Origin of the sequence: Micromonospora sp. NPDC005979 (genome assembly GCF_040614415.1) — a bacterium.
Classification (GTDB): domain Bacteria; phylum Actinomycetota; class Actinomycetes; order Mycobacteriales; family Micromonosporaceae; genus Micromonospora.
Genome location: NZ_JBEXUR010000004.1, coordinates 111,498 through 342,131, shown reverse-complemented (window position 1 = coordinate 342,131; position 230,634 = coordinate 111,498). Strand labels below are relative to the sequence as shown.

General features: G+C 72.5%; 203 protein-coding genes, 1 tRNA gene and 1 pseudogene. 65 read left to right on the top strand and 140 right to left on the bottom strand.

Annotated elements, in window-relative coordinates; all coding sequences use genetic code 11:
- Positions 1-319: 319 nt before the first annotated feature.
- The 9 genes from ABZ272_RS10445 to ABZ272_RS10405 all read right to left on the bottom strand — a co-directional run bounded on the left by ABZ272_RS10445 (position 320) and on the right by ABZ272_RS10405 (position 7,824).
- Complete coding sequence (locus ABZ272_RS10445) at positions 320-928, bottom strand: TIGR03086 family metal-binding protein (RefSeq protein WP_355049609.1); 609 nt, start codon at positions 926-928, stop codon at positions 320-322.
- A 178-nt stretch (positions 929-1,106) separates the two neighbouring features.
- Positions 1,107-1,541 (bottom strand): metal-sulfur cluster assembly factor, encoded by a 435-nt coding sequence (locus ABZ272_RS10440; RefSeq protein ID WP_355049608.1) that lies wholly within the window; start codon positions 1,539-1,541, stop codon positions 1,107-1,109.
- Positions 1,538-2,011 carry a Fe-S cluster assembly sulfur transfer protein SufU gene (gene sufU, locus ABZ272_RS10435; RefSeq protein ID WP_355049630.1) on the bottom strand — a complete coding sequence of 158 codons (474 nt, stop codon included), beginning with the start codon at positions 2,009-2,011 and terminating at the stop codon, positions 1,538-1,540. The genes ABZ272_RS10440 and sufU overlap by 4 nt, the downstream gene beginning before the upstream one ends.
- Before the next feature lie 2 nt (positions 2,012-2,013).
- Positions 2,014-3,318, bottom strand: coding sequence for a cysteine desulfurase (locus ABZ272_RS10430; protein WP_355049607.1), 1,305 nt, complete (start codon positions 3,316-3,318; stop codon positions 2,014-2,016).
- 20 nt (positions 3,319-3,338) lie between these two features.
- Complete coding sequence (sufC, locus tag ABZ272_RS10425) at positions 3,339-4,112, bottom strand: Fe-S cluster assembly ATPase SufC (RefSeq protein WP_355049606.1); 774 nt, start codon at positions 4,110-4,112, stop codon at positions 3,339-3,341.
- Positions 4,112-4,438: a non-heme iron oxygenase ferredoxin subunit gene (locus tag ABZ272_RS10420; protein ID WP_355049605.1), complete on the bottom strand. Its 327-nt coding sequence runs from the start codon at positions 4,436-4,438 to the stop codon at positions 4,112-4,114. Before ABZ272_RS10420 ends, sufC begins: the two co-directional genes overlap by 1 nt.
- The gene (gene sufD, locus ABZ272_RS10415; RefSeq protein WP_355049604.1) at positions 4,438-5,583 is read right to left on the bottom strand and encodes a Fe-S cluster assembly protein SufD; all 1,146 of its coding nucleotides are present in this window, start codon (positions 5,581-5,583) and stop codon (positions 4,438-4,440) included. The genes ABZ272_RS10420 and sufD overlap by 1 nt, the downstream gene beginning before the upstream one ends.
- A gap of 91 nt (positions 5,584-5,674) precedes the next feature.
- Entirely contained in the window at positions 5,675-7,105 is a 1,431-nt protein-coding gene (gene sufB, locus ABZ272_RS10410) for a Fe-S cluster assembly protein SufB (RefSeq protein WP_074312771.1), read from the bottom strand.
- Positions 7,102-7,824 (bottom strand): transcriptional regulator, encoded by a 723-nt coding sequence (locus ABZ272_RS10405; protein ID WP_355049629.1) that lies wholly within the window; start codon positions 7,822-7,824, stop codon positions 7,102-7,104. The genes sufB and ABZ272_RS10405 overlap by 4 nt, the downstream gene beginning before the upstream one ends.
- Positions 7,825-8,018: 194 nt before the next feature.
- Between ABZ272_RS10405 and ABZ272_RS10400 the strand changes: the two genes are divergently transcribed.
- Positions 8,019-8,966: a COX15/CtaA family protein gene (locus tag ABZ272_RS10400; protein WP_355049603.1), complete on the top strand. Its 948-nt coding sequence runs from the start codon at positions 8,019-8,021 to the stop codon at positions 8,964-8,966.
- 602 nt (positions 8,967-9,568) lie between these two features.
- Here the strand turns inward: ABZ272_RS10400 and ABZ272_RS10395 are convergent.
- The 3 genes from ABZ272_RS10395 to ABZ272_RS10385 form a co-directional block, all read right to left on the bottom strand.
- Entirely contained in the window at positions 9,569-10,489 is a 921-nt protein-coding gene (locus ABZ272_RS10395) for a hypothetical protein (RefSeq protein WP_355049602.1), read from the bottom strand.
- 14 nt (positions 10,490-10,503) lie between these two features.
- The gene (locus tag ABZ272_RS10390) at positions 10,504-10,839 is read right to left on the bottom strand and encodes a hypothetical protein (RefSeq protein ID WP_355049601.1); all 336 of its coding nucleotides are present in this window, start codon (positions 10,837-10,839) and stop codon (positions 10,504-10,506) included.
- Between the two features lie 286 nt (positions 10,840-11,125).
- Entirely contained in the window at positions 11,126-12,079 is a 954-nt protein-coding gene (locus ABZ272_RS10385; RefSeq protein WP_355049600.1) for a heme o synthase, read from the bottom strand.
- A gap of 264 nt (positions 12,080-12,343) precedes the next feature.
- On the opposite strand from ABZ272_RS10385, the gene tkt reads away from it, so the two are divergent.
- The 6 genes from tkt to pgl all read left to right on the top strand — a co-directional run bounded on the left by tkt (position 12,344) and on the right by pgl (position 20,806).
- Positions 12,344-14,482, top strand: a complete 2,139-nt coding sequence (gene tkt / locus ABZ272_RS10380; RefSeq protein ID WP_355049599.1) for a transketolase — start codon at positions 12,344-12,346, stop codon at positions 14,480-14,482.
- A gap of 15 nt (positions 14,483-14,497) precedes the next feature.
- On the top strand, positions 14,498-15,673 hold the full coding sequence (gene tal / locus ABZ272_RS10375; RefSeq protein WP_355049598.1) for a transaldolase: 1,176 nt from the start codon (positions 14,498-14,500) through the stop codon (positions 15,671-15,673).
- Positions 15,674-15,710: 37 nt separating this feature from the next.
- A complete protein-coding gene (locus ABZ272_RS10370; RefSeq protein WP_355049597.1) occupies positions 15,711-17,360 on the top strand; it encodes a glucose-6-phosphate isomerase in 1,650 nt (549 codons plus the stop codon).
- Between the two features lie 23 nt (positions 17,361-17,383).
- Positions 17,384-18,898 (top strand): glucose-6-phosphate dehydrogenase, encoded by a 1,515-nt coding sequence (zwf, locus tag ABZ272_RS10365; RefSeq protein ID WP_355049628.1) that lies wholly within the window; start codon positions 17,384-17,386, stop codon positions 18,896-18,898.
- Complete coding sequence (locus tag ABZ272_RS10360) at positions 18,895-19,911, top strand: glucose-6-phosphate dehydrogenase assembly protein OpcA (RefSeq protein ID WP_355049596.1); 1,017 nt, start codon at positions 18,895-18,897, stop codon at positions 19,909-19,911. The genes zwf and ABZ272_RS10360 overlap by 4 nt, the downstream gene beginning before the upstream one ends.
- 124 nt (positions 19,912-20,035) lie before the next feature.
- Entirely contained in the window at positions 20,036-20,806 is a 771-nt protein-coding gene (gene pgl, locus ABZ272_RS10355; protein WP_355049595.1) for a 6-phosphogluconolactonase, read from the top strand.
- Between the two features lie 53 nt (positions 20,807-20,859).
- Here the strand turns inward: pgl and ABZ272_RS10350 are convergent, their stop codons facing one another.
- From ABZ272_RS10350 to ABZ272_RS10305, 10 genes are all read right to left on the bottom strand, one after another.
- On the bottom strand, positions 20,860-21,201 hold the full coding sequence (locus tag ABZ272_RS10350; RefSeq protein WP_355049594.1) for an RNA polymerase-binding protein RbpA: 342 nt from the start codon (positions 21,199-21,201) through the stop codon (positions 20,860-20,862).
- Positions 21,202-21,343: 142 nt separating this feature from the next.
- On the bottom strand, positions 21,344-21,604 hold the full coding sequence (secG, locus tag ABZ272_RS10345) for a preprotein translocase subunit SecG (protein WP_355049593.1): 261 nt from the start codon (positions 21,602-21,604) through the stop codon (positions 21,344-21,346).
- 95 nt (positions 21,605-21,699) lie between these two features.
- Complete coding sequence (gene tpiA / locus ABZ272_RS10340; protein WP_355049592.1) at positions 21,700-22,491, bottom strand: triose-phosphate isomerase; 792 nt, start codon at positions 22,489-22,491, stop codon at positions 21,700-21,702.
- Between the two features lie 2 nt (positions 22,492-22,493).
- Positions 22,494-23,696, bottom strand: coding sequence for a phosphoglycerate kinase (locus ABZ272_RS10335; RefSeq protein WP_355049591.1), 1,203 nt, complete (start codon positions 23,694-23,696; stop codon positions 22,494-22,496).
- A 52-nt stretch (positions 23,697-23,748) separates the two neighbouring features.
- On the bottom strand, positions 23,749-24,753 hold the full coding sequence (gene gap / locus ABZ272_RS10330) for a type I glyceraldehyde-3-phosphate dehydrogenase (protein ID WP_355049590.1): 1,005 nt from the start codon (positions 24,751-24,753) through the stop codon (positions 23,749-23,751).
- 265 nt (positions 24,754-25,018) lie between these two features.
- Positions 25,019-25,999 carry a DNA-binding protein WhiA gene (gene whiA / locus ABZ272_RS10325; RefSeq protein ID WP_030337350.1) on the bottom strand — a complete coding sequence of 327 codons (981 nt, stop codon included), beginning with the start codon at positions 25,997-25,999 and terminating at the stop codon, positions 25,019-25,021.
- Between the two features lie 54 nt (positions 26,000-26,053).
- The gene (locus tag ABZ272_RS10320) at positions 26,054-27,205 is read right to left on the bottom strand and encodes a 2-phospho-L-lactate transferase CofD family protein (RefSeq protein ID WP_355049589.1); all 1,152 of its coding nucleotides are present in this window, start codon (positions 27,203-27,205) and stop codon (positions 26,054-26,056) included.
- Positions 27,202-28,107 (bottom strand): RNase adapter RapZ, encoded by a 906-nt coding sequence (gene rapZ, locus ABZ272_RS10315; protein WP_355049588.1) that lies wholly within the window; start codon positions 28,105-28,107, stop codon positions 27,202-27,204. Before rapZ ends, ABZ272_RS10320 begins: the two co-directional genes overlap by 4 nt.
- Positions 28,108-28,253: 146 nt before the next feature.
- Complete coding sequence (locus ABZ272_RS10310) at positions 28,254-28,457, bottom strand: DUF397 domain-containing protein (protein ID WP_355049587.1); 204 nt, start codon at positions 28,455-28,457, stop codon at positions 28,254-28,256.
- Positions 28,458-28,480: 23 nt separating this feature from the next.
- Positions 28,481-29,329 (bottom strand): helix-turn-helix transcriptional regulator, encoded by an 849-nt coding sequence (locus ABZ272_RS10305; protein WP_355049627.1) that lies wholly within the window; start codon positions 29,327-29,329, stop codon positions 28,481-28,483.
- 182 nt (positions 29,330-29,511) lie between these two features.
- Here ABZ272_RS10305 and ABZ272_RS10300 point away from each other — a divergent pair, with 182 nt between their 5' ends.
- Together ABZ272_RS10300 and recQ are read left to right on the top strand one after the other, a co-directional pair.
- Positions 29,512-29,961 carry a hypothetical protein gene (locus ABZ272_RS10300; protein WP_355049586.1) on the top strand — a complete coding sequence of 150 codons (450 nt, stop codon included), beginning with the start codon at positions 29,512-29,514 and terminating at the stop codon, positions 29,959-29,961.
- A gap of 71 nt (positions 29,962-30,032) precedes the next feature.
- A complete protein-coding gene (recQ, locus tag ABZ272_RS10295) occupies positions 30,033-31,874 on the top strand; it encodes a DNA helicase RecQ (RefSeq protein ID WP_355049585.1) in 1,842 nt (613 codons plus the stop codon).
- Between the two features lie 54 nt (positions 31,875-31,928).
- On the opposite strand, the gene ABZ272_RS10290 is transcribed toward recQ, so the two are convergent.
- The 5 genes from ABZ272_RS10290 to rsgA all read right to left on the bottom strand — a co-directional run bounded on the left by ABZ272_RS10290 (position 31,929) and on the right by rsgA (position 40,913).
- On the bottom strand, positions 31,929-32,588 hold the full coding sequence (locus tag ABZ272_RS10290) for a C39 family peptidase (RefSeq protein WP_355049584.1): 660 nt from the start codon (positions 32,586-32,588) through the stop codon (positions 31,929-31,931).
- 1,140 nt (positions 32,589-33,728) lie between these two features.
- Complete coding sequence (gene uvrC, locus ABZ272_RS10285) at positions 33,729-35,855, bottom strand: excinuclease ABC subunit UvrC (RefSeq protein ID WP_355049583.1); 2,127 nt, start codon at positions 35,853-35,855, stop codon at positions 33,729-33,731.
- Between the two features lie 158 nt (positions 35,856-36,013).
- The gene (locus tag ABZ272_RS10280; protein ID WP_355049582.1) at positions 36,014-36,496 is read right to left on the bottom strand and encodes a Rieske (2Fe-2S) protein; all 483 of its coding nucleotides are present in this window, start codon (positions 36,494-36,496) and stop codon (positions 36,014-36,016) included.
- A 152-nt stretch (positions 36,497-36,648) separates the two neighbouring features.
- Positions 36,649-39,594: an excinuclease ABC subunit UvrA gene (uvrA, locus tag ABZ272_RS10275; RefSeq protein WP_355049581.1), complete on the bottom strand. Its 2,946-nt coding sequence runs from the start codon at positions 39,592-39,594 to the stop codon at positions 36,649-36,651.
- Between the two features lie 248 nt (positions 39,595-39,842).
- Complete coding sequence (gene rsgA / locus ABZ272_RS10270) at positions 39,843-40,913, bottom strand: ribosome small subunit-dependent GTPase A (protein ID WP_355049626.1); 1,071 nt, start codon at positions 40,911-40,913, stop codon at positions 39,843-39,845.
- A gap of 259 nt (positions 40,914-41,172) precedes the next feature.
- Here rsgA and ABZ272_RS10265 point away from each other — a divergent pair, with 259 nt between their 5' ends.
- Positions 41,173-41,826 carry an MBL fold metallo-hydrolase gene (locus ABZ272_RS10265; protein WP_355049580.1) on the top strand — a complete coding sequence of 218 codons (654 nt, stop codon included), beginning with the start codon at positions 41,173-41,175 and terminating at the stop codon, positions 41,824-41,826.
- Between the two features lie 239 nt (positions 41,827-42,065).
- Here ABZ272_RS10265 and ABZ272_RS10260 read toward each other — a convergent pair whose 3' ends face one another.
- Positions 42,066-42,674, bottom strand: coding sequence for a VTT domain-containing protein (locus ABZ272_RS10260; RefSeq protein WP_355049579.1), 609 nt, complete (start codon positions 42,672-42,674; stop codon positions 42,066-42,068).
- Between the two features lie 101 nt (positions 42,675-42,775).
- Entirely contained in the window at positions 42,776-43,459 is a 684-nt protein-coding gene (locus ABZ272_RS10255; RefSeq protein ID WP_355049578.1) for a 50S ribosomal protein L11 methyltransferase, read from the bottom strand.
- A gap of 197 nt (positions 43,460-43,656) precedes the next feature.
- Here ABZ272_RS10255 and ABZ272_RS10250 point away from each other — a divergent pair, with 197 nt between their 5' ends.
- Positions 43,657-43,860 carry a cold-shock protein gene (locus tag ABZ272_RS10250; protein WP_007072071.1) on the top strand — a complete coding sequence of 68 codons (204 nt, stop codon included), beginning with the start codon at positions 43,657-43,659 and terminating at the stop codon, positions 43,858-43,860.
- Between the two features lie 48 nt (positions 43,861-43,908).
- On the opposite strand, the gene ABZ272_RS10245 is transcribed toward ABZ272_RS10250, so the two are convergent.
- From ABZ272_RS10245 to ABZ272_RS10225, 5 genes are all read right to left on the bottom strand, one after another.
- Positions 43,909-45,189, bottom strand: a complete 1,281-nt coding sequence (locus tag ABZ272_RS10245; protein ID WP_355049577.1) for an MFS transporter — start codon at positions 45,187-45,189, stop codon at positions 43,909-43,911.
- Positions 45,186-45,761 carry a helix-turn-helix domain-containing protein gene (locus tag ABZ272_RS10240; RefSeq protein WP_355049576.1) on the bottom strand — a complete coding sequence of 192 codons (576 nt, stop codon included), beginning with the start codon at positions 45,759-45,761 and terminating at the stop codon, positions 45,186-45,188. The genes ABZ272_RS10245 and ABZ272_RS10240 overlap by 4 nt, the downstream gene beginning before the upstream one ends.
- A 111-nt stretch (positions 45,762-45,872) precedes the next feature.
- Positions 45,873-46,745, bottom strand: coding sequence for a hypothetical protein (locus tag ABZ272_RS10235; RefSeq protein WP_355049575.1), 873 nt, complete (start codon positions 46,743-46,745; stop codon positions 45,873-45,875).
- A gap of 159 nt (positions 46,746-46,904) precedes the next feature.
- Positions 46,905-48,578, bottom strand: a complete 1,674-nt coding sequence (locus ABZ272_RS10230; protein ID WP_355049574.1) for a CocE/NonD family hydrolase — start codon at positions 48,576-48,578, stop codon at positions 46,905-46,907.
- Between the two features lie 2 nt (positions 48,579-48,580).
- Positions 48,581-49,096 carry a MarR family transcriptional regulator gene (locus ABZ272_RS10225; protein WP_355049625.1) on the bottom strand — a complete coding sequence of 172 codons (516 nt, stop codon included), beginning with the start codon at positions 49,094-49,096 and terminating at the stop codon, positions 48,581-48,583.
- Positions 49,097-49,219: 123 nt separating this feature from the next.
- Here ABZ272_RS10225 and ABZ272_RS10220 point away from each other — a divergent pair, with 123 nt between their 5' ends.
- Complete coding sequence (locus ABZ272_RS10220) at positions 49,220-51,346, top strand: efflux RND transporter permease subunit (RefSeq protein ID WP_355049573.1); 2,127 nt, start codon at positions 49,220-49,222, stop codon at positions 51,344-51,346.
- 36 nt (positions 51,347-51,382) lie between these two features.
- Here ABZ272_RS10220 and ABZ272_RS10215 read toward each other — a convergent pair whose 3' ends face one another.
- Both ABZ272_RS10215 and ABZ272_RS10210 read right to left on the bottom strand, forming a co-directional pair.
- A complete protein-coding gene (locus ABZ272_RS10215) occupies positions 51,383-52,267 on the bottom strand; it encodes a lytic transglycosylase domain-containing protein (protein WP_355049572.1) in 885 nt (294 codons plus the stop codon).
- 33 nt (positions 52,268-52,300) lie between these two features.
- Positions 52,301-53,713 (bottom strand): DedA family protein, encoded by a 1,413-nt coding sequence (locus ABZ272_RS10210; protein WP_355049571.1) that lies wholly within the window; start codon positions 53,711-53,713, stop codon positions 52,301-52,303.
- A gap of 133 nt (positions 53,714-53,846) precedes the next feature.
- On the opposite strand from ABZ272_RS10210, the gene typA reads away from it, so the two are divergent.
- Positions 53,847-55,715 carry a translational GTPase TypA gene (gene typA / locus ABZ272_RS10205; RefSeq protein WP_355049570.1) on the top strand — a complete coding sequence of 623 codons (1,869 nt, stop codon included), beginning with the start codon at positions 53,847-53,849 and terminating at the stop codon, positions 55,713-55,715.
- A gap of 107 nt (positions 55,716-55,822) precedes the next feature.
- Positions 55,823-56,662 (top strand): serine hydrolase, encoded by an 840-nt coding sequence (locus ABZ272_RS10200; protein WP_355049569.1) that lies wholly within the window; start codon positions 55,823-55,825, stop codon positions 56,660-56,662.
- Between the two features lie 12 nt (positions 56,663-56,674).
- On the opposite strand, the gene ABZ272_RS10195 is transcribed toward ABZ272_RS10200, so the two are convergent.
- The gene (locus tag ABZ272_RS10195; RefSeq protein ID WP_355049568.1) at positions 56,675-57,472 is read right to left on the bottom strand and encodes a tyrosine-protein phosphatase; all 798 of its coding nucleotides are present in this window, start codon (positions 57,470-57,472) and stop codon (positions 56,675-56,677) included.
- A 44-nt stretch (positions 57,473-57,516) separates the two neighbouring features.
- On the opposite strand from ABZ272_RS10195, the gene ABZ272_RS10190 reads away from it, so the two are divergent.
- The gene (locus ABZ272_RS10190) at positions 57,517-58,614 is read left to right on the top strand and encodes a dipeptide epimerase (RefSeq protein ID WP_355049567.1); all 1,098 of its coding nucleotides are present in this window, start codon (positions 57,517-57,519) and stop codon (positions 58,612-58,614) included.
- A 60-nt stretch (positions 58,615-58,674) separates the two neighbouring features.
- Positions 58,675-59,592, top strand: coding sequence for an NlpC/P60 family protein (locus ABZ272_RS10185; protein ID WP_355049566.1), 918 nt, complete (start codon positions 58,675-58,677; stop codon positions 59,590-59,592).
- 33 nt (positions 59,593-59,625) lie between these two features.
- Here ABZ272_RS10185 and ABZ272_RS10180 read toward each other — a convergent pair whose 3' ends face one another.
- From ABZ272_RS10180 to pnuC, 3 genes are all read right to left on the bottom strand, one after another.
- Complete coding sequence (locus ABZ272_RS10180) at positions 59,626-60,624, bottom strand: TerC family protein (protein WP_355049565.1); 999 nt, start codon at positions 60,622-60,624, stop codon at positions 59,626-59,628.
- A gap of 290 nt (positions 60,625-60,914) precedes the next feature.
- Positions 60,915-62,003: an AAA family ATPase gene (locus tag ABZ272_RS10175; RefSeq protein ID WP_355049624.1), complete on the bottom strand. Its 1,089-nt coding sequence runs from the start codon at positions 62,001-62,003 to the stop codon at positions 60,915-60,917.
- Positions 62,004-62,008: 5 nt separating this feature from the next.
- Entirely contained in the window at positions 62,009-62,665 is a 657-nt protein-coding gene (pnuC, locus tag ABZ272_RS10170; RefSeq protein WP_355049564.1) for a nicotinamide riboside transporter PnuC, read from the bottom strand.
- An 84-nt stretch (positions 62,666-62,749) separates the two neighbouring features.
- On the opposite strand from pnuC, the gene ABZ272_RS10165 reads away from it, so the two are divergent.
- Entirely contained in the window at positions 62,750-63,043 is a 294-nt protein-coding gene (locus tag ABZ272_RS10165; protein WP_355049563.1) for an antibiotic biosynthesis monooxygenase family protein, read from the top strand.
- Between the two features lie 102 nt (positions 63,044-63,145).
- Here the strand turns inward: ABZ272_RS10165 and ABZ272_RS10160 are convergent, their stop codons facing one another.
- The 4 genes from ABZ272_RS10160 to uvrB form a co-directional block, all read right to left on the bottom strand.
- Positions 63,146-64,003, bottom strand: a complete 858-nt coding sequence (locus ABZ272_RS10160) for a helix-turn-helix transcriptional regulator (RefSeq protein ID WP_355049562.1) — start codon at positions 64,001-64,003, stop codon at positions 63,146-63,148.
- A gap of 152 nt (positions 64,004-64,155) precedes the next feature.
- Positions 64,156-64,524, bottom strand: coding sequence for a VOC family protein (locus ABZ272_RS10155; RefSeq protein WP_355049561.1), 369 nt, complete (start codon positions 64,522-64,524; stop codon positions 64,156-64,158).
- A gap of 164 nt (positions 64,525-64,688) precedes the next feature.
- Positions 64,689-65,600, bottom strand: coding sequence for a helix-turn-helix domain-containing protein (locus ABZ272_RS10150; RefSeq protein WP_355049560.1), 912 nt, complete (start codon positions 65,598-65,600; stop codon positions 64,689-64,691).
- A 79-nt stretch (positions 65,601-65,679) separates the two neighbouring features.
- Positions 65,680-67,788 (bottom strand): excinuclease ABC subunit UvrB, encoded by a 2,109-nt coding sequence (gene uvrB, locus ABZ272_RS10145; protein WP_355049559.1) that lies wholly within the window; start codon positions 67,786-67,788, stop codon positions 65,680-65,682.
- Between the two features lie 312 nt (positions 67,789-68,100).
- Between uvrB and ABZ272_RS10140 the strand changes: the two genes are divergently transcribed.
- Entirely contained in the window at positions 68,101-69,726 is a 1,626-nt protein-coding gene (locus ABZ272_RS10140) for a hypothetical protein (protein ID WP_355049558.1), read from the top strand.
- Positions 69,727-69,733: 7 nt separating this feature from the next.
- On the opposite strand, the gene coaE is transcribed toward ABZ272_RS10140, so the two are convergent.
- The gene (gene coaE / locus ABZ272_RS10135) at positions 69,734-70,918 is read right to left on the bottom strand and encodes a dephospho-CoA kinase (protein ID WP_355049557.1); all 1,185 of its coding nucleotides are present in this window, start codon (positions 70,916-70,918) and stop codon (positions 69,734-69,736) included.
- Positions 70,919-71,337: 419 nt separating this feature from the next.
- Positions 71,338-72,837 carry a 30S ribosomal protein S1 gene (rpsA, locus tag ABZ272_RS10130; RefSeq protein ID WP_355049556.1) on the bottom strand — a complete coding sequence of 500 codons (1,500 nt, stop codon included), beginning with the start codon at positions 72,835-72,837 and terminating at the stop codon, positions 71,338-71,340.
- Positions 72,838-73,322: 485 nt separating this feature from the next.
- Between rpsA and ABZ272_RS10125 the strand changes: the two genes are divergently transcribed.
- From ABZ272_RS10125 to ABZ272_RS10115, 3 genes are all read left to right on the top strand, one after another.
- Positions 73,323-74,129, top strand: a complete 807-nt coding sequence (locus ABZ272_RS10125) for a class I SAM-dependent methyltransferase (RefSeq protein WP_355049555.1) — start codon at positions 73,323-73,325, stop codon at positions 74,127-74,129.
- A 144-nt stretch (positions 74,130-74,273) separates the two neighbouring features.
- Positions 74,274-74,492 carry a DUF2945 domain-containing protein gene (locus tag ABZ272_RS10120; RefSeq protein ID WP_355049554.1) on the top strand — a complete coding sequence of 73 codons (219 nt, stop codon included), beginning with the start codon at positions 74,274-74,276 and terminating at the stop codon, positions 74,490-74,492.
- Positions 74,479-74,829, top strand: coding sequence for a DUF3140 domain-containing protein (locus ABZ272_RS10115; protein WP_355049553.1), 351 nt, complete (start codon positions 74,479-74,481; stop codon positions 74,827-74,829). Before ABZ272_RS10120 ends, ABZ272_RS10115 begins: the two co-directional genes overlap by 14 nt.
- 59 nt (positions 74,830-74,888) lie before the next feature.
- On the opposite strand, the gene polA is transcribed toward ABZ272_RS10115, so the two are convergent.
- The 8 genes from polA to ABZ272_RS10075 all read right to left on the bottom strand — a co-directional run bounded on the left by polA (position 74,889) and on the right by ABZ272_RS10075 (position 84,785).
- Complete coding sequence (polA, locus tag ABZ272_RS10110) at positions 74,889-77,588, bottom strand: DNA polymerase I (RefSeq protein ID WP_355049552.1); 2,700 nt, start codon at positions 77,586-77,588, stop codon at positions 74,889-74,891.
- Between the two features lie 101 nt (positions 77,589-77,689).
- A complete protein-coding gene (locus tag ABZ272_RS10105) occupies positions 77,690-78,400 on the bottom strand; it encodes an ABC transporter ATP-binding protein (RefSeq protein WP_355049551.1) in 711 nt (236 codons plus the stop codon).
- Positions 78,390-79,310, bottom strand: coding sequence for an ABC transporter ATP-binding protein (locus ABZ272_RS10100; RefSeq protein WP_355049550.1), 921 nt, complete (start codon positions 79,308-79,310; stop codon positions 78,390-78,392). Before ABZ272_RS10100 ends, ABZ272_RS10105 begins: the two co-directional genes overlap by 11 nt.
- Complete coding sequence (locus tag ABZ272_RS10095; RefSeq protein WP_355049549.1) at positions 79,303-80,493, bottom strand: branched-chain amino acid ABC transporter permease; 1,191 nt, start codon at positions 80,491-80,493, stop codon at positions 79,303-79,305. Before ABZ272_RS10095 ends, ABZ272_RS10100 begins: the two co-directional genes overlap by 8 nt.
- Entirely contained in the window at positions 80,490-81,440 is a 951-nt protein-coding gene (locus ABZ272_RS10090) for a branched-chain amino acid ABC transporter permease (protein WP_355049548.1), read from the bottom strand. The genes ABZ272_RS10095 and ABZ272_RS10090 overlap by 4 nt, the downstream gene beginning before the upstream one ends.
- A gap of 111 nt (positions 81,441-81,551) precedes the next feature.
- Entirely contained in the window at positions 81,552-82,718 is a 1,167-nt protein-coding gene (locus ABZ272_RS10085) for a branched-chain amino acid ABC transporter substrate-binding protein (protein WP_355049547.1), read from the bottom strand.
- Between the two features lie 208 nt (positions 82,719-82,926).
- The gene (locus ABZ272_RS10080; RefSeq protein ID WP_355049546.1) at positions 82,927-84,111 is read right to left on the bottom strand and encodes a hypothetical protein; all 1,185 of its coding nucleotides are present in this window, start codon (positions 84,109-84,111) and stop codon (positions 82,927-82,929) included.
- 50 nt (positions 84,112-84,161) lie between these two features.
- Entirely contained in the window at positions 84,162-84,785 is a 624-nt protein-coding gene (locus ABZ272_RS10075; protein WP_355049623.1) for a response regulator, read from the bottom strand.
- 97 nt (positions 84,786-84,882) lie between these two features.
- Between ABZ272_RS10075 and ABZ272_RS10070 the strand changes: the two genes are divergently transcribed.
- Together ABZ272_RS10070 and ABZ272_RS10065 are read left to right on the top strand one after the other, a co-directional pair.
- A tRNA-Leu gene (locus tag ABZ272_RS10070) sits at positions 84,883-84,960 on the top strand.
- A gap of 35 nt (positions 84,961-84,995) precedes the next feature.
- Positions 84,996-85,745 (top strand): transcriptional regulator, encoded by a 750-nt coding sequence (locus tag ABZ272_RS10065; RefSeq protein WP_355049545.1) that lies wholly within the window; start codon positions 84,996-84,998, stop codon positions 85,743-85,745.
- Between the two features lie 6 nt (positions 85,746-85,751).
- Here ABZ272_RS10065 and ABZ272_RS10060 read toward each other — a convergent pair whose 3' ends face one another.
- Positions 85,752-86,603, bottom strand: a complete 852-nt coding sequence (locus tag ABZ272_RS10060; protein WP_355049544.1) for an alpha/beta hydrolase — start codon at positions 86,601-86,603, stop codon at positions 85,752-85,754.
- Between the two features lie 95 nt (positions 86,604-86,698).
- On the opposite strand from ABZ272_RS10060, the gene ABZ272_RS10055 reads away from it, so the two are divergent.
- Positions 86,699-87,367 carry an NAD-dependent epimerase/dehydratase family protein gene (locus ABZ272_RS10055; RefSeq protein WP_355049543.1) on the top strand — a complete coding sequence of 223 codons (669 nt, stop codon included), beginning with the start codon at positions 86,699-86,701 and terminating at the stop codon, positions 87,365-87,367.
- On the opposite strand, the gene ABZ272_RS10050 is transcribed toward ABZ272_RS10055, so the two are convergent.
- Entirely contained in the window at positions 87,368-88,546 is a 1,179-nt protein-coding gene (locus ABZ272_RS10050; RefSeq protein ID WP_355049542.1) for an aminotransferase class I/II-fold pyridoxal phosphate-dependent enzyme, read from the bottom strand. It lies immediately after the preceding gene.
- Between the two features lie 83 nt (positions 88,547-88,629).
- Between ABZ272_RS10050 and ABZ272_RS10045 the strand changes: the two genes are divergently transcribed.
- Complete coding sequence (locus ABZ272_RS10045) at positions 88,630-89,109, top strand: Lrp/AsnC family transcriptional regulator (RefSeq protein WP_355049541.1); 480 nt, start codon at positions 88,630-88,632, stop codon at positions 89,107-89,109.
- 45 nt (positions 89,110-89,154) lie between these two features.
- Positions 89,155-90,165, top strand: a complete 1,011-nt coding sequence (locus ABZ272_RS10040) for an LLM class flavin-dependent oxidoreductase (RefSeq protein ID WP_355049540.1) — start codon at positions 89,155-89,157, stop codon at positions 90,163-90,165.
- Positions 90,166-90,364: 199 nt separating this feature from the next.
- Here the strand turns inward: ABZ272_RS10040 and ABZ272_RS10035 are convergent, their stop codons facing one another.
- Positions 90,365-92,665: a cellulose binding domain-containing protein gene (locus ABZ272_RS10035; RefSeq protein WP_355049539.1), complete on the bottom strand. Its 2,301-nt coding sequence runs from the start codon at positions 92,663-92,665 to the stop codon at positions 90,365-90,367.
- A 240-nt stretch (positions 92,666-92,905) separates the two neighbouring features.
- On the opposite strand from ABZ272_RS10035, the gene ABZ272_RS10030 reads away from it, so the two are divergent.
- Complete coding sequence (locus ABZ272_RS10030) at positions 92,906-94,345, top strand: pyridoxal-dependent decarboxylase (protein ID WP_355049538.1); 1,440 nt, start codon at positions 92,906-92,908, stop codon at positions 94,343-94,345.
- A gap of 352 nt (positions 94,346-94,697) precedes the next feature.
- Here the strand turns inward: ABZ272_RS10030 and ABZ272_RS10025 are convergent, their stop codons facing one another.
- Both ABZ272_RS10025 and ABZ272_RS10020 read right to left on the bottom strand, forming a co-directional pair.
- On the bottom strand, positions 94,698-95,708 hold the full coding sequence (locus ABZ272_RS10025) for a sulfite exporter TauE/SafE family protein (protein ID WP_355049537.1): 1,011 nt from the start codon (positions 95,706-95,708) through the stop codon (positions 94,698-94,700).
- A 133-nt stretch (positions 95,709-95,841) separates the two neighbouring features.
- On the bottom strand, positions 95,842-96,306 hold the full coding sequence (locus ABZ272_RS10020) for an Rrf2 family transcriptional regulator (RefSeq protein WP_030334362.1): 465 nt from the start codon (positions 96,304-96,306) through the stop codon (positions 95,842-95,844).
- Between the two features lie 224 nt (positions 96,307-96,530).
- Here ABZ272_RS10020 and ABZ272_RS10015 point away from each other — a divergent pair, with 224 nt between their 5' ends.
- Complete coding sequence (locus ABZ272_RS10015) at positions 96,531-97,193, top strand: YceI family protein (RefSeq protein WP_355049536.1); 663 nt, start codon at positions 96,531-96,533, stop codon at positions 97,191-97,193.
- Between the two features lie 9 nt (positions 97,194-97,202).
- Here the strand turns inward: ABZ272_RS10015 and ABZ272_RS10010 are convergent, their stop codons facing one another.
- From ABZ272_RS10010 to ABZ272_RS10000, 3 genes are all read right to left on the bottom strand, one after another.
- Positions 97,203-98,087, bottom strand: a complete 885-nt coding sequence (locus ABZ272_RS10010) for an acyl-CoA thioesterase II (protein WP_355049535.1) — start codon at positions 98,085-98,087, stop codon at positions 97,203-97,205.
- Positions 98,084-99,532: a pyruvate kinase gene (gene pyk, locus ABZ272_RS10005; RefSeq protein WP_355049534.1), complete on the bottom strand. Its 1,449-nt coding sequence runs from the start codon at positions 99,530-99,532 to the stop codon at positions 98,084-98,086. Before pyk ends, ABZ272_RS10010 begins: the two co-directional genes overlap by 4 nt.
- Positions 99,533-99,890: 358 nt before the next feature.
- Positions 99,891-100,256: a YciI family protein gene (locus ABZ272_RS10000; protein WP_355049533.1), complete on the bottom strand. Its 366-nt coding sequence runs from the start codon at positions 100,254-100,256 to the stop codon at positions 99,891-99,893.
- 228 nt (positions 100,257-100,484) lie between these two features.
- Here ABZ272_RS10000 and ABZ272_RS09995 point away from each other — a divergent pair, with 228 nt between their 5' ends.
- Both ABZ272_RS09995 and ABZ272_RS09990 read left to right on the top strand, forming a co-directional pair.
- The gene (locus tag ABZ272_RS09995) at positions 100,485-100,799 is read left to right on the top strand and encodes a hypothetical protein (RefSeq protein WP_355049532.1); all 315 of its coding nucleotides are present in this window, start codon (positions 100,485-100,487) and stop codon (positions 100,797-100,799) included.
- Complete coding sequence (locus tag ABZ272_RS09990) at positions 100,796-101,254, top strand: hypothetical protein (RefSeq protein WP_355049531.1); 459 nt, start codon at positions 100,796-100,798, stop codon at positions 101,252-101,254. The genes ABZ272_RS09995 and ABZ272_RS09990 overlap by 4 nt, the downstream gene beginning before the upstream one ends.
- A 30-nt stretch (positions 101,255-101,284) precedes the next feature.
- On the opposite strand, the gene ABZ272_RS09985 is transcribed toward ABZ272_RS09990, so the two are convergent.
- Positions 101,285-105,274 carry a CHAT domain-containing protein gene (locus ABZ272_RS09985; protein ID WP_355049530.1) on the bottom strand — a complete coding sequence of 1,330 codons (3,990 nt, stop codon included), beginning with the start codon at positions 105,272-105,274 and terminating at the stop codon, positions 101,285-101,287.
- Positions 105,275-105,468: 194 nt separating this feature from the next.
- Here ABZ272_RS09985 and ABZ272_RS09980 point away from each other — a divergent pair, with 194 nt between their 5' ends.
- Entirely contained in the window at positions 105,469-106,341 is an 873-nt protein-coding gene (locus ABZ272_RS09980) for an aldo/keto reductase (protein WP_355049529.1), read from the top strand.
- Positions 106,342-106,383: 42 nt separating this feature from the next.
- Here the strand turns inward: ABZ272_RS09980 and ABZ272_RS09975 are convergent, their stop codons facing one another.
- The 3 genes from ABZ272_RS09975 to ABZ272_RS09965 form a co-directional block, all read right to left on the bottom strand.
- On the bottom strand, positions 106,384-106,803 hold the full coding sequence (locus tag ABZ272_RS09975) for a hypothetical protein (protein WP_355049528.1): 420 nt from the start codon (positions 106,801-106,803) through the stop codon (positions 106,384-106,386).
- Between the two features lie 14 nt (positions 106,804-106,817).
- On the bottom strand, positions 106,818-109,040 hold the full coding sequence (locus ABZ272_RS09970; protein ID WP_355049527.1) for a M48 family metalloprotease: 2,223 nt from the start codon (positions 109,038-109,040) through the stop codon (positions 106,818-106,820).
- A gap of 172 nt (positions 109,041-109,212) precedes the next feature.
- Entirely contained in the window at positions 109,213-109,983 is a 771-nt protein-coding gene (locus tag ABZ272_RS09965) for an alpha/beta fold hydrolase (protein ID WP_355049526.1), read from the bottom strand.
- 232 nt (positions 109,984-110,215) lie between these two features.
- Here ABZ272_RS09965 and ABZ272_RS09960 point away from each other — a divergent pair, with 232 nt between their 5' ends.
- The gene (locus tag ABZ272_RS09960) at positions 110,216-111,577 is read left to right on the top strand and encodes a pentapeptide repeat-containing protein (protein WP_355049525.1); all 1,362 of its coding nucleotides are present in this window, start codon (positions 110,216-110,218) and stop codon (positions 111,575-111,577) included.
- A gap of 6 nt (positions 111,578-111,583) precedes the next feature.
- On the opposite strand, the gene ABZ272_RS09955 is transcribed toward ABZ272_RS09960, so the two are convergent.
- Positions 111,584-112,162, bottom strand: coding sequence for a helix-turn-helix domain-containing protein (locus ABZ272_RS09955; protein ID WP_355049524.1), 579 nt, complete (start codon positions 112,160-112,162; stop codon positions 111,584-111,586).
- Positions 112,163-112,379: 217 nt separating this feature from the next.
- Between ABZ272_RS09955 and ABZ272_RS09950 the strand changes: the two genes are divergently transcribed.
- The 3 genes from ABZ272_RS09950 (at position 112,380) to ABZ272_RS09940 (ending at position 115,601) form a co-directional block, all read left to right on the top strand.
- Positions 112,380-113,846, top strand: coding sequence for an MFS transporter (locus ABZ272_RS09950; protein ID WP_355049523.1), 1,467 nt, complete (start codon positions 112,380-112,382; stop codon positions 113,844-113,846).
- A gap of 95 nt (positions 113,847-113,941) precedes the next feature.
- Positions 113,942-114,919 carry an SEC-C domain-containing protein gene (locus tag ABZ272_RS09945; protein WP_355049522.1) on the top strand — a complete coding sequence of 326 codons (978 nt, stop codon included), beginning with the start codon at positions 113,942-113,944 and terminating at the stop codon, positions 114,917-114,919.
- A 271-nt stretch (positions 114,920-115,190) separates the two neighbouring features.
- Positions 115,191-115,601 (top strand): hypothetical protein, encoded by a 411-nt coding sequence (locus ABZ272_RS09940; RefSeq protein ID WP_355049521.1) that lies wholly within the window; start codon positions 115,191-115,193, stop codon positions 115,599-115,601.
- A gap of 63 nt (positions 115,602-115,664) precedes the next feature.
- Here ABZ272_RS09940 and ABZ272_RS09935 read toward each other — a convergent pair whose 3' ends face one another.
- Complete coding sequence (locus tag ABZ272_RS09935; RefSeq protein ID WP_355049520.1) at positions 115,665-115,928, bottom strand: DUF6244 family protein; 264 nt, start codon at positions 115,926-115,928, stop codon at positions 115,665-115,667.
- Positions 115,929-116,213: 285 nt separating this feature from the next.
- Between ABZ272_RS09935 and ABZ272_RS09930 the strand changes: the two genes are divergently transcribed.
- The gene (locus ABZ272_RS09930; protein ID WP_355049519.1) at positions 116,214-117,314 is read left to right on the top strand and encodes an aminoglycoside phosphotransferase family protein; all 1,101 of its coding nucleotides are present in this window, start codon (positions 116,214-116,216) and stop codon (positions 117,312-117,314) included.
- On the opposite strand, the gene ABZ272_RS09925 is transcribed toward ABZ272_RS09930, so the two are convergent.
- Complete coding sequence (locus ABZ272_RS09925) at positions 117,284-118,270, bottom strand: hypothetical protein (protein WP_355049518.1); 987 nt, start codon at positions 118,268-118,270, stop codon at positions 117,284-117,286. The genes ABZ272_RS09930 and ABZ272_RS09925 overlap by 31 nt on opposite strands.
- 2 nt (positions 118,271-118,272) lie before the next feature.
- A complete protein-coding gene (locus ABZ272_RS09920; RefSeq protein WP_355049517.1) occupies positions 118,273-120,804 on the bottom strand; it encodes an FtsK/SpoIIIE domain-containing protein in 2,532 nt (843 codons plus the stop codon).
- A 188-nt stretch (positions 120,805-120,992) separates the two neighbouring features.
- Between ABZ272_RS09920 and ABZ272_RS09915 the strand changes: the two genes are divergently transcribed.
- Positions 120,993-122,534, top strand: coding sequence for a M1 family metallopeptidase (locus ABZ272_RS09915; RefSeq protein ID WP_355049516.1), 1,542 nt, complete (start codon positions 120,993-120,995; stop codon positions 122,532-122,534).
- A 262-nt stretch (positions 122,535-122,796) separates the two neighbouring features.
- Here the strand turns inward: ABZ272_RS09915 and ABZ272_RS09910 are convergent, their stop codons facing one another.
- The 4 genes from ABZ272_RS09910 to gltB form a co-directional block, all read right to left on the bottom strand.
- Entirely contained in the window at positions 122,797-123,336 is a 540-nt protein-coding gene (locus tag ABZ272_RS09910) for a hypothetical protein (RefSeq protein WP_355049515.1), read from the bottom strand.
- A 58-nt stretch (positions 123,337-123,394) separates the two neighbouring features.
- Positions 123,395-124,780 carry an MFS transporter gene (locus ABZ272_RS09905; RefSeq protein ID WP_355049514.1) on the bottom strand — a complete coding sequence of 462 codons (1,386 nt, stop codon included), beginning with the start codon at positions 124,778-124,780 and terminating at the stop codon, positions 123,395-123,397.
- Positions 124,781-124,951: 171 nt separating this feature from the next.
- Positions 124,952-126,472 carry a glutamate synthase subunit beta gene (locus tag ABZ272_RS09900; RefSeq protein ID WP_355049513.1) on the bottom strand — a complete coding sequence of 507 codons (1,521 nt, stop codon included), beginning with the start codon at positions 126,470-126,472 and terminating at the stop codon, positions 124,952-124,954.
- Positions 126,465-131,168 carry a glutamate synthase large subunit gene (gene gltB / locus ABZ272_RS09895; protein WP_355049512.1) on the bottom strand — a complete coding sequence of 1,568 codons (4,704 nt, stop codon included), beginning with the start codon at positions 131,166-131,168 and terminating at the stop codon, positions 126,465-126,467. Before gltB ends, ABZ272_RS09900 begins: the two co-directional genes overlap by 8 nt.
- 144 nt (positions 131,169-131,312) lie before the next feature.
- On the opposite strand from gltB, the gene ABZ272_RS09890 reads away from it, so the two are divergent.
- Positions 131,313-132,158: a GNAT family N-acetyltransferase gene (locus ABZ272_RS09890; RefSeq protein ID WP_355049511.1), complete on the top strand. Its 846-nt coding sequence runs from the start codon at positions 131,313-131,315 to the stop codon at positions 132,156-132,158.
- A 58-nt stretch (positions 132,159-132,216) separates the two neighbouring features.
- Here the strand turns inward: ABZ272_RS09890 and ABZ272_RS09885 are convergent, their stop codons facing one another.
- The 5 genes from ABZ272_RS09885 to trpC form a co-directional block, all read right to left on the bottom strand.
- Positions 132,217-133,404 carry an FAD-dependent monooxygenase gene (locus ABZ272_RS09885; RefSeq protein ID WP_355049510.1) on the bottom strand — a complete coding sequence of 396 codons (1,188 nt, stop codon included), beginning with the start codon at positions 133,402-133,404 and terminating at the stop codon, positions 132,217-132,219.
- A 14-nt stretch (positions 133,405-133,418) separates the two neighbouring features.
- Complete coding sequence (gene lgt, locus ABZ272_RS09880; protein WP_355049509.1) at positions 133,419-134,585, bottom strand: prolipoprotein diacylglyceryl transferase; 1,167 nt, start codon at positions 134,583-134,585, stop codon at positions 133,419-133,421.
- 258 nt (positions 134,586-134,843) lie between these two features.
- Positions 134,844-135,647 (bottom strand): tryptophan synthase subunit alpha, encoded by an 804-nt coding sequence (gene trpA / locus ABZ272_RS09875; RefSeq protein WP_355049508.1) that lies wholly within the window; start codon positions 135,645-135,647, stop codon positions 134,844-134,846.
- 1 nt (position 135,648) lies between these two features.
- Positions 135,649-136,887, bottom strand: a complete 1,239-nt coding sequence (trpB, locus tag ABZ272_RS09870) for a tryptophan synthase subunit beta (protein ID WP_355049507.1) — start codon at positions 136,885-136,887, stop codon at positions 135,649-135,651.
- 37 nt (positions 136,888-136,924) lie between these two features.
- Positions 136,925-137,728, bottom strand: coding sequence for an indole-3-glycerol phosphate synthase TrpC (gene trpC / locus ABZ272_RS09865; protein WP_039906616.1), 804 nt, complete (start codon positions 137,726-137,728; stop codon positions 136,925-136,927).
- 486 nt (positions 137,729-138,214) lie between these two features.
- Between trpC and ABZ272_RS09860 the strand changes: the two genes are divergently transcribed.
- Positions 138,215-138,508 (top strand): hypothetical protein, encoded by a 294-nt coding sequence (locus ABZ272_RS09860; RefSeq protein WP_355049506.1) that lies wholly within the window; start codon positions 138,215-138,217, stop codon positions 138,506-138,508.
- Here the strand turns inward: ABZ272_RS09860 and ABZ272_RS09855 are convergent, their stop codons facing one another.
- From ABZ272_RS09855 to ABZ272_RS09840, 4 genes and pseudogenes are all read right to left on the bottom strand, one after another.
- Complete coding sequence (locus ABZ272_RS09855) at positions 138,509-139,075, bottom strand: Trp biosynthesis-associated membrane protein (RefSeq protein ID WP_355049505.1); 567 nt, start codon at positions 139,073-139,075, stop codon at positions 138,509-138,511.
- Positions 139,072-140,625, bottom strand: a complete 1,554-nt coding sequence (locus ABZ272_RS09850) for an anthranilate synthase component I (protein ID WP_355049504.1) — start codon at positions 140,623-140,625, stop codon at positions 139,072-139,074. The genes ABZ272_RS09855 and ABZ272_RS09850 overlap by 4 nt, the downstream gene beginning before the upstream one ends.
- Before the next feature lie 46 nt (positions 140,626-140,671).
- A complete protein-coding gene (hisI, locus tag ABZ272_RS09845) occupies positions 140,672-141,103 on the bottom strand; it encodes a phosphoribosyl-AMP cyclohydrolase (protein ID WP_355049622.1) in 432 nt (143 codons plus the stop codon).
- A 180-nt stretch (positions 141,104-141,283) separates the two neighbouring features.
- A pseudogene (locus tag ABZ272_RS09840) lies at positions 141,284-141,607 on the bottom strand (phosphoribosyl-AMP cyclohydrolase); the annotation flags it as partial.
- Between the two features lie 543 nt (positions 141,608-142,150).
- Here ABZ272_RS09840 and ABZ272_RS09835 point away from each other — a divergent pair.
- From ABZ272_RS09835 to ABZ272_RS09825, 3 genes are all read left to right on the top strand, one after another.
- Positions 142,151-142,891, top strand: a complete 741-nt coding sequence (locus tag ABZ272_RS09835) for an ABC transporter ATP-binding protein (protein WP_355049503.1) — start codon at positions 142,151-142,153, stop codon at positions 142,889-142,891.
- Positions 142,888-143,643 carry an ABC transporter permease gene (locus ABZ272_RS09830; RefSeq protein WP_355049502.1) on the top strand — a complete coding sequence of 252 codons (756 nt, stop codon included), beginning with the start codon at positions 142,888-142,890 and terminating at the stop codon, positions 143,641-143,643. The genes ABZ272_RS09835 and ABZ272_RS09830 overlap by 4 nt, the downstream gene beginning before the upstream one ends.
- An 83-nt stretch (positions 143,644-143,726) precedes the next feature.
- Positions 143,727-144,323, top strand: coding sequence for a TetR family transcriptional regulator (locus ABZ272_RS09825; protein ID WP_355049501.1), 597 nt, complete (start codon positions 143,727-143,729; stop codon positions 144,321-144,323).
- Between the two features lie 12 nt (positions 144,324-144,335).
- Here the strand turns inward: ABZ272_RS09825 and ABZ272_RS09820 are convergent, their stop codons facing one another.
- From ABZ272_RS09820 to ABZ272_RS09810, 3 genes are all read right to left on the bottom strand, one after another.
- On the bottom strand, positions 144,336-145,085 hold the full coding sequence (locus tag ABZ272_RS09820; RefSeq protein WP_355049500.1) for a DUF2470 domain-containing protein: 750 nt from the start codon (positions 145,083-145,085) through the stop codon (positions 144,336-144,338).
- Between the two features lie 94 nt (positions 145,086-145,179).
- On the bottom strand, positions 145,180-146,955 hold the full coding sequence (locus ABZ272_RS09815; RefSeq protein WP_355049621.1) for an ABC transporter ATP-binding protein: 1,776 nt from the start codon (positions 146,953-146,955) through the stop codon (positions 145,180-145,182).
- A 185-nt stretch (positions 146,956-147,140) separates the two neighbouring features.
- The gene (locus ABZ272_RS09810; protein WP_355049499.1) at positions 147,141-149,024 is read right to left on the bottom strand and encodes an ABC transporter ATP-binding protein; all 1,884 of its coding nucleotides are present in this window, start codon (positions 149,022-149,024) and stop codon (positions 147,141-147,143) included.
- 170 nt (positions 149,025-149,194) lie between these two features.
- Between ABZ272_RS09810 and ABZ272_RS09805 the strand changes: the two genes are divergently transcribed.
- The 3 genes from ABZ272_RS09805 to ABZ272_RS09795 all read left to right on the top strand — a co-directional run bounded on the left by ABZ272_RS09805 (position 149,195) and on the right by ABZ272_RS09795 (position 152,865).
- Positions 149,195-149,824, top strand: coding sequence for a TIGR03085 family metal-binding protein (locus ABZ272_RS09805; RefSeq protein WP_355049498.1), 630 nt, complete (start codon positions 149,195-149,197; stop codon positions 149,822-149,824).
- A 129-nt stretch (positions 149,825-149,953) separates the two neighbouring features.
- Positions 149,954-150,901, top strand: a complete 948-nt coding sequence (locus tag ABZ272_RS09800) for a terpene synthase (RefSeq protein WP_355049497.1) — start codon at positions 149,954-149,956, stop codon at positions 150,899-150,901.
- Positions 150,902-151,038: 137 nt separating this feature from the next.
- Positions 151,039-152,865: a long-chain fatty acid--CoA ligase gene (locus tag ABZ272_RS09795; protein WP_355049496.1), complete on the top strand. Its 1,827-nt coding sequence runs from the start codon at positions 151,039-151,041 to the stop codon at positions 152,863-152,865.
- 62 nt (positions 152,866-152,927) lie between these two features.
- On the opposite strand, the gene ABZ272_RS09790 is transcribed toward ABZ272_RS09795, so the two are convergent.
- Positions 152,928-154,385, bottom strand: a complete 1,458-nt coding sequence (locus ABZ272_RS09790) for a PLP-dependent aminotransferase family protein (RefSeq protein ID WP_355049495.1) — start codon at positions 154,383-154,385, stop codon at positions 152,928-152,930.
- A gap of 59 nt (positions 154,386-154,444) precedes the next feature.
- Between ABZ272_RS09790 and ABZ272_RS09785 the strand changes: the two genes are divergently transcribed.
- Together ABZ272_RS09785 and ABZ272_RS09780 are read left to right on the top strand one after the other, a co-directional pair.
- Positions 154,445-155,119 carry a hypothetical protein gene (locus ABZ272_RS09785; RefSeq protein WP_355049494.1) on the top strand — a complete coding sequence of 225 codons (675 nt, stop codon included), beginning with the start codon at positions 154,445-154,447 and terminating at the stop codon, positions 155,117-155,119.
- Positions 155,120-155,221: 102 nt separating this feature from the next.
- Positions 155,222-155,683 carry a hypothetical protein gene (locus tag ABZ272_RS09780; protein WP_355049493.1) on the top strand — a complete coding sequence of 154 codons (462 nt, stop codon included), beginning with the start codon at positions 155,222-155,224 and terminating at the stop codon, positions 155,681-155,683.
- A 63-nt stretch (positions 155,684-155,746) separates the two neighbouring features.
- On the opposite strand, the gene ABZ272_RS09775 is transcribed toward ABZ272_RS09780, so the two are convergent.
- From ABZ272_RS09775 to hisD, 13 genes are all read right to left on the bottom strand, one after another.
- Positions 155,747-156,289, bottom strand: a complete 543-nt coding sequence (locus ABZ272_RS09775; RefSeq protein WP_355049492.1) for a GNAT family N-acetyltransferase — start codon at positions 156,287-156,289, stop codon at positions 155,747-155,749.
- A 525-nt stretch (positions 156,290-156,814) separates the two neighbouring features.
- Positions 156,815-157,582, bottom strand: coding sequence for an imidazole glycerol phosphate synthase subunit HisF (gene hisF / locus ABZ272_RS09770; protein ID WP_355049491.1), 768 nt, complete (start codon positions 157,580-157,582; stop codon positions 156,815-156,817).
- Positions 157,583-157,654: 72 nt separating this feature from the next.
- Positions 157,655-158,653, bottom strand: a complete 999-nt coding sequence (locus tag ABZ272_RS09765) for an NADP-dependent oxidoreductase (RefSeq protein WP_355049490.1) — start codon at positions 158,651-158,653, stop codon at positions 157,655-157,657.
- A 46-nt stretch (positions 158,654-158,699) separates the two neighbouring features.
- On the bottom strand, positions 158,700-159,131 hold the full coding sequence (locus ABZ272_RS09760) for an organic hydroperoxide resistance protein (RefSeq protein ID WP_355049620.1): 432 nt from the start codon (positions 159,129-159,131) through the stop codon (positions 158,700-158,702).
- A 5-nt stretch (positions 159,132-159,136) separates the two neighbouring features.
- Positions 159,137-159,583 carry a MarR family transcriptional regulator gene (locus ABZ272_RS09755; RefSeq protein ID WP_355049489.1) on the bottom strand — a complete coding sequence of 149 codons (447 nt, stop codon included), beginning with the start codon at positions 159,581-159,583 and terminating at the stop codon, positions 159,137-159,139.
- Between the two features lie 79 nt (positions 159,584-159,662).
- Positions 159,663-160,052: a RidA family protein gene (locus tag ABZ272_RS09750; protein WP_355049488.1), complete on the bottom strand. Its 390-nt coding sequence runs from the start codon at positions 160,050-160,052 to the stop codon at positions 159,663-159,665.
- Positions 160,049-160,774 carry a bifunctional 1-(5-phosphoribosyl)-5-((5-phosphoribosylamino)methylideneamino)imidazole-4-carboxamide isomerase/phosphoribosylanthranilate isomerase PriA gene (priA, locus tag ABZ272_RS09745; RefSeq protein WP_355049487.1) on the bottom strand — a complete coding sequence of 242 codons (726 nt, stop codon included), beginning with the start codon at positions 160,772-160,774 and terminating at the stop codon, positions 160,049-160,051. The genes ABZ272_RS09750 and priA overlap by 4 nt, the downstream gene beginning before the upstream one ends.
- Positions 160,775-160,788: 14 nt before the next feature.
- Complete coding sequence (locus ABZ272_RS09740) at positions 160,789-161,112, bottom strand: hypothetical protein (RefSeq protein WP_355049486.1); 324 nt, start codon at positions 161,110-161,112, stop codon at positions 160,789-160,791.
- A 39-nt stretch (positions 161,113-161,151) separates the two neighbouring features.
- Positions 161,152-161,787 carry an imidazole glycerol phosphate synthase subunit HisH gene (gene hisH / locus ABZ272_RS09735; protein ID WP_355049485.1) on the bottom strand — a complete coding sequence of 212 codons (636 nt, stop codon included), beginning with the start codon at positions 161,785-161,787 and terminating at the stop codon, positions 161,152-161,154.
- Complete coding sequence (locus ABZ272_RS09730) at positions 161,784-161,957, bottom strand: hypothetical protein (protein ID WP_266244462.1); 174 nt, start codon at positions 161,955-161,957, stop codon at positions 161,784-161,786. The genes hisH and ABZ272_RS09730 overlap by 4 nt, the downstream gene beginning before the upstream one ends.
- Positions 161,958-162,015: 58 nt before the next feature.
- Entirely contained in the window at positions 162,016-162,627 is a 612-nt protein-coding gene (gene hisB, locus ABZ272_RS09725) for an imidazoleglycerol-phosphate dehydratase HisB (RefSeq protein WP_355049484.1), read from the bottom strand.
- A 37-nt stretch (positions 162,628-162,664) separates the two neighbouring features.
- Positions 162,665-163,753 carry a histidinol-phosphate transaminase gene (locus ABZ272_RS09720; protein ID WP_355049483.1) on the bottom strand — a complete coding sequence of 363 codons (1,089 nt, stop codon included), beginning with the start codon at positions 163,751-163,753 and terminating at the stop codon, positions 162,665-162,667.
- The gene (hisD, locus tag ABZ272_RS09715) at positions 163,750-165,072 is read right to left on the bottom strand and encodes a histidinol dehydrogenase (protein ID WP_355049482.1); all 1,323 of its coding nucleotides are present in this window, start codon (positions 165,070-165,072) and stop codon (positions 163,750-163,752) included. Before hisD ends, ABZ272_RS09720 begins: the two co-directional genes overlap by 4 nt.
- A 106-nt stretch (positions 165,073-165,178) precedes the next feature.
- Between hisD and ABZ272_RS09710 the strand changes: the two genes are divergently transcribed.
- Complete coding sequence (locus ABZ272_RS09710) at positions 165,179-165,883, top strand: LON peptidase substrate-binding domain-containing protein (protein WP_355049481.1); 705 nt, start codon at positions 165,179-165,181, stop codon at positions 165,881-165,883.
- Here the strand turns inward: ABZ272_RS09710 and ABZ272_RS09705 are convergent.
- The 25 genes from ABZ272_RS09705 to mraZ all read right to left on the bottom strand — a co-directional run bounded on the left by ABZ272_RS09705 (position 165,798) and on the right by mraZ (position 192,973).
- The gene (locus ABZ272_RS09705) at positions 165,798-166,688 is read right to left on the bottom strand and encodes a DUF2567 domain-containing protein (protein ID WP_355049619.1); all 891 of its coding nucleotides are present in this window, start codon (positions 166,686-166,688) and stop codon (positions 165,798-165,800) included. The genes ABZ272_RS09710 and ABZ272_RS09705 overlap by 86 nt on opposite strands.
- A gap of 134 nt (positions 166,689-166,822) precedes the next feature.
- On the bottom strand, positions 166,823-168,493 hold the full coding sequence (locus ABZ272_RS09700; protein WP_355049480.1) for an AAA family ATPase: 1,671 nt from the start codon (positions 168,491-168,493) through the stop codon (positions 166,823-166,825).
- Between the two features lie 74 nt (positions 168,494-168,567).
- A complete protein-coding gene (locus ABZ272_RS09695; protein WP_355049479.1) occupies positions 168,568-169,596 on the bottom strand; it encodes a hypothetical protein in 1,029 nt (342 codons plus the stop codon).
- 42 nt (positions 169,597-169,638) lie between these two features.
- Positions 169,639-170,583 carry an RluA family pseudouridine synthase gene (locus tag ABZ272_RS09690; RefSeq protein ID WP_355049478.1) on the bottom strand — a complete coding sequence of 315 codons (945 nt, stop codon included), beginning with the start codon at positions 170,581-170,583 and terminating at the stop codon, positions 169,639-169,641.
- On the bottom strand, positions 170,580-171,194 hold the full coding sequence (gene lspA, locus ABZ272_RS09685) for a signal peptidase II (protein ID WP_355049477.1): 615 nt from the start codon (positions 171,192-171,194) through the stop codon (positions 170,580-170,582). The genes ABZ272_RS09690 and lspA overlap by 4 nt, the downstream gene beginning before the upstream one ends.
- Before the next feature lie 66 nt (positions 171,195-171,260).
- Entirely contained in the window at positions 171,261-171,680 is a 420-nt protein-coding gene (locus ABZ272_RS09680; protein ID WP_355049476.1) for a TraR/DksA C4-type zinc finger protein, read from the bottom strand.
- A 224-nt stretch (positions 171,681-171,904) separates the two neighbouring features.
- Positions 171,905-173,404, bottom strand: coding sequence for a potassium/proton antiporter (locus ABZ272_RS09675; RefSeq protein ID WP_355049475.1), 1,500 nt, complete (start codon positions 173,402-173,404; stop codon positions 171,905-171,907).
- A 22-nt stretch (positions 173,405-173,426) separates the two neighbouring features.
- Complete coding sequence (locus tag ABZ272_RS09670) at positions 173,427-173,738, bottom strand: DUF167 domain-containing protein (protein WP_355049474.1); 312 nt, start codon at positions 173,736-173,738, stop codon at positions 173,427-173,429.
- A gap of 5 nt (positions 173,739-173,743) precedes the next feature.
- A complete protein-coding gene (locus tag ABZ272_RS09665) occupies positions 173,744-174,535 on the bottom strand; it encodes a hypothetical protein (RefSeq protein ID WP_355049473.1) in 792 nt (263 codons plus the stop codon).
- Between the two features lie 80 nt (positions 174,536-174,615).
- A complete protein-coding gene (locus ABZ272_RS09660) occupies positions 174,616-175,419 on the bottom strand; it encodes a DivIVA domain-containing protein (RefSeq protein ID WP_355049472.1) in 804 nt (267 codons plus the stop codon).
- Positions 175,420-175,463: 44 nt separating this feature from the next.
- On the bottom strand, positions 175,464-175,769 hold the full coding sequence (locus ABZ272_RS09655) for a YggT family protein (protein ID WP_355049471.1): 306 nt from the start codon (positions 175,767-175,769) through the stop codon (positions 175,464-175,466).
- 30 nt (positions 175,770-175,799) lie between these two features.
- Entirely contained in the window at positions 175,800-176,519 is a 720-nt protein-coding gene (gene sepF / locus ABZ272_RS09650) for a cell division protein SepF (protein ID WP_355049470.1), read from the bottom strand.
- 188 nt (positions 176,520-176,707) lie between these two features.
- Positions 176,708-177,451 carry a YggS family pyridoxal phosphate-dependent enzyme gene (locus tag ABZ272_RS09645; RefSeq protein WP_355049469.1) on the bottom strand — a complete coding sequence of 248 codons (744 nt, stop codon included), beginning with the start codon at positions 177,449-177,451 and terminating at the stop codon, positions 176,708-176,710.
- A gap of 9 nt (positions 177,452-177,460) precedes the next feature.
- Positions 177,461-178,576, bottom strand: coding sequence for a cell division protein FtsZ (ftsZ, locus tag ABZ272_RS09640; protein WP_355049468.1), 1,116 nt, complete (start codon positions 178,574-178,576; stop codon positions 177,461-177,463).
- A 247-nt stretch (positions 178,577-178,823) separates the two neighbouring features.
- A complete protein-coding gene (locus ABZ272_RS09635) occupies positions 178,824-179,642 on the bottom strand; it encodes an FtsQ-type POTRA domain-containing protein (RefSeq protein ID WP_355049467.1) in 819 nt (272 codons plus the stop codon).
- Entirely contained in the window at positions 179,639-181,201 is a 1,563-nt protein-coding gene (murC, locus tag ABZ272_RS09630) for a UDP-N-acetylmuramate--L-alanine ligase (RefSeq protein ID WP_355049466.1), read from the bottom strand. The genes ABZ272_RS09635 and murC overlap by 4 nt, the downstream gene beginning before the upstream one ends.
- Complete coding sequence (murG, locus tag ABZ272_RS09625) at positions 181,198-182,304, bottom strand: undecaprenyldiphospho-muramoylpentapeptide beta-N-acetylglucosaminyltransferase (protein WP_355049465.1); 1,107 nt, start codon at positions 182,302-182,304, stop codon at positions 181,198-181,200. The genes murC and murG overlap by 4 nt, the downstream gene beginning before the upstream one ends.
- Positions 182,304-183,716: a putative peptidoglycan glycosyltransferase FtsW gene (locus tag ABZ272_RS09620; RefSeq protein ID WP_355049618.1), complete on the bottom strand. Its 1,413-nt coding sequence runs from the start codon at positions 183,714-183,716 to the stop codon at positions 182,304-182,306. Before ABZ272_RS09620 ends, murG begins: the two co-directional genes overlap by 1 nt.
- Positions 183,717-184,269: 553 nt before the next feature.
- The gene (gene mraY / locus ABZ272_RS09615) at positions 184,270-185,394 is read right to left on the bottom strand and encodes a phospho-N-acetylmuramoyl-pentapeptide-transferase (protein WP_355049464.1); all 1,125 of its coding nucleotides are present in this window, start codon (positions 185,392-185,394) and stop codon (positions 184,270-184,272) included.
- Complete coding sequence (gene murF / locus ABZ272_RS09610; RefSeq protein ID WP_355049463.1) at positions 185,391-186,788, bottom strand: UDP-N-acetylmuramoyl-tripeptide--D-alanyl-D-alanine ligase; 1,398 nt, start codon at positions 186,786-186,788, stop codon at positions 185,391-185,393. The genes mraY and murF overlap by 4 nt, the downstream gene beginning before the upstream one ends.
- Positions 186,785-188,347 carry a UDP-N-acetylmuramoyl-L-alanyl-D-glutamate--2,6-diaminopimelate ligase gene (locus ABZ272_RS09605; protein WP_355049462.1) on the bottom strand — a complete coding sequence of 521 codons (1,563 nt, stop codon included), beginning with the start codon at positions 188,345-188,347 and terminating at the stop codon, positions 186,785-186,787. Before ABZ272_RS09605 ends, murF begins: the two co-directional genes overlap by 4 nt.
- A gap of 52 nt (positions 188,348-188,399) precedes the next feature.
- A complete protein-coding gene (locus ABZ272_RS09600; protein WP_355049461.1) occupies positions 188,400-190,628 on the bottom strand; it encodes a penicillin-binding protein 2 in 2,229 nt (742 codons plus the stop codon).
- A gap of 3 nt (positions 190,629-190,631) precedes the next feature.
- On the bottom strand, positions 190,632-191,237 hold the full coding sequence (locus ABZ272_RS09595) for a hypothetical protein (protein ID WP_355049460.1): 606 nt from the start codon (positions 191,235-191,237) through the stop codon (positions 190,632-190,634).
- 58 nt (positions 191,238-191,295) lie between these two features.
- The gene (gene rsmH, locus ABZ272_RS09590) at positions 191,296-192,336 is read right to left on the bottom strand and encodes a 16S rRNA (cytosine(1402)-N(4))-methyltransferase RsmH (protein WP_355049617.1); all 1,041 of its coding nucleotides are present in this window, start codon (positions 192,334-192,336) and stop codon (positions 191,296-191,298) included.
- 205 nt (positions 192,337-192,541) lie between these two features.
- Positions 192,542-192,973: a division/cell wall cluster transcriptional repressor MraZ gene (gene mraZ / locus ABZ272_RS09585; protein ID WP_355049459.1), complete on the bottom strand. Its 432-nt coding sequence runs from the start codon at positions 192,971-192,973 to the stop codon at positions 192,542-192,544.
- A gap of 355 nt (positions 192,974-193,328) precedes the next feature.
- On the opposite strand from mraZ, the gene ABZ272_RS09580 reads away from it, so the two are divergent.
- Genes ABZ272_RS09580 through ABZ272_RS09570 form a run of 3 tightly spaced genes read left to right on the top strand, consistent with a single transcriptional unit; the run spans position 193,329 to position 195,959 of the window.
- The gene (locus tag ABZ272_RS09580; RefSeq protein WP_355049616.1) at positions 193,329-194,576 is read left to right on the top strand and encodes a MurT ligase domain-containing protein; all 1,248 of its coding nucleotides are present in this window, start codon (positions 193,329-193,331) and stop codon (positions 194,574-194,576) included.
- Entirely contained in the window at positions 194,566-195,285 is a 720-nt protein-coding gene (locus ABZ272_RS09575; RefSeq protein ID WP_355049458.1) for a glutamine amidotransferase, read from the top strand. Before ABZ272_RS09580 ends, ABZ272_RS09575 begins: the two co-directional genes overlap by 11 nt.
- The gene (locus tag ABZ272_RS09570) at positions 195,282-195,959 is read left to right on the top strand and encodes a VTT domain-containing protein (protein WP_355049457.1); all 678 of its coding nucleotides are present in this window, start codon (positions 195,282-195,284) and stop codon (positions 195,957-195,959) included. The genes ABZ272_RS09575 and ABZ272_RS09570 overlap by 4 nt, the downstream gene beginning before the upstream one ends.
- 107 nt (positions 195,960-196,066) lie before the next feature.
- Here the strand turns inward: ABZ272_RS09570 and leuS are convergent, their stop codons facing one another.
- Positions 196,067-198,907 (bottom strand): leucine--tRNA ligase, encoded by a 2,841-nt coding sequence (leuS, locus tag ABZ272_RS09565; RefSeq protein WP_355049456.1) that lies wholly within the window; start codon positions 198,905-198,907, stop codon positions 196,067-196,069.
- Between the two features lie 402 nt (positions 198,908-199,309).
- Here leuS and ABZ272_RS09560 point away from each other — a divergent pair, with 402 nt between their 5' ends.
- Genes ABZ272_RS09560 through ABZ272_RS09550 form a run of 3 tightly spaced genes read left to right on the top strand, consistent with a single transcriptional unit; the run spans position 199,310 to position 204,153 of the window.
- A complete protein-coding gene (locus ABZ272_RS09560; RefSeq protein WP_355049455.1) occupies positions 199,310-200,362 on the top strand; it encodes a MoxR family ATPase in 1,053 nt (350 codons plus the stop codon).
- 1 nt (position 200,363) lies between these two features.
- Positions 200,364-201,662: a DUF58 domain-containing protein gene (locus ABZ272_RS09555; RefSeq protein WP_355049454.1), complete on the top strand. Its 1,299-nt coding sequence runs from the start codon at positions 200,364-200,366 to the stop codon at positions 201,660-201,662.
- Positions 201,663-201,678: 16 nt separating this feature from the next.
- Positions 201,679-204,153, top strand: coding sequence for a transglutaminaseTgpA domain-containing protein (locus ABZ272_RS09550; protein WP_355049453.1), 2,475 nt, complete (start codon positions 201,679-201,681; stop codon positions 204,151-204,153).
- Between the two features lie 396 nt (positions 204,154-204,549).
- Here ABZ272_RS09550 and ABZ272_RS09545 read toward each other — a convergent pair whose 3' ends face one another.
- From ABZ272_RS09545 to ABZ272_RS09500, 10 genes are all read right to left on the bottom strand, one after another.
- A complete protein-coding gene (locus tag ABZ272_RS09545) occupies positions 204,550-204,948 on the bottom strand; it encodes a DUF3040 domain-containing protein (protein WP_007463044.1) in 399 nt (132 codons plus the stop codon).
- Between the two features lie 115 nt (positions 204,949-205,063).
- The gene (locus ABZ272_RS09540; RefSeq protein WP_355049452.1) at positions 205,064-206,323 is read right to left on the bottom strand and encodes a DNA polymerase IV; all 1,260 of its coding nucleotides are present in this window, start codon (positions 206,321-206,323) and stop codon (positions 205,064-205,066) included.
- Between the two features lie 62 nt (positions 206,324-206,385).
- Positions 206,386-207,645 carry a nucleotide pyrophosphatase/phosphodiesterase family protein gene (locus ABZ272_RS09535; RefSeq protein ID WP_355049451.1) on the bottom strand — a complete coding sequence of 420 codons (1,260 nt, stop codon included), beginning with the start codon at positions 207,643-207,645 and terminating at the stop codon, positions 206,386-206,388.
- A complete protein-coding gene (locus ABZ272_RS09530) occupies positions 207,642-208,412 on the bottom strand; it encodes a methyltransferase domain-containing protein (RefSeq protein ID WP_355049615.1) in 771 nt (256 codons plus the stop codon). The genes ABZ272_RS09535 and ABZ272_RS09530 overlap by 4 nt, the downstream gene beginning before the upstream one ends.
- Positions 208,409-208,588, bottom strand: a complete 180-nt coding sequence (locus tag ABZ272_RS09525) for a hypothetical protein (protein ID WP_355049450.1) — start codon at positions 208,586-208,588, stop codon at positions 208,409-208,411. The genes ABZ272_RS09530 and ABZ272_RS09525 overlap by 4 nt, the downstream gene beginning before the upstream one ends.
- Positions 208,589-208,681: 93 nt before the next feature.
- Positions 208,682-212,047: an error-prone DNA polymerase gene (locus ABZ272_RS09520; protein WP_355049449.1), complete on the bottom strand. Its 3,366-nt coding sequence runs from the start codon at positions 212,045-212,047 to the stop codon at positions 208,682-208,684.
- Complete coding sequence (locus tag ABZ272_RS09515; protein WP_355049448.1) at positions 212,047-212,178, bottom strand: hypothetical protein; 132 nt, start codon at positions 212,176-212,178, stop codon at positions 212,047-212,049. The genes ABZ272_RS09520 and ABZ272_RS09515 overlap by 1 nt, the downstream gene beginning before the upstream one ends.
- A complete protein-coding gene (locus tag ABZ272_RS09510; RefSeq protein WP_355049447.1) occupies positions 212,171-213,997 on the bottom strand; it encodes a DNA polymerase Y family protein in 1,827 nt (608 codons plus the stop codon). The genes ABZ272_RS09515 and ABZ272_RS09510 overlap by 8 nt, the downstream gene beginning before the upstream one ends.
- Positions 213,994-214,719 (bottom strand): hypothetical protein, encoded by a 726-nt coding sequence (locus ABZ272_RS09505; RefSeq protein WP_355049446.1) that lies wholly within the window; start codon positions 214,717-214,719, stop codon positions 213,994-213,996. The genes ABZ272_RS09510 and ABZ272_RS09505 overlap by 4 nt, the downstream gene beginning before the upstream one ends.
- Before the next feature lie 96 nt (positions 214,720-214,815).
- Positions 214,816-215,265: an SAV_6107 family HEPN domain-containing protein gene (locus ABZ272_RS09500; protein ID WP_234589090.1), complete on the bottom strand. Its 450-nt coding sequence runs from the start codon at positions 215,263-215,265 to the stop codon at positions 214,816-214,818.
- 453 nt (positions 215,266-215,718) lie between these two features.
- On the opposite strand from ABZ272_RS09500, the gene ABZ272_RS09495 reads away from it, so the two are divergent.
- The 6 genes from ABZ272_RS09495 to crtI are packed head-to-tail and all read left to right on the top strand — an operon-like array spanning position 215,719 to position 220,970.
- Positions 215,719-216,207 carry a YbaK/EbsC family protein gene (locus ABZ272_RS09495; RefSeq protein WP_355049445.1) on the top strand — a complete coding sequence of 163 codons (489 nt, stop codon included), beginning with the start codon at positions 215,719-215,721 and terminating at the stop codon, positions 216,205-216,207.
- A complete protein-coding gene (locus ABZ272_RS09490; RefSeq protein WP_355049444.1) occupies positions 216,204-216,941 on the top strand; it encodes a monooxygenase in 738 nt (245 codons plus the stop codon). The genes ABZ272_RS09495 and ABZ272_RS09490 overlap by 4 nt, the downstream gene beginning before the upstream one ends.
- On the top strand, positions 216,938-217,489 hold the full coding sequence (locus tag ABZ272_RS09485) for a GNAT family N-acetyltransferase (RefSeq protein ID WP_355049443.1): 552 nt from the start codon (positions 216,938-216,940) through the stop codon (positions 217,487-217,489). Before ABZ272_RS09490 ends, ABZ272_RS09485 begins: the two co-directional genes overlap by 4 nt.
- Positions 217,486-218,346, top strand: coding sequence for a carotenoid biosynthesis protein (locus tag ABZ272_RS09480; protein WP_355049442.1), 861 nt, complete (start codon positions 217,486-217,488; stop codon positions 218,344-218,346). Before ABZ272_RS09485 ends, ABZ272_RS09480 begins: the two co-directional genes overlap by 4 nt.
- Positions 218,343-219,470 (top strand): glycosyltransferase family 2 protein, encoded by a 1,128-nt coding sequence (locus ABZ272_RS09475; RefSeq protein WP_355049441.1) that lies wholly within the window; start codon positions 218,343-218,345, stop codon positions 219,468-219,470. The genes ABZ272_RS09480 and ABZ272_RS09475 overlap by 4 nt, the downstream gene beginning before the upstream one ends.
- Positions 219,471-219,482: 12 nt before the next feature.
- Positions 219,483-220,970 (top strand): phytoene desaturase family protein, encoded by a 1,488-nt coding sequence (crtI, locus tag ABZ272_RS09470; protein ID WP_355049440.1) that lies wholly within the window; start codon positions 219,483-219,485, stop codon positions 220,968-220,970.
- 70 nt (positions 220,971-221,040) lie between these two features.
- On the opposite strand, the gene ABZ272_RS09465 is transcribed toward crtI, so the two are convergent.
- Entirely contained in the window at positions 221,041-221,754 is a 714-nt protein-coding gene (locus tag ABZ272_RS09465; RefSeq protein ID WP_355049439.1) for a CDP-alcohol phosphatidyltransferase family protein, read from the bottom strand.
- Between the two features lie 21 nt (positions 221,755-221,775).
- Entirely contained in the window at positions 221,776-222,693 is a 918-nt protein-coding gene (gene metF, locus ABZ272_RS09460) for a methylenetetrahydrofolate reductase [NAD(P)H] (RefSeq protein WP_355049438.1), read from the bottom strand.
- A gap of 676 nt (positions 222,694-223,369) precedes the next feature.
- Between metF and ABZ272_RS09455 the strand changes: the two genes are divergently transcribed.
- The 3 genes from ABZ272_RS09455 (at position 223,370) to ABZ272_RS09445 (ending at position 225,828) form a co-directional block, all read left to right on the top strand.
- On the top strand, positions 223,370-224,146 hold the full coding sequence (locus ABZ272_RS09455) for a GntR family transcriptional regulator (protein ID WP_355049437.1): 777 nt from the start codon (positions 223,370-223,372) through the stop codon (positions 224,144-224,146).
- Positions 224,147-224,346: 200 nt separating this feature from the next.
- Positions 224,347-224,736 carry a helix-turn-helix domain-containing protein gene (locus ABZ272_RS09450; protein ID WP_355049436.1) on the top strand — a complete coding sequence of 130 codons (390 nt, stop codon included), beginning with the start codon at positions 224,347-224,349 and terminating at the stop codon, positions 224,734-224,736.
- A gap of 9 nt (positions 224,737-224,745) precedes the next feature.
- On the top strand, positions 224,746-225,828 hold the full coding sequence (locus ABZ272_RS09445) for a polyprenyl synthetase family protein (RefSeq protein ID WP_355049435.1): 1,083 nt from the start codon (positions 224,746-224,748) through the stop codon (positions 225,826-225,828).
- 148 nt (positions 225,829-225,976) lie between these two features.
- Here ABZ272_RS09445 and ABZ272_RS09440 read toward each other — a convergent pair whose 3' ends face one another.
- On the bottom strand, positions 225,977-226,351 hold the full coding sequence (locus ABZ272_RS09440) for an Rv2175c family DNA-binding protein (protein WP_355049434.1): 375 nt from the start codon (positions 226,349-226,351) through the stop codon (positions 225,977-225,979).
- Positions 226,352-226,529: 178 nt separating this feature from the next.
- Here ABZ272_RS09440 and pknB point away from each other — a divergent pair, with 178 nt between their 5' ends.
- Complete coding sequence (pknB, locus tag ABZ272_RS09435) at positions 226,530-228,518, top strand: Stk1 family PASTA domain-containing Ser/Thr kinase (RefSeq protein WP_355049433.1); 1,989 nt, start codon at positions 226,530-226,532, stop codon at positions 228,516-228,518.
- On the top strand, positions 228,518-229,384 hold the full coding sequence (locus ABZ272_RS09430; protein ID WP_355049432.1) for a deoxyribonuclease IV: 867 nt from the start codon (positions 228,518-228,520) through the stop codon (positions 229,382-229,384). Before pknB ends, ABZ272_RS09430 begins: the two co-directional genes overlap by 1 nt.
- A gap of 75 nt (positions 229,385-229,459) precedes the next feature.
- On the opposite strand, the gene ABZ272_RS09425 is transcribed toward ABZ272_RS09430, so the two are convergent.
- A complete protein-coding gene (locus tag ABZ272_RS09425) occupies positions 229,460-230,491 on the bottom strand; it encodes a GntG family PLP-dependent aldolase (protein WP_355049431.1) in 1,032 nt (343 codons plus the stop codon).
- Positions 230,492-230,634 lie beyond the last annotated feature (143 nt).

Here is a 230,634-nt window from a genome sequence, read left to right as displayed (position 1 = left end):
CCAATACACTCTTTCCCTACCGCCGCTCTTCCGATCTGCCCCGCGCCCCGCGCCCCGCGCCCCGCGCCCCGCGCCCCGCGCCCCGCGCCCAAGATCCTCACAACATCGGGGAAGGTGCTGCATCCGCCACGCGGGAAGCAGCAACATCGGTGTAGTTGCGCAGATCTTGCCGGGACCGGTCGGCCGATCAGTCCCACCCGGGGGGGCGAGCGGCGGCCGCCAGCCGAAGATCGTTTCCGAACCATGTTGTAGTGGCCTCGGTGCCTCGCCGAGGCCACGACAACGATGATCGAGCACGATCTTGGCGGATCGGGACCGGTCAGTGCCGCGACTCGGCCCACCGGGGGTCGCGGCCGAGGTAGGAGAGCAGCGTGGTCACGTCGTCGGCTTCCGCGCCCGGGTCGAGCGCCGCCGCGTACGCGCCGTAGGCCCGCAGCGGCTCGACGATCTGCCGCGCGACCTCGAACAGGGGGCGGGCCAGGTCGTCGTGGAGCGGGGACGGCTGACCGGTGGCCACCGCGATGTCCCAGGCGTGCACCGCCGCGTCGAGAGCGGCGGCGACGCCAGCCGTGTGGGCCGGCAGCGCGCCGTGCGGCAGGGGCGTCGGTACCTGCGGATCCTCGTCGGCGACGCCCTGCCAGGCGCGGGCGGAGGCGTCGAGGGCGGCGTACAGGCCGGTCAGCTTGTCCCCCTCGATCCGCCCGGAGGGCGCGAACGGGTCCTCCTCCGGCCCCGATCCGCCGGTGATCGCGGCGACGTACGCGAGCTGGTCGCCGGTCGCGTGCTGGAGCACCTGGGTGACCGTCCACCGATCGCAGGGGGTGGACAGGTCCCAGGCCTCGGCCGGGATTCCCTCGGCGGTGGTCCGCAGCGCTTGGCGCGCCTCGTCGAGCACGATCCGCCACTGTCCAGTTGCCGTCTCGTTCATTGTCCCGACCCTCTCGCTGGTCCGCCGAGTTCCCTCGCGAAACGGAACGTTCCGCTCCGTTCTAAACTCAGCTTAGCAGACCGGAACGATCCGTTCCACAAGAGATTTCACCTCTAACACGTCGAGCGCGGCGCCCCGGAGGGCACCGCGCTCGAACGAAGAAAGTCGGGAGTTCGGGTCAGACGTTGAAGCCGAGGGAACGGAGCTGGTCCCGACCCTCGTCGGTGATCTTGTCCGGGCCCCACGGCGGGAGCCAGACCCAGTTGATCCGGATGTCGTTGACCAGACCGCCACCGGGGCCGGTGGTGAGGGCCTGCCGGGCCTGGTCCTCGATCACGTCGGTCAGCGGGCACGCCGCCGAGGTGAGCGTCATGTCCAGGGTCGCGACGTTCTCGTCGTCGACGTGCACCCCGTACACCAGGCCCAGGTCGACCACGTTGATCCCCAACTCCGGGTCGACGACGTCCTTCATCGCCTCCTCGATGTCGGCGATCATGGCCTTGCTGACGCCGCCCGCCGGGGCGGCGGCGTCGCCACTCACCGCGTCGGTCTGCGCCGTGACGGTGTCGCCGGCCTCCGGCGTCGCCGCAGTAGCCGTATCCTCGCTGCTCATGCCTTCACCTCCGGGCTCACGCCCACACCGGCGCGTGCCGCGGCGTCCTTGAACGCCATCCACGGCAGCAGCGCGCACTTGACCCGGGCGGGATAGCGGGCTACGCCCGCGAAAGCGACCCCGTCACCGAGTACGTCCTCGTCCGGCGTGACCTGGCCACGTCCGGACATCAACTCGACGAACGCCTCGTGCACCTCGAATGCTTCCCCGGCGCCCCGACCGCGCAGCAGTTCGTGCAGGACGCTCGCCGAGGCCTGGCTGATCGAGCAGCCCATGCCGTCGTACGAGATGTCGTGCAGAACGGTGCCGTCGGTGGCCACCCGGACGGTGACCTCGTCGCCGCAGGTCGGGTTGACGTGGTGCGCCTCGGCGACCTGGTCGCCCGGGTCGTCGGCGTCACGCAGGCCCCGGCCGTGCGGGTGCTTGTAGTGATCCAGGATGATCTCCTGGTAGAGCTGGTCGAGCTGCACCATCAGTCGAACACCTTCCGTACCTGCTCCAGACCGCCCACCAGGGCGTCGATCTCCCCGGTGGTGGTGTAGAGGTAGAACGACGCCCGGGTCATCGCCGGGACGCCGAACCGGCTGCACACCGGCTTCGCGCAGTGGTGACCCACCCGCACCTGCACGCCCAGCGAGTCGAGCACCTGGCCCACGTCGTGGGGGTGCACGTCACCCAGGGCGAACGAGATGGTGCCGCCCCGGCCGATCGGCACGGTCGGGCCGAAGATCCGCAGGTCGGGCACCGAGCCGAGGGCGTCCAGCGCGTACGCCGTCAGCTCCTTCTCGTGCCACTGGATCGCCGGCATGCCGATGCCGGTGAGGTAGTCGACCGCCGCGCCGAGCGCGACCGCCTCGGCGATCGGCGGGGTGCCCGCCTCGAAGCGGGCCGGCGGCGCGGCGAACGTCGACCGGGCCATGGTGACGGTCTCGATCATCGAGCCGCCGCCCATCACCGGCGGCATGGCCGCCAGCAGCTCGCCCCGGCCCCAGAGCACGCCGATGCCGGTCGGACCGAGCATCTTGTGCCCGGTGAACACGATGTAGTCGGCGTCCAGGTCGACCACGTCGATGGGCAGGTGCGGCACGGACTGGGAGCAGTCCAGCAGCAGCAGCGCGCCCACCTCGCGCACCCGCGCGGTGATCCGGGAGGTGGCGTTGACGGTGCCGAGGATGTTCGACATGTGCACCAGCGAGACGATCTTCGTCCGTTCGGTGATCAGGTCTTCCAGGCCCGACTCGTCGAGCCGGCCCTGCTCGGTGACCCCGAACCAGCGCAGGGTCGCGCCGGTGCGCTCGCAGAGCAGCTGCCACGGGACGATGTTCGAGTGGTGCTCCATCTCGGAGATCACCACCTCGTCCCCGGGGCCGAGCCGGAACCGCGGGTCGCCGTCCGGACGCAGCGAGGCGTTGGAGAAGGCGTACGCCACGATGTTGATCGCCTCGGTGGAGTTCTTGGTGAACACCACCTCGTCGACGCTCGGCGCGTTGATGAACGCGGCGAGCTTGGCCCGCGCCCCCTCGTACGCCTCGGTGGCCTCGGTGCCCAGCGTGTGCACCGAGCGCGAGACGTTGGCGTTGTGCCGCGCGTAGTGCTCGTCGAGCACGTCGAGCACCTGACGGGGTTTGTGCGAGGTGTTGGCGCTGTCGAGGTAGACCAGCGGGTGCCCGTTGATTTCCCGATCGAGGATCGGGAAGTCGGCGCGCACCCGGGCCACGTCGAAACGCGGCACGTCGTCGTACTGCGGCATCCCCTCGGGGATCGCGATGCTGGTCATCTCGGCAGCGCCTCTCCCGCTCAGGCCTTGGCCGTGCCGGCCCCGGCGGCGTACCGCTCGTAACCCTCGGCCTCGAGCTTGTCGGCCAGCTCCGGGCCGCCCTGCTCGACGATCCGGCCGGCCACGAAGACGTGCACGTGGTCCGGCTTGATGTAGCGCAGGATCCGCGTGTAGTGGGTGATCAGCAGCACGCCGGTGTCGCCGGTGTCGCGGACCCGGTTGACGCCCTCGCTGACCACGCGCAGCGCGTCCACGTCGAGACCCGAGTCGGTCTCGTCGAGGATGGCGATCTTCGGCTTGAGCAGCTCCAACTGGACGATCTCGTGCCGCTTCTTCTCACCGCCGGAGAAGCCCTCGTTGACGTTGCGCTGGGCGAACGCCGGGTCCATCTGGAGGCGCTCCATCGCACCCCGCAGCTCGCCGCCCCAGGTACGCAGCTTCGGCGCCTCACCGTCGATGGCGGTCTTCGCGGTGCGCAGGAAGTTCGCCACCGAGACGCCGGGCACCTCGACCGGGTACTGCATGGCCAGGAAGAGGCCGGCGCGGGCCCGCTCGTCGACCGTCATGGCGAGGACGTCCTCGCCGTCGAGGGTCACCGAGCCGCCGGTGATCTCGTACTTGGGGTGACCGGCGATCGAGTACGCCAGGGTGGACTTGCCGGAGCCGTTGGGGCCCATGATGGCGTGGGTCTCACCGGACTTCACGGTCAGGTCGACGCCGGCCAGGATCGGCTTGAGCTCACCCTCGGGCAGCTTGACCGACACCTTCAGGTCGCGGATCTCCAGGGTGCTCATTATCGGGTCACTCCATTACTCGGCGTCAGGCTCAGGTAGATGTCGCCGTCGCGGACTTCGACGGGGTAGACGGGTACGGGTTCGGTGGCGGGCAGGCCGGTGGGCGTGCCGGTGCGCAGGTCGAAGCGCGAGCCGTGCAACCAGCACTCCAGCGTGCAGCCGTCGACCTCACCCTCGGAGAGGGCGACCGCGGCGTGCGAGCACTCGTCGTAGGCGGCGTAGAACTGGCCGTCCTCGGCGTGCACCAGCGCGATCGGCGTGCCGTCGACGTCCGCTCTGATGGCGGTGCCCTTCGGCACGTCCTCGGTGGAGCAGATCCGGATCATCAGGCGCCGGCCTTCGCCAGCCGGGCCTCGATCGCGTCGCCCAGGCGCTCGCGCAGCGCCTCGACCGGAATCTTGTTGATCACCTCGGCGAAGAAGCCGCGGACCACCAGGCGACGGGCCTCACCCTCCGGGATACCCCGGGCCATCAGGTAGAACAACTGCTCGTCGTCGAAGCGGCCGGTCGCGCTGGCATGGCCCGCGCCGGCGATCTCGCCGGTCTCGATCTCCAGATTGGGTACGGAGTCCGCGCGCGCGCCGTCGGTGAGCAGCAGGTTCCGGTTGATCTCGTACGTGTCGGTGCCGGTCGCCTCGGCCTGGATCAGCACGTCGCCGACCCAGACGGTGTGCGCGTCCGCGCCCTGCAACGCGCCCCGGTAGCCGACGTAGCTGCGGCAGTCCGGCACGTTGTGGTCGACGAGCTGCCGGTGCTCCAGGTGCTGGCCGCCGTCGGCGAAGTAGACGCCGTACAGCTCGGCCTCGCCACCCCGACCGGTGTACTCGACCGAGGTGAACTGCCGGACCAGGTCGCCGCCCAGGGACACCTGGATGTGGATGACCTTGGCGTCCCGGCCCAGCTTGACCTTCAGGTGCTGGGCCTGGACCGCGTCGTCGGCCCAGTCGGCGACGGTGACCAGGGTCAGCTTCGCGCCGTCGCCCACGGCCACCTCGACGTTGTCGGCCAGGGTGGCCGATCCGACGTGCTCCAGCACCAGGGTCGCCTCGGCGAAGCGGCCGATCTCGACGAACGTGTGCCCGAACGCCGGCTGCCCCGCGCCCGTGCCGACCACCCGCAGGCCCACCGACTGGCCGAGCACCACGTCCGGGGCCACCCGCACCAACAGGGCATCGGCGGCGGCGCCGTACGCCAGCGCGCTGACCCGGTCGACCGGGGTGAGCACACTGCCGATCCGCTCGTCGTCGCGGCCGACCCGGCTGATGGCCACGCCCTCGGGCAGGTCGCCGTACTCGTGCCGGACCGTGCCGGTCTCGGCCGGCACGTCGCCCGAGAGGCCGCGGAGGCGCTTGAGCGGGGTGAAGCGCCAGTCCTCCTCCAGGCCGGTGAGGGCCGGGAAGTCGGCGACGTCGTACGAGCGCAGCGCCTGCGACTTGGTGCTGGGCGGCGGCGCGGAAGCCTGGGTAGTCATGTCTTCCTTGGTCTGTCTGTTCCGTGACGGCGAGGTTGGGCTTCGTGCGGGCGGGCCGGCGTCGCCGGCCCGCCCGCGGGGAACGGCGGCGTCAGCCGACCGCGCCCTCCATCTGGAGTTCGATGAGCCGGTTCAGCTCCAGGGCGTACTCCATCGGGAGTTCCTTGGCGATCGGCTCGATGAAGCCGCGCACGATCATCGCCATCGCCTCGTCCTCGCTCAGACCCCGGCTCATCAGGTAGAAGAGCTGGTCGTCGCTGATCTTGGAGACGGTCGCCTCGTGCCCCATCGACACGTCGTCCTCGCGGATGTCGACGTACGGGTACGTGTCGGAGCGGGAGATGGTGTCGACCAGCAGCGCGTCGCACTTGACCGTGCTGCGGCTGTGGTGCGAGCCCTCCAGCACCTGCACCAGGCCCCGGTACGAGGTCCGGCCGCCACCACGGGCGATCGACTTCGACACGATGGTGCTGCTCGTGTGCGGAGCCGCGTGCACCATCTTGGCGCCGGCGTCCTGGTGCTGACCCTCGCCGGCCATCGCCACCGAGAGCACCTCGCCCTTGGCGTGCTCGCCGGTCATGTAGACCGCCGGGTACTTCATGGTCACCTTGGAGCCGATGTTGCCGTCGACCCACTCCATGGTCGCGCCCTCGTGACAGACGGCGCGCTTGGTCACCAGGTTGTAGACGTTGTTCGACCAGTTCTGGATGGTCGTGTAGCGGCAGCGCGCGTTCTTCTTCACGATGATCTCCACGACCGCGCTGTGCAGCGAGTCGGAGGAGTAGAGGGGCGCGGTGCAGCCCTCGACGTAGTGCACGTACGCGCCCTCGTCGACGATGATCAGCGTCCGCTCGAACTGGCCCATGTTCTCCGTGTTGATCCGGAAGTAGGCCTGCAGCGGGATCTCCACGTGCACGCCCTTCGGCACGTAGATGAACGAGCCACCGGACCACACGGAGGTGTTCAGGGCGGCGAACTTGTTGTCGCCGACCGGGATCACCGTGCCGAAGTACTCCTTGAAGACGTCCTCGTGCTCGCGCAGGGCGGTGTCGGTGTCCAGGAAGAGGACGCCCTGCTCCTCAAGGTCCTCACGGATCTTGTGGTAGACGACCTCCGACTCGTACTGCGCCGCGACACCCGCGACCAGCCGCTGCTTCTCCGCCTCCGGGATGCCCAGCCGGTCGTACGTGTTCTTGATGTCCTCGGGCAGATCCTCCCAGCTGGTGGCCTGCTTCTCGGTGGACCGCACGAAGTACTTGATGTTGTCGAAGTCGATGCCGGTGAGGTCCGCGCCCCAGGCCGGCATCGGCTTGCGGCCGAACAGCCGCAGGCCCTTCAGGCGCAGGTCGAGCATCCAGGCCGGCTCGTTCTTCTTGGCCGAGATGTCCCGCACCACCGCCTCGTTGATGCCGCGCTGGGCGACCGCCCCGGCGGCGTCCGGGTCGGACCAGCCGTACTCGTAGCGACCCAGGGCGGCGAGCTGCTCTTCCTGGGTCAGGGGCTGGACGATCTGCTCGGTCATCTATCTGTCCTCACAGTGGTGACGGGATTACCGGATGGAGCACGGCCCGGCTGGGTCGGGATGTGCGTGGTGCACACCCCGTCGCCGTGCGCGATGGTGGCCAGGCGCTGTACGTGGGTGCCGACCAGACGGGAGATGACCGCGGTCTCGGCCTCGCACAGTTGGGGAAACTCGGCGGCCACGTGCGCCACCGGGCAGTGGTGCTGACAGAGCTGGCCGCCGGAGGCGATCGTGGTCGCGTTGGCAGCGTAACCCTCGGCGGTCAGCGCTCCGGCGAGTGCCTCAGCACGCGCGAGAGGGTCGTCGCCGGCGTCCTCCATGGCGGCACGACAGCGCGACTCGAGCGCGGACACCTGCTCAGTGGCGAACGCCTCGACCGCGTCCGAGCCACCGCTACGGGCGATCCAGCGCAGCGCGGCGGTGGCCATGTTGTCGTAGTGGTGCGTGCCACAGCGAACCCGGGCAGCCTCGGTCAGCATGAAGACCTTGGCCGGACGTCCGCGACCGCGGCTGCCCTGCACGGTCTGTTCGCGGGCGTAGACGTCACCGTCGGCGAGCATCGCGTCCAGGTGCCGGCGGATAGCCGCCGGGCTGAGCCCGAGGGCCACGCCGAGCTGCGCGGCGGTGGTGGCCCCCCGCTCCAGCAACAGATGGGTGACCCGGTCCCGGGTCGAGGTCTCGGTCGCCGTGGCGGCGCTGAGCGGCGTCGACGTGCTCACGACGGGGGCGGACGCGGACGCACCGGCGGCCGGAGCGGCCGTCGGCTGCTGCCCGGAGAGCGCCGCCACGTTTTTCACAACGCCAACGTTACGTAATTACCCGGAGGGTCGCAAACCCGGGCCCCGGTGATCCGAACCACCGAGCCGACGGAGTCGGACGGACCTCGATCACTACGGTGCGTAGGATTTGCGCCGTGAACCGAATCGTCCGTCCGGTATCCGGCGTCCTGCTGCGCCGCCTCGCGCTCGCCTCGATCATCGCGAACGTGGCCATCGTCGTCACCGGCGGGGCGGTCCGGCTGACCGCGTCGGGCCTCGGCTGCCCCACCTGGCCCCGGTGCACCGACGACTCGTACGTCACGACGCCCGAGATGGGCGTCTACGGGGTGATCGAGTTCAGCAACCGGATGCTGACCTTCGCGGTCGGCCTCATCGCGCTGGCCACCGTGCTGGCGGTGCTGACCCACCGGCCCCGCCGACCCGGGCTCCTGGCGCTGGCCATCGCCGTGTTCCTGGGCATCCCCGCCCAGGCGGTGGTCGGCGGCATCACGGTCCTCACCAACCTCAACCCGTGGGTGGTCGGGCTGCACTTCCTCGCCTCGATGGCGGTGATCGCCGCCGCGTACGCCCTCTGGCGGCGGATCGGCGACCCGGACGGCCCGACGGTCGCCGCGGTGCCCACTCCCCTGCGCGCGCTCGCCCGGATCACCACCGGCGTCACCGTCGCGGTACTGGTGATCGGCACCTGGGTCACCGGCAGCGGCCCACACGCCGGCGACCACGGCGCGGCCCGCAACGGCCTGGACCCGGAGGCGATCTCCCAGGTCCACGCCGACGGGGTCTTCCTGTTGATCGGCCTGTCGGTGGCGCTCATCTTCGCGTTCCGCGCGGTGGACGCGCGGCGGGCCACCCGGGCCGCCATCGTCCTGGTGGCGGTGGAGCTGGGTCAGGGGCTCATCGGCTTCGTGCAGTACTTCACCCACGTGCCGGCGCTCCTGGTCGGCGCGCACATGCTCGGCTCGTGCCTGGTGCTGCTGGCCGCCCTCGCGGTCCAGTGGTCCACCCGCGAACGCCACCCGGTCCCCCCGACACCCCAGCCCACCCCAGCAACGAAGACCGAACCCGTCCCCGCCACCGCCTGACCCCCTGCGCGCCCGCACCCCGTGCAAGATCCGCGCAACTTCGGGGATGTTGCTGCTTCCGAGACGCGAGAGACAGCAACATCCCCGAAGTTGCGCGGATCTTGACGACGTTCGAGGGATGAGGGCGAGGACGGGCGGGCGTAGCGATAGACCCGGCGCGGCGACGGGGGCGCTCCGCAGGGCTCATGGTCACGCTCGAACCAGGATGTAGTGGCATCGACGTGTCCGCGATACCACTACATCCTGGATGCAGCACGATCTCGCGAGCGGCGCCGTCGTCGAGGCGGTGGTGTGCCAGCCGCCGACGTCGAGGCACCGCCGCATCGGCGCCCCCGCGCAGCATTCGCGCACCCCGAGGGCCGTCGCCGCCTCGGCACGACGCGGCACGGCGAAACGCCACGCCACGCCACGGCATGGCACCGCGCGGCACGGCACGGCGCGCCACAGCACCCCGACGCGGCACGCCACGCCACAGCACCCCGACGCGGCACGCCACGCCACAGCACCCCGACGCGGCACGCCACGCCACGGCACGACGCGGCACGGCAACCCGCCGCGCATCTCGTAGGGACCCGCCGGAACGGCGCCCTACCCGGACGGGGTCAGGCCGGCCGGGTCAGGTGGGCGGCGATCGCGGCGGCCAGGCGCTCGGCGGCGTTCTCGGCGTACCCCAGGAAGAGCGACGGCTCGGTGAGCTCCAACTCGACCAGGACCGGGTCGCCGGCCGGGCCGGAGATCAGGTCCACACGGGCGTAGAGCAGCTGCCGGGTGCCGCCGGGGACCGCCGCGAGGGTCCGGTCCGCGACGGCCAACTGCTCGACCCCGGCGGTACGGGCGCTGATCTCCTCGGCCTTGTACAGCTCGTCCGGACCGAGGTCGGGGCCGGTCAACATGGGGCCCTTGCGGATGGCGTGGCTGAACGCGAGACCGTGCGGGCCGGCCAGGAAGAGCAGCGCGGTCTCGCCCTCGATGTCGACGGCGCTCAGGTACGGCTGGACCATCGTCGTCCGGCCGGCGGCCGAGAGGCGACGCACGTGCGCCTCGGCCAGGGCCCGGTGCTCCGGGTCGGCCAGGTCGTAACGGCCGGTGTCCTGGCTACCCGAGCTGACCGCCGGTTTGATCACGTACTCGCCGGTGTCGGCGGGCGGCGACCAACTCCCGCCCGGCTCGACCCAGGCGGTCGGCACGGTGGGTACGCCTGCTTCGCTCAGCTCTCCGAGGTAGCGCTTGTCGGTGTTCCACCGCACCACGTCGCCGGGGTTGAGCAGGGTGGGCACGGTGGCGGCCCAGGCGACGAACTCGTCGCGGCGCAGCGCGTAGTCCCACGGCGAGCGGAGCACGACCAGGTCGTACGCGGACCAGTCGACGTCCGGGTCGTCCCAGACCGCCGCTTCGGCGGTGATCCCCCGCTTGGCGAGCGGGTCGAGGACGAGGCGGTCGTCGGGGTCGAGGTCGACGAGGCGGGAGCAGGTAACGAGAGCGACCCGGGGTTCCCCCCGGGTCGACTGGTGGTGGTTGGTCAATTCAGCTATCTATCTCAGCGGGCCATCGTGCGCCGGGCCATCGACCGCCAGAGGTCGTTGCTCGGTCGCATCTGGTCCATCAGTTCACGCTCCCAGGCGTTCTCGACGGTGACTCCCGCCTTGGCGCACGCCTCCCGGGCCGTGACGGTGTCCTCGGCGAACTGGTCGCCCCACTCACCGTCGGCGCCCACGAGGACGATCCGTGCGCCGCGCTTACCGACGTACTCGATGACGGCCTTCGCACCGCCGTGCTCGGCGGCGAACGACTTGAGACCCGCGACCAGACCCTGGGGGGCCTGCTCGCCGGAGGTCTGCTCGGCCGTCAGCGTCGTATCGGAACCATCTGCCATGACGCGAAGCCTAAGCAGAGTTCCACTCGCGCGGGCGAGAACCATGAAGCTTTTGTGATGCCAATTACCTACAGGTTTGAGGAGGAGCACAGACTCTTTGTCCGCTTAAATCAGGACTTTCCCGCCTCAATTTCCGGAGCAAACCAGGCTGCAACTCCCGCAGGTTGAGCCGATCCGGCTCATGCCGAAAGTTACTCCCATGTGACGTTAAACCGGGACAACTCATCCACGATGGTGACTGTTCACAGGATTGGCGGCGAAACCCGGGCCCGCGCGCCGGGCGGCGTCAGATCAGCGCGTCGAGCGCGACGGCCACGAACACGATCGTCAGGTACGTCGTCGACCAGTGGAAAAGCCGCATCGGCTTGACCGCCTCGCCGCGCGTCGCCCGCCGGCAGAGCTTGTGCGCCTCGATGATGAAGATGGCGCCCACCACCAGGGTCGGCACGCCGTAGATCGCGCTGAGCCCCAGCGGCCAGACCGCCAGGGAGGTGAGCACCGTGAGCCAGGCGAAGATCAGGATCTCGGCGTTCACCCGACGGATCGAGGCCACCACGGGCAGCATCGGGATGCCGGCGCGGGCGTAGTCGTCCTTGTACTTCATGGCGAGCGGGTAGAAGTGCGGCATCTGCCAGAAGAAGACCACCGCGAACAGCGCCCAGGCCGCCGGGGCGAGCCCACCGGTGACCGCCGCCCAGCCGATGAGCACCGGCGCCGCGCCGCAGGCCCCACCCCAGAACGTGTTCGTCGGGGTGGAGCGCTTGAGCCACATGGTGTAGACGACGTCGTAGTAGACGATCGCGGCGAGCGTCAGCCCCGCGGCGAGCAGATTGGTGAACGCCGCCATCAGGACGATCGAGACCGCCGCCAGCACCAGACCGAAGACCAGCGCGTTACGGGGCGACACGGTGTGGGCCGGCAGCGGACGCCGCTTGGTCCGCCGCATCAACTGGTCGATGTCGCGGTCGATGTAGCAGTTGAGGACGCTGGCCGCCCCCGCCGCGAGCGAACCACCGACGAGCACGACAGCCATCAGCCACAGCGACGGCAGGCCGCCCTCGGCGAGCATCATCGCCGGGACGGTGGTGACCAACAGCAGTTCGACGATGCGCGGCTTGGTCAGCGCCACGTACGACGACACGATCGCGCGCACGTCCCGCCGCGCCACCGGACCCTCGGCCGCCCGCGCCGGGGGCTGCCCGGCGGGGTTGCTCGCGGGGCGCTCGGTGATCATGCTCACGGATTGCCACCTTCCGGCATCGGCACGGGGAGATCGGATCGGCGGGGCCCGCTCGGGCACCGCACACCGACCCACACACTACGCGTCGTCGTTTTGGCTGCCCGGCCGACCCGACAACGGTGCGGGCCGTCACACCCCCGGGTTGAACGACCTGGGCCGCCGTCACGTACCGCACACCATGCGAGATCCCCGGGCGGACGTTTAGTCACGCTCGATAAGGTCACCAGTGAGGGTTCCGCCCATCTGCCGAGGAGCACAACCATCGTGGCTGCCAACCGACCCGAGCACTCCGCACTCAACTGGTCCGAACTCGATCGCCGGGCCGTCGACACCGTCCGCGTGCTGGCCATGGATGCCGTGGAGAAATCCGGCAACGGCCACCCGGGCACCGCGATGAGCCTCGCGCCCGCGGCCTATCTTCTCTTCAACCGGGTCATGCGGCACAACCCGGCCGACCCGAACTGGCCCGGCCGGGACCGGTTCGTACTCTCCGCCGGCCACTCCAGCCTGACGCTCTACATCCAGCTCTTCCTGTCCGGCTACCCGCTGAGCCTGGACGACCTGAAGTCGCTGCGCCAGTGGGGCTCGATGACCCCGGGCCACCCGGAGCACGGCCACACGCCGGGCGTCGAGACCACCACCGGCCCGCTCGGGCAGGGTCTGGGCAACGCCGTCGGCATGGCCATGGCGGCCCGCCGCGAGCGGGGCCTGTTCGACCCGGAGGCCGAGCCGGGCACGTCGGTCTTCGACCACAACATCTGGTGCATCGCCTCCGACGGCGACATCGAGGAGGGCATCAGCCACGAGGCCAGCGCCCTCGCCGGCCACCAGCAACTGGGCAGCCTCACGCTGATCTACGACGACAACGAGATCTCGATCGAGGACGACACCCGGATCGCCAAGAGCGAGGACGTGGCGGCCCGCTACGAGGCGTACGGCTGGCACGTGCAGACCGTCGACTGGCGCAGCGGCGACGCGGACCAGGGCGACTACCACGAGAACGTCGAGGCGCTGTACGACGCGCTGGTGGCCGCCAAGGCGGAGACCACCCGCCCCTCGTTCATCGCGCTGCGCACCATCATCGGTTGGCCCGCGCCCAACAAGCAGAACACCGGCAAGATCCACGGCTCGGCGCTCGGCGCCGACGAGGTCAAGGCCACCAAGCGCATCCTCGGCTTCGACCCGGAGCAGACCTTCCAGGTCGACGAGGAGGTGTTGGGTCACGCCCGCACGGTGATGGGTCGCGGCTCGGACGCCGAGCAGGAGTGGACCACGTCGTTCGACGCCTGGAAGAAGGCCAACCCCGAGCGCACCGCGCTCTACGAGCGGCTCGCCGGCCGGGTGCTGCCGGACGGCTGGACCGACGCGCTGCCGGTCTTCCCGGCAGACGCCAAGGGTGTGGCCACCCGGGCCGCGTCCGGCAAGGTGCTGGAGGCGCTCGCGCCGGTGCTGCCGGAGCTGTGGGGCGGCTCGGCCGACCTGGCCGAGAGCAACAACACCACCATGAAGGGCGAGCCGTCCTTCATTCCGGCGGAGCACGCCACCAAGGACTTCCCGGGCGACGAGTACGGCCGCACGCTGCACTTCGGCATCCGTGAGCACGCCATGGGCGCGATCCTGAACGGCATCGCCCTGCACGGCGGCACCCGCCCGTACGGCGGCACGTTCCTGGTGTTCAGCGACTACATGCGCCCCTCGGTACGGCTGGCCGCGCTGATGAAGCTGCCGGTGACGTACGTCTGGACGCACGACTCGATCGGTCTGGGCGAGGACGGCCCGACCCACCAGCCGGTGGAGCACCTGACCGCGCTGCGCGCCATCCCGGGCCTTGACGTGGTCCGCCCGGCGGACGGCAACGAGACGGTGTGGGCCTGGCGGCAGGCGCTGGAGCACACCGACCGGCCGACCGCGCTGGCGCTGAGCCGCCAGGCCCTGCCGACGCTGGACCGGGAGGTTCTGGGCGATGCGTCAGGTGTGGCCAAGGGTGGCTACGTGCTGGCCGAGGCGTCCAACGGCAAGCCCCAGGTGATCATCGTCGGCACCGGGTCCGAGGTGCAGCTCGCCCTGACCGCCCGGGAGCGGCTGGAGGCCGACGGCACCCCGACCCGGGTGGTTTCGATGCCCTGCCAGGAGTGGTTCTACGAGCAGGATGAGGCGTACCGGGAGTCGGTGCTCCCGCGCGGGGTAAAGGCACGGGTGAGCGTGGAGGCGGGCATCGCGATGTCCTGGCGCGGGATCGTCGGTGACTTCGGCGAGAGCGTCAGCATCGAGCACTACGGCGCGAGCGCCCCGCACACCGTGCTCTTCGAGCAGTTCGGGTTCACCCCCGACCGGATCGTGGCGGCGGCGCACGCCTCGCTGGCCCGGGTGGGCGACATCACCGGTTTCACCACCGGCAACTGAGGGAGCGTGGACGGCATGACCGACAAGCTGAATGAGCTCACCGCCGCAGGTGTGGCGGTCTGGCTCGACGATCTCTCCCGGGTGCGTCTGAGCTCCGGCGGGCTGGACCAGCTCCGCCGCGAGAAGCACGTGGCCGGGGTCACCACCAACCCGACGATCTTCGCAAAGGCGCTCAGCGACGCCGACGAGTACAACTGGCAGCTTCGCGACCTGGCCACCCGTGGCGTGGACGTCGAGGAGGCCGTACGGATGCTCACCACGTACGACGTACGGTGGGCGTGCGACGTGATGCGCCCGTCGTACGACGGCAGCGCCGGCGTGGACGGCCGGGTCTCGATCGAGGTGGACCCGCGCAGCGCGCACGACGCCGACAAGACGGTCGCCGAGGCCAAGGCGCTGTGGTGGCTGGTCGACCGGCCCAACCTCTTCATCAAGATCCCGGCCACCGAGGAGGGCCTGTCGGCGATCGCCGACACGCTCGCCGAGGGGATCAGCGTCAACGTGACGCTGATCTTCGGTCTGGACCGCTACTCGGCGGTGATGGAGGCGTTCCTGGCCGGTCTGGAGCGGGCCAAGGCCAACGGTCACGACCTGTCGACCATCGGCTCGGTCGCGTCGTTCTTCGTCTCCCGCGTCGACTCCGAGGTCGACAAGAGGCTCGAGAAGATCGGCTCGGACGAGGCCAAGGCACTGCGTGGCAAGGCCGCCGTGGCCAACGCGCAGCTCGCGTACGAGCGGTACACCGAGGTCTTCTCCTCGGACCGCTGGAAGGCACTCGAGGCCGCCGGCGCGCACCCGCAGCGGCCGCTGTGGGCCTCCACCTCGACGAAGAACCCGGACTACCGGGACGTCATCTACGTCGAGGAGTTGATCGCCCCCGGAACGGTCAACACCATGCCGGAGTCGGTCATCCACGCGTACGCCGATCACGGCGAGACCCGCGGCGACACCGTCACCGGCTCCTACGACGCGGCCCGGAAGGTCTTCGCGGACCTGGAGTCGGTCGGGGTGGACATGGCGGATGTGATCGCCACCCTGGAGCGCGAGGGCGTGGAGAAGTTCGAGGCGAGCTGGCAGGAGCTGCTCGACGGCGTCAGCAAGTCGCTGAAGGCCGCGGCGAAGGGCCAGGGTGCGCCGAACAAGGCCGCCGAGGGCAACGCCAAGGCCGCCGAGAAGGCCGGTGGCGCGTGAGCGAGCCGATCAGCACCCAGCGAAGTGGAGTGGCGGCATGAGTGACCTTCTTGCCGGGCCGGCGGAGGCCGCCGCCGGGCTCGCCGTCTACGGCGCGGACGCGGTCGACAAGTCCGCGCCCGCCTCGACCCGGGAGGCGCTGGTCAAGGCCGGCGTCCCCGGGCGGCTGGCAGCCAAGGACACGACCCTGTGGGGTTCGGACGCCGAGGCCGAGGCGAAGATCCGGCTCGGTTGGGTGGACACCCACCAGCGCAGCCGGGAGCTGCTGGCGCAGCTCGCCGAGCTGAAGGCGGAGCTGGCCGACCTGGACCACGTCGTGCTCGCCGGCATGGGCGGCTCGTCGCTCGCCCCCGAGGTGATCACGCAGACCCTGGGCCGGCCGTTGACCGTGCTGGACACGACCGATCCGGGCCAGGTCCGGGCGGCCCTCGGTGACCGGCTGGAACGCACGGTGGTGGTGGTCGCCAGCAAGTCCGGCTCGACGGTGGAGACCGACAGCCACCGCCGCGCGTACTGGCAGGCGTTCCTGGACGCCGGGATGACCGAGGCGGAGGCCGGCCGGCACTTCGTCATCGTCACCGACCCGGGCTCGCCGTTGGAGGCCACCGCGGCCGAGATGGGCGCGTTCACCGTGCTCGCCGACCCGAACGTGGGCGGCCGGTACTCGGCGCTGACCGCGTTCGGGCTGGTGCCGTCCGCGCTGGCCGGCGTCGACGTGTCGGAGCTGATCGACCAGGCCGACGCGTTGGCCCGGTCGCTCGGCGCCGACACCGACAACCCGGCGCTGGCGCTGGGCGCCGCGCTGGGCGCCGCCGCCACGCTGGCCCGCGACAAGGTCGCCCTGGTGTCCGACGGCACCGGCATCGACGGTCTGGGCGACTGGGCCGAGCAGCTCATCGCCGAGTCGACCGGCAAGTCCGGCGTGGGCATCCTGCCGGTGGTCGTGGAGTCACCGCAGAGCCCCGGCGCGACCGGCCCCGACGTGCTGACCGTCAGCTACGGCGGCGCGCTGGCCGCCGGTGACGTGCCCGGCGGTGGCGCCGACCCGGACGTGGCCGTCAACGGCCCGCTCGGCGCGCAGTTCCTGGCCTGGGAGTACGCCACCGCAGTGGCCGGCGTGGTGCTCGGCATCGACCCGTTCAACCAGCCGAACGTCACCGAGTCCAAGGAGAACACCAACAAGATCCTGGCCTCGGGGCTGCCGACGGAGAAGCCGTCGTTCACCGAGGGCGCGATCGAGGTGTACGCGCCGCAGGGCGCCCCGGGCGACCTGGCCGGGGTGCTGCGGTGGCTGCTCGACGGGCTGGGCGACGACGGTTACCTGGCGGTGATGGCGTACCTCGACCGGTTCGCGGACGCCGACACGGCCGGGTTGCGGCCGCTGCTGGCCGGCGCGTCCGGCCGGCCGGTCACCTTCGGTTGGGGGCCGCGGTTCCTGCACTCCACCGGCCAGTACCACAAGGGCGGCCCGCAGGTGGGCAGCTACCTCCAGGTGACCGGCGCGGTCGCGGAGGACCTGGACGTGCCGGGCAAGCCGTACACCTTCGGCGAGTTGCAGGCGGCGCAGGCCGCCGGCGACCGGCAGGCCCTCGCCGGCCGGGAGCGGCCGGTGCTGCGACTGCACCTGACCGACCGGGCCGCCGGGGTCGCCCAACTGCTCGACGCGGCCGGTCAGCTGCGCACGTGAGGATGGACGACGTGACCCAAGGCGTGAACCCGCTACGCGACCCGCAGGACCGCCGGTTGCCCCGGATCCCCGAGCCGTGCGCTCTGGTGATCTTCGGGGTGACCGGCGACCTGGCCCGCAAGAAGCTGCTGCCCGCGGTCTACGACCTGGCGAACCGGGGGCTGCTGCCGCCCGGTTTCGTGGTGCTCGGCTTCGCGCGCCGCGACTGGGGCGACGGCGACTTCGAGACCCTGGCCTGCGAGGCGGCCAAGAAGCACGCCCGTACGCCGTGGCGGGACGAGGTCTGGGCACGGCTGGCCGGCAACATCAAGTTCGTGGGCGGCTCGTTCGACGACGACGCCGCCTTCGACCAGCTCTCCTCGACCTTGGACGACCTGCGCCAGACCCACGGCATCGCCGGTAACGCGGCGTTCTACTTCTCCATCCCCCCGGCCGCGTTCCCCGTCGTGCTCAAGCAGTTGGCCCGCACCGGGATGGCCGACAACGACAAGTCCGGCGGTTGGCGGCGGGTCGTGGTGGAGAAGCCGTTCGGCAACGATCTGCCGTCGGCGAAGGCGCTCAACGACCTGGTCGACGACGTGTTCACCCGGCAGGACGTCTTCCGGATCGACCACTACCTGGGCAAGGAGACCGTCCAGAACATCCTGGCCCTGCGGTTCGCGAACAACCTGTTCGAGCCGCTGTGGAACTCCAAGTACGTCGACTCGGTGCAGATCACCATGGCCGAGGACGTCGGCATCGGCACCCGGGCCGGCTTCTACGACACCGTCGGCACCGCCCGCGACGTCTTGCAGAACCACCTGCTCCAACTCCTGGCCCTGGTGGCGATGGAGGAGCCGACCAGTTTCGACGCGGACGAGATCCGCGCCGAGAAGCTGAAGGTGCTCAAGGCGATCACCCTGCCGAAGGACGTGGCCCGGGACACCGTTCGGGGCCAGTACCTGCCGGGCTGGGTCGGCGGCGAGCGCGCGGTCGGCTACCGGGAGGAGCAGGACGTCCCCGCCGACTCCACCACGGAGACGTACGTGGCGGTGCGCCTCGGCATCCAGAACCGACGCTGGGCCGAGGTGCCGTTCTACATCCGGGCCGGCAAGCGACTCCCCCGGCGGGTCACCGAGGTCGCCATCATGTTCAAGAAGGCGCCGCACCTGCCGTTCAACGACGCCGACATGGAGTCGCTGGGCAACAACCAGTTGGTCATCCGGGTGCAGCCGGACGAGGGCGTGGTACTCAAGTTCGGCTCGAAGGTCCCGGGCACCACCATGGAGGTCCGCGACATCGCCATGGACTTCCAGTACGGCGAGGCGTTCACCGAGTCCAGCCCGGAGGCGTACGAGCGGCTCGTCCTGGACGTGCTGATCGGGGACCGCACCCTGTTCCCGGACGCCGCCGAGGTCGAGCAGAGCTGGCAGGTCATCGACCCGCTGGAGCACGCCTGGGCGGGCACCACGCCGGAGCCGTACCGGGCCGGCGAGTGGGGTCCACGGGCGGCTGACGAGATGCTGGCCCGTGAGGGCCGCGCTTGGAGAAGAGCATGATCGGGCTGTGGGACACCACCGGCAACGAGGTGGTCAAGGCGCTGGCCGCCGAACGGCGCAGCGCCGGTGGTGTGGCCAGCGGCATGGCGCTCACCCTCATCGTGGTGGTGGACGAGAAGCGCGTACGCGAGGCGGAGGCGGCGGCGACCATCGCCGCCGCCGCCCACCCGTGCCGGCTGGTGGTCGTGGTCCGCTCCGACATCGAGCGGGAACGAAACCGGCTGGACGCGGAGATCGTGGTCGGCGGTCGCCTCGGCCCGTGCGAGGCGGTGGTCACCCGGATGTACGGGCGGCTCGCCCTGCACGCCGAGTCGGTGGTCATGCCGCTGCTGGTGCCGGACGTACCGGTGGTCACCTGGTGGCACGGTGAGCCGCCCGCGGAGATCGCCACCGACTTCCTCGGTGTGGTCGCCGACCGGCGGATCACCGACTCCGCGCAGGCCGCCGACCCGGTGGAGGCGCTGCGCCAGCGGGCCCGGGACTACGCCCCGGGCGACACCGACCTGGCGTGGACGCGGATCACCCCGTGGCGGACCCTGGTGGCCGGGGCGTTCGACACCACCAGCGAGCAGGTCACCGAGGCGACCGTCGTCGCGCCACCCAGCGACCCGACGGCGGCGCTGATGGTCGGTTGGCTGTCCAGCCGGCTCGGCATCACCCCGCGCCGGGTGGACACCGACGAGTTCCCCCGTATGCGCGAGGTGCAGTTGACCTGCGCCAACGGCGACAAGCTGACGCTGACCCGCGAGGACAGCCTGGCGGTGTTCCGGCGGACCGGTCAGGAGGATCGGGCGCTGCCGCTGGTCCGTCGGCCGCTCGGCGACGAGCTGGCCGAGGAGCTGCGCCGCCTCGACGCCGACCAGGTGTACGCGGAGGCGTTGGGCGCGACCGCCGGCCTGCGCGGTCTGGAGCAGCGCCCGCCGCAGCGGGTGCACGTCTGGAAGGATCCGGCCACGGCCCAGCGCGCCGAGGCCGGGGTCACCGCGCACGCCGGCACGAGCGGCGAGAGCTGAGCGGTACGACACCGGCAGGGCCGGGACGAAACGTCCCGGCCCCGCACCGCCACCTCCGGACGCTCGGCGTCCGGGTACGACGCGACAGCGACCGCCCAGCGGTCCGGAAACGAAGGCACAAACCATGAGTGAGGCGAGTGTCGCCGTCCACGCCGACGCCGATCTGCTGGCGCAGGCCGTGGCGGCCCGACTGCTGGTGAAGGTGCTCGACGCCCAGGCCGACCGGGGTGAGGCCGCGGTGGTCCTCACCGGTGGTCGGGTCGCCGCCGCCGTCTACCGGGCGGTGGCGCAGCTGCCGGCCCGCGACGCGGTCGACTGGTCCCGGGTCGACGTGTGGTGGGGCGACGAGCGGTTCCTGCCGTCCGGCGACCCGGAGCGCAACGAGACCCAGGCCCGGGCCGCCCTGCTGGACTCGGTGCCGCTGGACCCGGCCCGGGTGCACGCCATGCCGGCCTCCGACGGCCCGGCCGGCAACGACCCCGAGGCGGCCGCCGCCGCGTACGCCGAGGAGCTGGCCCGCGCCGCCCGGCCGGGGCACGCCGCGCTGCCGCACTTCGACGTGCTGATGCTCGGTGTGGGCGAGGACGGGCACGTCGCCTCGGTCTTCCCGGAGCACCCGGTGCACCACGACACGCGGCCGGTCAGCGCGGTGCGGGGCAGCCCGAAGCCGCCGCCGGTGCGGACCACCCTCACTCTCGGGGCGATCAACACCGCCGAGGAGGTCTGGCTCGTGGCCGCCGGCGCCGACAAGGCACGCGCGGTGGGCATGGCTCTGGCCGGCGCGGGGCCGGTGCAGCTCCCGGCCGCCGGGGTGCACGGCGTGGACCGTACCCGCTGGTTGCTGGACCGCGCGGCCGCCGCGGACGTGCCCGCCCGCTTCCGCAGCCTGCGCTAAGTGAAAGGAAGGGCCCCTTATTAACGCCTGGCGTTAATAAGGGGCCCTTCCTTTCACTCGCCGCGTCGGCGGCGCAGCGCGGCGAGGGCCTCGGCCAGCAACGCCTCGCCCTCCTCGGCGGTACGCCGCTCCTTCACGTACGCCAGGTGGCTCTTGTAGGGCTCGGGGCGGACGCGTCCGGGCGGGTTCTCGGCATCCAGGCCGGCGGGGAGCCCACAGCGGGGGCAGTCCCACAGCGGCGGCGCCGTGGCGTCGGCCGCGATCCGGATGTCGGTCTGGTGGTCGTTGCGGCACCAGTAGGTGACGGCCTGTCGGGGGGCCGGCTGGTGCCGCTCGTCCGGGCGCATGGGCGCGGACCCGACGCGGGCGCCACGGATGACATTGCCACTGGGCACGGCTGCTCGCTCCTGTCGTCGGAGGGGACCCGCCGCCGTCTTCGATGGGCGGCGGGCGACGCGGTGGTGCAGCGGAGAAAAGACTGCGCGCGGTCCGTCGAGTGACGGACCGCGCGCAGATTGTACGACTTGGCGGGCTTGCTCAGGTGCCGCTGTTCATCTGGAGACGGAGCCAGAGACCCAGCCCGACGATCGCCGCGAACCAGACGACACCCACCAGAACGGTGTAACGATCGAGGTTCTTCTCGGCCACCGAGGAGCCGGCGAGGCTGGAGCTGACACCGCCGCCGAACATGCTCGACAACCCGCCACCCTTACCGCGGTGCAGCAGGATGAGCAGGGTGAGCAGAACGCTCGTGATGACCAGCAACACGATCAACGTGTATGCGAACCAGATCGGCATGGCTGGGGGCAGTCCTCTCGTAGCGATCCTCGCCCGGACAGGTCGGGCACTCCGGCACCGGCCGGTGGACGGGCGGTGTCCAGAATAGCGAGCGATCAGCGAGCGATGTGCTCGGGGAACCGGCAGATCTGCGCGAATTCCTCCGCGTCCAGGCTCGCGCCACCCACCAGGCCGCCGTCCACGTCCGGCTGGGCCATGATCGAGGCGACGTTCGACGCCTTGACCGAGCCGCCGTAGAGGACCCGGACGGCGTCGGCGGTCTCGGCGTCGAAGCGCTCCGCCAACCGCTGACGGACCGCGCCGCAGACCTCCTGGGCGTCCTCCGGCGTGGCCGTCTTGCCGGTGCCGATCGCCCAGACCGGCTCGTACGCGATGACGACCTGGCGTACCTGCTCGGGCGTGAGCCCGGCGAGGCCCCCGTCGAGCTGGTCGGAGCAGTGCGCCACGTGGGTGCCCTGCTCGCGCACGTCCAGCCCCTCCCCCACGCAGAGGATGGGGGTCAGGCCGTGCGTGAGCGCCGCCTTCACCTTCGCGTTGACGACCGAGTCGTCCTCGTGGTGGTAGGCCCGCCGCTCGGAGTGCCCGACCACCACGTACGTGCAGCCGAGCTTGGCCAGCATCGGCCCGGAGATGTCACCGGTGTACGCGCCGGAGGCGTGCGGGGACAGGTCCTGCCCACCGTAGCCGATCAGCAGCTTGTCGCCGTCCACCGCCGTCTGCACGGTGCGCAGGTCGGTGAAGGGCGGCAGCACGACCGTCTCGACCTCGGTGAGCTGCTTCTCGGTGAGGCTCGCGGCCAGCTTCTGCACGAGCAGGTTGGCCTCGAGGTGGTTGAGGTTCATCTTCCAGTTGCCGGCCATCAGCGGCCGGCGGGTCGTGCTCGCCATGCTCAGTTCTCCAGGGCCGCGATGCCGGGGAGGGTCTTGCCCTCCAGGTACTCCAGGGAGGCGCCGCCACCGGTGGAGATGTGACCGAAGCTCGACTCGTCCAGGCCCAACGCCCGGACGGCCGCCGCGCTGTCACCGCCGCCGACGACGCTGAACGCGTCGGCCTTGGTGATCGCCTCGGCGATGCCCCGGGTGCCCGCCGCGAAGGCGGCCATCTCGAACACGCCCATCGGCCCGTTCCAGAAGATCGTCTTGGCCTGCGACAGGGCGGCGGCGAAGCCGGCGACCGTCTCCGGGCCGACGTCCAGGCCGAGCCGGTGGCTCGGGATGCCGTCGACGCGGACCGTGTCGTGCGCGGCGTCCGGGGCGAACGCGTCCGCCACCACCACGTCGACCGGGAGCATGATCTTGCCGTCGGCCCGCTCCAGCAGGTTGCGGCAGGTCTCGACCATGTCCTTCTCCAGCAGCGAGGTGCCCACCTCCAGGCCCTGGGCCTTGAGGAAGGTGAAGCACATTCCGCCACCGATGAGCAGCCGGTCGACCGTCGGCAGCAGCGCCTCGATCACAGCCAGCTTGTCGGAGACCTTGGACCCGCCGAGCACCACCACGTACGGCCGCTCGGGCTCGCTGGTCAGCTTGGAGAGCACCTCGACCTCGCGCAGCACCAGCCGGCCGGCCACGTGCGGCAGTCGCGCCGGCACGTCGTACACGCTGGCGTGCTTGCGGTGCACGGCGCCGAACGCGTCGTCGACGTACGCGTCGCCGAACGCGGCGAGCTGGTCGGCGAACGCGCCCCGCTCGGCCTCGTCCTTGCTGGTCTCACCGGCGTTGAAGCGCAGGTTCTCCAGCAGGGCGACCTGGCCGTCGGCCAGGTCGGCGACGGTGGAACGGGCGGAGTCACCGACGGTGTCGGTGGCGAAGCGCACCGGCGCGCCCAGCAGCTCACCAAGCCGCCCGGCGACCGGGCTCAGGCTGAACTGCGGGTCGGGCGCGCCCTTCGGGCGGCCCAGGTGCGAGCAGACGACCACCTTCGCGCCGGCCTCGACCAGCGCGCCCAGGGTCGGCAGCACCGCGCGGATGCGCCCGTCATCAGTGATCGCGCCGGACTGCTTGTCGAGCGGGACGTTCAGGTCGGCGCGCACCAGCACGCGCCGACCCGACACCCCCTCGGCGAGCAGGTCGTCGAGGGTCCGGAGGGCACTCACAGAGCTAGCCTTCCGTTCGCGACTGTGGGGCTCGCAAGCTCACTCCTCGCGCTCACAGTGAGGTACCGACCAGCTTGACGAGGTCGACGAGGCGGTTCGAGTAGCCCCACTCGTTGTCGTACCAGCCGACGACCTTGACCTGGTTGCCGATGACCTTGGTCAGCGGCGCGTCGAAGATGCACGACGCCGGGTCGGTGACGATGTCGGAGGAGACGATCGGGTCCTCGTTGTAGACCAGGATGCCCTTGAGCGGGCCCTCCGCGGCGGCCTTCAGCGCGGCGTTGACCTCGTCCACGGTGGTCTCCCGGCCGACCTCGACGGTCAGGTCGGTGGCCGAGCCGGTCGGGATCGGCACCCGCAGCGCGTACCCGTCGAGCTTGCCCTTCAGCTCCGGCAGCACCAGGCCGATGGCCTTCGCGGCGCCGGTGGAGGTCGGGACGATGTTCAGCGCGGCGGCGCGCGCCCGGCGCAGGTCCTTGTGCGGCGCGTCCTGGAGGTTCTGGTCCTGGGTGTACGCGTGGATCGTCGTCATCAGACCCTTGGTGATGCCGAACGTGTCCTGCAGGACCTTCGCCATCGGCGCGAGGCAGTTCGTCGTGCACGAGGCGTTGGAGATGATGGTGTGCTTCGCCGGGTCGTAGGTGTCGTGGTTGACACCCATGACCACGGTGACGTCCTCGTTCTTCGCCGGGGCGGAGATGATGACCTTCTTGGCGCCGCCGTCGATGTGCGCCTTGGCCTTGGTGCCGTCGGTGAAGAAGCCCGTCGACTCGATGACGACGTCCGCGCCGACCTCGCCCCACGGCAGCGCCGCCGGGTCCTTCTCGGCGAACGCCTTGATGGTCTTGCCACCGACGGTGATCTCGTCGGCGGTGGCCTTCACCTCGTACGGCAGGCGACCCAGGATGCTGTCGTACTTGAGCAGGTGGGCGAGCGTGCCGTTGTCGGTCAGGTCGTTGACCGCCACGACCTCGATGTCGGCGTCGGACGCCAGCACTGCCCGGAAGAAGTTACGGCCGATTCGGCCAAAGCCGTTGATGCCAACCCGGATGGTCACAGGTCCCATCTCCTCGCGTTCTGGTCCGCCGGCTTGACTCAACGGGCCGGCGGGAATGGTGTGCGCCGACCGTTGGAGCCGGCCGTCGACGGTTCATCTCGGCCACCCCGCCGCGCGGTCTGAGGACCTGACCGCCCGAGGCGGTGGGCACGACGAGAGGTGCCGATGTCGGCCCCCTTGCCGTACTCAGCGACCCTATCCGAGCGTGCGGGACCACGCTGCGCCGGGTCGTGCTCCCGGCGCACCGTACGGGCCCACCGTCCTATCAGACCACGAGCATGTCGGGCGTGACGGCTGCTTCCGTATCCGGGATGCCGAGGTCCCGGGCCCGCTTGTCGGCCAGCGCCAGCAGGCGGCGGATCCGCCCGGCGATGGCGTCCTTGGTCAGCGGCGGGTCGGCCAGCGCGCCCAACTCCTCCAGCGACGCCTGCCGGTGCTCCAGGCGCAACCGTCCCGCGTCGGTGAGGTGGTTGGGCGCCTCGTCGGCCAGGATCTCCAGCGCCCGGGTGACCCGGGCGGCGGCGGCCACCGCGGCGCGCGCGGAGCGGCGCAGGTTCGCGTCGTCGAAGTTGGCCAGGCGGTTGGCGGTGGCCCGCACCTCCCGGCGTACCCGACGTTCCTCCCAGGCCAGCACGCTGGAGTGCGCGCCGATGCGGGTGAGCAGCGCGGCGATCGCGTCGCCGTCCTTGACGACCACCCGGTCCACCCCGCGTACCTCACGGTTCTTGGCCGTGATGCCGATCCGGCGGGCCGCGCCGACCAGCGCGAGCGCCGACTCCGGCCCGGGGCAGGTGATCTCCAACGCGCTGGAGCGGCCGGGCTCGGTGAGCGAGCCGTGTGCCATGAACGCGCCCCGCCACGCCGAGACCGCGCAGCAGACGTTCGCCGCCACCACGTGCGGGGGCAGCCCCCGCACCGGCCGGCCGCGCACGTCCAGCAGGCCGGTCTGCCGCGCGAGCGCCTCGCCGTCCTTGACCACCCGGACGATGAAGTGGCTGCCCTTGCGCAGCCCGCCGGAGGCGAGCACGTGGATCTCGCTCGGGTAGCCGTAGACCTCGGCGATCTCCCGGCGCAGCCGACGCGCCACCGCGCCGGTGTCCAGCTCCGCCTCCACCACCACCCGGCCGGAGACGATGTGCAGCCCTCCGGCGAAGCGCAGCAACGCGGCCATCTCCGCCCGCCGACAGCAGGGCTTGGGCACGTCGACCCGACTCAGCTCGTCCTTGACCGCAGCCGTCATCGCCATTGTGCGTCCCCTCACGGACCTGTTCCGGCGTGTCGCCGGTGATTACGTACGTGTCTAACGATCGGCGCCCAGGACAGGCACCAGCGCGGCGCCCAGGGCAGCCGGATCATGGCGGGGAGTGCCGTCGGTGACGGCGACGGGGGCGAGGACCAGGCGGGCACCCAGCGATTCTGCCGCACGTTCGACCGGTTCCGGGTCACCCACCGCCTTGGCGTCCGCCAGCACGAGATCCACCTTCAGCTCGGGCAGGTACCAGTGCAGCGCCGCCAGATGATCGGCGACCGAGAGGCCGAGGGTCTCCTTCTCCGCGGCCAGGTTCAGCGTGACCAGGCGCCGGGCCGAGCTGGACACGATCGCGTCGGCCAACTGCGGCACCAGCAGGTGCGGCAGGACGCTCGTGTACCAACTGCCCGGCCCGAAGATCAACCAGTCCGCCGCGCCGATCGCGGCCAGGGCCTCGGCGCAGGCAGCCGGGGCGGCCGGCGTCAGGCGCAGCGACTCGACCCGCCCGGTCGTGACCGCCACCTGGTGCTGACCGCGCACGGTCCGCACCTCGTCCGGAGCGTCCGGGTCGACCCCGCGCACCCGCGCCTCGATGTCGACCGGCTGGCGCGACATCGGCAGCACCCGCCCGACCGCGCCGAGCATCGCCCCGGCGTGCTCCAGCGCCGCCACCGGGTCGCCGAGCAGCTCCATGAGGCCGGAGAGCACCAGGTTGCCCACCGCGTGCCCGGCCAGGCCGTCCGCGCGGGCCGCGTCACCCGCCGCCGGGTCCGCGTCTGTCGGCTTTCCGGCAACCGGGTCCGCGCCCACGCCGGGCGCGTCGCGCGCCGCCGGGGCCGCGTGCGCTCGGGCCGCCGGGCCCGCGTCGACGCCGGGCGCGTCGCGCGCCGCCGGGGCCGCTTCGGTCCCGGCATGCCGGGGTACGCGGACCGCCTGCGCCGCCGCGAAGCGGTGCTGGAAGAGACCGGCGCTGCGTCGGGTGGCCGGATGGTCGCCGGCCAGCGCGACCAGGGCCTGCCGCAGGTCACCCGGGGGCAGACCACCCCGCTCGGCGCGCAACCGGCCACTGGAGCCGCCGTCGTCGCCGACCGTCACCACGGCGGTGATGTCCAGGTCGAGTTCGGGGGCGCAGTGCCGCAGCGCGCGCAGCGACGCCGACAGGCCGTGCCCGCCGCCGAACGCCACCACCCGGCGCGTCGTCATTCCCGCCCCAGGTCGCGGTGCTGGGCGTTCGCCGCCAGCCCCGACTGACGCAGCCGGCCGGCCAGCTCCTCGGCGATGGCCACGCTGCGGTGCTTGCCGCCGGTGCAGCCAACGGCCACCGTCAGGTACCGCTTGCCCTCCCGCTCGAACCCCGTGGTGGTGGCGTTGACCAGGTCGGCGTACGAGGCGACGAAGGCGTCCGCGCCCTCCTGCCCCAGCACGTACGCGCTGACCGCCTCCTCCCGCCCGGTGTGCTCGCGCAGCTCCGGCACCCAGTACGGGTTGGGCAGGAACCGGGCGTCCAGCACGAAGTCGGCGTCCGGCGGCAGGCCGTACTTGAAGCCGAACGAGAGCACGGTCACCCGCAACCGGCGGGCGTCCTCGCCGCCGAACAGCTCCTCGATGCGCCGGCGGAGCTGGTTGACGTTGAGGTGGCTGGTGTCGATGATCACGTCGGCCTGGTCGCGGGCCTCCTCCAGCAGCCCGCGCTCGACGGCGATACCGTCGGCGAGCCGTCCGTCACCCTGCAACGGGTGCGAACGCCGGACACTCTCGAAGCGTCGGATCAGCACCTCGTCGTCGGCGTCGACGAACACCACCCGGGGCGAGAAGCCGCGCTCCTTCAGCTCCCGGATCGCCCCGGCCAGGTCGGTGGAGAAGGCGCGCGAGCGCACGTCCAGGACCATCGCCGTACGCCGGGCGGCCCCACCGGCCTTGAACGCCAGCTCGGCCATGTCGAGCATGAGCGCCTGCGGCAGGTTGTCCACGACGTAGTAGCCGACGTTCTCCAATGCGCGGGCGACGGTGCTGCGGCCGCCACCGGACAGCCCGGTGACCACCACCAGGGTGGTCTCCGACTCGGCCGTCGGCTGCCCGTCACCGGCAGTGTGCGCCTCGCTCACCCGTACCCCCAAGACGTGGCGCCGCGGCCGCCGTCGGCCGCGATTGGTCAATCAGCGACTCTATCCCGCCGGTCGGGGTGGGCACGGGCACGGATGGCGGGTCGGAGATTTGCCAGTGGTGCAAGCCTCCTTCGGCGACGGGACGATCAGAGTCGTGGCTCGCGCCGCAGAGCGGTCACGAACGACGACCAGGCGTCCCGGCCGAAGACGAGCGCCGGGCCGCCCGGGTCCTTGGAGTCCCGCACCGCCAGCCCGCCGGAGAGCACGGCCACCTCGACGCAGTTCGAACCGCTTGCGCTGCTCCGGCTGCCCTTGCGCCACTTGCCCGCGGGAGTGTCCGGAGCCGCCATCGGTCAAACCCCTCGAGTACCGGTCAGTAGTCAGCCGCCACCCGTGCCAGAAAGGCAGCCGACTCGTCAGGGTCGAGCGCCTTGGCCATGAGGTGATCGAACATGAGTCTATATCGGGCGACGTGCCTCTCCTCTTCGAGCAGGAGGGTGCTGGAGTCGTTGTCGAGATAGACGACGGTTGGGTCCAGGGTCGGATCGGCATAGTCGAGCAGCGTGAACGGGCCGCCCATTCCCGCGTGCGCGCCAGCGGCGAACGGCAGGATCTGGATCTCGACAGTGGGGAGCTCACATGCCTCGATCAGGCGGGCGAGCTGCGCTCGCATGACGTCCTGGCCACCGACGACGCGACGGACAGCCGCCTCATCAAGCACCATCCACAGCTTCGGCGGTACGTCTCGCGAAAGCATGACCTTGCGGCCGAGTCGGGCTGCCACCCGCCGATCGGTCTCGTCCTGGTCGGCGGTGCTGCGGCCCGCTCTGACGATGGCGCGGACATACTCCTCCGTCTGCAACAGGCCGGGAACGTACAGACACTCGAACGCGCTGATCGAGGTCGCCTCCGCCTCGAAGCCGACGTAGTCGTCCGGCAGCACGTCGCCGTACGCGCTCCACCATCCCTTCTGGCGCGACTGCCGGAGCAGCGCGGTCAGCGACTCCCGCTCGTCCCCTGACGCGTCGTAGAGGTCGAGCAACGGGGGCAGGTCCTTGGGCATCACCCGCGAGTGTCCGAGTTCGAAGCGGATCACCTTGGTCCGGTGCCAGCCGAGGATCTTGGCGACCTCCTCGGCGGTGTGGCCGGTGCGGTCCCGCAGGCGGCGCAACTCGCGCCGCAGCCGGCGGGCCCTGATCGTCGGACTGGGCACCTGCGCCATCGCCACCTCCACTCTGAGTGATCGATTATCACCGAGGAGTGAGCTTGGTTCAAGCGCTTGTCTCGAAGAAATCACGACGTTGCATTTCAGGCTCAATTGGTCCAGTCTCGTGGTGAGCATCCACTACGGAGAGGCAGGGGATCGTGACGGACAATCAATCGTCTCGCGGGGAGCAGGAGTCAATGCAACCCCGCGACGTCCAGGACGACCTGACCGCTCTGCTCGACCGGGCCGACGTGTCCGAGCGGGTCCGAGCCGCCGTCGCGGTCGCGTTGGCGAAGCCGGAGGCCGTGTCGTCGTACCTCATCGCTCTGGGTCCGGCGGAGCGCGAGCGGCCGGCGGGCCGGCGCTGGACGCTGCACCTGTCCTACCTGGCGACCGACCTGATGGAGGCCCGCGACCAGGCCGTCGTCTACACGGAGGGGTTGACGACCCTGCGCCCCGAGGTGGCCGCCGGGGCCGCGCTGCTGTCCCGGGCCGACGCCTGGCACCACGTCGAGCCGGTGTTCTGCGGCCGGAGCGGCCCCGACAACGAGGTGTGCATGGACGTCAACGGACACCCCGGCTTCCACAGCGCGGCGGGCATCGGCGGGCTCTGCTGGGGCGATGGGGACGGCACGCCGGGGCAGTGACTGTTGCGGTGCGCCGACGCGCCGGCCGCCGTGCGGGCGATGCTGTCGGGGAGGGCTCGTAGACTCCCCGGATGGCTTCCCCGACCGACCTGCGTACCGACGACGCGCTGGCGGCGCTGCGCCGGGTGTTCGGCTACGACGCCTTCCGCGGCTTCCAGCAGCAGGTCATCGACCATGTCGTCGCCGGCGGCGACGCGCTGGTGCTGATGCCCACCGGTGGTGGCAAATCGCTGTGCTACCAGATCCCGGCCCTGGTCCGCGACGGCGTCGCGGTCGTCGTGTCGCCGCTGATCGCGCTCATGCAGGACCAGGTGGACGCGCTCACCGCGGTCGGCGTACGCGCCGGTTTCCTCAACTCGACGCAGACCCTCGACGCCCGCCGCCGGGTCGAGGCGGCCTTCGTCGCCGGCGAGCTGGACCTGCTCTACCTGGCGCCGGAGGCGCTCGGCGTCCGGTCCACGCTCGCCCTGCTGGACCGGGGGCGCATCTCCCTGTTCGCGATCGACGAGGCGCACTGCGTGTCGCAGTGGGGGCACGACTTCCGGCCCGACTACCTGGCCCTGTCGATGCTGCACGAGCGGTGGCCGCAGGTCCCCCGCATCGCGCTGACCGCCACCGCGACGAGCGCCACCCGCCGCGAGATCGCCACCCGGCTGGGCCTCGACGACGCGCGACACTTCGTGGCCAGCTTCGACCGGCCCAACATCCAGTACCGGATCGTGCCCAAGCGGGAGCCCCGCAAGCAGCTCCTCGCCCTGCTGCGCGACGAGCACCCCGGCGACGCGGGCATCGTCTACTGCCTGTCCCGCGCCTCGGTGGACAAGACCGCCGAGTTCCTGACCGCCAACGGGATCGCCGCGCTGCCCTACCACGCGGGCCTCGACGCGGCGACCCGCGCCGCCAACCAACACCGCTTCCTGCGCGAGGACGGGCTGGTCATGGTGGCCACCATCGCGTTCGGCATGGGCATCGACAAGCCCGACGTGCGCTTCGTGGCCCACCTCGACCTGCCCAAGTCGGTCGAGGGCTACTACCAGGAGACCGGCCGCGCCGGCCGCGACGGGCTGCCGTCCACCGCCTGGCTGGCGTACGGCCTGCAGGACGTGGTGCAGCAACGCAAGATGATCGAGACGTCCGACGGCGACCTCGCGCACCGCCGCAACCTCGCCGCGCACCTGGACGCGATGCTCGCGCTCTGCGAGACGGTCCGGTGCCGCCGGGTGCAGCTACTCGAATACTTCGGCGAGAGCGACACCTCGGCCTGCGGCAACTGCGACACCTGCCTCAACCCACCGGAGTCCTGGGACGGCACGGTCGCCGCCCAGAAGCTGCTGTCCACCGTGTTCCGCCTCGACCGCGAACGCAACCAGCGGTTCGGCGCCGGGCACTGCGTCGACATCCTGCTCGGCAAGCAGACCGACAAGATCAGCCAGTACGGCCACGACTCGCTGACCGTCTTCGGTATCGGCACGGAGTTGAGCGAGGCCGAGTGGCGGGGCGTGGTCCGGCAACTCCTCGCCGAGGGGCTGCTCGCCGTCGAGGGCGACTACGGCACGCTCGCGCTGACCGAGGCGAGCGCCGACGTGCTGGGCCGTCGCCGTACCGTCACCATGCGCCGCGAACCGGAGAAGCCGGCGTCGAGCCGCTCGTCCAAGCCGCGCGGCTCGTCCACCGTGGTGGCCGAGCTGACCCCGGCCGCCGCGTCCCTCTTCGAACGGCTGCGCGCCTGGCGGGCGGCCAGCGCCAAGGAGCAGGGCGTTCCGGCGTACGTCATCTTCCACGACGCGACGCTGCGCCAGATCGCGAGCGACGAGCCCACCTCGCTGGCCGAACTGTCCCGCGTCAACGGCGTCGGCGAGAACAAACTCGCCAAGTACGGCGAGCAGATCCTGGCCGTCCTCGCTGGCGAGTGACCTTATGCCGAAAGGGCCGGACCCCGTGGGGTCCGGCCCTTTGCGGTGTGGTTGTCAGCTGGTGGCGTAGCCGCGGGTGGCGATCCAGTCCGCGAGGTGCTCGACGGTGATCTGGTAGGAGGCGGTGTCCGGGTTGGCGGAGTCGGCGATCGTGACGACGTTGCCGTTGTCGCGGTAGCCGGTCACGCTGATGTAGTGCCCGCCCTCGTAGGAGTGGGTGTTGCCGTCGGTGTCGGTGCTGGTGCCGGCGATGTTGGCGACCACGGCCCGGCCGTCGTCGACGGTCTTGACCACGTCGGCGCGCAGCGTGTCGGTCTGCTTGGCGTCGGCGTCAGGGCTGCTGATCTCCACCGACCGGTAGGCGTCGGCCTTGCCGGTCTCCTTGTTCAGCACCGGCGTGATGTCGTTAATCGAGTTGGTGCCGGCCTCGGTGGTGCCCATCTCCTTGGCCATGGCGTCCACGTCGATGTTCTTACCCTGCACGCTCAGGGCGTTACGGGTAGCGGCGGGGCCGCAGTAGTAGAAGTTCGGCTGCGCCTCGTAACGCACGCCGAGCTCCCGCTCACCGTGACCCTTACGGTCCGACTGGGTCTGGGTGGTGGGCTTGGCGTCGGACATGGCGTACGCGGCGGTCACCGGACCGGCGATCGCTCCACCGGTGAAGGCGAGGCCAGCGGCGGTCAGGGCGGTCTTACGAATCAGATCGGTACGCATGATGGCGTGCTCCTCTGCTTCATTCGGGGGATATGCACTCGGCACACGGGGGTGTGCTGTGCGGAGAGAGTTCTTGGGGATCGGCCCGGCGGCCCGGCGGGGCCTGCTCGGGGGTGTCCCGGAGGGTGGTGCAACGGTCCGGGCCGGGGGATCATTCCCGCCGGCGGACCCGGATCGGCCGGTGGTGCTCGGCCGTGCGGGGAGTGTAACGACACCGGCCCGGGGGGTGTTCCCGGCGGCGGCTGCCGTGAGCCGGGGTGGCGATGCTCGGTGATGCGAACGGGTGTAACGACGCCGACCCGGCGGGTGTTCCCGGCGGCCACCCGGTGACCCGGAGGGCGCGGCGGCGTGCCAGGTGTAACGACCCCGCCCGGCCGCCGATTCCGCCGACGGGGTGCGACCCGTCACGGCACCCACGCCCGAACAGGACAAACCTCCGAGGCGCGACAGACCATCGGGCGCGCCACCGGTGATGATCGACTCGACATCGCCGACGTGGCGGCATCCGCGCACAGAGGATGCCCCCACACCGGTGACCCGGAGTCGATCAAGGGGCGGGCACGACGGACCGCGAGTGCCCAAGCGCCGCCCGACCGCCGAAACCGGACAAATCCGACCCACGGCCTGGGCGGATCCGATGACCGGCGCACTTTCGGGGATATTGCTGCGTCAGCCGGTTGTGAGGCAGCAATATCCCCGAAAGTGCTCCCTCACCGACCAGGGCACATCAGCCCGCCTGAGGTCTGGGACGGCGCATTCGGGCAAGATCGTGCTCGATCCAGGAAAGAGGGCCCTCGCCGTGCGGTCGAGGCCACTACAACCAGGATCGAGCGCGATCACGGGGTTGCGACGCCGGGCACTCCGCATTCAGGTGGGTGGGCAAGCAGTTGCTCACGGACGACACCGCGGGCGGAGGTGCCGAGCAGCGGCCAGGGCCGGCAAAGTGCCGCTTCGCCCCGGTGACCCCACCATGCCGGCCTGGCGGGACGGACCCGGACGGTCGCCTATATCAGGCATGTCGCCCACATGGCGCGGGGTAGGAGCATCCGCACCTCGGGGCGAGTTGGTGATCCACACGACTTCGGCGATAGCGCGCTATCCCAGCCAGTTGATAGCCCGATATCGCCGAACTCGAGTCGATCATGGCGAAGGCAAGCCCTCGACCGCAGGTTCAGAGGCAGAAGTCGCCCCCGCGACGGAGGTCGCCCCCGCAGGGGGTGCGCTCCCCGCATCGGAGGCCACCCCCGCGACGGAGGTCGCCCCCGCAGGGGCTGCGCTCCTCGCGTCGGAGGTCGCCTCCGCGCCGGTGTCGGCCGGCGCCCCCGTGTCCAGGGCGGTCAGGATCGCCTCGGCGGTACGACGGCCGACCCCGGGTACCTCGGTGATCTCGTCGACGGTTGCCGTGGAGAGCCGCTTGAGCGAGCCGAAGTGCCGTAGCAGCGCCTTGCGGCGTACCTCACCCAGGCCGGGGACATTATCCAGCGCCGACTCGGTCATCCGCTTGGAGCGTCGCTGGCGGTGGAACGTGATGGCGAAGCGGTGCGCCTCGTCGCGGACGCGTTGCAGCAGGTAGAGGCCCTCGGAGGTGCGCGGCAGGATGACCGGGAACTCGTCGTCCGGGAGCCACACCTCCTCCAGCCGCTTGGCGAGGCCGCACAGGGCCACGTCGTCGATGCCCAGGTCGGCGAGGGCCTGCGCGGCGGCCGCGACCTGCGGGGCGCCACCATCGACGACGACCAGCTGCGGCGGGTACGCGAACTTTCGGGGCCGGCCGGTGGTCGGGTCGATCAGGACGCCGACCTGCGGGTCGACCGGGTCCACCGGAGTGGCCGGGTCGTCGGCCGACTCCACGCCCACCTCGCCCGTCTCGGCGCGCGCGTCGAGGTAGCGGGCGAAGCGGCGACGCAGCACCTCGGACATCGCGGACAAATCGTCGGTGGCGCCCCGGACGATGAACCGCCGGTACTCGCTCTTGCGGGGCAACCCGTCCTCGAAGACCACCATGCTGGCCACCACGTCGGTGCCCTGGATCTGGGAGATGTCGAAGCACTCGATGCGCAACGGCGAGGTGCGCATGCCCAGCGCCTCGCTGATCTCGTCGAGCGCCTTGCCGCGGGTGGTCAGGTCGCCGGAGCGTTTGAGCTTGTGCCGGGCCAGCGCGTCCTTGGCGTTGCGCTCGACCGTCTCGAGCAGGGTGCGCTTGTCGCCGCGCTGCGGCACGCGCAACGTCACCCGGCTGCCCCGGTGGCCGGTGAGCCAGTCGGCGAGCGCGTCGGCGTCCGCCGGCAGCTCGGGCACCAGAAGCTCACGGGGTACGTCCGCCTCGCCGTGCTCGCCGCCGTACACCTGGGTGCAGAAATGGTGCACCAGGTCGCCGGTGGTGAGGTCCTCGGTCTTCTCGACCACCCAGCCACGCTGGCCGCGGACCCGGCCGTCGCGGACGTGGAAGACCTGCACGGCCGCTTCGAGGGGGTCGTCGGCGAACGCGACCACGTCGGCGTCGGTGCCGTCGCCGAGCACGACGGTCTGCTTCTCCATGGCCCGACGCAGGGCGGCCACGTCGTCGCGCAGGCGGGCGGCCCGTTCGAACTCCAACGCCTCGCTGGCCTCGGTCATCTCGCGTTCGATCTTGCGGACCATGGTGTCGGTGCGGCCGGCCATGAAGTCGCAGAACCCGTCGACGATGGCCCGGTGCTCGTCGGCCGAGACGGTGCCGACGCACGGGGCCGAGCACTTCCCGATGTAGCCCAGGAGGCAGGGGCGGCCGACCTGGCCGGCCCGCTTGAACACGCCGGCCGAGCAGGTCCGCGCGGGGAACACCCGCAGCAGCAGGTCGAGGGTCTCGCGGATGGCCCAGGCATGCGAGTACGGCCCGAAGTAGCGCACACCCTTGCGTTTCGCGCCGCGCATCACCTGGAGTCGCGGGTACTCCTCGTCGAGGGTGACGGCCAGATAGGGGTACGACTTGTCGTCGCGGTAACGGACGTTGAACCGGGGATCGTACTGCTTGATCCAGGTGAACTCCTGCTGGAGCGCCTCGACCTCGGTGCCGACGGTGATCCAGTCCACCGACTCGGCGGTGGTGACCATCTGTCGGGTGCGCTCGTGCAGGTTCCAGACGTCGCCGAAGTAGGAGTTGAGCCGGCTGCGCAGGTTCTTCGCCTTGCCGACGTAGATCACCCGGCCGGTGCCGTCGCGGAAGCGGTAGACCCCCGGTGACTCCGGGATGGTGCCGGGCGCGGGACGGTAGGTCGAGGGGTCAGCCACGCCAACAAGCCTAGTCCGCACCCCCGACACGCCACCGCAGGCGCGTGATCCACCCCGGCTTCCCGGAAGTCGGGGTGTCGGAGCCCCGCAGACACCCCGACTTCCGGAAATGCGAGTTGATCAATGGCCGGCCGGCGCGACCGGCGCGCCCAGGTGGGTCAGGCCAGGGAGATCTGGTCGCCGGTGACCTTGATGTCCTTCGGCGGCAGCGGCTTCTTCGCCGGACCGGCCTTCACCGAGCCGTCCTCGATCGAGAACTTGCTGCCGTGGCAGGTGCAGTTGATGGTGCCGCCGTCGACGTTCGAGACGGGGCAGTTCTGGTGCGTACAGATCGGGCTGAAGCCCTTGAACTGGCCGGCCGCGGGCTGGGTGATCACCACGCCCTCGGCGGCGAGGATCTTGCCGCCACCGACCGGGATGTCGGCGGTGGTGGCCAGCGACTGGGCGTTCTGCCGGTCGCCGCCGCCGGCGTCCCCGGTGCTGGGCACGGCGGGTCCACCGCTGGTGGGTGAGCCGCTGCCGCTGCCGTCGTCGCTGCCGCAGGCAGCCAGGACGACGGCAGCGCCGACCGCCCCGACGCCGGTGAGCAGGGTACGACGGGTCTGCGTACCCGGTCCGGTCAGCGCCTGATCGTCGCTCATGCCTCGCCTCTCTCTCGCCCAGTGCGCCGGTCCGAAAGCCGGCCACACTTCCTTTCACGCGCAACTGTGCCGGATAGTTCACCCCGGCATCTGGGCGACCCCGGCAAAAGGGGCGGGTCGTCATCCGACCCGCCCCGAAGAGATGCGGGAAGTCAGCGCGCGCCGGCCGGCACCTTGCGGGTCGCCCGCGTCTTGGTCGCGCCGTTGGCCTTGGCGGCCCGGGTGGTGGCCGCCGCCGCACCCTTGGCCTCGCCGTCGAGCTTGAGCACCTGGCGCAGGAACTCGCCGGTGTGGCTCTCGGCCACCTCGGCGACCTCCTCCGGGGTGCCGGTGGCGAGCACCATGCCGCCCCGGTGACCGCCCTCGGGGCCCATGTCGATGAGCCAGTCGGCTGTCTTGATCACGTCGAGGTTGTGCTCGATGGTGATCACGGTGTTGCCCTTGTCGACCAGGCCCTCCAGCACCATCAGCAGCTTGCGGATGTCCTCGAAGTGCAGACCGGTGGTCGGCTCGTCGAGCACGTAGACCGTGCGCCCGGTGGAGCGCTTCTGCAGCTCGGACGCGAGCTTGACCCGCTGCGCCTCACCACCGGAGAGCGTCGGCGCGGGCTGCCCGAGGCGGACGTAGCCGAGGCCGACGTCGACGAGGGTCTTGAGGTGCCGGTGGATGGCGGGGATGGCCGAGAAGAACTCGGCGGCCTCCTCGATCGGCATCTCCAGCACGTCCGAGACGGTCTTGCCCTTGTAGTGCACCTCCAGGGTCTCCCGGTTGTACCGGGCGCCCTTGCAGACCTCGCAGGGGACGTACACGTCGGGCAGGAAGTTCATCTCGATCTTGATGGTGCCGTCGCCGGAGCACGCCTCGCAGCGGCCACCCTTAACGTTGAACGAGAACCGGCCCGGCCCGTACCCCCGGACCTTGGCCTCGGTGGTCTCGGCGAAGAGCTTGCGGACGTGGTCCCAGACGCCCGTGTAGGTGGCCGGGTTGGAGCGCGGCGTACGGCCGATCGGCGACTGGTCCACGCCGACGACCTTGTCGACGTGCTCCAGCCCGGAGACCCGGGTGTGCCGGCCGGGCACCAGGCGGGCGCCGTTGATCTGGTTGGCCAGCACCGCGTAGAGGATGTCGTTGACCAGCGTCGACTTGCCCGAGCCGCTGACGCCGGTGACCGCGATGAGCTGGCCCAGCGGGAACGAGACGGTCAGGTTGCGCAGGTTGTGCTCGCGCGCGCCGTGCACCACCAGCTCGCGGTCCTTGGTCTGCGGACGGCGGGCCGTCGGCGTCGGGATCGACCGCCGACCGGACAGGTACGCCCCGGTGATCGACTCCTTGTTCTTCAACAGCGCCGGCACCGAGCCGCTGTGCACAATCTTGCCGCCGTGCTCGCCCGCGCCGGGGCCGATGTCGACGATCCAGTCGGCGACCCGGATGGTGTCCTCGTCGTGCTCCACCACGATCAGCGTGTTGCCCAGCCCGCGCAGCCGGATCAGCGTCTCGATGAGCCGGTGGTTGTCACGCTGGTGCAGCCCGATCGACGGCTCGTCGAGCACGTAGAGCACCCCGACCAGGCCCGAGCCGATCTGGGTGGCCAGCCGGATGCGCTGCGCCTCACCACCGGAGAGCGTGCCGGCCGGCCGGTCGAGCGAGAGGTAGTCCAGGCCGACGTCGAGCAGGAACCGCAGCCGGGCGTTGATCTCCTTGAGGACGCGCTCGGCGATCAGCTTCTGCCGGTCGGTCAGCTCGATGCCGGCGAGCAGATCGGCGCACTCCCCCACGGACAGGTTGCAGACCTCGGCGATGCTCTTGCCCGCCAGGGTGACGGCGAGCACCTCGGGCTTGAGCCGGGCGCCCCCGCAGGCCGCGCACGGCACGTCGCGCATGTAGCCCTCGTACTTGTCGCGGGACCACTCGGACTCGGTGTCGGAGTGCCGGCGCTCGATCCACTGCACCACGCCCTCGAAGCCGGTGTAGTAGGAGCGCTCACGGCCGTACTTGTTGCGGTAACGCACGTGCACCTGGTCGTCGGAGCCGTGCAGGATCGTCTTCTGCGCCCGCGCCGGCAGGGCACGCCACGGGGTGTCGACGTCGAAGTGCTGCGCCTCGCCGAGGGCCTCCAGCAGGCGCAGGAAGTATTCCAGGTTGTGCCCGGTGGACCAGGGCTGGATGGCGCCCTCGCGCAGGCTGCGCTCCGGGTCGGGAACCAGCAGCTCCGGGTCGACCTCCTTCTTGGTGCCCAGGCCGGTGCACTCCGGGCAGGCGCCGTACGGCGCGTTGAAGGAGAAGACCCGGGGCTCGAGATCCTCGATGGCCAGCGGGTGGTCGTTGGGGCAGGCCAGGTGCTCCGAGTAGCGGCGCTCCCGCTCCGGGTCGTCCTCCGGCAGGTCGACGAAGTCGAGCAGCACCAGACCGCTGGACAGGCCCAGCGCGGCCTCGACCGAGTCGGTCAGCCGCTGCTTGGCGCTCGGCTTGACGGTGAGCCGGTCGATCACCACCTCGATGGTGTGCTTCTCCTGCTTCTTGAGCTTGGGCGGCTCGGTCAGCGGGTGGACCACGCCGTCGACGCGGGCCCGGGCGTAACCCTTGGCCTGCAGCTCGGCGAAGAGGTCGACGTACTCGCCCTTGCGGCCCCGGATGACCGGCGCGAGCACCATGAACTTGGTGCCCTCGGCCATCGCGAGGACCCGGTCGACGATCTGCTGCGGGCTCTGCTTGGAGATCCGCTCGCCACAGACCGGGCAGTGCGGCTCGCCGATGCGGGCGAAGAGCAGCCGCAGGTAGTCGTAGACCTCGGTGATGGTGCCGACGGTGGAGCGCGGGTTACGCGAGGTGGACTTCTGGTCGATCGAGACGGCCGGGCTCAGCCCCTCGATGAAGTCGACGTCGGGCTTGTCCATCTGACCGAGGAACTGCCGGGCGTACGACGACAGCGACTCCACGTAGCGCCGCTGCCCCTCGGCGAAGATCGTGTCGAAGGCCAGGCTCGACTTGCCCGACCCGGACAGCCCGGTGAACACGATGAGAGCGTCCCGGGGCAGGTCGAGACTGACGTCACGCAGGTTGTGCTCGCGCGCGCCACGGATGATGAGTCGGTCGGCCACGGTACGTGTACTCCCGGGTGAAGGTGAAGCGGAGGGTCTGTCCCGCTCTGTGCTGGTTCCGAGCGGTCGTAGCTGCTCATGAGCGGTCGGTACGGGCGCGGAAAACACGCCTCGGCAACTCTAGCCCCGAGGTACGACAGTTTCCCCCGCCCGCACATTCCCCCAGCTCAGCCCGGTCGGCCGCGCGGGCAGCGAGCCTTCGACACCGGCCTCTGCCGCCGGGCAGGTACCCGGCGGCAGAGGCCCGGTCAGTAACCCCCGGGCGACGGTGGGCGGGCCGCCCGGCGTCGCGCCGAGCGCCAGCCGCCGCGTCGCTCGGCGGCGAGACGGGCCGCACGCCGCCGGCTCTCGTGCGCCACCTCGCCCTGGAGCCGCCGCCAGCTCTCCCAACGGCGGGCGGACAGCTCACCGCTGTGCAGCGCGTCCCGGACCGCGCAGGCCGGCTCGCCGTCGTGCCGGCAGTCGGCGTACCGGCAACCCTCGGCCAGCCCCGCGATGTCGGCGAACGCCCGGTCCAGCCCGGCCACGCCGTCGAGGAGACCGACCGCGCGTACGCCCGGCGTGTCGATCACCGCGCCGCCGCCCGGGATGGGCACCAGGGCCCGCCAGGTGGTGGTGTGCCGGCCCTTGCCGTCGACCCGGCGGATCGCCTGGGTCGGCATCATCACCGCGCCGGCGAGCGCGTTGACCAGGCTCGACTTGCCCGCGCCGGACGGCCCGAGCAGCCCCAGCGTGCGACCCGGCGCGACCTCGGCGCGCAGCGGCGCCAGCCCGGTGCCGTGCTCGGCGCTGACCGGCAGCACCGGCACGCCGGGCGCGACGGCGGCGAGTTGGCGGGCGAGCGCGGCCGGGTCGGCCGCGAGGTCGGACTTGGTCAGCACCACGAGCGGCCGGGCCCCGGACTCGTGGACCAGGGACAGCAGCCGCTCGATGCGGGCCACGTCCGGCTCCGGGTGCACCGGCTCCACCACGGCGGCCGTGTCGAGGTTCGCGGCCAGCACCTGGCCGCTGGCGTCCTTGCCGGCGGTACGGCGGATCAGCGCGGCTCGCCGGGGCAGCACGGCCCCCACGGTGATCCGGCGGTCCGGCCAGTGTGTGAGCAGCACCCAGTCTCCCGCGCAGGGCAGCGCGGACGGGTCCTGGGCCGCGGCGGCCAGCACGGCCGGGCCGAGGCTGGCGCGGACCGGGCCGTCGACGGTGAGCACCGTGCAGACTCCCCGGTCCACCCGGGCCACCCGGCCCGGGTGGCGCTCGCCACGTCGGGCGGCGTACGACGCCCGGTCGGCGTCCCAGCCGAGGGCGGTCAGATCGATGGTCATGGCATCCTCATCGGTGTCGAGCTGGTGATGGCGGAACACGCGTGCCACGTCCGGCATGAACTCCACCTCCGTCCGACGTCCGAGTGCCGCATGTGACGCCGACGGTAGGGCGCGACGCGCCGCGCCGAAAGCGATTTCCACGACGACGGCGCGGCGCCCGCCCGCTAGGGTCGACGCGTGCGCACCGCCGCGCCGCCCGCGCGACGCCACCGCACGGCCGCCGAGCACCTCCTGGACCCGGAATGGATGTCGACACGTCATGACCTACAGCGGAGATGTCACCCACGGCGGCCCGCCGGCGGTCCGGGAGTTGGCCGGGCTCACGATCAGCAAGCTGTCGGTCGGCCCGATGGACAACAACGCCTATCTGCTGCGGTGCTCCGGCACCGGCGACCAGGTGTTGATCGACGCCGCCAACGAGGCGCCCCGGCTGCTGGAGCTGATCGGTGACGACGGCCTGACCTCCGTGGTCACCACCCACCAGCACATGGACCACTGGGTGGCGCTGGAGGAGGTGGTCGCCAAGACCGGCGCGCGGGCCCTGGTGCACGCCGACGACGCGTCCGGGCTGCCGATCGAGGCGGAACACCTGGCCGAGGGCGACACCGTCGCGGTGGGTGACTGCGCGCTGGAGGTCATCCACATCAAGGGGCACACGCCCGGGTCGATCGCCCTGCTCTACCGCGATCCGGCCGGCGCCGCCCACCTCTTCACCGGCGACAGTCTCTTTCCCGGCGGCGTGGGCAACACGGACAAGGACCCGCAGCGCTTCGCCGCGTTGATCGACGACGTCGAGCACAAGCTGTTCGACCAACTGCCGGACGACACCTGGTTCTACCCGGGCCACGGCAAGGACAGCACCCTGGGCGCCGAACGCCCGTCCCTCCCCCAGTGGCGAACCCGAGGCTGGTAACCCACCCCACTCAGGCCACCCACGAGAGCCCGATCGAGCCACTTCACCGGGTCACCCAACGCTGACCGAGAACCACTGAAGGTCACACCAGCACCGGCAGACCGCGACCCTGCCGGCGGACCGGAACCACGACGAGGGCGGGGGCCTGCCGTGCCCGGCGCAGGGATCAAGCCTGACCGCCCGGAGCCGGGCACGGCAGGCCCCCGCCCCCCACCGCAACCACTGAGCCAACAACAAGCTCAACCAGCCAGAGCGAACAGCCGCCGCCGCGCCCCCAGCAACACGACGGTGGCCAGCACCAACCCCACCCCCATGGTCACCAGCAACGGACTGGGCGCGCCCGGCAGCAGCGCGGCCAGCGACCGTGACGCGATGCCCAGCGCCAGGTAGAGACCGGCCCAGGCCGCCGCGCCGAGGGCCGCACAGCCGAGGAACCGCCGGTACGACATCCGCAGTCCGCCGGCGGCCAGCGGCAGCAGGGCGTTGAACACCGGCAGGAACGGCGCGACCATCACCATCCGCCCGCCGCCACGGCTGAGGATCCCCTCGGCCGCGCTCCAGCGCGACTCGCCGATCCAGCCTCCGACGCGACTGCGGCGCAGGGGTTCGGCGTACCGGCGACCGATCAGGAAGCTCAGCGACCAGCCGGCCAGGCATCCGGCGAGCACCGCCGCGAAGGTGGCCAGCCCGGTGGCCGGGCGGCCCACCCCGACCGCGGCCAGGATCGCCACGTCGCCGGGGACGAGGACGCCGAGCAGCGGTACGGCGTCGAAGAGCATCACCAACCCGAGTACGCCCATCAGCACCAGGATGGGCAGCTCTCCGACCTGGGCCAGCCAATGCGTCATGCCTCGTACGCTATGGCCGTCGTGCCACCGTGGACATCCGGTCGCAGCCCTTACCGCCCCCTGGTGTCGACCTCGGGGTCACCCCTGAGATGGCCGGCGGGTCAGGCGGGTCGCAGCACCCGCACCCGGCGCGGCGACGGGTCCACCGACGGCTCGGTGGTGGGCACCGGGTAGTCGGCCAGCACCAGCAGCCCGTCGACCGGCAGGTGCCCCCGGCCGGGGTCTCCGACCAGCACCTCCGCGCCGGAGGCGACGGCCCGTCGCAGGAACGGCAGCATCCGGGCGGCCATCGGACGGCTGTAGAAGACGTCCCCGGCGACCACCAGGTCCGCGTCGGCGCTGTCGCGGTCGAGCAGGTCGTCGCCGTTGACGTCGACGGTGACCCGGTTGGCGCGGGCGTTGACCGTGACGGCCGCCACAGCGTACGGGTCGATGTCGTTGGCGACGACGTCGGCGGCGCCGGCCAGCGCGGCGGCGATGCCCACGAGTCCCGAACCGGCGGCGAGGTCGAGGACGCGACGCCCGGCGGCCAGCTCGGGGTGGTCCAGCAGGTGCCGGGCCAGGGCCTGGCCGCCGGCCCAGGCGGAGGCCCAGTACGGCGGCGTCAGGGGGTGTCCGGCGAGTGCCTCCATCCGGGCCCACCAGACGATCGCGTCCTCGGCGAGGTGCAGGCGCACCTCCGGGACGAACGGGGTGGGGACCAGCCGGAGCCGGTCCAGACCGACGCCGGGCGCGTCGATCTCGCGCTCCAGCTCGGACAGCGCGGCGGCTGCGGGACCCCTCATCGGCGCAAGCATGCCCCACGACGAAGCGGTCGGGGCGGCTTTGGCACGCGGGCGACGCGGAGTGTTCATCTGAGTTCGAGAAAAGACCTACGGCACTTCGGCCGGCGGATCGGGGTTTTGCCCGTTACTGTCGAACAGGTACGGGCGACCATCGGCCTCGAGGCCGGTGGTCCGCCGCTTTGAACAGGGAGAGATGCATGGCAACCGGCACGGTTAAGTGGTTCAACTCGGAAAAGGGCTTCGGCTTCATCGAGCAGGATGGTGGAGGGCCGGACGTGTTCGTCCACTACTCCGCCATCGCGACGAGCGGCTACCGGGAGCTCAACGAGGGCCAGAAGGTCGAGTTCGAGGTGACCCAGGGCCAGAAGGGCCCGCAGGCGGACAACGTCCGCCCGATGTAGCTCCGTGCCGGTGACGGCGGTCGGTTCCCGGCCGCCGTCGCAGTGCACTCACGACGCTGCCGGGGCGGCGGGCAGGTCCCGCCGCCGCCGGAGCGGTCCAATCAGCAGAATCAACGGGGTCAGCGCCAACCAGGCCGTCATCACGGTCACAGCGGTGCCGACGCCGTAACGCGCGCCTATCCCGCCGGCCACCACGGCGGCCAGCGGGATGGTGCCGTAGTTGAGCAGATGCATGCTCACCGTCACGCGCCCCAGCAGGTGGTGCGGCGTGTACGTCTGCCGGAACGCGCCCTTGACCACGTTGCCGATGGCGACCCCGAGGCCGATCAGCACGCCGCCGAGCGCCGGCCAGATCAGCCCGACTCCCGGGCCGGCCAACGGGATGAGCAGGGCGGGCGGGCCGGTGAGCGCCGCGCCGATGAGCATGGCCCGCGCGGTGCCACAGCGCCGGGCGAGGGCGGTGGCCAGCAGCGCGCCGATGATCCCGCCGATGCTCATCACCCCGACCAGGACGCCGACCAGCCCCGGCGCGAGTCGTAGCTCGCGGACCAGGAAGACGACCAGGACCGCCTGGTAGCCGGTCAGGCCGATGTTGCTGGCCGCCCCCATGAGCGTCAGGACCCGCAGGTACGGGTCACGAATGACGAAGCGCAGCCCCTCGGCCATGTCCCGCCGCAGCGACCGGGAACGGTCCTTACGGACGGGACGAGGCTCGGCGGTGCGGATGCGCAGCAGGAACAGCGCGGAGAGCAGGAACGTCAGGGCGTCCAGCAGCAACGCGGCGACCGCTCCGGCGAGTTGGGCGATCAGGCCGGCGATGCCGGGCCCGACGACGTAGCTCACCGTCTGGGTGGCCTGGAGCTTGGCGTTTCCCTCGGGCAGTTGCTCGGGTCGCAGCAGCACCGGCAGGTAGACCTGGTCGGCGGTCTCGAAGAAGACTCGCGCCACGCCCGCGCCGAGCGCCACCAGCAGCAGTTGCGCGACGGTGAGGCGACCCAGCAGGGCGGCCACCGGCACGCTGAGGAAGGCGACCGCGCAGATCAGGTCGCAGACCACCATGAGCGGCCGGCGTGGCAACCGGTCCACCCACGCGCCGGCCGGCAGGCCGATCAGCAGCCAGGGCAGCCAGGCGGCGGCGGTGAGGACCGCGACCTGGAAGGTGCTGGCGTCGAGCACGGCGACCGCCACCAGCGGGAGCGCGACAACGGTGACGTTGCTGCCGATGCTGCTGACCGTCTGGCCGGCCCAGAGCAGGCGGAAGTCGCGGTGGCGCAGCAGCCCACCGACCGGTCGGACCGGCGCGGGACCGGTGCGGGTGGCCGCCGTCACGGCCGGGCCGGCACGCCGTGGGCGAACACGAACACCGGCTGGCGCTCGGCGCCGTCGTCGGGCAGCTCGCGGTCGCCCCACCGGGTCAGCACGGCGACGATCTCACTGCTGAGCTCTTCCAGCTCGGCCGGTGTGAGGTGCATCCACCGGTCCAAGGAGAATGGTCCATTCCCCCAGACGGCCTGCTCGGTCTCCTCGGCGGCGTGCCAGGCGCGGGCCAGCGCGACGTGCCGGTCGAGGTTGAGAGAGGTGGCGGCGTCGGCGACGGCACGGTCGGCGGGATCGGTGTCGAAGTCGGTCGTGGACCAGCGCACCGTCCGACTGGCCAGTTGCCACCAGCGTTCGCGGCGGTCCCGGGCCAGTTCGGGGGCTTCGGTGACCAGGTCGGCGGCGGCGAGCACCTTGAGGTGGTGGCTGACGTTCGCCGGCGCCTGGTCGGTGCGGTCGGCGAGCATGCCGACGGTGGACGGCCCGTGCACCTTGAACACGTCCATGAGTCGGCGGCGCAGCGGGTGTGCCATGGCCGCGAGGACCCGCGAGTCGGTGACCTGGCGTACGTCGGGCTTCTCCATACCGGCAGCATGACATCGGCAAGAGATATTGCGCAACTGTTATTGCTCAACATTCGTTGCGAACCGTCGGACGGGTGGGGGCGGCCCGGTGGGGTCGGGCCGCCTCCCGTTTCAGGCGACGAGCCGGCGGGCCAACTCGTCCGCGACCTGCTTGGCGATGGTGGGTGGGATCGCCGCGGCGATCTTCTCCGGCGTCAGCCCGGCCAACACGCCCGCAACGATCGCCGCCTCGTCGGTGACGTCCTTCCCGGCCAGCGCGTTGAGCGTGGTCTGCAGGTCGGTGAGCTGCTTCGTCATCGCCTGCAGGTTCCAGTTGCCGGCGACCGGGGCACCGGTGTCGTCCCGACCCTCCGCCAATCGGGTGTAGATCTGTCCGATCGGGTTGCGGCCGTCCAGCACGGTCAGGTTCTTGTGGACGGTGGCCAGCCAGTTGTGCTCTTCGGGGGTCATGTCGTCGTCCTCCAGGAGTCCGATGGAGCTGAGGTAGCGGCGGAACAGGGGCCGCTGGTCACGGCCCGCCTTGATGGCGTCGCGGAAGAAGCTGAAGTGGGTGTGCCAGCGGTGCGAGCTGTCGCCGCTGGTGCGTTTGCCGAGCCGGTCCCACCGCTTCACGGTCGTACCGTCGGGGCTGTAGATGATTTCGCGGATGTCCCGGGTGTCGGCGGCGTTCGCGACGCACTGGCCCACACACCACACCGAGAAGCTGGCCAGGGTGTGCCGACCGCCACCGGAGAGGACGTCGAACTCGCCGACGTCGATCGCCGCCGCGTCCAGGGTCAGTCCGGACCGGTCCCGGGGTGACTCGACCACCGAGTAGTCGTTCGGCACCACCCGGTCCGAGCCGCAGTGATAGCCACCCCGGTGGGCCGGGTCGCCGACGATGCCGACCTCCGCCGGATCGAGGTCGTCCGGGCCGGGCGCGTTGTCGAGGTGGGTGAGGAGCAGACGTCGAAGGTCCAACAAATTGTCCGGGGCCCGCGTCATGGGGTCCCCCTTTCGGCTGGGGCGGGGACCGGACACGACGTCACACCGCGTACGCGGTGTTGGGCTGTGGGCGAGCCCGGTCTGGTGCTGCACGGCGCCGGGCGTTGACCCAACCATAGCCCGCATTTCCGATGAATGCCCAGCTCAGAGGCGCTCTGTTCAGATTGGAGGCGAAGCCGGGGCAGAGTGGACGATCGGCAACAGCAGCGCCGAGGGGTGGGCCGGACCAGAAAGCACCTGCCGCCAACCGGCACGCAGCGTCACCGCCGTACCGAGCGGTTCGCCGGTGCCGGGGTTGCGTGCCCAGCGCGGATGGGCGCCACCGGCGACCTGCACCCGCAGCCGGTGCCCGGTGGCGAACCGGTACGCGGTCGGCCAGAGCGTCACCGGCACCCGCAGCACCCCGGACGAGTCGGTGGGGAAGCGTTCGGGTGTCACCCGCACCAGACCGTCGCACACGTTCCACGACCGACCGCGCCGGTCCACATCGCACAGCCGCACGAAGACGTCCAGGTGTGGCAGTTCGCTGCGGACGTGCAGCTCGGCGCGGACCGGGCCGATCACCTCGACCGGCTCGACGAGCGGCGCGCTGGTGTAGGTCAGCATGTCGGGGCGGGCTTCGACCTGCCGGTTGTCCACCGGACCGGCTCGCTGGGCGACCAGCAACGGCCCACCCAGCGACGGAGTGGGGTCGGCCGGGTCGTACCGGAACTCGTCGGCCGTCGACGCGACCGGGGGACGTGCCGCCAGCTCACCGCCCGGATGCAGGTGCCAGGCGGTCTGGACGGTCGGCGGTGGCCAGTCCGGCAGGTCCCGCCAGCCGCCGCCGGGACCACCCACGTGCAACCGGACGGGGGCGGCGCGGGGCGAGGGCTCGTCGTCCGGTGGCCCGTCGAGGTGCTCGTCGAGCCAGGTCAACCCCTCCCGCAGGGCCGCCACGAACAGCCCGGGGCTGCCGTGGGTCCAGGGACCGATCACCAATCGCGGTCGAGCGCCGGTGGCGCGCAGGGTGGCGTAGTCGTCGAGTTGGGCGGGCAGGAAGATGTCGTGCCAGCCGGTGACCATGACCACCGGCGCCCGCACCCGGGCCACCCGGTCGGCGAAGACCCGCTCGCGCCAGTACGCCGCTTCCGGGGTGTGGTGGCGCAGCCACTCCTGAAAGAACGGGATGCTGACACCGGTGGCCACCCGGTCGGCGTCCGCGAGCGGCAGATGGTCGAGCGCGGCGGCCAGCCGGGGCTGGCCACGCTTGAGTTCCCACTGCCGGGCCAGCCACGGCACGGTCTGGGCGTGCAGCAGCTCGGCCCAGGTCAGCACGGTGTCGAGGGCGAACGACTCCCCCGCGTAGGTCGAGTCCCGGGTGGCCGAGGCGGTCACCACCGCGACCATCGCGCGCAGCTCGTCGCCGGCGTCGGCGGCCAGCGCCCACTGGGCGAACCCTTGGTAGCTGACGCCGAACATGCCGAGCGCGCCGGACCACCAGGCCTGGCGGCGCAGCCAGTCGAGGGTGTCGACCCCGTCGTCGCGCTCGTGGACCAGCGGGGCGAAGGTGCCGCCCGAGCCGCCGGTGCCCCGGCAGGACTGGATCACGGCGTGCCGCCCCCGCGCGGCGAGCAACCGGCCGAGCAGCCGCAAGGGACCACCCCGGCCGTACGGGGTGCGGATCAGCACGGCCGGCGCGGAGGCGCGGTGCGGCGCGTAGTGGTCGGTGCGGAGCATCACGCCGTCCCGGGCGCGGACCGGGATGTCCCGGGTGACCCGGACCGGGCCGGGACGCGTCACGGGCAGCCGCAGCGCGGCGGCGGCGAGGCGGGCGACGAGCCGGCCGGGCACGCTCAGCCCGTCGTCCGGTGGGGCGCCCCGGGCCGGGCGGCACGGACCGCCTCACGGTGCGCCCGCAGCGACTCGCCCATCTCGGCCAGGAACCGGTGCACCACCTCCAGCTCGTCGTCGTCGAAGCGGTCCATCACGGTGTCGGTGCGGGCGCCCAGCGGCCGGAAGAACTCCATCGCGAGGGCGGCGCCCTGGTCGGCGTAGTGCAGCAGCACCTTGCGCCGGTCGGTGGTGTCCCGGTCGCGGCGGATGTGCCCGGCCCGTTCCAGGCGGTCGATCAGGGCGGTGACCGAGCCGGAGGACAGGTTGAGCTGCTCACCGAGGCGGCCGGGGGTGATCGGGTCGCCGAACAGTTCGGCGTCCATGACGGCGATCAGCGCGTTCAGGTCGGTCGGGTTGAGGCCGTGCAGGTTGGCGAAGGCGTGACCGACGTGCTGAGCGTCCACCGCGTACCGCCGGAGGTTGTTGGTGATCTCGGCGACCAGCTGCTCGCGGCGCGTGTCGCGCCGCCGGTACATGCCGTGAGTCGCCACGTCGCGCCGCTTCTCCCCGTCGTCGGTCTCCCGGGTTGCAGCATAGAGCAGCCGCCGATAATCTCGGCCATCAAGATACTTGGCTTTCGAAAGACCTAGGGGTCAGCGATGTCCGTCTTCAGCAGGGTCGCGCGGGGTCGACTGGCCGCCTGGCTGACCGTCGCCGCCGCGCTCGTCGTCGCCGCGGTCGTCTTCGGTGTCCCGCGGCCGGACAACCCGGCGCCGGTCTCCGCCACCGGCCTGGACGCCACGTGGCAGTCGACCCAGGTGCAACGCCTCCAGGACCAACTGCCCACCAGCGACGTCCAACCGGCCATCGTGGTCGTCAGCCGCGCGGGCGGCGGGGCGCTGAGCGACGCCGACCGGGCCGCCCTGGCCTCCCGCTCCGACGACCTGGGCCGATTCGCGGTGGGCGGCCGGGTGAGCCCCCCACAGGTCTCCCCGGACGGTACGGTCGCCCTCGTCGCCGTCCCGCTGGACACCTCCGGTGGTCAGGAGGAGGTCACCGCACGGGTCGCCGAGCTGCGCGACGCGCTGTCGGACCTGCCCGACCCGCTGGCCGCCGAGGTCACCGGCGCCCCCGCCCTCACCGCCGACCTGTCGTCGGTCTTCGAGGGCGCCGACGTCACCCTGCTCGCGGTGACCGCCGCCGTGGTCGCCCTGCTGCTGCTGGTCACGTACCGCAGTCCGTTCCTGTGGATCGTGCCGCTGGTCGTCGTCGCCGCGACCGAACAACTCACCCTGCGCGCGGTGGACACGATCGTGCCGGCCGTCGGCATCAACCTCCAGCAGGGCCAGGTCACCGGCATCGCCAGCGTGCTGGTGTTCGGCGCGGCCACCGACTACGCCCTGCTGCTCATCGCCCGCTACCGGGAGGAGTTGCGGCGCGAGCAGGACCGCTTCGCGGCGATGCGGGCCGCGCTGCGCCGTACCGCCGAGCCGATCCTGGCCAGCGGCGGCACCGTGGTGCTCGGTGTGCTCACCCTGCTGCTCAGCGAGCAGGAAACGAACCGGGCACTGGCCGTGGCCTGCGCCACCGGTGTGGTCTTCGCCATGCTCTCGGCCCTGTTCGTGCTCCCCGCCGTGCTGGTGCTCTTCGGTCGCGGGCTGTTCTGGCCGTTCGTACCCCGGGTCGGCGGCCCGGCCCGGGAGGGCCGACTCTGGGGCCGGCTCGGCGAGGTGGTGCGACGCCGGCCGGTGGTGGTCGCGGCGCTGTCCACCGTGCTGCTCGGCGGACTGGCCCTCGGTGGGCTCGGGATCCGCACCGGCCTGTCCGAGACCGAGCAGTTCCGGGCCGCGCCCGAGGCGGTGACCGGCGCGCAGACCCTGGCCCGCGCGTTCCCCGCCGGCAGCACCCAGCCGGTGGCGGTGCTCACCACCCCGGCGGCGGTACGGGCGGTCACCGACGCCGCCGCCGCCGTACCCGGCGTCGCCTCGGCGCGACCGGGGGACGCCGGCCAGGCCGTCGCCCAGGTCGACGTGGTGCTGGACGCCGAGCCCGGCACGCCCGCCTCGGACCGCGCGATCGAGGCGCTGCGCGACGCGGTCGCCGCCGTTCCCGACTCCGCTCCCCCGGCCGTCAGCGGCGTCGAGCCGCCCGCCGGGGCGATCGTGGGCGGCTCGGTGGCCGCGACGTACGACTCCGACGAGGCCAACGACCGAGACCTGCGGCTCATCCTGCCGATCATCCTGCTGCTGGTCGGCGCGGTGCTGGTGCTGCTGCTGCGGGGCCTGGTCGCGCCGGTGCTGCTGGTGCTCACCGTGATCGCCTCGTTCTTCGCCAGCCTCGGCGCGGCGTGGCTGCTCTTCGACCACGTGCTGGACTTCCCGGCGTTGGACAGCGGCGTGCTGCTGCTCGCCTTCGTGTTCCTGGTGGCGCTCGGTGTGGACTACAACATCTTCCTGGTCACGCGGGCGCGCGAGGACGCCCGCAGCGCCGGCACCCGCGACGGCATGCTCTCCGCGCTGCGGGTCACCGGAGGTGTCATCACGAGCGCCGGGGTGCTGCTGGCGGCGGTGTTCGCCGTGCTGGGCGTGCTGCCGCTGATCACGCTGACGCAGATCGGCATCATCGTGTGCGTCGGCGTGCTGCTGGACACGCTGCTGGTCCGCACGGTCCTGGTGCCGGCGCTGGCGTTCCTGCTCGGTGACCGCTTCTGGTGGCCGGGCCGCGTCGACGCCCGCCCGGAGGTCGACGCCCCGACGACGCCCGAGCCGGTGACGGCGCGGGATTGACCGCCCACGCGACGGGGTCGGGCCCCGTCAACGTGCTCAGTAGCCCAGGCAGACGCACTCGGTCATCAGCGCCCGCACGTTGCGCACGTACGACGGGTTCGGGATGGCCAGCGGCTCGCCCTCCTGCGCCACCGCCCCGTGCCCGAAGTTGTACGCGGCGATGACCGCGTTGAGCAGGCAGGAGTCCAGTTCGGCGGTGCACAGGTCCGCGTCGAGCCGGAAGTCGGACTCGAAGTACATGTCGCCGATGTACTTGGTCAGCCAGGCCAGGTAGTTGGCGCCCAGGTACGCGTTGTCCTGGTAGGCGGCGATGTCGTAGCTCTGGTCGAAGCGCTGGTTCATCCAGGTCGCGGTGGCCGGCATGACCTGCATCAGCCCGACACCGCCGTCGCAGGCGTAGATGTTGGACTGCCAGCCGCTCTCCTGCCAGGCCGTGGCCTTGAGCAGGTTGAGCGGGATCTTGAGGTCGGGGGCGGAGCTGGGCCAGTAGGTGCGGCCGGCGGCCGCGGACAGCGCCGCCTTCACGTCGGCACGGCTCGCCTGCGTGCCCTTGTAGCTGGGCTTGCAGGACGAGGGCGCGGGCTTCGGTGGGGCCGGCGGGACCTTCGTCTCGGTGGGCGCCTTGGCGACCACCCGCGGCTTCGTGGGCGGCGACGTACGCGTCGGCTTCTTCGACGGCTTCGGGGAGGCCGACGCGCTGCGACTCGGGGCGGCGCCCATCGCCGCCACTCCGCTCGGGGAGGGGCTCGCCTCGACGGACGGCTCGTCGACCGGCTCGTCGGTCGGCGCGTCGGTGACCGAGACGGGGGCGGCGGCCTGGTCCTGCGGACGTTCCCCCTTGCCGGCGCACCCCACGGTGCCACCGGCGAGCAGGAGGCCGGCGAGCACGAGCGCGCCCACCCGACCGGCTCGTTGACGCATGGTGATCCTCCCCCGTCGAACAGTCGCCGCAGATTAGCAAGGTTCGACGGGCCGGGGTTGCCCCTGCGACGGGCGGACCGGACCGCTCGACGGCTCCCGTCCGCCGACCGCACGGTCCCGGGTGGCCCAGGCGACCATGAACACCACCGTCCACAGCACGCCGAGCAGCACCGCCGCCGCCGTACCGCTCGCCGTGTCCAGGCCCAGATAGAGCCGGGCGACGCCGACCCCCAGCACGCCCGCAGCGGCGGCCGTCCACGCGGCCACCGCCACCGGCCAGCGCGCGTTGCGCGACACCAACCAGGCGAGGGTGCAGAGGCTCGCCGCGACCACGGCGTTCTGGGTCGGGAACGGGACGGCCTCGTGCCCACCCGGGCCGCCGTGCGTGCCGGTCAACTCGGCCACCCCGGCCAGCACCACCAGCGGCACGAACGCGCCGACCGTGCCCACCACGCTCAGCAGGTCGGTACGCAGCGGGCGGCGACGCCACGCCAGTACCGCCGCCACCATCGCCACCAGCACAATCAGCGCCCACCCCCGTACCAGTGACACCACGACCAGGGTGGCGTCGGCGGCGCCCGGAGTACGGCGGGCGGTGAACCAGACGTCGATCGCCCCGTCGAGGGCCGCCAGTCCGCTGTTGCGCACCACCACGGCGAGCAGACCGGCGATGGCCAGCCCGGCGGCGAAGAGCAGCAGCAGCCCGACGGCCAGGTTGAGCAGCAGCGTCCAGGTCGGCCCGATCCGCATGGCCACCAGGAAGAACAGCACCCCGTAGCGGGCGCTGAGCCAGCGCACCGGCGGCAGCGCGGCGACCCGCGACAGCAGCGCGCGTGCCGGGTCGGGGTTGCGGCCGAGCCACCGGCCGGCGAGCACCACCCCCAGCAGTCCCGCCAGCAACGCCAGTGCCGCGCCGGTGGCCCGGCCGAGCACCCGGGAAACCGTGTCGTACGACTCACCGGCGAGGTGGCCGAGCAGGATCGAGCCGCCCACCCAGGTCACCACCCCGGCCAGGTTCCAGACGGCGAACCGCCGGTACGGCATGCCGGCCGCACCGGCCAACCGGGGCACCAGGGTGCGGGCGAAGGCCACCCACCGCGCGGCGAACACGCCCCGCCCACCCAGGCGGGCGAGCATCGCGTCGGCCCTGCTCCAGCGCCCGGGGCCGACCCGGTGACCCAGCCCGGCGCGCAGCCGGGGGCCGTAGCGCCGACCGGCCCGGAACGCCAGCGCGTCGCCGGCCAACGCCGAGACGATCATCGCGAGCAACGCCGGCCCGAGGCGCAAGGTACCGTTGTAGGTGAGGAAGCCGACGAGCAGCAGGGTAGCCTCACCCGGCACCAGCAGGCCGAAGATCACCGCGGTCTCGCCCGCCACGATCAGCGCGGCGACCAGGTAGATCCACAGGGTGGGCAGACCTTGCACCCAGGTCAGCAGGTCGTGCACTCAGGCCCCCGGGACACGGGAGCCAGCATGCCAGCCGGGGGAACCACCGGCACAGCGGTTTCACCATAGATCAGGGGCACCTGGGGGTGACCCCGACGCAGCCTGCGCGAGCGCAGGCGGAAGGATAGAGGGTATGCAGCTTCGCACCGACCTCCGCAACGTCGCCATCATCGCTCACGTCGACCACGGCAAGACCACCCTGGTCGACGCCATGTTGCGGCAGGCCGGCGCGTACGGCGCACGAGGCGAGACGACCGAGCGGGTGATGGACTCCGGCGACTTGGAGCGGGAGAAGGGCATCACGATCCTGGCCAAGAACACCGGCGTGCGGTACCTGCCCGCCGATGGTTCGGACCCGGTCACCATCAACATCATCGACACCCCGGGCCACGCCGACTTCGGCGGCGAGGTCGAGCGCGGCCTGACCATGGTCGACGGCGTGGTGCTGCTCGTCGACGCCAGTGAGGGCCCCCTCCCGCAGACCCGCTTCGTGCTGCGCAAGGCGCTGCGGGCCCGGATGCCGATCATCCTGGTGATCAACAAGGTGGACCGTCCGGACGCCCGGATCAAGGAGGTCGTGGACGACACCTACGAGCTCTTCCTCGACCTGGACGCCGACGAGGAGCAGATCGACTTCCCGATCGTCTACGCCTGCGCCCGGGACGGCATCGCCTCCCTGACCCAGCCGGCCGACGGCTCGGTGCCCGACGACAGCGACTCCCTGGAGCCGCTGTTCCGCACCCTGCTGGACACCATCCCGGCCCCCGCGTACGAGGACGACGCACCCCTGCAGGCGCACGTCACCAACCTCGACGCGTCGCCGTTCCTCGGCCGGCTCGCGCTGTGCCGCGTCCGACAGGGCACCATCAGCAAGGGCCAGACCGTGGCCTGGTGCCGCACCGACGGCAGCACCCAGCGGGTCCGCATCTCCGAGATGCTGATGACCGAGGGCCTGGAGCGCAAGCCGGCCGAGACCGCCGGTCCGGGCGACATCATCGCCGTCGCCGGCATCCCGGAGATCATGATCGGTGAGACGCTCGCCGACGTGGAGAACCCGGTGGCGCTGCCGCTGATCACCGTCGACGAGCCGGCCATCTCGATGACCATCGGCACCAACACCTCGCCGCTGGTCGGCAAGGTCAAGGGCTCCAAGGTCACCGCCCGCATGGTCAAGGACCGGCTCGACAAGGAGCTGGTCGGCAACGTGTCGCTGCGGGTCCTGCCGACCGAGCGGCCGGACGCCTGGGAGGTGCAGGGCCGCGGCGAGCTGGCGCTGGCCATCCTGGTCGAGCAGATGCGCCGGGAGAGCTACGAGCTGACCGTCGGCAAGCCGCAGGTCGTCACCCGGGAGATCGACGGCAAGACCTGCGAGCCGGTCGAGCGGCTGACCATCGACGCGCCGGAGGAGTACCTGGGCGCGATCACCCAGCTCCTCGCGACCCGCAAGGGCCGGATGGAGCAGCTGGTCAACCACGGCACCGGCTGGATCCGGATGGAGTGGCTGGTGCCGGCGCGCGGCCTGATCGGCTTCCGCACCGAGTTCCTGACCGACACCCGGGGCACCGGCATCCTGCACCACGTCTTCGAATCGTACGAGCCGTGGTTCGGCGAGCTGCGCACCCGCAACAACGGCTCACTGGTCGCCGACCGCTCCGGCGTGGTCACCGCCTTCGCGATGATCAACCTGCAGGAGCGCGGCCAGATGTTCGTCGAGCCGACCACCGAGGTGTACGAGGGCATGATCGTCGGCGAGAACTCCCGCTCCGACGACATGGACGTCAACATCACCAAGGAGAAGAAGCTCACCAACATGCGGGCCTCGACCTCCGACGAGACCGAGAAGCTGATCCCGCCACGCAAGCTCTCGCTGGAGCAGGCGCTGGAGTTCTGCCGCGAGGACGAGTGCGTCGAGGTCACCCCGACCGCGGTGCGCATCCGCAAGGTGGTGCTCGACCAGCAGCAGCGCGGCCGGGCCGCCGCCCGCCGCAAGCACGCCGGCTGACCTACACCGGCAAAGGGCGCGTCGGCCGCTTGCGGCCGGCGCGCCCTCGCGCTCCCCCGCCGGGGTACGTCCACCCGACGCCGTCCTCCTCGACTACGGTCACCGGCATGACCTGGGATGATCTCGACGCCCTCCTGGACGCGGTGCCGGGCACCGTCTCGGCGTACGTGGGTCGACTCGACGCGCCCCCGAGCTGGACCCGCCACGCCCACGCCGGCCACTACGCCGCCAGCACCATGAAGGTGGCGGTGCTCGCGGCGCTGCACCGCTCCGCCGAGGCCGGCACGCTCGACCTGGACGCCGACGTCCCGGTGGTCAACGAGTTCGACTCGGCCCAGCCCGGCGCGCCCCGGTTCTCCTGCGCCCCGCACTACGACAACGACGACGCGGTCTGGGAACGGCTCGGCCACCCGGCGTCGCTGCGCTGGCTGGCCGAGCGAATGATCGTGCGGTCCAGCAACCTGGCCACCAACCTGGTCATCGGTCACGTCGGGCTGCCCGCGGTGGCGCAGGTGTGGGCCCTCGCCGACGCCCGCGACAGCGTCACCGGCCGCGGCATCGAGGACTTCGCGGCCCGCGACGCCGGCATCACCAACACCGTCACCGCCGCCGACCTGGCCGCCCTGCTGGGCGGGCTGGCCAGCGGCGTCACGACCCCCGGCCGTCTCGCCTCGCCGGCCGGGTGCGCCGCCATGCTGGACGTGCTGCTCGCGCAGGAACACCGCGAGGACCTGGCCGCCGGCCTGCCCGAGGGCACCCGCATCGCGCTGAAGAACGGTTGGGTACGCGGTGTGCGCCACGGCGTCGGCGTGGTGCTGCCCGACGACGCCCCGCCGTACGTGATCGCCGTGTGCACCACCACCGACCTGCCCGACGGCGACGACGACGCCTGCGAACTCCTCGCCCGCGTCTCGGCCCAGGCCTGGGCGGCTCGCCACCGCCTCTGAGCCCGACGGGCCTCACTCCAGCAGGTTGGCCCGCAGCGCCCCGACGATCTCGTCGGTCAACCCCAACCCGTCGCGCAGGTACCCGTCGAACGAGCCGTGCACCCGGCGGACCTCCTGATAGGCGGCGTCGAGGTACGCGGGGCGGACCTCCAGCACCGGCAGCACCGCGTCGACGTCCAACGCGGGCCGCTGGCGGCGCATCGCCTCGACGATCACCGCGCGCAGACTCTCGGTCAGCGCGTTGTTGCGCAGGTAGTCGGCCCGGATCGACGTCTCGTCCACCCCGAGGGCGGTGAGCAGGATGACGGTGAGCCAGCCGGTGCGGTCCTTGCCGGCCGAGCAGTGGTACACCAGCGGCAGGTTCTCCGGACGGGCGGCGAGGCGTACCGCCGCGCCGAAGTTGCGCCGGGCCGACTCGCCGGTGACGAACCACCGGTAGATCTCGGTCATCGCCCCCGCCGTGCCCTGCCGGGCCAACTCGGCGTACGCGTCCAGGTCGTGCCCGAGCAGCACCGCCGAGACGTACGTGAAGACCGGGTGCGCCGGGTCGTGCACCGGCAGGTGCGCCACCCTCGGCTCGCCGGGCAGCCGGTCGGGCGGCGCGACGTCGATCTCCGTGCCGTCGCGCAGGTCGACCACGTAGGCCGGCGCGAGTGTCGCGAGCACCGGCAGGTCGGCGTCGGTGAGCCGGCCCAGCGCCGGGGTGCGGACGAGCTGGCCGACGCGCACTCTGCGACCACCCGCGCCGACCAGGCCGCCCAGGTCACGGGCGTTCGGCGCGCCCACCAGTTGCCAGTCCCGTACGACCATCCGGCCCGCCCTCCCGCCGTGTTCCTGCGTATAGGGTGCCCCACATGACGATCTCGGCGGTACGCACCCACCGGGTTTCTGCCCCCTTACACACCCCGTTCGTCACCGCGCTGCGCCGCACCACCACGGTGGACACGTTGATCGTCGAGCTGGTCGACGCCGACGGTCGGTCCGGCTTCGGCGAGGCGCCGCAGGTGTGGCAGGTCACCGGCGCCTCGGTCGCCGGGGCCGAGGCCTGCGTCCGCGAACTGCTCGGTCCGCTGCTCTCCGGACGCGACCCGGACGACCTGGTGGCCCGCTGCGCCGAGGTGCAGCGGGCGGTGGTGGGCAACGAGGCGGCGAAGGCGGCGGTGGACGTCGCGCTGCACGACCTGGCGGCGCGGCGTTTGGGCGTACCCCTGGCGCGGTTGCTCGGCGGCACGACCCTGCGGGTCCCGACGGACGTCACCCTCGCCGCGGGCGACGCGGTCGACCTGGCGGCGGCTGCGCGCCAGCGGCGGGCGGACGGCTTCGGCGTGCTGAAGCTCAAGGTCGGCACGGACGCGGCCGGTGACCTGGACCGGGTACGGGCGGTACGCGCGGCGGTCGGCGCGGACGTGCGCATCCGGCTGGACGCCAACCAGGGCTGGACGCCGCGCGAGGCGGTCCGGGTGATCCGTGGCATCGAGGATGCCGGGCTGGACGTGGAGCTGGTCGAGCAGCCGGTGGCCCGCTGGGACCTGGACGGGCTGGCGTGGGTCAGCGACCGGGTGTCGGTGCCGATCCTGGCCGACGAGGCGGTCTTCGGGGTCCGCGACCTGGTGGAGGTGATCCGCCGCCGGGCCGCCGACCTGGTCAACGTCAAGCTGGCCAAGTGTGGCGGGCTGCACCCGGCGCGCACGCTCCTGGAGTTGGCCCGCGCGCACGGGCTCGGCACGGTGGTCGGGTCGATGATGGAGAGTCAGGTCGGCATCGGCGCGGCGGCGAGTCTGGTGGCCGCGTACGGCACCACGGCGGTCGCCGACCTGGACGCGGCGTGGTGGCTCGCCTGGTCGCCGGTGCAGGGCGGGATTCGCTACGAGGGGTCGACGGTGGTCCTACCGAACGCGCCTGGCCTGGGCATTTCCGGTTTGACTGAAGTAAAGATGCAGACTCGTGGTTGAGGACCGGCGGTTTTCTTCATAGGGTTGCCCCCAGACAGCCGACACGAGCTGGGGGTCGATGTGGAGCTTCAACCGGGCCGCGAGGCCGTCGTCCGGGTCGCCGTGGCGACGCTGTGGTCAGCCCCCGAGGCGGTCCGGACGGTCGACGGTCCCGCGCTCACTGCCGGCGTCGACATCCCGACCTGGGTCTCCGGCCTGGACACCGACCAGCAGGTCGGCGACTGCGTGTTGAGTCAACTCCTGCTCGGCGAGCGGGTGCTGATCGACGAGCTGCGCCCGGACGGCTGGGCCCGGGTCGTCGCCGTCGAGCAGCCGGCCGCCAAGCTCGATCCCCGCGGCTACCCGGGCTGGCTCCCCGCCGACCAGCTGACCCCCACCGATCCCACCGTCAGCGGCGACCCGCTCGTCGTGGACGCGACCGTCACCGGGCTGCACGCCACCCCGGACGGGCCGGTCGTGCTGCCGGGAGTCGTCGTGGGCACCCGTCTCGTCCCGGCCGGTCCCGCCCGCGACGGCTGGCGGTCGGTCCACGTCCCGGGCCGGGCCGCGCCGCTCTGGCTGCCCGACGGGCACCTCGTCCCGCCGCCGAGCGGGCCGGCCAGCGCCGCCGACGCCCTCGCGGTGGCCCAGCGACTGCTGGACGTGGCGTACATCTGGGGCGGGCTGTCGGCGTACGGCATCGACTGCTCGGGCCTCGTCCACCTGGCCTGGCGCCGGTTCGGGGTGCTCCTGCCCCGCGACGCCGACGACCAGGCCGTGGCGACGACCCCCCTCGACCTGGGCGCGGAGCGCCCCGGCGACCTCTACTTCTTCGCCCGTCCCGGCCGGAAGATCCACCACATCGGCATCGTCACCGCCGTCGCCGACGGCTCGACCGACCGGCGGATGCTGCACGCCTGCTACCGGCGACGGCGGGTGATTGAGGAGCCCCTACCGGCGGAGCGGACGGCCACCCTGGTGGGCGTGCACCGGGTCTGACCGGCCGGCCCGGCGCGGCGCCCGGCCCGGAGCTCAGCGTCGGGCCTCGGCCAGCTCGCGACGCCGGTCCCGGGCGGACTTGACCAGGCTGGCGACGGTGGCGACACCCAGCGTGCCGATGATGACCAGTAGGGACAGCCAGATCGGGATGTGCGGCGCCCACCCGACGTGCTCCCCGCCGTTGATGAACGGCAGGTTGTTGTCGGCCAGCGCCTCCAACACGAGTTTGACGCCGATGAAGCCCAGGACGACGGCCAGTCCGTAGCTCAGGTAGATCAACCGGTCGAGCAGGCCGCCGAGCAGGAAGTAGAGCTGACGCAGACCCATCAGCGCGAACACGTTCGCGGTGAAGACCAGGTACGGCTCCTGCGTGATGCCGAAGATCGCCGGAATCGAGTCCAGCGCGAAGATCAGGTCGGTGGTGCCGATCGCGATCATCACGATCAGCATCGGCGTGAACAGCCGTCGCCCGTTCTCGTGGGTCGTCAGCTTCGCGTCGTCGTAGCCCTTGGAGATCGGCAGCGCCCGGCGGCTCCACCGGATCAGGAGGTTCTCGGAGAACTCGTCCTCGTCCGGCTCACCCTGGCGGGCCAGGTTGATCGCCGTGTAGATGAGGAACGCGCCGAAGATGTAGAAGACCCAGGAGAACTGCGAGATCAACGCCGCTCCGGCGGCGATGAACCCGCCACGCATCACCAATGCCAGCACGATGCCGATGAGCAGCACCTTCTGCTGGTACTGCCGGGGCACCCCGAACCGGGCCATGATGATGACGAAGACGAACAGGTTGTCCACCGAGAGGCTGTACTCGGTGAGCCAACCGGTGTAGAACTGCCCCGCCGAGCTGGCCCCGGAGGCCAGCCAGACACCGGCGCCGAAGAGCAGGGCGAGGCCGACGTAGAAGGCGACCCAGAGGCTCGACTCGCGCACGCTCGGCTCGTGCGGACGCCGACCGATGATCAGCAGATCGACGAGCAGCACCGCAGACAGTGCGACGAGGGTCCCCGCCCACACCAATCCGGACACGTCCAACGTTCATTCCTCCGGCAGACACGCGGCGTCGGGCACACCGTACGCCCCTGACGGGGCCGGCGTGCCGCTGTCGCTCACTCTGGTGACTGTCGGAGGTCTCTTCCGCCCCCGACCCGCGAACGGGACGGCGACCGACGAAGCCGGGTCGGTCGCCGAGAATCCGGCGATCGTCCGTGCTGACGACTTCGTCGCGGGGGAATACTCCCCTCCTCGGGGACCATTGTTGCCCACCACGCGCCGTGATCACACCTGGGGCGTGGGGTGCCCATCACACACCCTTCTTGGCCGTCCTAGGAGGCTAGTGTGTCGGGTGCGCTGATCGGGTCGGTGAACGACCAGCCGGACGCCAGCAGGTCGTCGCAGACCCGCACGGCCCGTGCCAGCCGCTCGGCGTGCGACCCGGTCAACTCCACAACCGGCACCCCCGACCCGGCCAACTCGTCGCGGAACCGGTCGGTCATCCAGGCCCGCAGATGCGCACCGTCGCGCAACCCGTCGTCGGCGAACGGCACGCCCCGGTGATCGGTCAGCAGGTACCGCGCCGGCCGGCGCGCCGCCGCCCGCACCTGCGGCGACGCGCTACCCAGGTAGCGCTCCTCCCAGACCGCGGTGGCCCGCGCGTCGGTGTCGCAGAACAGCAACGGCCCCGCCGACCGGGCCGCCGCGTCCTCGGCCGCCTGCTGCTCGCGGACCACCTCGCGAAAGTCCTCCCGGTCCCAGACGACGTCGAAGATCGTCGCCTCGGGCGAGCGTTCCCGCAGCCGGGCGAGCTTGCGGGCCGTCAACTCCCGGCCGTACTCGGGAACCCAGACCGTGCCGTAGTGCGCGGCGAGCGCCTCGGCCATCGTGGTGGTGCCCGTCGACTCGGCGCCGACCACCACCACCCGCCGCACGAGAGCGGCCCGCACCGGCGGGCTCAGCCACCGCCAGTGACCCACGGGGTCCGCGCGGACCGCCGTCCCGGAGACCGGCACGGTCCGCCGATCCGGATCGACCGACACGGGTACGGCCCCGAAACGGCGGGCCAACTCCGTTCCGTACGCCTCGGACGAGAAGACGGCGTCCACCTGCTCCGGTCCGACCGCCTCGCGGAACACCGCGCAGTGCGCATCCCAGACCGCCGGGTCGTCGTAGTCCACCGGGTGGTCGTCGTACCGGCCGACGAACCGGACCCACGGTGTGTCCGCGTGCGTCTCGCGCAGCCAGTCCAGCCGGGCCGCGAGCGGGATGGACTCCCGGCGGGACGGCGCCACCACCACCGTGACGGTGGCGCAGCGGACGGCCGCCGCCGCGATCAGGGCATGGTGCCCGGCGTGCGGCGGATAGAACTTCCCCACCACCATCCCGTGCCCGAACTCGGGGCGCCGCGCCCGCGTCATCTCGCTCACGCGGTCACCGGGGCCGGGCCGGGCGGCGCCGGGGTGGCCCGGTCGAGTCGGCGCTCATCGGCCCGCCAGGCCCGCAACCCGACCACGCACAGCGCGAGGAAGACCAGGTACAGCACGGCCGTCAGGTGCAGCCCCTTGTAGGCGTACAGCGGGATGTAGATCAGGTCGGCCGCGATCCAGAGCCACCAGCTCTCCACCCGCTTGCGGGTCTGCCCGTACGTCGCCAGCAGGGACAGCGCCGTCGTCAGCGCGTCCGGCAGCGGCACCGTCGAGTCGGTGACCCGGTCCAGCAGGACCCAGAGCCCGCCGGTGAGCAGCACACCCGCGACCGCCAGCCCCACCCACTCCCGCCGGCCGGTCCGGCTCACCGTCAGCCGGGTCCGGCGTTCGCCGCCGAACAACCAGTGCCACCAGCCGTAACATCCGAGCGCCACGTACACGACCTGGAGCCCGGCGTCGGCGTACAGCCCGGCCGTCCAGAACAGCAGCATGAGCAGCAGCACGTTGGCGATGCCGATCGGCCAGTTGGCGACGCGCTGCCGGGCCACCAGCCACACGTTGAGCACTCCGGTGGCGAACCCCAGCAGCTCCGCCCAGGTCGTGCCGACGCCCCCGACCCGGAACGCGGTACCGGTAAGCCAGTCGATGATCATGTCGTCAGACCTTAGGACGTGTGTCGACGGCGGAACAGACCCCGCGGCACCCGCACGACCCCGGGCCGTGGGAGGCTTTCCGACATGGTGCTTGAGGTCGCGCTGATCGACGTACTGCCCGGACACGAGGACGCGTTCGCCGCCGCGTACGCCGAGGGTCACCCGGTGCTGGCCGGGACGCCCGGCTGCCGCTCGGTGCGGATGACCCGGGGCATCGAGTCGCCCACCCGGTTCGTGCTGCTCGTCGAATGGGACTCGGTCGAGGCGCACGAGAAGAACTTCCGGGACACCGACCGTTTCGCGCAGTGGCGCGCGCTCATCGGGCCGCACTTCGCCGGGCCGCCGCTGGTCGAGCACTTCCTCGACGTACCGGCCTGAGTGGACCTGTCGTACCCCGGGGTTACCGTGCCTCCCGCACGCGCGGGTCGCCGGTCCCGACGGGCTCGGGGGCGCCGGGCCCGGTGGCCGCGCGGGCGAGTCCTACTGCCCGACGCGGCGGGCCAGGACGGTGACCGACTCCTCCGGTGACAGTGCCGCCGCCAGCAGCGCCTCGGTCATCCGCTCGTACCTGTCGACGTCGAGCACGGTCGCCAGGCGCACGTCGGTGGTCAACGCCTCCAGCATCACCGTCCGCGGGTCCGCCGGGTCGGGAAAGGCATACCAGGAGTACGGCGTGAGCGGGTGCAGCCCGCCGCCGGCCAGCCCGCGTGGCAGCAACCGCACCGTCACGTGCGCCAACCCGGTCACCGCCACGAGGTGCCGTAGCTGCTCCCGCCAGACGTCGACCGGCAGGTCGCCCTGGTCGCACACCGCCTCGGCGAGCACCGCCGTGTAGCGCGGCGGGTCGGCCCGGCGCAGCACCTCCTGCCGCAGCGCCCGGGCCCGCACCTCGGCCTCCACGTCGACCTCGGGCGTGAGCAGGACACCGGCGGCGACCCGCGAGCGCGCGTACGCCGCCGTCTGGAGCAGCCCCGGTACGAGCGCCGGCTGGTACTCGACGATGTCGGCCGCGCCCGCCTCCAGCTCGGCGTACACGCGCTGCCGTTCACTCATCTCACCGAGCGCCTTCCACCAGCCGCGACTGGTGGCCGCGTCGCGCGCGATGACGATCAACGCGTCCCGGACCGGGCCGGGCACCTGGTAGACGTCGAGCAGATCCAGCACGTCGGCCAGATCCGGACGGCTCTGCCCCAGCTCGATGCGGGACAGCTTCGACGTCGAGGCCCAGCCCAACCGGTCGCAGACCTGCTCCAGGGTCAGCGCCTCGCGCCGGCGTAGCTGACGCAGCTCCGCGCCGAGGCGCGCGCGTCGAATGACAGGACTTGTTGGCAACGGCATCCCCGCCTCCCCATCGAGGGAGCGTACGCAGGACGATCACCCAGTGCAATAGCGCGGTGGCGCACCGCAACTGAGGCGGTCGTGCCATGCGGGGGAATCCGATGCCGTCGAAGCCTCCCTTCCCTGCTCAGGGCTCAGGGCCGGCACTCGACTCAGGGTCGGTAGATGCCGAACGACCAGTGGATACCGGTGAGGTCACGGGCGGCGTAGTCGCGGGACCCGTAGTCGGTGTCGTACGGCTCCCGGGTGATGTCCGCTCCGGCGGCACGCGCCTGGGCGCAGTGGGCGTCGACGTCCGGCACGGCCACGTAGACGGACCAGTCGTCGTCGGCCGGCGGAGAGGCCGCGCCGACCCGAGGACCCAGCATGATCATGCCGGTGTCGAGGACGAGCTCGGCGTGGGCGACCGTGCCGTCCGGCGCCTCGTGCACGGCGTGCACCTGAAAGCCGAACGCCGAACAGAGCCAGTCGATCGCGGCGCGGGGATCGGGATAACGAAGGATCGGATAGACGGTTCGCATAGCGACAAGTCTCCGGCCTGGAGTCGACCCGCAGATTGGACGAATGTGACCCGGGCCGCCCAACCTGCGCCGGGATCGCCGCGCTGGGGCGGCCCGACCCGCAGGTTCCCAGGGCGCCCCCACTTCCCTGAACCCGAGTCGATCGCGCCCGCCGGCGTCTCACCTCAGACGGCTGAGGGTGCGGCGAGCAGCGCCGCCGGTGTGGCGCCGGCGAACTGGTGGAAGTCCCGGATGAGGTGCGACTGGTCGTAGTAGCCACATCGGACGGCCACCTCGGCCCAGTCGACGGCCCGTCCACGTCCGGGCGGCGATCCGGTCGCGGCGGCATCGCGCAGCGCCGCGTGCGCGTGTTGGAAGCGCATCAACCGGGCCGCCGTCTTCGGTGGCAGACCGACGTCCTCCCGGAACCGGGCCGCCAGATGTCGCCGGCTCCACCCCAGCTCGGCGGCGAGCTCGCCGACAGCGCCGCGCCCACCGCTCGCCGTGAGCCATCGCCAGGCCCAGTCGAGGCGGGCGTCGACGGGTGGGGACGCCGCCAGGCGGTCGGCGAGTGCCGCGTCCAGGAGCGCGAAGCGCTGCGGCCAGCCCTCGGCGTCGGCCAACTGGTGCCGTAGCTGCTCGAGCCAGCGGCCGGGGAGGTGCCCGAGGCCGACTGCCCGGTTCGTCAGCTCGGCGAGCGGCAGGCCGAGGACGCGCCGGGCGGTCAGCGGGGTCAGCAGCAACTCCACGCCCTCCCCCACGCCCACCGTGCGGGTAGTACACCAGCCGTCGAAGGTGCCGGCCACGAACGAGTCCACCCGCTCGACCCCACGCTCGGCGCCACGCGGATCGGCCACGTCCAGCGGCGCACCCCATCCCAGGATCAGCACCACGAAGGCACCTGCGGTCTCCCGGCGGACCAGGGGGACGTCCGCGCGTTCCCGGTAGCCGATGTACCGGTCGACGAACGGACGCAGACGGATCTCGGGCACCCCGAGGACCAGTTCGTCGTCGATCGGCGTCACCGCACCCGACCGCCCTTCCCGCTCGCCGCACGAACCACCCACCCGGCGCGTGGCCGAGACACGCCCGCCCATGTCGGTCAAGGGTGACCAGCTCGGCACGGAAATCAACCGCGAGCGGCTGCCGGGCGCTCCACACCACAACCACGCGCGGTCACTTCACCCCGGCGGCGTCCATCCCGCGTAGCTCCTTCTTCAGGTCGGCGACCTCGTCGCGGATCCGTGCCGCCAGCTCGAACTGCAGCTCGCGGGCGGCGGCCAGCATCTGGTCGTTGAGCTCCTGGATGAGCTGGGCGAGGTCGGCGCGGGCCATCCCCTCCCGCGACGTGGTGGCGGCGGTCGACCGGCTGCGACTGCGCGTCTCCTTGACCGGCGCCTTGCCCCGGGAGAGCTGGCGGACCGCACCGCCGACCCGGGAGTTCTCGGTGTCCTCCGCCTCGCGGTAGATGTCGTCCAGGATGTCGTGGATCTTCTTGCGCAGCGGCTCCGGACTGATGCCGTGCGCCTCGTTGTGCGCGATCTGCTTGGCGCGGCGCCGGTCGGTCTCGTCGATCGCCGCCGCCATCGACGGGGTGATCTTGTCGGCGTACATGTGCACCTGGCCCGAGACGTTACGGGCGGCCCGCCCGATGGTCTGGATCAGCGACCGGCCACTGCGCAGGAAGCCCTCCTTGTCGGCGTCCAGGATCGCCACCAGTGACACCTCGGGCAGGTCCAGGCCCTCACGGAGCAGGTTGATGCCGACCAGCACGTCGTACTCGCCCTTGCGCAGCTCACGCAGCAACTCGACCCGGCGCAGGGTGTCGACCTCCGAGTGCAGGTAGCGCACCCGGACGCCGTTCTCCAGCAGGTAGTCCGACAGGTCCTCGGCCATCTTCTTGGTCAGCGTCGTGACGAGCACACGCTCGTCACGGTCGGTCCGCAGTTTGATCTCGTGCATGAGGTCGTCGATCTGGCCCTTGGTCGGCTTGATCACGACCTGTGGGTCGACCAGGCCGGTGGGGCGGATGACCTGCTCGACGAACTCGCCCTGGGCCTGCTCCAACTCCCACGTGCCGGGGGTCGCGGAGAGGCAGACCATCTGGCCGACCCGCTCCAGGAACTCGTCGAAGCGCAGCGGCCGGTTGTCGGCGGCGCTCGGCAGCCGGAACCCGTGGTCGATGAGCATCCGCTTACGGGAGGCGTCACCCTCGTACATGCTGCCGATCTGCGGGATCGTCACGTGCGACTCGTCGACCACGGTGAGGAAGTCGTCCGGGAAGTAGTCGAGCAGGCAGTGCGGTGGGCTGCCGGGCAGCCGCCCGTCCATGTGCATCGAGTAGTTCTCGATGCCGGAGCAGAAGCCCACCTGGCGCATCATCTCGATGTCGTACGTCGTGCGCATCCGCAGTCGCTGCGCCTCCAGCAGCTTGCCCTGGCGCTCCAGCTCGGCCAGCCGCTCGGCCAGCTCCGCCTCGATGTCGCGGATGGCCCGCTCCATCCGCTCCGGGCCCGCCGCGTAGTGCGTCGCCGGGAAGATCACCAACTGGTCGACCTCGCGGACCACGTCACCGGTCAACGGGTTGAGGTAGTAGAGCTTCTCCACCTCGTCGCCGAACAGCTCGATGCGGACCGCCAACTCCTCGTACGCCGGGATGATCTCCAACGTGTCACCGCGGACCCGGAACGTGCCCCGCTGGAAGGCCATGTCGTTGCGCGTGTACTGGATGTCGACGAGCCGGCGCAGCAACTGGTCGCGGTCGAGGTCCTGACCGACCTTCACCTTGACCGCCCGGTCCAGGTACTCCTCCGGGGTGCCCAGGCCGTAGATCGCCGAGACGGTGGCGACCACGATCACGTCACGGCGGGTGAGCAGCGACATCGTCGCCGAATGCCGCAGCCGCTCGACCTCCTCGTTGATCGAGGAGTCCTTCTCGATGTAGGTGTCGGTCTGCGGGATGTACGCCTCGGGCTGGTAGTAGTCGTAGTACGACACGAAGTACTCGACCGCGTTGTGCGGCATCAGCTCGCTGAACTCCTTGGCGAGCTGCGCGCAGAGCGTCTTGTTCGGGGCGAGCACCAGGGTCGGGCGCTGCAGCCGCTCGATGAGCCACGCGGTGGTGGCGCTCTTGCCGGTGCCGGTCGCGCCGAGGAGCACCGAGGTCCGGTCGCCGCGCCGCACCCGGCGCTCAAGGTCGTCGATGGCAGCCGGCTGGTCGCCGGCCGGCTGGTAGTCGCTGACGACCTGGAAGCGGCCGTCGAGCCGAGGAATGTCGAGCGCCATGACATCAACGGTACGCCGCAGGTCCGACATGTTCGGCCGTCGCGCAGGGTACGTGATCGGCTTCAATATTCCCATTGTGTGGCCCATGTCACCGGGACTACCCTCTTGGTGTAGGCCGCTCGCGGCGGCCGACCGGGCCGGCGGCCAGGCCGTCATCACGGCCGGCCGCCCCCGGCACAGCGGTCGCAGCACCCGGCTCGTCCGGCGTGCGCACCCGTGTGGTCGCGCTCACGGCGCAGACCGGCCGCCGCGAGCGCCCCTGCTCCGCACTCCGGGCTCGTCACCCGATGCCGTCCCACCCGTTTCACATCCGTGGACACCTCCGAAGCCCCGGCGCCCTCACCCGACACCACCCGGGCCGGCACCGCGGACCGCAGGGCTCGGCACGGCGTCAGGGACGGCCGACCCAGCCGTGCCGAGGTCAGGGACCAGAGCACCCCCGTCGGCGGTACCGGCCACGGCGTCGGGTCGGCCCGGGCCAGCCGACGCCGCCGTACGCTGCTGCTCCTGCTCGCCCTGACCGCCGTGACGTCGGCGGCGGCGCTGGTGCTCGGGCTGCTGAGTTGGACGCCCGACCCACCCGCGCCGGCCCGGCCGCTGACCGTCGCCGAGGCCGAGCGGCTGGCCGCGATGCGGGTCACCAACCTGCGGGACCTGCGCGCCGGTGTACGCGTCACCGCCGGCGAGGGCGCCGCCCGTACCGAGCTGGTGGGCTGGGTGGACTGGTCGCGTGCCCTGCTCTACCTGGACGTCGGTGGGCCGGGGGCGGGCACCGACCGGGGCCTGGTGCAGAGCGCCGGCCCGGTCCTGGTGGTCCGGCCGGACCCTACGGCCGTGCCCACCCCGGCCGCGCCTCCGCTGGTGCCGCCGACGGACCGCTGGCGGCTGCGTCACCTGACACCCGGCACGCGCCTGGCGTCGGTCCTCGACCTGATCCTCGGCCTCGCCGCCGACCGCCCGGACCCGATCCCGACCGCCGGTGACGCGCGCTGGATCGCCCAGGAGGCGGTCGCGGACGGGACGCTGGACGTCCTCCAGGCGTCGCTGGCCGCCGCGACGCCCACCGCCGTCAGCACCACGGCCCGGGCCAGCACCACGGCAGCCGCCAGCACCACGGCAGCCGCCAGCACCGGTGCCGGCACGGCGGCGGCCGGCAGCCCCGCGGCCCGGTACTGGCTCGACCGGGACGGCCGACTACACAAGCTGGTGACCCGTCTGCCCGGTGTCGGGCCGCTCACGGTGCTCCTCGACCGGATCGACCGCCCCACGCTGCATCCGGTGGACGCGCTCGGCGGTCGACCCGGCCTGCCCCGGGCGCTCACGGAGGCCGAGCAGCGGCGGTGGGACGCGCTGCCGGCCCGGCTGCGCGGCCAGGGCGGCGCCACGCTGACGCTGGCCGCGCCGGTGGGCCTCGAGGTCAACCTGCGGGGCGCCGGTTGGTTGGGCTGGTCCGCCCGTACCGCCTATGTGGCGGTCGCCGACCTGGGCGTACCCGATCGCCGGACCCTCCTGCACCGCGACGCCGCCGGCCTGTCCCGTACGGACGTGCCCGCCGACGCCGGTGGTGGTGGCACGGCCGAGACGCCCGGTCGGCCGCCGTTCCCGGTCCCCGCCGGCACGTGGCGGACCACCCGGTCCGCCCGGGACGACCTGGACCTGCTGGTCGACGCGGCGGTGGCCGCCGCCGACCCGGCGGCACGGCGTGCCGCCCCCGTGCGGGTCCGTGAGGACCTCGCCGACGGGCGGACGGTGGACGTCGTGGAGTTCCGCAGAGGCGCCGCGCGGCTGCGCTACTGGATCGACCGGGACGGGTTGCTGCGCCGGGTGGAGCTGTGTACCGGCCCCGGCGCGTGGGCCCAGCTGGACCTCTCCCCCGCCGTGGTGCCCCGCCTCCCGCCGCCACCGCGCGCCGCCGGTCGACCGCGCGGAACACGCTGACCGGGGGTCAGGGCCGCCAGTCGGTCTGCGCGGCCCACTGCTCGGTCCGCAGGTACTCCTCGTCGAACCACGGGTCGCGGGCCGTACCGGAATCGGCGACGTGCGGCGCCGCGTCCACCAGATCGCGCTTGAGCAGCAGGTACGCCGCCCGTCGATCCGGGTCGGCGCGCAGGTAGTCCCGCATCAGCAGCGCGTACCGCCAGCCGGGCGAGTCCGCCGCCCGTACGTGCAGCCGCACCGGGCGACCGGGGTCGGCGCTACCGTGCAGCCGCTTCTCCCACCGCCCCCGGCCGGCCGGACGCGGATCGTCCCACCAGTGCCCCGGGACCCGGGGGAACCCCGCGCCCGCCAGCCGCTCGGCCAGCGGCCCGTCGGCGTCCGCGAGGCTGGGCACGGCGAGCTGCACGTCGATGACGTCGGCGGCGGCCAACCCGGGCACCGCCGTCGCGCCGATGTGGTCGATCCGCAGATCCGCCGGGGCGACCGCGTGGCGGATCCGGGCGGCCAACCGCCCGTACTGCTCGGGCCAGCTCGCGTCGGCCTCCGCCTCGTCGTCGCGCGCGGGCGGCGACGCGACCCGCCGCTGCCGCAGGTTGTGCTCGTAGGGTCGCAGCCGCTGCCGCCACAGCGTGTCCACGGCGTCGTGCAGCGCCGCCAGACTGCCGTCGTTGGTCACCACCACGTCGGCGACCGCCCTCCGGCGATCGTCGTCGGCCTGCGCGGCGATCCGCCGCTCGGCCTCCGCGCGGGCCATACCCCGGTCGCGCGTCAGTCGCTCCAGCCGGGTCGGCACGGCCGTCTGCACCACGACCACCAGGTGGTACGTCGGCGCGAGCCCCACCTCCACCAGCAGCGGTACGTCGTTGACGACGATCGCGTCCGGCGCCGCCGCCGCGACCAGCTCGGCGGTTCGCGCCCGTACCCGCGGGTGGGTGATCGCCTCCAGCCGGCGGCGGGCGGCCTCGTCGGAGAACACCAGCGCGCCCAGCGCGGCGCGGTCCAACGCGCCGTCGGCGTCCAGCACCCCAGCGGAGAAGGTGGCGACGATCTCCGCGAGGCCCTCGGTGCCCGGCGCGACAACCTCCCGGGCGACCTGGTCGGCGTCGACGAGCACCGCGCCCAACTCCACCAACCGCGCGGCCACCGCGCTCTTGCCCGAGCCGATCCCGCCGGTCAAACCCACCCTCAGCACCAGAACAGTCAACCGGATGGCGGCTCGTCCGCCAAACACGCCCAGCCCGCGATCAACCCGTTGAGGGGGACCCGACCTCTCACGCGCGTCCTTTGCTCTGCTTCAGCCCAGGAGACACCTGCCGTCCGATAATCGGACACCGGCCGTTTCCTCCGTTGAAGCAGAGCAAAGGACGCAAGGTGGTAGGTGGGACGCGGTCGGTGCCCCGGCCCACGGCCCCGGCCCTCAGCGACGTGGTCGGTGCCCCGGCCCCGGCCCTCAGCGACTCCGACTTGAGGTCGACGCGAAGCGGCCGGTAGCCCGCCGCGGCCGACGCCGCCGTGACAACGCGCGCCAACCGCGTGCTGAGCACATGGCGAAGGCCCCGCCTCCGGCGATCCGAGGATCGCGGGAGACGGGGCCTGCCGTCGTTCAGCGGGTCACTTACCGCCGGCGAGCTTCTCCCGCAGAGCGGCGAGCGCCTCGTCGGTGGCCAGGGTGCCGGCCGGCTCCTCGTTCTGCCGGCTCGGGGCCGGGCTGGACGAGGAGGTGGTGCCGCCACTGGCAGCCGGGACAGCGGGGGCCGGGTTGGCAGCGGCCTCGGCGTCGGCGGCGCGAGAGGTCTGCACCTGCTTGGTGTGGGCCTCCCAACGCTGACGGGCCTCGGCGTACTGGTTCTCCCAGGTCTCGCGCTGCTTGTCGTACCCCTCGAGCCACTCGCCCGTCTCCGGGTCGAAGCCCTCCGGGTAGATGTAGTTGCCCTCGGTGTCGTACGTCGCGGCCATGCCGTAGAGGGTCGGGTCGAAGTGCTCCTCGCCCTCGACGAAGCCCTCGTTGGCCTGCTTGAGCGACAGGGAGATCCGGCGACGCTCGAGGTCGATGTCGATGACCTTGACCATGACCTCGGAGCCGACCTGGACGACCTGCTCCGGGATCTCCACGTGGCGCTCGGCCAGCTCGGAGATGTGGACCAGGCCCTCGATGCCGTCGTCCACGCGGACGAACGCACCGAACGGAACCAGCTTGGTGACCTTACCCGGCACGATCTGCTGGATCGCGTGGGTGCGGGCGAACTGCCGCCACGGGTCCTCCTGCGTCGCCTTCAGCGACAGGGAGACGCGCTCGCGGTCCAGGTCGACGTCCAGAACCTCGACCTCGACCTCCTGGCCCACCTCGACGACCTCGGACGGGTGGTCGATGTGCTTCCAGGACAGCTCGGAGACGTGCACCAGACCGTCGACGCCGCCGAGGTCCACGAACGCGCCGAAGTTGACGATCGAGGACACGACGCCCTTGCGGACCTGGCCCTTCTGCAGCTTGTTGAGGAACTCGGTGCGCACCTCGGACTGCGTCTGCTCGAGCCAGGCACGGCGGGACAGCACCACGTTGTTGCGGTTCTTGTCCAGCTCGATGATCTTGGCTTCGAGCTCGCGCCCGACGTACGGCTGCAGGTCACGCACGCGCCGCATCTCGACCAGGGACGCGGGCAGGAAGCCGCGCAGGCCGATGTCGAGGATGAGACCACCCTTGACGACCTCGATGACAGAGCCGCGGACGACGCCGTCCTCGTCCTTGATCTTCTCGATCGTGCCCCAGGCCCGCTCGTACTGCGCCCGCTTCTTGGAGAGGATCAGACGCCCCTCCTTGTCCTCCTTCTGGAGGACCAGGGCCTCGATGTGGTCACCAACCGTCACAACCTCGGCGGGGTCCACGTCGTGCTTGATCGACAACTCACGAGAGGGAATGACACCCTCGGTCTTGTAGCCGATGTCGAGCAGGACCTCGTCCCGATCGACCTTGACGACGGTGCCTTCGACAATGTCGCCGTCGTTGAAGTACTTGATGGTCTCGTCGATCGCGGCGAGGAAAGCCTCCTCGGAACCGAGATCGTCGTGGGTGACCCGGGTGGCGCTCGAGGGGGCCTCGATGCTGCTCGTCATGTGGGCGGTTGCTCCGGTCGGTGGGTTGTCACAGCAGGCTGGTGTGTCGCAGTGACCTGTTCGCGCCAGCGGATCCGCCGCCGGGCACACCGAACGATCGCCTAGTGAGATCATGATGTGGCTCCGACGACCGCGCACCTGCTCCCTGCCGAGGCAACGCGATCCGCGAGCGCATCGTCTAGCCTACCGTGCGCATTACCACAGCGTGCAAGCCCTCCCGCCTCCTCGCCGCGCGATGACCTGCGAAAGCCGAACAATCGCCCGGAAACGACCCCTCCTGTCTCGTAGGTCACAGGGGCCCCAGCCGTCGGCTGGTCACGGGCGGTTTGATCGACTCGGCTTCCTGGAAACCGGGCCATCCCGTCGCCCCGGAGACCCCGATTTCACCGAAGCCGAGTCGATCAAGCGGGCGCGTCGCGCCGATTCCCGGAGATCGTAGACGCGCCGCCGTACCCAACGGGGTGGGTGGGGCCTAGCGTGAGCGGGTGGATGACGACAGCCGGGTGACCCGGCGCGGCGTGGGTGACGCCGAGGTCAGGCGGGCCAACCGTGGCTGGTGGGACACCGACGCCGACGACTACCAGGCCGAGCACGGCGCGTTCCTCGGCGACGTGGACTTCGTCTGGTGCCCGGAGGCGTTGCGTGAGGCGGACGCCCACCTGCTCGGCGACGTGTCGGGACGACGGGTGCTCGAGGTGGGTTGCGGCGCCGCCGCGGCCGCCCGCTGGCTCGCCACCCGGGGCGCGCGGCCGGTCGCCTTCGACCTGTCCGCCGGCATGTTGCGGCACGCCGCCAAGGCGGCCGAGGCCACCGGGGTACGCGTCCCGCTGGTGCAGGCCGACGCGCTCGCGTTGCCCTTCGCCGACCGGTCGTTCGACGTGGCCTGCACGGCGTTCGGGGCGATCCCGTTCGTGGACGACTCGGCGGCCCTGCTCGCCGAGGTGCACCGGGTGCTGCGCCCGGGCGGCCGGTGGGTGTTCTCGGTGACCCACCCGATGCGCTGGATCTTCCTGGACGATCCCGGCGAGGGCGGGCTGAAGGCCGTGCACTCGTACTTCGACCGCTCCCCCTACGTCGAGCAGGACGAGAACGGCGTGGCGACCTACGTCGAGCAGCACCGGACCCTCGGTGACCGGATCCGGGAACTGGTCGGCGCGGGGTTCCGGCTGCTGGACCTCGTGGAGCCGGAGTGGCCGGAGGGACACGAGGGCATCTGGGGGCAGTGGAGCCCGCTGCGCGGACGGCTCTTCCCCGGCACCGCCATCTTCGTCACCGAACGCCCCGCCGACTGACCGAGCCGCACCCGAGCGGCAGTACGAGCTGGTCGCCGACGGTGCCAACGTGGTCGAGCTGAGCGAGCCGTTCGACATGAAGCTGCCGATCGCCGAGATCACGCCATAGTCGTTTCGCCCCGCCGGGGTCGGGTAGCCGGGGGCATGGCCGAACAGAGATTCCACCAGGGCGACCGTGTCTCCTGGTCGGCCCACGGCAGCCGCGCGTACGGCGTGGTGCAGGGCACGATCACCGAGCGGACGCGGATTCGCGGGCGGGCGGTGAGCGCGGCCCCGGACGACCCGCAGTACCGGGTCCGCAGTGACGGCACAGGCCGCGACGTGGCCCACCGCCCGGAGGCGTTGCGTCATGAGCAGAGCTGACGACCAGGGCCGGGACACCTACCGGGAGTTCACCGACGCGGTGAACATGAAGCCCGGTGAGCTGTCGACGTGGCTGGAGACCGACGAGTCGAAGCAGGTCGGTTGGCACAAGGGTGGCCGTACCGGTGGCGGCGAGTCGGTCGGGCACGAGTCCGGCCGGAAGATCATCAACCTGCTCCGCCGCAAGCGCGCCGACCTCTCGGAGGCGGACTACAAGCACATGCGCAAGGTGGTCGGCTACGTCCGCCGGCACATGGCGCAGCGCCCGTCCGGCAACGTGCGCGACACGAAGTGGCGCTGGTCCCTCATGAACTGGGGCCACGACCCGATGAAGTAACGATCATCCGTAAACACTCAAGGTCAACCCACGGGCGACGGAACCCCCACCGGCGACCATCAGTGATCCGCGCTGTTCCAGTCCCGGCCCAAGCCGACCGACACCTCCAGCGGCACCGACAGCGGGTACGCCCCGCCCATCTCGCGCCGTACCAGCGCTTCGAGGACCTCCCGCTCACCGGGCGCGACCTCGAAGACCAGCTCGTCGTGCACCTGCAACAGCATCCGGGAGCGCAGACCGGCGTCGGCGAGGGCGGTGTCGACGTGCAGCATCGCCACCTTGATGATGTCGGCGGCTGACCCCTGGATGGGGGCGTTGAGCGCCATCCGCTCGGCTATGTCGCGGCGCTGCCGGTTGTCGCTCACCAGGTCGGGCAGGTAGCGGCGACGGCCCAGGATGGTCGAGGTGTAGCCGTCCTGGCGGGCCTTGGCGACCACCTGGTGCAGGTAGTCGCGCACCCCGCCGAAGCCCGCGAAGTAGTTCTCCATCAGCCCGCGCGCCTCTTCGGTGCCGATGTTGAGCTGCTGGGACAGGCCGAACGCGCTGAGCCCGTACGCCAGGCCGTAGTTCATCGCCTTGATCTTGCGACGCTGGTCCGGGGTGACCTCGTCGACCGGCACGCCGAAGACCGACGAGGCGGTGGCGGCGTGGAAGTCGGCCCCGGAGTTGAACGCCTCGATGAGCGCGTCGTCCGAGGAGAGGTGCGCCATGATCCGCATTTCGATCTGGCTGTAGTCGGCGGTGAGCAGGCACTCGTACCCCGCACCCACCACGAAGGCCCGGCGGATGCGCCGGCCCTCCGCGGTGCGGATCGGGATGTTCTGCAGGTTGGGCTCGGTGGAGGAGAGCCGGCCGGTGGCCGCGACGGTCTGGTTGAAGGTGGTGTGGATCCGAGCGTCGTCGGAGACGGACTTGAGCAGGCCGTCCACCGTCGACTTGAGCTTGGCGACGTCGCGGTGACGCAGCAGGTGGGCCAGCACCGGGTGCGGCTGCTGCGCGTAGAGCCACTGCAGTGCGTCGGCGTCGGTGGTGTAACCCGTCTTGATCTTCTTGGTCTTCGGCAGGCCCAGCTCGGTGAAGAGGATCTCCTGCAACTGCTTGGGCGAGCCGAGGTTGAACTCCCGGCCCACCGCCTCGTACGCGCCCTGGGCGGCGGCCTTCACCTCGGCGGCGAAGTGCGCCTCCAACTCGGACAGGTAGTCGGTGTCGGCGGCGATGCCGGTGCGCTCCATGCCGGCGAGCACCCGCATCAGCGGCAGCTCCACCCCGGCCATCAGCCGCGCGGACTGCTCGCCGTCCCGGGACAACTCGGCGTCGATGGCGTCGGCGAGGTCGAGGGTGGCGCGGGCCTGGAGCATGAGGTTCTGCTCGGCCACCCCCTCGTCGCCCAGCCCGTCGAGGGTGAGCTGGCCGGTCTCGGGCGCGTCCACCCGCAGCTCGCGGTGCAGGTAACGCAGGGCCAGGTCGGTCAGGTCGTAGGACCGCTGGTCGGGGCGGGCCAGGTACGCGGCGATCTGGGTGTCCCGGGCGATGCCGGCCAGTTCCCAGCCGTGCGCGGCGCAGGCCAGCACGGCGGGCTTGCTGTCGTGCAGCACCTTGGGCCGCTGCGCGTCGGCGAGCCAGGACGCGAGGGCGCTCTCGTCGGCGGCGTCGAGCCCGCTGGGGTCGACCCAGGCGGCCGCGCCACCGGCGCTGGCCAGCGCGAGCCCGGTGATCGAGGCGGTGTGCCGGCGGTTGGGGCCGGTGTCGAGCTTGACCGCGAGCCCGACCGGGGTGCCGGTCGGGGCGTGGGCGTCCAGCCAGGCGCTGAGCGCGCCCGACTCGGTGAGCACCTCGCCGGTCAGGTCGAAGCCGGACTCGGCCTCCGGCTCGACGGCCTCCAGGTACTGGTAGAGGCGGTCGCGCAGGATGCGGAACTCGAGGGTGTCGAAGACCTGGTGCACGGCCTCGCGGTCCCAGCCGGCCCAGCGGGCGTCCTCCGGGCGCAGGGGCAGCTCCAGGTCGGAGACCAGGCAGTTGATCTCGTAGTTGCGGATCACGTCGGCGAGCCGCTCCCGCAGGCTGTCGCCGGCCTTGCCCTTGATCTCGTCGGCGCGGGCGATCACGCCCTCCACCCCGCCGTACGTGGTGATCCACTTGGCGGCCGTCTTCGGCCCGACGCCCGGCACGCCGGGCAGGTTGTCGCTTGTCTCGCCGACCAGGGCCGCGAGATCGCGGTACCGCTCGGGGCCGACGCCGTACTTCGCCTCGATCGCCGCCGGGTCCATCCGGGCCAGGTCGGAGACGCCCTTGCGCGGGTAGAGAACGGTGACCTGGTCGCCGACGAGCTGGAACGCGTCGCGGTCGCCGGTGCTGATCAACACCGTCATGCCCTGGTCGCGGGCCTGGCAGGCGAGCGTGGCGATGACGTCGTCGGCCTCGTAGCCCTCCATCTCGACGACCGGGATCTGCAGCGCCGCCAAGACCTCCTTGACGAGGCTGACCTGGCCCTTGAAGTCGGTCGGGGTCTCGCTGCGGCCGGCCTTGTACTCCGCGTACTTCTCGGTGCGGAAGGAGCGGCGGGAGACGTCGAACGCCACGACGATGTGGGTGGGCTGCTCGTCGCGCAGCACGTTGATCAGCATCGAGGTGAAGCCGTACACCGCGTTGGTCGGCTGACCCGTCGTGGTGGAGAAGTTCTCGACCGGCAGGGCGAAGAACGCCCGGTATGCCAGGGAATGTCCGTCGACGAGGAGCAGGCGCGGCGTCGTAGCTGTCACGGCAGCGACTCTAGTCCGTCGCACCGACAACCCTCGTCGTCGCCTCGCAGACGCGACGAAGCGGCCGGCGATCGCCCGCCGGCCGCTTCGTCGTCGGTGACTCAGGCCACGCCGAGGTACGCCTCCTTGACCGCCGGGTCGTGCAGGAGTTCCTGGCCGGTGCCCTCCTTGACGATCCGGCCGGTCTCCAACACGTACCCCCGGTGGGCCCGCGACAGCGCCTGCTGCGCGTTCTGCTCGACCAGCAGGATCGTCGTGCCCTGCTCGTTGATCCGCGTGATGATCTCGAAGATCTGCTGGATCAGCTTGGGCGCCAGCCCCATCGACGGCTCGTCCAGAAGAAGCAGCTTCGGACGGGTCATCAACGCCCGACCCACCGCCAGCATCTGCTGTTCACCGCCGGAGAGCGTGCCACCGGCCTGCTTGCGGCGCTCGTGCAGCCGCGGGAACAGGTCGAAGACCATCGCCAGGTCCTTGGCGATGTCGGCCCGGTCCTTGCGGGTGTAGGCCCCCATCTCCAGGTTCTCCAGCACGGTCATACCGGGGAAGACGCCGCGTCCCTCCGGCGACTGCCCGATCCCCCGGATCACCCGCAGGTCGGCGCGCAGCCGGCTGACATCGGCGCCGTCGAACTTGATGCTGCCGCCGGAGATGGCGTGCAGCCCGGAGATCGCCTTCATCGTCGTGGTCTTACCGGCGCCGTTCGCACCGATCAGCGCCACGATCTCGCCCTGGTCGACGTGCAGGCTGATGCCGTGCAGCGCCTCGATGCGGCCGTAGAGCAGCTTCAGGTTGTCGATCTCAAGCAGCATCCTCGACACCTCCCAGGTACGCAGCGATCACCTTCGGGTCGTCGCGCACCTCGGCCGGCGACCCCTCGGCGATCTTCTGCCCGAACTCCAGCACCACCAACCGGTCCACCACGCCCATGACCAGTCGCATGTCGTGCTCGATCAGCAGGACGGTGACGCCCGAGTCGCGGATCTTGCGGATCAGCTGGAGCAGGGCCACCTTCTCCGCCGGGTTGAACCCGGCGGCCGGCTCGTCCAGGCAGAGCAGCGTGGGATCGGTCGCCAGCGCCCGGGCGATCTCCAGTCGACGCTGGTCACCGTACGACAGGTTACGGGCCAGGTCGCCGGAGCGACCCTGGATGCCGACGAAGTCCAGCAGCTCGTGGGCCTTGGCCTTGCCCTGCCGCTCCTCCCGCCAGTGCCGCGGCAACCGCAGCAGGGCGCTCGGCACGCTGGTCTTGTGGTTGGCGTCCGCGCCGACCTGCACGTTCTCCAGCGCCGTCATCTCCGGGAAGAGACGGATGTTCTGGAAGGTACGCGCGATCCCGAGCTTGGTGATCTGGAACCGCTTACGGCCACTAACCTTCTCGCCCCGGAACCGGATCTGGCCGGTCGTCGGGGTGTAGACGCCCGTCATCGCGTTGAAGCAGGTCGTTTTGCCCGCGCCGTTCGGCCCGATCAGCCCGAGGATCTCCCCCTCGTAGAGGGTGAAGTTGACGTCGTTGAGGGCAACCACGCCACCGAACCGCAGCGTGACGTGGTCGACCTCCAACAGCGGCTTGCGGCCGTCGACCGGGGTGGCCGGCTCGCTGACGGCCTCGTCCGGCGTCGACGAGGTCTCTGCCGGGCTGCCCACCGTCGTCCGCGCGTCGATCGCCATGTCACGCTCGCTGGTGACGTCGCGCTCGCTACCCATCCGTGGCTCACTCAACGACAGCCACCTCCTTCTGCCGGTCCTTGAGCTCGGCGGCACGCCGCCGGTTCGGCCACAGACCCTGCGGGCGGAAGATCATCACGATGATCAGCAGGACCCCGAAGATGAAGTACCGCAACGACGTCGGGCTGACGTCGAAGTCGTTGCCGAAGACGGTGGCCGTCTCCGGCAGACCGAAGACGTCACCCACCGACCGCAGCCACTCCGGAATGTAGATGACCAGGAAGCCGCCGAGGATCGCGCCACCGATGCTGCCGGCGCCACCGAGCAGCACCGCCGCCAACACCAGAATCGAATTCTCCAGGGAGAACGTGGACGAGTTGACGAAGTTGGCCTGACCGGCCCACAACGTGCCGGACAGTCCGCCGACCGCCGCGCCGATCGCGAACGCCCACAGCTTGAACCGGAACGTCGGCACACCCATCAGCTCCGCCGCGTCCTCGTCCTCACGGATCGCCACCCAGGCGCGACCCACCCGGCTGTTGGCCAGGTTCCGGATCAGGAAGACCGCACCGATGATGACGGTGAGCAGCAGCCAGTAGTACGGCTTGAACTCGAACTGGAAGATGGCCGTCCCGTCCGGGTACTTGCCCGGCGGGTGCCCCACCTGCGGGATGCCCCGGTCGCCGTTCAGGACCCAGTCCTGGTTCTTGGCGACGATCCGGATCATCTCCGCGAAACCGAGGGTCACGATCGCCAGATAGTCACCCCGCAGCCGCAGCGTCGGAGCGCCGAGCAGCACACCGGACAACAGCGCCAGCGCGATCGCGATCGGCACCGTGACCAACCACGGCCACGGGCTCTCGAACCAGTTGTACTCGGTGATGAGCTTGCTCTCCGGCGACGTCAACAACGCCACCGTGTACGCGCCGACGGCGAAGAAGCCGAAGAACCCCAGGTCCAACAGGCCCGCGTAGCCCACCACGACGTTGAGACCGAGCGACAGCAGCACGATCCACGCGCAGTAGAACAGCACCGCGGCCATGTCGTTGCGCGTGGTGTACAGCGGAATCCACAGACCCGGGATGTTCAGGTACTCGTAGAACCACTTGTTCGGCAGGATGTAGAGGAAGGCGAGGAAGGCCAGCAACCCGGTGATCCGGGCGGACTTCGGCAGTCCGTCGACCCGCCGACCGATGGCACTCGAAGCGGAGTGCCAGCGCTCTCGCAGAGCGGTCATGCCCGCGCCCTCCCCAACGACTCGCCCAGCAGGCCGGTCGGCCGGAACATCAGCAGGACGATCAGCACCACGAACGCGATGAGATCCCGCCACTGCGAGCCGAAGAGCGCCGACCCGTAGTTCTCGACCAGACCCAGCAGGATGCCGCCGATCGCCGCACCCCGCAGGTTGCCGATACCGCCCAGCACCGCGGCGGAGAACGCCTTGAGCCCGAGCAGGAAGCCGATGTTGTAGCGGGTGTTTCCGCTCTTCATGTCACTGAAGACGGCGGCGACGCCGGCCATCAGACCGCCCAGCACGAAGACCAGCGCGATCACTCGGCTCTTGTTGACACCCATCAGCGCGGCGGTGTTGGCGTCCTGCGCCACGGCGCGGATGCCCTTGCCGAACCGGGTCTTGTTAACGAACCAGTCCAGCCCGACCATCATGATGATGGCCACGCTCAGCGTCAGCATCTGCACGGGGGTGATGCTCCAGCCACCGATGCTGAACAGCGTGTCAGCGGGCAGCAGGGCCGGCGAGCCGACCTGGCGACGCTGGGTGAGCGTGCCCATCAACTCCATCAGCGCGTAGGACGCGCCGATGGCGGTGATCAGGAAGGCCAGCGGCGGTGCGTTGCGGCGCCGCAGCGGCCGATATGCGGTAACCTCGATCAGTAGCGCGACGCTGCCGGACAGCAACGCGGCCGCCACGATCGCGAGAACGATGAGGAGCAGCGCCTTCCCTACCGACGGAGCGCCGCTGTTGCTGTCGAGCCCGAAGGCCGCCCAGGTCCAGATGGCACCGAACGTGCCGATCATGAAGACCTCGGAGTGCGCGAAGTTGATCAGGCGAAGAACGCCGTAGACGAGGGTGTAGCCGAGGGCGATGAGCGCGTAGATCGCACCCTGCACCAACCCGGTTGTGGTCAGTTCCGGGAAGCCCCGGACGAGTTCTGCAAAGTCCACCGATGCTCCGAAGGGTGTTGCGCTGAGTCGACGCGGCCGGGGTTACGCACCCCGGCCGCATCGGAACCAACTCTGTTCGTCACGCCCTCAAACCTGTGACCCGCAACGGGATCAGGCCTTCGGGATCTCCACGTCAGGAGCCCACGCACCGGCCTTCGCCTTGAAGGCCCACACCTTGACCTGCGCCGGGTCCAGCTCGCCGGTGGGCTCCCACTTGTAGGTCACACCCGAGGCGGAGCCGGCCTTGTTGTAGGTGGAGAGGAATGCCTGGATGTCGGCGCGGGTGGTCTTGCCGGCCTTGATCGCCTCCAGGTAGATGTTGGCCAGGTCGAACGACACGTCCGCGTACACACCCGGGTCAACGCTGTACTTGGCCTTGAAGTCGGTCACGAAGGTGCCCTTGGCCGCGGTGGCGGGGCCACACGGGCAGGTGGCGATGGTGCCCTCGACGTCCTTCTGACCGGTGACCGACAGCATGTTGGCGTCGTTGATGCCGTCACCACCGATGAACGTGCCGGTCCAGCCAGCGGCGCGAAGCTGCTTGAGGAACGGCGCGGCCTCCTCGGTGTAGCCACCGTAGAACAGGACAGCGGCACCACTGGTCTTGACCTTGGAGATCTGCGCGCCGAACTCCTGAGCGTTGTCGACCACCTTGTCGGTGCCGATCACCACCGAGCCGAGGCCCTTCTTGACCTCGTCGGCCAGACCCGCGCCGTACGCCGACTGGTCGTCGATGACGAACGCCTTGTCGGACTTCAGCACGTTCTTGATGTAGCTGGCGACCGCCGGGCCCTGGGAGAAGTCGTTGCCCACGCCGCGGTGGAAGACCTTCCAGCCCTTGGTCGACAGGCTCGGCCGGGTGGCCGACGGGCTGATCACGGCGAGACCCGCGGTGTCGAAGATCGGCAGTCCGACCTCGCTCTCACCGGAGAACGCCGGACCGATCATGGCCACGATCTTCGTGTCGGCCGCCGCGCTCGTCGCGAGGCCACCGGCCAGGTCGGCCTTGCCCTGCGAGTCGAACGGCTGAACGGTGACCTTGCAGTCCGCGTTCTCCGCGTTGTACTTCTCCACGGCCAGGTCGGCACCCTGCTTCATCGGGGTGACCAGGCCGGCGTCGGCGCCCGAGAGCGCCCCGAAGAAACCGATCTTGAGGTCGCACGCCTTGCTGGCGGAACCACCCGACGTGCCCTCGTCCTTCTTACATGCGCTGGCGCCGCCGGCAACAAGCGCCACGATGGCGACGCTGCCGAGGACGCGCACGAAGTTTTGCCTCAAGGCTGGAACCCTCCTCCGTCCAGAAGCCCGGTGGCGCCTCGTAGAACGCCAAGGCCACACCGGACCGGACCGTTCACCCGGTCTGGGGCGGGACGTTATCCCACAACCACTACTCCCCGTAAGGTGTCGTAGGCGGCGTTGACTCAACCGTTACCAGAAGCGGAAAAGCTCGCGTTTAGATGTCACATCGGCGCCTGTCGACAACTCGTCAAACGGGCCCAGAGGGCGCGAACCACACCCGCGCCGCCACCCCGTCGTCGACGGTGACCACCATCCGACCGTCCGCCGCCGCGACCGCCGCCGACGTGTCCCCACCAGCGGAAACGTGACCTGGCAGGGTCACCTGAGCCCACGACTGGGCATCCCCGGCGGACCGCCACAGCCGATGCCCGTCGCTCGCCACCGTCATCGCCAGCACCACGCCAGCGTCGCCGGCAACCGCCTCGACCCCCGCCACCGCGCCCGCGCCCGTCGCCCCGAAATCCGCGACAGCCCGCCATTCTTCGGCGCCACCCGTCGCCTGAGGCGACCATTTCCAGGCGTGGAATGCGCTCCCCCGCACCCCCAGGGCGTACACCACGGGCCCCACCCGGGCGAGACGCTGCACGACCTCGTCCGCGCCCGTCGCCGGCAACGCCGTGCGCGTCCACGCCCGGCCGTCGGCCGACGACCAGACGTACGGATCACGGTCGCCCCGACCCGCCGGCCGACCCCCGCCCGCGACCAACCAGCCATCGGGCGCCGCCACCACGTCCGTGGCGATCGTCGTCAAGCCCGCGTCACTGGCCAGCCCCGGAGCATCGTCGACCAGCGCGAAGTCGGTCGCGTCCGCGGAACGCCACACCGCCGCCCCGCCCGTGCGGGCGCCCGCGATCAGCCACCCGCCAGCGCCACCCGCGATACGGCTCGCGCTGACCGCCTCCGGTCCGCCGTACAACTCGAACTCCGCCGGCACCTCGGACAGACCACCGTCGGCGTCCTGCCGCCACGTCCGCACCCGCGGATTGCCGTGGGCGCCACCCGAGCGCGCCCCGATGACGGCGATCCGACCCTCGGAGCAGCCAGCCGCGTACAGGATCGCGCGCTCGCCGTAGTAGCTGATCGGCCGCAACGGCAACGACGTCCACACGCGACCGTCCACGCTCCGCCAGGCAGCCGGCCGGGTTCCACCATCGGGCGCACCCACCGCGCCGACGGCGTACCACCGACCCGCGCACGCGGTCACATCACGCGCGATGAGCCGACCCGGCGCGCCCGGGGGCACCGGCAGATCCGCCATCTCCCACCGTGGACGCACCGGTTCGGGAAACCGCCCGTCGTCGTCGGCGGCCCGGCAGCCGGCGAGCAGCGTGACGACAACCCCGACCACCGCGACCGTACGCCGGACCGACACGCAACTGATGCTATCGATCGGATCACCCGCTGCCGAGGATCGACCAGCCCTCAGACGGACGGTTGCTGCGCCACCTCGCCGCCGGCGGTCTCCGCGAGGATCCGCTCGGCGACCTCCTTCATGGTCATCCGGTGGTCCATCGCCGTGCGCTGGATCCACTTGAACGCCTGCGGCTCGGTCATCCCGTACGTCGTCATGAGCGCGCCCTTGGCGCGCTCCACCGTCTTGCGGATCTCCAGGCGGTCGGTCAGGCTCGCGACCTCGGCCTCCAGGGCCGCGACCTCCGAATACCGCGACAACGCGATCTCCACCGCCGGCACCAGGTCACTCTTCTGGAAAGGCTTCACGAGGTACGCCATCGCGCCCGCCGCCCGCGCCCGCTCCACCAGATCCCGCTGGCTGAACGCGGTGAGGATGATCACCGGAGCGATCCGCGCGCCCGCGATGCGCTCGGCGGCGGCCAGCCCGTCCATGATCGGCATCTTGATGTCGAGGATGACGAGGTCGGGCTTCAACTCCTCGGCGAGGCGTACGGCGGTCTCGCCGTCGCCGGCCTCCCCCACCACCTCGTAGCCCTCTTCGACCAGCATCTCGGCGAGGTCCAGCCGGATCAGCGCCTCGTCCTCGGCGATCAGCACGCGCCTGCGCTCGGCATCCGTCGGCGTCTCAGCCACCAGCCCTACCCCCACCAGTTCGAACCCGACACCCGCCCAGCCGGGTGTCACCGCCCTCAGCGTAGTGGGTATCCTGTCAGGGCCGAATCAGGGAAGCGCCCTCGTAGCCCAACTGGCAGCAGGCAATGGTCTCAAACTCCATACAGTGTGGGTTCGAATCCCACCGAGGGCACCACAAAAGATGTCGTACGGGTGTTCGAGAATTCTCTCGTGCATCCACCCGAGATTCGCGCACGAGCACGGCAGATGTTCCTGGCCGGCAACACGGTCGCCGACACGGCTCGCGCCACCGGCCTGCCGTACGAGACGGTCTGGCACTGGTGCAACGACCGGCCCGAAGCTCGCTTCGAGGGCACGCAACACCGGTGCTTTCGCTGCCGCCGGGGTGTCGACAGTCCGACAGACCCCGCCGCCTACGTCTACCTACTTGGCCTCTATCTCGGCGACGGCCACCTGGTCACGACGGCGCGGGTGCCGGTCCTGCGGATCTACTGCGCCGATGCCTGGCCCGACCTCATCGAAGCCTGCGACGTGGCGATGCGGGCGGTACTCGCCACCAAGGTGCAACGCGTTCAGAAGCAGGGCTGCGTCGGTGTGCAGAGCTACGGCATGCACTGGCCGTGTCTGTTTCCGCAGCACGGTCCCGGCAAGAAGCACGAGCGACCGATCGTCCTGGCCGACTGGCAACGGTCGCTCGTCGAGAGCCACCCTGGCGACTTCGTGCGCGGTCTGTTCCACTCCGACGGCTGCCGGTTCGCCAACCGGGTGACCGTGCGCGGCAAGGAGTACGTCTACCCGCGCTACATGTTCGTCAACGAGTCGACCGACATCATGGGGCTCTGCCAGTGGAGTCTGGACCTGCTCGGCATCGCCTGGCGGATGAACCGGCGCAACTGCCTGTCGGTGGCGCGGCGCGACGCCGTCGCCACCCTCGACCGGCACGTCGGCCCGAAGTCCTGACCGCGGTCACGCGCGGGCCATGGCCGGCGCGCCGATGAAATCCATGATCGCCTTGTTGACCTCGTCGGCGTGGGTCCATGGAATGCCGTGCGGGGCGCCCTTGAGGGTGACGAGTGTGCCGTCGGGCAGCATCGGGGCGAGCCGTTGGCCGGTCAGCGGATAGGGCAGCACGGCGTCCTGGTCGCCCTGGACGATGAGGATCGGCACGGTAAGCCGGGGCACGTCGGCGCGGAAGTCGGTGGTGATGGCGTCGATGCACTGGTACGAGGCGCGGGCGGAGGCGAGTCGGCCGATGGCCCAGTGCGCCCTGAACGCTTCCTCGCTGACCTGCTTGCCCTTGGTCTGCTCGTAGTTGAAGAAGCTGGTGCAGAAGGCGGTGAGGTAGGCGAACCGGTCGGCCGCGATGGCCTGCTTGAAGCCGTCGAAGACGCTGCCGTCGACGCCGTCGGGGTTGTCCGCGGTCTTGCGCAGGAACGGCGCGAGCGGGGCGAGCAGGATTCCCCGGCTGACCCGGTCGGAGCCGTACCTGCTGAGGTAGCGGGTCACCTCGCCGGTGCCCATGGAGTGGCCGGCGAGGATGGTGTCGCGTAGGTCCAGCTCGGTCATGAGGGTGTCGAGGTCGGCCGCGAGGGTGTCGTAGTCGTACCCGGTGTCCGGTTGGCTGGAGGCGCCGAATCCGCGGCGGTCGTAGGTGATGACCCGGTAGCCGGCCTTGAGCAGGGGGTCGGCGAGCTTCTCCATGGTGGCGCCGTTGAAGGGGAAGCCGTGGATGAGCACGACGGGTTGGCCGGAGCCGTGGTCCTCGTAGTAGATGTCGATGGCGGTGTTGTTTTCGGTGCCCACGGTGATGAACGGCATGTTCGTCCCCCTCGGTCGGTTCGGCGTTGTCGGCCGACGTGGCTTTCCCCGGGGCTTGACGGCCATGCCGATCGTGGGAGCCTGTGGCGGGACCGATGACAGGGGTGGATCTGATGCGGGTGGTCATCTTCGGTGCGACCGGCATGGTCGGTCAGGGCGTGTTGCGGGAGTGCCTGCTCGCCGAGGACGTGCGGGAGGTGCTCACCATCGGTCGCCGGCCGACCGGTCAGCGGGAGGAGAAGCTGCGGGAGTTGACCGTCGCCGACGTCGGTGACCTGGAGTCGGTACGGGCGGAGCTGACCGGCGTCGACGCCTGCTTCTACTGCCTCGGTGTGTCGTCGTTGGGTCTGGACGAGGCGGCCTACACCCGGGTCAGCTACGACTTCCCGATGGCTGCGGCGCGACTGTTCGCCGAGGTGAGCCCGCAGGTCACGTTCGTCTACGTCTCGGGCGTCGGCACCGACTCGACGGGGCAGGGTCGGGTGATGTGGGCGCGGGTGAAGGGCCGCACCGAGAACGCGGTCATGGACCTGCTGCCCAACGGGTACGCGGCGCGGCCGGGGTTCATCCAGCCGACGTACGGGGCGGTCTCGCGGACGCGGGCCTACCGGATCGGGTACGCGGTGACCCGTCCGCTGTTCCCGGTGTTGCGGCGGCTGCTGCCGAACCACGTGACGACCACCGACGGGATCGGCCGGGCGATGTTGCGGGTGGCGCGGGAGGGCTCGCCGACCCGGGTGTTGGGCAACCGCGAGCTGCGCTGATCAGACGATCGCGTCGAGAGCCTGGGCCAGGTCGGCGCGCAGGTCCTCGGGATCTTCCAGGCCGACGGAGAGGCGCAGCAGCGCGCCGGTGGGCTTCGCGTCACCCTCGACGGGGCGGTGGGTGAGCGAGGCGGGGTGCTGGATGAGGGTGTCGACGCCGCCGAGGGACACGGCGTGGGTGATGAGCTGGCAGGCGTCGGCGACGGTGGCGGCGGCGGGCGCGCCGCCGCGTACCTCGAAGGCGAGGAGGCTGCCGGGTCCGGACATCTGCCGGCCGACGAGCGCCGCCGGGTCGTACACCGAGGGGTGGTGCACCCGGTGTACGGCGGGGTGGTCGGCGAGCCAGCCGGCGAGTTTCTCGGCGGTGGCCTGTTGGGCGCGGACCCGCAGCGGGAGGGTCTGTAGGCCGCGGTGCAGGAGGTAGCCGCCGAGGGGGTGCAGGATCGCGCCGGTGACGGCGCGGACCTGGCGCAGGCGCACCGCCCAGGCCTCGTCGCAGGCGACGACGCCGGCGAGGACGTCGCCGTGTCCGCCGATGCTCTTGGTGGCGCTGTGCAGGACGAGGGCGGCGCCGTGGCGGGCGGGTTGTTGCAGGACGGGGGTGGCGACGGTGTTGTCGACGAGCAGGGGCACGTCGCCGGCGGCGGTGGCCAGGGCGGCGATGTCGACGAGGTCGAGGGTGGGGTTGGCGGGTGTCTCGATGACGACCATCGCGGTGTCGGGGCGGATGGCGGCGGCGACCTGGTCGGGGTGGGCCCAGGTGACGGTGGTGCCGAGCAGACCGGTGGCGAGGACGTGGTCGGTGCCGCCGTAGAGGGGGCGGACGGCGACGATGTGGCGGTGTCCGTCGCGGGTGGCGGCGAGCAGGGTGGCGGTGAGGGCGGCCATGCCGCTGGCGAAGGCGACGGCCTGTGCGGTGCCTTCGAGGGCGGCGAGGGCGGTTTCGAAGCGGGCGATGGTGGGGTTCCAGAGCCGCTGGTAGACGGCGCTGGCGTCGGCGGGCAGGGTGCCGCCGGTCGCGAGGTGTTCGTAGGCGTTGCCGCCGTCGTCGACCGACGGCAGCGGGTTGGTGGTGGAGAGGTCGATCGGTGGTACGTGCACGCCGAGCGTGCGCAGGTCGTCGCGGCCGGCGTGTACGGCTCGGGTGTCCACCGTCGTCATGCGGGTAGGGTCGAACATCTGCCAACCCGGGGGCAACAGTTTGGTGGATGATTCTGTTGAGCGCCCTGGTTTTGTCCGGTGGTTCGGAGGACGATGCTCGGATGCCCTCTGAGTCGAACGATGTGCGGCCGTATCCGGCCCTGGATGAGGTGGATCGCGCGATCCTCGCCGAGTTGGTGGCGGACGGCCGGTTGCCGAACAACGCGCTCGCCGAGCGGGTGGGGGTGGCCCCGTCGACGTGTCTGACGCGTACGCGGGCGTTGCGCGAGCGCGGGGCGATCCGGGGGTTCCACGCGGAGGTGGATCCGGCGGCGCTGGGCCTGCCGTTGCAGGCGCTGGTGTCGGTGCGGTTGACGGCGCACGAGCGGGCGGCGGTGGACGCGTTCCGGGCGCGGTCGGTGCGGCTGCCCGGGGTGGTGTCGGTGTTCCACGTGGCGGGCGCGGAGGACTACGTGCTGCACGTGCGGGCGGCGTCGGGTGACGCGTTGCGGGACTTCGTGCTGGACCATCTGGCGGTCGATCCGGTGGTGCAGCACACGCAGACCAGCCTGATCTTCGAGCAGGCGCGTGGGGTGGGCTGAGCGGCCGTCGGAATGAACGGGCAGGCCGGGGAGTTGGCACAACGTGTGATCACCGTACCGTTGTCTGTTCTTGATCTTGCCCCGGTCGCCAAGGGCGCCACCGCCGGCGCGGCGTTGCAGGCCACCACCGAGCTGGCCCGACGCACCGAGGAGCTGGGCTATCACCGCTTCTGGGTGGCCGAGCACCACAACATGCCGGCGATCGCCAGCTCCGCGCCGGCGGTCCTGCTGGCGCACCTGGCGGCGAACACGTCGACCATCCGGCTGGGTTCCGGTGGAGTCATGCTGCCCAATCACGCGCCGCTGGTGGTGGCCGAGCAGTTCGGCACCCTGGAGGCGCTGCACCCGGGCCGGATCGACCTGGGCATCGGCCGGGCCCCGGGCACCGACCAGGTGACCGCCCTGGCGCTGCGCCGCACGATGGAGGGCCTGTCCGCGGAGGGTTTCCCGCGTGAGCTGGCCGACCTGATGAACTACTTCAGCGGGGAGAAGCCGGGGCAGATCGTCGCCACCCCGGGTCGCGGCGAGCAGCCGGCCGTGTGGCTGCTGGGGTCGAGCGGCTTCAGCGCCCAGTTGGCCGGTCTGCTGGGTCTGCCGTTCTCGTTCGCGCACCACTTCAGCGCGGCGAACACGCTGCCGGCGCTGGCGCTGTACCGGCAGAACTTCCGGCCGTCGCAGTGGCTGGACAAGCCGTACGCGATGGTGGCCGTCAACGCGGTCTGCGCCGACACCGACGAGCGGGCCGAGTGGCTGGCCGGGCCGAGCGCGCTGTCGTTCCTGAAGCTGCGCTCCGGTCGGCCGGAGCCGTTGTCGACGCCGGACGAGGCGGCGGCGTACCCGTACACCGAGTTCGAGCGGGAATTCGTGCTGCAACGGCGCGAGGGTCAGGCGATGGGCTCGCCGGAGACGGTACGGCGGCAGCTCACCGAGTTGCAGGAGCGCACCGGCGCGGACGAGCTGATGCTCACCACGCTGGTGTACGACGTGGCCGACCGGGTGCGGTCGTACGAGTTGATCGCCGAGAAGGTGGCCGGGGGCCTGCGCCGGGACGCGTGAAACACGATCTTCACGTCAGCGTCACTCCCGCGACCCGGACGGTGCCTAATGTTGGTTCCGGTGGTGGTACGGCATTCCCGGTCGGGACGGGTCGGGAATGCCGCGGTGTGGAGCACCGGGCTGTAGCTGTGCGGATTCCGCGGCTGCGGCCCGGTGCCTGCCACCTTAGGCGAACTCGATCAGTACCGCCAGGGTTAGATCAGCGTAGGTAGATGTTCGGGGTCGGTGGGCTGGCCATCTGATCGCCGATGAAGAACCCCGGGTGCGGCGGCTGGTTGTAGGCGGTGTTCTGCCACGCGATCGCCACCCGGTACTGCGGGTCGTGCATCAGGGTGTAGATCCGGGTGCTGGTCGGAGTGGGTGTGCTGTAGATGCGCAACGCCCGACTGTCGGTGGTCCGCCAGATCACCTCCTCACGCCAGTCGCCCAGGATGTCGCCGGAGAGCGACGGCGTGGACTTGGTGCCGTTGTTGGACGCGACCCCGCTGCCGTCGAGCAGTCGGGTCTCGCCCCCGGTGCCGTACTTGTCGATCCTCGTGGCGTCCAGCAGTTCCCGGACGGGGTCACCGTCCCACCAGGCGAGGAAGTTCGTCGACGACGGCTTGCGGCCGATGTTCTGCCCTCGGGTGTTGGCGAGGCCGGAGACCGCCGCGGACCAGGACTCCGCACCGGGGCTGCCGGCCCAGATGTCCGCCGAGACGCCCCGGCCGTTGTCGCCGGAGGCCGGCGTGGACCACAGGATCTGACCGGTACGGGCGTCCGCGAACCACGAGCTGGGCTTGCTGCCGTCCTCGTCGACCTTGAACACCTCCAGGCCGGCGCGGCCCGGGTCGAGGTCCCCGACGTGCATCGCGTCGCCGTGCCCGTTGCCCGTCGAGTAGAGCAGCCGCCCGTTGTCGTCGACGGTGGCGGCGCCGTAGACGATCTCCTGGCGGCCGTCGCCGTCGACGTCGGCCACGGAGAGCTGGTGGTTGCCCTGGCCGGCCGCCGCGCCGTTGCCGGAGGAGTTCGAGTCGAACGTCCAGCGCTTGGTCAGCGAGCCGTTGCGGAAGTCCCAGGCCGCGATCACCGCCCGGGTGTAGTAGCCCCGCGCCATGATCAGTGACGGGCGCTGGCCGTCCAGGTACGCGGTGCCGGCGAGGAACCGGTCCACCCGGTTGCCGTACGAGTCGCCCCAGGACGACACGGTGCCGCGCGGCGGGTCGTAGTTGACGGTCGACGCGATCGCGCCGGTCTGACCGTTGAACATGGTCAGGTACTCGGGGCCGGACAGCACGTAACCGCTGGAGTTGCGGTAGTCCGCCGACGACGAGCCGATGAGCTGGCCGGTGCCGGAGCGGGTGCCGTCGGCGGTCTTCATGGCCACCTCGGCGCGACCGTCGCCGTCGTAGTCGTACACCTGGAACTGGGTGTAGTGCGCGCCGGCGCGGATGTTGCGGCCGAGGTCGATGCGCCACAGCCGGGTGCCGGTCAGGGTGTACGCGTCGACGTAGACGTTGCCGGTGTAGCCGGACTGGGAGTTGTCCTTGGCGTTCGACGGGTCCCACTTGAGGACGATCTCGTAGCTGCCGTCACCGTTGAGGTCGCCGACGGAGGCGTCGTTGGCGCTGTAGGTGTAGCTCTCCCCGCTGGGGGTGGTGCCGCCGGCCGGCACCTGCAGCGGCACGTCCAGGTAGCCGTTGGCGAACTGCAGGGCCGGCGCGGACGCCGCCTGCTCGGCGCCGCCCACCACGGCCCGCACGGTGTACGTCGAGCCGGCCGCCGCGCCGCTGTCGAGGTAGTTGGTGGCGCCGGTGATGGGGTTGGCGTTGACCCTGGTCGAGCCGCGGTAGAGGTTGAACGACACCCCGGAGGTCTCGGTGCCGAGCAGACGCCAGGAGACCAGGTTGCCGTTGCCGGAGCGGACGCTGACCAGCCCACGGTCCAGGTTCTCCAGCTGTTTCGCCCCGGCCGGAGGGTTGGTGGGTGGCGGCGTCGTGGGTGGCGGGGTGGTGGGTGGCGGGGTGGTGGGTGGCGGCGTCGTGGGTGGCGGGGTGGTCGGCGGTGGGGTGGTCGGGGCCGGGGTGGTCGGCTCGCCCGTGGGGGGCGCTCCGGTGCAGGTGACACCGTTGAGCGTGAAGCTGGCCGGTGCCGGGTTGCTGCTCGTCCAGGAGGCGTTGAACCCGAACGAGGCGGTGCCGTTGGTGGCGAGCGCGCCGTTGTAGTCGACGTTGCGCGCGCTGACCTGCGCGCCGGACTGGCTGACCGTGGCGTTCCACGCCTGGGAGACCTGCTGGCCGGCGGCGTAGGACCAGGCGAGGGTCCAGCCGTTGATCTCCTCGCCGAGGTTGGTGATGGTGACGTTGGCGCCGAAGCCGCCCTGCCACTGGTTGGTGACCTGGTAGTCGACGCGACAGCCGACGGCGGCGGCCGAGGCGACGACCGTGCCGACGGTGCCGGCCACGACGACTGCCGCCGTCGAGGCGGCGAGCAGGGTCAGCCGTTGTCTTGACGGGTGCATGAACTGCCTCCGGGGGATCCGGTGGTGACCGCTGTCGGCCCACCTGCCCTGCCCGGGAAGCACGGTGGACGGTCCGCCGCGGCGGCGACGAACGGCGATCTGGTCGGGGTGTTGACGCCCTGGAACTCGGATCCGGCTCAGCCGCATCGTAGGGCAAGCGCTTTCCGATCCGCAATATCGACGACCGTCACCCCGTACGGCTCTTGACCCTGCCCCACACCGCCTGATCGACTCGACCGGATGAGCGCCCCGCACATGGATCCGGACGAGTTCCGCCGCGCCGGCCACGCCGTTGTCGACTGGATCGCCGACTACTGGACGACGCTGCACCAGCGACCGGTCACCTCCGCCGACCCGCCGGGCATGGTGGCCGGGGCCCTACCGGGCTCGCCGCCCACCACCGGCGGCGAACCGGTCGAAGCGCTCCTCGCCGACCTGGACACCATCGTCCTGCCCGGGCTGACGCACTGGCAGCACCCCGGCTTCTACGGCTACTTTCCGGCGAACACCTCCGGTCCGAGCCTGCTCGGCGACCTGGTCAGCTCTGGGCTCGGGGTGCAGGGCATGATGTGGGCGACGAGCCCGGCCTGCACCGAACTCGAGACGGTCATGATGGACTGGCTGGCCGAGTTGCTCGACCTGCCGCCGCGCTTCTCCTCGACCGGGCCCGGTGGCGGCGTCATCCAGGACTCGGCGTCCTCGGCGACCCTGGTCGCCACCCTCGCCGCGCTGCACCGTGCCAGCGGGGGTCGTTGGCGCGCGACCGGCATCGACCGGCGCTACCGCGCGTACACGTCGGTGCACGGGCACTCCTCGATCGAGAAGGCCGCGCGGATCGCCGGACTGGGCGCGGACGGCATCCGGTCGATCGACGTGGACCCGGACACCCAGGCGCTGCGCCCGGACGCGCTGCGCGCGGCGATCGAGGCGGATCTGGCCGTCGGGGACGTACCCGCCATCGTGGTCGCGACCATCGGCACGACCTCCACCACCGCCATCGACCCGGTGGCGGAGATCGGGGCGATCTGCGCCGAGTACGGCATCTGGCTGCACGTCGACGCGGCGTACGCGGGCTCCGCCGCCGTCTGCCCCGAGCTGCGCTGGTCGCACGCCGGCCTGGAGTACGCCGACTCCTACTGCTTCGACCCGCACAAGTGGCTGCTCACCGGCTTCGACTGCGACGCGTTCTGGGTGGCCGACCGCCGGGAGCTGATCGAGGCGCTGACCGTGCTCCCCGAGTTCCTGCGCAACGCCGCCTCCGATTCGGGAGCGGTGCTCGACTACCGGGACTGGCAGGTGCCGCTGGGTCGGCGGTTCCGCGCCCTGAAGCTGTGGTTCGTGCTGCGCTGGTACGGCGTCGAGGGGCTGCGGGCGCACATCCGCTCGGGCGTGGCCCTGGCCGCCCGGTTCGCCGATCACCTCCGCGCCGACGACCGGTTCGAGCTGGCCGCGGCGCACCCGTTCTCGCTGGTCTGCTTCCGGCTGCGGGCCGACGACGACACGAACGCCGAGCTGCTGGCCCGGGTGAACGCCAGCGGGCGGGCACACCTGACCCACACCCGGGTGGCCGGCCGGTACACGCTGCGGCTGGCCGTCGGCTCACCGCAGACCACCGAAGCGCACATCGACGAGACGTGGACGCTGCTCGCCGAGGCGGCGGACAAGCTGTTGACGCGCTGACGGCCCGGGCGCTACCGCCCGCCGGATCGCCAATGTGGCGGCATCGCGACGCGGAGACCCCGCCAGATCGCCGACGTCGCGGCGTCGCCGCCTGCAGACACCGCCACATCACCGATCCGCAGTCGACCTCCCGCCGCGACGGCGGCAGAGGAGCCGCGTCCCGGCTGCCCGCCGGCAGGGCTGATGGCCGGCGGCAGCGCCGCCTGCGGGGCGAGGACCCAAATGAGCGTGATGCCGGTGAGTCATCAAGATGACTCACCGGCATCACCGTCACAGGGGGGTAGGCACTCCGCCGCGAACACCGACGGGAGAGCACCAAGTCGACCGACGTCACCGGAAGCCGCCGCGCGGGTCAGCGCCCTCCCGGGGTGCCCGCCACGCTGAGATCGGCCGGTGCGCTGCCGTCGGCAGCGCCGGTGATGACAGAGACCGACTCAGGAAGCACCGGCAAGACAGCGCCGGCTGCCGTGGCCGTCACGGTGGCGGTGGCAGCGGTGGCGCGGGCTCGACGGGTGCGGCGCAGGGCACGTACGGCGAAGACCAGCGCGGTCAGCCAACCGGCGGCCAGCAGGACGTAGAGGGTGGGGCGGAGCGGGCCGCCCAGCTCGGCCGACCGGATCAGGGTGCGGGCGTTGGTCAGCACGATGACGCCACCGACCGCCGCGCCCAGCAACTGGGCGGGCACGATACGCACCAGCCACGCGGCCAGCGGAGCGGCGATGAGCCCGCCGATCAGCAGGGCGACGACGGTGGGGAGGAGGAAACCCTCCGTTCCCAGCCCGATCAGGAAGCCGACGCTCGCGGCGCCGGCCACCACGAACTCGGCGGTGTCGACCGAGCCGATCACCTTGCGGGGCTCCATCCGGCCGGAGACCAGGAGCGCCGGGGTGGCGACCGGGCCCCACCCGCCGCCACCGGTCGCGTCGACGAAGCCGGCGACCAGGCCCAGGGGGCCGAGGAAGCGTCCGCGCAGCCGTCCGCCGACCCGACCGGTACGCAGTGGTCGGGCGAAGCGCACCAGCAGGTACGCGCCCAGGGTGAAGAGGATGGCGGCCATCCACGGCGCGGCTGACTCGGTGGAGATCGAGCTGAGCAGCGTGGCCCCGGCGAACGCGCCGATCGCGCCGGGCAGGGCGATGCGGGTGACCACCCGCCAGTCGACGTTGCCGAACCGCCAGTGCGCGACCCCGGCCGCGAGCGTGGTGCCAATCTCGGCCAGGTGCACCGACGCCGAGGCGGCGGCGGGCGCGACCCCGACGACCAGCAGCAGGGTGGACGAGGTCAACCCGTACGCCATGCCGAGCGAACCATCGATCAACTGCGCGACGAGCCCGACCAGAGCGAGGACCAGTAGCTTGCGCACGAGCGCCCCCTGACTTTTCGGTATCTCCTATCGACTTGGTCGACAATGCGGCACGACGGAGCCGGGGTCAAGTGTCTGATCGGTGGATGGGACGCCCGCAGGTCGGCGTCGACGCGTCAGCCCCGGGGAGGCGTCAGATCCAGGCGCGCGGGTCGGCGGCCAGCTCGGTGACCCGCGCGGGCAACGCCCCCGCGGCCACGTCGGCGACGCTGACCAGTTCCAGGATCTCGCGCTCGCTGGCGCGCAGCGCGATCCAGACCTCCTGGAGGGCGCGAGCCGGACCGTGGTAGCCGAGCTGTTCGGGGCGCTGCCCCCGCACGTGCGCGAGCGGCCCGTCGATCACCCGGATCACCTCGGCGAGAGAGATCTCCTCGGCCGGGCGGGCCAGCCAGTAGCCACCCTCCGGACCGCGCTGGGCGTGCACGATGCCACCCCGGCGCAACTGCAACAGGATGCTCTCCAGGAACTTCGGCGGGATCTCCTGCGCACGGGCGATCTGGTCGGCGGTGACCGGCCGGCCCCGCCCGGGGCCGCTGGCCGTCGCGGCCAGCTCGGCGGCCGCACGGAGGGCGTAGTCGACCCGGGCGGAGAGACGCATGCCGGCAAGGTTAGCCCGCAGGTCATCCGCCGGTACCGGCGACCCTCAACCGATCGGCCACGCATCGACGGACAAGCAATTATGCCGCGCACCGTGATCCATTAACCGGTGGGGCCCGAAAGGCCGATTCCGAACGTCCCTATGCTGGGCGGGCAGTACGCCTGTCCGGCCGGTTGGTGGAGTTCGGACCGGACGTTGATTAACCCCGGGGGGAAGGCAACACGATGACCGATGTCGCCACACGCACCTGGGATGGCATGACCATCCCGATCGCCGGCACCTACCGCCTCGATCAGGCGCACAAGCGGATCGGTTTCCTGTCCCGGCACATGATGGTGAGCCCCGTGCGCGGCGAGTTCGCCGAGGCGACCGCGGAGATCACGGTCGGGGAGGATCCGCTGCGCTCCGGGGTGACCGCCACGATCGCGTCGGCGAGCATCTCCACCGGGAGCGCCGACCGGGACACCCACCTGAAAAGCGCCGACTTCCTCGACGTGGAGCGTTATCCCACTCTCGAATATCGAAGCACGGGCATCACGTGGCAGAGCAACGACGACCCGATTTTCTACTGGGCGCGTCTGCGCAACCACAAACTCGGCGGACGAGGCAGAAGTCACAATCCTCCGCCGCAGTCCGAGCCCAATCGTTTTGTGCTCGCCGGTGAGTTGACGGTGAAGGGAATCACCCGCGCGGTGAACCTACAGGTGAATTTCGGCGGCGCGCGGCAGGATCCGTACGGGCAGAACATCTTCGGATTCAGCGCGACCGCCGAGATCAACCGTGAGGACTACGGCCTGCTCTGGAACGTCGCCTTGGAGAGCGGCGGCGTCCTCGTCGGCAAGACCGTGCAGATCGAGATCGCCGGTGAGGCCATCCACCAGGCGTGACCGGTCGGGTCAGGCGCCGACGCGGCGCAGCAGACCCTCCTGGACGGCGCTGGCGATCTGCCGGCCGTCCGTGGTGAACATCCGACCGGTCGCCAGCCCTCGCGCGCCGGACGCCGACGGGCTCCAGCAGTCGTAGAGGAACCACTCGTCGGCGCGGAACGGCCGGTGGAACCACAGCGCGTGGTCCAGGCTCGCGCCGACCACGCCGCCCGGCCCCCACACCTCGCCGTGCACGGAGAGCACCGAGTCCAGCAGGGTCAGGTCGGAGGCGTACGTGAGCGCGCACGCGTGCAGCAGCGGGTCGTCGGGCAACTTGCCGTCGATGCGCATCCAGACCCGCTGGTGCGGGTCGGCCGGGCGGTTGCCGGGGCGGACCCAGCCGGGCTCCCCCACGTAGCGCACGTCGATCGGGCGGGGGATCTGCCCCCAGATGCCCAGGCGCTCGGGGTAGCGGGAGAGCCGGTCGGACATCGTCGGCACGTCCTGCGGCGGCGGCACGTCCAGCGGGGCGGGCGCCTGGTGGTCCAACCCCTCCTCGGCCCGCTGGAACGACGCCGACATGAAGAAGATCGGCTTGTCGTGCTGGAGCGCGACCGCGCGACGCACCGAGAACGACCGGCCGTCGCGGATGTTCTCCACCTGGTACTCGATCGGCTCGGCCGGATCGCCGGGGCGGACGAAGTAGCCGTGCAGCGAGTGCACGAAGCGCTCCGGGTCCACCGTGCGGCCGGCGGCGACCAGGGCCTGACCGGCAACCTGGCCGCCGTACACCCGCTGTGGACCGACCGGAGGGCTCATCCCCCGGAAGGTCATCTCACCGGTCGGGTCGAGGTCCAGCACCTCCAGCAGCTGGTCAACCGCCGCCTGGCCGACCGCGACCCGACCGTCGCTCACTGCAGCGCCCGCGCCGACGCCGCGTCGACCAGCGAGCCGAGCTGGTGCACGCGCAGCGTGTTGGTCGAGCCGGGGGTGCCGGGCGGGCTGCCCGCCACGATCACCACGTAGTCACCGGGGTTGGCCCGGTCGAGGCCGAGCAGCGCCTGGTCGACCTGGCGGAACATGTCGTCGGTGTGCTGCACGAACGGCATGAGGAAGGTCTCCACGCCCCAGGTGAGGGCGAGCTGGTCGCGCACCTCGGGGACCGGCGTGAAGGCCAGCAGCGGCAGGTCGCAGTGCAGGCGGGACAGCCGTCGCACGGTGTCGCCGGTCTGCGAGAACGCGACGAGCGCCTTGGCGTTGATGGCCCGGGCGATCGACGAGGCGGCCACGGTGAGCGCGCCGCCGTGCGTACGCGGATCGTGCTGCAGGCGCGGCACCCCGATCGAGCCGGCTTCGGTGGTCGTCACGATCTTGGCCATGGTGCTGACGGTGAGCACCGGATACTTGCCCACGCTGGTCTCGCCGGAGAGCATGACCGCGTCCGCGCCGTCGAGCACCGCGTTGGCCACGTCCGAGGCCTCCGCCCGGGTGGGACGGGAGTTCTCGATCATGGAGTCGAGCATCTGGGTGGCCACGATGACCGGCTTGGCGTTCTCCCGGCACAGCTGCACGGCGCGCTTCTGCACCAGCGGGACCTCGTCCAGCGGCATCTCGACACCGAGGTCGCCACGGGCGACCATCACGCCGTCGAAGGCCAGCACGATGGCCTCGAGGTGCTCCACGGCCTCCGGCTTCTCGACCTTGGCGAGCACCGGGCGGAAGACGCCCTCCTCGGCCATGATGTTGTGCACGAGCTTGATGTCCTCGGCCGAGCGCACGAAGGAGAGCGCCACCAGGTCGACACCGAGGCCCAGGGAGAAACGCAGGTCCTCGGCGTCCTTGTCCGACATGGCGGGCACGCTGACCGCCACGTTCGGCAGCGAGACGCCCTTGTTGTTGGAGACCGGGCCGCCCTCGGTGACGAGACAGCGGATGTCGTTGCCGGTGACGTCGGTGACCTCGACGGCGACCCGACCGTCGTCGATCAGCAGCCGGTCGCCGGGCTTCACCTCGTGCGGCAGCTTCGTGTAGGTGCAGGAGACCCGCTCCTTGGTGCCGAGGATGTCGTCGCCGGTGATCACGACCGAGTCACCGGTGCGCCACTCGTGCGGGCCGTCGGCGAACTTGCCGAGCCGGATCTTGGGGCCCTGCAGGTCGGCGAGGACGGCGACGGGCTTGCCCGCTGCCTCCGACGCCTCCCGGACCAGGCGGTAGACCGCCTCGTGGTCCTCGTGGCTGCCGTGGCTGAAGTTGAGCCTCGCCACGTTCATGCCGGCCTCGACGAGACCCCGGATGCGCTCCGGGGACGAGGTGGCGGGTCCAAGAGTGCAGACGATCTTCGCGCGGCGTGTCACGCCCATCAGGCTAGTCTCTCCTTCAGGTCGGACTCGGGGCCGACCCCTTGCAGGCAGCGGAACAGGTGTCCAACGACGCGTGGCACGCGTCGGGCCGGCGGGCGCAAGCGCACCGGAACGTTGTGGCGACGGGCAACGGCGACCGCGCGCCGGGAATCGTACGCCTCCGCGCGGAGCCGGTGTCGGGCCGCTCCCGGCGACGGCCCTCTCCGACGCCCCGAGCGGGCACGGCGGTGAGCAGGTCACGCGGGTCGTGCGCCGCCTGGACGGCCGGGGACGGCCGGTCCACGCCGTACGCGCGACGGTAACACCGGCGCCGGCCCCGACGCCGTCACCGGCCTGACACCCGTCGCTGGCCGGACGGTCAGTTACCGGCCTTGACCAGCGGGAACTCCAGCGAGCCGGCCGGGCAGAGGAAGGTCAACACGTCCACCCGGTAGAGGCCGGCCTGCACCGCCGGGTCGGCCTCCAACACGCTGCGCACGTCCTCGACGCTGCCGGTGCGGGCCAGCCCGAAGCCGATCGGCGGCTCCGGCGTACGGGCCGGGCCGTCCACCGAGCCGGAGACCAGGATGATCCCGCTGCGCTGCAACGCCCGCATGTGCTCGGCGTGCTCGGCCTGCAACCGCTGCACGGTCTCCGGAGGCAGGGCCCGTCCGGCCGCGCCGGGATAGATCACGATGCACTCGTACGTGTCGAGCGCGAAGTCGACCTGCGGCACCTGCGGCATGGCCCTCCCTCCGCCGTCGCGCCGGACCGGTCCGACGCCGACCGCCCGAGCCGGCGTCACCGGCACGCGCCCAGCCTCGCACGCCGCAAGGGGCGGTACCCGTCGCTCCGCGCAACTCCCCCAGGTCGGTCCCCGGGACGGACGGCATCCGGACACGGGCACGTGGGCGCACCCGGTGTGATCACCGGCTACGGTGGACGGTCCAGGTGTCGGTGGCGGGAGGTCGGGATGAGTGACGACGGGCCGACGCCGAGCCCCCTGTCGTACGCCGAGGTGACCGACGAGGCGTACGCCACGCGGGCCGCGGCGGACTTCCGGGCCCAGGAGTTCGAGTTCGCGGTGGTGCTCAGCGGGCGGTGCCCCCGCTGCGGCCACGCGAGCGCCACCACGCTCGTCGACGAGGTCTACCGCAAGGACGCCGCGACGCCCGACCCGGGCTACCGGACCCTGCTGTGCGAGTGCGAGGTCGAGCACCCGGGGTGCCCCGCCGGGCTGCGGGGCTGCGGGGCGTACTGGACGCTGTGGCTGGAGGTCGAGGCATGATCCGTCTCCGTCCCGGCCCGCCCGCGACCGTGGCCGACCTGCGCGGCGCGCAGCAGCTCGCCGGACTGCTGCGCGGTGAGCTGGAACGGGTACGCGCGGCGGCGCTGGCCTGGCGCAACGGCCTGGGTGGCCTGCTGGTGGCGCTGGTCGGGTTCAGCCTGATCCGGGGTCGCTCCGACGTGACCACCCTCGCCGCGGGTTGGGGCGCGCTGGTCGGGTTGCTGCTGCTCGCCGCGCTGGCCGCGGGCGTGGCCGGAGCGCTCGCGCTGCTCCGCGCGGCACACGGGCCGCTGACGGTGACCCCGGTGGCGGCTCTCCCGCCGGCCCCGCTCGGTGACCACCGGGAGGCGATGGCGGCGGTCCGGTCCCTGCGCATCGGGGTGGGGCTGGTGCTGCTGTGCACGACGCTGCTGGTCGCGGCCGTCGGCGTGACCTGGTACGCGCCCGGCCGCTGATCCCCCTCCGGTCATTGGCGCCTCCGGCGCTCAGGGGCCCAGGTGGGCGTAGCCGGCCCAGGTGTCCGGGTGGTCGGGTAGGGCGGCGCGCAGGCGGCGGACCGCGGCGTGCAGGGCCACGGCCGCGCGGTCCGGAGCGATCCCCGCGCTGACCGCCAACCCGTCGTACAGGTCGGCGCAGAGCCGCACCGTCAGCGCGTCCGAGACGGACCACAACGCGCCGATGACGTGCCGGAAGCCGGCCAGTTGGAAGGCCGTGCCGAGGGTGAGCGCCTCGTCCGGCAGGGCCGCACCGCCGCGTACCGTCTCGCAGGCGGAGAGGACGGCCAGCGCGGCCGGCCGCCCCGCCGGCCGCCACAGGTCGCGGACGCTGAGCGCGCCGCCCGCCAGTTCGAGGCGTCCCCGGGTCGGGAAGCGCAGGTCCTGCGTACCGTGGCAGGACAGGTGCGCGACGGGCTGCTCGGGCAGGGCGTCGAGCACCGTCGCCGGGCTGGCCACCGGGCCGATGAGCGAACGCACCCGGCTGAGGTGCCGTCGGACGACCTCCTCCTCGCGCGTCACGCCGGGCAGGTCGGCCAGGCCGGGCGTCTGTGGCATGCCGACGAAGAGCGCCGCGTCGACCGGTCCGGGAGGTGTCGGTCCGCCCCGGCGGGCGTGCGTCAGCGCCCGGAGCGAGGCCGTGTAGGACGGCACCACCCGGTCGAGCAGCCCGTCGCCGCCGTCGGACGGGCCGGCCGCGTGCAGTGGCAGGAGGGTGAGCACGCCCGTGGGGCACCACCACAGCCGGGGCCAGCCGCCGTCCGTCGGCTCGGCGTCGGCGGCCGGCGGGGTGGGCAGAGCCACCTCGAGGACGGGTACGGCGATGACGCGCCACAGCCAGTCCAGGGTCTGGGCGACCTCGGCACGGGCCAGCGCGTGTCGACGTCGTACCTGCGGCGGGGGAACGTCGGCCGCCGAGGGCCCGGTGAGCACCGCGATCGCGCCCAGGAAGCCCGCCGTACGGACGATCAGTTCGGTCAGGGTCAGCTCGGGCAGCGGCACGACGGTGACCCGGCCGTTGGCGACGACCAGCGCGTCGCAGCGCCGGTCGGCGACGTTCACCAGCACCACGGGTCCGTTCACGGCGGCCCGGGCCAGCTCGTCGAAGGGCGGCGGGCGGAGGAAGTCGGCGAAGCCGGGCCGGTCGCGGATCTCGGCCAGCAGGTGGCGGCGGCGGGTGGCGAGGTCGTACCGCTGCTCCGGCGTCGCTCCGGTCGCGGCGACCGACCCGTCACGTCCCCACGTGTCCGGCGACACCACCTGGGCCGGCGGCCGCGACCCGAAGCCGTCGAGGGCGGCTTGGAGGTCGGCGAGGCGGTCGGCGAGGCGGGGCGCCCGGGCGCGGAGCGCGGCCAGGTCCGCGCCCGCGTCGTGGGCGCGGGTGAGCAGGACTCCCCGGCCGTATTCGAGCAGCTCGACCGCGCGCTCCGGGCGGTCCAGGGCGATGGCGACCGCCGCGGCGTCGCTGGCCAGTCCGGGGAAGCGTGCGAGCAGGCGGGTCTGGTCGTCGGGGTCCATCCCGTGCCAGGCCACCAGGTCGATCAGCTCGATGGCGGTGGTGTACCCGTCGAGCGCGGCCGGCAGGTCGCCCGCCTGGGCGGCGTGTGCCGCGTACCGGCTGGCGGCTGTCGCCCGCAGCAGCGACGGCGCGGACTCGACGTGGGCGGCGGCGCGCAGCGCGGCGGTCGCCTCGACCAGCGCGCGGGAACCATCCGCGTCGACCTCGGCGACCCGTTCCAGAGCGGTGGCCAGGTTGCTCAGGCACATGGCGCGGGCGGGATGCTCGGGGGTCAGCTCGTCGACCGCCTTCCGGTAGGCGGTCAACATGGCGCTGGCGTCGGCGTCGGCGTGGCCGGCCTGGTGGCGCAGCAGGAGAGCGTTGCCGAGGTTCGTGAGGATCCGGTGCCGGTCCGCGTCGGCCGACGGCCGCCGGCTCAGCCGATCGAGCAGCCGGACCGCCTCGTCCAGCGCCGGCAGGTCGCCGTTGAGGCGGTGCCGCAGCAGGTGGGCCAGCGCGTGGGTGCCGACCGTCTGGGCGTACTCGGTGGGGTCGGCCTCCCGCTCGGCCAGCTCGGCGGCCTCGCGCAGGGCGGCCACGGCGGTGTCGGAGTCCTCGGCGACGCCGGCCGCGACCTCGTCGGCGGTCCGGCCGTCGGCGGGCAGCGCGCCGTCGAGGAAGAGTTCGACCCGGCGATTCAGCGCGGAGCCGTGGTTGGTCAGCGCCGGCAGGCGGTCCGGGTGCCCGGTCGGCGTCGATTCGACCACCTGCGCCAGCACCTGGATCGCCTCGGTCAGGGTCGCCAGGTCCTGCGTCGAGGCGAACAGCGCCTGGAGCACCAGGCCCAGGTTGGAGCGGTAGCGGGGCAGGGACGCGTCGTCCGGCGCCGCGGCGGCCACGGCCGATCGCAGGGCGACCGCGGCCGGCTCCAGCAGCGCCGGCTCGCCGGCCAGGTCGGAGAGTTCGCGCAGGGTGTTGCCGAGGTTGTTGAGCACGTGCGGGCGCAGCGGGTCGGTACGGGGCAGCAGCCGTTCCGCCTCGGTCAGCGCGTCGCGGCCGGCGCGCAGCGCGCTCACCCCGCCGAGGTCGGCGTGGCCCAGGGCGAGCGCGTGGCCGAGGTCGGCGAGCCAATGCGCCCGCTGGACGGGGTCCCGGGCGGAGGCCACGCTGGCGCGCAGCACCCGTACCGCCTCGGTGATGTCGTCGGCGCGTCGCCGCCGCTCGTACCGGCTCACCAGCAGGCCGGCCGCGACGTGGCGCAGGTCGTCGCCGTCCGTCCCGTCGGGCGTCGGCCCGGACGCGGCGGCGGCCCGGTACGCGCCGGTCGCCGCGTCGAGGTCGGCCGGGTCGGCGGCACTGTGGTGCCGCTCGGCGAGCAGGGTGGCGAGCCCGAACTGGGCGGTGCTGGCCAGTTCCGGGTCGAGGCCACCGAACCCGGTCAAGGCCGACCGGTACGCCTCGATGGCGGTGTCCCGGTCGGCGGGCGTCCGGTCGCGCGCGAACCGCTCCGCGAGCGCGGCGCCGTGCAGCGCGGCGGCCCGGGGGTCGGCGCTGTCCCGGGCGGCGGCGAAGGAGTCGACGGCCTCGTCGAGGTCACCCGGCCGCCGGTGCAGCCGCCACCGGTCGCGCAGCCGTTGGCCGAGGTTCATCCGCGCCATCGTGCGCACCGGCGTGCCCGGCGCGGCGGCCCGGACCGCGTCCCGCAGCGCGGTGATCGCCTCGTCCAGCGCGACCGGGTCGCGGTCGACCTCGTACGTGTCGCCCAGCACGTTGCCGAGGTTGAACAGCCGCACGGGACGTTCCGGGTCGCCGACGGCGGTCGCCTCCAGGCTCTCCCGGTGCGCCTCGACGGCCCCCGCCAGGGCCCGCCGACGGCCGAGATGCTGGAACTGGTCGCGGTGGACCTTGCCGAGGGCGGACAGGTAGTGCAGGCGTTCGGGCGCTCCGGCCGGCGTACCGGCCAGCGCCTGCCGCAGCAGCGCCTCGGCCTGGTCGGCGGCCCGGTAGTCGCGGCTGGTCTCGGCGGCGGCCATCAACAGGACGGCCTCGACGTACCGGGCACTCGCCGTTCCGTCGCGGGCGGTGGTGTCCGCTCGGGCGGGACGGGGGCGCGGCGGCCGGCCCGCCTCTGCGGGAGCGGGCCGGGAGCGCAGCAGCTCCAGTAACGGCGGCGGCACCCGTTCCGGCGCGAAGCGCAGCAGAAACTCGGTGAGCCGCAACGCCTGGTCGAGGTCGTCGGCGTCCTCACCCGACGGCAGTAGCTGGTAGCGGTACCAGTGCAGGCCGGCCAGGAGCGACACGCCCTCGGCGATCCGCTCGGGCAGCGGCCCGTCCGGGGACGTCGCGGTCACCAGGTCGGCGACGGCCTCCGCGTCGCGGATCGCGCCGGAGTCGAGGACCGCCCGCCGGTCGCCGGTGGCCCCGAAACGTTCCAGCCGCTCCCGTAGCCGCCCGATCGGGTCGGGTCTGAACCGTCGCCACATCGCGCCTCCCCCGCGCCGGCCGCGCCGACTCGGATCAGGCGTAGCAGACCGGACACGGAGAGCGCTAGCCGTCACCGTGTCCCGGCACACAATCGGGCGGCCGCGGCATGACCGCCGGATCCCGGGGGACGATCACCACGCGGCGGAGTGTCGTCCTGCCCCCGCCACGGCGAAAGACGATGAAGGATGTGCGTATGGCGACCGACATCAGTAAGCAGCCCGCGAAGGCGTCCGGCACGTACCGGATCGGGGGTGACATCACGGTCAACCGCCTCGGCTACGGGGCGATGCAGATCACCGGCCCGGGCGTGTGGGGCGATCCGAAGGACCCGGCCGAGGCGGTACGGGTGCTGCGTCGGGCGATCGAGCTGGGCGTGACGTTCATCGACACCGCCGACTCGTACGGGCCGTTCGTGTCCGAGATGCTGATCCGCGAGGCGCTGCACCCGTACGCCGACGACCTGGTCATCGCGACCAAGGCCGGGTTCACCCGGGCCGGACCGGGCGACTGGCGGGTGGTGGGCCGCCCGGAGTACCTGCGCCAGCAGTGCGAGCTGAGCCTGCGGCACCTGGGCCTGGACAGCATCCCGCTGTACCAGCTGCACCGGATCGACCCGCAGGTCCCGCTCGCCGACCAGCTCGGCGAGCTGGCGCTGCTGAAGCAGGAAGGCAAGATCCAGCACATCGGGCTGTCCGAGGTCAGCGTGGAGCAGATCGAGCAGTCGCGGGCGATCACCGAGATCGTCTCCGTGCAGAACCTGTACAACCTCGCCAACCGCAGCGCCGAGGACGTGCTCGACTACTGCGAGCGCAACGAGATGGCGTTCATCCCGTGGTTCCCGATCGCCACCGGGGAGCTGGCCCGGCCGGGCGGCCCGCTGGACGCGATCTCCAACGCGCACGGCGCGTCGCCCGCGCAGCTCGCGTTGGCCTGGTTGCTGCGTCGGTCGCCGGTGATGCTGCCGATTCCGGGCACGTCGTCGGTGGCGCACCTCGAGGAGAACGTGGGCGCCGCCGACGTACGGCTCACCGACGACGAGTTCGAGGCGTTGGCCAAGGCGAGCTGAGCGCCCCGAACCCCGAACGCCAACTGTCCGGACGCCGCCGGTTCACTCGGCGGCGTCCGGGCCGATCTCGCGGGCGGCGCGCAGCGCCTCGGTGGCCTGGGCGGCGCGCAGCGCCTCGGTGGCCTGGGCCAGCAGACGGGCCGAGTCGGTGCGCCCGCTGACCTGCAACTCGACCTCGGTGTCCCCGGACTGGATCCGGATGCTCGCCTCCGTACGCTGCTGGTCCACCCAGGACTGCAACAGGTTGAACAGCCCCGGCAGCAACCCCTGGGCCAACACCGCGATGATCACGGCGTCACTGAAGCCGGGCCGTCCCCCGCCACCGCCGGCCGCCCGGACCATGGGCCGGTACTCCGGGCGGCGGTGGATCCAGGTCAGCAGGTCGACGGCCGCGGGCTGCCGTTGTCGGGGATTGATGGTCAGCCGGACGGGCAGCCGCGCGGCGGCGTCGCTGTCGGTCACGGTGGGTCTCCCGGTCAGTCGGAGGCGGGCTGGAAGGTGACGGCGTCCCCGTCGGCGGTGGCGAGACCCGCGACGGTCAGCGCGCTGTCGTCGCTGAACGGTGAGCTGGTGCCGAAGTACGTGGTGGTGCCGCTGACCTGCACCCGGCCCTGACCCTCCACCGGAGTGGACACCCGGGCGGTGCTCGGCCCGTTCAGTTCGACGGCGACCTTCGGGTACTCCAGGATCTTCCAGGTGACCTTCTGCGCCGACCCGCCGTAGTAGCGGAACGGGCAGCCCGGCGGTGCGGCGACCGTCTGCTTGGCGCACTCGTCCAACCAGGCGCGTACCCGGGTCTGGACGGCCTCGACCGCCGTCGGCTTGAGCACCGGGGCCAGTTCCAGGATCGCCGAGCCCTCCCCCGGGTCGACCAGCAGGGTCTCGGCCGGCGTCTCGCTCAGCGCGCTGGACGGGCCGGTCGCCGTGTACAGGCCGGGCAGCAGCACCAGCGGCGGACCCTCGGTGGCGACCGGTAGCTCCACCCCGTTGAGGCGTACGCCCGGCTCGGCGATCGACGAGTCGAGCGGGATCGGCCCACCGGCCAACCGCCAGCCGTGGAACAGACCGGCGGTGGTCTCCTCCTCGCGCCGCAGGGTGAGGGTGGCCGTCTTCGGCGCGTCACCCAGCCGGTACGCCACCGTGGCGGTGGCCGTGTCGTCGTCGCGATCCAGGGAGGTGATCTCGACGTCGGTCGGTGGCTGGTAGCCCTTGCCGCGCAGCAGTTGGGCGAGCAGCTTGTGGTCGGTGCCGTCGCCGGAGTCGGCGAGGTGGTCGAGCGCGGCCTCGCTGTCCCGGTCGGCGAGGGCGGAGAAGAATCCGTCCACCGTCGCCTGGGGGCGGAAGAACGCCCACTGCACCACGCTCAGCCCGCTGGCGCCGAGGCAGGCGACGAGGGCGAGGATGCCCACCAGCAGCCAGGTGCGGCGGGTGCCGACCGGACCGCTGTGGCCGAACAGCCGCTCGGCGGTGACCGACGCGGCGACGTCGGCGGGCACGCCGGCCTGGGCGGGCGCACCGGTGACCGACGCCCGCTCCAACGCGTCGAGCCGCAGCTCGTGCGGCGGGTGGGTGGCGCAGACCGCCTCGTCCCAGCCGCTGCGCCCGCTCTCGAAGGAGAGCCGCCGCTCCAGGATGCGCCGCAACCCGTCGACGTGCCCGGTCAGCACCGCGCCCAGGTCGGCCCGGTACTCGGCGGCCCGCACGTCGCGGGCGTGCAGGGGCAGCACCACGTACCGCATGGTGAGCAGCACCGGCCAGAAGAACAGGAACACCACGAAGTTGGTGGCCGGGTGCGGGAACGTCCGCATCAGCCAGGTGGGCAGGGCGTGGGCGAGGGTGAGCGGCAGGCCGACGCCGCGGACGAAGGCGCTGGTGATCTCGTCCCCGGTGCGCCAGTGCACCAGCTCGTGGCTGAGCAGCGCCGCGACCTCGTCGTCCGGCTCGCCGAGCACGGCGGTGGTGACCACCACGTGCCGGGCGTACGTGCGGGCGTTGCTCAGGACCGGGTCGTCCTCCATGAGCAACCGCGGCACGTTGGGTAGGCCGAGTCGTCGCGCGCAGTCGTCCAGCAGCGGACGCAGTCGTGCGGTCTCGCGGCGGCTGGGCTGGCGCGCGCCGGACACCACCAGCAGGCTCGGCTCGAGCAGCACCCGGTACAGCGTGTAGACCACGCCGATCAACGCCGCCGCGACGACGGTGCCGATCAGGCCGGTGAGCAGCGCGAGAGGCTCGTCCGCGACGGACAGCCAGGGCAGCACCAGCACGGCGAGGAAACCGGCGAGGAATCCGACCGCGAAGCCGGCCACGCCGCCCAGCATTCCGCCGGAGCGGCTGAGGAACGCGTCCAGCAGCGAGCCGATCAGCGGCGCGTCGCGCAGCGCCGTCGGGATCTGGTCTCCCGCGCTGGTGCCTCCGGCGAAGAGGCCGACGGCGGCGAAGCTGAGACCGCCCCAGAACGCCAGGAGCAGCGCGATCGGCAGGTAGAACCAGGTGGCGACGAACGCGCCGAGCACTCCCCGCCAGTCCCGCAGGATTCCGGCGCGCAGCCAGACCAGCGCGTTCGGGTAACCCGGTGGCCGGTCGGCGAACCCGCCGGTGGGCGGTGGCGGCTCGGCGGCCGGGGGTTCGGCGGCCCGGACGTCGAGCTGCGGCACTGTCGGCGGTGTGCTCTCCGGCGGCACACGCTGCGGCTCGGTCATGCCTGCTGCTCCCTCTCGACGGGTGGCGTCCACTGTCGGGAGTGGACGGCCGGAGCAGGTTATCGAGGACGTCTGATGTCTGCCACACCGTTTCCCAGGATCGTCACGCAACCGACACTCGTCGTCGCGGGCAGGGTGCGGCGGTCCCTCAAGGACCGCCGCACCGAAGGGCTCAGACCGCGAGGCAGTTGGGTCGCACCGGGCCGTCGACCAGGGCGCCGCGCACGATGGTGTACGCCGTGCCGTCCAGCACCAGACCCAGGTGCCCCACCACCCGCAGCGGGCAGTACGACTGGATGAGCACGTTCGTCGCGCCGTCGTCGACGACGGCGTTGCCGGTCGGCCGCACCAGTTCGTCCTGGAGTGTGCGGATGGTGGTGTAGCGCACCGAGCCGGGGGTGTCGTCGCCGGAGTTGAGGTCGGCGAGGAACGCCGAACCGATGGTCATCTGCTGGCAGGCGACGATGCCCGCGCAGCTACCGAGGCCGAGGAACGCCACGATGTTGGCGACGTACGTGCCGTACTGGGGTGTGCCCAGGCTGACGTACCGGCCGACGGTGGCGGTGCCGCCGAGCCGTTTGAGGTAGTAGCGGCTGACCAGCCCGCCCTCGGAGTGGGCGACGACGTCGACGCTCGCCGCGCCGGTGCTGGCGCGCACCTGCTCGACGTACCCGGCGAACGCGCGGGCCGAGGCGGGTATGTCACCGAGGCCCAGCCCGGGTAGCTGGTAGATGAAGGTCCGGTAGCCGTCGGCGCGCAGCCGGGCGGCGATCGGCTCGTACGCGACGGCGACGCCGCTGAGCCCGCCGACCACGATGACGGGGTTGGCGGCGACAGCGGTGGTCATGGCCGGGGCGACGGGGGCGGCGGTCGCGGTTCCCGCCGAGGCGAGGAGGGCGGCGGTGGCCAGGGACACGACGAGGACGGTCTTTCGGAGCAGCATGGCTGCACCTCCGGGGGGAGGCGCCCGACGATCCGGGCAGGTGGGTGGGGGTGTCCGGTCGACCGTGCGACGATGATGCCCGCAACAATTCGGCAACGTCAATGACTTGTTACGCGCCGGTAACCCGTTGTCCCGTCGACGGCGCAAACCGGCAAATCGGTCGCACTCCACAGCGGACACCGAGCGCACCCGCACACCCCCGCCCCTCGACGACCGGTGGCATGCTGTGGCCGTGGTCGCCGACGAACCCCCCGATCGCCAGTTGCGGGTGATGCCCTGGTGGCTGGTCCTGGTCGGCCTGCTGCTCGCCGCCGCCCTGGGCTGGCTGGTGCTCGGCCTGCTGCTCACCGAGGCCGACCGGGCCGTCCAGCCGGACACCCGGGCGACGCTGCGCATCGACGCGATCCGCACCGGCCTGACCGTCGTCGCCGGCACCGGCGGTGGGCTGGCCCTGCTGCTGGCCGCCCGCCGACAGTGGATCGCCGAGCGGGCCCAGCGCCACCAGGAGGCCGTCGCCGCCCGCGACCAGGCGCACCGGGACCGGGTACAGGCACACGCCGAGTCGGTGGCCGAGGCAGCGCAGCGCCAGCAGGACCGGCAGTCGACGGCCGCCGAACACGACGCGGCCGAACGTCGGTTGACCGAGCTCTACACCCGTGCGGTCGAACTGCTCGGCAACGACAGCGCGGCGGTACGCCTCGGCGGGCTGCACGCGCTGGAGCGCCTCGGGCAGGACAATCCGTCCCAGCGGTCGACGATCGTGGCGGTGCTCTGCGCGTACCTGCGGATGTCGCCGCCGGACGACGAACCGCGCGAGACGGAGGTCCGGCGCACCGCGCAGCGGGTCCTGACCCGGCACCTGCGCGCCCAGGACGAGACGGAGTACTGGCCGGGCGTCATGCTGGACCTGACCGGCGCCGCACTGGTCGACCTCGACGCCGAGGGCTGCACGCTCGTCGACGCGACCTTCACCGGGGCGATGTTCACCGGCACGACCAGCTTCGCGGGCGCGACGACGAAAGGGCGCCTGTTGCTCGGCGCGGCGAGATTCGGCGACGTGGTGTTCGACAACGTCACGACCCTTGGCGAGATCGTGCTGGACGACATCCGCGTCCACGGCCCCGCGAGCTTCGACGGGGCCACGTTCACCGACGGTCTGTCCTGCCGGCGGTCCCATTTCGCCGGGCCGACCTCGTTCCGCCGGGTGACGTTCGGGCAGCCGACCAGCTTCGACGCGACCCGGTTCGAGGAGGCCGCCACCTTCCAGGAGGCGGTCTTCGACGGCGCGCTGTCGATGGAGCACACCAGGTTCGCCGGACCGGCCGCTTTCCACTCCGCCCGCTTCGCCCACATGGCGCTGTTCCGCTGGACGACCTTCGGTGTGGAGGCACTGTTCGACCGGGCCCGCTTCACCGACGCCGCGAACTTCGGCCGGGCCCGGTTCCACGGCATGGCCAGCTTTCGCGACACGCAGTTCAGCCGACCACCACAGGTCGAGCAGGCCCGCGCGGTCGTCGACAACGATCACCGGTGGCCGGCGGGCACGACGGTCAGACGCTTGGACGACGAGTGGCTGGTGCTGGTCGACGAGTGAGCCTCGTCAGCGGGAGTCGGCCGTCGGGCGCAACCCGTCGAGGGCCACACCGAGGACGCGGTCGCGCTGCTCGGGCGACGGGAACTGGGCCATCGTGAGCCCACTGATCAGCCGCACCACGTCGTCGAAACCGATGTCGTCGCGCACCACGCCGGCCGCCTGGGCGCGACGCATCAGCGGCTCGCCGGCGGCGTAGATCTCCGTCCGGCAGGTCCCGAAGATCTCCGAGTCGTGCAGCAACTGCTCGGCGAGCGCCCGTTTGGTGGCGACGTACGCGACGAAGCGGTGCAGCCACGCGACGAGGGCGTCCCACGGGGGCAGCTCGGCCAGGTCCTCGGCGGAGCGGCTGAGCGCCCGGACCTCCTCCACGTAGACGGCCTCGAAGAGGTGCCGCCGGGTCGGGAAGTTGCGGTAGAGGGTTCCGATGCCCACCCCGGCCCGGCGGGCCACGTCCTCCAGGGAGGCAGCCGCGCCGTTCTCGGCGAACGCGTCACGTGCCGCGGCGATCAGGGCGTCGTAGTTACGCCGCGCGTCGGCGCGCTTGGGCCGCTGCGCGAAGACCTCGGGCACCCCCGCGGTGGTCATGACGTGCGTCACCTCGTTCTGGTTGCATCCGGAGGCAACCCTCCGCTACCTTAGTGGAGGCACCCCTCCGGAACTCCCGGAGGCCTGCCTCCGGATAGCTTACCTCGGGACCCGCCCGATCCGCCTGGCCACCCGATCGCCCGGACCCGACAACCCGCCCGCCGCCGACGACGGGTGACAGACGCCTCCTTCCGTACCATTTCAGGAGTTTTCTCTCGTGGCAGTGACCTCCCGACGCGGCTCGCGTCGGCTCACCTTCACCGTGCTCGCGGCCGGCGCCGGATTCTTCGCGATGCTCCAGTCGCTGATCACCCCGGTGCTGCCGACCATCCAGCAGGACCTGCACACCTCCCAGAACACCGTGACCTGGGTCCTGACCGCCTACCTGCTCTCCGCCTCGATCTTCACGCCGATCCTCGGACGGGTCGGTGACATGGTCGGCAAGGAGCGGATGCTCGTCGTCTCGCTCGCCGCCCTCGCCCTCGGCTGCCTGGTGGCCGCCATCGCGCCGAACATCGGCGTGCTCATCGTCGCCCGGGTCGTGCAGGGCATCGGCGGCGCGGTCTTCCCGCTGTCGTTCGGCATCATCCGCGACGAGTTCCCCGCCGCCCGGGTCTCCGGCGCGGTTGCCGCCATCTCGGCGATCGTCGCCGCCGGCGGTGGCCTGGGCGTCGTGCTGGCCGGCCCGATCGTCACCGCGCTGGACTACCGGTGGCTGTTCTGGATCCCGCTGGTCGTGGTGGGGCTGACCGCCGTCGCCGCGTACCTGTTCATCCCCGAGTCCCCGGTGCGTACCCCGGGCCGGATCGACTGGCGGGCCACCCTGCTGCTCTCCGGCTGGCTGGTCGCGCTGCTCCTGCCGATCAGCCAGGGCGCGGCCTGGGGCTGGACCAGCACCCGGGTGCTCGGCCTACTCGCCCTCGCCGTGGTGCTGCTGGCCGGCTGGCTGACCGCCGAACTGCGCTCGGCCAACCCGCTGATCGACATGCGGATGATGCGCCTGCCCGGCGTCTGGACCACCAACCTGGTCGCCCTGCTCTACGGCGGATCGATGTTCTCCGTGTACGCGTTCCTGCCCCAGTTCGTGCAGACTCCGACCGCGGCCGGTTACGGCTTCGGCGCCAGCATCAGCCAGGCCGGTCTGCTCATGCTGCCGATGCTGGTCGCGATGTTCGTCGCGGGCATCCTCGCCGGCCGGCTCCAGGCCGTGTTCAGCGCCAAGGCGCAGCTCGCCACCGGCGCGGCGTTCAACGTGGCGGCGTCGGCGATGCTCGCCGCCGCGCACGCCACCCGCTGGGAGGTCGCCGTCGCCGGTGGCCTGGTCGGCCTCGGCATCGGCCTGGCCTTCGCGTCGATGGCCAACCTCATCGTCGCCAGCGTGCCCGCCAGCCAGACCGGCGTGGCGACCGGCATGAACGCCAACATCCGTACCATCGGCGGCGCGATCGGCGCGGCCGTGGTCAGCGGCGTGATCACCGCCCACCCGCAGGCCAGCGGCCTACCCCGGGAGGCCGGCTTCACGGCGGGGTTTCTCCTCCTCACGGCGATCGCCCTCGCCGCCGCGCTCGCGGCCCTCGCCGTCCCGTCCGCCCGGCGGGCGTCGGCCGGTCGCCGGCCGTCCGCCACGACGATCGTCGAGTCCGAACTAGGCGGCGAGTTCGCCACCATGCCGGCCACCCGCTGAGGCACGCGTCGCAGCCCGGGCGGTTCGCCGCCCGGGCTGCGCCGTGTGTCGGAGTACGCTGGCCGGTCGTCACCCGTCGTTCGTCAGGATGTGCCATGCCCGACCTGCTCACCGCCGACCGTATCGACGAGATCGGCGCTATCGGACCGACCAGCCCCGACCCGGCAGCGCTGGTCACCGAGCTGGTGAGCGCCGTCGACGAGGGCCGGGTCGCCGACCCCGCCGACACCGGGTACGCCCTGCTGGTCGCCGCCGACATCCTGGAGCAGGCGGGTGACCTGGCCGACGCGCTCGCCCTGGCCACCCGCGCCATCGCCGAACAGCCCGACGACAACACGTACGTCCGCGCCGTACGCGGCGGCCTGCTGCTGCGCCTCGGCCGAGTCGACGAGGGCCTGGCGGAGTTGTCCGAGCTGCGTCCGTTGCTGGAGACCGACCCCGACGGCGTGCACCTGGTCGACGAGTTGACCGAGTCCGGTCACGCCGAGACGGCGGTCGAGTGGCTCACCGCGGCACTCGACGCGATGGTGGACCGCAGCCGCACCCACCAGCACGAGTCCGAGGACGCCCAGGACACCGCCGCCGCAATGATCTACGGGTTGGCCCAGCGGCGGCACGACCTGCGCGAAGAGTTGGGCCTGCCGCACGACGAGCACGACAACCTCGCCGACCGGCTGCGCGCCGCCACAAGCCACGCCGCCGACGCCCTCGACGACGGTCCGGCGACGCTGCTGTTCTGGCCGAAGCCGGAGTTCGACGCGCTGCTGGCGCGCTGGCCGGCCCTGGCCGACAGCTATCCGAGCACCTGGGACGAGCACCGCGCCCAGATCGAGCGCGCCCTCGTCGACGCGTCCGGGCTCGGCGGCGGCGGCCTTGGTGTCGTGACGGGCAGCGTCGAAGCTCTGGCGGCCTTCGCGGGCACCGACACCATCGACGAGGAGACCCTCGACGAGTACGCCGACAGCCTCGACGACGCGGGCATCACCTCCTGGCCGCCGGGCCGCAACGACGCCTGCTGGTGCGGCTCGGGCACCAAGTACAAGAAGTGCTGCCTGCCCCGCTCACGGGCCTGACCGCCGCGCGGGCCTGACCGCCGCGCGGGCCTGACCGCCGCGCGGGCCTGATCTTCGCCGGGCCGTTGCGCGGCCGCTCGGTTTGCCGGGGAGCGATGTCTCCTGAGTCTCTGATGCCTGTGCGTCATCAAGATGACTCACCGGCATCACGCTCGCCCGTCCACCCCCACCCGACGGCCGCCCAGCACCCCACGATCGATCGATGGTGGCGATTACCGGCGATGGCTACGGTGACCGTGGAAACGCACCCACTCCATCGAGGAGGACCGCCGTGCGCCGTATCGCCACCACCATCGCCCTGCTCTGCATGTCCCTGTTCGCGCTGCTCGTACCGACACCGGCGAGCGCGGCCACCACCGTCGAGGTCACCTCGGCGAAACTGGTCGCACGCGGCGTCGCCGTCGACATCACCATCACCGTGACCTGCGAATCCGGTCGGAACGGCGGCGCAGAATTCAGTCTGCGGCAGCGCTCCGACAACCACGTCGCGTACGGCAGCGGCTGGGCGCCCGTCTACTGCACCGGGTCGGCGCAAGCCGTGACCGGCCGGGTCTACGCGGAGGCCGGAGGCTACGCCTTCAACCGGGGCATCGCGCTCGTCAACGGGGGCATCGAGCTGTGCACCGAGATCGACTGCGACTACTCGCCGCGCTTCGACGGCGAGATCCGCATCACCCGCTGACCGCCACCCGGAATGCTCGCGTCGCTAGCCGTTCGGTGAACGAGCCAGGCTAGCGACGCGTGGTCAGTTTCCCAGCGCGCGGACCTTGGCGATCGTCTCCTGGACGTGCTGCTTTGCCGGCTCGCCGCCCTGGGAGGCCTGCGCTAACGCCTGGCGGTACGCGTCGATCATGCCGACGAGAGGGCCGGCCGCCACGCCCTCCAGAGCGCCGGCCACGAGGGATCGCGCCTCGGCCGCATCCTGCGCCGCCGCCGCGGTCTTGGCCTTCGCCTCTTCGAGCTTCTGCGACGCCGCCGCCAACCTCGCGATGATCTGTGCTGCGCTCACGCGCGCCCTCCCCACGGTCGACCATCGCCTCCACCACCGCACCGGCGGAGACCACAAGGGAGCGTACGAGATCCGCGCACAGCGCGCGACCGCCCTATCGCCCGATCGTGAGCTGCGGGACGCCGCTCGCGGAGATCACTTGATGGTCACCAGTCCCCGCAGGCGCTCGACGAACTGGTACGCATCAAGTGATCAAGAGACGCCAGCCCGGCGCACCAGGACGGTGACTTTAGGACGAATCTGGCACTCTGGCGGGCGTCACGACGGGGAGGAAGGTACGCCGGGGTGGAAGCGCTGAGCCGCACGCAGCGGCCACTGGACCACGATCAGGTGCGTCGCTACGTGCAGGCGTCCTTCGGGGCGGGCCACGCGATGACGGATTGCGGGCCGATCACGGGAGGTGGCTTCGCGACGGTGTGGTGGGTGGCGCTCGACGACGGGCGCGAGGTGGTGCTGAAGGTCGCGCCCCGGCCCGACATACCGCTGCTGCGTTACGAGCAGGGCCTCTGCGCGGCCGAGGCGCGGTACCTCCGCCTGGTGTCCACCCACGCGCCGCAGGTGCCCGTGCCGCCGTTGCTGCACCACGGTGACGATCCGGACCTCGGCGAGTGGCTGGTCAGCGGCCGCATCCCCGGCTGTTCGCTGCGGGAGTGGGCAGAGTCGGAACAGCACCTCGACGACGCCCCGGCCCGGTACGAGTTCGGAGCCGCGATCGCCGCGCTGCACCGGGTCAGCGGCGACCGCTACGGGTACGACGGTGGCCGAGCGAGCGGCGCGACGTGGCGCGAGGCCTTCACCGGCATGCTCGACGGGCTGCTGGCCGACGCGGCGGACTGGGACGTGCCGCTGCCCACCTCGCCGGAGCGGATCCGGGAACTGCCCGAGCGGTACGCGTCGATACTGGACGAGGTACGCCGGCCGGCGCTGCTGCACTTCGACGGCTGGGACGGCAACGTGCTCGCCGAACCCGAACCCGAACCCGGAGCCGGAGCTGGACTCGGAGCCGGAGCCGGAGCCGGAGCCGACGGCAACCTGCACCTGCGCGGGATCGTCGACGGCGAACGGTTCCTCTTCGGCGACCCGCTGATGGACCTGGTGTCGCCCCTGATCTACCGGCGGGTCGAGGACGAACCGGACAACCCGTTCCTGCGGGGCTACCAGGCGGCCGCCAGCGATCCGGTGGTCTTCGACGATTCCACGCTGCGTCGGCTCAGCCTGTACCGCCTGCACCTGTACCTGTTGATGACGGTCGAGATGCCCAGCCGGGGAATCACCCGCCAGAATCGGCCCGACCGGTTCGAGCGACTGGCCGACCTGCTAAACCACGAGCTGACCGAGCTGCGGCGGGACGGGGTTCAGCGAAGGGCGCGGAACAGCACCAGGTAGGCGCAGTAGCCCAACGGCACCAGCAGGAAGCAGATCGCGAACCCGAGCGGCAGGTAACGCGGCGGCGTACCGGCGACCATGGCGGGCTTCCCCCACCGCCCCAACACCAGATAGCCCGCGAAGAACGCCAGCGCCGGCAGGCCCGCGCAGATCCACGCGCCGAGGGTGAAGCCGTCGACCAGCCCGATCCCGGAGGCGAGCACCAGCGTCAGCATGAACACCCCGGCCGCCGCCCCGCAGGCCGCGTAGACGGCGACGGCCCGCGCGAGCGGCGTCCACGTCGGCAGCAGCGTCGGCCGCTGGGCCAGCAGCTCGGCCTGCTGCCCGTGCCGGTCGGCCTCGTCGGCCATCCGCCGGGCCAACTCCAGCTCCACCACCGGGTCGACCGCCGCCGCGCGCTGCGTCGGCACCCCGCCGCCCGCCGGGCTCACCGCCGTCGGCAGCGCCAGCCGCGCCTGGCCTGCCGGCAGCTCGGGGTACGCCCCGACACCCGACCGCCCCGGCACGCCGGCTGCGCCGGCGGAATCCTCGTCTCCCGATCCGGGCCCGGCCGACGGGCCGGTCGCAGCCGACGGGCCGGCCGGGGCCCACGGGCTCGGCGCGGCCGGCGGGCCGTTCGCAGCCGATGGGCCGGGCGGGGCCGATGGGCTCGGCGGGGCCGATGGGCCGGGCGGAAATGGCGGGCCAGGCGGGGCCCAAGGGCTGCTCGGTGGGCCTGGCGGGGTCGACGGGCCGGGTGGGGCAGCGGAGGCCTCGGGCGTCGGTGGCTGGTCGACGCCGATCGCGCGACCGAGCTGGTCGAGACGCTGCCCCTGGGCGGTCAGCCGCTGGTGCAGGTAATCGGCGGCGGCGTGCAGGTCGCGGCGGCGCGCGGATTCGGCGGCGGCGTCCCGCTCATCGGCGCGGCGGTGCTCGGCGAGCTGTCGGGCCAGCGCCGCGTACTCCTCGAAGGACACCGTCAGCGCTCCCCGTCCGGCTCGTGCCCTTCGCGGGCGAACGGCACGATCAGCCTGGTCCGCTGGTCGTGCCGGTCGACCAGCAGCGCCCGGTCGGCGCGGGGCGTGTACGCCAGGTCGTGCACGCCGAGGTGCAGGGCCAGTTCCGCGCCGGGCACGTTGAGCGCGACGAGGCAGGCGACGTCGTCGCGGTTCTGGGTGCCGCCGAGGTCGTCGGAGAGCCGGCGCAGGCCACGCCACCAGCCCAGCAGGTGCACGCCCTGGGCGGGCCCCTGGCGCAGCACGGCCCGCAGGTCGTCCAGGCCGGAGCGGAACGTCACCGGGTCGGCCGCACCGAGTACCGGCGCGGCGGCGTCCATCCCGAACACCACCAGGTATTCCCGGCCGGCCGGCTCGGCGGCCAACGCGGCGATCCGGTCGCGCAGCCCGGCCGCGTCGAGGCGGTGCACCTGATGACCGGCGGCCCGCAGCGTGGCCTCGGTCTCGGCGGCGACCGGGTCGGCGGCGGTGACCAGGGAGGCCACCTGGAACCGGACGTCACCGGGAGTGTGTTGACGGGCCAGGCTCAGCGCGGCGGCGCGCAGCACGTCCGCGCCGGCCGGTGCGGTGCCGACGACGGCGAGGTGCCGGCCGGGGGTGGTGTCCATGAGGAACAGCGCGGTGGTGCCGTGCACGTCGACGGTCCGGCCGACCAGCGCCATGGGGCGTCGGCCACCGGGACGCAGCCCGGCGAAGGTGGGATCGTCCTCGACACGGGCCGCCTCGTACCCCTTGAAGACCGCCGGTGCCCGCGAGCCCGGCGGCCGGGCCTGCCACAGCTCGTGGCGCAGCGCGGCGAGGTCCCCGGCGGCGGCGTGCGCGTCGGGGAAGCGCACGACGGTGTCGGCGCCGACCGCGCCGGCGGCGGTGTTGATGACGGCGGCGCCGATGGGTAGGGCCGCGGCGGCATCGTTGAGCTGGTCGAGGACGCCGCCACCGCCGGGCAACGCCACCCGCAGGGCGAACTGCCCGAAGATCGCCTCCGCCCGACCGTAGAGCGCCTCGATCCCGGTCATGCTCTGGCTGGCCAGCACCAGGTGGATGCCGTACGAGCGGCCCTTGCGGGCCAGCTCCTCCAGCAGGTCGACCGATTCGCGGGCCAGGGCGTCGTTGCCGGCCAGGAGCACGTGGAACTCGTCGATGACGGCCACGATGCGCGGCAACGGGCTGTCTCTTGGCAGGTCGGCGAGCTTGGTGACGCCGTGCCGCTTCAACGCGGTGGCCCGCCGCTGTGCCTCGCGGCGCAACTCCCGCAGCACTGCCAGGCCGTACTCGCGGTCGGACTCGATGCCGACCGCGCGGGCGTGCGGCAGCCAGGACGGGTCGCGGCCGGTGGGCACGAACTCGCTGAAGCTCACGCCCTCCTTGAAGTCGAGCAGGTAGAGCTGCAAGTCTGCGGGCGAGTACCGCGCGGCCAACCCGTACAGGACGTCGAGGAGGAAGACCGTCTTGCCCGCGCCGGTCCGCCCGCCGACCAGCCAGTGCGGGGTGACATCGTCGAAGGCGACCGTCAGCGGCGTGGCGCCGGCCCGGCCGACGACGGTGCGCAGGCCGTTGGCCGAGGACTCGGCCCAGCGCCGCTCGGGCAGCAGCGCGGCGAAGGGCAGCGCGTCGGCGCGGCGGGCGGCGGCGCCGACGTGCTCGGCGAGCGCGCGGACCGAGGCCGGCGGCGGGTCGCCGTCGAGCAGCACGGGGGCGGCGAGGCCGCTGCCGTCGGCGCTGAACGGGGCGCCGGGCGGGTCGCCGACGTGCGCGTACCCGTCGCTGAGCCGGATGGCGGTGGTGCTGCCCAGCGGCGGCGACGTCTCGCCGGGCAGCCGGGACGGATGGCCGGCGAGGAGCACGCAGACGGCGGCGGCCGGACCGGCGTGGGTGAGCGCGGCGAGTCGGGCCAGCTCGCGTGGCGCGGGCGCGGCGGTGGCGACGACCAGCAGTAACTGCCGGGTGGTGGGCTCGGCGTGCTGGGCGGCGCGGGCGTGCCGTTCGGCGGCGTCCAGCAGGGCGGTCACCTCGGCCTCGCTGGTGGCCGACGGGTCGAGCACTCCGGCGTCGAGCAGCGGGCGCAGCGGGCCGAAGGTCGCGCCCAGCGCGGCGGTGTCGATGCCGGCGACCCGGACCCGGCCGGGCGGCGCGGTGGCCACGAGCCGCAGCACCACCGCCCGCAGCAACGCGGCGACCCGCCCGTCCCGGGCGTCGGTGTCCAGTGCCAGGTGGTGGCCGCCGCCGAGTGGCACCAGCACGGCGAAGCCGCCGTCCTCGGTGGAGGCCTCGCCGACGCGAACCGCGACCGGGTCGTCGGTCAGGGTGGCGACGCCGGGAGTCGGTGTGGCCAGTGCGCCACCGAGGCGCGCGAGCCGGGCGACGAGGTCGGCCCCACCGGCGCGGGGCGTCGAAGGCGGCGTCGCGCCGAGCACGGCCCGGGCCGCGTCCAGATGGGTACGGGCCGCCCGGTGGGCGGTGACCGCCTGCCCGTACGCCGACGCGAGCCTGCCCACCCATCGCCTCCCACGCCACGGCCGTCCGGTTCGCGCAAACCCTAACGGACAGCGGTGACGCCGGGACAGCAACCGACCCCCGCTTTCCGATCGTGGCGACGACGCCTCCCCCCGCGCGGCAGGCCAGCGACGTTCACAGTTGTCGATTAGGTTTGCGGTGCGAACACCCGATGGAGGGAGTCCACCCCGTGCGTCGAGTCCTCACGGCGGCCACCGCCGCCCTGACCCTCACCACCGCCGGCACCATGCTCACCGGCCCGCCCGCCGCAGCCGCCCCGACGGCCTGGGGCCGACCGGTCGTCACCGCCGCGCCGCAACCCGGCGCGCCCGGGCTGGGCGACACCTACTACCCCGACTACGGCAACGGTGGCTACGACGTCTCGCACTACGACGTCCGGCTGCGCTACGACCCGGCCACCGACCGGCTCACCGGCACCACCACGATCCTCGCCACCGCGACGCAGGATCTCTCGGCGTTCAACCTGGACTTCCTGCTCGACGTCGAGTCGGTGCGGGTCAACGGGTGGGAGGCCGGCACCAGCACCGCGGGCACTCACGAACTGGTCGTCACCCCGACCCGCACCATCAGCCGGGGCCAGCAGCTCACCATCGTGGTGCGCTACGGCGGCGTCCCGTCGGAGACCCTGGTCGGCGGCTACACCGGCTGGACGCGTACCGACGACGGGGCGCTCGCGGTCAACGAGCCCGAGTCGGCGTGGTGGTGGTTCCCGAGCAACGACCACCCGCTGGACAAGGCGACCTTCGACATCTCCGTGTCGGTGCCTACCGGCCTCGAGGTGATCAGCAACGGCGTGCAGCCGAGGCCGCCGCTGGCCGAGGCCGGCAACCGCACCCGGTGGATCTGGCGGACCACCTCCCCCACCGCGCCCTACCTGGCGTTCATGGCCATCGGCGAGTACGACATCGTCACCGACACCACGCCGGGCGGCCAGCCGGTGATCAACGCGTACAGCACGTCGCTGGGCGCGCTCGGGCCGGCCGCGCGGGCCAGCGTCGAGCGCACCGGTGAGATCGTCGACTGGGAGAGCGGGATCTTCGGCCCATACCCGTTCGAGGCGCAGGGTGGCGTGGCCGGCCCGGTGGACGGCATCGGCTTCGCCCTGGAGACGCAGACCCGCCCGGTGTACGGGCCGGGCTTCTGGCGGCGCGGCGCCAACACGTACGTGGTGGCCCACGAGAACGCCCACCAGTGGTTCGGCGACTCGGTCTCGGTGGCCGAGTGGCGCAACATCTGGCTGAACGAGGGCTTCGCCTCGTACGCCGAGTGGCTCTGGTCGGAGGAGCAGGGCGAGGGTACCGCGCAGGAGGTCTTCGACTTCACCTACGCCAGCTACCCCGCCGAGGACGACTTCTGGCAGGTGCTGCCCGGTGACCCGGGCGCCGACCGGATCTTCGACGACGCGGTGTACGACCGGGGCGCGATGACGCTGCACCAGCTCCGGCTGGCCGTCGGCGACGACGCGTTCTTCGCGATCCTGCCGGCGTGGACGGCCGAACACCGGTACGGCAACGGCACCATCGAGCAGTTCCAGGCCCTGGCCGAACGGATCTCCGGTCTGGACCTGGACGACCTCTTCACCACCTGGCTGTTCACCGCCGGCCGTCCCGACGTGGCCAGCGCCGCACGCAAGGCCACGCCGCCGGCCGAGCCGAAGTCCTGGTCCAAGATCCGCGAGTCCCACGAGGCGCACCGCCTGCTGTCGCACTAGCGGCATCCGTCACCGGAAGGCCCGTCGCCCCGGCGGCGGGCCTTCCGGCGTCCCCGCTGGTCTGCCGGCGCGATCTCCCCGGCCACCGCCGTCCCCGGTCGCCCTCCCCCACGCTTCCTTTGCTCTGCTTCAACGGAGGCAACACCGGTCATCCGACTGTCGGACGTGCGGTGTTGCGTGGAGTGAAGCAGAGCAAAGGGCGCGTGGAGATGGCTGGCCCCCGGGCCGGAGTCGTCACCAGCGACCGGTTCAGGAGGGCGGCTCAGGACGCCGGCGCCACCGAACGGTCCACGGTCGCCGGGGACCCCGCCGCCGCGGCCGTGCTCGCCTCGACGGCGCGGATGTGTCGGTAGGCGAACCAGAGCGGTGGGAACGCCCCGACCGCGAAGGACAGGTCGACGAGCGTCCAGAACCACGGGATGTCCCGGATCGGGCCGCAGATCAGCGCCAGCGGGATGATCCCCGCGCAGGCGATCATGCCGACCTGCACCACCCAGACGTTGCGCACCGGGTCCCGCAGCGGCCCCCAGAACGCCACCGCCAGCACCAGGTGGGCGAAGGCCAGCCAGTCGGTGCCGTAGAGCAGGAACGGGTAGTCCCGGTCCGCCGTCACCAGACCGGTGTGGACCCGTTCGATCCAGGCGACGAGCGCGGGGAACTGGCCGGCGAGCGGGTCCAGCGCGCGCAGCAGCCAGCGCACCTCGATCTCCAGTGGAAACGCGGTGGCCCCGCTCAGGAAGAGGCCGATCAGCACGATCCACAGCCACCGGCGGGTACGCCGCAACCGCTCCTCGTTGTCCATGATCGCAGCGTAACGATGATCTTCGTGTCGCCCGGTCCCGGAAGCGGTGACCGCTGTCTCAGTGCCGCGCGGTCTCGCCCGCGAGGGCCAGCTCGCCCAGTCGGAGCGGACGCGGGGCGGTGCCACCGGTGGCGACGACGCACACCGCGCCGGCGGGCCGTACGACGCGGGCCGCCCGCCACGCCGCTCGCCGTACCGGATGGCGCGGCCGTGGCACGACCAGCGTGAGGGGCGCGGCGCGGCCGTGTTGCCGGTCCAGGGCGATCGCCGCCGCCGTGGTGGCGATCGCGGCGACCGAGCCGGCCAGGACGAGCGTCTGCCGTGGACCGGCATGCTCGGCCAGCCAGCCCAGCAGCGGGGCGCCGACCGCGGCGGAGACCGAGCCGGTGACCGCGAGCGCGGCGAGCACCCGGCCGCGCATCGCGCCATCGGTGTCGAGTTGGGCGCGGGTGCCGACGGTGGTGTCGATGACGACCGCGGCGGCGGCGATCGGGAGGATCACCGCGGCGAAGCTCCAGACGCCCGGGACGAGACCCGCGACGATCTGCAGACCGCTGGCCAGCAGGCCGGCGCCGACCAGGGTCCCGTAGCTCAGCGACCGCCGGCGTGCGGCGGCGAGCGCGCCCACCACCGTCCCGACCGCGAACACCGTGGACAGCAGGCCGTAGCCGGAGGCGCCGGCGGCCAGCGGGCCGTCGCTCATCGCCGCCATCGTCACCTGGTAGTTGCGACCGAGGCTGCCCAACACGAACGACAGGGCGAGCGCGAGCAGCAGGACCGGTTGGCCACGCAGGTAGGAGAACCCGGCGCGGACACCGTGGCGGGTCGGGCCACCGGCAGCCACCGCGTCGGCCACGGCCCCCGGCCGTACGGCGAACAGCGCCACCACCACGGCGGCGAAACTCGCCGCGTTGATGCCGAAGAGCAGTGCCGGACCGACTACGGCGACGCCGACGGCCCCGAGGCTCATGCCGAGGATGCGTCCGGCGGAGTTGGTGAGCGAACCGAGCGCCAGCGCGTTGCCCAGCGTCTCGCGATCAACGAGGGTCGAGGACCAGCGGCCCATGACCGGCCCCTCGATCGCCGAGACAGCGCCGCTGGCCAGCGAGATCGCGAAGATCAGCGGGAGGCCGCCGACCCCGGTGAGGGCGACCGCCGCGAGGCCCGCGGCGAACGCGGCGTGGGCCACCTGGGCGGTGATCAGCAGCGGACGGGCGGGAAGGCGATCTGCCAGCACCCCGCCCCAGACGCTCAGCAGCAGCGTGGGGGCCGCCTGGAGCAGCACGGCCACGCCCATCGAGGTCGCCGAGCCGGTCTCCTTCAGCACGTACCAGTTGACTCCGAGCACCTGCATCCAGGTCCCGATGACGGAGACGAAACCGGCGAGCGCCCAGATCCGGTAGTTACGGTGGCGCAGCGCGGCGAAGGTGGCACCCGTGGCCACGACGACCTCCAGCGATCGACGACAGAACGGTTCGCCGATCGCGGCGCGGTTCGGCAGCCGACAAGTCTTGCCGGCTCAAACCTTTTTGCCCATATTTGTGAAGGGTCTCACCTCGGGGAATGTCCGGTCGGCACGGCGACTCGCCGCCGCGCCGACCGGACCCCCCTCAGCTCAACGGGCGGCCAGCGGCTGCGCGGCCGGCCCGACCGGCGCGGGCAGCGCGCCGACACCACCGAGGTAACCGTGGATCGCGGCGGCCGCCGCGCGCCCCTCGGCGATGGCCCACACGATCAGCGAGGCCCCCCGGTGCATGTCCCCGGCCACGAACACGCCGTCCGCGTCGGTCTGCCAGTCGTCCCGGGCGTCGATAGCGCCCCGGGCGTTGCGGGCCACCCCGAACTGCTCCAACAGCGGCTGCTGCTCGGTGCCCTCGAACCCGATCGCCAGCAGCACCAGGTCGGCGGGCAACTCCCGCTCGGAGCCCGGCACCACGGTCAGCACCCGCCGGCCGTCCACCTTCTCGACCGTCACCTCGGCGATCCGTACCGCACGCACCTGACCGGTGCCGTCGTCCACGAACTCCTGCACCGCCACGGCGAAGACCCGCTCTCCGCCCTCCTCGTGCGCCGGGTAGTTGCGCAGGAGCCACGGCCAGGTCGGCCACGGATCCCGGGCCTCGTCGCGCTCGGTCGGCGGCTGCGGGTACAGGTCGAGCTGGTGCACACCGGCGGCGCCCTGCCGGTGCGCGACCCCGAGGCAGTCCGCTGCGGTGTCACCGCCACCGATGATCACCACGTGCTTGCCGGCCGCGTCGATCGGGGTGCCGTCCGGCAGCACCGCCCGCGCCAACCGACGCTCGGCGGCCTCCTCGGTGGTCGCGGTCGCGACCGCCCGGTTCGCCGCGACCAGGTGCGACATCGCCTGGTGTACGCCCCGAAGCGCCCGCCCCGGCGTCTCGGGAGTGTCCCGGCCCTGCAACGCGCCGCAGGCCAGCAGTACCGCGTCGTGCTCGGCGCGCAACTGCTCGGCGGTGACGTCGACACCGACGTGCACGCCGGTGCGGAAGCGCACCCCCTCGGCGGTGAGCTGGGCCAACCGGGCGTCGATGTGCCGCTTCTCCAACTTGAAGTCGGGGATGCCGTACCGGAGCAGGCCACCGATCGCGTCGTCGCGCTCGTACACCGTCACGGCGTGACCGGCGCGGGCGAGCTGCTGGGCGGCGGCGAGACCGGCGGGCCCGGAGCCGACCACGGCGACCGACCGGCCCGACGGCGTCGGGATCGGGCGCGGGGTGAACCCGCGGGCGGCGGCCGCGTCGGCGATCTCCACCTCGACCTGCTTGATCGTCACCGGCTGGCCGCCGGCGATGCCGAGCACGCACGCCGCCTCACAGGGCGCCGGGCAGAGCCGCCCGGTGAACTCCGGGAAGTTGTTGGTGGCGTGCAGCGACTCCACGGCGGCGTCCCAGTTGCCGGTCCGTACCAGGTCGTTCCAGTCCGGGATGCGGTTGCCCAGCGGGCAGCCGTCGTGGCAGAACGGGATGCCGCAGTCCATGCACCGGGTGGCCTGCTCGCGGACCAGCTCCTCACCGGCCGGCGGGTAGACCTCCCGCCAGTCGCTGATCCGCACCGGCACCGGACGGCGGGCCGGCAGACGCCGGTCGTAACGCAGGAAACCGTTCGGGTCAGGCACGGGCCACCTCCGGGGTGGCCGCCCGCGGCGCGGGCGGCACGGACGCGGCCGGCGCGCTGAGCGCGCTCATGACCGCGTCGTCGACGTCGTGGCCGGCGGCTTCGGCGGCCTTCATGATCTCCAGCACCCGGCGGTAGTCGCGGGGCACCACGGCGGTGAACTCGGCCACCGCCTCGGGCCAGCGCTTGAGCAGTTCCTCGGCGACCGCCGAACCGGTCTCGGCGACGTGCCGCTGGACCAGCTCGTGCAGCAGCGTCTGCTCCTGCTCGCGCAGCGGCGCCAGGTCGACCAGCTCCGCGTTCACCCGGGACCGGTCCAACCGGTGCACGAACGCGGTCCCGCCCGACATGCCGGCGGCGAAGTTGCGGCCGGTCGCGCCGAGCACCACCACGGTGCCGCCGGTCATGTACTCACAGCCGTGGTCGCCGACACCCTCGACGACGGCGACCGCGCCGGAGTTGCGCACCGCGAACCGCTCCCCCACCCGACCGCGCAGGAAGACCTCGCCCGCCGTCGCGCCGTACAGGATGGTGTTGCCGGCGATGATCTGGTCCTCCGCGCGCTGCCCCGGCTCGGCGTCGGGGTCGAGGAACGGCGCGGCGGCGTCCGGACGGACGACGATGCGTCCGCCGGAGAGGCCCTTGCCCACGTAGTCGTTGGCGTCGCCGTGCAGCCGCAGGGTGACGCCCCTCGGCAGGAACGCGCCGAACGACTGGCCGGCGGTGCCGTGCAACACGAACTCGATGGTGTCCTCGGGCAGGCCGTCGCCGCCGAAGCGGCGGGTCACCTCGCCACCGAGCATCGCGCCGACGCTGCGGTGCTCGTTGCGCACCGCCACCTCGACCCGCACCGGGGCGCCCTCGGCGAACGCCGGGGCGGCCAGCGCGATCAGCTCGTTGTCCAGGGCGTGCTCCAGGCCGTGGTCCTGGGCGCGGACCCCGCGTCGGACGGTGTCGGCGGGCAGCTCCGGCAGGTGCAGGACGGGGGCCAGGTCGAGCCCGTGGGCCTTCCAGTGCGACAGCGCCGGGGCCACGTCGAGCAGTTCGCTCTGCCCGATCGCCTCCTCGATGGACCGCAGGCCCAGCTCGGCCAGGTATCCCCGGACCTCCTCGGCGAGGAACAGGAAGAAGTTCTCGACGAACTCCGGGGTGCCCGTGTACCGCTCACGCAGCACCGGGTTCTGGGTGGCGATGCCGACCGGGCAGGTGTCCAGGTGGCAGACCCGCATCATCACGCAGCCCGAGACGATCAGCGGCGCGGTCGCGAAGCCGAACTCCTCGGCCCCGAGCAGCGCCGCGACCAGGACGTCCCGGCCTGTCTTGAGCTGGCCGTCGACCTGCACGGTGACCCGGTCCCGCAGCTTGTTGAGCAGCAGCGTCTGCTGCGCCTCGGCCAGGCCCAGCTCCCACGGGGTGCCGGCGTGCTTGAGCGAGTTCATCGGCGACGCGCCCGTGCCACCGTCGTGACCGGAGATCAGGATGACGTCGGCCTTGAGCTTGGCCACGCCCGCGGCGACGGTGCCGACGCCCACCTCGCTGACCAGCTTGACGTGCACCCGGGCCGCCGGGTTGACGCACTTCAGGTCGTGCACGAGCTGCGCCAGGTCCTCGATCGAGTAGATGTCGTGGTGCGGCGGCGGCGAGATGAGGCCGACGCCGGGGGTGGCGTGCCGGGTACGGGCGATCCACGGCCAGACCTTGTTGCCGGGTAGCTGGCCGCCCTCGCCGGGCTTCGCGCCCTGGGCCATCTTGATCTGGAGGTCGTCGGCGTTGACCAGGTATTCGCTGGTCACGCCGAACCGGCCGCTGGCGATCTGCTTGACCGAGGAGCGGCGCAGCGGGTCGTGCAGCCGGTCGACGTCCTCGCCGCCCTCGCCCGTGTTGGACTTGCCGCCGAGGCGGTTCATCGCGATGGCGAGCGTCTCGTGGGCCTCGGCCGAGATCGAGCCGTACGACATGGCGCCGGTGGCGAACCGCTTGACGATCTCGGTGGCCGGCTCGACCTCCTCGATCGGCACCGGCGGACGGACCCCGGTGCGCAGGGTGAACAGGCCGCGCAGCGAGCCGGCCTGCGCGGCGAGCTCGTCCACCTTTGACGTGTACTGGCGGAAGACGTCGTACTGCCGGCTACGGGTGGCGTGCTGGAGCAGGAAGACCGTCTCCGGGTTGAACAGGTGCAGCTCACCCTCGCGACGCCACTGGTACTCGCCACCGACCTCCAGCCGGTCCGAGTCGGCGGTGCCCGCCGGCGGCCAGGCCAGCGCGTGCCGCGCGGCCACCTCGGCGTGCACACCGGCCAGCCCGACGCCGCCGATCCGGCTCGGGGTGCCCCGGAAGTACCTGTCGATGAGCCGGCTGTCCAGGCCGACCGCCTCGAAGACCTGCGCGCCGCAGTACGAGGAGACCGTCGAGATGCCCATCTTGGACATGATCTTGAGGACGCCCTTGCCGAGTGCCTTGGCGTAGTTGCGCACCGCCGCGGCCGGCTCGACCCCGGCGAGCGCGCCCGTGGTGATCATGTCCTCCACGGACTCGAACGCCAGGTACGGGTTGACCGCCGCCGCGCCGTACCCGATCAGGACCGCCGCGTGGTGCACCTCGCGGCAGTCGCCGGACTCCACGATCAGCGCCGCCTGCGTACGCGTCTGCTCACGGACCAGGTGCTGGTGCACGGCGGCGGTGAGCAACAGCGACGGGATCGGCGCGAGATCGGCGTTGGAGTCCCGGTCGGAGAGCACCAGGATGCGCACGCCGTCCTCGATGGCCTCGGAGACGTGCCGGCAGATCTCGATCAGCCGCGCCTTGATCCCGGCCGCGCCGTCGCGCAGGCGGTACAGGCCGGAGACCCGAACGGCCTTGAAGCCGGGCAGGTCACCGTCCTCGTCGATGGAGAGGATCTTCGCCAGCTCGTCGTTGTCGATGATCGGGTGTGGCAGCACGATCTGCCGGCAGCTCGCCGCGGTCGGGTCGAGCAGGTTGCCCTCCGGCCCGATCGTCGACGCCAGGCTGGTCACCAGCTCCTCGCGGATGGCGTCCAGCGGCGGATTGGTGACCTGTGCGAAGAGCTGGTGGAAGTAGTCGTAGAGCAGTCGCGGCCGCGTCGACAGCGGCGCGATCGGGGTGTCCGTGCCCATCGAGCCCAGCGGCTCCGCGCCGGTACGCGCCATGGGCGCGAGCAGGACCTTCAGCTCCTCCTGCGTGTAACCGAAGGTCTGCTGGCGGCGACGCACCGAGTCGTGGGTGTAGACGGTGTGCTCGCGGGCCGGCAGGTCGTCCAGCTCGATCAGCCCGGCGTGCAGCCACTCCGCGTACGGCTCGGCGGCGGCCAACTCGGACTTGATCTCGTCGTCGTGCACGATCCGGCCGGCCACGGTGTCGACCAGGAACATCCGGCCCGGCTGGAGCCGGCCCTTGGCCACCACGTGGGCGGGGTCGAGGTCGAGCACGCCCGCCTCGGAGCCCAGCACCACGAGACCGTCGTCGGTCTGCCACCAGCGCCCCGGGCGCAGCCCGTTGCGGTCCAGCACCGCGCCGACGATCTCGCCGTCGGTGAAGGCGACCGACGCCGGGCCGTCCCACGGCTCCATGAGGCTCGCGTGGAAGCGGTAGAACGCCCGCTTGTCCGGCTGCATGCCGGGGTCGTTCTCCCACGCCTCCGGGATCATCATGAGCACCGCGTGCGGCAGGCTCCGACCGGCCAGGTGCAGCAGCTCCAGCACCTCGTCGAAGTTCGCCGAGTCCGAGGCGGCGGGAGTGCAGACCGGGAAGACGCGCCGGATGTTGCCCGGCACGTTCGGCGAGCGCAGCAGCGCCTCGCGGGCCTGCATCCAGTTCCGGTTGCCGCGGATCGTGTTGATCTCGCCGTTGTGGGCGATGAACCGGTACGGGTGCGCCAGCGGCCACGAGGGGAACGTGTTCGTGGAGAAGCGGGAGTGCACCAGCGCGATCGCGCTGTCGACCCGCTCGTCGCGCAGATCCGGATAGAACGCCGGCAGCTGGTCGGGCGTGAGCATGCCCTTGTAGACCATGGTGCGGCTGGACAGCGACGGGAAGTACGCCGGCACACCCCGCTCGGCGGTCTCCCGCTCGGCCTGCTTACGCAGGCAGAACGCCACCCGGTCCAGCTCGATGCCGCGCAGCGGGGAGCCGGCCGGCCCGGCGGGCGAGTCGGTGAGGCGGTGCGCGGCCACGAAGACCTGCCGGACCCGGGGCATGGCCGCCAGGGCGGTGTCGCCGAGCCCGTCCAGCTCGACCGGCACGTCCCGCCAGCCGAGCAGGTCCGCGCCCTCGACCAGCGCGTACTTCTCGACCACCCGACGGGCGCGCGCCTCGGCGGCGTCGTCGTCGGGCAGGAAGACCAGGCCGGTGGCGTACTCGCCGGCCGGCGGCAGCGGTACTTCGGCGACGGCGCGCAGGAACGCGTCCGGCACCTGGATCATGATGCCGGCGCCGTCGCCGGTGTTGGGCTCCGCGCCCCGGGCGCCCCGGTGGTCCAGGCGGCAGAGCGCGCCGAGCCCGTTGGCGACGACGGAATGGGACCGTCGGCCGTACAGGTCCGCCACGAAGGCCACCCCGCAGGCGTCGTGCTCCTGCGCCGGGTCGTAGAGGCCCTGGGCCTCGGGGCGGGTGCCGGGCGTCGGGGACGCCTGCGGGCTGTGCGGGTGCGGCTGTGTCGAATCCGCGTACGGCTGAGCCACCGGGCCTCCTGTCGTCACTCAGGTTGGATCATGGTGGGGACGACGTCGGCCCGTGGGTCTATTGAGTCTACGTTAGGGCTGGGGGCACAAGGCCACTCAAGATTGATCACACCGTCCAGAGTCTGGGACGTGTAGTCTCGCGCGGTGGATTCGGTGCGCAAGGACGTCTTCGACCGGTTGGAACGTTTCTACGACGCGGTGCCCCGCGACGTGGCCGGTGTCGAGGAGCACGGCGGGTTGGTGCTGTTCGTCCGCGAGGGTGCCGGCTGGCCGTTCTACGCCCGCCCCCGGATCGACGCCACCGAGCCGCCGTCGCTGGCCGACGTGACCTCGGTACGGGAACGCCAGCGCGAGCTGGGCCTGCCGGAGGCCTTCGAATGGGTGCACGAGACGACCCCGGAGCTGCTCGCGGTGGCCCGCTCGGCCGGGCTGTCCGTGCTGGAGGCCCCGCTGATGGTCCTCGACCCGGCCGCCCTGCCCGACCCGGCGACGCTCTCCGACGTACCCGTGCGGGTGCTGGCGGCGGACTCGCCCGACTTCGCCGCGGACGTGGCCGCCCGGCGGGCCGTGGCGGCCGTGGCGTTCGGCGTCCCCGGCACCGCGCCCGGCGAGGCCGGACCGGCCGAGCGGGACGCGGCCGTCACCGAGCTGGAGGTGGCCGCGCTCGACGAGGAGCGGGCCCGCATCGCCGACGGCCGGCGGATCTCCGCGCTGGCCGGCACGCCGACCGAGGGCGCGCTGGCCAGCGGCATGGCGATGCGCGTGGACGACGTCGCCGAGATCGCCGGAGTGGCCACCCTGCCGGCCGCCCGCCGACGCGGAATGGGCGCCGCGCTGACCGCCACCCTCGCCCGGGAACTGCTCGCCGCCGGGACCGGGCTCGTCTTCCTCTCCGCCGGCAGCGAGGAGATCGCCCGGGTCTACCTGCGGGTCGGCTTCCGCCGCATCGGCACCGCCTGCATCGCCGAACCCGCTGCCCTGATTCCCTGAGCCGCCCGGCCGACGCCGGTTTCGAGAACCGCGCGCGCGGTCACCTGAGCGCCGCCGGTCAGGCCGGCGGACGCCACTGGGCCGCGGAGGCGGCGGCGCTGGAGAGCAGCCGCGAGTTGATCGTGCCGAGCGCGGCGTCCCGGGCACGCAGCGCCAACCGGCCCCGGGTCTGCAGCACCGCGGACATGCGCCGGGTCTGCCGGACCACGGTTGCCGCCCGGGGACGGCGCACCCGGTCGTACGTCTGCACGGCGTCGGGTAGCCGGGCCTCGCGCAGCAGGGAGGCGAGGGTGGCGGCGTCCTCGAACGCGAGGCAGGCGCCCTGCCCGAGGTGCGGCGGCATGGCGTGCGCCGCGTCGCCGAGCAGCACCACGCCGCCCGGCCCGGCCCCGAAGCCGTACGCGCGCGGCAGCGGGCGAAGCTCGCGCACCTCCTGCTGGACGAGGTCGCTCGGATCGGTGGCGTCGAGCAGCGCGCCGATCGGCGCAGGCCAGCCGGCGTACCAGCGGCGCAGGAGGGCGAGCTGGGTCTCCGGCGGCTCCGGGCGGGGAGCGCCGGCCGCCGTGGCCACCCAGTAGATGCCACCGCGCGTGGAGCCGCCCGAGGAGCCCCGCTCGCCCAGCGAGGCGGCCACGAAGCGGTAGCCCGCGCCCAGCACCTCGCCGGCGATCGGCTGGTCGGCGGGCAGCCGGGGCGCCCGGTACCAGGGGATGACGGCACGCCAGGCGGCGCAGCCGGAGCTGACCACCCGGGACTCGGGGGCCAGTTGGCGGCGGATGACGCTGTCCGTGCCGTCCGCCGCGACCACCAGGTCGGCTTCGATGGTGTGCCGCCCGTCGTTCACACCCGGTCGCTCGCCCGGATCGACGCGCACGTGCCGCACGGTCACCCCGGTACGCAGCTCGACCCGGTCACCGAGGCCGGCGATCAGGGCGTCGTGCAGGTCCTCCCGGTGCACCACCACCGGCATCCGGTCGGCCGGCGTCGGCCGGGGCTGCACGAGCCAGTGCCCGTCCGGACGGCGCACCCCGCCATCGGGCAGCGGGGTGGCGATGGCGGCCAGACCGGCGCCCAGGCCGAGGGCCTGCAGGGCGCGCACGCCGTTGGGCCACAGCACCACGGCGGTCGGCTCGGGCCGGACCCGCTCGGCACGGTCCAGCAGGGTGACCTGCCACCCGGACCGGGCCAGCGCGCCGGCGACCGCGAGGCCCCCGACCCCGGCGCCGACCACCACCGCGCTTCGCATCGGGCCGCCCCCGCTCAGCTGTCCCGGTCGGCGGGGCGGACGCCGGTGGCGTCGGCCCGGGCCCCGTCGCGCCCCTCGGGCGTCCCGTCCGTCGACTCGGCGGCACGGTCCCCGTCGGCGGATGACTCGGTACCCTCCGGGAGCACGTCGTCGGCCGGCTCCGGTGGCGCTACGCCGGTGTCCCGCCAGACGGCGTACTGTTCCTCGCTGACCACCCGGTAGCCCTCGGGGGCGGTGGCGCGCGCGCTGGTCTCGCGTGCGGAGACGTCGACCTGCGACAGGTCGGACTCCGTGGGCGGCGTGGCGGTGGTCGCCGCGCCGATCGGGATCAGGTACTCCCGGGGGCCACGGACCCGCACGAAGTAGGCCAACGCGCCGAGGAAGACCAGGGCCGCGGTCCACACGTTGAGTCGTACGCCGAAGATCTGGTTCGCCTCGTCGGTGCGCATCAGCTCGATCCAGAACCGGCCGGCGGTGTAACCCATGACGTACAGCGCGAACGCCCGGCCCCGCCCGAGGCGCAGCCGCCGGTCCAGAACGAGGACCAACCCGGCCACCCCGAGGTTCCACACCAGCTCGTAGAGGAACGTCGGGTGGTAGAGACCCGGCTCGAGAATCGGCTGGCCGGCGTCGTCGCGCAGGGCGTGCCCCGGACTGTCCGGGTCCATCCGGTGGATCTCCAGACCCCACGGCAGGGTCGTCCGGCCGCCGAACAGCTCGTTGTTGAACCAGTTGCCCAACCGGCCGACCGCCTGGGCCAGCGGCAGACCGGGGGCCAGCGCGTCGGCCACCACGCCGAGCGGGATGCCGAGCTGCCGGGCCGCGATCCAGGCGCCGACCGCGCCACCCGCGACCGCGCCCCAGATACCGAGACCGCCCTCCCAGATGTAGAACGCCTTCAGCGGCTCGCCGCCGGCGCCGAAGTACTTCTCCGGTGAGGTGATCACGTGGTAGACCCGGGCCCCGATGATGCCGGCGGGCACCGCCCAGACGGCGATGTCGAGCACCGCCCCGGGCGCGACGCCCCGCCGGCGCAATCGGCGCTCGGTCACCCAGCAGGCCAGCACGATGCCGGCGATGATGCACAGCGCGTACGCCCGCAGCGGGAACGGCCCGAGCTGCCAGACGGCGGTGCTGGGACTGGGCAGGGCCGCCTGGGGGGATAGCGAGGCGATGGTCACGGGTGCACACGCTACCGCTGCGCACCCCCGCAGCGGCACCCCGGGCCGCCGCACCGCGGTCGAAATGACGTCTGGTTCGTGCCGCCGGGGCCGCCGGAGAGGCCGGACAGCACCCGTTAACGCGTGATGCCTGTGCGTCATCAAGATGACGCACAGGCATCAGAGTTGTCGCACCCGTACCGCGAGAGCGGCGAGGGACGCGGGCCGGGTCGGCCCGCAGCGGCGAGGGAGGCGGGCCGGGTCGGCCCGCAGCGGCGCTCAGCGGGCCGGGTTGCGGACGCCCTCCGCGAGTTCGGCGCTCAGGGTACGCAGCGCGGCCAGCCCTTCGGCCTCGGAGGAGGCGTCCAGGACGCACCGCACCAGCGCGCTGCCGACGATCACCCCGTCGGCGTACCCGGCGACCGTGCTGGCCTGCGCGCCCGTGCCCACACCCAGGCCGACACCGACGGGCAGGTCGGTGACCCCGCGCACCCGGGAGACCAGGGTGGGAGCGGCGTCGGAGGTACGCGCCCGCGCGCCGGTCACCCCCATCACCGCCGTGGCGTAGACGAAGCCCCGGCAGTGCTCGACGGTCATCGCGAGCCGCGCGTCGGTGGACGACGGCGACACCAGGAAGGTGCGGTCCAGCCCGTGGGCCTCCGAGGCGGCCAGCCACTCCGCCGCCTCGTCGGGAATCAGGTCCGGCGTGATGAGGCCGGTGCCACCGGCGGCGGCCAGGTCACGGGCGAACACGTCCACGCCGTACCGCTCGACCGGGTTCCAGTAGGTCATCGTGACGACCGGCGCGCCGGTCGCCGCGACGGCCTCGATGACGCGCATCGTGTCGGCCGTACGGACCCCGCCGGCCAGCGCGATGTCGCTGGCCTTCTGGATGACCGGCCCGTCCATCACCGGATCGGAGTACGGGATCTCCACCTCGATGACGTCGACGCCGGCCTCGACCATGGCCGTCATGGCCGCGATGCTGCCCTCGACGGTCGGAAACCCGGCCGGCATACAGCCCACCAGCAGGGCCCGCCCGTCGGCCCGGGCCTTGTCGAAGGCCACCCCGATGCGACTCACCTCAGCGCTCCTTGTCGAGGATGCCGAAGTAGTCCCCGGCGGTGTGCACGTCCTTGTCGCCCCGGCCGGAGAGGTTCACCACGATGGTGGGCTCCCGGCCCAGCTCGGCGGCGAGCTTCGGGGCCAGCGTCACGGTGCCGGCGAGCGCGTGCGAGCTCTCGATCGCCGGGATGATGCCCTCGGTGCGGCAGAGCAGTTCGAAGGCGGCCATCGCCTCTTCGTCGGTGATGGGCAGGTAGCTGGCCCGGCCGGTGTCGTGCAGCCAGGCGTGCTCGGGCCCGACGCCCGGGTAGTCCAGGCCGGCGGAGATCGAGTGCGACTCCAACGTCTGCCCGTCGGCGTCCTGCAACACGTACGTGCGGGTGCCGTGCAGCACGCCCGCCGACCCGCCGGTGATGCTGGCCGCGTGCCGGCCGGTGGCCACACCGTCCCCGCCGGCCTCGAAGCCGTACAGCCGGACGGCCTCGTCGCCGACGAAGGCGTGGAAGATGCCGAGCGCGTTGGAACCGCCGCCGACGCAGGCGGTGACCGCGTCCGGCAGCGCGCCGGTCAGGTCGAGGCACTGCTGCCGGGCCTCGTCACCGATCCCCCGGACGAAGTCACGCACCATCGCCGGGAACGGGTGCGGCCCGGCGGCGGTGCCGATCAGGTAGTGGGTCTCGTCGACGTTCGCCACCCAGTCGCGCATCGCCTCGTTCATCGCGTCCTTGAGGGTGCGCGAGCCGGTGGTGACCGGTACGACGGTGGCGCCGAGCATCCGCATCCGGGCCACGTTGAGCGCCTGCCGCTCGGTGTCGACCTCGCCCATGTAGACCACGCACTCGAGGTCGAACAGGGCGGCGGCGGTCGCGGTGGCGACGCCGTGCTGGCCCGCCCCGGTCTCGGCGATCACCCGGGTCTTGCCCATCCGCTTGGTGAGCAGCGCCTGGCCGAGCACGTTGCGGACCTTGTGCGCGCCGGTGTGGTTGAGGTCCTCGCGCTTGAGCAGCACCCGGGCGCCGACCTTCGCGGAGAACCGGCGGGCCTCGTAGAGCAGCGACGGCGTGCCGGCGTAGTCGCGCAGCAGCGCGCCGAACTCGGCCCGGAAGGACTCGTCCGCGATCGCCGTACGCCACGCCCCGTCGAGCTCGTCCAGCGCGGCCACCAGGGCCTCGGGCACGAACCGACCGCCGAAGCGGCCGAAGTGACCGGCGGAGTCGGGCTGCGGACCGGCCACCGGGGCCAGCGCGTCGGCGCTCATCGGACAATCCTCTCGGTGGGGCGTCACACCGGCGCGGTCAGCGCACCGGCCGGGGCGTCGCCGGGTGGTTACCGGCGTTGACCAACTCGGCCACCGCCTCGCGTGGGCTCTTCTGGGTGACCAGTCCTTCGCCGACCAGGACCGCGTCGGCGCCGGCGGAGGCGTACCGGATCAGGTCGTGCGGCCCGCGGACGCCGGACTCGGCGATCTTGACGACGCTGCTCGGCAGGCCCGGCGCGATCCGCTCGAACACCGAGCGGTCCACCTGAAGGGTACGCAGGTCACGGGCGTTGACCCCGATCACCTGCGCGCCGGCCTCCAGGGCCCGGTCGGCCTCCTCCTCGTCGTGGACCTCGACGAGCGCGGTCATGCCCAGCGACTCGATCCGCTCCAGCAGGCCCATCAGCACGTTCTGCTCGAGGGCGGCCACGATCAGCAGCACCAGGTCGGCGCCGTGCGCGCGCGCCTCGTGCACCTGGTAGCTGGAGACCACGAAGTCCTTGCGCAGCACCGGCACGGTGACCGCAGCCCGGACGGCGGCGAGGTCGTCCAGCGAACCGCCGAACCAGCGCCCCTCGGTCAGCACGCTGATGGCCCGCGCGCCGCCCGCCGCGTAGTCGACGGCGAGGTCGGCCGGATCGGCGATCTCGGCCAGCCGGCCCTTGGACGGCGAGGAGCGCTTGACCTCGGCGATGACCGCGACACCGGGCTTGCGCAGCGCGGCGTACGCGTCCAGCGGCGGCGGCGCGGCCGCGGCCAGTTCACGGATCCGTTCCAACGGAACCTGCTCCTGGCGACGGGCGACGTCCTCGCGCACGCCAGCCAGAATCTCGTCGAGCACGCTTACGGACGCCGCCTGACCGGCCTCGTCCCCCTCCGCGTGCGCATGCTCAGCAGTCACCAACGGACTCCCCTCTCCGGGTGTCATGGGCCGATGCTAGGGGCACCCGGCCGAGGCCGGGAGCCGGGGGTATGGCGCTGCTCACGAAAAGGCCTGCGGCATAATGGCCGACTTGCCGTGAAGGGGATGTCACGCAGCGCCACCTCCGTATCGACCACCGTCGCACGACGAGAGCCCAGCGGCTCCGGTCGAACCGGGCCGACCCATCGATCATGCCATCCATCGCCGACCGCCGCCCGGCGACAGCGACCGCAGTCGATGTTGTGAGCAAGCTCAAGGCCGAACGGCCCCTCCCAGGTCGCGGGCGGGGCGGGACAGTTGACGGGGTGGTCACCCCGCCGAAACGTCGGCCGGTGAGCATCGTCCTCGGGCAGACTCGATGACGCGCCTGCCCGACCGTCGCCGACTCCTCGTGTGGAGTGAGCCATGAACACTGCCGAGTCGAACCCCAGCATCGGACTGACCACCATCTCGCGGACCATGGCGTCGTTCGCCGTCGGGGTGGTGCACACCCTGGAGCGGGCCGTCGTCGGCGAGGGCCGGATGCGCACGGCACGCGGTAACGCCTGGGAGGCGGTCTGCGCCGACCGGGCCCGCGCCGACCGACGCGCCGAGCTGGACCGCCTGGTGGCCGAGCTGACCGCGACCCGCGCCGCCGCCCACCCGCAGCGGGAGCGTCCGGCGGTCGTCCGGGAGCGGGACCGTCAGCCGGTCGGCTGATCAGCCGGCCGTGGGGTCCTCGCCCCGGTCCAACGCGTCCCACGCCTCGGTGGTCCGCCGACCGGCCATCGGGCCCGGGGTGGCAGCCGTCGTCGGCCTACTCTCCGTGACGGTCCGCGTCGGCCGCTCGTACCGGGCGCCCATCGCCGGCCACCCGCCGCCCCGCACCGCGGTCCACCCACCAGCCACGGCGACGAGCAGACCGCCGACCAGGCAGAGCGCCGGCCACTGCCGACTCACCACACCGTCGAGGTCGGCGACCAGTCCGTAACCCGCGCCGGCCGACACCGCCAGGCCCAACGCGCCCAGCAGCACACCCAGCAGCCGCCGTACCCGACCCCGGGTGGCCAGCACCGCGCCACCACCGGCCACCGCCACCACGGCCAGCGCCGGCAGCCACGGCAGCAGGGCGGCCCCGCTGCGGGCCTCCCGCACCGGCGGCAGCGGCGCCGGCCGCGCGGTCAGCTCGACCGACCAGCCCCGGGTCGCCATCCACAGCGCCAGGCCCGCGCCGGCGAGACAGAGCAGCACCGCGTACGTCAGCTCGCGCCGACCCCCCGCGCTCATCGGGCAGCCCGCAGCGTTTCGGCGGCGGCGATCGCGGCCAGCACGGCGGCGGCCTTGTCGCGGGTCTCCTGCTCCTCGGCGGCCGGATCCGAATCGGCGACCACTCCGGCCCCGGCCTGCACGTAGGCGCGGCCGTCGCGGATCAGCGCGGTCCGGATGGCGATCGCCATGTCCAGGTCGCCGCCGAAGCCGAAGTAGCCGACCGTGCCCCCGTAGACGCCACGCCGTACCGGCTCCAGCTCCTCGATGATCTCCATGGCGCGTACCTTGGGCGCGCCGGAGAGCGTCCCGGCCGGGAAGGTTGCCGCGAGCGCGTCGAACGCCGAACGGTCGTCACGCAGCGTGCCGGTCACGGTGGAGACGATGTGCATCACGTGGCTGTACCGCTCGATGGTCGCGAACTCGGGCACCTGGACGCTGCCCGGCTCGCAGACCCGGCCCAGGTCGTTGCGGCCCAGGTCGACCAGCATGACGTGTTCGGCGCGCTCCTTGGGATCGGCGAGCAGCTCGGCGGCGAGGCCCGCGTCGGCCGCCGGGGTGCCGCCGCGCGGGCGGGTGCCCGCGATCGGGTGCAGCAGCGCCCGCCGCCGCCCGTCCGCGCCGGCGGTGACCTTCAGGTGCGCCTCCGGCGACGAGCCGACGATGTCGAACCCGTCGAAGCGCAGCAGGTACATGTACGGGCTGGGGTTGCTGGTGCGCAGCACCCGGTAGACGTCCAGCGGGTCGGCGTGGGTGGCCCGCTCGAACCGCTGGGACAGCACGATCTGGAAGCACTCGCCCGCCCGGATCGCCTCCTTGGCCGCCTCCACGGCCTTGACGTAGCCCCCCTCGGGCGTACGACAGACGACCTCGCCGGCCGGTGGGCGCGCGACCGTCGAGATCATCGGCGGGATGGGTCGGGACAGCGCGGTGGTCATCGCGTCGAGGCGGCCCACCGCGTGGTGGTACGCGGCGGTGACGTGCGCGTCGCGGTCCGCCGCGTCCAGCGGTGGCAGCACCGCGTTGGCGACCAGGATCGCGGAGCCGTCGTAGTGGTCGAGCACCACCAGGTCGGTCGCGAGCATCATGCCCAGCTCCGGCACGCCGAGGTCGGACTCGGTCAGCTCGGGCAGCCGCTCGAAGCGGCGGACCAGGTCGTACCCGAGGTAGCCGACCATGCCCCCGGTCAGCGGTGGCAGGCCGTCGCCCGGTCCGGGCGGCGGCCCGGCGAGCGCCGCGACGGTGTCCCGCAGCACCCGCACCGGGTCGCCGTCGGTGGGCAGCCCGGCCGGGGGCTGCCCGAGCCAGGTCGCCGCGCCGTCCCGCTCGACGAGGGTGGCGCTGCTCCGTACGCCGATGAACGAGTACCGCGACCAGGCCATGCCCGCCGAGCCGACGCCCTGCTCGGCCGATTCGAGCAGGAAGGTTCCGGGCCCGCCGGCGAGCTTGCGGTAGACCCCCACCGGAGTCTCGGCGTCGGCCAGCAGCCGTCGGGTGACCGGTACGACACGCCAGCGGGCGGCCAGCTCGGTGAAGGTGGCCACGTCGGGGCTCACCGCGCCGTCGGTCATGCGCCGACCCGCCTCTCGTTCCCGGCGGGGCGCCGCCGAACCGTGTTCACCGGGCGTCCGGCGCGGTGACCGGCAGCTCGGTGAAGAAGCACGTCCGGTGCCCGGTGTGGCAGGCCGCGCCGACCTGGTCGACGCTGACCAGGAGGGCGTCGCCGTCACAGTCCAGGGCGACCGAGCGCACGTACTGGTGGTGCCCGGAGGTGGCGCCCTTGACCCAGTATTCGCGCCGGCTGCGGGACCAGTAGGTGGCCCGGCCGGTGGTGAGGGTGCGGTGCAACGCCTCGTCGTCCATCCAGGCGACCATCAGCACCTCGCCGGAGTCGTGCGCGCGTACCACGGCGGCGACCAGGCCGTCGGCGCTGCGGCGCAGCCGGGCCGCGATGGCCGGATCGAGCCGGGACGGACGGACCGGCGCCGGGGCCACCGGGCCGTTCGGTTCGCTGGGTACGCCGGTCACCGGCGCGTCAGGTACGGGCACAGTTGCCCATTCTCCCGCACGTGGCGTGGGCACCGGCGACGGCTCCCGCCGAGGGTTCGGCCGGTCGACCACGGGCCGCGCGAGCTGGGCCACGTAGCGGTCGAGGCGGCCGTCGACCAGGGCCTCGGCCAGGTCGGCGCCGGAGGATTCGGCGATCTCCCCGGCGTACGGGCGGATCAACGGCAGGGTGCCGGCGACCAGCCGCACGGCGGCGGCCCAGAGCTGGCCGGTGGCGCCCGGGCGCAGGCCGAGGCAGAGGAGCATGTCCTCGCGGTAGCCGACCGGCGCGACCGGCAACTCCAGGGCCGCCGCGAACGCCGCGCGGCGGGACGACACCCGTACCGACGGGTTCGCCGGGCGCAGCACCGACGGGCAGAGCCGGGCCAGGTCCGCCACGGCGAGCCGGACCCCCACGCGGTCGGCGGCGGCGCGGGCGGCAGCGGCCTTGCCGAGCAGGGCGATCAGCTCCTCCAGCCGGGGCGGCTCGGCGGGTTGGCAGAGCACCGGCAGGTCGATCCGGGGCCGCCAGTGCGGGTCCGCCCAGAGCAGCCGGGCCGGCGCGGTGACCGGCAGTCCGAACGCCCAGTCGGCCGGCTCACCCAGCCGGTGCACCCAGGAGCGGACGTCCCGCGCCGCCACCGAGACGTGGGTGACCCGGCCGGCGCTTTCGGCCAGGTACGCGCGACGGGCGGCGTACGGCGAGCCACCGACCAGCACGTCGAGGTCGACGTCGCTGTGCGCGGTGGCCGCCCGCCGGGCGTGACTGCCGCGCAGCAGGATGCCGACGACCGGTCGTTCGGCGGCGTCCCGCAACCGCGCGGCCCAGTCCTCGAGAAATCCGCTGTGCGGTAACGGAGCGTGACCCACGGCGCCATCGTGCCGTACGTCCGATCGGCGCGCAATGCCCGTTGCCGGACCTGCTGTCCGGTCCGAAGCCTACTGCCCGTTGTCACGCTGGGCGCGAGGGCGGGCACCAGAGGACAGTCGGGCCGCCCGCTCCCCTCTAGCGTGGAATTCAACGAACGATGAGTTTCTGGGAGGTGCGCGATGGACGACGCGATAGGCGTCCACGACCTGGTGATCGATCGAGGCGGGCGGCGGGTGCTGGACGGCATCACCTGCGCCGTTCCGCGGGGCGCCGTCACCGGTCTGCTGGGGCCCAGTGGCAGCGGCAAGACCACGTTCATGCGCGCCGTGGTCGGCGTGCAGGTGGTCAGCTCGGGGACGGTGACCGTGCTGGGCCAGCCGGCGGGCGCCCCGGCGCTGCGACACCGGGTGGGCTACCTCACGCAGGCGCCGAGTGTCTACGCCGACCTGACCGTGCGGGAGAACGCCCGCTACTTCGCGGCCCTGTACGGGCGCGGTCGGGCCGAGGCGGACGAGGCGGTGAGCGCCGTCGGGCTGGCCCAGGCGGCCGGTCAGCTGGTCGCCACCCTCTCCGGCGGCCAGCGCAGTCGGGCCTCGCTGGCCTGCGCCCTGGTCGGTGACCCGGAGCTAGTCATCCTCGACGAGCCGACCGTCGGTCAGGACCCGGTGCTGCGGGCCGACCTGTGGGCCCGGTTCCACGCCATGGCCGCCGCCGGCACCACCCTGCTGGTGTCCAGTCACGTCATGGACGAGGCGGCCCGCTGCGACCGGCTGCTGCTGATCCGCGAGGGCCGGCTGATCGCCGACGACAGCCCGGACGCGATCCGCGCCGCCGCCGGCGTGGACGACCTCGACGAGGCGTTCCTGCGGCTCATCCGGGCCGGCGAGGCCAAGGCGACAGCCGGACGGGAGAACTCATGAACGTGCGGATCCTGGCGGCCACCATCGGCCGCGTCCTGCGCCAGCTCCGGCACGACCGGCGGACGATCGCGCTGCTCGTGGTGGTGCCGACCGTCCTGCTCACGTTGGTCTACTACATGTACGCCGACAAGCCGACGCCCCCGGGACAGCCGTCGGTGTTCGACCGGGTCGCGCTGGTGATGCTGGGAACCTTCCCTTTCGTGATCATGTTTCTCGTGACCAGCATCGCGATGCTGCGCGAGCGCACGTCCGGCACCCTCGAACGGCTGCTCACCACCCCGCTGGGCAAGCTCGACCTGCTCTTCGGGTACGGCATCGCGTTCGGGTTGGCCGCCGCCGTGCAGGCCGCGTTGGCGGCCGGCCTGGCGTACTGGGTCTTCGACCTGCGAACTCTCGGCAGCAGCGGTCTCGTGATCGGGATCGCGGTGCTCGACGCGGTGCTCGGGGTCGCCCTCGGCCTGCTGTGCAGCGCCTTCGCCCGCACCGAGTTCCAGGCAGTACAGTTCCTCCCGGTCGTGGTGATCCCGCAGCTCCTGCTGTGTGGGCTGTTCGTGGCCCGGGACGAGATGGCCGGCTGGCTCCAGGGGCTCAGCGGCGCCCTGCCGCTGACGTACGCCATCGAGGCGTTGCAGGAGGTCGGCGCCCACGCCGACCCGACCGCGACCATGTGGCGGGACGTGGGTGTGGTGTTCGGCGCGGTGGTGTTGGCGCTGGTGCTCGCGGCGGCGACCCTGCGTCGGCGCACCGGCTGACCGATCGGCGGCGCCCCGCGCGGGGCGGGTCGCCACCCGCCGCCGGGAGACCGGCGGCGTCAGCGGACGAACGAGGGGCGGCGATGACGCGGCGTACCGGCCGGCGACCCGGCAATCCGGACACCCGGGAGGCGATCCTCGACGCGGCGCGGGCGACGTTCGCCGAACGGGGTTTCGACGCCGCCCCGATCCGCGCCATCGCCGCCACCGCCGGGGTGGACCCGGCTCTGGTGCACCACTACTTCGGCACGAAGGACCAGCTCTTCCGGGCCGCGATGAACTTCCCGGTGGACCCCGCCGAGCTGCTGCCGGGTGTGCTGGCCGGTGAACAGGACGGCGTCGGCGAGCGGTTGGTCCGGACCTTCATCGGCATCTGGGACTCACCGGCCGGCAGCGCCGGGGTGGCGCTGGTGCGCTCGGTGCTCAGCAGCGAGTGGACCGCGCGCCTGCTGCGGGAGTTCGTCACCACGCAGGTGCTGCGCCGGGTGCTCGACCAGCTCGACGTCGACCCGGCCGAGGTCCCGCTGCGTGGCTCGCTGGTCGCCACCCAGCTCATCGGCCTCGCCATGATCCGGCACGTGGTACGGCTGGAGCCGGTCGCGTCGGCCGACCCGGAGCTTCTGGTCGCCACCATCGGCCCCAGCGTCCAGCGGTACCTCACCGGGTCGCTGCCGATCTAGGGCCGGGCACGGTCAGCGGGGCGGGTGCACGTCGGCGGGGCGGCGCAGCGGCGGGAGCAGCCGGCCCAGCTCGTCGGGGCCGCTGAGCGGGCACGGGAACGCCAGCCGGACGCGCCGTCGTGCGCCGGGGCGTCCGAGAGCGACCACCAGCCCGTAGCGGTCGACACGCACCACCCGCGGCGGCCCGTCCGGGGCCTCCTCGGTCAGCCCGAGCTGCCGGCGCAGGTAGTCGGTGACGGCGGCGGGCTCGCGCTGGGCGAAATCGGCGAGCAGCAGGGACTCGAAGGGGTGCACCGGATCCGGCTCCGCCTCGGCGTACTCGCCCGGGTCGAGCCGGTGCACGACGCCGGCCCGCTCCCAGCGGACCTCGGCCACCTCGAAGCGGAACAGCCGGAACCGGGCGCCGACGTCGAGCAGGTCGCCGGTCGGCTCGACGGCGGCGAAGTCGACCGCGGCGCGGCGTGCCTCGTCGTCGTGCAGTTCGGCGGCCCAGCCGGAGACCCAGGCCCGCCCGAGCCCGGGAGCGCCGGCCGCGGGCGGCAGGTCGAGGACGTCCAGGACCACCGCGACGTCGTCGCCCCCGGCGACGGGCTGGAGCGCGGCGCCCAGGTGGCTGGCCACCGGCACCAGCAGCAACACCCGGCCGTCGGGGTCGGTCACGTGCCGGGCGTGGTGCGGACCCGGGCGGCGAGCCAGGTGGACGAGGCCGGGCAGGCGACCGGCGACGAGGGTACGGACGATCTCGGCGGGGCTGGGCCGCATGGCGCAACCTCCTTCAAAGGTTAGCCTTACCTAACCGGAGCGTAGAGCACCAGCACCACCGCGTCCACCAGCCGATGCCATGGACATCGACCCGTTACCTGGTCTGTTCCAGCCAGGAGGCGTACAGCAGCCCGTAGACCGAGTCGGCGTCGCGCACCAACTCGTCGTGCGGGCCACGCTGCACGACGCGCCCCCGGTCCACCACGATGACCTCGTCGGCGGCCTGGGCGGTGGAGAGCCGGTGCGCGATGGCGAGCGTCGTACGCCCCCGCGTGACGGCGTCCAGAGTGCGCTGCAACCGCACCTCGGTCGCCGGATCCACCGCGCTGGTCGCCTCGTCCAGCACCAGCAGGTCGGGGTCGGCCACGTATGCCCGGGCCAGCGCGACGAGCTGCCGCTCCCCCACGCTCAGCGCCTCGCCGCGCTCCCCGACCGGGGTGTCGAGGCCGGCGGGCAGGCCGTCCAACCAGTCGGCCAGGCCCAACTCCGTGAAGGCGGCCCCCAGCTCCTCGTCGGTCAGCTCGGGCCGGGCGAACCGCACGTTGTCGCCGACCGTCGCGTCGAAGAGGAACCCGTCCTGCGGCACCATCACCACCCGCGAGCGCAGCGAGTCGAAGCGCACCTGCGCCAGCGGCACCCCGGACAGCAGCACCGCCCCCGCCGACGGATCCATCAGTCGGGTCAGCAGCTTCGCGAAGGTCGTCTTGCCGCTGCCCGTCTCGCCGACCACCGCCACCCGGCTCTTCGCCGGGATCTCCAGGTCGATGTCATGCAGCACCGGCGGCCCGCCGGGATAGGCGAACCGCACCCCCGAGAACCGGATGTCCAACGGACCGATCGGCAGGTCCCGGCCCTGCTCCCCGGGGTCCGCGACGTCCGGGGCGACGTCCAGCACGTCCAGCACGCGCCGCCAGCCGGCGATCGCGTTCTGCGCCTCGTTGAGCACCTCGGTGGCGATCTGCACCGGCTGGATGAACAGCGTCACCAGGAAGAGGAACGCAGTGAGCTGGCCGATCGACAGCGTGCCGTCCACGCCCAGCGTCACACCGAGCACCACCACGCCGGCCAGCGCCAACCCGGCCGCCAACTCACCGACCGAGCTGCCCACGATGCTGATCCGGATGGCCCGCTGCTGCGCGACGCGCTGCGCGTCGATGGCCTCGTCCAGCCGCCGCTCGGTACGCCCCGCGATGCCGTACGCCCTGATCACCGGCGCGCCCACGACGCTCTCGCCGATCGCGCCCAGCAGCGCGCCGGTGCGCTGACGCACCGTCGCGTACGCCCCGCCGAGGCGGCGCTGCAACTGCCGGATGACGAGCACCGCCGGCAGGAACGCCACCAGCACCACCAGGGTCAACTGCCAGGAGTACGCCAGCATGACGGCCGTCGTCACCACGAGCTGTCCCAGGTTGACCAGCAGGATCACCCCGCCCCACTGGAGGAACTGGGTGATCTGGTCGACGTCGCTGGTCACCCGCGAGACCAGCGAGCCGCGGCGCTCCGACTGCTGGTGCAGCATCGACAGGTCGTGCACGTGCCGGAACGCCCGCGTCCGCACGTTCGCCAACGCGGTCTCGCTGACCGTGAACAGCCGGCGCATCATCAGGTAGCCGCAGGCCGTGGTGACCACGAGGATCGCCGCGGTGACCACCACCACCGACCAGACGACGTCAAGCCGCAGGCCGCCGACGATGCCCCGGTCGATGCCCTGCTGCACCGCCACCGGTACGGCCACCCGCCCCACCATGTAGACCAGCGCCAGGGCCAGGGTGGCGGCCAGCCCGGTTCGCAGCTCGGGCGAGAGGGCCAGCCCTCGCCGCAGCGTCCGCCAGGTCGTCTCCGGCCGTGCGTCACGCTCGTCGGTCGTCACCGTCGTACTCACCGGGCTCGCCTTTCGTTCGCGACTGCGGGGTTCCGCTGCGCTGCACTCCTCGCGCTCACCGGACTTGCCTTTCGTTCGCGACTGCGGGGCTCCGCTGCGCTGCACTCCTCGCGCTCACCGGACTTGCCTTTCGTTCGCGACTGCGGGGCTCCGCTGCGCTGCACTCCTCGCGCTCACCGATCCACCTCGATCTCCAGGCCCGACGGCAGCGGCGCCACCTCGTCGTCGTACGCGCGCTCCTGCGCGCGGTCGACCTCCGCCTGCTCGTAGGCGGTGACCAGGTCCACGTACCCGGGCACGGTGGCCAGCAACTCGGTGTGCGTGCCCCGCGCGATCACCCGCCCCTGCTCGACGTAGATGACCTCGTCGGCGAGCGCGATGGTGGCCCGGCGGTACGCCACGACGAGGATCGACGCGGCGGGAACCCCCGGCTCGCCGGCCGAGGAGCGCAGGCCGGCGAGGATGGCCGCCTCCACGCGCGGGTCCACGGCGCTCGTCGCGTCGTCGAGCACCAGCAGGCGTGGCCGCCCGGCGAGGGCGCGGGCCAGCGTGAGCCGCTGCCGCTGCCCGCCGGAGAGCGAGGTGCCCCGCTCGCCGACCATCGTGTCCAGCCCGTCGGGCAGCGCCGCGACGAAACCGTCCGCCTCGGCCAGGCGCAGCGCCGCCCACACGACCTCGTCGTCGATGCCCGGCCGGTCCAGGGCGATGTTGGCCCGTACGGTGTCGTCGAAGACGAACGGCACCTGCGCCACGAGTGCGACCGTGCTGGCCAGCGACGCGGCGGTCAGGTCACGCGTGTCCACGTCGTCCAGGGCGACGGTGCCCGAGTCCGGGTCGACCAGGCGGACGGCCAACGAGGCGATGGTGGACTTGCCCGCGCCGGTCGGCCCGACCAGGGCGACCGTGCGGCCGGCCGGGACGGTGAAGCCGACCTCGCCGAGCACCTGCGCGCCGGGCTGGTGCGCCTCGGCGGGCGGATAGGAGAAGTGCACGTCGGTGAAGGTGAGGCTGGCCGGGCCCGGGGTGGCCGGGTCGAGCACCCGCTGTCCGTACGGCATCTCGCCGGTGGCGTCGAGGACCCGGCGCACCCGGTCCCAGCCCGCGACGCTGCGCGGCAGCTCGGCCAGCACCCAGCCGATGGCCCGTACCGGGAAGGCCAGCACGGTGAAGAGGAAGGCGACGCTGACCAGCTCGGTGACGCTGATCGCGCCCTGGCGCAGCCGGAAGGCCCCGACCACCAGGACGGCCAGGGTGCCGAGGCTGGGCAGTGTCTCCAGCAGCGGGTCGAAGACGCCCCGCAGCCGGCCGACCGCGATGAGGGCGTCGCGCAGCTCACCGGCGCGACCGGCGAACCGGGCGGTCTCCTGCGCCTCGCGACCCATGGTCTTGACCACCAGCGCGCCGTCGAAGCTCTCGTGCGCGATGCCGCTGACCTCGGCGCGCAACCGCTGCGCGCGGGCCTGGCGGGGCGCCATCCGGCGGGAGTAGACCACGTTGAGCGCGAACAGCGCGGGAAACACCGCGAGGCCGACCAGGGCCAGGGCCCAGTCGGTGGCGAACAGCGAGACGATCGCGCCGACCAGCATCACCAGCGTGCCCACCGCGAAGGGCAGCGGGGCGATCGGATACCAGGCCGCCTCCACGTCGGAGTTGGCGTTGGACAGCAACGTGCCGGTGGCGTTGCGGTGGTGCCAGGACAGCGGCAGGTCCAGGTATCGGCGGGTGACCCGGCGGCGGTAGGCGGCCTGGAGTCGGTACTGCATGTAACCGGCGCCGAGCCGACGGCCGAAGATGCCGACGACCCGCAGCACGCTGATCCCGAAGAGGGCGACCGCCGCCAGCGTCAGCGCGCCGACGCCGACCTCGCCCCGGGCGATCGCCGGCACCACCACGTCGCCGACCACCGCGCCCACCACGTACGCGCTGACGATGACCATCGAGCCGAACAGCACGCTGCCGACCACGGCGACCGTGAAGATCCGCGGCTGCTCCCGAATCGCCTGCCGCAGAACCCCCAGCCCTCTGCCGAGCACGTCCCGGCTTGTCCTGCTCGCCACGCTCTCCCCCGCCGTAAGCCACAATTATCTACCTCATCCTTACCGGTGCGGGCCTGCGCCGCCGACCCGGACGGGATATGTCGACCATCACGTACCCCACGCCCGCGCCAGCGGTACGACCCGGCCCCGCTCGCCGCGCGGCCGCCCGGGTCCGGGCCTACGATCGGCCCATGTCGCGGTACGCCCGAGCCGAGCGCGAGACGCTGGCCGATCTCCTTCTGGCCCTCGGGCCCGACGCCCCGACGATCAACGAGGGCTGGGCGACGCGCGACCTCGCCGCGCACCTGGTGCTGCGCGAGCGCCGGCTGGACGCGGCCGGCGGGATCCTGCTGCCGCCACTGCGGGGGTACGCCGAACGGGTCCGCCGCCGGCTCGCCGCCGGGCCCTGGCCGGAGCTGGTGGCGACGGTACGCCGGCCACCGCTGTGGAGCCCGGTCAGCAACCCGCTCACCGACGAGCTGGTCAACACCATGGAGTTCTTCATCCACCACGAGGACGTACGGCGGGCCGTCGGGGGATGGCAGCCGCGCGAGTTGCCGCGCGGTCTGCAGGCCACCCTGTGGAAGCGGGCCGCGCCGATGGCCCGGCTGACGCTGCGGCGCTTCCCGGCGGACCTCTACGTGCAGGCGCCCGGGTACGGCGAGGTCTCCGTCGGCCGTGGCGGCGAACGACTGCGCCTGGTGGGCGCCCCGGCCGAGTTGGCCCTGTTCCTGTCCGGACGACAGCGGGTGGCCCGGGTCCAGTTGGACGGCCCGGCGTCGTCCGCGCGGCAACTGCGCAACGCCAGCCTGGGCATGTGACTTTCTGCGCCTAATCGGTCACAGCAACGCCGGACTAATGCCCCAGTCCCAGCGATGCGTACCGATACCTCCTCCCGTACGCTTCACCGCGCCGTTCCGCGCCAGGGCGGCACGATGTGGGGGCACACGATGCGAAGTTTCGCAATCTCGGCGCTACGGGAACCCTCCTTCACGGCGGGGCGCCACAAGTCCACAGATCGGGTAGCCAACGAGAGCGTCGAGTGGGCGCGCGCTTTCGGCCTGGTCAACTCCGGTCAAATTCATCGACTGCAACGGGCGGACGCCGCCGGTCTGGCGGGCCGAGCCTGCCCGGACGGGCCGGTGCGGGGGCTGCGACTCCTCACCGACCTGATCTCCTGGCTGTTCGTCATGGACGACGCCTGCGACGAGGACGGCCTCGGGGCCGATCCGAGCCGGCTCTCGCCGGTCATCGCCGCCCTGCTCAACGTGCTGGACCGTGCCGGCGACCCGAGCGCCGCGCCACCACCGGAGGCCGGCCCGCTGGGCGTCGCGCTGCACGACCTGTGCCGCCGGACCCGGGCCGAGGGCCGGGCGCCGATGCTGCTGCGGTTCGTCAGCCAGGTCCGCCAGTACCTGCTGGCGCTCCTCTGGGAGGCCAGCAACCGGGAGCGCCACCGGGTGCCGGGGGTCTCCGAGTACGTCCAACTGCGTCGACACATCGGCGGCGTACACCCCTGTCTCACCCTGACCGACCTCGCGTCGGAGCAGCCACCCGGGCCAGCGCGGCGGGCCGATCCGGCGCTGACCGCCCTGGACCTGCTGGCGGTGGACCTGGTCTGCTGGTGCAACGACCTCTTCTCGTACGGCAAGGAGAGCCAGTCCGACCCGGACGCGCACAACCTGGTGACGGTCATCGCCCAGGAGAGCGGCCTCGACGAGGCGGGCGCGTTACGGGCCGCCGCGGAACGCTTCAACCGGGGGTTGGCGGCGTACCAGGCGGCGGAGGAGGACTTGCTGGCGAGCGGTGTCGCGGCGTTGCACTCCCCGTTGGCCGCGCGGCGCAACTGGGTCCGGGCCACCTACGACTGGTCGGTCGTGGCTGCCCGCTACGCCTGATTCAGGGCGTCGGTCGGCGCGGCAGGGTCGCCGGACGATCACCGGCACTAGCCGATGCCCGGTATCAGGCAATACTCTTCGGTAACCACTATGACGTGACGACCGTCACGTCGCCACCCCCGAAGGCGGCTACAGCGATGGCTCTCGATGTACCGTACCGTTCCATCCCGGACATGTTCCTCAAGCGCGTGGCGGCCACCCCCGACCGGCACGCGTTCGCGTCCCCGACCCCTGACGACTCGGGGCCCGACTGGTTGACCTGGGAGCAGGTCGGCCAGCGCGCCAAGGCCGTCGCCGCCGGCCTGCACGCGCTCGGCGTCGGCCAGGAGAACCCGGTCGCGATCCTCGCCAACACGCGGCTGGACTGGGTGGTCGCCGACCTGGGCATCATGTGCGCCGGCGGGGCGACCACCACCGTCTACCCGACCACCGAGCCGGCGGACGCGACCTACATCATCGCCGACTCCGGCTCGCGGGTCCTCTTCGCGGAGAACCCGGCGCAGGCGGCCAAGATCGCCGGAGCGGAGCTGCCGGCGCTGACCCACGTGGTGCTCTTCGACGGCACCCCCGACCCGAACGCCGCGATCCCCCAGCTCACCCTCACCGAGCTGGAAGAGCGGGGCAACCGGGCGCTGGCCGCCGAGCCCGATCTGATCGACATGCTGGTGGCCGGCATCGGCCCTGACCACCTCGCCACCCTGATCTACACCTCCGGCACCACCGGTCAGCCCAAGGGGGTCGAGCTGCTGCACGGTGGGTGGTGCTGGGAGGCGGTGGCGCAGGCCGACGTCGGGCTGCTGCGCGACGACGACCTGCAGTACCTGTGGCTGCCGCTGGCGCACTCGTTCGGCAAGACGCTGCTCTGCGGCGCGATCCACGTCGGCCTGCCGACGTACGTGGACGGGCGGGTGGAGAAGCTGGTCGACCTGCTCGCGGTGATCCGACCGACGCTGATGTGTGGCGCTCCCCGGGTCTTCGAGAAGGTCTACAACCGGGCGGTGACCACCGCGCAGGGCGCCGGCGGCGCGAAGGCGAAGATCTTCGCCTGGGGTGTCCAGGTCGGTAAGGAGAAGGTCGCGCTGGAGCAGGCCGGCAAGCCGGTGCCGGCCGGGCTCAAGCTGCGCTACGGGCTGGCCGAGAAGCTGGTGTTCAGTAAGCTTCAGGCCCGCCTGGGTGGCCGGATGCGGGTGCTGGTCTCCGGCGCCGCGCCGCTCAGCCCGGAGATCGCCACCTTCTTCGCCGCGGCCAACCTGCCGATCTCGGAGGGCTACGGCCTCACCGAGACCAGCGCCGGCAACTTCGTCAACCCACCGGACGGGCTGCGCATCGGCACGGTCGGGAGGGCGATGGGCGACCTGGAGTGCCGGATCGACACCGACGGCGAGATCCTCGTGCGGGGCCGCCCGGTGATGCGCGGCTACCACAACCTGCCCGAGGAGACCACCGCCGCGTTCACCGAGGACGGCTTCTTCCGCACCGGCGACATCGGCACGCTCGACGAAGAGGGCTACCTCCGGATCACCGACCGCAAGAAGGACCTGGTCAAGACCTCGGGCGGCAAGTACATCGCGCCGTCGCACATCGAGGGCATGTTCAAGGCCATCTGCCCGTACACCTCGCAGGCGGTCGTGATCGGGCAGGCCCGCAACTTCTGCACGATGCTCGTCACGCTCGACGCGGACGCCATCCGGGGCTGGGTGGCCGGCGGCCCGCTGGAGGGTCGCGACTACAGCGAGATCGTCGCCTCGCCGAAGGCGCAGGCGATGGTCGAGGAGTACGTCGCCCAGCTCAACGCCAAGCTGAACCGCTGGGAGACGATCAAGAAGGTGGCGATCCTGCCGCGTGACCTGACCATCGAGGACGGCGAGGTCACCCCGTCGTTGAAGATCAAGCGACGGGGCGTGGAGGGCAACTTCGCCGCCGAGATCGACAAGATGTACGCCGGCTCCCTCGCCGAGCTGTAGCACCGGACCGTCGTGGCCCCGCACCCACCCGGGTGTGGGGCCACCGGCGTTCCCGGGTCCGCTCAGGCGATGACCGACGGCTCCGGCCACCGCTGCCGGCCGCTGCGGTCCAGGTCGTAGCGGACCGTGGCGATCCGCTCCACGGCCTCCACCAACTCGGCGGCCGGCAGGGTGAACGGCAACCGCAGGAAGCGTTCCAGGGTGCCGTCCAGGCCGAACCGCGGCCCGGGCGCGAGCCGTACGCCGACCTCCTCGGCGGCCCGCGCGAGCGCGCTGGAGACCGGGCCGTCCAACTCGGCCCAGAGGGTCACGCCGCCGCGCGGCACGGTCACCCGCCAGTCCGGCAGTCGGTGCGCCAGCGCGCCGAGCAACGCGTCGCGCTGGGCGGCGAGCTGCGCCCGACGGTCGGCGACGATGGCCGCCGCGTCGGCGAGCAGGCGCACCGCCACCAACTGGTCGAGCACCGGGCTGGACATGTCCACGCCGACCCGGACCGCCGCCAGCCGCTGCACCTGTGGCGCGGAGGCGCGGACCCAGCCGATCCGCAGACCACCCCAGTACGGCTTGCTCATCCCTCCGATGCTGACCACCCGGGAGTGCCGGTCGAACGTGGCCGTGGGCGGGGGCAGCTCGACGCCGTCCAGCGGGAGGTCCACGAAGGACTCGTCGACGATGAGGTCGGTGCCCACGGCGTGGGCGGCGGCGACCACCCGCTCGCGCAGCGCGGCGGGCATCAGGTGGCCGGTCGGGTTCTGGAACTCCGGGATCAGGTACGCCAACTTGGGGCGGGTCTGCCGCAGGCTGCCCAGCAACAGGTCGGGCTCCCAGCCGCCGGCGTCGGCGGACAGGCCGTGCGTGGCGATCCGGGCCCGCCGGCCGGCCAACGCGGCGAGCGCGTTGGGGTAGGTCGGCGACTCGACCAGCACGTTCCCGCCGGGGGCCAGGGCGAGGCGCAGCACCAGGTCCAGGGCGTGCTGGGTGCCGCTGGTGACCATGATCTGGTCGGCCGAGGTGGGTAGCCCTCGCGCGGTGTAGCCGGCGGCCACCGCCTCACGCAGCTCACCGATGCCGGTCGGGTGGTAGCCGGCGCCGCCCAGGTAGCGGGGCAGGTCCTCGACGGCGGCCCGGGAAGCCCCGAGCAGTTGCGGCGGGGCCGCCAACGCGGCGACGCCAAGGTCGATCATGTCCCGGTCGTCCAGCGGGGTCCACAGGCCGGTGCTGGCGACCCGGTGGTTGCCCGGCAGCATCGTCCAACTGCCGGCGCCCCGGCGGCTGGCGAGATGGCCGGTCTCGCGCAGTTCCCGGTACGCGGCGGTGACCGTGGTACGGCTGATCCGCAGCGCCTCGGCCAGCTCACGTTCCGCCGGCAACCGCACGCCCAGGGGAAGCCGGGCGTCCGCGAGCAGCCCGCGCACCGCACCGGCGAGCGCCGCGTAGTCGGGGCTGCGGCGACGGCCCGGCAAGGCGTGCCACTGCCCCAGCAGTCGCGCTAATTGGACCCCTCGCACCTGACCGGTCATGACCACTCCTCGGATATTGGCCTCTTCCTCCGGGAGGATTGGCACCTAGGGTGGCATGCATGGCACTGATTGGCAATCTGCGAGAGCGGCCGGTACGTCGGCTCAGCCAGCTCTACGCCGGGCTCGCCCTCTACGGGGTCAGCATGGCCCTGATGGTCCGCTCCCACCTGGGCCTGGACCCCTGGGACGTCTTCCACCAGGGGCTGTCCGAGCTGACCGGGCTCTCCTTCGGCACGGTCACCATCGTTGTCGGGGCCCTGGTGCTGCTGCTGTGGATTCCGCTGCGACAGCGGCCCGGCCTCGGCACCGTCAGCAACGTGGTGGTGGTCGGCCTCGTGGTGGACGCCACTCTGGCCCTGCTGCCCGCCGGTGGTCCCCTCGGCGTCCGCATCGCCCTGCTGATCACCGGGATCGTCGCCAACGGCGCCGCCACCGCGCTCTATCTCGGCGCCCGCCTGGGTCCGGGCCCACGCGACGGGCTGATGACCGGCTTCGTCGCCCGTCATCCCCGCTTCTCGGTACGACTGGTGCGTACCGTCATCGAACTCACCGTGCTCGCGCTGGGCTGGCTGCTCGGCGGTACGGTCGGCGTGGGCACCGTCGCGTACGCGCTGGCGATCGGTCCGCTGGCGCAGTTCTTTCTCCCGCTCGTCGCGGTACCTCTCGCCGAGGCCGACGCTGACGACGAGTCGGCGATCACTGCCGGTGACCCGTCGCGCGCCCCGGCCGCCTGAACGTTCACCGACCGTTCACGGACCGGCACGCGCCGCTGGTGGAAGTGGGCTCGTTGGAGGGTGGGTGTTCCCTTCCGCGTCGCTCGCCGTCATCATCACTGCATGGGGGAGAATGGTTGGCGCTGGAGCGACGCATGGATTTTCGTGTCGTTGGTCATCGCGAGCGGCGCCGGACGGCACCGACGGTCCGCGACCAGCCGCCGCCCGGAGGGCGTACGTCTGACCGACGTGCTGTCCACCGCCGACCACCTCAACCACGCGATTCCCGAACGACACGAAGTTGAGGCCGCGGTCCAGCGGCTGGTCGGCGCGGGCCTGGTCACCGTCGCCGACGGGTGGTTCCGCATCACCGCCGAGGGTGAGCAGCTCTGGCGCAGCCGCCCCCGGGCCGGCGTCGCCACGATGGTGGACACCGTGCAGGGGGTCCTGAGCCGCCGGCACGCGCCCGGCAGCGCCGACTGGATCCTCGAGGAGGCCGACCACGCGGCGGCCGTGCAGGAGTACGCGGTCCGCTCGATCCCCACGCCACGCCGCTCGCCCGAGGGCCACTCCGGCGGCCACTGACGCAGCGAGATCCTGGACATTTTCCCGTTAGCTGCTAACGGAAAGCGTCCAAGATTGCCACGGTTAAGGCGCGCCGACGGGCGGGGCGGGTAGCGGCAGGACCAGCAGGTGCGTGGGTGTGCCGTCGGGCATCGCCGAATCGCCGACCTGCCGCCAACCCGCGCGCTGGTAGATGGCGCGGGCCGGTGCGGCCGGGTTGGACGCGAGGGTCGCCCACCGCTCGGCCCGCCCGTCGAGGAGCCGGTACATAAGTTGTGCGCCGATGCCCTCACCCCGCCGGCCGGGACGAACGATCCATTCCATGACCGCGAACTTGTCGACGGCGCGGAGGTCGGCGGGCGGCTCGGCGGCGGCACGCGTCCACCAACGCCCGGCGGCCATCGTCGACCCGTACGCCGCACCGACCAGTTCCCCCGCGTCGTCCGCCACCACGAGGGCGAACCCAGGGCGCCTCGTCTCACCGGGCAGGGCGGCGGCGAACGAGGCCACCTGATCCGGTCCCTCGACGTACGGCGGCTCCGCGTAGACGACCGCGTAGAGACCCACGAGCGCCGGAAACACGGCCGTGGCCGATTCGCTGTCATGCGTGGTGTACGTGACGGGCATGACAGCAGAGCCTAGGCCCGGATCCGGTCGGCGAGATCAATGAACGCGGTCCGGGGTCGTTCCACTGTGGGTACCGCATCCGCGACCTGAGCAGCCACCGAGCGCAGCGAGTAGGGGCGGCTGGTGCTTCGACGCACGGATTTCGGTCGCGGCGATCCGCGCGAACATGAGTGAAGCCCGGTGAGGGCGCGCGGTGCTGGGCATGGGCGGAAGCATTCGCCGACCTGGTCGCGCACGACGCGTACCATCTGGGACCGCGGTCACCCTGTGCCTGCGGTCGGCGGTGACCCTCGGTCACCGCCGCGGGGGCGGATGCGGTCGTGAGCGGTATACCTGAGAGTCATATTCATACCGCTGAGGTATACCGCTCAACAGCACCTGGACATGGCGGGCAGCCACAGCGGATGGCGAGCGCCGATCAGCGGCATCGGTGTTCGAGTCGCGCGGATCAAGGCCGCGGGCTGGCGTGCTTGACCGCGTCGATGAATGCCGTCCACGCCCCACGGTCACGACTTACATGACCCGCTAGCGCACCGGGTGGCCGTTGCGGCGCAGGGCGTCCTTGACCTCGCCCACCGTCAGCTCGCCGAAGTGGAAGACACTGGCCGCGAGGACCGCGTCGGCCCCGGCGCCGATGGCGGGCGGGAAGTGCGCCACCTCGCCGGCCCCTCCGCTGGCGACGACCGGCACGTCCACCACGGCCCGCACCGCGCCGATCAGTTCCAGGTCGAAGCCCGCCTTGGTGCCGTCGGCGTCCATCGAGTTGAGCAGGATCTCCCCCGCGCCCAGCTCGGCCACCTGCCGGGCCCAGTCGACCGCGTCGATGCCGGTGCCGCGCCGGCCACCGTGGGTGGTGACCTCGAACCCGCTGGGCGTGTCACCCGCGGGCGCGCGGCGTACGTCGAGGGAGAGCACCAGCACCTGCCGGCCGAACCGGTCGGCGATCTCGGCGATCAGCTCCGGCCGCGCGATGGCGGCGGTGTTCACGCCGACCTTGTCGGCCCCGGCGCGCAGCAGCGTGTCGACGTCGCCGACCTGCCGGACCCCGCCCCCGACGGTCAGCGGGATGAAAACCGACTCGGCGGTGCGGCGTACCACGTCGAGCATGGTGCCCCGGTCACTTGACGACGCGGTGACGTCGAGGAAGGTCAGCTCGTCGGCGCCGGCCCGGTCGTAGGCGGCGGCCAGCTCCACCGGGTCGCCGGCGTCGCGCAGGTCGAGGAAGTTGACCCCCTTGACCACCCGCCCGGCGTCCACGTCGAGACAGGGAATCACCCGTACCGCCACCGTCATGCCGTCAGCCTATCCTCCGCGCACGGCGCGGCGGCCGACCCGAGGGGCCGACCGCCGCGCCGGACGTGCACGTCACACCCGGACGAGCATCTTGCCCAGGTTCTCGCCGCGCAGCAGGCCGAGGAACGCCGCCGGGGCGTTCTCGATGCCGTCGACGACCGTCTCGTCGTAGGAGAGTTTGCCCTCGCCCAGCCAGCCGGCGACGTCCTGGACGAACGTCGCGCGCAGGTTGTTGTGGTCGTTGACCAGGAACCCGCGCAGGGTGAGCCGCTTGCCGATGACCAGCGCCAGGTTGCGCGGCGCGGCCGGCGCCTCGGTGGCGTTGTACTGGGCGATCATGCCGCAGATGGCGACCCGACCGTGCAGGTTCATGGCCGAGATCGCCGCCTCCAGGTGGTCGCCACCGACGTTGTCGAAGTAGACGTCGATGCCGTCCGGGGCGGCGGCGCGCAACGAGTCGCGGACCGGCCCGTCGTGGTAGTCGAAGGCGGCGTCGAAGCCGAGTGCCCGGAGCCGCTCGACCTTGGCGGCCGACCCGGCGCTGCCGACGACCCGGCCCGCGCCCTTGAGCTTGGCGATCTGACCCACCAGGCTGCCGACCGAGCCGGCCGCGGCGGAGACGAAGACCGTCTCGCCGGGCTTCATGGCGGCGACCTCCAGCAGACCGGCGTACGCGGTGAGTCCGGGCATGCCGAGCACGCTCAGGTACGCGCTGGCCGGGGCGATGCTCGCGTCGACGGTGCGGGCGCGACCGGCGTCGAGCAGCGCGTACTCCCGCCAGCCGAGACCGTGCAGCACGGTGTCGCCCACGGCGATGTCGGGTGACTCGCTGGCCACCACCTCGCCGACGGCTGCCCCGTCGAGCGGGGCGTCGAGCGCGTACGGCGGCACGTACGACTTGACGTCGTTCATCCGTCCCCGCATGTACGGGTCGACGGAGACGTACTGGTTGCGGACCACGATCTGGCCCGGTCCGGGCGTCGGGACGTCGGTCTCGACGAGCCGGAAGGTGTCCTCGGTGGGCCAGCCCTCGGGGCGGCGGGCCAGGTGGATCTCGCGGTTGCTGGTCATCAGGGGTCGTCCTCTCGTACGCGGGTGGGGTCCGGGGCCGCGACGATCAGGCGGCCAGGGTCTCGCGGACGGTCAGCGCGACGTCGATGTTGCCGCGGGTGGCGTTCGAGTACGGGCAGACCTGGTGGGCCTGCTCGACGAGCTGCTCGGCGGTCTCCCGTGCGACGGCCGGCAGGTCCACGATGAGCTGGGCGGTGAGCCCGAAGCCACCGCTGCCGTTCGGGCCGATGCCGACCTCGGCGGAGACGACGGAGCCGGTCACGTCGGCCTTGGCGCGGCGACCGACGATGCGCAGGGCGCTGTGGAAGCAGGCGGCGTAGCCGGCGGCGAAGAGCTGTTCGGGGTTTGCAGCGCCACCCGCGCCACCCAACTCCTTCGGCGACGCCAGGTCCAGGGCGAAGGTGCCGTCGGAGGTCTCGACGTGGCCGTCCCGGCCGTCACCGGTGGCGGTCGCGGACGCGGTGTAGAGAACCTGCATGGTGGTCACTGCTCCTTCTGTCGATGAACGGTCTCGGTGACCCGGGTGAGGGTGTCGCGCAACGCGACGAGCTCGTCGATGCCCAGGCCGGTGGCCTGCGCGATCCGCAGCGGAACGTCGCAGAGCCGCTCGCGCAACGCCCGACCCTGCTCGGTGAGGCTCACCTCGACCCGCCGTTCGTCGCGCGCCGAACGTCGGCGCACCACCAGGCCCGCGCTCTCCAGCCGCTTGAGCAGCGGGGAGAGTGTGCCGGAGTCGAGCCGCAGCTCGGCGCCCAGCTCGGACACGGCGGGCGGGTCCTCGGGGCGTTCCCAGAGAACCAGCAGCACCAGGTACTGCGGGTAGGTCAGCCCGACCTCGTCGAGGATCGGCCGGTACACGTCGGTGAGGGCGCGCGACGCGGCGTAGAGCGCGAAGCACACCTGCCGGCGTAGCACCAGGTCATCGGTCACCGCTGAACCGTAGCCCGCAATTAAGTTGTGCACAACCGATCGGCGTGGAGCGCGGCCGTGACGACCGCCACCGAAACGGTCAGCGGTCCCCTACGAACGCCTCCAACTCCACCTCGACCAGGTGCTCCGGGTCGAGCAGACCGGCCACCACCACCAGCGTCGCCACCGGTCGGACCGCGCCGAAGACCGCGTTGTGCGCCCGTCCCACCTCGTCGGCGTGCAGCCGGTCGGTCACGTACATCCGGGTCCGCACCACGTCACCCGGCTCCGCGCCCACCTCGGCGAGCGCGGCCAACCCGATCCGCAGCGCCTGCGCGGTCTGCGCGGCCGCGTCCCCGACGTGCACCACCCGGCCGTCCACGGTGGCCGTACAGCCGGCCGTCAGGGCCAGGTCACCGGCGCGGACCACCCGGGAGTAGCCGTAACTCTGCTCCCACGGGCCGCCCGAGCCCAGCCGAGTGACCGTCACGCCTCGGCCAGGGTGCGCAGCGCCTCGGCCACCGTGAACGCGCCCGCGTACAGCGCCTTGCCGGCGATCACACCCTCCACACCCAGCGGCTCCAGCGTGGCCAGCGCCCGCAGGTCGTCCAGGGTGGACACGCCGCCGGAGGCGATCACCGGCCGGTCGGTACGGGCGCACACGTCCCGCAGCAGATCCAGGTTCGGCCCGCGCATCGTGCCGTCCTTGGTGATGTCGGTGACCACGTACCGCGTGGCCCCCGCCTTGTCCAGGCGCTCCAGCACCTCGTACAGGTCACCGCCGTCGCGGGTCCACCCCCGCGCGGACAGCGTCTGACCCCGGACGTCCAGCCCGATGGCGACCCGGTCGCCGTACTCACCCACCACCCGGTCGCACCACTCCGGGTTCTCCAGGGCAGCGGTGCCGATGTTCAACCGGGCCGCCCCGGTGCCCAGCGCGGCACGCAGCGACTCGTCGTCGCGGATCCCGCCCGACAACTCGACCTGCACGTCCATCTGGCGCACCACCTCGGCGAGCAGGTGCGCGTTGCTGCCCCGACCGAACGCCGCGTCCAGGTCGACCAGGTGGATCCACTCGGCGCCGTCGCGCTGCCACGCCAGCGCCGCGTCCAGCGGGTCGCCGTAGACGCTCTCGCTGCCGGCGGCGCCCTGCACGAGCCGGACGGCCCGGCCGTCGGCGACGTCCACGGCGGGTAAAAGGGTGAGGCTCAACGTCTTCTCCTCGATCAAGTACGACGGTCCAGGGCGATCACCACGATCGCCGGCAGTACGAGTAGCAACAACACGATCAACGCGACCCGCAGCGCCAGATCGTCGACGAACGTCCAGATCAGGATCATCGCCGCCCCGGTGAGCAGCACGATCGCGGCGCGCTCGCCCCGCGAGTGCCGAGCCAGTCGGCCCGAACGACCCCGCCTCACCTGCGGCGTCAACCGACGCAGAACCGCGCGGCGGCGCTGCCGACGGGCCACCCGGCGCTGCCGGACCGCCCGCTCCCGCGCCAACTCTGCCTCACGTTCCGCCCGCCGGCGGGCCCGTTCGCGACTCACCGCGACGCCCGCGTGGCGGACGCCGGGCGGTGCCGACGCTCAGTCACCGGCGGGCAGGGTGGCGAGCCAGTTGCGCAGCAGCGCGGCACCGGTGTCGGCGGACTTTTCCGGGTGGAACTGCGCCGCCGACAGCGGCCCACGCTCCACCGCCGCCACGAAGTCGGTGTCGTGGTGGGCCGTGGTCACCAGCGCGCCCGCGCCCGCCAACGCCGCCGGGTCGCCCATCGCGTACGAGTGCACGAAGTAGAAACGGCTCTCGGCCGGCAGGCCGGCGAACAGCACCGAACCCCGGGGCGCGCGGACCGTGTTCCAGCCCATGTGCGGCAGACGGTGCGCCGCCAACCGGGTCACCCCGCCGGGCAGCAGCCCGAGGCCCTTCGTCACGACCCCGTGCTCCTCGCCGTACTCGAAGAGCACCTGCATGCCCACGCAGATGCCGAGCACCGGCCGGCCCGCCGCCACCCGCTCCGCGATGACCGGGCCCGCGCCGAGCGCCTCGATACCCGCCATGCACGCGGCGTACGCGCCGACCCCCGGCACCACGAGACCGTCGGCGGCGGCCGCCGCGGCCAGGTCGTCGGTCACCCGGACGGTCGCGCCGGCCGCTTCGAGGGCCCGCTCCGCCGAGCGCAGGTTGCCCGAGCCGTAGTCGAGCACCACCACGTCGGCGGTCACGACCCCGACTCCGGGATCAGCCGCAGCACCCCGGCGGCCGTGGCGAGCAGCGCCAGCAGCGCGGTCACCACGACCGCGCCGCGCGGAGCGCCCTGCCGGTGCAGCGACCACGCCCCACCGACCAGCACTCCGGCGAGGATCAACAGCAACGTCGGCAACGCCGCACCCATCAGAGCCACCTTCCATTCGCGACTGCGGGGCTCCGCTGCGCTGCACTCCTCGCGCTCATCAGAGCGCACCCTTCGTGCTCGGGATCGCGCCCGCCGCCCGCGGGTCGATCGCGGTGGCCTCGCGCAGCGCCCGGGAGACCGCCTTGAACTGGGCCTCCACCACGTGGTGCGCGTCCGGGTGCCCGCCGGGACGCGCCGCCCGCAGCACGTCGACGTGCAGGGTCACCCGGGCCGCCTGGCCGAACGACTCCCAGATGTGCCGGGTCATGCTCGTCGCGTAGACCGGCCCGATGTACGGCGCGAGCAGCGGCTCGTCGTGCACCACGTACGGACGGCCGGACAGGTCCACCGCGGCCCGGACCAGCACCTCGTCCATCGGGACGGTCGCCGACCCGTACCGCCGGATGCCGGCCTTGTCGCCGAGCGCCTGGTCGAACGCGGCGCCCAGCGCGAGGGCCGTGTCCTCCATGGTGTGGTGCGCGTCGATCTCCAGGTCGCCCACCGTGCGGACGGTCAGGTCGTAGCCGCCGTGCCGGGCGATCTGGTGGAGCATGTGGTCGTAGAAGCCCACGCCGGTGCTGATCTCGGCGGCGCCGGTGCCGTCGAGGTCGATCTCGACGAGGACCTTGGTCTCCTTGGTGATCCGCTCCACCCGGGCGGTCCGGCTCATTGCTTACCTTTCGGTCGCGACTGCGGGGCTCGCAAGCTCACTCCTCGCGCTCCCACTGCACAGTCTCCATTGCAGTCAAGAAAGCATCCGTCTCGGCGGGCGTCCCGGCGGTGACCCGTAGCCAGCCGGGCAGGCCGACGTCGCGGACCAGCACCCCCTGCTCCAGCAGGGCGTGCCAGACGGTGGCCTGGTCGCCGCCGACCTCGAACAGCACGAAGTTGGCGTCGCTGTCGGCCACCCGCAGCCCGCCAGCGCGCAGCGTCGCCACGATCCGGTCCCGCTGTGCCATCACGGCGGCCACCGTACCGAGCAGGGCGTCGCGGTGGGTCAGCGCCGCGCGGGCGGCGGCCTGGGTCAGCGCGGACAGGTGGTAGGGCAGGCGGACGAGCTGCACCGCCTCCACCACGGCCGGGTCGGCGGCCAGGTAGCCCAGCCGGCCCCCGGCGAAGCCGAAGGCCTTGCTCATCGTGCGGGTCACCACGAGCCGCGGGTGGCCGGGCAGCACCGCGAGGGCGCTGACCGTGCCGGGCCGGGCGAACTCGGCGTACGCCTCGTCGACGACCACCATGCCGGGGGCGACGTCGAGCGCGGCGGCGACGACCGCCGGGTCGAGAGCGGTGCCGGTCGGGTTGTTGGGTGAGCAGAGGAAGACCACGTCGGGTCGGTGCTCGCGGATCTGGCCGACCGCCTCGTCGGCGGTCAACCCGAAGTCGACGCCGCGCCGCGCCGGCACCCACCGGGTGCCGGTGCCGAGGGCCAGCAGCGGGTGCATCGAGTACGACGGGACGAAGCCCAGCGCGCTGCGCCCCGGCCCACCGAACGCCTGAAGGAGCTGCTGCTGGATCTCGTTGGAGCCGTTCGCCGCCCAGACCTGCTCGACGGTGAGCCCGTGCCCCAGGTATGCGGCCAGGTCGGCGCGCAGCGCCACCGCGTCCCGGTCCGGGTAGCGGTTCAGGTCACGCAGCTCGGCGGCGAGCGCCTTACCGATCGCGTCCACCACCGGCTCGGGCACCGGGTAGGAGTTCTCGTTGGTGTTGAGCCGCACCGCCACGTCGAGCTGGGGCGCCCCGTACGGCGACAGGCCCCGCAGGTCGTCGCGGATCGGCAGATCGTCGAGGCCGCTCACGCCGACTCCTGGGGAAACCGGGCCTGGACGGCCTGGCCGTGCGCCGGCAGGTCCTCCACGGTCGCCAGGGTCACCACGTGCGGCGCCACGTCACGCAGCGCGGCCTCGGTGTATTCGATCAGGTGCACCCCGCGCAGGAAGGACTGCACCGACAGCCCCGAGGAGTGCCGGGCGCAGCCGCCGGTGGGCAGCACGTGGTTGGAGCCGGCGCAGTAGTCGCCGAGTGACACCGGCGACCAGGCGCCCACGAAGATCGCCCCGGCGTTGCGGACGCGTAGCGCCCACTCCCGCGCGTCGACCGTCTGGATCTCCAGGTGCTCGGCCGCGTACGCGTCGACCACCCGCAGCCCCGCCTCGAGGTCGTCGACCAGGACCACGCCGCTCTGCTCGCCGGTCAAGGCGGTGGTCACCCGCTCGGCGTGCTTGGTAGCCGGCACCTGCCGGGCCAGCTCGGCCTCGACCGCGTCGACGAGCGCCAGCGACGGGGTGACGAGCACGCTCGCCGCGAGCGGGTCGTGCTCGGCCTGGCTGATCAGGTCGGCGGCGACGTGCGCCGGGTCGGCGGTGTCGTCGGCGAGGATGGCGATCTCGGTCGGACCGGCCTCGGCGTCGATGCCGACCACGCCGCGCAGCAGCCGCTTGGCGGCCGTCACCCAGATGTTGCCCGGGCCGGTGACCAGGTCGACGGGCTCGCAGCGCAGCTCACCGGCCGGGTCGACGGCGGAGCCGTACGCCAGCATCGCGACCGCCTGGGCACCGCCGACCGCGTACACCTCGTCGACGCCGAGCAGCGCGCACGCGGCGAGCACCCGGGCGTCGGGCAGGCCGCCGTTGTCCTTCTGCGGCGGGCTGACCACCACCAGCGAACGCACTCCGGCCGCCTGGGCCGGCACCACGTTCATCACCACCGTCGACGGGTACATGGCCAGGCCGCCGGGGACGTAGAGGCCGACCCGATCCACGGGCAGCCACCGTTCGGTGACCGTGCCGCCGGGCACCACCTGGGTGACGTGGTCGGTACGCCGCTGGTCGGCGTGCACCCGGCGGGCCCGGCTGATCGACTCCAGCAGCGCCTCACGCACCGCCGGGTCGAGCACCCCCTCGGCCTCGGCGATCGCCTCGACGGGCACCCGCAGCACCTCCGGCGAGATGCCGTCGAACCGCTCGCTGGCCTCCCGGATCGCCGGGTACCCATGCTCGCGGACCGCCTCCACCAGCGGGCGGATCCGCTCGACGGCAACGGACACGTCGAGCTGGGCACGGGGCAGCAGACGGCGCGGGTCACCGAGACCGTCGCGCAGGTCGATCCGATTCAGCACCCTTGCGAGTCTAGGCGGCCCGTCCGTCGCCCACCCGAGCCGTCCGGTCGGCGGGACGGTGAGCCGGGCCACGCCGTCGCGGACGGGATTGGTTAGGCTCGACGGCGTGACCGCACGGCTGCCGGTGTTCCCGCTCGCAACGGTGCTCTTTCCCGGGTTGGTGCTGCCACTGCACATCTTCGAGGAGCGCTACCGGGCCCTGGTCCGGCACCTCGTCGACCTGCCCGAGGGCGCGCCGCGCGAGTTCGGCGTGGTCGCCATCCAGGCCGGCTGGGAGGTGGCCCCCACCGGGCCCGGCGCTCACGCCGGCAACGGGGTCGGCGACATCACCCTGCACGAGGTGGGATGCACCGCCGAGTTGCGCCAGGTCACCGAGCTGGCCGACGGCGGCTTCGACATCGTCACGGTCGGCCGACGTCGATTCCGGATCGCCGACGTCGACGACGCCACCGCGCCGTACCTGACGGCCGCGGTGGAATGGCTGCCCGAGGCCAGCGGGCCGGACGAGGTGGCCGACCTGCTGGCCGCCCGCGTGATCGCGGTGTTCCGGCAGTACCTGAGCCTGATCCGGCCCGACCCGGAGGAGATCTCCGAGCAGCTTCCGGAGGATCCGACGGTGTTGTCGCACCTGGTGGCGGCCACCGCCGCCCTGACCGTCGACGACCGGCAACGGCTGCTCGCCATCGACGACACCGCCGCCCGGCTGCGCGCCGAGCTGCGGCTGCTCAACCGCGAGGCGGCTCTGCTGCGCCAGGTGCGGGCGGTTCCGGTGCCGTTGTCGGAGCTGGCGTCCCCGCCGACACCCAACTGAAGTCCGTCGGGTCGGGCTCCGGGCGCAGCGACGGCCACCGCGACCAGCCGGCCATCAGGGTGTACGTGACGGCGGCACCGAACGCGGGCAGCAGCAGATTGCCGTGCGGCACCGGCAGCACGTGCCCGAGCCAGTCGATCCCGCCGGCCCGCAGGTCGGCGGGTTTGGTGAAGGCCTGCCCCGCCGGAGCGGTGTCCAGCAACCGGTCGAAGGTCGCCAGCCCGACCCGCCGCCCCACCTGCCAGGCCACCGGGGCCGCGGCCAGCGCGCCCAGCACCACGGCGAGGAGCCCGACCGGACCGCGCCGCCGGCGCAGCAGGAACCACAGGGCCAGCGCGGCGAGCACGCCGAACGCCAGCCCGAGCAGGCTGAACCAGCCGTCGGCGGCGATCGGCTGCTCCGGCTGGGGCTCGGCGTAGATCGCCCCCTCGGCGGTCTTGAGCACCGGGGTGTCCGGCGCGAACGCCGCCCAGAGCAGCCCGAGTGGCGCGCCCAGCACGGCCAGGGCGAGCGCGGCGCCGAGCACCGTCGCCACCGTTCGCAACGGCCGGCGCGGCTCGTCGGGGGTCATCTCCACCCCGCTCGGGTACGCCGTCACGGCGGCACTCCCGTCGGGGACCGACCCGAACGACGGCCCGGCGGACTCGCTCGGCGCACTGGGCGCGGACGGCGCGGACGACGGGGGCGCGGACGACTCGTTCGTCGCGGACGGCGGCGGCACGGCCGACCCGGCCGGCAGGGCGGACTCGTTCGGCGGCGGCACCGCCGACCCGGCGGGCAGGGCGGACTCGCTCGGCGGCGGCACGGCCGACGGTCGGGGTGGCGCGGGGCGGTCGTCGGAGATGTCCGCGTGCCGCTCAGGGTCGGGGTTGTCCGGGCTCACCCGATGATCCTCTCAGGCCCCGCCACGGGCCGGGGCGCCGGTGGCGGCGAACCAGCTCACCGGGCGAACGGCTCCGCCATGGCCGCGGCGGCGCGCAGCCACGCCTGGCGGGTCTCCGGCTGGAGCTGGTGGTACTCGATCGACGAGCCGGTCTCCAACGCCGGGTCGTACGGCACCACGGCCACCGCGCGGGTACGCGTGGCGAAGTGCCGTTCCAGGTCGTCCTGTAGCGCCGAGCGGCCGGGGGTGGGGCAGGAGATGAGGGTGACCGCGTTGTCGGCCAGCTCGCCCATCCCCTCCTCGTGCAACAGGTCGAGCATCCAGTCGGCGCTGAACGCCGCGTCCTCGCGGGGCACGGTGGTGACCACCAGTTGGTCGGCGGCGTGCATCACGGTGCGCCAGTTGGGGCTCTCCACGTTGTTGCCGGTGTCCACGCAGATCACGTCGTGCGTACGCCGCAGCAGCTCGAGCACCCGCTTGACGGTGAACTGGTCGAGCCGCTGGGCGAAACGGGGGCTCTCCTCGCCGGCCAGCACGTCGTACGAGCCGTCGGAGGCGTGCCGCAGGTAGTCGTCCAGCCGCTCCAGCAGGGTCGCGCCCTCCAGGATCTCGATCTGGGCGAGGTCGCTGACCAGGTGTCGGATGGTGCGGGCGTGCCGGGCGCTGCCGGCGCGCAACCCGAGGGTGCCCCGCAGTTCGTTGTCGTCCCAGGCCAACACGCCCCGCCCCCGCACGCTGCCGACGGTGGCGGCGGCGAGCACGGTGGCGGTGGTCTTGTGCACCCCGCCCTTGGGGTTGGCGAACGCGAACACCCGGGGTGTGCCCAGGTCGCGGCGGAGCACTCCGGTGGCGCGCTCGGTCTCCTGGTCGACGCCCTGCGGGCGCCACTCGACGCGGGCCGGGTAGCCGCGCTCGGCGAGGGCCGAGCCGGGCGGGGTGACCACCGGGACCGGCGGCGGCGCGACCGGCGGGGCGGGTGGTGGAATGACCGGCGGTGGCGCGATGGCCGGGGTGGGTGTCACCGGCGGCGCGGGCGCCGGGTAGCCGGTCTCCGGCTGGTAACCGGTCTCCAGCAGCGCGTACCGGGACTCGCCGACGGGATTGCCCGGCCGGTAGCCGTTGTCCAGGATGGCGTAGCGCGACTCCGGCTCGGCGCGGCGCGGCGGCTCGGGCTCGGCCTGGTAACCCGGCTCGGCCCGGTACGTCGGCTCGGTCCGGTAACCGGGCTCGGCCGGGTAACCGGGCTCGGCGCGGTACGTCGGATCGGCGCGGTAGTCCGGCTCGGACCGGTACCCGGGTTCCGCGCGGTACGTCGGATCGGCGCGGTAGTCCGGCTCGGACCGGTACGCCGGCTCGGCGCGGTAGTCCGGCTCCGACCGGTACGCCGGCTCGGCGCGGTAGTCCGGCTCCGAGCGGTATCCCGGTTCGGCACGGTAGGCGGGGTCGACCCGGTACGTCCCCTCGGCCCGGTAACCGGGCTCCTGGCCGTACGACAGATCGGCCGGATGCCCGATGGCCGACGCGCGCCCCGCGTAGCCGTTGGGGGCCGCTCGTCGCGGCAGTGGATCCGGGGCCGCCTCGTCGGCACGGCGCTCGGGCTCGGGCTGCTCCGCCGCCCGACCGCCCAGCCGGGCACGGTCGAGCAACGCCCGCCACCTCGGCGCTGGTTCGGCCGGCCGGCCCCAGCCGGTCTCACTGCCCTCCACGGCCCGCCCTCCCAGCGCCATCGATCTCTGTCTGACAGGCTACGAACCAAACCCTATTCGGACCACTCCTGCGGGCGCACGCCGCCCGGCCCAGATCACGGCGGGGAGGTTGCCAGCAACCCGCTATCCGTCGCGTCCGGGGAGGTGGTGAGCGCCGACGGGGCCGGCTCGGTGGACTGCGCCGGGGTCGGCTCGGGTGACGCAATCGTTACGAGCGGTGCGGGTTCCGACGATTCGCCCATCGGCACCGGCGGCCTCGGCGTGCTCGACGTCGACCCGTCGCTCGGGCGCGGCGTCGGCGACGGACTCGGCCCGGTGTCGACCGGCGGCCGGACCACATCGCTCTGCTCGGGCAGGGGCGGCGTGAAGACCGTACGGTCGAGCCGGTACACCTCGGGCGCCGGATCGACGGCCCGCACGTCCGGGCGGGCGGCCACCCGGCGCAGCGCCTCCGGCGCGGCGCGCACCACCGCGGCGTAGACGCAGGCGCAGCCGGCCCGGTACGCCCGGGCCTCGGCGTCGGCCACGTCCGCGTCGACGACGTACCGCTCGCGCAACTCGCGCTCGGCGTCGCCGTCGCCGCGTACCGCGGCGGCCCGTGCCCGGTAGTCGGCGGCCTCGCCGTCCTTGCGGGCGGCCACGCGTTCCATCTGCGCGACCACGTCGTCCGGCACCCGAAGGGCGGGCATCCGGACGATCTCGGTCTGCCGACCGGGCAGTGGCACCCGCCCGAAGACCGTCGAGACCGGGACGTCGCCGAGCACCGTCGCCAGTCGGTGCGGCGGCACGTACGCGTCGAGCGTCACCAGCGCGTACGTGCCGTCCACGGCAGCTGGAGCGGTCGGGCCCAGTGCGGCCAGGTCGGCCGCCGCGGAGCTGAGGTAGCCCGGCACGGAGTCGCCGTCGGCCACCCCGACGCGGGTCACCTCGCCCACCGTCGGGTCGCTGACCGGCGCGTCGTCGACGGTCCAGACGGCCGTGCCCAGCACCGCCGCCGCCGAGAGCACGGCGACCCAGGAGAGCACGCCGGACCGCGTCGGACGATCAGCGAGACGGGCCACCGCCCGGGTCAACGGCGGCAGCAGCCGTTGGTCCAGCTGCCGCAGCAGGTCGCCGGCGCGCACGGGCGAAATCCCCTCGTCGGATCGATGTCGGGTGGTCGCCGCTCAGTCACGCAGGATCTCAAGCGCACGTTCCAGATCGTCAGGGTAGTCGCTGACGAACCGGACCTCGTCCCCCGAACGGGGATGCAAAAAGCTCAGTTCGCGGGCGTGCAGCCACTGACGGGCCAGGCCGAGACGGGCCGAGAGGGTGGGGTCGGCGCCGTACGTGAGGTCACCCACGCAGGGGTGCCGCAGGGTGGAGAAGTGCACCCGGATCTGGTGGGTCCGGCCGGTCTCCAGCCGGACGTCGACCAGGCTGGCGGCCGGGAATGCCTCGAGGGTGTCGTAGTGGGTGATGCTCGGCTTGCCGCCGGACACCACGGCCCAGCGGTAGTCGTGGGTCGGGTGCCGGTCGATCGGCGCGTCGACGGTGCCCCGCAGCGGGTCCAGGTGGCCCTGCACCACGGCGTGGTAGCCCTTGTCGACCTCGCGGTACTTGAAGGCCCGCTTCAACGCGGTGTACGCCTGCTCGCTCTTGGCCACCACCATGATGCCGGTGGTGCCCACGTCGAGGCGGTGCACCACGCCCTGGCGCTCGGCGGCGCCGCTGGTGGAGATGCGGTGGCCGATCGCGGCGAGCGCGCCGATCACCGTCGGGCCGGTCCATCCCGGGCTGGGATGCGCGGCCACCCCGACCGGCTTGTCCACCACGACGATGTCGTCGTCGGCGTACACGACGCGCAGGCCCGGCACCGCCTGCGGCACCACGGTCGGTGGCGCGACCGGCGCGGGCAGCGTGACGTCCAGCCAGGAGCCGGCCTTGACCTTGTGGGAGTTGGGGCGGGCCGCGCCGTCCACGAGGGCGTCGCCCGCGTCGACGAGGGCGGCCGCGGCCGTCCGGGAGAGACCGAAGAGCCGGGACACCGCCTGGTCCAGGCGCATGCCGTCGAGACCGTCGGGTACGGGCAGGGAACGGTGGTCGCCGCCGGCGGCGAAGGCGGAGGTCATGCCCGCTCCCGCTGCTCGGCGTCGGCGGTGGCGTTCGCGTCGCCGCTGGCGTCGTCACCGCCGGCCCGCCGGCCGTCGCGCTGCCGACCGGTCAGCTCCAGCAGTACGGCCAGCACCACGCCACAGACGAGCGAGCTGTCCGCCAGGTTGAACACCGGGAAGTACTCGCCGTACGGCCCGAAGACGCTGATCATGTCGACCACGTGCCCGTGGAAGGGCGCAGGCGCGCGGAAGATCCGGTCCATGAGGTTGCCCAGCGCGCCCCCGAGCACCAGGCCGAGGGAGATCGCCCACGGCAGCGAGCGCAGCCGCAGCGCCATCCAGACGATCCAGCCGACCACTCCGATGGTGATCAGCGGGAAGACCCAGGTGTAGTTCGCCCCGATGCTCCACGCGGCACCGCTGTTGCGGGTGAGGCTCAGGTAGACCAGCCCGCCCAGGATCCGGACCGGCTCGCGGTCGGTGAGGCCGGCCAGCGCGAGGTGCTTGGTCACCAGGTCGGCCAGCAGGGCCACCAGGGCCACTCCGGCGAGGATCGCGACAGCCCGGGGTCGGGGCTTGCCGCCGCCCGGGTCGGTGCGGCCGGGTTCGGCGGGCGGTGCTGCGGTCATGCGCTCCCCATCGAGGTGTCTCGGCGGTGATCGCTCACCGTCTCGTCGCAGACGGGGACCGGGCCTTCAGCGCCGCTCCTCCAGCTGCTTGCACGTCACACACAGGGTGGCCGACGGGAAGGCGGCGAGGCGCTCGACCGGGATCGGGTTGCCGCACCGCTCGCACCAGCCGTAACCACCCTCGTCGAGGCGCTCCAGGGCGCGCTCGACCTGCGTGATCCGTTCCAGAATGCTGTTGGCGAGAGAGATCTCCTGCTCCCGCTCGAAGGTCTTGGTGCCGGTGTCGGCCTGGTCGTCCCCGGCCGAGTCCGTCAACCGCTCGCGCTGCAGCTCGGTGATCTCGCTCAGCGTCTGATCGTACTCGGCGCGAAGCTCGTCCCGCCGCGCCGCCAGCGCCGCCCGGATCTTCTCGGTCTCCGCCGCGCTGCGGGTGGCCTTGGCCACCGGCTTGCGGCCGGCGGTCCTGGTGTCGGCTGGCTTCGCCATGGGTCGCTCCCTCGGCCGGGGAGCCGCGCGGTCGCGGCACCTGGTCAGGGGGCGCCGACGAAGGCGTCCCCTGAGTACGAAAAGGGGCGCACGGCGACAATGGCCGCGCACTCCCGAGGTTGGCAAGAATACGGAACGTACAGGCGTCCGACAACGTGGCGCACCGTCGCACCGCTCAACCGCCCCGAGCCCTGCCTAACTGGGGCAAAGGGAACGCTAGCAGATCAACCGACCGCTTCATCTCCGTACTCGCCAAACCATCGGGCCAGCCGACCCCGTCGGCTGACGGCCCGCAGCCGCCGTTCGGCGGCGTCCCGTACCCCACCGGTGGCGACGATCAACAGGCTGTCGCCGGTCTTCAGCCGGGTGTCCGGGCCGGGCACGAATCCCACCCCGTCGCGCAGCACCAGGGTCACCGAGGCGCCCAGCGGCAGCCGCAGCTCGTCGACGTGCACGCCGGCCAGCCGGGAGCCCGGCGGCACCTCCAGTTGCAACAGGTCGGCCCGCATCCGCTCGAGCGGCGCCGTCTCCACGTGGATCTCGGCGGCCTCCGCCGGCGCGGTGGTCCCCAGCCGGCGGGCGAGCGGACCGAGCGTGCCGGTCTGCACCAGCGTGAAGATCACCACCAGCACGAAGACCGCGTCGAAGAGGCGTTCCGCGCCCGGCACCCGTTGCGAGAGCGGGATGGTGGCCAGCACGATCGGCACCGCCCCGCGCAGCCCGGCCCAGGACAGGAACGTCTGCTCCCGCAGGCCCACCCGGAACGGCAACGCCGAGACCGCCACCGACAGCGGCCGGGCCAGCAGCACCAGCGCCAGACCGGCGACCACCGCCGGCAGCACCGCGGCGTCCAACCGGCCGGGCGCGACCAGCAGGCCGAGCAGCACGAACAGGCCGATCTGCGCGAGCCAGGCCAGCCCGTCGGCGAAGCCGAGGATCGCCTGTCGGTGCGGCAGGCGGGCGTTGCCCAGCAGCACCCCCGCCACGTAGACGGCGAGGAAGCCCGAGGCGTGCAGCACGGCGCCGGCGGCGTACGCCAGGACGGTGATCCCCACCGCCGCGATCGGGTACAGGCCGGCCGAGGGCAGCGCCGCCCGGCGCAGCGCCCAGGTGCCGGCGAGCCCCGCGCCCACGCCGACGGCCGCGCCGACGCCCAGCTCGTAGCAGACCAGACCGACCTCGTACCACCACGGATGCGACCAGCCGGAGTGCGACAGCAGCACCACCAGCAGCACCACCGGGGCGTCGTTCATGCCCGACTCGGCCTCCAGGGTGGCCACCAGCCGCGGCGGCAGCCGCAGCCGTCGCAGGGTGGCGAACACCGCCGCCGCGTCGGTGGAGGAGAGCACCGCGCCGTAGAGCAGCGCCAACCGCCAGTCCAGACCCAGCAGCAGGTGTACGGCGACGCCGACCACCACGATGCTCACGACCACGCCGACCGTGGAGAGCGCGGACGCCAACGCGAGCACCGGACGCAGCGTGCTCCACCGCGCGGTGAGGCCGCCCTCGGCGATGATCACGATCAGCGCGCAGAAGCCGAGGGTCCGGGTCAGGTCGACGTCGTCGAAGCGGATACCGAGCCCGGCCTCGCCGATGGCCACGCCGAGCGCCAGGTAGACCAACAGGCTGGGCACCCCGAGGCGGGTCGAGAGCCGGACCGCGCCAACCGCCACCAGCAGCACGGCCGCGCCGAGCAACAGCGCGATGTCCAGCCCGGGCGTCACGGTCGCCGGGCCCGGGCGGTCCTCACCCAGCGGCTCCGTCGCGCAGTCGGCGCAGCACGTCGGGCAGCTCGGGGGTGGGCCGGTCGACGAGGAAGAGCTTGTCCCGGCTGGCCGCGCCGGTCCGCAGCGACACCGCCGCCGGCCGGACGCCCAGCGCGGCGGCGAGGGCGCGGCGGGCCGCCTCCGTCGCCCGACCGTCCACCGCCGGAGCGTGGACGGCGATCACCAGGGACGGGCCGTGCGGGCCGTCGAAGCGACCGCCGACGGCGTCGCGGGAGGCGCCCGGCTTCACCCGTACCGCCACGGTGAGCGCGTCCTGCGGGGGCACCGGCACAGTCTTCAGAACGGCCGGGCGTCGGTGAGCAGGGCGGTGGCCGGCGCGCACGCCGCGCACGGCGTGAAGCCGAGCTCGACGGCCTCGGCGACGGGAAGCGTCTCGGGGGTCCGGCCGATCAGGTGCGGGCACGCGGCCAGGTGGTAGCGGGGCCGTCCGTCCACCACCTCGACGGAGTCGGGCAGCCGGGAGATCCGGGCCGCCTCGGCGGGGGTGATGGGTTGCTCCGCGGGCTCGTCGGCCAACGGATCGGCGGCCAGCGGGTCGGCGGCCAACGGATCGGCAGCCAGCGGGTCGGCGGCCAGCGGATCGGCGGCCCCGGCGTCGGCCCGGTACGCCTCGTCGGCGCGGGCCACGAACGGTGACGCCGGACTGACGGGCGAGGTGCGTGCTCCGCCGTCAGCCGCCGGGGCCGGCTCGTACGGCGAGGCCACGTCGTACGCCGGCTCGGGGTCGGACGGCGGCTCGGGTGGTTGCCGCCACCCGGTGCCGCCGTCGCCGACCGTCGAAGGTACGTGCTGGACCGGCACATCCGGCTCGGCCAGCGGTGGCCCGTACGCGGCACCCGGCTCGGCCCGGCTGGCCGTGCGGAATGCCCCGCGGTCTCGCGGGCCGACCCGGCCGGGATCCGCCGAGGCGCGGTTGGCGGCTGCCTGGCGGGCGCCCACCACCAACGCCACGGCGGCCAGCAGACTGGCCGCGATGGAGATGGTCAACAGAGTGCTGGAGCCACCGGCCAGGCCGAACACCAGCAGCACCACGGCGACGAGGATGAGCAGGAGACTCGCGACTATCACGGCTCACCCCTGCCGCGTCGTACCGTCCAGGCGGGGCCGGCGACCGTCACCATCTGCGGAGAACGATCGCCGGCCGGTGCTCAGCGTCCGGCTTCGAGGGCGCCGGAGCGCCCGCCGCCGTACGAACCGGCGAGGCCCGCTGCGGCCAGCCCGTTGCCGCCGGCGACCCGGCCTGCCTCGGAGCGGGTCATCTCGGCTTCGAGGCCCTGGCCGCGACCGTCGAGGTCCCGCAGCTGGCTCTCCAGGTACGCCTTGAGCCGGGTGCGGTACTCGCGCTCGAACTGCTTGAGCTCCTCGATGTGCTTCTGCAGGGCCGTGCGCTTGGCGTCCAGGCCGCCCATGGCCTCCTGGTGCCGCTGACGGGCGTCCCGCTCCAGGGCGTCGGCCTTCGCGCGAGCCTCGCGGGTCACCTCCTCGGCCTTGCTCCGCGCCTCGGACAGCAGCGAGTCGGCCTCGCGGCGCGCGTCGGACACGTGGTCGTCGGCGGTGCGCTGGGCCATCATCAGCACCCGCAGCGCCTGCTGCTCACCGTCACCGGTGACGCCGGCCGGGCCGCCGGTCGCGCGGACCTGCTCCAGCTCGGCCTGCATGGCGCGGGCGGCCTGCTCGGCGGCGGACTTGTCGCGCTGGACCCGGTCGAGCTGGGCCTTGACATCGTTGAGCTCCGCCGCCAGTCGGGCGTCGCCGCCGGGGCCGGCGGGGGCACCGCCACGGCCGCCGCGCTCCACCTGGGCGCGCAGCTCGTTGTTCTCCTCGATGAGACGGGCGAGCTCGCGCTCAACCTCGTCCAGGAAGGCGTCGACCTCCTCCTCGTCATACCCCCGCTTGCCGATCGGCGGCTTTTTGAAGGCGACGTTGTGTACGTCGGCCGGGGTCAGCGGCATCGAAACTCCTCGGGTCAGTTGCGGCCGCGAAAGCGCGTCGGTCATCAGGCAGATGCCCTGATCGACGGCCCTAACACGAACTCCATCAGCACGAACAGGATAACCAGGAGCACAAGGGAGGCCAGGTCGATGCTCACGGTACCAATTCGCAGCGGAGGGATCACACGCCTCAACGCGTTGAGAGGGGGATCAGTGACGCTCCACACGGATTCCAGTCCTGCCGCCGCTCCGCGCCCCGGCTGCCACCGGCGGCCGTACTGCAGGACGGCGCTCAACACGAACCGGGACAGAAGAAGAAGCAGGAAGACATAAAGGACCAGGTACAACACTTGCAGCAAGATCGACAACACGGTCAGCGACGTCCCTCGGGTCGGGCGGGGTCAACTCAGGCTGAAAAAACCGCCCTCAGCGATCTTGGCCTTGTCCTCAGCGGTGACCTGGACATTGGCCGGTGAGAGCAGGAACACCCGATTGGTCACGCGCTCGATCGTACCGCGCAGCCCGAACGCCAGACCGGCCGCGAAGTCAACCAGACGTCGGGCGTCGGCCTCGTCCATCTCGGTGAGGTTGATGATCACCGGTACGCCGTCGCGGAAGTGCTCACCGATGGTGCGCGCCTCCCGGTAGGTGGTCGGGTGCAGCGTGGTGATCTGGTAGCGCTGCTCCTCCTCGGGCATGGCCACGCGCTCCCGCGTCACGGCCTGCGGCGCGAGGGCCAGGTTGTCGCGCGTGTGGTACGTCAGCGCGCCCGAGGTCTCGCTCGCCGAGGACCGCGTGATCGACCGTACGCTGGCCCGCTCGGCCCGCTCGGCCCGCTCAGAGCGCTCAGCCCGCTCGGCCCGGTCGGCGTCGCCACGGTCGGAATCGGCGAGCCGCCCGGCCGACCGCTCGGAGAGCCGGCCCCGCTCGCTCACGCGCGCCCGGGGAGCCGGCGGCTCCTCGGTGTCGTCGTCCTCGTCGGCGAACTCCTCGGCGTACCGGCTCTGCCGGTAGCGCGAGTCACGGTAACCACCCTTGTCGTAGTCACCGTCGTCGTAGGCCCGCTCGTCGTCTTCCTCGACGAGACCGAGCCAGACCCCCGCCTTGCGCAGTGCACCCATCCCGCGCCCTTCCGTCCGCCGTGCGGCACTCGCCCCCGTGCCATGTCGCCCGTCGCGAGTGGACAACCATGCCCATCGGACCGGGACGGCAATCCCGTGACATGCGATTCGCGTCGCGTGTCACGACCCCCACAGGATCGGCCGTCCCTGAAACAACACTGATGTAATTTGCCTGTCTCGCGGTCAGGCTACCGCAGCGTGGGACGCATTCCGAGCAACGCGCTACCGACGCGGACATGTGTCGCGCCGTAGCGGATCGCAATTTCCAGGTCGCCGCTCATCCCCGCCGACAACGCTGTCGCTCCCGGATGGACCGATCGGAACGCCTCGGCGATCTCGGCCAGCCGGGCGAACGCGCGGTCCGGCGGCCAGCCCAGCGGCGCGACCGCCATGAGGCCGGCCAGGCGCAGCGCCGACGACTCGGCGACCGCCGCGGCGACCGTGTCCAGGCCGGACTCCGGGTCGGCCGACCCGGGCAGAGCGCCGCCCCGCGCCGGGTCGCCGTCGATGCTCACCTGCACCAGGGCGTCCAGCGGCCGTTCCCGCTGCGCCGCCGCGCCGTCCAGAGCCCGGGCCAGCCGTACGCTGTCCACCGAGTGCACGACGTCGGCGTAACGGACCACCGAACGGGCCTTGTTGCGCTGCAACTGCCCGATGAAGTGCCAGCGTGGACGTACCCCGGCGGCGGCCACCTCGGCCGCCTTGCCGGCGGCCTCCTGGTCGCGGTTCTCCCCCATGTCGGTCACCCCGAGCCCGGCCAACGCCACCACATCCCCGGCCGGGTACGTCTTGGTCACGGCGATCATGGTCACGTCGGCGGGGTCCCGGGCCGCTTGGACGCAGGCATCGGCGATCCGGGCCCGTACCGTCGCCAGACCGGCCGCGAGTTCGGCGCGCCGGTCCGGTCGTACCGCGGCTGAGCTGTCGGTCATCGGCGGCGCTCAGGAACCGTTCTTGAGGAAGTCGGGCACGTCCACGTCGTCGAAGAGCACCCGGCGGGGCGACTGCGTCGGGGCCGGCAGGGTGGCCGGCGGCGGCACCGGCGTGGTCTGCGGCGCCGGCTGGTTGGTATTGGTCTTGCGGGTCGGCTCGGCCGCCTTGTAGGCCGGCGTGCCGCCGTCGAAGCCCGCCGCGATGACCGTCACCCGTACCTCGTCGCCGAGCGCGTCGTCGATGACCGCGCCGAAGATGATGTTGGCGTCCGGGTGGGCCGCGTCGGTGACCAACTGCGCCGCGTCGTTGATCTCGAAGAGGCCCAGGTCGGAGCCACCGGCGATGGAGAGCAGCACGCCGCGCGCGCCGTCCATGCTCTGCTCCAGCAGCGGGCTCGAGATGGCCGCCTCGGCCGCCTCGACCGCGCGGTTCTCCCCGCGGGCGCTGCCGATGCCCATCAACGCGCTACCCGCGCCGCTCATCACGCTCTTGACGTCGGCGAAGTCCAGGTTGATCAGACCCGGCGTCGTGATCAGGTCGGTGATGCCCTGCACACCGGAGAGCAACACCTGGTCGGCGGTGCGGAACGCGTCCATCATGCTGATGTTGCGGTCGCCGAGCGCCAGCAGCCGGTCGTTCGGGATGACGATCAGGGTGTCGCACTGGTTACGCAGTTCGTCTATTCCGGACTCGGCCTGCACCTGCCGGCGCTTGCCCTCGAACGAGAACGGCCGGGTCACCACGCCGATGGTCAGCGCGCCGAGCTTGCGGGCGATGTTCGCCACCACGGGCGCGCCGCCGGTGCCGGTGCCGCCGCCCTCGCCGCAGGTCACGAAGACCATGTCGGCGCCCTTGAGCACCTCCTCGATCTCGTCGCGGTGGTCCTCGGCGGCGTTCTTGCCGACGTCCGGGTTGGCGCCCGCGCCCAGCCCGCGGGTCAGCTCGCGGCCGACGTCGAGCTTGACGTCGGCGTCACTCATCAGCAGCGCCTGGGCATCGGTGTTGATCGCGATGAACTCGACGCCCTTGAGCCCAACCTCGATCATCCGGTTGACGGCGTTGACGCCGCCACCCCCGATGCCGACGACCTTGATGACCGCCAGGTAGTTGTGCGGAGGTGTCATCTCCGGTCCTTTCCCTTCGAGATTGGCTTCGGCCGACCGGGTACGGCGTGGCCAGCCCAGCGGCCGACGACAGCGCCACCAGCGAGGATCAGAGGTGAACCCTCACCCTCTACTAGAGGCTTACAGTTATGTCAACCACTGATCCTCTTCGGGGCAACGTAAGCGCCGCCGCGCCATGAGCCAAGGACCCGGTCGGCGTGTCGCCGGCCGGAGCGCGACTCGTCACGTCCACGGCCCGCTGAGTCGGTCAGCGGAAGGTCACCACGTCCGGCGCGCTCACGTCGATCCGCTCGCTGTCCTCCCCGAGCAGCGCGGTGGCCACCCGGGCCTTGTCCGCGCTCCGCGTGGCGTCGCCCCAGACCACCGTGCGGTTCCCCCGCAGCCGGAGGCTGATCCGGGCCAGACCCTCCACGCTCACCTCCACCAGCTCGGCACGCAACTGCGGGGTGAGCGCGCCGAGCACCTCCAGCGCGGCCCGGGTGTCCGGGTCGGCGGCGGCGGGTCGGACCACCCGCACCAGCGGCAGTCCGGCCGGGCGGCGAGCCACCGTCTGGAACGCCACACCGCTGCGGTCGATCACGGCGAACGCGTCTGCCTGCGGCACCACCGCCACCGGCGTCCGCTCGGTCACCTTCACCACCAGCGTGCCCGGCCAGTCCCGCGACACCGTGGCCCGCTCCACCGGCGCCAACCCACCGACCCGACGGGCGGCGGCCGCGAGGTCCACCCGCGCCAGCGGCACCCCGTCGGCAACCCCCACCGCGTCGCGTACCTGCACGTCCGTGACCAGCTCGGCGCCCTGGACGGAGACCGACCGGACACCGAACAGTCCGGTGCCGAGCACCGTCCAGGCGATCAGCCCGAGCAGCGCCAGCACGCCGGCGGCCACCGCCCACGGCATCGCCGCCCGCATCCGGCGCTGCCGGGCGCGGGCCATGAACCGGCGAGTCGACGCCGGCACCGCGTCGCTGCCGGCCCGGACCAGCTGCCAACGCCGGACCGGGCCGCGCCGCCCAGAGCCGCCGTCTCCAGGGCTGGTCCGCCCACGGGCGGGGCCGGGGCTCATCCGGCCGCGGGCGTCGAGCCGTCCGGTGCGGCGGCGCCGAGGGCCGCCCCGTCGCCACCCGCCGTGGACCCGCCCGGCACCGGCTGGCCGATCGCCGGGGTCGTCGCCAGCGGATCGACGGCCGAGGTCGCCGAGGAGCCGGCGGCACGCGCCCCCAACGCCGCCAGCAGCTCGTCACCCATCAGCGAGATCGGTGGAGCGCCCATGGTGACCACGACGTCGCCCGTGCGGGCCCGCCTGGCCACCTCGCCCGGCACGGCCTCCCACGAGTCGACGAACACCTTACGGTCGGCCGGCAGGTCCACCGCCGCGATCAGCGCCGCCGAGCCCTCGCCGGGCTGGCGCAGCTCGCCCGGCCCGAAGACCTCCAGCAGCACCACCTCGTCGGCGATGGCCAGCGCCTCGGCGATCTCCGCCTGGTTGTCGCGGGTGCGGTACAGCCGGTACGGCTGGAAGACGACGATCAACCGCCCGTCCCCGGCCACCTCGCGCAGCGTCTGCAACGCCAGCATGATCGAGGTCGGGTGGTAGGCGTACTCGTCGTAGACCAGCACACCGTCCGCGACGCCCTTGCGCTCGAAGCGCCGCCGTACGCCGGGGAAGACCGCGAGCGCGGCCTCCGCCGCCTCCAGGGGCAGTTCGAGCAGGTACGCCGTCAGCACCGCCGCGGCACTGTTGAGCCCCATGTGCCGCCCCGGCACCGGCAGCCGGAACTCGCCCAGCGACCGTCCGTCGATCGCGGCCAGGTAGCGCACACCGCGCGCGGACGAGGCGATGTCGGTCATCCGCAGGTCGGCGTCCTCGGCCGCGCCGTAGGTGAACACCCGCCGCCCCTCGGCGCGCAGGGTCTCCGCCAGCCGTCGACCGCCCGGGTCGTCGGCGCAGGTGATGATGAAGCCGCCCGGGTCGGTGAGCCGCGCGAACTCCGCGAACGCCGCCTCCAGCGTCGCGAGGTCGCCGTAGGTGTTCAGGTGGTCCGGCTCGACGTTGGTGATGATCGAGACGTACGGGCGGTAGATGAGGAACGAGCGGTCGCTCTCGTCGGCCTCGACCACGAAGTGCTCGCCGGTCCCGTGGTGGGCGCCCGAGCCGACCTCGGAGATCTCCCCTCCGATCACGAAGGACGGGTCCACGCCGGCCTGCTGGAGCACCATCGTCACCATCGACGTGGTGGTGGTCTTGCCGTGCGTACCGGCGACCGCGATCGCCCGGCGGCCGGTCATCGCCGCCGCGAGGGCCTCCGAGCGATGCAGCACCCGCAGGCCGCGGCGACGGGCCTCGACCAGTTCGAGGTGGTCCTTCGGAATGGCCGAGGAGTAGACGACCGTGTCCACCCCGTCCAGGTTGGACGCCTCGTGGCTGAGGTAGATGGTGCCGCCGAGCGCCCGCAGGCCCGCCAGCGACGGCCATTCGCGCAGGTCGCTACCGGAGACCTGGATACCCCGGGTGAGCAGCAGCCGGGCCACGCCGAGCATGCCCACCCCGCCCACGCCGATCAGGTGTACGGCGCCCAGGTCCTCGGCGGTCAGCGTGCCGGCCGGGGTGAACTGCGCGGTCACCGGGCCACCGCCTCGAGGACGAACGAGCGCAGCGCCTCGTCACCGTCGCGCCGCCCGTACGCGGACGCCGCGGCGCCCATCGCGTACAGCCGCTGCGGGTCACGGATCAGCGGGATGACCGCGCGCTCCAGCCAGTCCGGGGTCAGCTCCGCGTCGTCGACGAGCAGACCGCCGCCGGCCTCCACCACGGGCAGGGCGTTGCGCCGCTGCTCCTGGTTGCTGTGCGGGTACGGCACGAAGATCGTCGGCAGGCCGATCGCGGCCACCTCGGCGACCGTCATCGCCCCGCCCCGGGCCAGCATCAGGTCGGCGGCGGCGTAGCCCAGCTCCATCTCGGACAGGTACGGCAGCGTCACGTACGGGACCGGCAGGTCGGTGGGGATCGGCACCGGCTCGTTGCGGGCGCCCATCACGTGCAGCACCTGCACGCCGTTGCGGGCCAGCTCCTTGGCCGCGCCGGAGACCGCCAGGTTGACCGAGCGGGCGCCGGACGAGCCGCCGGCCACGAAGAGCACCGGCAGATCCGGGCGGAGGCCGAACCGGGCGCGGGCGGCGTTGCGCATCGCGTACCGGTCCAGCGAGGCGATGCTGCGGCGCAGCGGCACACCCACCACGGTGGCGTCCCGCAGCGACTCGGCCTGACTCGGCTGGTGCGGGAAACCGACCGCCACGTTCTTGGTGAACTTCATGCCGAGGCGGTTGGCGACGCCCGGCGGCACGTTCACCTCGTGGATCACCATCGGCAGCTCGCGCCGCCACGCGGCCAGGTAGGCCGGCACCGAGACGTACCCGCCGAAGCCGACCACGGCGTCGGCGCGCACCTCGTCGATCACCTTGCCCGCCGCGCGGGCCGCGGTCCACATCCGGCCCGGAGTCCGGACCAGGTTCATGTTGACCGACCGGGGCAGCTGGTACGCCGGGATCTGCCGCAGGTCGTAGCCGTGCGGCGGGATCAGCTCGTTCTCCATGCCCTTGGGTGTGCCGAGACAGGTGATCCGGACGCCCGGGTCGTGTCGGCGCAGGCAGTCGGCGAAGGCGAGCAGCGGGTAGATGTGCCCCCCGGTGCCACCTCCCGCGAGCACCACCGAACGCAGCGGACCCATCAGCGTCTCCTCTCGCTCGCCGTACCCTGACGGCTCCGGCCCTGCCGGACACCGCGTGGTGCGGCCTGGTCGTCCTTCCGCCGCTCCCGCGCCCGGGGCACTGGCCCTCGGGCCGCCGGTGGCGTCGCCGGTCGGCGACGCCGGCCGGGAAGCGGCGGCAACGGGGCCCAGAGTAGTCGGACCCACCGGGCCGGCGGACGGGCATGCAGTGCTCTGGCCGCATCGGGTTCGGCGCGGGCGAAGGACGCCAGCATCCCGATCGCCGCCAACGTCACGACCAGGGCACTTCCGCCGTCGGAGATGAACGGCAGCGGCAGGCCGGTGATCGGCAGCAGCCCGACCACGCCGCCGATGTTGATCACCGCCTGGCTCACCAGCCAGGTCGTGACGGCGGCGGCGGCGAGCCGCCGGAACGGGTCGTCGACCCGCCGGGCGATCCGCAGACCGGTGTACGCGAGCACGGCGAACAGGGCGAGCAGCACGGCACAGCCGATCACGCCCAACTCCTCGGCGATGATCGCGAAGATGAAGTCGTTGTGGGCCTCGGGCAGCCAGTCCCACTTGACGCTGCCCTTGCCCAGCCCGACGCCGAACCAGCCACCGTGCTCGATGGCCAGCCGGCCCTGGTAGAGCTGGAGGCAGCCGTCGAGCTTGCACTCCTGCGGGTCGGGCGGGTTGATGAACGACGTCAGCCGCGCCAGCCGGTAGTTGTCCGCGCCGCGCTCGCCGGAACCGGCGCCCAGCGAGGCGACCGCGATGAGCAGGCCGACGCCGAGCAGACCGGCCACGGTCAGCGCGCCGAAGACCCGCATCCGCACGCCGGCGGCCCAGAGCAGGCCGACCACCAGGGCCAGCAGGCAGAGCATCGTGCCGGTGTCGTTGTAGCCGACCAGCACGAAGAGCAGGCCCATCACCGGGAAGAGCGGGGTGGCCAGCTCCCGCAACCAGCCCAGCGCTGCCCCCTTGCGAGCGATCACGTGCGCGCCCCAGAGGACCAGCGCGAACTTGGCCAACTCGGAGGGCTGGAGCTGGATCCCACCGACGAACAGCCAGTTCAGTCGCGCCTCGATCGGCCCGAACGTGACCGACTTCAGGTTGGCGAGCCGGCCGTACGCGACCAGCACATTGAGCACCAGCAGCAGTGCCACCGCGGTGAACAGCAGCGGCCGACCGAGGGAACGGTAGGTGCTGGCGGGCAGCCGCTGGCACGCCCAGAACGCCCCGATGCCGATCACCGCGAAGATGGCCTGCTTGGTCAACGAGGCCGACGCGTTGCCGTCCTCGGCGTAGTCCTTCACGCTGGTCGCCGAGAAGACCATGGTCAACCCGATGAGCAGCAGCAGTCCGGCGCTGGACAGCAACAGGTAGTAGGAGGCCAGCGGCCGGTCCAGCAGACCCCGCAGCGCGGCCAGTCCACCGGCCGCGTCCAGCCCGCGCAGCGGCGCCGGCGTCTCCGCTGCCACGTCCCGCCGTACCGCACCCGGCTCCGCGCCGCGGGTCTCGTCCGGCTGCTTGCCTACCTCCGTGCCGCGTCCCGCTTCCACGGTCGACGGGCGGCGCGGCCGGCCGACTGTCCTGTCCTCGGTTTCTCGTTCCTCCCCCACCCGGACATCATCACCGCTCGGCGCGCCCGACAGGCCCACAACGCCGCACCGGGCGTGTCGGGCAGTGCGCGCGGCCGTGGACGGGGCCGGGGCCGGGGGCCGGGGGCCGGGGGCCGGGGGCCGGGGGCCGGGGGCCGGGGGCCGGGGGCCGGGGGGCGCCCATCTCCACCGCGTCCTTTGCTCTGCTTCAACCCAGGCAACAGTTTGGTCACCGGAGTGTCGCCTCCGTTGAAGCAGAGCAAAGGACGTGCCGACCACCCGGCCACCCAGCCCCTGTCCCAACCCCTGCCCAGCAACACACCCGCCCCGGCCTGCGCCAGGGCGAGGTCGGGGCGGGGCGGGGCGGGGCGGGGTTAGGGCGTCAGGTCATGTTCGCGAGGAACTCGCTGTAGAACAGGCCCAGAGCGATGGCCACGCCGATGCCGGCGATGATCCAGAACCGGACCACGATGTTGACCTCGCTCCAGCCGGCCAACTCGAAGTGGTGCTGCAACGGGGACATCCGGAACACCCGTTTCCCGGTGGTCCGGAAGGAGATGATCTGGATCACCACGGACATCGTGATGATCACGAAGAGCCCGCCGATGATCGGCAGCAGCAGGATGGTCCGGGTGGACATCGCCATGCCGGCGATCAGGCCGCCCAGCCCCAGCGCCCCGGTGTCACCCATGAAGATCCGCGCCGGGGACGTGTTCCACCACAGGAAGCCCACACATGCCCCGGCGGCGGCCCCGGCTATCAGCGCGATCTCCAACGGGTCACGGACCTCGTAGCAGTACGGCTGGGAGTAGCTCGGGTCGGCGCACCAGTGGCGGTACTGCCAGAACGCGATCAGCGCGTACGCGGCGAGCACCATCACCGAGGCGCCGGTCGCCAGACCGTCCAGGCCGTCCGTGAGGTTGACGCCGTTCGTCGCGGCCATCACCACGAAGATGAAGATGATCACCGCGCCGACCTTGCTGACCTCCAGGAAGTCGATGTCCCGGATGAAGCTCAGCGTGGTGCTGCCCACGGTCTGGGTGTTGGTGGCCCGGCCCGTCGCGTCGGTCATCGTGCTCGGGAACCACAGCGCGATCACGCCGAAGACCGCGCCGACCAGGATCTGACCGAGCAGCTTGCCGCGCTTGTTGAGGCCGGCGCTGTTGCGCTTGCGCACCTTGAGGAAGTCATCGAGGAAGCCCACCGCGCCGGAGAACACCATCAGCCCCAGCAGCACCAGCGCCGTGATGGTCGGTTCCACCTGCGCGATCTGCGCGTCCGGCAGCGTGGTCAGGGCCAGGTGGCCGGCCACGTACGCGATGACCGTGGCCAGGATGAAGACCACGCCGCCCATCGTCGGCGTGCCCTTCTTGCCCTGGTGCATGGCCGGGCCGTCGGACCGGATCGGCTGGCCGGCCTTGAGCCGGGTGAACACCTTGATCGCGATCGGGGTGCAGAACAGCGAGACGACGAAGGCCACCCCGATGGCGACGATGATGGCCCTCATCGACTGGCCTCCTCGGCGGCGTCGGCGCGCAGGGCGTCGGCCACCTCCCAGGTCCGGTACCGGGAGCCCTTGACCAGGACGACGTCGCCCGGCCGTAGCTCGCCCCGCAGCACCTCGACGGCCGCCGCCTGATCGGTGAGCAGCACCGACTCTCCTCCCCAGTTCGCTACCGCTGTCGCGCCTTCGTGGATCGGCGCGGCCGGCTCGCCCACCACGAGCAGCCGGTCGACACCCAGCTCGGCCGCCAGCCGGCCGACCTCGGCGTGGCCGTCGCGCTCGAACGGGCCCAGCTCGGCCATGTAACCGAGCACCGCGACGGTACGCCTCTCCCGTCCGAGGCTGCCAAGCGCCCGGAGCGCGACCGCCATCGAGGCCGGGTTGGCGTTGTACGAGTCGTCGATGACCGTCACCCCGTCGGGCCGGTCGAAGACGTCCATCCGCCGGGTGGACTTCAGCCCCAGCTCGCCGAGCGCCGTGGCCAGCTCGGCCAGCGGCATGCCCAGCTCCCGGGCGACCGCGGCGGCGGCGAGCGTGTTGCCGACCTGGTGGCGGCCGGTCAGCGCGAGCCGTACCGGCGCGCTTCCCTCCGGCGTGACCAGGGTGTACGACGGGTGCCCCCGCTCGTCGAGCGTGACGTCCTCGGCACGCAGGTCGGCGTCCGGCGCCTCGCCGTAGCGGACCACCCGGGCATGCGTACGGCTCGCCATGGCGTCCACCCGGGGGTCGTCGGCGTTCAGCACGGCCAGCCCGTCGGCCGGCAGCGCCTCGACCAGCTCGCCCTTGGCCTGGGCGATCGCCTCCTGTGAGCCGAACTCACCGATGTGCGACGTGCCGACGTTGAGCACCACCGAGATCCGCGGCGGCACCAGCTCACACAGGTAGCGCACGTGCCCGATGCCCCGCGCGCCCTTCTCCATGACCAGGTAGCGGGTGTCCGGCCCGGCCAGCAGAGCCGTGTACGGGTGACCCAGCTCGTTGTTGAACGAGCCAGGCGGCGCGACCGTGGCGCCGAGCCGGGCGGTGAGCTGACCGATCAGGTCCTTCGTGGTGGTCTTGCCGGACGAGCCGGTCACCCCGACCACGGTCAGCTCGGGCAGCCGGTCCACCGCCGCGCGGGCCAGCCGACCCATCGCGGTCAGGGCGTCGTCGACCAGCACCATCGGCACCCCGGGCACCGCACGGGTGCCGAGCACGGCCACCGCGCCGGCCTCGATGGCCGTCGTCGCGTAGTCGTGCCCGTCGACCTTCTCCCCCGGGAACGCCACGAAGAGCGAACCGGGCCCCACCTTGCGCGAGTCGAACTCGACCGAACCGGTGACGGTGGCGGCCGGGTCGGCGGCGACGAGCCGCCCGTCGACGGCCGTGGCCACCTCGGCCAGGGTCAGGGCGATCACCGCTGACCCGCCCGGTCCGCGAAGCGGGCCCGCAGCGCGTCGGCCAGCTCGGTGCTGTCGTCGAACGGGAACACCTCGCCCGCCACCTCCTGGCCCCGCTCGTGGCCCTTGCCGAGCAGAGCGATCACGTCGCCTGGCTCGGCCAGTCGGACCGCCTCGTCGATCGCGTCCCGCCGACCGGCCACCTCGATGATCCGGGCCGCGGTGTCGGCCCGGTACGCCCCGGCGAGCACCTCGGCGCGGATCTCGGCCGGGTCCTCGGTGCGCGGGTTGTCGTCGGTCACCAGCACCACGTCGGCCCCCTCGGCGGCGGCGGCGCCCATCACCGGCCGCTTGCCCCGGTCCCGGTCGCCACCCGCGCCGATGACACAGATCAGACGGCCGACGCTCAGCTCCCGCAGCGCGGCCAGCGCCGCCACGATCGCGTCGGCCTTGTGCGCGTAGTCGACCACCCCGCGAACCGGCCCGGCGACGTCGACGAGTTGCAGGCGACCGGGCACGCCACCGCAGGCGGCCACACCGGCGGCCGCCGTGGCCGGGTCGACACCCGCGCCCACGAGAGCGGCGATGGCCAGCAACGCGTTGGCCACGTTGTGCCGGCCGGGCAGCGCCACCCCGGCGGACACGACCACACCGTCCGGGCCGTGGGCGGTGAACCGCTGGGCGTACCCCTCGCCGTCGACACCGTCGGCCCACCACGTCGCCGTGGGGTCGCCGGCCGCCGAGTAGCTGACCGTCGCCGGCTTGTAGAGCGGCGTGAGCGCCGGGTCGTCGCGGTTGAGCACCTCGACCGCGCACCGCCCGTCGAAGAGCTGCGCCTTGGCGGCGAAGTAGTCGGCGCTGTCGGCGTGGAAGTCCAGGTGGTCGGAGCCGAAGTTGGTGTAGCCGCCCACGGTGAACCGCACCCCGCCGACCCGGCCCATCGCCAGGGCGTGGCTGGACACCTCCATGACGACGGCGGTGACTCCACGCTCCCGCGCGGTGGCCAGCATCGCGTGCAGGTCGGTCGCCTCCGGGGTCGTCCGCACGCTGTCGATCACCAGGTCGCCGAGGCGGGTCTCCACGGTGCCGATCAGCCCGGTGGTGTGCCCGGCGGCGCGCAGGCCCGACTCGACCAGGTACGCGGTGGACGTCTTTCCGGCCGTGCCGGTGATGCCGATGACGGTCAGGTCGGCGGTGGGGTCGCCGTACACGGCCGACGCCAGCTCGCCGAGCACCGCGCGCGGATCGGGGACCACCACAGCGGGCAGGCCGCTCGCCGCCGCCAGCTCCGCGCCGGCCGGATCGGTCAGCAGGGCCACCGCGCCGGCCTCGGCCGCGCCGGCGGCGAACTCCGCGCCGTGGCGGCGGGCACCGGGCAGGGCCGCGTACAGGTCGCCGGGGCGGACCTCCTGGCTCGCATGGGTGGCACCCGTGACGACCACGTCGGCGGCGTCCGCCGGAAGGTCGACGGCGAGCCGGGCGGCGAGATCACCGAGCCGGACGCCGGTCACGGTACGTGGACGTGGATTGCCGGGCACGGCGTCAGACCCTACCCGGTCGTCCGGTTCCGGCCGCACAGCCGCCCCGGTGGTTCGTCGGCACTCACCGATGATGTCGCGCCCACGCCGCTCAGCGCGGATAGACCACGAACTTCGGTGCGGAACCACTCGGGGACGGCGGCACCCGGTAGTGACGCAGCGTGAACTGCATCATCTCCCGGAACGCCGGGTTGGCGATCGCCGCGCCACCACCACCGGGGGCGTACACGAAGACCGCGATCACGTACCGGGGCTTCTCGGCGGGGGCCATGCCGATGAACGAGGACACCTCGCCCGGCTGCCTCTTGCCGTCGACCCGACGCCACCCGGTGCCGGTCTTGCCGGCGACCCGGTAGCCGGAGACCGCGGCCGTGGTGCCGGTGGCGCCCTCGACGGTGGTGACCGCCTCCAGCATGGTGCGCAGCGCCGCCGCGTTCTGCGGGCTGAGCACGGAGCGGGTGACCGGCGCGGGCGCGGGGGTCCGCTTGCCGTCCGGCCCAATCGTCTCCTTGACCAGGTGCGGCTGCACGTACGTGCCGTCGTTGGCGATCGCGGCGTACGCGGCGGCCATCTGCAACGGCGTGGCGTCGACGCTGTGCCCGATCGGCACCGAGCCGTACGACGAGTCGCTCCACTCGCTGGCCGGCAGCAGCCGGCCGCTGGCCTCGCCGGGCAGGCCCTCGCGGGTGGGCTGCCCCAACCCGAACCGCTTCTGGTAGTCGATCAGCCGGTCCTTGCCGAGCTTGTCGGCGACGGTGATGGCCCCGACGTTCGACGAGAAGGCCAGCATTCCCGGAATGCTCATCTTCTTGCCGTTGGCGGGGTGCGTGTCCGAGAACCAGGTGTCACCCATCTTGATGCTGTTCGCGATCGGCAGCGTGGTGTCCGGGGTGATCACCCCCTCCTGGAGCGCGGCGGCGTAGGTGATGGCCTTGTGCACCGAGCCCGGCTCGACCACGAAGCTGGTCGCGGCGTCCTCCCGGGCGACCGGGTCGCTCGGGGTCGGCTTGGCGGCGTTGTAGGTGGGGTCGCTGGCCTGGGCCCGCACCTCGCCGGTGGCGACGTCGATGATCACGGCCGCGGCGGTCGCGCCCTTCTGCCCCGCCATCCCCGCGCTGAGGATCTGTTGGCAACGGAACTGCAGGTCCCGGTCGATGGTGAGCGCGATCGAGCTGCCCGGCTTGGCCGGGGTCGTCTTGCTGTAGCCGCCGGGGATCGGCGCGGCGAGGTCACCGAGGCCGGCCTCGTACACCCGCCGGCCATCCTGCCCGGAGAGGAGGTCGTCGTAGCGGGCCTCCAACCCCTCCAGGCCGTCCATGTCCTGGCTCGTGAAGCCGATCAGGTTGGCCGCCAGGTCGCCGCCGGGCACCTCCCGGCGCTCGTCGCGGTGCACGCCGATGCCGGGCAGGTCCAGATCCAACACCTGCTTGGCCGTCGGGATCTCCACCCCCCGGGCCAGGTACTCGAAACGCGACGCGTTGCCGTTCTCCAGTTTGCGGGGCTTCATCAGCTCGGTCAGCTTCGAGGCGGGAATGCCGAGCAACGGGGAGAGCGCCTTGGCGGTGGCGTCGGCGCCGATCCACCCGGGGCTGGATCGGTCCTCGATCAGCGTCGGGTCGGCGAACACGTACCGCGCCTCGACGCTGTGCGCCAGCGGCTCGCCCCGGAAGTCGTAGATCGCGCCGCGCGGCGCGGGCAGCTCGACCGTGCGCGTCCGGTCGGCGACGCCACCACCGGCGTAGGCGGGGGTGTCGACCGCCTGCAGAAAGATCAGCCGCACGCCGATGGCGACGAAGAGCGCCAGGGTGAGCACGGTGCCCAGGCGCAGCCGCAGCCGCGGGTCGGCGAGCTTCGGCGGGCGGGGCGGCTTGCGGGACGGCCGGCGGGCCGCCGGACGGTCGCCGCGACCGGGCGCGCGAGGCGTGGTGCGGCGACGCGGCGGCGGGACGTCGCCGGGGGCGCCGCGCGGGGTCCGGGGCGCGACGGTGCGCACGACGCCGCTGCGGCCGGCCGCCGGAGCGTCCCGCCGGCCGGCGCGGGCGGCGGCCCGGCCGCCGTCGAGCACCTGCAACGCCGGCCGGAACGGGTCGCCGGACCGGGTGCTGCCCCGAGGGGTACGCCGCTGCTCGGCATTCCCGCCGCGCGCGGGCGTGCCGCGCTCCTCGCGGACCGTCCGCCCCCGCGGGGTGTACGCCCGAGCGCCGGAGATGCCACCGATCCCCGAGTCACCCGTGCGCGACTCGGAGTCGGCGGCATCACGGCGAGAACCGCGCCGGGACCCCGTGGGGTCCCGGCGCGGCTCGTCCGACCTCGGTGGCACCGGTCAGCCTCCCGCGCCCTGGCTGGTGACCGACGGCTCGCCGGTCGCCGGCTTGGGCACGCCGATCGGCTTGCCGTCCGGCATCCGGATGTACGCCGGCTCACCGGCGTCCACCAGACCCAGCCGACGGGCCTCGGCGGTCAGGTTCCCCGGCGCCTTGGCGTCGGCGATCTCCTTGTCGAGCTGCTGCTTCTCCAGGTCCAGTCGGGCCTGCTGCTGCTGCAGCTTCTCCAACCGGAACGCGTTCTCATTAATCTTGGTGTTGACCGCCAGGATGCCGAACACCCCGCCGACCACCAGCACCACGATCAGCGCCGCGAACGGCGCGCGCGGAACCGACACCGGTGGCGGAGGCGCCACCCGCAGCCGCGGCGAGCGGGCTGCCGCCGTGGCGGCCGCCTTCTCGGCCGGACGCAGCGCGGCACTGCCCTGGGTCGGGAACTCGCGCGCCCCCCGGGCGCGAGTCTCCCCCTGCCGACTCACTCGATCGATGCGTGGCGTACCGTTTTCCACGCGCGGAGCTCGCTCCGCCGCGGTCCGGCCCCCCGACCGCGGTGCGCGCTGCCCGCCGCCGGTGACGTCCCGGCGGTCGCGCTTGTCAATGCTCATGTCCCTCCCCCTCAACGTCCGTCCCTCGCCGGTCGCGGCGCCCCTGACCCCCCACGGATCAGGCGGACCCCGTGCCCGGTTGGTGCATTCCCTTCACCCGTCGGCGAGACCGTTCGCGGTCGGTCCGCCCCTGCTCTGTCGCGTTCGGGTCAAGTCGCTCCGCGGCCCGCAACCGCACCGAAGCGGCGCGCGGGTTCGCGGCGACCTCCGCCTCCCCGGGCAGTTCGGCGCCCCGGCTGAGCAGCCGGAACGTCGGACCGGACCCGGGCAGCTCGACCGGGAGGTCGACCGGGCCCTTACTGCGGACCCGGTCCGCGAGCGCCGCCTTGGTGAGCCGGTCCTCCAGCGAGTGGTAGGACAGGACCACCATGCGACCGCCCACGGTCAGTGCGTCGAGCGCGGACGGCAGCGCTGTCTCCAGCGCTGCCAGCTCTCTGTTTACCTCGATCCGTAAAGCCTGAAACGTTCTCTTTGCCGGGTGCCCACCCGTTCGTCGGGCTGGTGCCGGAATCGACTCCCGGACCAGCTCGGCCAGGCGCGCCGACGAGGTGATCCGGGCCCGTTCGCGCTCCCGGATGATCGCCGAGGCGATCCGCCCGGCGAACTTCTCCTCGCCGTACACCCGCAGCACCCGGGCCAGATCCGGATGGCCGTACGTGTTGACCACCTCTTCGGCGGTCGTCCCCCGCGTCTGGTCCATCCGCATGTCCAGTGGCGCGTCCTGCGCGTACGCGAACCCGCGGTCGGGCGCGTCCAGTTGCAGCGACGAGACACCCAGGTCGAACAGGATCCCGTCGATGCCCGGATAACCCAGCCGCTGGAGCACGTCGGGCAGCTCGTCGTAGACGGCGTGCTCCAGGTGCACCCGGTCGGCGAACCGCGCCAACCGCACGCGTGCGTGGGCGAGCGCCTCGGTGTCCCGGTCGAGCCCGATCAGGACGGTCTCCGGATGCGCTTCGAGCACCGCCTCCGCGTGACCGGCCAAGCCGAGCGTCGCGTCGACGTGCACCGTCCGGCCGCCTCGACCCAGCGCGGGGGCCAGCAGCTCGAGACACCGCTCGAGCAGCACCGGCACGTGCGTGCCGCGCAACTCCCCCATGATGACCCCCACTGGTTGAAACGTCCGTTCTTCTCGCGCGCCTGCCGTGGCGACGGCGCTCCCGTCGTACCGCCAGATCCCCATCCGCTCCCGCCGGACACCGACTTCCGCCGGATTCCTGGATCGTGCGCCTGGCACCGGGGAAGTGATGCCAGGAACTCGAAAGCGGCTGGAGATCTCGCAGTACGTCGGGCGCCGTTCCGCCCTACAGACCGCCGGGCAGCACCCCCTCCTCGATGTCGGCGAAGTCGTCTTCGCTCTCGGCGAGGTAGGTCTCCCAGGCGACCTTGTCCCAGATCTCGACCCGTGTGCTCGCGCCGATGACCACCAGGTCCCGGTCGAGCGCCGCGTACTCACGAAGATGCGCGGGGATCGTCACGCGGCCCTGCTTGTCCGGCACCTCGTCGTGCGCGCTGGCGAAGAAGACCCGGCTGTAGGCCCGGGCCGCCTTGTGCGTCATCGGCTGCGCGCGTAACTGCTCCGCGATCCGTTGGAACTCGGGCGTCGGAAAGACATAGAGGCAGCGATCCTGCCCTTTGGTGACCACGACACCCCCCGCCAGCTCATCCCGGAACTTGGCCGGAAGGATCAACCGGCCCTTCTCGTCCAGGCGCGGGGTATGGGTGCCGAGAAACATCGGCCCAACCCCCTCGCCCTTGAGCGGCGTTCGCGGCGCCGCTGACCCCCCGGGCCGGTGAGCCCTCCCGGCCTCACCATTGGGCCCCACTCTACTCCACTTCCCTCCACCTGCAACCAGATTCGCCCGCGTGGCGCGTCCGGTCCGCGCGTGAAACCGCACGTCACAGGGGGTGGAGCGGAGTGGAGGGCCGGCCCGGCCGCCCGGCGTGGTCCGCTTTCCGACATTGATCGACTCCGTCCGGCCGAGCGCGCGCCGACCTCCCGCCGGGATGCCACGGCCGAACGGTTCACCGTCGGCGGCGATCTGGCGAGGTCGGCGGTCCGGTAACCTCGCTCGCGTGACGGACGCGAAAATGCCCCTACGGGCCAAGGTGGCCAGCTCCGTGTCACGGACCGCCGCGGCGCTCTCCCGGGCCGCCGGCCGTGGCGACGGTTCGGTGATCGGCGGGTGGATCGGATTGAAGATCGACCCGGACCTGCTGGCGCACCTGTCGGCCGGCCGCGCCATCGCGCTGGTCTCCGGCACCAACGGCAAGACGACCACCACCCGGTTGACCGCCGCCGCGGTCGGCGTGCTCGGCCGGGTCGCCACCAACTCGTTCGGCGCCAACATGCCCAGCGGGCACACCTCGGCGCTGGCCAAGGCCGGCAGCACCCCGTACGCCGTGCTGGAGGTCGACGAGCACTACCTCGCCCAGGTGCTCGAGTCGACCGAGCCGCACGTGGTCGCGCTGCTCAACCTCTCCCGCGACCAGCTCGACCGCGCCAAGGAGGTCGCCATGATGGCGCAGCTCTGGCGCGCGGCCCTGGTCCGGCACACCGACGTACGGGTGGTGGCCAACGCCGACGACCCGATGGTGGTCTGGGCGGCCACCCCGCCGGCCGACCCGGCCCGCGGCATCAACCCACCGCACGTGACCTGGTTCAGCGCCGGCCAGCGCTGGCACGACGACTCCTGGGTCTGCCCGGAGTGCGGCTCCACCATCGCCCGCTCCGGTGAGCAGTGGTGGTGCACCGGCTGCGCGCTGCGCCGCCCCGAGCCGAACTGGGTCGTCGAGGACGAGGGCGTGCTCGACCCCACCGGGGCCTGGCACAAGGTCTCCCTCCAACTACCCGGCAAGGTCAACCTGGGCAACGCGGCGACCGCGCTGGCGGTGGCGGCCGAGTTCGGCGTACGCCCCGTCGACGCGGTGAGCCGCCTCGGCATCGTGACCTCGGTCGCCGGCCGGTACGCGCAGGTCGACCGGGACGGGCGCAACATCCGGCTGCTGCTGGCCAAGAACCCGGCCAGTTGGCTGGAGGCGTTCGACATGGCCGACGAGGCGCCCACCCTGCTCTCCATCAACGCGCGTGACCCCGACGGGCTGGACACCTCCTGGCTGTTCGACGTCGACTTCGCCCCGCTCCGCGGCCGGCAGGTGTTGATCACCGGTGACCGGGCATACGACCTGGCGGTTCGGCTGGACGTCAACGACGTGCCCTTCCAGCACGTCCGCACGTTCGACGACGCCGTCCGGTCGGTCCCGCCCGGCCGGCTCGAGGTCATCGCGAACTACACCGCGTTCCAGGACATCCGAGCGGAGTTGGACCGTGTCAACTGAGAGCCTGCGTATCGTCTGGATCTACCCCGATCTGCTGTCCACCTACGGCGACCGGGGCAACGCGCTGATCCTGGCCCGGCGGGCCCGCCAGCGCGGCATGCCGGTCGAGGTGCTGGAGGTCCGCTCCGACCAGCAACTGCCGTCGACGGCCGACATCTACCTCGTCGGCGGCGGCGAGGACGGCCCGCAGGCGCTGGGCGCGCAGCGACTCATCGCGGACGGCGGTCTGCACCGGGCGGTCGCCCAGGGCTCGGTGGTCTTCGGTGTCTGCGCCGGTTACCAGCTGCTCGGGACGTCCTTCTTCGCCAAGGGTGTGCAGTGCCGCGGCCTGGAGCTGCTGGACCTGCGGTCGGACCGGGGCGAGAGCCGGGCCGTCGGCGAGTTGGCCGGTGAGATCGACCCTCGGCTGGGCCTGCCGCCGCTGACCGGTTTCGAGAACCACGGTGGCCGTACCCACCTCGGCCCGGAGGTCGCCCCCCTGGCCCGCGTCACCGCCGGGATCGGCAACGACGGCGCCACCGAGGGCGCCTGGCGCGGCAAGCTGCTCGGCACCTACTCGCACGGTCCCGCGCTGGCGCGCAACCCAGCCCTGGCCGACCTCCTGCTGCGCTGGGCCACCGGGGCACACCAGCTCCCGCCGCTGGACGACACCTGGCCCGACCGGCTCCGTAACGAGCGCCGCTCAGCGGTGGCCGCCGCCCGGGCATGATCCGCGCTGTCCGACGGCTGCTCCGGCAGCCGTCGGCCGCTCGGTTCGCCCTGCTGGTCGCGCTCATCGGCGGCTGCGGGCTGCTGCTGCTCCTGGCACCCCGCCCGGACCCGGCGCGGCTGCCGGCGCTCGCCGACCAGCTGGGCGACCTCGCCCCGGTGGCGGCGATCCTCGGCGGCGCGCTGCTTTTGGTCGCGCTGGTCCCCCGCACCTTCGTGACGCTCGCCGCGGGCGCGATCTTCGGCCCTCTGGAGGGTGCCGCGTACGCCCTGGGCGCCGCGTTGGTGGCCGCGGCGATCGGGTTCACCGTGGGCCGGCTGCTCGGCCGGGAGTTCGTCGCCGAACGGGTACGGGGTCGGTTGGCCCGCCTCGACGGCTGGTTCGCCCGGCAGAGCGTGTTCGGGGTGGTCACCGTCCGGCTGCTGCCGATCGCGGGGTTCGGCCTGGTCAGCTACGGCTACGGCACGACCGGCGCGCGGGTGTTGCCGTTCCTGGCCGGCAGCGTGATCGCCTCCGCGCCGACCGCGTTCGGCTACGCGGCGATCGGCGCGGCCGTCAGCTCCCCCGGGCACGTCAACTGGTACGCCGCCGCCCCCGCCAGCCTCGGCCTGATCGCCAGCCTCGTGCTCGTTCACCAGTGGTGGCGCGCCAACCGCCACCGCCGCCAAACCTGACCGGGTCGATCATGGAGTTGTGGTGGGGATCAAACCCCTGCCAAGGGGCGAACCCGGCACCACAACTCCATGATCGACCCCGGAGGGAGCCAGCGGGGTCAGCGGGGTTACACGACCACGGAGACCATGCGGCCCTTGACCACGATGACCTTGCGGGGTTCCTTGCCGGCCAGCGTCGCGGCCACCGCCTCCAGGGCCGCCGCGCGGACGGTCTCGTCGGCGGCGTCGGCGGGCACCTCGACGCGTCCCCGGACCTTGCCGTTGACCTGCACCGGGTAGGTCACCGTGTCGGCCACCAGCAGCGCCGGATCGGCCACCGGGAAGTCCACGTACGTCAGCGAGGTGTCGTGACCCAGCTTGCGCCACAGCTCCTCGGCCACGTGCGGGGCGAACGGCGCCACCATCAGCACCAGCGGCTCGGCCACCTCACGGGGCGTCGCCGACAACCCGGTCAGCCCGTTGGTCAGCTGGATCAGCTTGGCGATCGCGGTGTTGAACCGGATGCCGTCCATGTCGCCACGGACCCCGTCGATCACCGTGTGCAGCAGCCGTCGGGTCGCCTCGTCGGCCGGGTCGTCGGTGACCCGCAGCTCGCCGGTCTGCTCGTCGACGACCGCCCGCCAGACCCGCTGCAGGAACCGGTACGAGCCGATGACCGCGCGGGTCTCCCACGGGCGGGACACCTCCAGCGGGCCCATCGACATCTCGTACACCCGGAAGGTGTCCGCGCCGTACGCCGCGCACATGTCGTCGGGGGTCACCACGTTCTTCAGCGACTTGCCCATCTTGCCGTACTCGCGGTTGACCACCAGGTCTTCCAGGTAGTACGCGCCGTCGCGCTCGACGACGTCCTCGGCCTGCACGTAGCTGCCCCGCGAGTCGGTGTACGCGTACGCCTGGATCATGCCCTGGTTGAACAGCTTGCGGAACGGCTCGAACGACGACACGTGACCCAGGTCGAACAGCACCTTGTGCCAGAACCGCGCGTACAGCAGGTGCAGTACGGCGTGCTCGGCGCCACCGACGTACAGGTCGGTGCCGCCGCAGTCGCCCTCGCCGCGCGGACCCATCCAGTACCGCTCGTTCTCGGCGCTGACGAACCGCTCGGTGTTGGTCGGGTCCAGGTAGCGCAGCTCGTACCAGCAGGAGCCGGCCCACTGCGGCATCACGTTGGTCTCGCGGGTGTAGCGCTTCGGCCCGTCACCCAGGTCCAGCTCGACCTCGACCCAGTCGCGGCGACGCGACAGCGGGGTCTCCGGGTTGGAGTCCGCGTCGTCCGGGTCGAACGTCTTCGGGGAGAAGTCGTCCACCTCCGGCAGCTCGACCGGCAGCATCTCCTCGGGCAGGGCGATCGCCGCGCCGGTCTCGTCGTACACGATCGGGAACGGCTCACCCCAGTAGCGCTGCCGGGAGAACAGCCAGTCCCGCAGCCGGTAGGTCACCGCGCCGGTCCCGTGCCCGTTCGCCTCCAGCCACGCGATGATCGCCGCCTTGGCGTCGGCGACCCCCAGGCCGTTCAGGTCCAGGCCGCGCTCGGGCGCGGCGCTGTTGATGGCCGGGCCGTCCCCGGTGTACGCCTTGCCGTCGAAGCCCTCCGCAGGCTGCACGGTCCGCACGATGGGCAGCTCGAACACCTCGGCGAACGCCCAGTCCCGCTCGTCCTGCGCGGGCACCGCCATGATCGCGCCGGTGCCGTAGCCGGCCAGCACGTAGTCCGCGATGAAGATCGGGATCTGAGCGCCGGTGACCGGGTTCGTGGCGTACGCGCCGATGAAGACGCCGGTCTTCTCCTTGGAGTCGGACTGCCGCTCGACGTCGGTCTTCGCGGCGGCGGCCTTGCGGTACGCCTCGACGGCCTCGCGGGGGCTGGCGTGCCCACCGGTCCAGGCGTCCCGCGTGCCGTCCGGCCAACCAGCCGGCGCCAGCGCGTCGACCAGCTCGTGCTCCGGCGCCAGCACCATGTACGTGGCGCCGAAGATGGTGTCCGGTCGGGTCGTGAACACCCGGATCGGTGCCCCCGCCGTGGCGAAGTCGATGTGCGCGCCCTGCGAGCGGCCGATCCAGTTGCGCTGCATCAGCTTGATCGGCTCGGGCCAGTCCAGGCTGTCCAGGTCGTCCAGCAGCCGGTCACCGTACGCGGTGATCCGCATCATCCACTGCTTCAGGTTGCGCTTGAAGACCGGGAAGTTGCCCCGGTCGGAGCGGCCGTCGGCGGTGACCTCCTCGTTGGCCAGCACGGTGCCCAGGCCCGGGCACCAGTTCACCGGGGCCTGCGAGACGTACGCCAGGCGGTGGTCGTCGACGACTCCGCGACGCTCGGCGACGCTCAGCTCGGCCCAGGCCCGGCCGTCCGGGGTGGCCCGGTTGCCGCCCTCGAACTCGGCGATCAGCTCGGCGATCGGGCGGGCCCGGCCGGCGTCGCGGTCGTACCAGGAGTTGAAGATCTGCAGGAAGATCCACTGCGTCCAGCGGTAGAAGTCGGTGTCGATGGTCGCCACCGAGCGCCGCTCGTCGTGCGCCAGCCCCAGGCGGCGCAGCTGCGCCTTGTACCGCTCGATGTTCTGCTCGGTGGTGGTCCGGGGGTGGGTGCCGGTCTGCACGGCGTACTGCTCGGCGGGCAGCCCGAACGCGTCGAACCCCATGGCGTGCAGCACGTTGTGCCCGGCCATCCGCTGGTAGCGGGCGTAGCAGTCGGTGCCGATGTAGCCCAGCGGGTGGCCGACGTGCAGGCCGGCGCCGGACGGGTACGGGAACATGTCCAGCACGTACAGCTTCTCCGCGCCGGCCCGGGGGTGGCTCGGGTCGGCCAGCGGGCCGGTCGGGTTCGGCGCGTGGAAGGTGCCCTCGCGTGCCCAGGTGTCCTGCCAACGCGTCTCGATCTCGTCGGCCATGGCCGCGGTGTACCGGAACGGGGGGATGTCGCCCGCCGGTGCGGCTGCCTCGCTCATCGTCTCTCCTCGCTTCGCTTCGCTTCGTCTCGGCACCGCCGGGCCGGACCGGCGGCGGGCACAAAAAAGCCCCTCGCGCAGGAGGGGCCGCCGTGCTGTCGCTGCGTTCAGCGCATCAGCACGGCCCGGTAAGAAGCAGGAAGACTCCGGCCATGCCCGGCAGTGTACCGCGTGCACAGTTCCGCCTGCCGACCACCGGGCGTGTTCGACCCGTTCCCCCTAGCTGGCGAATATCGGGGCGTAACCGGCGGACTACCTGCGGGGGTCGGCGATAACGACAAACATGGTTAGCCTGAGAGGCCAGTGAGATTCCTGCGGCAATCGAGGCTCGACGTCGCGAACCCAACGGCGGGTCCAGGTGCTCTCTACAGAGCTGCCGTGACGGCGACGAGGAGGAGGCCCGTGACACAACAGACCTGGGACGAGGTGGGCGGCCTGTTGCCGCACGACGAGTTCCGCGCCGCCAGCGAGGCCATCGTGGCCAACATCGAGCAGGTCATCGAGGGCAAGACCGCCACCGTGCGGCTGGCCCTGGCCGTGCTGCTCGCCGAGGGCCACCTCCTCATCGAAGACGTCCCCGGCGTCGGCAAGACCAAGCTGGCCAAGGCCCTCGCGCGGTCCATCGACTGCACGGTCCGCCGGATCCAGTTCACCCCCGACCTGCTGCCCAGCGATGTCACCGGCGTCAGCGTCTACAACCAGGAGACCCACGACTTCGAGTTCCGCCCCGGCGCGGTCTTCGCCAACCTGGTGGTCGGCGACGAGATCAACCGGGCCTCGCCGAAGACCCAGTCGGCGTTGCTGGAGTGCATGGAGGAACGACAGGTCACCGTCGACGGCGTGACCTACCAGCTCCAGACCCCGTTCATGGTCATCGCCACCCAGAACCCGATCGAGATGGAGGGGACGTACCCGCTGCCCGAGGCGCAGCGCGACCGGTTCACCGCCCGGATCGCGATGGGTTACCCGGACGCCGGCGCGGAGCTGGCGATGCTCGACGGGCACGGCGCCACCGATCCGCTGCACGAGCTGCGTCCGGTCTCCGACGCCGACATGGTCCGGCGGCTCATCGCCACCGTCCGGCAGGTGCACGTCGCGGACGCGGTCAAGCAGTACGCGGTCGACCTGGTCACCGCCACCCGTGAGGCCCACGACCTGCGCCTCGGCGCGTCCCCCCGGGCGACGCTGCAACTACTGCGCACGGCCCGGGCGGTCGCCGCGCTGGAGGGCCGCGACTACGTCCTCCCCGACGACCTGCAGGCCCTGGCGGTGCCGGTGCTGGCGCACCGGATCATCCCGACCGCCGACGCGCAGCTCGCCCGGCGCACCACCGACGCGATCGTCTCCGAGCTGGTGCACCGGCTGCCCCTGCCACACGACCGTCAGCGCAACCCGTACGACACCCGGCCCGCCACCGGCAACGGCCGCGCGCCCTACGAGCCGCGGAGGCCGTGACGTGCGTGCCGGGCTGCGCGGGCTGACCACCCGCGGGCGCTCGTTCCTGGCCGCCGCGGTCGCCGCGGCGGTCTCCGCCTTCATCCTGGGCGAGAAGGACCTGCTCCGGGTCGCCCTGTTGCTGGCCATCCTGCCGTTGCTGGCCGCTGCCTACGTGGGCCGCAGCCGCTACAAGCTGGCCTGCAACCGCTCGCTGGACCCGCACCGGGTTCCGGTCGGGGCCAACTCGAGGATCGTGCTGCGCCTGCAGAACCTCTCCCGGCTGCCCACCGGCACCCTGCTACTGGAGGACCGGCTCCCCTACGCGCTGGGCAGCCGGCCCCGCGTCGTGCTGGAACGGCTCGGCGCGCACCAGGCCAGCTCCGTGGCGTACACGGTCCGCGCGGACGTGCGCGGTCGCTACGACGTGGGTCCGCTGGTGGTCCGGATGACCGACCCGTTCGGTCTCTGCGAACTCACCCGCTCCTTCCCCAGCACCGACCACCTCACGGTCATCCCGCAGGTCACCCCCCTGCCGTCGGTCCGGCTCCCCGGGGAGTACGCGGGCAGCGGCGACAGCCGGGCGCGTTCGGTGGCGGTCCACGGCGAGGACGACGCGGCGACCCGGGAGTACCGCCGGGGCGACGACCTGCGCCGGGTGCACTGGAAGTCCACGGCGCGCACCGGCGAGCTGATGGTGCGCCGGGAGGAGCAGCCCTGGGAGAGCCGCGCCACCGTCGTGCTGGACACCCGGGCGTACGGCCACCGGGGTGACGGGCCGACGGCGAGTTTCGAGTGGGCGGTCTCGGCCGCCGCGAGCATCGCCGTACACCTGCGCCAGGCCGGCTACAAGCTGCGCCTGGTCACCGGCTCCGGGGTCGACGTGGACGCCTCGGAGGGCGGTGGCGACGGCGTGCTGCTCGACCATCTGGCCGAGGTGCGGTTGGACCAGCGGGCCGACGTCACCGATCTGGTGCAGCGGGTGCGGCAACGCGCCGACGGCGGGCTGATCATCGGGCTGTTCGGCGCGGTGAGCATCGCCGAGGCCGAGCTGCTGGCCGGGCTGCGCGGCAACGGCGCGACCTGTGTCGGTTTCCTGTTGGACAGCTCCACCTGGCTGAGCCTCCCCGAGAAGGCCCGCGCCGAGGCGGAGCACGCGCACGGCGCCGCCGTGCTCACCATGGTGCGCAGCGGTTGGCGCGCGATCGGCGTCGACCACGGCAGCCGGCTGCCGGCGCTGTGGCCGCAGGCGGGCCGCGGTTCCCAGGGCTTCGCCCTGCGGGCCGCGCTGGCCGAGACGGTCGCTGGCCGCGTCCGATGAACGGAAGGTCCCCCTCATGATCGCCAGCCGGAACACCGGTCTGGTCGCGGCCGCCGCGACGCTGCTCGCCGCCGCGCCGCTGTCGGCCATCTTCCAGACCTGGACGTGGCTGATCCAGTGCGCGATAGCGGTCGCCGTGGTGGCCGGGGTCGCCGCGCTGACCCGGCTCGTCCGCGCGCCGCTCTGGGGCCAGGTGCTCGGCATGCTGGCCGCCCTGCTGCTCGCGCTGACCTGGCTGTTCCCGAGCGGCAGCGAGCTGGTGGCCCTCCTGCCCACGCCGAGCACGATCGGGCACTTCGCCGATCTGCTCGCCGGTTCGGCACAGGACATGCGCTCGTACGGCGTCGAAGTCCCGGACACCGATCCGCTGCTGTTCATCACCGTGCTCGGCGTCGGCGGGGTGGCCGTGCTGGTGGACGTGCTGGCCGTGGGACTGCGCCGGCCGGCGCTGGCCGGACTGCCGATGCTCGCGATCTACTCGGTGCCGGTCGCCGTCTACGTGGACAGCGTCCCCCCACTGCCGTTCGTGGTGGGCGCCGCCGGTTACCTGTGGCTGCTGGTGACCGACAACATCGACCGGGTACGCCGGTTCGGGCGGCGGTTCACCGGCGACGGCCGGGACGTGGACGTGTGGGAGGCGTCGCCGCTGGCGTCCGCCGGCCGTCGGCTCGCCGTGGTCGGCGTGGTGTTGGCCGTGGTGCTGCCGCTGGCGGTGCCCGGCCTGAGCGGTGGGCTGCTCGACCGGATCACCGAGGGCACGGGTAACGGCACCGGCAACGGTCGGGGGGTGGGTGGCTCGTCCGGCCGGATCGACCTGTTCGCGTCGCTCGCCGGCCAGCTCAACCAGTCCGAGGTGGTCGACCTGGTCAAGGTGACCACGTCGGAGCAGAGCCCGTTCTACCTGCGCTACGCGGTCGCCGACGAGCTGCGCCCGAACGGTTTCCAGGCCCGCGCCGCGAGTGGCCGGCCGGTCAACCGCGATCTGCCCGATCCGGGCGAGCGGGTCGTGCCGGGGGTGCAGCAGGCCGAGTACCGGGCGACCGTCGAGGTGACCAAGAGCCTCAGCATGTCCCTGATGCCGGTGTACGCCGAGCCGGTGCGCACCCAGGACCTGAACAGCAACTGGTTGTACGACACCAACCAGCAGATCGTGTTCTCCAACCGGGAGAGCTCGCGGGGGCGTAAGTACTCGTTCGACTACATCCGCTCGACGTACACCCCGGCGACCCTGCGGGCCGCGAAGACGCTGCCGGCCGAACACCCGCTCCGCCGGCAGCAGACCGCCACCCCCGGGCCGGTGCCCGAGGTGGAGGAGCTGGTCCGGGGGCTGATCCAGGGCAAGCGGACCGACTACGACCGGGTGCTCGCCATCTACCAGCACTTCTCCGCGGACAACGGGTTCACGTACCGGTTGAGCACCGCGAGCGGCAGCAGCGGCCAGGACATCGTGAACTTCCTGACCAACAAGGTCGGTTACTGCCAGCAGTACGCCGCCGCGATGGCCTGGCTGGTCCGGTCGGCCGGCATCCCGGCGCGGGTCGCGTTCGGGTTCACCAACGGCAGCAGGCGCGACGGCGACACGTACACGCTGACCAACCTCAACCTGCACGCCTGGACCGAGGTCTTCTTCGACGGGATCGGCTGGGTGCCGTTCGACGCCACCCCGGCGTCCGGCGTTCCCGGCTCCACCCGGTCGGCCTGGGCACCGGACACGGACGCCCCCGAGCCGTCCACTCCGGAGGCGGGCGCCACGGACAGCCCGAGCGGCGCGGACTCGTCGGCCGGGCCGACCGGCCCGGACAACGCCGACCGGGACACCGACTCCGGGCTCTCCCTGGGGGATTCGCGGCCGACCGAGCAGGCCCCGGTGTGGCCGTGGTGGGTGGCGGCCGTACTCGCGCTGGTGGCACTGCTGGCGGTGCCGGCACTTCGTCGTCGGGCGCTGCGTCGGCGGCGGGCCGGCCGGGCGGACGTCGCGGCTGCCGCCGCCGCCGTGGGCGACGGGCCGCCGACCGACGACGCGCGCGTGATGGTGGTCGAGGCGGACCCGGGTCGCGCTCGCGCCGACGCCCACGCCGCCTGGGCCGAGTTGCTCGACACGCTCGTCGACTACAAGGTGCGGGTGGACCTGACCGAGACGCCCCGGGCGACCGCGGACCGGCTGGTCCGGGACGCTCTCCCCGACGACACCGAGGCCATCGGCGGGGCGCGGCTGCTCGGCCGTGCCGAGGAGCGGGCACGGTACGCGCGCGCTCCGCTGACCGGTGAACCGTTGCCGTCCGCGCTCCGCGCGGTCCGTGGGGCGCTCGCGTCCCAGGCGGATCGACGGACCCGGCTGCTCGCCGCCGTGCTGCCGCCCTCGGTGCTGCTGCGCTGGCGGATCGCACTGGCGGACTCCTCCGGCCGCCTGGTGGCGCTGACCACCCGGATGCGCTACCGGCTGCTGCGCTGGAACCCGCGCCGGTTGCTGGCCGATCGGGCCGCCCGCTGACCGACGCCCGCAAGCGCGCTGCGGCGGCGCCCCGGCCCAACGCCGGGCGCCGCCCCCAGCCCTCAGCCCTCAGCCCTCAGCCCTCAGCCCTCAGCCCTCAGCCCTCAGCCCTCAGCCCTCAGCCCTCAGCCCTCAGCCCTCAGCCCTCAGCGATCTTGCACTTTCTGTCGCGACATAAGGGGTATCCCACTCATACGGACGACAGAAACTGCAAGATCGGCGCGATCACGGAGGGACGCGCGGCGCGAGCACGGCGACGCGGCGCGAGCACGGCGACGCGGTGCTCGGGGCACGGCGACGCGGTGCTCGGGGCATGGCGGAGCGACGGCGGCCACCGGGGTCATCCCGATGGCCCGCTCGTCGCGGTGGTCGGCCCGCCTCAGCGGCGGGACGCGCTCAGCGGTGCCCCTCCGGGCGCTGCCGCCATCGGTCTTCCATCCGGTCCAGGATCGACCGTCGGCGACCGGACCGGCCACCGCGGGGACGACGACGACTCGTCGTGCCACCCACCACGTGCAGGTCGGGTGACTGCGCCCGCCGGTGCGACTGCACCGCGAACGCGGCCGACGCCAGCATGACGACGAAGCCCGCCACCGCCAGCGGTGGAGTCTTGATCACCGCGCCATAGACCAGTAGGGCCAAGCCAGCGATGATCACGCCGGCTGCGACGAGCAGGCGACGCCGCGCGTGGAAGCGCGGATCGCTGGCGCGCACGGCCGAGGCGAATTTGGGGTCCTCGGCAAGCGACCGCTCGATCTGCTCGAACAGCCGCTGCTCGTGCTCCGAGAGCGGCACGGCACTCCTCCCCGGTCACGTTGGTCGGCCCACTCGGGCCGACAGACCGTGGCAGCCAACCGGCTGCTTACCCGCAAGTCTACGAGGGGGGTCGCGCGTCGGAAAGCGGGACGACCTACGGGTGGGGTGGATTTTCCTTTCGATGAGCGTCACGGTCGGCTAACAGACTGGCCGGACCTATGACGGACCGCCCGAATCGGGCAGCGGCGGCGTCCGCGGCAGCTTCCGCCTCCCGCCAACCACGCTCGGGCGCGCCGAGGGTGAGTTGCCGGGGCGCGCCCTGCGCCGAGGTGAGCCCCTCGACCCGGACACCGACGAGGCGGATCCGCTCAGCCGGGTCCAGCGCGGTGTAGAGCGCCCAGACCGTGTCGAACATCTCCCGGGCCGTGTCCGTGGGTACGTCGAGGGTGCGGGAGCGGTTGACGGTGCGAAAGTCGGCCAGTCGTACCTTCAGGGTGACCGTGCGCCCGACGTGGCCGGCGCTGCGCAGCCGGACGCCGACCTTCGCGCTGAGCGCGAGCAGGGCACGGCGGATCTCCATCGGGTCTGCCACGTCGGCGTCGAAGGTCACCTCGGCGCCGATCGACTTGTCGACGTGTTCCGGGCTGACCCGGCGCGGGTCACGCCCCCACGCCAACTCGTGCAGGTGCGCCGCGGAGGCCGCGCCCACCGCTTTGCGCAGCATGCCGACCGGGGCCTCGGCGAGGTCCCCCACGGTGGCCAGGCCGAGCCGGCGCAGCGTCTCGGCGGCCCGCTCCCCCACCCCCCACAGCGCGTCCACTCCAAGCGGGTGCAGGAAGTCGAGGACCTGCCCGGCGGGTACGACCAGCAGGCCGTCGGGCTTGGCCCGGGTGGAGCCGAGCTTGGCCACGAACTTGCTCGGCGCCACCCCGACCGAGCACGTCAGCCCCTGCTCGTCGGCGACCCGCTGGCGGATCAGCCGGGCGATGGTGGCCGGCGGGCCGAACAGTTTGCGGGCGCCCGTGACGTCGAGGAACGCCTCGTCGAGGGAGAGCGGCTCGACCAGCGGGGTGACGTCCCGGAAGATCTGCATGACCGCCCGCGAGGCGGCCGAGTACGCGGCGAAGTTGGGCGGTAGGTAGACGGCGTGCGGGCAGAGGGCCCGGGCCCGGGAGGTCGGCATGGCGCTGCGCACGCCGTAGCGGCGAGCCTCGTAGCTGGCCGAGCTGACCACGCCACGCGAACCCACACCGCCCACCACGACCGCGCGGCCGCGCAGCTCGGGGCGGGCGCGCACCTCCACGGAGGCGAAGAACGCGTCCATGTCGACGTGCAGGATGCCGCTGGCGGAGTCGTCGGCGTCCGGCCCGAAGCGCGGATCACCGCCCCGGGGCAACGACTGACTGCGGCCCATCGGTGCAGGCTATCCCCGAGGTACGACACCAGCACCGGCCGGCTGGCCGGACCGCGCCCCGGTCAGCCCCGCACGACCAGCAGCGGCACGGTCAGCTCGGCGGCGGTGTCCGCCCCGTGGTACGCGACCAGCTTCGACGCCTTCGGCGGCTCGGTGCGACTGGCCAGCACGGCGTACGTGTCGTTGCAGGTCACCACGACGTCACCGATCCGGCCCAGGTGCTCCTCGGGCACCGGCCCGAACCAGCCGGTGGCGATCATCTCCGGGCGGGTACGCACCCGGGCCGCGTCGCCGAGCACGGCCGACCACGCGGCCACCACGTCGTCCACCGCTCCCGGCTCGGTGTGCAGGTAACGCACCCGGGCCTCGCCGGCCACCACCCGCAGGCCGTCACGCAGCCGTGGATCGGTGTCCAGGTCGAAGCGGTGCGCGACGGGGATGTCGAGTTGCCCGTGGTCGGCGGTGACCAGCAGCGCCGCGTCCGGCGGCAGCCCGTCGACCAGCCGGGCGAGCAGCAGGTCCACCTCGGTGGCGGCGCTTCGCCACGGCGCCGAGTCGACCCCGCTGAGGTGCCCGTGCCGGTCGAGGTCGGGGTGGTAGCCGGAGACCAGGGTCGGCCCGTCGCCGGCGGCCAGCACGGCCAGCATGGCGGTGGCCACCTGATCCGCGCCGGCGGCGCCCCGGAAGTCGCCGCCCCGGTTGGCGGCCAGGGTCAACCCGCTGCCGCCGAACTCCGGCCGGCTCACCACCGTCGTCGTCACACCGGCGGCCCGGGCCCGCTGGAGTTGGGTGGGCACCGGCTGCCAGCGCAGCGGCGACGGGTCGGCGGCCCAGTCGGTGTGGGTGAGCACCCGGTCGGTGCCGGGCACCCGCACCGTGAAGCCGAGGACCCCGTGCGCGCCGGGCGCGACGCCGGTGCCCAGCGTCACGAGGCTCGTCGGAGTGGTGGACGGGAAGCCGGCGACGAGGGGCCGACCCGCCGTCGCGGCCAGCCCGGCGAGCGTCGGGGCGTACGGCGCGGCGGTCGGCACCTGGTACCAGCCGAGCCCGTCGACGAGCAGGACGGCGATCCGGCGTACCCCGGCCAGGGCGGGCGTCAGGCCGAGCGGATCGGGCGAGCCGGGCACGCCCAGTACGGCGAGCGCGCTGGGCAGCACGTCGGCGAGGCGGCCGCCGGCCCGGTCGGGTGCGAGGACCGCCAGCGACGGGTCGAGGCCGGTCACCGGACCGCTGGCGGCCGGGGTACGCCCGTCGGCGGTCAGCTCCGGGCCGGACGAGCCGGCCGGCGTACCCCCGTCGGCGGGCCGCACCGGACGGGTCATGCCGGTCGGCGGGCGAACAGGTGCAGTTGGGCGGCCAGATCCCGGTAGGGGGGTTGGGCGGCCAGGGCCAGTTCCAGCTCGACCAGGGCCGCGGGCTGCCCGTCGGAGACGGCGGCCGGCAGCAGGTCGGCGAGCACGCGTACCCCGTGGATGTCCTCGACCTCCAGCCCGGCGGCGGTGAGCAGCGCGACGGCCTCGGGGGCGTCGTAGCGGCGGCGCAGGGTGTCGCGCGGCCCGGCGCTGCCGGCCGGGTCGGCGGCCAACGACGCCGCGACGTCCAGGTGCCCGTTCATGGCGCGGCCCAGCACGGCCGCCGCCCGGCCGGCCACCAGCACGCTCGCCGCGCCGCCGGGGCGCAGCGCGGTGGCCAGCGCGGCGACCACCGGCGCCGGGTCGTCGACGACCTCCAGGACGGCGTGGCAGAGCACCAGGTCGACCCCGGCCGGCTCGACCAGCCCGGCGAGGGCGTCGCCGTCGCCCTGCACGGCGACGACCCGGTCGGCGACCCCGGCCTCGGCGGCCCGTCGGGTGAGCGCGGCGAGCGCGTCGGGGCTGGCGTCGACGACGGTGACGCGGTGCCCGGCCCGGGCCAGCGGGACGGCGAAACCGCCGGTGCCCCCGCCGATGTCCAGCACGGTCAGCTCGGCGTCGCCGCGCCGGTCCAGTTCGGCGCGCAGCACCGACCAGATCACGGCGGTACGGGGGGTCAGCGGCGGCGCGGCGAACCGGCCTCGGGTCTGCTCCACCCGGTCGAGCCTAGTGGTCAGGACTGGGTGCCCTCGACCGCGTCCTCAGCCCGGGATCGACGCTCGTTGGCGACCGGACCGTTCGTCACCTCGTACTCACGGGGGTCGGTGAGGTGCGACGGCATCCAGCCGGCACCCAGCCGGGTCCGCCGGACGTTGGCGATTCCGCCACCGGTGTACGCGTGGTTTCCCATCACTTGTCAGTCCCCCTCACGGATCACGGGCCGCTCTGCCCGCTCAGGACGAGTCTCCCGCTCCGCGGCGACAGAAACCGTAATGTGGATCACTGTTCAGCGGAAGTCGCGGGATGCGGGACTGACCGGCGGCTCAATGGCGTCCAGCCGGTCGGCGACCAGGTTGGTCACTCCCTCGTGGCGTTGCAGTCGCCCCCGGACCACCAGCGCGGCGCTGGTGCGGGCCACCCGCCGATAACGCTGCCACAGACCCGGTGAACAGGTGACGTTCAACATCCCGGTCTCGTCCTCCAGGTTGAGGAAGGTCACCCCACCAGCGGTCGCCGGGCGCTGTCGGTGGGTGACGATGCCGCCGACCCGGATCCGCTGGCCCGGCTCCACCCGACCGAGCCGGGCGATCGGCACCGCGCCCAGCACGTCGAGCTGCCCCCGGATGAACCGGGCCGGGTGACTCTCCGGCGACAACCCGGTGGCCCACACGTCGGCTACCAGCCGATCCACGGCCTCCATGCCGGGCAGCGTGGGCGCCGCCGCGCCGGTCACCGTGCCGGGCAGCCGGCCCGGTCGGTCCTGGGCCGCCGCGCCGGCGGCCCACAGCGCCTCCCGCCGGGTCAGCCCGAAACAGGCGAAGGCGTCCGCGGTGGCCAGCGCCTCCAGCTGCGCGGCGGTCAGGCCGACCCGCCGGGCCAGATCCGGCATGTCACGGTACGCCCCACCGACCGTCCGCTCGGCCTCGATCCGCTCGGCCACGTCCGACCCGAGGGTACGTACGCTGGACAGCCCCAGTCGGACGGCCGGACCGCCCAGCCCCCAGGCGTGCGGCGGCTCCCCCGGCTCGCTGCCCCACCGGGTGTCCGGGGTGGACTCAAGCACCGCCAGGGCCCCGCTGGCGTTGATGTCCGGACGGCGGACCTCCACCCCGTGCCGGCGGGCGTCGTCGACCAGGGTCTGCGGCGAGTAGAAGCCCATCGGCTGGGCGTTGAGCAGCGCCGCCAGGAACGGGGCCGGGTGGTAGCGCTTGAGCCACGAGCTGGCGTACACCAGGTAGGCGAAGCTCATCGCGTGGCTCTCCGGGAAGCCGTAGCTGGCGAACGCGGTGAGCTTGCGGTAGACGTCGTCGGCCAGCTCGCCGGTGATGCCCCGCTCGGCCATCCCGGCGTAGAGCCGGTCGGCGATGCGGGTCATCCGCTCGACCGACCGTTTCGCGCCCATCGCCCGGCGCAGCTGGTCGGCCTCGGCCGCGTCGAACCCGGCCAGGTCGATGGCGAGCTGCATCAACTGCTCCTGGAACAGCGGCACCCCCAGGGTCTTCTCCAACGCGTTACGCATTAACGGGTGCGCGTACGTCACCGGCTCCTGACCGTTCTTGCGCCGGATGAACGGGTGCACCGAACCGCCCTGGATCGGGCCGGGACGGATCAGCGCCACCTCGACCACCAGGTCGTAGAACTCGCGGGGCTTGAGCCGGGGCAGGGTGGCCATCTGGGCGCGACTCTCCACCTGGAACACGCCGACCGAGTCGGCCCGGCAGAGCATGTCGTAGACCTCGGGATCGTCGAGCGTCATGTCGCCGAGATCCAGCCGGGACCCGATCATGTCGTAGCCGTAGTGCAGGGCGGAGAGCATGCCCAGGCCGAGCAGGTCGAACTTCACCAGGCCCACGGCGGCGCAGTCGTCCTTGTCCCACTGCAGGACGCTGCGTCCGGGCATCCGCCCCCACTCCACCGGGCAGACCTCGATCACCGGACGGTCGCAGATCACCATGCCGCCCGAGTGGATACCCAGGTGCCGGGGGAACGTCTGGAGCTCGTTGGCGTACTCCACCACCTGCTCCGGGATGCCCTCGACGTCGACCGTGGCGACCGAGCCCCACCTGTCGATCTGCTTGCTCCAGGCGTCCTGCTGACCGGGTGAGAAGCCGAACGCCTTGGCCACGTCCCGCACCGCGGACCGGGGCCGGTAGGAGATAACGTTGGCGACCTGCGCGGCGTGCTCCCGGCCGTAGCGGGTGTAGACGTGCTGGATCACCTCCTCGCGCCGGTCGGACTCGATGTCCACGTCGATGTCCGGTGGGCCGTCCCGCTCCGGGGCGAGGAACCGTTCGAAGAGCAGCCGGTGCCGGACGGCGTCCACGTTGGTGATCCGCAGCGCGTAGCAGACCGCTGAGTTCGCCGCCGAACCCCGCCCCTGGCAGTAGATGTCCTGCTCGCGGCAGAACGAGACGATGTCGTAGACCACCAGGAAGTAACCGGGGAAGCCCAACTCCTCGATCATGTTCAGCTCGTGGTCGAGCTGCGCGTACGCCGCCGGGTGCGCCTGCGGCGGCCCGTAACGCTCGTGTGCCCCGTCGGCGGTCAGCTTGCGCAGCCAACTCATCTCGGTGTGCCCCGGCGGCACCGGGTACGCCGGCAGCTGCGGCGCGACGAGCTGGAGGTCGAAGGCCAGCTCGGCGCCGAACTCGGCGGCCCGCGCCACCGCGCCCGGGTACGCGGCGAACCGCGCCGCCATCTCCGCGCCGCTGCGCAGGTGGGCGGTGGCCGCCGCGGGCAACCAGCCGTCGATCTCGTCCAGACTGCGCCGGGCCCGCACCGCGGCGACCGTGGTGGCCAGCCGACGCCGGCCAGGGCTGGCGTAGTGCACGTTGTTGCTGGCCACCGTCGGCAGCCCGGCCGCGGCGGCCAGCTCGGCGAGCGCGTCGTTGCGGTCGGCGTCGACCGGATGACCGTGGTCGGTCAACTCCACCGCCACCGTCTCCGCGCCGAAGAGCGCGGTCAACCGGTCCAGCTCACGGGCCGCCGCGTCCACCCCCTCGGTGAGCAGCGCCCCCGGCACGTGCCCCTTGCGACAGCCGGTCAACACCAGCACGTGATCCTTCAGCTCGGCGGCGACCTCCTCCAGCTCCCCGTAGACCGGGCGGCCCTTCTCCCCACCACGTAACTGGGCGCGGGCGATGGTGGTCGCCAGCCGGGCGTACCCCTCGTGGCCGTGCGCCAGCACCAGCAGGTGCGCGCCGTGCGGGTCGGGTTCGCCGTTCTGCGGGCCGGGCAGCCCGAGCGACAGCTCCGCGCCGAAGATGGTCGGCAGGCCCAGCATCCGGGCCGCCTCGGCGAACCGGACCACCCCGTAGAAGCCGTCGTGGTCGGTGACGGCCAACGCGGTGAGCCCCAGCCGGGCCGCCTCCTCGGCCAACTCCTCGGGGTGGCTCGCGCCGTCGAGGAAACTGAAGTTGGTGTGCGCGTGCAGCTCCGCGTAGGGCACCACGCCGTCGGGACGGGCCAGCTCCGGCGGCTCGTACCGCTCGCGGTGGCGACTCCAGGCCGGCGAGTCACCGCCGTCGGCGTCCACGGCGAGCGGATCCACCACGTGCAGGTGCCGCTCGGCGCGCGGCCGCCCGCCGCCGGCCCGGCCGGAGAGCACGCTCTCCAGCTCCGACCAGGGCATCTTCGGGTTGTGAAAGCTCATCAGATCGCCCCCAGACCGACCGCAACCGGATTGATCCACTCGACGTCCCGGAAGTCGGGCTGTCCGAAGAGGTGGGACACCCCAGCTTCCGGGAAGTCGAGTCGATCATGGCCGGCTGAACGCTCAGTCATAGATCGCCTCCACCAGCCACTGCCCCGACTCCACCGCGAGCAGCAGAGCGGCACCGTCGGCGAGACTCACCTGGAACCGGGCCCGGCGGCGGGCCTCGGCCGGCGCCCACCAGCGCTCGTCCACCGGCCACGGCCCGGCCCAACCCACGATCTCCGCCGGCTGACCGGTGCCGACCACCAGTCGGGCCGGTGGGGCACTCACCGCCAACCGCGCGCTGATCACCACCGGCTCGCCGGCGGCGTCGTGCACGGTCGCGGCGAGTGGGCTGGGCAGCACCACGGCGGGCGCGGGCGGCGGCAGCCGACCCGGCCACGGCGGGATACCCCCACCCCGGCCGGCCGCGGAACCAGCACCGCTACCGCCACCAGCACCAGCGCCCACGCCCGCACCCCTACCCGCGCCCGCACCCATGCCCGCGCCCGCACCCCTACCCGCGCCCGCACCCATGCCCGCGCCCGCACCCATGCCCGCGCCCGCACCCATGCCCGCGCCCGCACCCATGCCCATGCCCGCGCCTGCGCCGGTGTCCGCACCGGCACCCATGGCCGCGCCGGCAACGGCCGGTGGGCCGGGATGGGCCGGTGGGCCGGGTCGGGCCGGGAGCCGCTCGTCGCCCCACGGCACGAGGCGCACCTGGTCAGCCGGGGAACGCCCGCCACCGAGCACCGCCGTGACCACCGCTTCCGGGCCGAGGATGCCCTGTACGCGGCTCAACGCCCGGTGCGCCCGCTCCCGCTCCTCGCCGGTCTCCCCCCAGAGGCCGGTCTGCAGGCCGGCCTGGGCGACCACCCCGTCCGGGATCAGCCGCAGTCGGATGATGCCGGCCGTCGGGCGGGCCGGGCGGGCGCCGGCGCGACCGTTGCTGCCGGAGAGCCAGCCGTCGAGCTGCCAACGCACCCGATCGGCGATGGCGGCGGCGGTGAGCAGACCGTCATGCCGCCACACCCGGTGCAGCTCCTGCCCGTGCTCGGTAACCGCCTCGATGCCGAGTCGGGTGCAGGCCAGCCCGTGCCCGGCGAGCCGGTCGTGCAACTGCTCGGCCAGGGCACGGGCGGCGAACGCCGCCGCGTCGACCCGGTCGATCGGATCGTCGTACCCGGCGGTCACCGTCAGGTCGGCCGGCGGCTGCCGGACGGCGAGCGGGCGGTGGTCCCGGCCGGCGGCCAGCCGGTGGGCCAGCGCGCCGTCGAACCCGAAGCGGGCCAGTACGTCGCCGGCCGGTAGCGCGGCGAAGTCACCGAGAGTCCGCACCCCCAGCCGGCGCAGCAGGTCAGCCAGCGCGGACCGACCGAGCGCCTCGACCGGCATCCCGGCCAGGAACGCCGGCGTCCCACCCGGCGCCACCACCCGGCCGGTGCGGGCGGCCAGCCCCGCGGCGAACACCCCGTCGGCGATGCCCACCTGGCTCTCCACCAGACACGACTGGGCGACGTGCTCGATGAGCCGCTCGGCGGCCGTCTCCTCACCGCCGAGGTAGCGACTCGGGCCCCGGGCGGCAACCGCACAGGCGCCCGGCCGGACCACCTCGACACCGGCCACCAGTTCCTCCAACGCGGCGACCACCGGCTCGAACGCCCGGGCGTCCCGGCCCGGGTCGTAGTCCACGACGGTGAGCTGCGGACAACGACCCTGCGCCTCCCGCTTGCGCAGCCCTCGGCGTACGCCTTCGGCGCGGGCCCGCTCGGAGCAGGCGACCACCCGGTTGGCGTGCAGTACGGCGACCGGGCCGGTGGCTGGTATCCCGTCGACGATCTCGACGGCGAGCACCGGCCAGTCCGGGCACCACAGCAGCAGGGTCCGGGTCGGCGAGCCGGTCACCCCGACCCGACCAGGGCGAGCGGCCCGGACGGTCGGCCCACGGTCGATCGCACCGTCCGGGGAATGACGCGGGTGAGCTCGGCGTCGGGGAGCCAGACCTTGATCTCCTTGGGGCGGGCGGCTGCTCCCCGCCCGCGCGCCGACACGGTGACCTCCCGGCGGCGCAGCCGCCCCCGACCCTGACCGAGCCCTTCCCAGACCCCGCGGACCACCTGCAGCGTCACGTCCGCGCCGTCCCACCGGCCGTACGGGACGAGCACGCTGCCGCGCTGCCGGGCCCGGGCGGCCAGCCGGGTGGCGACCGAGGCGGAGACCGCGGCCGGTACGGCGGTGACCACGACGTCCACCCCGTCGATCAACGCGGCGACCACGGTGGCCCACTCGGGACCCGGATTCGGCACCAGGGCGAGCCGGTCCAGGGAGATGCCCAGCTCGGCCGCCGCGCCCGCGCCGAACGTCGGCACCCCGACCACCGCACACCACGAGCCGGCCCGGGACGCCTCGGCCAGCAGCGCGAGCACCAGCGAGGTGCCCCCACTGCGGCGGGGCTGACCGGCGGCGACAGCGATCGTGCTGCCCCGGCGTAGACCCCGGTTGGGCAACAGGCCGGTCAGCTCCGGCGTCACCGGTAGCACGCGGTGGCCGCCCACCGGATCGGGCGCGCTCGCCGGGCGTACCAGATCGGCCAGCGCGGCGGAACCCACCACCATGCGGCCCGCCATCGGACCAACCCCCCGTCGTTGCTGTGGAACAGATCAGGCCGCACCGTGACGCCGGCCGCCCGGCTTCCCTTCCAGGCGGCCGGCGTCCCGGCGGTCTCACGCCGCGAGGCCGTCCAGGGCTGGTTGGTGTGCCACGCCGAGCGCGGTCTCCACCACCGTGACGAACTGTTCGGCGGCGCGGAGCAGGTCATCGGCCTCCCGGGCGCTGACCACCCGGGGGATGCCGGCTTCGGCGGCGGCGCGCTTGCTGGCCCCGGCGGCGAAGAACCGGGCCCACTCGTCGAGCTCGGGGGCGACGGCGCAGAGCAGCACCCAGACGCTGGTGATCCGGTTGCGCCGGCTCGGGGCGGGACGGGCCCGGGCGGCGAGCAGGGCGGCCGCCGCGCGCAGCGCCGCCAGGTGGGCGGCCGCGTAGCGCAGGCCGTCGGGTCGGGTCTGGCCGGCCTCGACCAGCCCACGGCGGGCCAGGGTGAGGAGCTGGGCAGGGGTGCGGTGCGGCAGCACGTGCGCCGGCACCGTCGGTGCCTGAGCCGGGTTGGTCGGCATGGACTGTCTCCTCCACGTGGCCGGGGCGTCGGTCGGGGCGATGGTGCCGCCGACGAGACGCCGAGGTCGGGTGGGTGCGGAGGAAGACGCACCGGGGGTGGCCGGCCGGGTGTGGATGCTTCCCCACACCACACCCGGCCGGCGTACCGGCGGGTTCGTCGCCCGCCGCCCGGGGGTCGTGGGCGGCGGGCGACGCTCCTGCCTGATGGGACCGGGCTCGCGACTGCCCGGAAACCCAGGTGCGGCCCGCGGAGCCGCACCGGCCGGAACTGGCGCCGCGAAACGCCGCGCTCCGGCTGGTTGGAACGAGCGTACGAGGCAATCGAACACTCGTTCTAACTGCTGCTGACAGTACACCTCCCCTCCGACGAAAATGCAACGTGTGACGCGCCAGGACTCGCCGTGACGTGTGCCGGGGTGAACCGGCGCACACGGACCGGGAAGAATGACGGGATGCAGCCACACCCGAACGTACGGGCGGTGCAGGACGCGCTGGACGGCGCTGGCGCGCTCGACGACACCGGTCAGCCCAGCACGGTCCGCCTCCTGCCCGACGCGGTGCACACCGCGGCGGCCGCCGCCGAGGCGCTCGGCGTCGAGGTGGGCCAGATCGCCAACTCGCTGATCTTCGACGCGGACGACGCGCCGCTGCTCGTGCTCACCTCCGGCGCGCACCGGGTGGACACCGCCGGTCTGGCCGCGTCCATCGGGGTCACCCGGCTGCGCCGGGCCACCCCGGAGTTCGTCCGTGAGCACACCGGCCAGCCGATCGGCGGGGTCGCCCCGCTCGGGCACCCTCGGGCGCTGCGCACCCTGGTGGACACCGCGCTGGCGCCGTACCCGCAGATCTGGGCGGCGGGCGGCGTACCGCAGGCGGTCTTCCCGACCACCTACGCCGAACTGCTGCGCGTCACCGCCGGCACCCCCGCCGAGGTGGCGTGAACGCCGTACCGGAGCTGGTCACCCTGCACGTGTGGCGGACCGCCCGGAGCGCGCTGCCGCGGGCGCTGATGAGGATGGCGGTGGATCCGCGTCGGCTGCGCGCCCTGCCAGGCGTCCGGTTCGGCAAGCTGCTGGGCACCGGGACGGGCACCGGCTTCGGCCCCGGTGACGCCGACCTCACCAGGTGGGCGGCGCTGACCGTCTGGGACTCCCCCGCCGCGGCGGCCGGCTTCGACGACTCGCCGGTCGGGCGGGCCTGGGCGCGCATCGCCCAGGCGCAGGTCCGGGTCGACCTGCGTCCGCTGAGCAGCCGTGGCGAGTGGTCGGGCGAGCGGCCGTTCGGCGAACCACCGGGCGGTCGGGTGGCCGGGCCGGTGTTGGCGTTGACGCGGGCCCGGCTGCGGGCACGTCGGGCGGCCACCTTCTGGCGGGCGATCCCGCCGGTGGCGGCGGCCCTGCGCGACGCGCCGGGGTTGCTCGCCCGGTTCGGCGTGGGTGAGGCCCCGTTGGGCTGGCAGGGCACGGTCAGCGTGTGGCGCGACCCGACGGACCTGGTGGCGTTCGCGTACCGTCACCCGGAGCATCGGGCGGCGATCATGCGAACCCCCACCGCGGGTTGGTACGCCGAGGAGCTGTTCGCCCGGTTCGAGGTACGCGACGTGGTCGGCGACCGGACGGTCCTCGGGTGGGTCGCCGACGGCGACCAGGCGACAGTGAAGGGTGGACGGGCATGAGGTTGGTGCGCTGGACGCCGGACGACCTCGTCCGACGACTGGACGATGTGGTGGCCGTCTACGGCGAGGCGATGGGATACCGCACCGACCTGTTGGAGGCCCGGCGCGGCTACATCGCCACCCACGTCCGCCGACCGGGGTTCCGGGCCGTGGCCAGCCTGACCAGCGAGGGTCACCTCGCCGGCTTCGGGTACGGCTATCTGGGCAGCGCCGGCCAGTGGTGGCACGACCAGGTGCACCGGGCGCTGGACGGGCCGACCCGCAAGCGCTGGCTCACCCACTGCTTCGAGGTGGTCGAGCTGCACGTCCGCCCACCCGCGCAGGGGCACGGCCTGGGCGCCGGCCAGTTGCGGGCGCTGCTCACGATGGCCGAGGGCGACACCACGCTGCTGTCCACCCCGGAGGCGGAGGAGCAGACCTCGCGGGCCTGGCGGCTGTACCGGCGCTTCGGTTTCGTCGACGTGCTGCGCGACTTCCACTTCCCGGGTGACGAGCGGCCGTTCGGCGTACTCGGCCGGGATCTGCCGCTCGATCCCCCGGCGTCATGACCCGGCGGGTCTCCTGGGCGCTGCTCGGCGTCCTGGTGTTCGCCCAGATCTGCTACCCGCTGACCACCGGCACGACCCGGGCCGGGCTGACCGTGGCCACCGTCGTGCTCGGCTGGCTGCTCTCGGTCGGTCACGCGCTGCTCAGTCGGGGCCCCCGGGTGGCGGCGGCGCTGGTCGCGGTGGCCACCGGCGGTGGGTTCACGATCGAGGCGATCGGGGTGGCCACCGGTGTGCCGTTCGGCAGCTACGACTACTCGGGCGAGCTGGGTCCCAAGCTGGCCGGGGTGCCGTTGATCATTCCGTTGGCGTGGACCTGGATGGCCTGGCCGGCCTGGCTGGCCGCGGTCCGCCTGACCGGCGGCGGCAGCGCCCCGACCGACGACGGCAGGGGCTCGACCGTCGGACGGTGGGTGGGCAGGATCGCGTTGGCCGCCGTGGGCCTGGCGGCGTGGGACCTCTTCCTCGACCCGCAGATGGTCGCCGAGGGCTACTGGATCTGGCGCGACGCCACCGGAGCGTTGCCCGGCCTGACCGGCATCCCGGTCAGCAACTACCTGGGCTGGCTGCTCTTCGCCGTGCTGCTGATGAGCGCGCTGCGCCCGCTGGCCGGTCCGACCGCCGAGCGCACCGACCGGCGGGACCACCCGATGGTCGCGCTCTACCTGTGGACGTACTTCTCCAGCATCCTGGCCCACGCCGTCTTCCTGGACCTGCCCGCCTCGGCGCTCTGGGGCGCCGCCGGCATGGGGGTCACCGCCGTGCCGCTGACGGTGACGCTGCTGCGCGCCCGCCGGAACGGCGGGACCCGCCAGGAGGATCACCGGCCGGACCGTACCGGCGTCGACGCGACCCGATGACCGTCCTGTCCGTCCTGCTGGTCGCCGTTGCCGCGTTGACCGCGCACACCTGGGTCAACGCGGCCCGCTGGCTGCGCCGGCCCACCGACGCACCGGACGAGGTCGGCGAGTCGGTGGCCGTCCTGCTGCCGCTGCGCGACGAGGCCACCCGCGTCACGCCCTGCCTGCGTGCCCTGCTCGCCCAGCGCGGCGTGCCCGGGCTGCGTGTCGTGGTCCTCGACGACGGCTCCACCGACGGCACCGCCGACGTGGTCCGCGCGGTGGCCGGCGACGACCCCCGGGTCACCGTGCTCACCGGGGTCGCCCCGCCGCCAGGGTGGCTGGGCAAGCCGCACGCCTGCTGGCAGCTCGCCACCCGGGCCGCCCCGGAGGCCACCGCGCTGGTCTTCGTCGACGCCGACGTGGTGCTCGCCCCGCACGCCGTGGCGGCCGCCGTCACCGAGCTGCGCGCCGCCCGCGCGACGTTGCTGTCGCCGTACCCCCGGATCGTGGTGTCGACGGCGGCCGACCGGCTGGTCCAGCCGTTGTTGCAGTGGCTCTGGCTGACCTTTCTGCCGCTGCGGGCGATGGAACGCTCGGCGCGGCCGTCGCTGGCCGCGGCGGGCGGCCAGTTCCTGGTGGTGGACCGGGCCGGCTACACCGCCGCCGGCGGGCACGCCGCCGTCGCCGACAAGATCCTGGAGGACGTCGAGCTGGCCCGGGCGGTCAAGCGGGCCGGCGGACGGATCGCCCTGGCCGACGGCTCGCGGCTGGCCACCTGCCGGATGTACGACGACTGGCCGCAACTGCGCGACGGGTACTCGAAGTCGCTGTGGGCGTCGTTCGGGCACCCGGGCGCGGCGGCGGCCGTGGTGGCGGCGCTGCTGCTGCTCTACACCGCCCCGCCGCTGGTCGCGCTGGGGGGTCTGGTGGCCGGCGCGCCGGGGGTGGCCACCGTGGGCCTGGCCGGCTACCTGCTCGGGGTGGCCGGGCGGGTGCTGACCGCCCGCGCGACCGGGGGCCGGTGGTGGCCCGACGCGCTCGCACACCCCGTGTCGGTCGTGGTCCTCGGTTGGTTGACAGTGCGGTCGTACCATCTGCGGAAGCGACGCCGCCTCACCTGGCGGGGCCGTCCGGTCAGCTAGGGAGGGCACGGCATGGCGCGGATCGTGGTCGTCGGCGCCGGGGTGGGTGGCCTCGCCACCGCCGCCCGGCTGGCCGCCACCGGACACCAGGTGACCGTCTTCGAGGCCGCCGACAGGGTCGGCGGCAAGCTCGGCCGGTACGCGCACGACACCCCGGCCGGGTCGTTCCACTTCGACACCGGACCGAGCCTGCTCACGCTGCCCGAGGTCTTCCACGACCTGTTCGAGGCGACCGGGGCGAAGCTCGACGAGTACCTGGACCTGGTCCCGCTGGACCCGATCGTCCGGCACGTCTTCGGAGGCGGCGGCCCGACCCTGGACTCGTGCGCCGACCCGACGGAGTTCGCCGCGCGGATCGGGGCCGCCCTCGGTGACCGGGCGGCGGCCGACTGGCAGCGGCTGTGGCGGCGCGCCGCGCGGGTGTGGGAGGCGTCCTCGCGGGACATCCTGCGCCGTACCGTCGACTCCCCCCGCGACCTGGCCTCGCTGGCCTGGCGGCTGGGCGACCTGGCCGCCATCGCGCCGGGCCGCACCCTGCGCGGCCTGGGCCGCCGGCACCTGTCCGACCCGCGACTGCGGATGCTGCTGGACCGGTACGCCACCTACACCGGCGCCGACCCACGCCGGGCACCGGCGGCGCTGGTCGCGGTCCCCTACGCCGAGCTGGCCTTCGGCGGTTGGTACCTGCGCGGCGGGCTGGGCACGCTCGCCGACGCGCTGCTGACCCGCTGCCTGGACCTCGGCGTGGTCGTGCAGACCGACACCCGGGTCACCCGGATCGACGCGACCGGCGGCCGGGTACACGGGGTACGCCTCGCCGGTGTCGCCGCGCCCGTGCCCGCCGACGTGGTGGTGGCCAACGTGGACGCCCTCACCGTCTACCGTGACCTGCTGCCGCACCCGCGCCGGCTGGCCGGCCTGGCCGACCGCAGCCTCGCCGGGTTCGTGCTGCTGCTCGGCGTCTCCGGCGACACCGGGCTGGCCCACCACAACGTCTTCTTCCCGCGCGACTACGACGCTGAGTTCGACGCGGTCTTCGGCGACCCGGGTCGGGGCGTACGGGCCCGGCCGGCGGCCGACCCGACGGTGTTCGTCACCGTGGCCGACGACCCGATGGCCCGACCGGCCGGGCACGAAGCGTGGTTCGTGCTGGTCAACGCCGCCCGGCAGGGCACCGCCGGTGGGGCGGTCGACTGGCGACGCCCGGGGCTCGCCGACGCGTACGCCGACCGGATCCTGGAGGTGCTGGCCGAGCGCGGCGTGGACGTGCGGGACCGGCTGCTGTTCCGCGAGGTGCGCACCCCGGCCGACCTGGACACCGCGACCGGGGCGCCGGGCGGCGCGATCTACGGCACCGCCGGCGGTCTGCTCCGCCCGGCCAACCGGGGCCCGGCGCACGGACTGTGGCTGGTGGGCGGCTCCAGCCACCCCGGCGGCGGGCTGCCGATGGTGACCCTCTCCGCGCAGATCGTCGCCGAGGAGATCGGCCCCGCCTGGTAGCCGGCGTAAGGAAGGGCACCTTATTAACGCCTGCGGTAGAGGAAGGGCCCCTTGCTAACGCCGTCGGAGATCAGCCGGCGTCGAGGAGCGCGCGGCGGACGGTGGACAGCAACTGCCCCAGCCCGAAGCCGGCGAGCAGCACCCAGACCGCGGTCGCCATGGTGATGGTGCCGGCGGCCAGCTCCGGCTCGATCAGGCCGGCCAGCCCGGCGACCACCAGACCCGCCAGCGCGACCGATACCCGGGTGGGTCGCTCGCCGACGGTCACCGCGCCGATCTCACGCATCCCGGCCAGGGCCGCGCGGGCCCGGACGTACTCGTGCAGCCAGGACAGCGCGCCGGCCGCGACGACCAGCGCGCCCGGCGCGCCGACCAGCCAGAACGCGAGCAGCCAGGCCACCTCGCCGAGCCGGTCGGCCAGCGAGTCGTAGACGTAGCCGAGCCGGGTGGTGCGGTCGGTGGCGACGGCCACGGCGCCGTCCACACTGTCGGCCACGGCGGCGAGCAGCACGAACAACGCGCCGAGGAACGGGCCGTCGCCCGGCCGGGTCGCCAGCAACGGTACGCAGAAGCAGAGCAGCACCCCGACGACGGTGACCGGGGTGGGGCCGATCCGCAGCCGGCCCAGCACGTACCCGACGTGGTAGGCGAACCGCAGCCAGGCGCGGACCACCGGCGCGGCGACCCGTGGGTCGAACCCGCCGTGCAGCCGCGCCCACGCCGTGGCGTACTGGTCCCAGTTCAGCTGTGTGCCCACCTGAGGATCAACCGTCGTGCCGGGCATCAGGTGTCGCCGACTCCGCGTTCACACCCGCGCGCCGGCCTTGAGGTTCTGCCAGACCTCCCGCGTGGCGGTGGACCGGTTGAGGGTGATGAAGTGGATTCCGGGGACGCCCTCGTCCAGCAGCCGGCGGCACATCTCGCTGGCCTGCTCGATGCCGAGCTGGCGCACCGCCTCCGGATCGTCGGCCACCCGCTCGAAACGCGCCGCCAGCGCGGGCGGGAAGGGCGCCCCGGAGAGCTGCACGGACCGCTCGATGGTGCCGATCTGGGTCACCGGCATCACCCCGGCCAGGATCGGGGTGGCGCAGCCGGCGGCGGCCACCCGGTCACGCAGGCGCAGGTAGTCGTCGGCCTCGAAGAACATCTGGGTGATCGCGAACTCGGCGCCGGCCCGGCACTTGCGGACGAACTGCGCGGTGTCGCTGGCCACGTCGGGCGAACGGGGGTGCTTGTACGGGAAGGCCGCCACGCCGACGCTGAAGTCGCCGGAGTCACGGACCAGCCGGACCAGGTCCTCGGCGTAGTCGACGCCCTCGGGATGCCGGACCCACTCGCCGCCCGGGTTGCCGGGCGGGTCACCGCGCACCGCCAGCACGTTGCGCACTCCGACCCCGGCGAGCCGCCCGATGACGTGTCGCAGCTCGGCCACGGAGTGGTTGACGGCGGTCAGGTGGGCCATCGGCAGCAGGGTGGTGTCGGTGGCGATCCGCTCGGTCACCGCCACGGTGGTGTCCCGGGTCGAACCGCCCGCGCCGTACGTGATCGACACGAACGACGGGCGCAGCGACTCCAGCTCGCGGATCGCCTGCCAGAGCAGCCGCTCCCCCGCCTCGGTCTTGGGCGGGAAGAACTCGAACGAGAACGTCGGCTGACGGTCACGGATGAGCGCCCCGATCGCCGGCTGCGGATTGGGGAGTACCGAGGGAAGACCGAGCGCCACGACCCGACTCTAGCGGGCGGCGCCGTCGGGACCCAGGAGCTTCCCACCGTCGCCCACGAGTCGGTCGATCCCGGTCCTGCGGCGCGGCCGGGCCGCCTGCGGCGGACTCCACAAACTCGGGTCGGATAAACAGCGAACGTCTGGCGATGGCGTCACCTCTGCGGTCGAGCTGGTAACAGTCGAGCCAGCACCAACCGTCGTAGGTGACCCAGTCGAGCCTTCTGATGACCCGGACGGTTATCGGGATCATGAATTGAACGCTGACCTTCCGATCGAGCCGCAGGACATCACCGGCCTTCACGGCTGCTTCCTAGCGCGCCAGAGCTTCAGGGTGAGTCCAGCGGCTCTGAGCTTCGTACAGCCATCCTGTCGGCAGCGTGGGCAGGTCTTGCGGATGTGCAGATCCACTACGAAACCGGCCATGATCACAGGGAACGGTGGCTCGGGCCTGATCTCCTCAAGCATCATGGCGGCCGTCCCGCCGGCTGCGGCGCTTCCATCGATCCATCAGCTGCCTCCCGATTGCTTGGGTGGCCGACACGCAGTGCCTACCCCTAGATCACTCAGCGTGCCGGCCACACTGCAACCGTAAACCTGTCTAGTCAGCCTGTCCAGACAGGTAATGTCGTGTCATGGCGAACAAGCGGTCGGGAAGATCCGGAGTACGGTGACGGGCGTGCCTACCCCGCACCCACAGCCGCGGCGCTACCGGCAGGTTGCTGACGAGCTACGCCACCGGATCGAGGCCGGCGTGATCGCTCCCGGCTCCTTGCTGCCCAGTGAATCGACCTTGATGGCCGAGTTCGCAGTCGCACGCGGGACCGTTCGTGAAGCGCTGACGCTACTGCGGGCAGAGGGCTTGGTGATGACAGAGGTTGGACGAGGCACCTACGCCCGTCCGAACATGCCCGTGCGTCGACTCGCCTCCGAGAGGTACCGCAAGGAGCTGGAGCAGGTTCGCAGCGGCCAGCTCGGAACGTCCTTCACCGCTGATCAGCAGGTCGAGTGGTCTGCCTACAGCCTCGACAGGAGCTTCGTCGAGGTGCCGGCTACCGAGCCCATGGCCGAGCTGTTCGGGGTGGAGCAAGGGACGATGCTGCTGGAGCGCCATTTCCTGTTCCGTACTCACGGCGTGCCGCAACAGATGTCCGTCTCGTCACTGCTGCTCGACATGGTCGCCGGCACTCCGGTAGCCGACCCGGACAACGAGCCCTGGCCGGGTGGCAACACCTCACAGCTCTACAGCCTTGGGCACACCATCACTGCCATACGTGAGCGGCCACGATGGAGAATGCCCACTCTGGATGAGGTTGAGGCTCTGCAGATCCCTGGCGGCGTTCACGTCGTAGTGATTACTCGACAGACGTATGTCGGTGACCGCGTGGTCGAGGTGGCGCACATCGTCAGGCGTGCGGATCTGGTGGAGCTGGACTATTGGATCGACCTCGCGTGAACCGACTCTGCTCTTGAGCTGAGACAATTTCCAACCGGGTCTGACGGGGAAGTCGTCGTACCCCGAAGGTAGGAATGGGGGGCGCGGGAGGGGCGGCGGGGGCGGCCCGGTTTCCGGCGCGGGGGTCACGCAGCCGAGGTGCGCCCGGCCCGTTCTGCACGGGCGGACGTCACCGCGTCGACGTCCCGCCGGGAGGACCCATGACCTCGCCCGCACCGCCGTACCGCACGCAGCTCGGGCCACTGCTGGTCCGGCATCGGCTGGCCCGGGGGTGGAGCCAGCGGCGGGCCGCCGCCGAGTTGTGCGCCGCCGCAGGCGTGCCGACGTTGAGTCGGAACGAGGTCTCCCGGTGGGAGCGGCAGCGACGCGTACCCGGTGAATTCTGGCTCGGCTGGCTCGCCGTCGTGCTGGACGTACCCCCGATGGTGCTCACCGAGGCGGCCGTGCGCGCCCGGCAGACCGGACCGCCCGCGGCCGCCGGGCCGGGCCGGCGCGGCGTGACGGGAACGCGGCCGGCCGGGCGGGCAGGTGGCGGCCGGGCCGGCGGGAGTACGCGTGGCGGTGGGGCGCGGGCCGTGGCGACCCGCTAGCGTCGTGGCGTGACCCATGCTGCTCCCGTGTCCCCCGTCGACCGCGCCGGCCTGCGGCAGCGGGTCGACGAGGCGCTCACCGAGTTCCTGGCCGGCCAACGGGCCCGGTTGACCCTGGTTGACCAGGCCCTCGTTCCGGTGGCGGAGGCGATCGAGGCGTTCGTGCTCGGTGGCGGCAAGCGCCTGCGCCCGGCGTTCGCGTACTGGGGATTCCGAGGCGCCGGCGGGGTGGACGGCGACGAGGTTCTCACCGCGCTCGCGGCGCTGGAGTTCGTGCAGGCCAGCGCCCTCATCCACGACGACCTGATGGACCGCTCCGACACCCGGCGGGGCGAGCCGGCGGTGCACCGGCGGTTCGCCAGTCGGCACCGGGCGGCGGGCTGGGGTGGCGACGCGGACGGGTTCGGCGACGCCGCCGCGATCCTGCTCGGCGACCTGTGCCTGGTGTGGTCCGACGAGCTGCTGCACTCCGCCGGCCTGGACCTGCGGGCGCTGGCCCGGGCCCGGCCGGTCTTCGACGAGATGCGCACCGAGGTCACCGTCGGGCAGTACCTTGACGTGCTGACCCAGGCCACCGGGGACACCTCGCTGGAGCGGGCCGGCAAGGTGGCCCGGTACAAGTCGGCGAAGTACACCGTCGAGCGTCCGCTGCTGCTCGGCGCCGCGCTGGCCGACGCGGGCGAGGAGGTCCGGACGACCTACTCGGCGTACGGGTTGCCGTTGGGTGAGGCGTTCCAGCTCCGCGACGACGTGCTGGGGGTCTTCGGCGACCCGGCGCAGACCGGCAAACCGGCCGGGGACGACCTGCGCGAGGGCAAGCGCACCTACCTGGTGGCGGCGGCCGTGGAGACCACCGACGACGCGGGCCGGGAGCTGCTGCTCGGTCAGCTCGGCAACCCGGACCTGGACGAGCAGGGTGTGGCCCGCCTGCGCGAGCTGATCCAGGCGAGCGGGGCCCTGACCCGCACCGAGCAGCGCATCGTGACGCTCACCGACATGGCCCTGGCCGCCCTGAGTGCCGTAGACCTGGACACCGAGGCCCGCCAGGCCCTGGTGGACCTGGCCATAGCCGCCACCCGCCGAGCCGACTAACCCCCTGCCTGTCCCCGTCCCCGTCCCACGCTGCGTCGATCTTGCACTTTCGGTGGCGACATAAGGGGCAGACCAGCCCATCACGGCAACACAAAGTGCAAGATCGGCGCAGTGTGGGCCTGGGGGCTTCCCACACCACGCGGGTCGGTTAGAAGCCCAGGGCTTGGGCGCGGCGTTTGACCTCGCGGGCCTGGTCGCCGGAGAGGGCCGCGGCGGGAGTGTTGCCGGGGAGCGTGTCGTCCCGCTCGTAGAGCCAGCGCATGGCCGCCTCGTCGTCGTAGCCGTTGTCGGCCAGCAGGTTGAGCACCCCGGGCAGGTGTTTGATAACTGTCGCGTTGGCCACCAGGTCCGCGGGTATCCGGCGTACGCCGTCGCGGCGGACCGCCAACAGCTCCCGGTCGCGGATCATCTGGTGGACCTTGCTGATCGACACGTCGAGCCGCTCGGCGACGTCGGGCAGGGTGAGCCAGCCGGACGGGTCGGTGGGGCCGGCGAGCTCGGGGTCGGGTACGGATTCGGTCACCCGATCACCCTGCCACGCCGTCGGCGGCGGAAGCCATCGGCACCCCACACGCACCGTCGGTGAGCAGCGGATCAGGGCTGGTGCCGGGGCGCCGGCCCACGACGGGACGGACCGGTACGTCCTCGGGCTGTAGCATCCTGTTCAACTCTCACCCCCTGGACACATAGACTCCCTGCCGATGGACACACAGGTCGCCGACACGTTGCTGGGCTCGCTTATCGACGGGCGCTACCGCATTCGCGGTCGCGTGGCCCGTGGTGGCATGGCGACCGTGTACACCGCCACCGACGAGCGCCTCGAGCGCACCGTCGCAGTCAAGATCATTCACCCGACCCAGGCGCCCGAGGCGCGGGCCCGGGTCGCCAACTTCGTGGCCCGGTTCACCGACGAGGCCAAGACCATCGCCCGGCTGACCCACCCGAACGTGGTCGCGGTCTACGACCAGGGCACCCACGCCGGCCTGCCGTACCTGGTGATGGAGTACGTCCGTGGCCGCACGCTGCGCGACGTGCTGGCCGAACGACGCCGACTCAACCCGGACGAGGCGCTGGCCATCGCCGAGCAGATGCTCGCCGCGATCGCCGCCGCGCACCGGGCCGGCCTCGTGCACCGCGACGTCAAGCCCGAGAACGTCCTGGTCGCCGAAGCGCCCACCGGCGGTGTCGCCAACCTGGTGGACAGCGTCGTCAAGGTGGCCGACTTCGGGCTCGCCCGCGCGGTCGAGGCCAGCGCCGACGACGAGCAGGGCAACCAACTGATGGCCACCGTGGCGTACGTCGCCCCGGAGCTGGTCACCGAGGGTCGGGCCGATCCGCGTACCGACGTCTACTCCGCCGGCATCGTGCTGTTCGAAATGCTCACCGGTCGGGTGCCGTACGACGGGGGCCGTCCCGTGGACGTCGCCTGGCAGCACGTCGACCGGGACGTGCCGGCGCCCTCGACGCTGGTGCCCGGCCTGCCGCCGGCCCTCGACGCCCTGGTGCAGCGCGCCACCCGGCGTGACCCGTCCGCCCGGCCCGCCGACGCCGGCGCGCTGCTGGCCGAGGTCCAGGTGGCCCGGGACCAGTTGGTCAACGTCAACAGCACCAGCACCGCCGTCCTGCGGCGGATCACCGACGAGCCGCCGGCCTCCCAGCCGACGATGATGGTCGCCGCGATCCGCCCGGCGCAACGGCCGACCTGGGCTCGGCTGCCCGAGGGCGGTGCGCAGGGCCCGGGTCGTCGGCGGGCCGCACCGGAGCCCGCCGAGGGTCTGGCCGCGCGGTTCGCCGAGTTGCGCACCAGGATCCTGGGCAGTTCCCAGGGTCGCCTGGCCTTCGCGGCCGTGGTGGTGACGCTGGGCCTGGTGGCCGCGCTCGGTGGCTGGTGGTTCGGCGTCGGCCGCTACACGTCCGCCCCGCAACTGGTCAGCCTGAACAAGGCCGAGGCGCAGGCCCAGGCCGAGCGCGCCGGTCTGACCCTGGCGTACGGGGAGCCCCGCTTCGACGAGAAGGCCCCGAAGGACAGCGTGCTGGGGCAGAGCCCGGCGTCGTCGAGCAAGATCGTCAAGGGCGGCACGATCACCCTGACCCTCTCGTTGGGCCCGGAGCGCTTCCCCGTGCCGGACGTGATCGGCAAGGAGTACGAGCTGGCCGAGGCCGATCTGGTCAACGCCCAACTGGTGGTCGCCAAGGGCACGCCCCGCTATGACGACACCCTGCCGGCCGGCGTCGTCCTGGACAGCAACCCGAAGGTGGGCGCCGAGGTCAAGCCGGGCACGAAGATCACGCTGATCCTGAGCCGTGGCCGGGCGCCGGTGACGGTGCCGAACCTGGTGGGCAAGAGCCTGGCTGAGGCGCGCACCAAACTGGGCCAGCTCGGCCTGGTCCCGGTGGAGAGTTTCAAGGACTCCGACAAGCCCAAGGACGAGATCCTCGGCCAGAGCCCGGCCGACGGTGGGGGCGTGGAGAAGGGCACCGAGGTCAAGCTGGAGATCAGCAAGGGACCGCCGCTGGTCGTGGTGCCCCGGATGATCGACCTGCCCTGCCAGCAGGCCAAGCAGGTGTTGGAGAGCCAGGGCTACCCGGTGACGATCGTGCTCAACCCGAACGCCACGGTCCGGATCCAGGCCCCGGGCGAGAACTCGCAGGTGCCCCCGGGCACCCCGGTCACCCTCACGTGCTTCTGATGACGGCGGACACCACGCGCCCGGTGGGCGCGCACACCCCGACCTCCGGCGGGCTGGCCAGGGCGGCCCTGCCGTACCTGGACGCGACCGGCGCCGCAGCCGTGCAGGTGTACGTCTCGAACTCGCGGGGCTGGGCGCTGCCACCGGGCGACCCGGCGCAGGACGCGCTGTTCCGCGACGGCTGCGTCGAGCGGGGCATCCCGGCGTTCATCCACGCCTCGCTGCTGGTCAACCTGGGCTCACCCACCCCGGCGACCGTCGAGAAGTCGGCGCTGACACTGGCGCACGCGCTGCGCCGGGGCGTGGCCATCGGCGCGCGTGCGGTGGTGTTCCACGCCGGCAGCGCGGTCGACGAGGGGTACGCCGAGGAGGCGATGCGGCAGGTCCGTCGGGACCTGCTGCCCCTGCTCGACTGGACGGCCGAGGCGGGCGGACCGATGCTGCTGGTCGAGCCGAGCGCCGGTGGCGGCCGTTCCCTCGCCTCGCGGGTCGAGCAGCTCGGGCCCTACCTCGACGCGGTGGACCGGCATCCGATGCTCGGCGTCTGCTTCGACACCTGCCACGCCTGGGCGGCGGGGCATGATCTGGCCGCCGAGGGCGGCATGACCGCGACCCTCGACACGCTGGTGGCCACCGTGGGAGCCGACCGGTTGCGGCTGGTGCACGCCAACGATTCCAAGGATCTGTGCGGTTCCACCCGGGACCGGCACGAGAACATCGGCAAGGGCACCATCGGCGAGCCGGCGTTCGCCGAGCTGATGGCCCATCCGGCCACCGCCGGCGTCCCCGTGGTGGTGGAGACCCCGAGCGAGAAGCAGCTCGGCCACAAGGCCGACATAGAAACCCTGACCCGCCTCAACCCCTGAGGTGATCAAGAGGTTCGCGTCATCCGGAAGCCGAATTCTGACGCGAACCTCTTGATCAACGCGGAAGATGTCGGGTCAGCCGGACAGAACCTTGGTCAGGGCCCGCTGCGCGTGGTCCAGGCCCTCGTCGTCCAGGCCCAGGTGGGTGACCAGGCGAGCGGTCCGGGGGCCGAGCACCGAGATCAGTACGCCCTCCTGGCGCGCGGCGGCGGCCAGGGCGCGGGCGTCCAGCGCGTGCTTGGTCAGGTCCAGCGGAACGAGGTTGGTGCGGACCGTGGTGGCGAGCACCCCGAACGGCGCGACCGCCTCGGCGAGCCGGGCCGCCCTCGCGTGATCCTCGGCGAGCCGGTCGACGTGGTGCGCGAGCGCGTACCGGCCGGCGGCGGCGAGGATGCCGGCCTGGCGCATGCCGCCACCCATCCGCTTGCGGATCATCCGGGCCCGAGCGATCTTCTCCGCGCTGCCCACCACCAGCGAGCCGACCGGCGCGCCGAGCCCCTTGGAGAGGCAGACGGACAGTGTGTCGAACAGTCCGCCGTACTCGGTCAGCGACACCCCGTCGGCGACGTGCGCGTGCCAGATCCGGGCGCCGTCGCAGTGCAGCGCCACCCCCGCGTCGTCGGCGACGCCGCGCAGCCCTCGCAGGGTGTCCAGCGGGATCACGCCGCCGCCACCCCGGTTGTGGGTCTGCTCGACGGCGATCGCGCGGGTGGGCACGGCGAAGAAGCCGTCCGGACGGATCATCCGGGCGACCACCTCCGGGTCGATGTCCGCGCCGACGGTCGGCCAGGTCCGCGAGGAGATTCCGCCGTACGCGGCGGCGGCCCCGATCTCGTACGTGACGACGTGCGCGTCCGCGTCGCACAGCAACTCCTCGCCGGGCGGCACGAGCAGTTGCAGGGCGATCTGGTTGGCCATCGTCCCGCTCGGGGCGAACAGCGCCGCCTCGTGGCCGAACAGCGCGGCGACCTGCGCCTCCAGCGCGTTGACGGTGGGGTCCTCGCCGTAGACGTCGTCACCGACCTCGGCGGCGGCCATCGCCTCGCGCATCCCGGCGGTCGGCCGGGTCACCGTGTCGGAACGCAGGTCGACAAACGCGTCAGCCACTGTCGTCCTTTCGGCTGCCGACTGCGGGGCTCGCAAGCTCACTCCTCGCGTCAGCCACTGTCGTCCTTTCGGCTGCCGACTGCGGGGCTCGCAAGCTCACTCCTCGCGTCAGCCACTGTCGTCCTTTCGGCTGCCGACTGCGG

Bases quoted from the DNA above. Each gene is read 5' to 3' on its own strand.
- ABZ272_RS10445 (WP_355049609.1), bottom strand. From the start codon at position 928: ATGAACGAGACGGCAACTGGACAGTGGCGGATCGTGCTCGACGAGGCG.
- ABZ272_RS10440 (WP_355049608.1), bottom strand. From the start codon at position 1,541: ATGAGCAGCGAGGATACGGCTACTGCGGCGACGCCGGAGGCCGGCGAC.
- ABZ272_RS10430 (WP_355049607.1), bottom strand. From the start codon at position 3,318: ATGACCAGCATCGCGATCCCCGAGGGGATGCCGCAGTACGACGACGTG.
- sufC (WP_355049606.1), bottom strand. From the start codon at position 4,112: ATGAGCACCCTGGAGATCCGCGACCTGAAGGTGTCGGTCAAGCTGCCC.
- ABZ272_RS10420 (WP_355049605.1), bottom strand. From the start codon at position 4,438: ATGATCCGGATCTGCTCCACCGAGGACGTGCCGAAGGGCACCGCCATC.
- sufD (WP_355049604.1), bottom strand. From the start codon at position 5,583: ATGACTACCCAGGCTTCCGCGCCGCCGCCCAGCACCAAGTCGCAGGCG.
- sufB (WP_074312771.1), bottom strand. From the start codon at position 7,105: ATGACCGAGCAGATCGTCCAGCCCCTGACCCAGGAAGAGCAGCTCGCC.
- ABZ272_RS10390 (WP_355049601.1), bottom strand. From the start codon at position 10,839: ATGGCAGATGGTTCCGATACGACGCTGACGGCCGAGCAGACCTCCGGC.
- tal (WP_355049598.1), top strand. From the start codon at position 14,498: ATGACCGACAAGCTGAATGAGCTCACCGCCGCAGGTGTGGCGGTCTGG.
- ABZ272_RS10370 (WP_355049597.1), top strand. From the start codon at position 15,711: ATGAGTGACCTTCTTGCCGGGCCGGCGGAGGCCGCCGCCGGGCTCGCC.
- ABZ272_RS10360 (WP_355049596.1), top strand. From the start codon at position 18,895: ATGATCGGGCTGTGGGACACCACCGGCAACGAGGTGGTCAAGGCGCTG.
- pgl (WP_355049595.1), top strand. From the start codon at position 20,036: ATGAGTGAGGCGAGTGTCGCCGTCCACGCCGACGCCGATCTGCTGGCG.
- secG (WP_355049593.1), bottom strand. From the start codon at position 21,604: ATGCCGATCTGGTTCGCATACACGTTGATCGTGTTGCTGGTCATCACG.
- tpiA (WP_355049592.1), bottom strand. From the start codon at position 22,491: ATGGCGAGCACGACCCGCCGGCCGCTGATGGCCGGCAACTGGAAGATG.
- whiA (WP_030337350.1), bottom strand. From the start codon at position 25,999: ATGGCGATGACGGCTGCGGTCAAGGACGAGCTGAGTCGGGTCGACGTG.
- ABZ272_RS10320 (WP_355049589.1), bottom strand. From the start codon at position 27,205: ATGACGACGCGCCGGGTGGTGGCGTTCGGCGGCGGGCACGGCCTGTCG.
- ABZ272_RS10310 (WP_355049587.1), bottom strand. From the start codon at position 28,457: ATGGCGGCTCCGGACACTCCCGCGGGCAAGTGGCGCAAGGGCAGCCGG.
- ABZ272_RS10305 (WP_355049627.1), bottom strand. From the start codon at position 29,329: ATGGCGCAGGTGCCCAGTCCGACGATCAGGGCCCGCCGGCTGCGGCGC.
- ABZ272_RS10300 (WP_355049586.1), top strand. From the start codon at position 29,512: ATGCAACCCCGCGACGTCCAGGACGACCTGACCGCTCTGCTCGACCGG.
- recQ (WP_355049585.1), top strand. From the start codon at position 30,033: ATGGCTTCCCCGACCGACCTGCGTACCGACGACGCGCTGGCGGCGCTG.
- ABZ272_RS10290 (WP_355049584.1), bottom strand. From the start codon at position 32,588: ATGCGTACCGATCTGATTCGTAAGACCGCCCTGACCGCCGCTGGCCTC.
- ABZ272_RS10280 (WP_355049582.1), bottom strand. From the start codon at position 36,496: ATGAGCGACGATCAGGCGCTGACCGGACCGGGTACGCAGACCCGTCGT.
- rsgA (WP_355049626.1), bottom strand. From the start codon at position 40,913: ATGACCATCGATCTGACCGCCCTCGGCTGGGACGCCGACCGGGCGTCG.
- ABZ272_RS10265 (WP_355049580.1), top strand. From the start codon at position 41,173: ATGACCTACAGCGGAGATGTCACCCACGGCGGCCCGCCGGCGGTCCGG.
- ABZ272_RS10260 (WP_355049579.1), bottom strand. From the start codon at position 42,674: ATGACGCATTGGCTGGCCCAGGTCGGAGAGCTGCCCATCCTGGTGCTG.
- ABZ272_RS10255 (WP_355049578.1), bottom strand. From the start codon at position 43,459: ATGAGGGGTCCCGCAGCCGCCGCGCTGTCCGAGCTGGAGCGCGAGATC.
- ABZ272_RS10250 (WP_007072071.1), top strand. From the start codon at position 43,657: ATGGCAACCGGCACGGTTAAGTGGTTCAACTCGGAAAAGGGCTTCGGC.
- ABZ272_RS10240 (WP_355049576.1), bottom strand. From the start codon at position 45,761: ATGGAGAAGCCCGACGTACGCCAGGTCACCGACTCGCGGGTCCTCGCG.
- ABZ272_RS10235 (WP_355049575.1), bottom strand. From the start codon at position 46,745: ATGACGCGGGCCCCGGACAATTTGTTGGACCTTCGACGTCTGCTCCTC.
- ABZ272_RS10225 (WP_355049625.1), bottom strand. From the start codon at position 49,096: ATGTACCGGCGGCGCGACACGCGCCGCGAGCAGCTGGTCGCCGAGATC.
- ABZ272_RS10220 (WP_355049573.1), top strand. From the start codon at position 49,220: ATGTCCGTCTTCAGCAGGGTCGCGCGGGGTCGACTGGCCGCCTGGCTG.
- ABZ272_RS10215 (WP_355049572.1), bottom strand. From the start codon at position 52,267: ATGCGTCAACGAGCCGGTCGGGTGGGCGCGCTCGTGCTCGCCGGCCTC.
- typA (WP_355049570.1), top strand. From the start codon at position 53,847: ATGCAGCTTCGCACCGACCTCCGCAACGTCGCCATCATCGCTCACGTC.
- ABZ272_RS10200 (WP_355049569.1), top strand. From the start codon at position 55,823: ATGACCTGGGATGATCTCGACGCCCTCCTGGACGCGGTGCCGGGCACC.
- ABZ272_RS10195 (WP_355049568.1), bottom strand. From the start codon at position 57,472: ATGGTCGTACGGGACTGGCAACTGGTGGGCGCGCCGAACGCCCGTGAC.
- ABZ272_RS10190 (WP_355049567.1), top strand. From the start codon at position 57,517: ATGACGATCTCGGCGGTACGCACCCACCGGGTTTCTGCCCCCTTACAC.
- ABZ272_RS10175 (WP_355049624.1), bottom strand. From the start codon at position 62,003: ATGACGCGGGCGCGGCGCCCCGAGTTCGGGCACGGGATGGTGGTGGGG.
- pnuC (WP_355049564.1), bottom strand. From the start codon at position 62,665: ATGATCATCGACTGGCTTACCGGTACCGCGTTCCGGGTCGGGGGCGTC.
- ABZ272_RS10165 (WP_355049563.1), top strand. From the start codon at position 62,750: ATGGTGCTTGAGGTCGCGCTGATCGACGTACTGCCCGGACACGAGGAC.
- ABZ272_RS10160 (WP_355049562.1), bottom strand. From the start codon at position 64,003: ATGCCGTTGCCAACAAGTCCTGTCATTCGACGCGCGCGCCTCGGCGCG.
- ABZ272_RS10155 (WP_355049561.1), bottom strand. From the start codon at position 64,524: ATGCGAACCGTCTATCCGATCCTTCGTTATCCCGATCCCCGCGCCGCG.
- ABZ272_RS10150 (WP_355049560.1), bottom strand. From the start codon at position 65,600: ATGGGCGGGCGTGTCTCGGCCACGCGCCGGGTGGGTGGTTCGTGCGGC.
- uvrB (WP_355049559.1), bottom strand. From the start codon at position 67,788: ATGGCGCTCGACATTCCTCGGCTCGACGGCCGCTTCCAGGTCGTCAGC.
- rpsA (WP_355049556.1), bottom strand. From the start codon at position 72,837: ATGACGAGCAGCATCGAGGCCCCCTCGAGCGCCACCCGGGTCACCCAC.
- ABZ272_RS10120 (WP_355049554.1), top strand. From the start codon at position 74,274: ATGGCCGAACAGAGATTCCACCAGGGCGACCGTGTCTCCTGGTCGGCC.
- ABZ272_RS10115 (WP_355049553.1), top strand. From the start codon at position 74,479: ATGAGCAGAGCTGACGACCAGGGCCGGGACACCTACCGGGAGTTCACC.
- ABZ272_RS10105 (WP_355049551.1), bottom strand. From the start codon at position 78,400: ATGCTGCTTGAGATCGACAACCTGAAGCTGCTCTACGGCCGCATCGAG.
- ABZ272_RS10095 (WP_355049549.1), bottom strand. From the start codon at position 80,493: ATGACCGCTCTGCGAGAGCGCTGGCACTCCGCTTCGAGTGCCATCGGT.
- ABZ272_RS10060 (WP_355049544.1), bottom strand. From the start codon at position 86,603: ATGCCGTTCATCACCGTGGGCACCGAAAACAACACCGCCATCGACATC.
- ABZ272_RS10055 (WP_355049543.1), top strand. From the start codon at position 86,699: ATGACAGGGGTGGATCTGATGCGGGTGGTCATCTTCGGTGCGACCGGC.
- ABZ272_RS10050 (WP_355049542.1), bottom strand. From the start codon at position 88,546: ATGTTCGACCCTACCCGCATGACGACGGTGGACACCCGAGCCGTACAC.
- ABZ272_RS10045 (WP_355049541.1), top strand. From the start codon at position 88,630: ATGCCCTCTGAGTCGAACGATGTGCGGCCGTATCCGGCCCTGGATGAG.
- ABZ272_RS10035 (WP_355049539.1), bottom strand. From the start codon at position 92,665: ATGCACCCGTCAAGACAACGGCTGACCCTGCTCGCCGCCTCGACGGCG.
- ABZ272_RS10030 (WP_355049538.1), top strand. From the start codon at position 92,906: ATGAGCGCCCCGCACATGGATCCGGACGAGTTCCGCCGCGCCGGCCAC.
- ABZ272_RS10020 (WP_030334362.1), bottom strand. From the start codon at position 96,306: ATGCGTCTCTCCGCCCGGGTCGACTACGCCCTCCGTGCGGCCGCCGAG.
- ABZ272_RS10015 (WP_355049536.1), top strand. From the start codon at position 96,531: ATGACCGATGTCGCCACACGCACCTGGGATGGCATGACCATCCCGATC.
- pyk (WP_355049534.1), bottom strand. From the start codon at position 99,532: ATGGGCGTGACACGCCGCGCGAAGATCGTCTGCACTCTTGGACCCGCC.
- ABZ272_RS10000 (WP_355049533.1), bottom strand. From the start codon at position 100,256: ATGCCGCAGGTGCCGCAGGTCGACTTCGCGCTCGACACGTACGAGTGC.
- ABZ272_RS09995 (WP_355049532.1), top strand. From the start codon at position 100,485: ATGAGTGACGACGGGCCGACGCCGAGCCCCCTGTCGTACGCCGAGGTG.
- ABZ272_RS09990 (WP_355049531.1), top strand. From the start codon at position 100,796: ATGATCCGTCTCCGTCCCGGCCCGCCCGCGACCGTGGCCGACCTGCGC.
- ABZ272_RS09985 (WP_355049530.1), bottom strand. From the start codon at position 105,274: ATGTGGCGACGGTTCAGACCCGACCCGATCGGGCGGCTACGGGAGCGG.
- ABZ272_RS09980 (WP_355049529.1), top strand. From the start codon at position 105,469: ATGGCGACCGACATCAGTAAGCAGCCCGCGAAGGCGTCCGGCACGTAC.
- ABZ272_RS09970 (WP_355049527.1), bottom strand. From the start codon at position 109,040: ATGACCGAGCCGCAGCGTGTGCCGCCGGAGAGCACACCGCCGACAGTG.
- ABZ272_RS09965 (WP_355049526.1), bottom strand. From the start codon at position 109,983: ATGCTGCTCCGAAAGACCGTCCTCGTCGTGTCCCTGGCCACCGCCGCC.
- ABZ272_RS09955 (WP_355049524.1), bottom strand. From the start codon at position 112,162: ATGACCACCGCGGGGGTGCCCGAGGTCTTCGCGCAGCGGCCCAAGCGC.
- ABZ272_RS09945 (WP_355049522.1), top strand. From the start codon at position 113,942: ATGCCCGACCTGCTCACCGCCGACCGTATCGACGAGATCGGCGCTATC.
- ABZ272_RS09910 (WP_355049515.1), bottom strand. From the start codon at position 123,336: ATGGACAACGAGGAGCGGTTGCGGCGTACCCGCCGGTGGCTGTGGATC.
- ABZ272_RS09885 (WP_355049510.1), bottom strand. From the start codon at position 133,404: ATGCGAAGCGCGGTGGTGGTCGGCGCCGGGGTCGGGGGCCTCGCGGTC.
- trpB (WP_355049507.1), bottom strand. From the start codon at position 136,887: ATGAGCGCCGACGCGCTGGCCCCGGTGGCCGGTCCGCAGCCCGACTCC.
- ABZ272_RS09860 (WP_355049506.1), top strand. From the start codon at position 138,215: ATGAACACTGCCGAGTCGAACCCCAGCATCGGACTGACCACCATCTCG.
- ABZ272_RS09855 (WP_355049505.1), bottom strand. From the start codon at position 139,075: ATGAGCGCGGGGGGTCGGCGCGAGCTGACGTACGCGGTGCTGCTCTGT.
- ABZ272_RS09850 (WP_355049504.1), bottom strand. From the start codon at position 140,625: ATGACCGACGGCGCGGTGAGCCCCGACGTGGCCACCTTCACCGAGCTG.
- ABZ272_RS09835 (WP_355049503.1), top strand. From the start codon at position 142,151: ATGGACGACGCGATAGGCGTCCACGACCTGGTGATCGATCGAGGCGGG.
- ABZ272_RS09830 (WP_355049502.1), top strand. From the start codon at position 142,888: ATGAACGTGCGGATCCTGGCGGCCACCATCGGCCGCGTCCTGCGCCAG.
- ABZ272_RS09825 (WP_355049501.1), top strand. From the start codon at position 143,727: ATGACGCGGCGTACCGGCCGGCGACCCGGCAATCCGGACACCCGGGAG.
- ABZ272_RS09820 (WP_355049500.1), bottom strand. From the start codon at position 145,085: ATGCGGCCCAGCCCCGCCGAGATCGTCCGTACCCTCGTCGCCGGTCGC.
- ABZ272_RS09805 (WP_355049498.1), top strand. From the start codon at position 149,195: ATGTCGCGGTACGCCCGAGCCGAGCGCGAGACGCTGGCCGATCTCCTT.
- ABZ272_RS09800 (WP_355049497.1), top strand. From the start codon at position 149,954: ATGCGAAGTTTCGCAATCTCGGCGCTACGGGAACCCTCCTTCACGGCG.
- ABZ272_RS09795 (WP_355049496.1), top strand. From the start codon at position 151,039: ATGGCTCTCGATGTACCGTACCGTTCCATCCCGGACATGTTCCTCAAG.
- ABZ272_RS09790 (WP_355049495.1), bottom strand. From the start codon at position 154,385: ATGACCGGTCAGGTGCGAGGGGTCCAATTAGCGCGACTGCTGGGGCAG.
- ABZ272_RS09785 (WP_355049494.1), top strand. From the start codon at position 154,445: ATGGCACTGATTGGCAATCTGCGAGAGCGGCCGGTACGTCGGCTCAGC.
- ABZ272_RS09780 (WP_355049493.1), top strand. From the start codon at position 155,222: ATGGGGGAGAATGGTTGGCGCTGGAGCGACGCATGGATTTTCGTGTCG.
- ABZ272_RS09775 (WP_355049492.1), bottom strand. From the start codon at position 156,289: ATGCCCGTCACGTACACCACGCATGACAGCGAATCGGCCACGGCCGTG.
- hisF (WP_355049491.1), bottom strand. From the start codon at position 157,582: ATGACGGTGGCGGTACGGGTGATTCCCTGTCTCGACGTGGACGCCGGG.
- ABZ272_RS09765 (WP_355049490.1), bottom strand. From the start codon at position 158,653: ATGACCAGCAACCGCGAGATCCACCTGGCCCGCCGCCCCGAGGGCTGG.
- ABZ272_RS09760 (WP_355049620.1), bottom strand. From the start codon at position 159,131: ATGCAGGTTCTCTACACCGCGTCCGCGACCGCCACCGGTGACGGCCGG.
- ABZ272_RS09730 (WP_266244462.1), bottom strand. From the start codon at position 161,957: ATGGGTGCGGCGTTGCCGACGTTGCTGTTGATCCTCGCCGGAGTGCTG.
- hisB (WP_355049484.1), bottom strand. From the start codon at position 162,627: ATGAGCCGGACCGCCCGGGTGGAGCGGATCACCAAGGAGACCAAGGTC.
- ABZ272_RS09700 (WP_355049480.1), bottom strand. From the start codon at position 168,493: ATGGCGCTGGGAGGGCGGGCCGTGGAGGGCAGTGAGACCGGCTGGGGC.
- ABZ272_RS09690 (WP_355049478.1), bottom strand. From the start codon at position 170,583: ATGACCTCCGCCTTCGCCGCCGGCGGCGACCACCGTTCCCTGCCCGTA.
- lspA (WP_355049477.1), bottom strand. From the start codon at position 171,194: ATGACCGCAGCACCGCCCGCCGAACCCGGCCGCACCGACCCGGGCGGC.
- ABZ272_RS09680 (WP_355049476.1), bottom strand. From the start codon at position 171,680: ATGGCGAAGCCAGCCGACACCAGGACCGCCGGCCGCAAGCCGGTGGCC.
- ABZ272_RS09660 (WP_355049472.1), bottom strand. From the start codon at position 175,419: ATGCCGCTGACCCCGGCCGACGTACACAACGTCGCCTTCAAAAAGCCG.
- sepF (WP_355049470.1), bottom strand. From the start codon at position 176,519: ATGGGTGCACTGCGCAAGGCGGGGGTCTGGCTCGGTCTCGTCGAGGAA.
- ABZ272_RS09645 (WP_355049469.1), bottom strand. From the start codon at position 177,451: ATGACCGACAGCTCAGCCGCGGTACGACCGGACCGGCGCGCCGAACTC.
- ftsZ (WP_355049468.1), bottom strand. From the start codon at position 178,576: ATGACACCTCCGCACAACTACCTGGCGGTCATCAAGGTCGTCGGCATC.
- ABZ272_RS09635 (WP_355049467.1), bottom strand. From the start codon at position 179,642: ATGAGCCCCGGCCCCGCCCGTGGGCGGACCAGCCCTGGAGACGGCGGC.
- murG (WP_355049465.1), bottom strand. From the start codon at position 182,304: ATGGGTCCGCTGCGTTCGGTGGTGCTCGCGGGAGGTGGCACCGGGGGG.
- mraY (WP_355049464.1), bottom strand. From the start codon at position 185,394: ATGAGGGCCATCATCGTCGCCATCGGGGTGGCCTTCGTCGTCTCGCTG.
- ABZ272_RS09595 (WP_355049460.1), bottom strand. From the start codon at position 191,237: ATGAGCATTGACAAGCGCGACCGCCGGGACGTCACCGGCGGCGGGCAG.
- rsmH (WP_355049617.1), bottom strand. From the start codon at position 192,336: ATGGGGGAGTTGCGCGGCACGCACGTGCCGGTGCTGCTCGAGCGGTGT.
- mraZ (WP_355049459.1), bottom strand. From the start codon at position 192,973: ATGTTTCTCGGCACCCATACCCCGCGCCTGGACGAGAAGGGCCGGTTG.
- ABZ272_RS09580 (WP_355049616.1), top strand. From the start codon at position 193,329: ATGCCCCTACGGGCCAAGGTGGCCAGCTCCGTGTCACGGACCGCCGCG.
- ABZ272_RS09570 (WP_355049457.1), top strand. From the start codon at position 195,282: ATGATCCGCGCTGTCCGACGGCTGCTCCGGCAGCCGTCGGCCGCTCGG.
- leuS (WP_355049456.1), bottom strand. From the start codon at position 198,907: ATGAGCGAGGCAGCCGCACCGGCGGGCGACATCCCCCCGTTCCGGTAC.
- ABZ272_RS09550 (WP_355049453.1), top strand. From the start codon at position 201,679: ATGATCGCCAGCCGGAACACCGGTCTGGTCGCGGCCGCCGCGACGCTG.
- ABZ272_RS09540 (WP_355049452.1), bottom strand. From the start codon at position 206,323: ATGGGCCGCAGTCAGTCGTTGCCCCGGGGCGGTGATCCGCGCTTCGGG.
- ABZ272_RS09535 (WP_355049451.1), bottom strand. From the start codon at position 207,645: ATGACCCGTCCGGTGCGGCCCGCCGACGGGGGTACGCCGGCCGGCTCG.
- ABZ272_RS09520 (WP_355049449.1), bottom strand. From the start codon at position 212,047: ATGAGCTTTCACAACCCGAAGATGCCCTGGTCGGAGCTGGAGAGCGTG.
- ABZ272_RS09515 (WP_355049448.1), bottom strand. From the start codon at position 212,178: ATGACTGAGCGTTCAGCCGGCCATGATCGACTCGACTTCCCGGAAGCT.
- ABZ272_RS09505 (WP_355049446.1), bottom strand. From the start codon at position 214,719: ATGGCGGGCCGCATGGTGGTGGGTTCCGCCGCGCTGGCCGATCTGGTA.
- ABZ272_RS09500 (WP_234589090.1), bottom strand. From the start codon at position 215,265: ATGCCGACCAACCCGGCTCAGGCACCGACGGTGCCGGCGCACGTGCTG.
- ABZ272_RS09495 (WP_355049445.1), top strand. From the start codon at position 215,719: ATGCAGCCACACCCGAACGTACGGGCGGTGCAGGACGCGCTGGACGGC.
- ABZ272_RS09485 (WP_355049443.1), top strand. From the start codon at position 216,938: ATGAGGTTGGTGCGCTGGACGCCGGACGACCTCGTCCGACGACTGGAC.
- ABZ272_RS09480 (WP_355049442.1), top strand. From the start codon at position 217,486: ATGACCCGGCGGGTCTCCTGGGCGCTGCTCGGCGTCCTGGTGTTCGCC.
- ABZ272_RS09475 (WP_355049441.1), top strand. From the start codon at position 218,343: ATGACCGTCCTGTCCGTCCTGCTGGTCGCCGTTGCCGCGTTGACCGCG.
- crtI (WP_355049440.1), top strand. From the start codon at position 219,483: ATGGCGCGGATCGTGGTCGTCGGCGCCGGGGTGGGTGGCCTCGCCACC.
- ABZ272_RS09465 (WP_355049439.1), bottom strand. From the start codon at position 221,754: ATGCCCGGCACGACGGTTGATCCTCAGGTGGGCACACAGCTGAACTGG.
- ABZ272_RS09450 (WP_355049436.1), top strand. From the start codon at position 224,347: ATGACCTCGCCCGCACCGCCGTACCGCACGCAGCTCGGGCCACTGCTG.
- pknB (WP_355049433.1), top strand. From the start codon at position 226,530: ATGGACACACAGGTCGCCGACACGTTGCTGGGCTCGCTTATCGACGGG.
- ABZ272_RS09430 (WP_355049432.1), top strand. From the start codon at position 228,518: ATGACGGCGGACACCACGCGCCCGGTGGGCGCGCACACCCCGACCTCC.